A 187,793-nucleotide genomic window follows, 5' to 3' on the forward strand; every position below is an offset into this window, starting at 1 on the left:
CACGTTTGGTTAAGCGTTCCAGGCGTTGATAGAAATCAGATTGAGACTGGATGGAATTAGTGTGAATTTTTTTAAGGCATTTTTGCGTAATTTCCAGCAAATGCTGGTGATTTACCGGCTTAAGAATAAAATCAGCAGCTCCAGCCTTCATAGCTCGCACAGCCATTGGAATATCACCGTATCCAGTGATCATGATTACTGAGAGTTGAGTTCTTAAAGTATTAATATGTTCCAGTAACTCCAGTCCGCTCATGATAGGCATACGCACATCGATAATTAAACATCCTTTTTGTGTCGCATCATAACTATCCAGAAAGGCTTTGGCATTTTCATAAGTTTTTACTGGGATATTTACTGATTCAAATAACCAACGAAATGACTGGCAAATTTCAGGATCATCATCTACTACAAAAACAGCTACATTAGCAAAACCCATATCAATTCCCTTGGTTAAATAATACTAAAATAATTAGAAAGCACAATGCGGCTATCCCCAATATAAACGGTTAATTTTTCTTAATTAAAGCAATTCCTGCATTACGAAAAACTCTTCGACCACTTTAACAGATTTAACCGCTTTTCTATCCATTTTCGTGAATTTTAGTTTATTAGGGTTTACCATAGCGCCTTCCAAGGTAAAAACTAACTAGTCATATTACGATAAAATTTTGAATAATATCGAAACGCTTAATCTAGCATAAAGAAAGCCAATATCCAATTTCATCGGGAGATTCTATTCATGGATAGAAAAATAGCAGTTGTTACTGGAGGTACAGGAGGAATAGGTACTGCAATTTGCCGTCGTCTCGCAGCGAATTATAAAGTTGTTGCGTGTTACTTTAAAAATGGTAAACATGATGAAGTATTGCAATGGCAAACTGCACAAAAAAAAGCAGGGTATGATATTGAAATTCTTTTTGCAAATTTAATCAATTTTTCTGATTGTGAAACACTCACCAATTCAATTATTGAGCGCTTTGGCCGCATTGACATCCTGATAAATAACGCAGGGGCCACATGCGATGTCAGCTTAAAAAAAATGGAACCTCACCATTGGCAACAGATAATTGATGCAAATTTAACAAGCACTTTCAATATTACACGTAACGTTCTGCCCTTCATGATTGAGAATAATTACGGGCGTATTGTGTGTATTTCATCAATTAATGGTCGAAAAGGACAATTGGGTCAATGCAATTATGCGGCAACAAAATCTGCATTATTTGGATTCTCAAAAAGCTTGGCTCTGGAAGTTGCAAATAAAGGAATCACTGTAAATACCATTTCCCCTGGTTATATTGAAACATCCATGGTCACTACTTTGAAAAAAGACATCCTTGATAAAATCACAAGCAGTATCCCGGTAGGACGACTAGGTAAACCCGAAGAAGTTGCCAATGCAGTTTCATTTTTAGTAAGTGAAGAAGCGGGATTTATTACGGGTTCTAATATAGATATCAATGGCGGTCAATATATGAGTGCTTAATTGAGTTCTGCAATCGCCCATAGCCAAATCACATTCCAGCCAATGATGTGATTTGGTCTGAATTGAATAGAACATATTTTATTTCAAATATAAAATTCATGGCCAATACAGATAATATTGAAGAAATTAAATTAGATCTTTCAACACTCTAACAGTCTACACTTCACTCACTTCTCAAAAACAAGATAAAATAGTGCCTTTTTCTTTCTTTGTGTAATAAGATGGAAATAATAAAGCATTTTTTACTCAAAAATAACTTTAGTATTCAACTGAAAATCAATAACAAATGACATTTATTGAGTTTTTCGTGGGAGATGAATCATGCCAAAGCTTCATCCTAATATTGAGCTAGTAGAGGTAAAAAAAGACGAGTTGCCAGAGAAAATTGCATCCTCTTTATCAAAGGGAATCACGGAAAAAAGAATATTATGCGATCAATTTGGTGCTTATTATCTGATCAAAAAACCGGATCCCCTAACAGTAGAAGATGTATTTAAAGGATATCTTTCTAATGAGGAACTGAAAAATCCTTCATTTGATACAATGGAACATATTTTCTCAATCAAACTTGAAAGTGCTTTTCTTGAGGTTTTAATTCCTCTTATGGCAAAAAAAATGTTTGAGGGTATTTTAGTTGTCCCCGAAAACTATCTTTATGTTGATAAAGATAAGTCAATCGGCGTCATTTCTAAATTCATAAACAGTTTTTCCGAATTTTTAGCAAAAAAAGAAGCAGTCAAATCAGAACCTTTATTCGAACGAGAATATTTACCCAAACGTGCTCATCTATCACTCACATCAGAAGAAGCAAGAATTCTAGGTCAATTGTATGCCGTAGCTTTAGTTTTTAATTTATGGGATTTATTAAATTCTAAATTACTCAACTCTGGCTATTGCATGGATAGTAATGCTGTAAAGCGAGCCGCCATTGTTGATTTTGGTTGTGCAGGTATTCTGAGTTACAAAGGACGGCATGCAGATACTTTAGCATTGGATGATCCTGATTTTTCTCCGGCTAAAAAAATAAGTTACTCATTTTTTGGACAGAACTATCGTGATCATTACCGTCATGGTTTTGCTCTCCCCTTTGATAAATTAGTTGCGCCTCTACTTCCTCATACAGTAATTTCTGATTTATTCAACATGTCTGAAAAAGATCCAATTAGCCGCTCCATGCTTGAAGGTTTTTGTGAGGCAATTACAGTAGCTGAGAAAAATATGAATCAAAACCCTCATTTATTAGAAGAAGCATTAATACAGTCATTCAACGCAATTACTTTAGATTCTTCATTACACGCCGATGAATTGAAATCCCATTTAAATGCTGAGTTTTATGGTAAAGCAGAAAAAAATTCACATTCCCTGGTGGCGCTTCTTCAACAACGTCTTGTCAGCGCCAAGATGCTTATCTATCAATTTAAAGCAGGAAAACCGGCAACCATGATTCATGAGGAAATAAGGGACTGCTATTATTATTCTCAGTGTTGGGGAAACACAAAATGAGAGAATTTGCTATTTTATAATTTTGTGTATATTACTTAATATTGTAATCCACCATTCCAGTTGAATCATCCTAAAATGCGAGGCATGTAAATGTTTAATCCTCTTGATAATCGGTATCTTTACAATATCTACGATTTTAATATGCGTTTACTTCAACCTTACTCAGATTATTTTGACAATATGGCAAAACGCTTTCGCAGAATTTCTGACAACATTAATTTACCTGTTCGCATTCCTTATATGTCAGATGATGAGCAAAGTGGATTGAAAAAAATATTGGATGCAACTTCAGGTCATTTTCGTAGATTATCCGGATATTCTTATATATTTCATATGGTTACCAATGTATATGATAAACCAAAATTTGATATTAACGAAGTTAAAATCAAAGATGAATATTATGATATTCAAGAAGAACTAATACACAAGAAAAGTTTTTGCAATCTGATTCGTTTTAAAAAAGTAAATGGGGAACGGCTGAATTTACCCAAACTGCTCGTAGTTGCACCAATGTCTGGCCATTATGCAACCTTATTACGTGATACCGTGAAAAATTTACTTCCTTTTTATGATGTCTATATCACGGACTGGAAAAATGCGCGCGATGTCCCTTTAATTGAAGGCTCATTTGATTTGGATGAGTTCATCGAGTACATCATTTCTTATTTAAATTTACTTGCACCCAATTTGAATGTTATGGCAGTCTGCCAGCCTACGGTTCCTGTTTTAGCTGCAATTGCGCTTATGTCCACCAATAATTCGCCCAATCTACCGCGTACAGCGATATTACTTGGAGGACCAATTGATACGAATCAATCTCCCACATCAGTAAATGAGTTAGCGTCTTCCAGAGGAGATGACTGGTTCCAACAAAATGTAATTTCGATTGTACCTTCTCGTTTTCCTGGTGCGATGCGTCTTGTTTACCCGGGATTTATGCAACTTGCGGGTTTTATGAGTATGAATTTTCAACGTCATATGGAATCATTGCAAAAAGCGGTTGATCGCTACGGGGAAAATGAAAAGGAGGCAGCTTTCAAGATAATCAAATTCTACCTTGAATATTTTTCTACCATGGATCTGACTGCTGAATTTTATATGCAGACAATAAATACCGTATTTCAAGAAAAACTGTTAACAACTGGTCGATACAAATCGCGTGGTCATAACGTACGTTTACAGGATATACAGAACACCTCTATTTTAGCAATTGAAGGTGAGCGGGATGACATCACAGGCGTAGGACAAACAAAATCAGTGCTGGGTTTATGTAAAAATTTACCGGACTCCATGAAAAAATATTTCCTTGCAAAAGGAGTAGGTCATTATGGATTGTTCAACGGCAAGAAATTCCGTAATATTATTATTCCAGAAATTCATGCCTTCACTAAGGAACATGTTGATTAGAGGTTTTCGTAAGCATTCACGCTATAACGTCGTTACCCCAAACATAGCATAGAGGCTCTAAAGCCCATCAATGCTGCTCCAATGCATAGAGAATGAATAAACGTTTAAGAAATAAAGCATCAAAAGGATACGATTTTTATACTTTTTGTTCTACTATTATTGAAAGCCAATTATCTCCGCATACAAATTTAGAATAATGAGATTTATGGATAACTTTGTATCATACGGGATCGATGAACTTTAATGTCTAAAAAACTATATATACTACTCATACTGTGTGTTGGTGCTTACTTTCTTCTTTTACAGTCCCATGCTGCCTGGTCGTTTATTATTGATGATGTTTATATCCCATTACGTTATGCCAAACATTGGATTAGTGGAAGTGGATTGTTATGGAATCGTGGAGAAGCCCCGGTAGAAGGATATTCCAGTTTTAGTTTTCTTCTGCTGTCTGCTGCAGGAATGGCTTTAAATTTAAATCCTATTCTTTTATTAAAAGTGGCAGGTTTTTTGGGATTGGCGTTTACAACGTGTGCAGTATATTGTTTGTCCCGATTATTATGCTCAATGTGGTTTGCACTTATTCCTTGTTTTTGGCTGTTAATGTATCGGGGGCAAATTTTCTGGGCTGTGAGTGGCATGGAGACAGCAGTTTACCAAGCATTTATTTGCTTTGCCTTGTTTTTTTTATTGCGGGGAATAGGTTATACCCTATTCCCCGCAATACGCACCCAATCAAAACCCTTGTTTTTAGTTTTTTCGGGGCTATTTTTTGCATTTGCCGCATTAACACGTCCTGAAGCCCCTATACTCGCTCTTCTATTTTATATGTTAGCACTTTGGGATCGTCCATCCTTTTTTAAAACATATTACTGGCATCTTTTTTTAAGTGGGCTAGTATTCGCTGGAATTTTTGTGCCCTATTTTTTCTGGAGATGGCATTATTTTGGCCGGTTACTTCCCAATCCCATTTATTGCAAAGGCTTCAGCAATGAGTTTATCTATAAATTAGATTGGTCTTATCTACGTTTTGCCTGGCCTTTTTTACTCCTTGCTGCTGCGGCGAGTTATAAGTCAAAAGATAAACTTCTTTACTTTTTTTGGTTGCCATCACTTATTTATTTGCTGCTTTTATTGAATGCCGATCCTCTTTCAGCATACTTCAATCGTTTATTTCTACCTGCTTTTGCGTTAATTCTTCCTCTTGCTTTACAAGGATTAATGCGCTTTCTTGACAAGTATCTACCAGAAAGGAATGAAGTTTATGCATTTACTTTATATATTATTGCGGGAAATATCGCATTTTTTTTCATCCCAGCAATGAGTTTAAAAGCGTATCGTACTTTTACTATCAATCCCCAACAAGGGGAAGTATTAAGAGAACGTGTTGCAGACTGGTTAGATCGTTATATACCCCAAGGTTCATGGGTGGCATTGGGTGATGTGGGTCTCATTGGTTATCGAAGTAATTTGAATTTTTTAGACTCATATTGTCTTAACAATAAAGCGATGAGCTTCCATCCAGATATGTATCAGTGGCAATGTGACGAGGTGATGAAAATAAAGCCTGAAGTAATCATTCTTCAATCTACGATTGACAAAAAGGGACAGTTATATTACCCGGCAACAGATGCATGTTTACGTGAAAAACTTAAAACCAATTCCAAGTACCATTACAACATCAGTTTAACATTTTGCAGTTTTACTATAGATTGCCATAGCTATACAATATTTTTAAGGAATAGCAAATAGGTGACCTCATTCTTTCTAAGAAAGTGATTGGATTATGCGATATAAAATTACCGAACAATTTGCACGAGGTGAAGAAAAAGTCATTGCCGAGTTTGGGGAATTGAATGACACACGCATCTTTCTTGCGAAAAAATCAGCAAATGCAGATTTGGAAAAACAAAAAATTATTTTCAGGCTCTATGATGATTCTGATTTAGTACATGAAATAAATCGGGAAAATATTTCTGTAGCTTATGCGAAATTTGCAGAAGGTAATGGAGATCTTAATCTTATTCAACTTCCATTCCACGTAATGATTAGGACACAAACTATTTTGGAAAAAAGAGGAATTGCAAACTTTAATGATAAAAATGACGCGAATTTATTCATAATTAGCAAATGTGAATCAGATGAATCCATCCAGGATAATGATCTTTTTTTCTTATTTAAAGGACAAAATCTAATTGATACCCTAACCCGAATTATCAACACCCATCGGGAAAAAGAAGCAACACGCAGCACTAGAAATGAAAAAAAAGCAACATTTCATCCGACACCAATGCCAAGGCGTCCAACGCCTCCTGGAGGTCCAAGTGATTGCTGGATTGAGGAAGAAGAAGATGATGATAATCAATAAGAGTTCAGAATAGAATAGGGAACTACCCAAACAGGAAGCAATCTTTCTTAAACTCGTACTACCGCCCTTGCGCACATTATCTCATCGCGGCATTCAGATACAAAACACGCCAACATTTCCTTAATTTCGGATTGAATTTCTTCTTTAGCTTCGGAGTCTATATTTTTAATAAATTGCTCCGGATGATTTAAAAGAGCATTTAAGGTTACGATCTCGGCAGGAAAGGAACTATTGAAATGTCCATCAATAACAAGATCAATCGCATTAACTAAATTAGGGTCCTTTAGTTTTCTTAGACGATTTAGTATCGTTTGGGTATGGACTTTAAATGTATTGACTTCTTTAAAAAATTTATAATGTTCGCGCATAATATATTTAGTTAACTAAAATTCTTGCCACAAATAACAAAAAGCTGCAGTATTGTATAACAATATATAATTTTATTCTATTTTCATGCACAGCAGATCCGTTTTTTTCACTGTTTCTCCTTATGAGTTTTCATCAATAGATAATTTTGATTCTGTTTTTCGCAAGCTCGTATTATCTGCCTATGCGAACCGCTATAAAAGTGTGGCTGATGCTCGACTTTATTTGGCTATATCCGGAATAGATTTGGAATCTACCGTCAAGATTCTTTTGATCATGGAACAAAATGGACTACTCCATACCTCTATAGCTAATTCCATTTTTGCTCCAGTTGGATGTGGTGATATTGCAAATACGTTTTGTAAAATGATAACAGGGGATGAAATGATTTCCTCCGGGAAAGAAACTTCTTCCCTAGTACATCTTATTGAAGAACTGGAACAAGACTTACCCAAAATTATTCGTATCGACATACCAGGACATTCCTATGTCATGCTTGCTTGTGAAAAAACATCCAAGGGTGTTTTAGGATATATCTATCAATCAAATGTAGCCTATGGCATGGAAGATAACTCTTTTTCTCTTGCAGCATGGCTGATGGATACAAAATCATTTAAAACGAATCTTTCAGAACATTTGCACAAGCTGGCTCTCTTAATAAATCCTGCCATTTCCAATTTGGTAAAAGCACATATCTATCTTGAATTATATTCCGCCAACCCTATAGTTGAAGTGAAAATCCCTGCAAACATGCAAGAAATTATTTCATATATTAATGAGAATATTTTTTTCAAATATAAAATCAAAACAATTTGTGCCAAAGACATGCTACTTATTTCAGAGCGAATAAAGAATTTGACCATTCAAAATCCGAGCGAACTGCAGCAATCTTTGGATACCTATATTGCTAAGATGAAAGAAGAATTGAAAGCTTTAGATTATCAACTTCCTGTCGCAGAGCCCCTACAACAATCCTATCCGCAATAAATTGAGTTCGATTTTTCATTCCTGATCGATTATGGTACAATGTGGGCAACATTAGATTGGAATTAACACGTGTTCTTCTCAGCATCTCCAAAGAGTCATCCATGGATAGCCAGTCTTTATTTTTTTCAAAGTATGCCCTATGTGGTAGTCACTTTGATCGCAACCATTATGTATCAACAGTATGGAATGACCAATACCCAGACTGCTTTCTTGACCAGTCTCTTCATGCTGCCTTGGACAATTAAGCCTCTATTTGCTCCTTTTCTGGAAAATCTTGGTACGAAAAAAAAATTAACGCTTTATACTCAAGCGACTGTGACTCTGCTTTTTATAATATTGGCATTTTGTGTTGAAAACCCCAATTTTCTTGTGATCAGTTCATTAAGTTTCGCTGCCCTTGCCTTTATTTCCTCACTTCATGATATTGTCTCCGATGGTATTTATTTACTTAATTTAAATAGTGAAGAACAAAAAAGATATGTCTCTTTACGAAGTTTCTTTTATCAAATGGGACGCTTAATCATTAAAGGAGGTTTATTGGCTTTTATTGGAAGCTTAGCCTTGAATTACGAACTTAAGGTGTGGCCAATGTTTTTTTTCAGCTTGTTTGCTATAGGTTTTGTACTCACCCTGTATCATAAAGCCAGAATTCCAGAGGCCCAGACAAAACAAGAAACAATTAATCCGAATTATCGCCAAGTTTTTAAAACACTTCTTTTTAATACTGCACTCTATCCTATCTTATTTTTTATTTTTTTATACAATTTTTCCGAAGCGCAAATGCAGAAGATTATTCCTCTATTTTTGCTCGATAAAGGGGGATTAGGTTTCAATTTATATCAGGTGGGACAACTATACGGAATTTCTGGGAGTATATCCTTGATGCTGGGTATTTTTGCGTCAGGATGGCTTATTACGCATTTTCTCCTTGAAAAATGCTTAAAAAATGTGACCATATTGTTGCTACTAGGTCATTCACTTTACTTTTTATTCCCCTTATTTCATGCAAATACTCCTCTACTTTATCTTGTTATTTTATTGAATCAATTTTCCGTGGGATTAGCCAATGGGACTTATATGGGATACCTATTGAAGGTTGCCAATGAAAGTGATTATCCGATGTCAATGTATACCGTTTGTACTTCCCTCATGGCTTTAAGTTATGTACTTTTTGGCGCATTAAGTGGCTGGATAGAACACCTATTGGGATATTCCGGTTTTTTTCTTTATATTTTTGCAGCAAATACCGTACTAGTCATTATAACCTGCAGCGTGATGAATAAGTATGATTGATTTCCTCGTTACATTAGAAAATGAATTAGCTCAAGCATCCTCACTGACTGATTGTGATTATGCCTTGAGTTGTTATTTAAATAAAAAAGGTATTACAACATTTTCATTCACTTATTATGCCTACCATCCAAATTCAGCCAATCGCTTAAAATATGATATGTGTTCTGCCAATTTCAAATCCTGGCATCAACATTACCTTGCCGAACAATACCATAACATCGACAGTACACTAAACTTTGTATATAACAACCATTTACCGATTTACTGGAATTTAAAACAGCAATTGGCACAAGCAACCAGTGAGTCAGAGCGTAAAATGCGCAGCGATTCCATAGCATTTGGCGCGGAATCAGGTCTATCAATTCCTATTCATGGTCCCCATAATAATTTTGCAATTCTGTTATTAGTACAAATGCAACATCAACAATGTAATTTACAAAATAGTTGTGCACAATATGAATTCTTTGTTGCAGCACATCACTATTACCATTACATTCAGACTCATCTTTTAGATCAGGTTAGTGAAAAAGAAGCATTTCATTTAACCCAACGGGAAATTCAATGTTTATTGTTGATTGCAGAACAGCATTCCGTTAGAGAGATGTCACAACGACTCGAAATCAGTGAGCGAACCATTAATTTTCATATTCAAAAAATCAATAAAAAATTAGGCACCAAAAATAAATATCAATCTTTAGCTAAGGCATTAGAGCATCAATTATTGACCTTATGATCTCCAGGACCCCTGTCATAAATGACAGTGGTTACTTATTAATTACAAGTATTAAAATTTAACCACTTGTCTATTGGAGAATCATAATGACTTTTTTGAAGAAAATTATGCGATTAACCATGTTTGTTGCCTCTCTTATTCCTGCAGTGACCAATGCAACATTAACCTTATACACCACCAATTGGTCTATGTATGGCCAAAATCCTTATGAATATGATGGCGCTTATAAAAATGGTCGACCTTATGGACAATTAGCCTATGTTTCCAATCCAGAAATGGTTGCTCAATTTAATAAGGCTGATGTCATTGCCTGGAGTTTTTTACAAGTATGGAATAGCAAAGATCCAAACCAGGCACAGTATCAAATCCCTTCCAGTTGGGATGGATTACTGCATTTTGCCGATCTCTGGGGTGAGTTACCTTTAGAAGGATCCTGGATATCACCTTTACCTCCAGAGACTAAAAATTTCCTGGATTTTTGCGCCGCAAATCAAGGTGCATGTACTTCCGTACAAATGAACGGCAACACCGGTCAAAAGGAATTATTTAATTACACAGATCAAAAAGGAGTAGGACAACTCAATAGCTTTGGCGCTTTTATTCATTCCAATAAATATGCCGCAAAACGTATCATTGCGATTGGCGGAGCGAATACGATAGATAATAAAGGAATCAGTACAGCCACATTTGCTGCAATCTTTGCCAATCAGGACAAATTCCTAAATCAATTTAAATCCTGGATGAATCATTTTAAAAATTTAAAGGGAATTGATTATGATTTCGAACCACCTATTGATTTGCAAACTGGTGGCCAATTACCTCCTGATGCAAGCACATTGGCAGACTACAAACATCTTTTTGATTTAGTTAAAGCCAGTCGACACACGTTGGGCAAGGATGCATATATCTCTGTAACCATTACCGTGAATAAGGACTATTTGGAAAAAATCAACCAATCCGTTGATGGCGGTTGGTTTAAACAAATTGCAAATTACGCTGACAGCGTCAATTTAATGACCTATGATTTGCACGGCCCCTGGTCACAAAGCAGTGATCCCTATACCGCAGTTCATGCTTATTTAAAACAACCTGATACTACCCGTAAGGATGAGTTTGCAATCAACTATGCAACCGATTCCATTACAGAACAAGTTCTTGCATACGGAATGCCCAAAGAAAAATTACAAGTAGGTTTAGCTGCCTATGGAAGAGGCTTTTCTGGAGTAGAGTTTGGTGAAAACCCCGCCCTTCCTGGCTTTGAACAACCTTGGTCCGGGGCCAGCCATTTTGCTGCTGAATATTCAATACAGGATGGTCTTTTACCTTATAAAGCCGTAAATAAATTGGTAAATCAACTCAATTATAAAATGTATCACGTGAATGCTTTGGATAAAAATAACAATTCATTCATTACCGGATCCTATCTCTACAATTCAACAGCGAAACAATTTGTGGGCTACCAATCACCTGAAGTAGTTAAAGCGGTATGTAGATTTATCCAGGACAAGCAACTTAAAGGCGCTATTATGTGGAGTGCTGATACAGATTTGCCAGTTTCTAATCCCAATAGTCTAGTTGCTGCTTATAAAAGTCTCTGTAACTAATATTTTATAGTCTTGGCGCAGTAGAACCCATGGCCGTCCAGCTAAGAGTATTTGTTTTATATTGGCATCAATCATGGATGGATTCCTTCCGTCGCAGGAATGACAAGATCCACTTTCTACTTAGCTTGACGGCTATGCAGCAGAACCCGAGAAATGCCTTGCTGCGCCTAGGTTACAAGCGTAATTTTTTACGTATTTTAGCCAGTTAAAATTATCAGTTTGCACTATACTATATATAGGAGCAGGAAATTGGAGGTATAGGATATGAACTCACCTATAGAGAACGATCCCTATGAAGCCATAGTGAAAATAGAGGAAATAGTTATTTCTAAAATAACTGGAAAAAACATCGATGCATTGAAAATACATTTGAGTGATAAATGTGATTTAGAACATTCAGGAGCTGAAGGAACAATTATTGAGCTGGCTACAGGTAAAATCATCTACCGATGTCATAAACAAACCATAATAGACCAATAAATCTCTTTGAAAATCATTCATATTCCCCTATCTTGCTTTTATTTTTTCAACTTACTATAAATATTCAGATCATTTATAATGAAACGCTTACTTAAATTATAGGCATTGGACATACACGCTTTCGCAAAACAAGCCATTTTCCTCATTTGAGAAAGCAGCTACGCGTTAAAGAAACTAAGGCGTGATCGCATCGGACTTTACTTAACACTACAATTTCAGGTAGCAAGGAGCCACCATGAAAATTTATCTCGTTCAGCATGGAGAACATTTAGGGAAAGAAATGGATCCCCAACAATCTCTTAGTAAAAAAGGAACAACAGATATTGAGCGTTTAGGTCATTTTCTAAATGAGAAAAAAATAGAAATTGCTCGCATACTCCATAGCAGTAAGCATAGAGCCGAGCAAACTGCGGCGATATTGGCTTCCAGTTTATCCTCCTCAAAGAAGATTGAATTTCATCAAGGATTGGAACCTCTAGACCCCGTGAGCCCGATCGTAGATGAAATAAATCAGCAACAACACGACATCATGCTCGTAGGGCATATGCCTTTTATGGGTAAACTTATTGGTAAACTCGTTTTACTCAATGAAGACCGCTCCATTGTTGCCTTTGTTCCAGGAACTATCGCTTGTCTTGAACGAACTGATGAAGGAAAATGGCTTATCAATTGGATTAGACGCCCTTAAACTGTTTGCTATGCAGCGAAACCCGGATTCCGCTGCGCTGCATCCAACACTACACCATACGGAGCAATTGGAAACAAGTCTTAGGTTTCAAATTCCAATCCACAGATTAAGGCATTTGCATAGGTATTGCCTGTGCTCAATGGTTCTCTTACTTGATCGTTAAAGGAACTGAAATGGCCTTTCCCTAAATAGAAAAAACGATAACCGCATTCCAACGGCACGCCGCCACGAATAACGTGATTCAATTTTACATGAACTCCCGCGGTTGCACTAAATTGTGCCGTGAGATCTCTAGAAAAGATATTATCAGGAAGTGTCTGGCCGTCAAGTGAATTCTCTTTAAAATTACGAGCATTGATAAGATTAGGACCAGTCCCTACATCAATAATTAACCCATAGTCCGGATTTTTTGTATTAAGTGCAGCGCGAGCCATTACATAAATAGGAAAGTGCTCTACATCATAATGGTATGATAAATTTTGGAATAAGCTCTCTTGGATGACATAACCATTCACTGAAGTTTTAGCGAGATAATAAGCATTTAGTCCATAAGACATATCAAATAATTTAGTTTGGTGGCCATCTACAAAATAAGCCAAACCAACTAAATAATTTTCGTCATTATGATTCGTTACGGTAAAATAATCACCAATCAATCCGTTAATATTAAGATGCTGCGCTTGGCCTTGATGCAACCAATAACCTCCCGCCTGTATCAGTGCGTAACCACTTCTATGTACCGGAGGATGTGTCTGAACGTGACCCGCAGAACTTGCTGTTGACGAATATAATCCCAGCAACAATAAAGTATAGTAAATTTCTTTTTGATTAAAAAACATCATTCTTCCTATCGATCATTTAGTCAAAGTATTTTTCAGGGCTTGTAAAACAGACCCTGGTAGTTTCTAACTTATTCCAGCATATCTCCTTAATTTTTTTAATCTACCAATCTCCACTAAGAATTACAACATACTCCTATAACAGCAAAGATATATAATATCAATTATTGCAAGCAAAGCCAGGTCTGTTTCCATTGCGCTAGCTTGAGTCAAAATGGCCTGATTTTTGAGTACCGAAGCGCAGCATACATGAAGTATGTGAGCATCGGAACGCAGATAATCAGGGAAGTTTGGCCAAGGAAGGTAGGGATCTGTTTACCTGAGGTATCTTCAGTATTTTGATGAGAAACCTCCACTAATTTTTTCGCCTACATACCACGCTTAATTTTTTCACCTACATACCACGCTTAATTTTTTCACCTACGTACCGCGCTTAATTTTTCACCTACGTACCGCGCTTAATTTTTCACCTACGTACCGCGCTTTATGCGCGGTATCCAGGGATCTCGCTATAGAAATGCTCAGCGGCATCTTAAATATCGTTCTGGATACCGCGCATAAAGCGCGGTACGTAGAGAAATTTACAAGTTCGTAGAGAAATTTAAAATGAAAAACTAACGATCCCCCAGGGTCTGTTTCCAATGCGCTAGCTTGAGTCAAAATGGCCTGTTTTTTGAGTACCGAAGCTCAGCATACATGGAGTATGTGAGCATCTGAGCACAGAAAATCTGGACAGTTTGACCAAGATAGTAGAAATGGAAACAGACCCTAATGTATTATTAAATAAACAATTTTACTGGCAAGGAAGTCTCATCTATGTACAAACAAATTATGGTGGCAGTGAATGATACTAAAGCATCCGTTTTAGCATTAAAAGAGGCAATTAAAGTCGCAAAAAGCCAGGGGTCCAAGATATGCGTGATTCATATAATTGATACCTTATATGAAGGTGATGTCGATCGAGAAACATTTGTTGAGCTCACCAGAAAACAAGGACAAGAAGTTTTAGACTCAATGAAAAAAATACTCAGTCGCTCAAAAGTAGAATTTGAAATGAAACTTACCGAACTCACCCCTTCCAAAGCACAAATTGCCGAAAAACTTGTTGATGAAGCAAGAGGATTGTCCGCCGACTTAATTGTTATAGGTACTCAGGGTCGTCGCGGAATCCATCATATACTTACTGGCAGTATTGCTGAGGAAGTCATACGCATATCCAAAACCCCAGTATTGCTGATTAGACATTAGAGATATATAAAATCAATTTATTGTCCATCGTACGATTTGATATGGTTGTTTCCGGAGCTAAATGTTCCCCAGTAATTGGTTTAATAAATCACTTATTTTCTTTGATTATACAATTTGATTTATGAAATCATAAAGAATCTTAATAATCACTTCATTAATCCTTAATAATCTTGTGCTATAAATTATTAGCTCACCAATTATACAATTGATACGAATATGCCTGGATTATACTCAAAACAACGAATAAACTTTGATTCGCTGACTGATACAGATCTGTCACGATATGAGTATCATCGTACTTTACGTAGCGCTATTGGTCTATCTGCTACCAGCTATTCACAGCAACAAACCACAGAGGGTGTCATTTATCAATGGGATAATATTGCCCCAGAAATTGCTCTCGTTATTTTTCAAGATGCTAAAAAACAAAAGATTAATATCCAAGACGAAGTGATTCAGCACATAGGAGCTGAGGAGTTCAATAAGGAGCGTTTGAAAAAAGCGATAGAGAAATTACAGAGCAATCCACGTTACGCTTTGTTTGTACAAAAATTGGCATTACATATTACCGCAAAAAAATCTACCAAACTGACCTTGGAACATTTAACCTCGGCAGGAATTTTCACCCTGGAACAATTTGACGAGGTATTCACTCAATTTTTGTATGTACAGAAAAAATTAACCAAGAGTTTTCCTAATTTCGACGAGATAACAGAAGAAGATGATTATTATCAGTTCATTGCTTTTATGGCAAATGAACCATTATATGAATCTTTTCTCCGGTCATATACCGATTATATTGCCTCCGAGTTTAATAAGGGAAGAATAAAAAGTAGCCAAGTAGAAGCGCCTAAAGAAATTGATAGTCAGTCACTTTTAAGTTTTTTCAATGCAATGAGTTATGATTTAAGTTTACAACCACCTAAATCAAGACCACTGCAAACCAATACCTTATATATCACATTACTCCCTGACACATTACACTATACGGTCGTTGATCTAAGCGGCAAAGAAATTAACGCAACAATTAATTTCAGTGAGTGCAATTTTATTGTAAATGAACAAACTACTGAAGAAGAATTAAGAAGCCATTTACCTGAGCTTTTGAAAATCACATCTCAAAGAGGCCATACTGGAGATATTGCACGGAATAATACTGTAGCATTAAGAGATAAAGGAATCGCTTTTTTGGAAAATGATGTGGGGAGCAGCTTATTTTTATCTCATTTACCAGCAGTCGATCTGGTTAAAGATGAAGGATATAAATTTACTCTTTATCAGTGGCTAAATCAGGGAAATCTAGAGCGATTAAAAGATCTTTTGGTTGACGGAGCATGTCAACGTTATAACCAAGTTCTGGATGCTTGGATAAAACAAATGAAAGAGCCAGCAGAAATAAATGAAGAATTTAAAAAAGAGATTGATGCTGTTGGTACTTTAATGAAGGAAATCACTGCACTAATTGCTAGCCTTGATGATAATCCAAATGCAAAAGATAAGGAGTTAGATGAGAAAATAGCTCAGCTGATCATTCATTTAAAAGAAGTTAAAAAATTTTATGGTAGCACTCCACTTCTGCAACCTGGAGAGGAGTTCCCTTCAACAGCCGGCAATTTTGAAAATTTTATCAAAAAAATCCTATTCCTTGCACCCGATGATAAGTTAATTCAATATGTCCCTGACAGTCGGGATGTGGATAGAATTTGGAAATTGAATTTGATCGATTTGGTTAATGGATTAGTGAATGATAGAAATTTTGTTGCTGCTCGTGACGTAAAAAACAAAAACAACCTATCATTTTTAACAAATGAATCGGGTCTTGTTTTACCTCCTTCTCCTATTTTTAGAGAGCAAGTTAAAAGAAAATTGACAACATATCTTAAAAAGGATGTTCACCATTATCATACAGTACAAAGTTATCAAAATGATCACTTAAATATGACGCAAGCCCCTGTTGTTTTTAGAGGGGGGCACCTAACTAACTCGTTAGAAGAAACAGTATTTTTCGCCAAGAAAATGACCCGGACTGGTGAATATTCTGCTGACAGTCATCTATTAGCCGGACAAGAAAATAATGTTAAAAAACATGAAATTCGCTCCGGAACTGCTGTTACCTTGGCAACTACAGGGATTGGGGGGACACGATCAGTTACAGATAAATTTGATGTAGCCCTTAAATTTGGTGGTATGAACGATGTAAAGATTCTCTATATCGTTCGTGGTAAAGAATCATTTCACTCGCAGCCTTTTGCAGAAATTGTAGGTAAGTCAAAATTAGCTGAAATTGCGTATACGCATGTTAATCCTCATGATTATGTCATGACAATCCTTTATAACCGAGATAATGAAATACTTGATGTTATTCCTGGGAATTTAAATGGAGAAATCCAAGGTATAAGTGAATTTACAAAAGAAGTGATTCATGCAGGGATTGAATTTTACAATAAGAAAAATGGCTCCCCCCCTGCATCCAACAAACCTGTAAAGCTCCCAACGCCTCCCAGACAAGAACAGAGGATAGCACTCCATCTGTCTGGGGAAAAGCCGTTACTGGATATTCTTTCCCTTCATAAAACAGAATCGTCTTCATCAGCTAAAAAAACAAATCCTTATGGAAAAAAATTGCATAGCATCCGGATCACGCGTAATACTCGTGAAGGCCATAAAACGCTCTCATTAGAAACATTGCGTCCTGAAGTAGAAGTCATTATGCAACATAGAGAAGAACTGGCTCCACCTGAGGGTGCATTTAAATTAGTTCCTGGAAGATTAAGTAAAGTGAGGGAAACTGCTGTTGAACACTTCAATATGCGACATGTTATAACACTCAAAGGTTTTAATCGATGGAGTCTTCAGGAACGAAAATTACAGGAAACATATAATCGCATATTACAGCCTAATTTTATGGAAGGTGACATTCAGGAACAACTCGCGCATGCCAATGCCGCTTATGAAGAGTGGTTAACTGATGTGCTAGTACCCAAATTACAAACTGCATTGATGCTTCATCTTTCTGCACGATTAATTACAGATTACCGAGTTGATACTGAAGAAGTGAACGAGCTTGCACAAAAATTATTTCATGAAATTTTGAAATCAAGCTCTCATTATTTACAACTCATCACTAATTGGTCAAGAATTTACACTTTACTGGAAGGAGAAGATCTACATCAACGTTGTGTAGAAAATGCACATGCAAGGATGGAAAAAATATATCCCTCCTTGAGTAAAGACAGCTATGAATATCAATTGAAATTCGAATCATGTTTGATCATGGCAAAAAATAAAATCCAAAAGCAATTGGTAAACCAAATGATGTCCGAATTCTTGGATAACAATTTGGACCATTTTACTCAACAATGTAAGCTGCAAAAGAAAACAGTTTATTCACTTGCCGATAATCGTCATTTAGTCTTTTTAGGTCCAGCCGCGAGTGGTAAGAGTACTATTTCCAATCAATATATTAAGCGAGAACAAAGAAAAGATTATGTTTCCTTAGCCACAGATGATTATCGAGGCATATTTATGCCATTTACGGAGATGTTTGAAAAACAGGAAACCGATCAAGTCTTTATCCGTACACAAGATAGCGCTTATTTGATCAGCGAACTCGTTGAAGAGCGAGTTTTATCCCAAAAAAATAAAAGACCGAATGTAATTATAGACGGCGTGACTTATAAGCCCTCACAAAAAGCTTTAATAGAAAAAAATAATAATTCTGTTGTAGTCTGTGCGTGTTTGGATGATATGTCTTTGGCCGTTAAACGCTCTTATGATAGGGCAAAACAAGAGGAAAGTGGTTCGGCAGATAAAGGGCGCTATGTGAACACAACCAGTTTACTTCATATGCATAAGACAGCAAGCATCAACCTACTCATTTCTTGCGCCCCTAATACAACCATTGCATTTTATAATACCAATATACCTCGTGGAGCAACTCCTCCATTGATTGCTACTGTAGATACGCATGGAGAAAAGACGCTAACAATTAATCAGGATAAAGGCTCCTTGATGTGTTTGGCCTCTTTTTTCAATAAAGCACGAGTGAATGTTCAAGCTAAAAGTGATCAACATCTTTTTTTAGACAAATTAAAACGACCTGAATTTCAGATTGATTCATTATTCGCAGTAATGGATTATGGATTTAAAATTGTTTTAAATGGTGAAAATAACAAGCCCTGTTTAACAGTTAAAAAGGAAAAAGGGCAGATAATTATGGAAATCCTCGACTCAGAACAAGTCAAAAGTAAAATACGAGAAAATACAGCTGAAAAACCCTTATTACAAATGTTTTTGTTGTATGGACAACACGGTAGTTTAAAAGCAGTTCAGAAAGAATGTTTGATGCATGAAGATATTGATTTAATGGTTGAACAAATTATTGATTCCCAATCGAGTACACGGCAGATATCAGTAAGCGACAACAGATTATTAAAAGACAACTTGCATCTATAATATATAAAGTGAAAAATTAATGCGATATAAATTATTTATAGATCAAAAGGAAGATACAATGAACGCTCGTTTACTGGAAAAAATTGCGCACGAGAAAGATAAAGTAGAACTGTTTATTGACTCGATGCGCGATATCTTTGAGAGAACCCCTGATGAAGTGGAGAAAGCGAAACGTCTTGAGATATTCGATACTTTATTACTTTTAGCAACCTATGCTGAAGCTGAAGAGCTTGAAAATGAATTTCAAATAGCGTTACCTAATAACGAACACAATGATTCAATTACCTATCTGTGCCAACAACTTCGAGAAATCAATGGTTTTTGTCAATGCACCTTTAGCGATGAGCATAACGTGTATCAAGATTTACTTTCTGAGGTGATAACTCCAGAAAAAAAACAAGCTGTGCGTGAACTTTTAAGTAAAACAATTTCTGAACTCATTTTTGAGAAAACAAATACTGGAACACATCGTTTAGGTCTTTAAAAACAGTAGATACCACACTTTAAAAGAAACAATCCATTTTATCCGCTTTAAAATGGATTGTTTCAAAATTACTAACGTAAGTACTTGTTTTGCACTGCAAATAATTCCTATGGGTTAAGAAGTCAAACCATAGCACTCTAATAAAAAATGAGATAAGATGGCGCTCTGTTGTTTTCTCAGGAGAATCATTCTGAGTACCTTTTTTAATGCCACATATACAGCAGCCGCTGCAATTTATGCAGAATTTAAGTTCTATCCTTACTATAATTTTGGCTTTCATCTTGATGCACTTACCAGCTTTTTCTGTCATATATTTCGTGCCCTGTATGACTTGACTGCTTTTTTATTACGTGTAGTTGCTACTCCATTTTTTCTTTTAAATCCCTTTTGTTGGCCCAGTCTACCAAGCCATGCGTTAAATCTTGTCGATGATATAGTAGGTGCTGCGCTCAGTGTAGTCAGTATTGCCATCCATCCTATTCTTTTCATTATCCGTACGTTAAGCTCCATGATTCGAGGCTATGATGAAGGAACAGATTATGATTGGGGTTCCGATCAAGAAGAAGAGGATCTGAAAATGGCGATGGCGATCTGGTAACATTAGGAACGAAAGATAATAGACTTCTGCGGCAAGTCTACTCCAGAGGAGACTTGCTTCGTCGATAGCTCGAATTCTCATGTGACTTCGATATCTCCTGCCACTACTCTTTGAAGAAGTCTAATGAACCGAAGCCTGGCTTTTATGTTTCTTTTCAGGAAGTTTTCATCCACTTTTTTTAGAGTTAGGTCCTGCTGCTACTGGTGCAAAAGTTCCGTTTTTTAAGAAACTCAAAATTAATTGCCTCGCTTTTGCATTATTCATAATAAAAGTATGACTGGAATTAACAATCACTGGCTCATTTTGTCCTAAACGAGCAAATTCAGGTGGTACTTTCGCATCATAGCGTCCTGCGATGATCCCTATTTTAATGTGTGGTACTGATACATGATGTACGTATGAAGCGTGATCAGAACTCAATTCAACCAATGGTTTGATTGGAAAAGTAAGCATGGGAAACAATTCAGTAGAAAGCTTCGCCAGTTTTGAACCTTGATTTGGTGGAGCCAGCATGATGAGACTGCCAATATTTTTTAATTGTTTTGCTGAAAGGCTGGATAGTGCCTCTCGGGTAATAATGCCTCCGAGACTATGAGTAATAAAATTAATTTTAACACCTGGATTTTTTTCTAATAAATTTTTAATAAACTGATTCAAATAAATCCCGTGCTCTTGAATACTGTATTTTGCAGAAGGATAATTATAGGAATAAACCAGATAACCTTGTCTTTTTAGATAGACTTTTAATGGCAACATGCTGAGAGAAGTACGCATCAAACCATGTATTAATACTATGATTTCCTGATTTTGTTTTGGTTTGACCTGAGCAGCAATAGAAGTTGTATTGGATTGCTCCCTGCTCCCAGGAAAAAATGCATAAGCTTGAACCATACAACCTATCCCAATAAAAGCTATGAGAATAAGTCGAGCAAGCAATCGATTTTTATTAAGAATGATTCTGGTCATTATCTCCCTTTAATTTATATTCACCCTCATCATTCTAACTAATTTTCAACGAAGATAGCAGACCGGTTCAAAAAATTTTCCCATAAATAGGGGCTGTATCCAAGGAGTAAACGCTCTATCTCGCAGTCTTGCATATTCTGTCATCTATCAGTAGGTTAATTTGAGTTATGAACTATTTTGATGGATGGATCCCCCTGCCTGCGCAGGCAGGGATGACAGAATATGCAAGGGATTACAGCCTTTTAGGCAAAACTGTAGTCTCTAGAAACGTATTTTCCTGTCTCGATTTTGTGAGAAACTGTCAGGATTGGGTGCCGGCCATTTTGATTCAATGGAAACAGACATTTGTGCTCATTAATTTGCATCATTTTATGCTCATAAAAAACACTATAAATTATCTTTTTTTCTGAATTGATATATTTTTTACCTACCTTATGGTACATGATATCCATATTATGCAGACATTGACGAAACAATGAATTATTCTCTGGTGCCTGTTATAACGAGTAGCTCATCAGTTAAACCCCGATAATAATCCAAAATTAGGAGTTTGTTATGTTGAAAAAAATGATTATGGCCACTCTTTGCATGATTAACTTATCTGCTTATGCAAATGAGGATCTGAGCTGTACAGTTGAAGTTGCTGTGGCCACTCCGCCCGTACAATTTAATCAAAACGTCGCATTTAATGTAACGAATGAATTTGGCTTAAGTAAGTCCCTCACGATGTTCGGTGGAAAAACCCCTCAATTTATCGATAGATTGCCCTGCTCTCCAGCTCCTCTGACAATCAGCGCAACCGTTTATTCAATACCAACTTTGTTTCAAGGACCGGCTATTGGTCAATGTGTTTTAAAAGCAGGGCCCGTTATTTTAAATGGTTCGGGGAACAGTGTTTCAGTAGTATTTCCTTACGATTTTAATTGCCCTTTTTAAATGGAATATTTTGCCTACATTACTCAAATGTAGGCAATACAGTTTGGATATACTTTTTTTAAAGTGAATCATCGTCTTTCTTGCAACGCATTCCCCAACCTGCACCAACACAAGTGAATATAGCTCCCAGGAGAAACAGGACAAAAATTATGAGTGCTCCTGAAGCAAGATTTGTTGGAGTTACATTGACTTCTACTACAGCCTCTTTTTGGCCATTTTTTGTTAAAGAAGAAATTTTGGTTGTACCAACGGGAGTGGAAATTTGATTCACTGTAATTGGAACTGCCACTACTGTGCGAGAAACGGAGTTGGTATAGGTCACTACATATTGACTCAAAAGTCCTATCAGTGCAGCCCCTAAGATTAAAGCCAACACCCATGTCGTAAAACCATAAATGATCCCCAAATTACGTGCAGGACAATACAATCGCCCTAAATAGCCAGCGACATAACCAGCAGCAATCGTGGAGATCGCAACACCGATAATTATTCCCAACAAACCACCCACAACCACGATGACAGATCCATTACTCATCGTTTTAAAGGCACTTAACCCAATAGCGATTCCCAAAAGATTTAATAAAAAGCTAAGACCCAGTGCCGTTAGGGCACCAACAAAAACAGCAGTCCAGGAGATCCGTTTATTTGGATGTATATGGCAGTGTTCGTGATTCGGTGTATTTTTATTTACCATTCGAGCCTCCTTATCTCATGACGAACATTGCGACGTCAGGGAAGTTTATTTTTAAGATATACTGTCAATTTATATTGGATTTTATACCAATAACTTCTTAATAGTCCGAAGAAAAACTCAACCTACGTTCTACTGCTTTTCCGTATCCAGAAATCGCGAATTGGCCTAGAGTTCTGGATCCTGCGGGCAAGGCCGCAGGACGTAGGAAAAGGTAATTTGTCCTTATGGAGAAATTACTTACACATAGGTAATAAATTGTTTTTATTAAAAAATTAACCTATATATTTTTACTTTTCAAGAGCATACAACGGCATACCATACGTTGTATATAGTATGTCGAATTCTTAACCTTATTTAGGATTCAGCTATTTGCTCTACATTTCGAACAATATTTTTTGTGATGGTACTCAAAGGCAAATCATTATCATCTTTACCAAAAGGCTCTTCTAACTCTTCGGATAACATTTCCAAACCTAACAAAATATATACGATCATAACCATCATTGGAATAATCAAAAATCCGAAGGTATCTACCCAACCAAAGGGGAACATGATGGCATAAAAAAGCAATGCTTGCTTCACAAAAAAAGCAAACGAAGGCGGCATATGGGTATTTGCAATACGCTCACAACCTCCAGTCAAGTCAATCAAATTGGCTAAATGTATGTCCAACGCCAGATATTGCTCCAATTGCAATTTATTTTCTTGGCGCAATTGATTCAGAATACGATACATTTTTTTGGTTACCAAAAGTACCGGATTTTTTCCGTCGAACTCATGAATACATAAGGATAGCAACTCCGTTTGGATCGCTTTATTTTCATTACGTAAATGGGATTTGATAATAACCGGTAATTTTTTCAACGCTTCATAAAAATCAGGATATTCATGCAAACCAATAAAAGCTTCGAATTTTAAACCTAAGTTTCTACAGTTATTGACAATTGAACCCCATAAAATTCGTCCTTCCCACCAACGCGAGTAGCTTGTGTTTACCCTGAAACTAATAATTATGGTGAGGATAAAGCTAAAAATCAGATGGAATTGACCTAAATTATAGCGTGCTACATTTTCAAAAAAATAAAGGATTATTTCAGCATACACGACAATAACGATTGTTATTGGTAATAATTTCCTAAATACGTTTTCTTTATAAAACAAGAAAAGATGATGCACCCAGGTTAAAAGATTATGTGATCTCATCAATGCTTACCCTACATAAAAAGATACAGTGTAGCTTGAGAGCTATCGTGAAGCAAAAACTCTTTTTCCGTTCGTGACATAAGTCGATGAACCGTTTAAAATGCACACTCAACTCAAATAAGAAGTTAAAAATGAACTAACTTCCTAATTTTTCTCAGTTCTAATTTTGAGTTTAAAGGCAAGATTTCCTGGATACCGCGTATAAAACTCAGTAAGTAGGAATAACAAAATTACTTCGCTTTGGGATAAAAGTTTTCTAGATTGCCCCCTTCATTGAGGCCGGTTAAGATAGAAAGAAGTAAACTCTAAAGGAATAGATCGATGAGTGATTTTTTTCAAACACCTCCCCGCTTGGGCAATCAATATGATGAAGATCGCGTTTTACAGACTTATCTGGAATGGAAGCTCCCTTCTTCCATGCTGACGCAAATTCAACCGGAATTGCATCGTCTTGGTCAACGAGTCATTGAAGATATCTATCAATTAGGACAAGAAGCTGAAGCATTTCCCCCAAGGCATGTACCTTATGATCCCTGGGGAAAACGCATTGATCATATTGAAGTATCCCAAGCATGGAAGGAGCTTGACAAAATCTCAGCAGAGGAAAAATTAATTGCCATAGGTTATGAACGGCAACATGGTGCATTATCACGCATACATCAATTTGCCAAATTGTATTTGTTTCATCCTTCATCAGCAATCTATACGTGTCCTCTAGCAATGACCGATGGAGCTGCGCGTGCCTTAGAGCTTTATGCAGATGAATCCTTAAAAAAACATGCCTTCCCTCATCTAACCTCTTCTGATCCGGCCTGTTTCTGGACTTCAGGACAATGGATGACTGAACGTACAGGAGGCTCTGATGTCAGCGGTACTTCAACCATCGCCAGACCCGATGGTTCCCATTTTCGTCTCAGCGGGGTTAAATGGTTTACTTCTGCTACAACCTCCCAAATTGCCATGACTCTTGCCCGTATTGAAGGTGCTCCCGAAGGCAGTAAAGGACTTAGTTTGTTTTATCTGGAACTCCGGGATGACAAGGGAAAACTCAATGGCATTCGCATCAATCGCCTAAAAGATAAATTAGGTACTCGCGCCTTACCTACAGCAGAATTAACATTGGAGAATGCTTCTGCCCTCTTAGTTGGAAATGCTGGTGATGGAGTTAAAAAAATTTCCTCTCTATTTAATATTACACGCATATATAATGCGTGTTGTGCCGTTGGTTACATGCGTCGTGCTCTTGCGCTTGCTCGTGATTATGCAACAAAGCGTGTTGCTTTTGGCCACACTTTGTCAAAGCACGTGCTCCATCTGGAAACATTAGCAAGGATGCAATTAGAATTTACCGCAGCATTCCATCTGGTTTTTCATGCCATTGAACTCTTGGGAAAGGAGGAGTTAGGTGAAGCAACCGAAATTGAACGGGCTCTACTGAGGCTTTTGACTCCTCTGATAAAGCTTTATACGGCAAAACAGGCAATTGCCTTAGTGAGCGAAGCCTTAGAAGCTTTTGGCGGAGCTGGCTATATTGAAGATACAGGGCTTCCAGAATTATTAAGAAACGCTCAAGTTTTATCCATATGGGAAGGAACAACCAATGTTCTCAGCCTCGATGTATTACGCGCTATGCACAAAGAGAATGCGGCAGTTTTTTTTCTTGAAGACATCAAAAAACGATTGAGCCATATTAACAGCAAAGAGCTCATTCAATCTCAAGTAAAAACTCAGCACACCCTTCAAAAACTGCAAAATTATATTCAGTCTATGCCGCAGATGAGTGACGAAGAGCAACAAGCGGGAGCACGACAGCTTGCTTTTGCATTAGCACAAACCTATGCAGCAAGTTTATTGTTAGAGCATGCCCAATGGTCTTCGCACCACAATAAGGACACGCTGCCGACACTTGCTGCGATTCGGTGGTGTGAAAAAAATCCACCTGAATTGCTTGATTTCTCGGAGAGTCATAGAAAAGGATCTCAATTATTGGCTATGGATTATAATGACTTCCACTAAGTGATTGTCCCCGGCAGAAGCAAATTGACTGAACTATGGAGCTATACTATTAGATAATCCAGCCAGGGAGTTATAAAACATGAATGTTTCACCTTTGCGCTTTTTATCTTCTTTCTTTTTATTTGTGTTATTCCCGCTGTCTTTAATCGCCGCAACCAACAGTTCAATCAGTCTGGTTGGGGATCAAGGTTATGATCTCGTATCTTATCAACAAAAAAGCGGACCCGTACGAGGAAGTGGAAACCATGTCGTATTTCATCATGGTGTGGCCTACATTTTTGCAAGCAAAGAAAATAAAAAAACCTTTGCAGCAAATCCTGAAAAATATCTGCCTGCCTATGGAGGTTATTGTGCTTATGGCGTAGCAGCCGGCCATAAAGTAATCAGTGATCCTCTTGCATGGAAATTAGTGAATGGGAAACTTTATCTTAATTTAAATAAAGAAATCCAAAATATTTGGGCAAAAGATAGTGCAGGAAATATCAAAAAAGCGGATGAGCAATGGTTAAAAATAAAAGATAAGGATCCTTCAATTTAAAGCTGAAATTTTTTAGGGGGATCTCCAATCTCCATTTTCACAAAAAATTTTTTCCTTCTTCCTACCCATCACGTAAACATATCCCTACGTACCGCGCTTTATGCGCGGTATCCAGAAATCTTATCTTTGAAACAGAACCCAGAAGTACACCAAAACTTCCTTCTGGATACCGCGCATAAAGCGCGGTACGTAGAAGTTTTATAAAATTTATTATGTAACAACTAAACTACTTTTTAAGTTTTTGAAAACCGCGAACATGAACTGAGAGTAGCCTATAAATTCTTTCACCTACGTACCCCGCATAAAGCGCGGTACGTAGTTGGAGCATTTTGTGAGATTCTGTTAGGCATGAAGAGTGTAAGTAAGGACTTATAATTTCTTTTTACTCAACCGAAATGATATTATCGAAAAGAGTCCAAAACTCGATAACAAGGAAGAAAATGAAATTATTTTATGTCTATATTATGGCAAGCAAGCGTAATGGTACTCTTTATATCGGTTCAACCTTTAACCTGATTAAACGAGTCTGGGAGCACAAAAATAAAGTGATACCAGGATTTACAGCGAATTATAATGTTAATATTTTGGTCTATTATGAAACTCATGAAACCTATATAGAAGCTGCTCGTCGGGAGAAGCGTTTCAAAAATTGGTCCAGACAATGGAATTGAATTTAATTGAAGATTTAAATCCAGAGTGGCGTGATCTTTATCATGAAATCTGTGGTTAACCTTTCCCTACGTACCGGTACACATTCCCCTACGTACCGCGCTTTATGCGCGGTATCCAGTAGTTCTATCTTTTGAACCGAACTCAGAGGTACCAAAATTTTCTTTCTGGATACCGCGCATAAAGCGCGGTACGTAGGAGGATGGCGCGTGGGGTATGTATGGGGATGGCGTATGGGGTGGGTAGGATAAAAAAATATTGCATTAAACTCTAAAGCTCTTTATTGTTAAAAACTTACCAATAATTAATGAAAATTAAGGGAATTTATGAAAAGAATAGGATTCTTATTCGGCTTCTTGTTTTTCTTAAATGATGGGTTTGCCAAAACTCCGATTGTGGCGCCTCAACCAACCTCATGCATCACAGGCGGTTTCAGCGCAACAGGGACAAGTAGCTGGAAAACAATTTCCTTAAAACTAACCAACAATTGCAATCAAACAGTAGATTTTCAAAATTCTACAATAACATTTTCCAATCTCAGTAATCTGAACACATCGTTTTGGGGAAATTTCTCACCATTATCTTATCCGGTTAATAATTTGCAAATTACATCACAACCCCAAAGTGGCGGCACGTACTTATCCTCGCTCTCGTTACAATTTCCTACATATCCGGGTGCCAACAGCAAATTGCCTAAAGGAAGCTCTTTTACCATTATTTACGGGACACCCACTGCAGATTACGTAGCTAATAGTGTCCTTGTTTATTTAAATTCTTCAGTACCTACAGGCGATATCAGTTTAATTAACGATACAGCAAAGCCTGCTAACGTATCGCAAAACTATGCTTTAGTGAATTTAACTGTAAATGGACAGACTGTGAGCAGTGTACAAGTTCCCTGGTCTGGACAACAACTTATCTCTGGCCTGGCTGCAGGAACTTATACCGTTTCACCAACTCATGTTGCGAGCAGCAACGGCATCATCTATCAAGGGGTAGCAAATCCTGCAAGCCTAACCGTGTCCGCAGGTACCACTGTGTCCTCTACCATTACCTATACCGCAAGCCAAACCACTGGGAACATCAACATCTCCTTAACCGCATTACCCGCACAATTATCTGGCTATACCGGCATTCCTACGGTAACCTTAACGCGTATGGATAATCAGAGTGCAACCAATGCGCAAGTTCATTGGAACACAATTAATGTAATCAGCCAGTTAGCCAATGGAGTCAACTATTCTTTTTCTACTCCGGCAATAACGTATAATGGATATAATTGCACCCCAATGTTTAACCCAACATCGGCTACCGCCGCAATTTCTGCCCCAACAGTGCAACTGACGTATAATTGCGTTCAAGTCGCCCAGGACAGTATCCCTGTTACGGTCACGGGAGCCCCCTCTTCTCTTTCCTCTATTAATGTAATTTTTACGCCCACTAATGGTTCGCCTGTAGCGGCAACAATTTCTTTAAGCAATGGGGCAGGAACAGGTAATGTCAGCTTAACTGATGGAGCAATCTATACAGTAAGTGCAACCGCAGTGAATGGTTATGCAGTCAGTTATTCCCCCCAACCATTAACCGCCTCTTCTTCTGCTACCGAAACCATTACCTATACCCAAAATACAAGCACTGGAGGCAGAATTATAGGCTACCTGCCCGGCTGGCAAACACCTCCACCTGCTACTGCTTTGGCGAATGCAGGTTATACCCATATCCTTGTTGCTTTTGGCGTATTCAGTACGACAACTCCTGGACAAATTACATCCGCCTTCGATACGGTATCTGCAAGTTACATTCAATCACTGCATAACGCGGGCATTAAGGTATTGCTTTCTTTAGGCGGTGCGTTAACCAGTATTCCCAATACCACAGTCAATTTCCATCAGGTAGTAGCTGCTGCCCCCTCCCCTTCGGCATTCGAGCAAACTTTTATTGGTTCATTGGAAAACCTTATAACCCAATATGATTTTGATGGTTTTGATTTTGATATTGAAAGCGGGTTGAATGCAGGGGGAACATTTACCAATCCTACTGGTGATATTGCTGTTTTAGCCAATATCATCAATACCATGCATACCAATCATCCGAACTTGCTGCTTACTTTGACACCGCAAACTGCAAACATTGCCGCCACGTCAGGGTTTGACGCAACCTGGGGAAATTATGCCTCTTTAGTGATGCAAACCCACCAATCTTTGGCATGGGTTGGCATTCAAATGTATAACGCAGGGTGTACTTTTGGCATCGACTTAATTTGTTATGATCCAAACAATACAAGCAGCCCTAATGCTTCTGTAGCCATGGCCACTGATTTATTAGAAAATTGGCCTGCAGTCACCAGCTCCGGACAACAAACAGGGTTCCAACCTTACATCAGTTATCTTAATCCTTCCCAAGTGGTTCTTGGTTATCCTGCACCGAATGCCTCAGGACAAAGTGATGGTTCACCTGCAGCAGTGATTAGCACAATCAAACGCGCCATCCAATGTTTACGCACCGGGATTGCCAGCCCATCAAGTTGCGATACCTATATTCCACCACGAACTTATCCTGGGTTTGGAGGAGTGTTTGACTGGGAAGTAATTCATGACCAAAACAACAATTATCATTTTGCAACCAGTTTGGGACATTGTGTCGTGAACCATAATTGTAACTAATTATAGGCTTTTGCAGCATAGCGAGACCTGGGTTTCCCGGTTCCGCTGTGCTGCACCCAAGCTAAATATTTTAGATGAAAAGAGTATATTAAATACTTTTTGAAATCAGCGGTTTTTTTCTTCTTTTCTTGATAAACCTTATTTTTTTCCAATACAGAGTTATTTTTGTAAAAAAATTAATTTATTAATCAAATCTTAAGCATTGATAAATCTGACTTTTTTTCCCTCACAGAGTTTTTTTTGTACAAAAATTAATTTGTTAATCAAATCTTAAGCATTCGTGTTATATACTTTAAACATGCATAAAAGAGAAGCATGTTCAAATGAAAAATGAATTGATATAAATAAATATTATTCAAATTTCAAACAACATGCATTAAATTTGTTATACTTAATTAAAAGTAATGAATCATTTTTTTAGAGGAGATACATTATGAGTGGTCACAAAGGTGAAGAAGGTTTTTTGGATAAGATTAAAAGAAAAGGCGGCGAATTTATAGACGATGTTGGAGGAAAAGTTAAGAAAAAAGTAGAAAAAGCTATTGAAAAACCAGAAGTTTGTACCGCTGTAGATGAGTTGATTACTCGAATTGAGCAACTGGAAAAGGATGTACGTTACAAAAATAGTCCAGATGAAAATTTTCGAAAATCTCTTGCAGAAGCAACTAAACTAAAAGATAAGCTTGTGGAGGCTAGAGAAACATTTAACACAAATACAAAGGGATTTTATAATCTTATGAGTGGTGCTGAGGTAATAGATCAGCGTCGATTAAATAGAGCAGTTTATGATTTTGCAAAAGCAAGTGTTGATGCGATTCATGACCATCAAGTCAAAATAATGGCAGCTCCTGGTGTATGGAATAAAATCGCAGCATGGGTAAATAATGTACTTGAACAGTATACGGATATCAAGAAGCGCTTTGATGTAGAAGGCAGTGACCTTGCGAAAACCTCTATGTTCAAACAAAAGTTTGATAAGGTAAAACAAGAAGGTCATCATATGGTGGATGAACTAGAGAATGATAATCCACTCAACCCAAAGAAAATATAATAATGAGAGCAAATGTAGGTTGGGCTAAGGCTCAACCTTGCTTGTTTTTTTGGGTTAGTGCTTTATCTTTTTTTGTACATCTCCAAACAACCAATCGGCGCTTACCTCAGGCTTCATTCGTGATTTTTTTATGAAAATCACCAATAGTCATGTGATTTCTCAATTCCAGGATTAACAAAATGGGATCTCAAATGCAAAAAATTTCACGGAAAAGATCTTTTTTTAATCAAGCCTTAAGCTTAATTGTTTTAAAATATATGCATAATAAAAATTGTGGCCAGGTATCAATATGTGTATTTTTAAGCCCCTATGATTTATAATTATATATAGTGCGAACTTTTAAGCACTTAGAGGAGAAGTTATGTCCAAACATTTAAATAAGACAACAGCAGAAAAACCCCAAAAAAAGGTAGGAAAATCAGAGCCCTATGAGGGTAGCGAGCTTCAAAAAAGAGTCCATGGGGCTATTCAAAAAGGAGAAAAAAGGAAGGAAGAGCAAGCAAAGAAAGAAGAAATTGAAAGACAGAAAGAAGAAGCCTTAAGTGACCTTTTGGGAAAGCATGGTGTTTGGAAACAATTAAAAGCCGCTCAGATAAAAGTACAAGCTGAGAAAAACGAAAAAATTAGTGGTCAATTGGAGGAGGCAAAACATCATATACACAGGAACACACCCCCTTCAGTAAAAGCTGTTTTTGAACTTATTGAAGCACTTAATAGTTTTGAAGGAGAAATAGGCTTAGGAACTGATAAAGCAAGATTGCTCGCAGCAGCCCAGTTAGGTGAACAGTTAGCAGCGCTTGCTCAAGCAACTAATGGTAATCCTGAAAAGAAAAGATATCAACAAACACTAGGGCAGTTTGAAGAGGCATGCTCAGAAATAATGAAAGTGAATTATAAAAGGTTGGCTGCAGAACCCACTTTATGGAACTATATTAAAGACAAGTTTAATAGTGCAATGAAATGGATTCACCTAGCACCCCGAGGATTAGTTCTTGACACAACTCTTGACTCATCTGCCCTTATAAAAGATGAAAAGGTACAAGCTAAGTTTAAGGAAATTCTAAATACAAATGTGAAGATAGAGCATGAGCCAGATGTAGATACCCCACTCAGAGGACCTACTAAATAGGGGTTGCTTCGTTAGAACAAAAAGCCCATATTATATTCGTTAATATGGGCTTTTTGCTTTTTGAGGAATATTTTTTGCTTAACACGTAGCAATGCTATCGATCTTAAAAGGGTATTTTCTTTTTATTTTTTGAAAAGATTCGTAATTTGTTAATCTCTTTGATTAATAAAGAAATAAACCGCTCCGGGTATGATTATTCCTCGAGATTCGATTTAGACTGCTTCATATTTCCTTTAAGTATCTTTTATATAACTTTTGGATTGTCCTTGCAATCACTTTTAATTTTGTTGGGTCAAATGGATGTATAATTTTTTTGCCTACGTACCGCGCATAAGGCGCGGTACGTAGAAAAATTTTAAATGAAAACTGACCATACCTCAGGTAAAAATGACCCAACCTACAGCTTATTGTTGGATTAGTGTTTTGTCTTTTCTTGAGCAGCTCCAAATAACCAATCGGTGCTTACTTCAAGTTCATCAGCAATTTTTTGCATGGTAGTTCCATCTAAAGCAACACCGTGCAATAACGCTTCGATTTTAAATTTAGGCAATTCGAACATCCTGGAACACGCTTGAACGCGTTCTTTCATTAAGGCAGGAACCCCAAGTTCATCAAGCTCATAGTTCAAACGTTCAGTTAGTTTTTTATTTGACATGGTAATCTCCTTCTTTGCTTTTTATCAGTGTAAAACAAGCAAGCTTAAGGATTGATTAACAAAAAGAGTTTTTTAAATAAAATTATGGGTACGAAAAAAGGCAGAACAGCCGCATTCTAAAATTTGAAAATCCATCTGTGGATTAAAGTGAAAATTATACTCACTAATGTTATGATTTGCGCATTTAACTTAACTATGGATGGAAATTATGCCAAGCTGTAAAGAAATGTTATTAAACATTTTAAATAATACTCAAGCGCAACTTAAAGATTCACTCTCACCATTTCAAACCGAGTGTCTTGATATGTTTCAAATAAAGATTAAAGCCATTCCTGTCGATGAAAGAACCGAAATGGATTCAAAAATCGGGATCATTCTCCTGGATCACTGTTTCTGTGATTTGGATAATCTTTTTGGAAGCGAAGATAGGATTATTAGTCTTATCAATAAAAGAAACCTTAACGATAATGATTTTTTTAAACAAGTGAATCAAATTTTTGATGATGAAATTAAAGCATTAAATCAATATGCATTAGAAAGCTTTTATGCCCAAACCTTTAAGCCCGTAAAAAACATTTTGATTGATATGAAAAACGAATTAACACGTTTAAAAACCTCCTTGGATCAACAATTAAGCGATACCCAAAGTTCTCCTGAATATCAAACAAGATACGGTCTAAATTGATAAGAAACCCGGGTTCCGCTTCGCTTCACCCAGGCTACAGTAGTTCATTAACATGCATTACCCTGTAGCCTGGTAAAGGCGTAACCCGGGAAACTCAAGAAGAAACCAGTTCGTTGACTATTCAAAAAGCAAAGCCATAAAAATATGGTTTTCATATACCCCATCGATCCGCACCGCATTTTTATGTATCCCTTCTTTTACAAATCCATATTTTTCATACAGTGCAATTGCCGCCTTATTATGTTCGCGCACGGTAAGTTCTATGCGTGTTAACCCTTTTAACTGGGCCATCTGCAGTGCCCTGCTTAATAATGCCTCACCTATGCCCTGCCCTCTATAGGGAGCAATGACGCCAATTCCCAAAGACCCAACATGAGCAAACACAGGCCGGTCAAGCGGACTGATATCACACCACCCCACTAATTGATCCTGATGCATTGCTACAACTTGAGGCCAATTATTTTTAATATGATCTAAAACAAAATCTTTAGTTAATTGGATGGGCGGTCCTTCTAAAAAAGCTAAAAATTTACGCTCACGGGCAACACTATCAACCGCGGACCAAAATGCTTCGATATGTTTTTCTTGAATAGGGACAATAGAAAATTGCATAAGATTCTACTTAATTCTGGATCAAAAGGTTAGTAAAAAGAAGTTTTGTCTGGGAGTCAATAGCGATTATTCGCTTAATGGTAATATTACTTAAAGATTTGCAAGTACCAATGGCACCTTGGCTGCTAGCAGCTGTCTCATCATCATATCTCTGCTACGCCCTGCGGCTTGTCCGCGGGGTCCAGTATCTTAGCTAGATCTTCTGGATCCCGCGGACAAGCCCTGAACGATCGTCAGTTTTTTAAATTTATCATGTACCACTTAAGTTTCTCTACGTACCGCTTAAATTTCTCTACGTACTGCTTTCCTACGTACCGCGCTTTATGCCTGAGAGACGTCGGAATAGACTGGGCTGCTATCTCCTGTCTCTTCATCATATCTCTACCTACGCCCTGCGGCTTGTCCGCGGGGTCCAGTATCTTAGCTAGATCTTCTGGATCCCGCGGACAAGCCCTGAACGATCGTCAGTTTTTTAAATTTATCATGTACCACTTAAGTTTCTCTACGTACCGCTTAAATTTCTCTACGTACTGCTTTCCTACGTACCGCGCTTTATGCCTGAGAGACGTCGGAATAGACTGGGCTGATTTTTCAGGGATGTGTAGAAGATTCAGCTGGCAGGCTCTATGTGGGCCCGAAAAAATCTTGTTTGCAAACAGACAGGTTACCTTGCTCACCGAGATCCGTGCCCAAAATTAAAATAAGGGGAAAATACAAAAAACATGCTATAGTGCAAATTTATCAACAAAACTTAAACAAAATGGAAGAAATTACAATCTATCACCATCCTCGATGCTCCAAATCAAGAAAAACTTTGGAGCTTCTTCAGAATAAAGGGGTAAAGCCGGTTATTGTTGAATACCTTAAAACCCCGCTTAATCTAGAACAATTGAAAAACTTAAAGGCTCACTTTGCACTTAAAGATTTTGTACGAACCGATGAGCCTGTTTTTAAAGAACTGGGATTGTCCCTGGATAATGAAAATCAAGTGTTACAGGCGATGCTCAAAGAACCCATATTAATGCAACGCCCCATCGTTACTTATAAAGACAAGGCCATTATTGGGCGTCCGCCTGAGAATGTTCTGAAATTATTTGAATAATTGCTTATTGGTAGCTTGGGTTAACAACTGAATCCTCTTCTCATGCTTAAAAAATCAGCCCAATACTATTCCGACGTCCCGTCCCAGTTCTTGTTTACGGAATTGGCCGCGGGATGCTGCAGGCGATGCTCAAAGAACCCATATTAATGCAACGCCCCATCGTTACTTATAAAGACAAGGCCATTATTGGGCGTCCGCCTGAGAATGTTCTGAAATTATTTGAATAATTGCTTATTGGTAGCTTGGGTTAACAACTGAATCCTCTTCTCATGCTTAAAAAATCAGCCCAATACTATTCCGACGTCCCGTCCCAGTTCTTGTTTACGGAATTGGCCGCGGGATCCAGAGATCTGCGCTAAACCCTGGACCCCGCGGACAAGCCGCAGGGCGTAGGTAGAGATGTGATTAAGAAGCAGGGGGTAGGAAAGCGGATCCCGGTTACAGGTATTTATTAGGATTTTAATTGATTCGGACAACCGGCTTGATGAAATGATACGAGCGCATCATAGATACCCTGGTAATCTGCAAATGCATTTCTATTTGCTTTAATATCATCAAAAACCAGGTCTGTTCTACCACACGTTCCGGCATCTGTGATATTTAAATGATCACCACTCGCTTTTTTATAGGCTATAAACGTTTCACCGCAATGCAAATGAGGTCTTTTTGACGCATTATTGCCTAAAAATTCCTGATTACCGCAATAAGTTTTCTTAAAGTTAGGTTTAAGATGAGCCATGCCGGCAAATGCATTTGCGGAAATTGAAATAATAAAACATGCTGCTGTAATTGAGAATTTATTCATCATAGAGTTCCAAAAAAATTGTTAAGAGATAAATTTAACACATCTCAGTACAGTAACCAAGATTCAATTTATGAAAGTAAGTATCTGTTTCTTGAGCACATCTCTGCCTATGCCCGCGAATAACTCGTTGTCTCTTGATCATACCTCCGCCTACGCCCCGCGAATAAACCGTTGTGTCTTGATCATATCTCCGCCTACGTCCCGCGAATAAACCGTTTGTTTCTTGATCATATCTCCGGCCTTCGTCCCGCGAATAAACTGTTGTTTCTTGATCATATCTCCGCCTACGCCCCGCGAATAAACCGTTGTGTCTTGATCATATCTCCGCCTACGCCCCACGGCTTGCCCGCGGGGGTCCAGTGTTTTAGCGCAGATCTGCTTCCGGATCCCGTGGATAAACGGTGGGATGAGATATCGAATTAGAGCAATGAGCTCTATTTTTGCATCACATAACTTCCAGGTGCAGAAGGTAATGAGGAATCAAGATGCGGTGACGAAACACGTCTTTGCGAACTGTTGTCGACTAACCATTCATGCCAAGCAAACCACCAGGATCCATCTCTTTTTTTTGCTTTGTCCACCCATTTCTTAGGCCCTATATAAGACATGTTTTTTTTGTTTTCAAGAATAGAATAATAGCGCCCAGGATGATTAGGTTCACTGACAATACCAGCGTTGTGACCACCACTTGCCAACACAAAGGTAATATCGGTATGCATCATAAGATGGATTTTATATACAGACTCCCAGGGAGCGATATGGTCATGTTCAGTACTCACTGCAAAAATGGGTACATGAACATTCTTGGGCGCCACTATTTCATCCTCAACGCGAAAATGTCCCTCTGCAAAATCATTTTGCAGAAAGAGTTTCTCAAGATATTCTGTATGCATCTTATAAGGCATCCGCGTAGCATCAGCGTTCCAGGCAAGCAGGTCAATCATGCCGCGTTTTTTACCCGTCATGTAGTCGTCAATCATTTTTGACCAAATCAAATCGTAAGTACGCAACATCTGAAAAGATCCCGCCATATGCTTGGGATCAAGGTACCCTTTTTCCCACATCATGTTTTTAAGAAATGCGATTTCGCTTTCAGTGATGAACAGCATGAGCTCGCCTGCCTGTGTAAAATCCCCTTGTGCTGCCAGGAGCGAAAGGCTTTTAAGACGACTGTCTTTATCCCTTGCCATTGCAGCCGCTGTAATCATTGCCAGAGTCCCGCCAAGACAATATCCCACCAAATGAATTTTTGTCTTGGGTAAAATAGTACTTACCGCATCGATTGCTGCCATTGCGCCTTGGCGATAATAATCATCCATCCCTAAATCACGGTCTTTTTCATCCGGATTGCGCCATGAGACCATAAAGACCGTATGTCCTTGTCCAACAAGCCATTTAACCAAAGAATTTCCAGGGGATAAATCCAGAATATAATATTTCATGATCCATGCAGGTAAGATGAGTATTGGTTCTTTGTAAACAGTTTCAGTTTTTGGTTCATATTGAATTAATTCAATCAAATGATTTGTAAAAACTACCTTTCCAGGAGTAATCGCAACATTCTTGCCTGGTTTGAACTTTCCCGCACCAGGAGGAGGCAAACCAGCCAATCTTCTTAGCGTATGTTCCACGGCAATTTCTGTACCTTGAATCAGATTTACGCCACCACAACGCATCGTTTCATAAAAAAGATCGGGATTAGTCATTACGAAATTGGAAGGCGATAAAGCATCAAGTAATTGACGAATACAAAAAGAAACCGTACGTTCTGAGCGCTTGGAAAGTCCAGGAACTTTTCGTGTTGCATTACAAAACCACTCTTCAATCTGGAGAAAAACTTCAGCATACAAACGCCATGGCATCAATTGCCAATTCTCCTTATGAAAGCGCACATCTTTTCCTTGAGCTGGTTGTTTGTCACACAACAGATGCGCTAAAAATTCATCGGTATGCAGGAGAGGATAAAAAGCCAATGCCAATAAGTGTCCCGGCGATTGCGCTAATTGCAAAAGCCAGGCACAATGAGCAGTTCCAATTACAGCAGGACTCATGCCCATTGTAATCTTACCTAGATTTGCCTGATACAATTTATTTATAAAATAAAAAAAATCATCCAATTTATTTTTATAGAGTGAATATTGGGAATTATTAATCTCAGATGGAGGAGCAGATTGATTCTTCAAGCCTAAGTGAGTTAGGGCATTTTTTTCTTCAGTTCCTTTCATGTCAAATTCCTTTTGATTCCATCCAATAATGCTTCATGCTGCGATTTAAGTAAATACTGATGTAAATTATAGTATTATTTTCAATAGTGTGCGGGCATTACAATACAGATAAAGAAAATAAAATTATCTTGAGTTGGGCTAATATTTGAGTATGCTTAAAGAAGATATAACACGAATCGAGAGAAAAATGAAAAACCTACTGGCTATTTTATTGTGTGCCATATGTACTTCACTATTTGCAGATAATTTAGGCCAAAATACCTATGAAATAACATGTCAAAATTGTCATGCACCTCAATTTGCAAGCGGGATGAAAGCGCCCGCTGCTTTTGATAAAAAAGCATGGGCTACCCGTTTTAAGAACGCTGAACTGGAAGCCAAAAAAAATCCTGCAGAATATAAAACCGCAATGGATTATTTATTATCCAGCATGAAAAGTGGAAAAGGTCTAATGCCTCATGGTGGTTTGTGTAAGGAAGCGGATGTACCGAAGAAAAATTGTTCTGATGCAGCGTTCATTCAGGCCATAGACTATATGTCACAAAATTAGGTTTACCCGGTTGATCTTGGCCTCGCAGCGAAACGATTCGATTGAAAATCTCCTAGAGGCCTCATTTCGCTATAAATTTTAACTGAAATTTAATTCTTGGCGTGCTCAAGGTTGTCACGATACAAACCAATCAATTCCTCATGGGAAGATACCTTCTACAGTTCTATAAGAACTATTCATATTAGGGATTCGTCTCTACTAGCAATTTTTTTGCAGTTAATAAATCTAGATATGCTTTTTTCTTATCGGATGGATTACGTAAAAGATAAGCGGGATGATAGCTTACAATGAAGGGGATATTATTATAGTGATGCAATGTATTACGCAATTCTTTCAAAGGAAGTGGTTTATTAAGTAAAAATTGCCCTGCAAAACGTCCCAAAGCCAAAATCAAATGAGGTTGAATCAATTCAATTTGACGGGCTAAATAAGAACTGCATTGAGTTATTTCATCCAACTGAGGATCCCGGTTATTTGGCGGCCTGCATTTTAACACATTGGCAATGTAAACTTCTTCTTCAACGATTCCAATGCTTTGCAACATGTGATTGAGTAAACTTCCTGCTTTTCCTACAAAGGGAAGACCCTGTTTATCCTCATAAAACCCTGGAGCTTCACCAATAATCATCAGCTTTGCTTTTGCACTGCCGCGGAAAAACACAGTTTGCGTGCGGGTTTTATGTAAAGAACAGCGAGTACACGCAGCTACTTCTTTTGCTAATACAGATAAATCCTGCTCACATGAAGAATGAGGCTGGCGTAACTCCCAGAGATCGATTCCCATAGCCTGTAGATAATAACGACTTAAAGCATCTGACATAGAAAGCTCATTTCAAATATAAATTGCTAGAGAAAAATTGAAGGGTTATTTTCGTTTTTAATTTTTGATAAATCAATGCTGCTTTTATGAAAAATAATTTAGCCTGGGCTCAGCGCAGCGAATCCGAGGAACTCCCTAAGTTTTTTTACCCTACGTACTGCGCTTTATGCGCGGTACGTAGAGGAATTAGAGCAATATGAATAGTTACCTCTCCAAAAATTTAGAGGCCTCTTCAAGCATCACTTGGCGTACTCTTTCAAATTGGGCCTCATTCCAGATATTTTCAACACGTAAAGTTCCGTTATCGAGGCATTTCTCATAAGCGGCTAATCCAATCAATATATGGGAAAATTTAACCCTCCTAAATTTGCTTAATGCTTCAAGTAAAGTCAATCGTTCAATTTCAGACCCTGAAATATCATCACCAAACTCACCCTCGACTCCATTAAACTGCAGAGTAAACCATTCTTCTAATGATTGCCCGCACATAATAAAGCTGTGAGATATTTGTGATCCCCCCAGCACTCGGGTCTCCAGATACTGCTGAATATCAACACAAATAGTATTTTTCTTTATGTATTGTAATGCTTCATCAAATAATAAGGTTAATTTAAATGTCTCAACCTGTACCACAGCACGTAATTCAATAAGAGACTTAAGCAGATGCTGATTTTTCAGTTGTCTTTCTTTAGAACGCTTACCCAAAGACGCATCCATATTGTTCTTTGCCTTTTCTATTTGATGGTCGAGTTTATTAATTATCCTTTGTAAGCGGGTCGCATTGCTATCTTGAGTTAAAATTTGCGCACGCAACCAATCGTTCAGTTCTGAAGACAAAGATTGTGCTTGCTTGCTTAAAAATGCTTTTATTAATGCAGCATTAAAATCATGCTGAGTTAATTGATCATATAATTCAGCTGCTTTTATATAAAGATTTGCATGTTCTTCCTCCAAATGTTCCTCCAAAATTTTGCGCTGTAAATCATCAATTTTGGCAACATTGCTTATTTCAATCATCCCTCCTCCAGGCAAAAGATAAAATCCATGATGTTGCGCAAAACGAATTCGTCCCTGTGGATCCACATGGATTCTATCTACTGCTTCATTTTCAAGCTTTCCACCCATTTGAATTTGAATGGGGTATAACTGAGCAGCAGGAGGACAATCAATATTAAGCTCATCCAAGTTAAAAAGATGTGATTTATTGGTTTTCTTTAAATGAGTTTTTTGTGCAGTACGAAATTTTTCCCAAATTTCTGGCGTATACTCACGAATTGGATGTTTCAATCTCATTTGACCTGGAGTTTTACCAAACTCAAACCAAGAACTTAATTGCTTATCCATTTCCATGTCATAGAAATCGAATAAAATATCAAAATACTGCTGATGCTCCATACGGTGTAACACATCAGCGTAATTAATAAATGTCGCTGCATAAGCTAAGACTTTATAATGAGTCTTTGCTTGAGTCTGATCAGTGACTTGGCCAGAAAGTTTCTTGATTTCTGCGATCTTATCCTGCACCATGGTGCGTCGACCATGCGTATTCGCTTCTTTATATTGGATTAACATTGGGCCGATATCTGAAAATAACTGCACGATGGTTCTCCTATTAAATTAAAGTATTTTAAAACTCTAAATGTACTTTGAACTAATTCAATACCCTAATTTATTCAAGTTTTTATGTCATTATAGTTAATGATTTTGAATTATTTTGTTAATATATCCTTCTGTTGTCATTTAGGATGAAAAATAATTCATGGCATTAGCAAAAAATCCAAATCCTTATTCAGCGGACACAGCGTTTCAAGATGGCAGATTACGTCAAGCTCAATTCAAGATGCTTGCCATGCTTGAAGTAGTGGATGCTATCTGTCTTAAACATGGTTTGGACTATTGGCTTGATGCGGGGACTCTTTTAGGGGCTGTACGGCATCAAGGGTTTATCCCTTGGGATGACGATGTGGATATTGCCATGCCACGGGCTAGCTACGAACACTTTTTACGTGTAGCACCTACAGAAATCCCTAACTGGATGTGGTTGCAAACGGTTCATAGCGATCCAGGCTATTTTAATATGGCTACCCCTTTAAAAATCAGAGATCGCTCCAGCCGTTTTATTGAAAAACACGAAAAAGGTAATGAACCTTACATTCAAGGTATTTTTATTGACGTTTTTGTCTATGACACCATGCCTCTAGATCCCAAACAACGTAAGCGATATAAATTCTATGCTAAAAAGCTCTCACGTTTATTAAGTACTAAATACAGTAAAGTAAAAATAGGACACTATCCTGCCTTTTATAAGGCTATAGCCTCTTTTTTTCCCAAGTCTCTGCTTGAGTTGTGCTTGCAAAAAATTATTCATCAGGCAAACACCAGTAAAAGCCCTTATATAGGACGAGGTTATAATTGCGTAGGAAGAAATTTAATCAAAAAGGACGAAATATATCCTTTGCAACGAGTTGCGTTTGAGACTAAAGAATTTAATATTCCGCAAAATGCAGAAATATTTCTTATTCAGCAATATGGAGATTATTTGCAGCTGCCTCCTGAAGAGCAAAGAGTAATGCGGCATTGCAAAGAACTTATCCCTCATCTGGAAGAAATTATCTAACCCCCTTTTCCTTACTGGCTTACCCCTTTTTTGCCTGCTTGCCGTGCTTTATGCACGGCATCCAGTCGCTCTGCATGAGGCAAAAAGCTGGATTCCGCGCATAAAGCGCGGAACGTAGGGATTTTGTTTTATGCGATAAGATGCGGTTGCCTTGTCCATATCTTTTTTGCCTACTTGCCGAGCTTTATGCGCGGCATCCAGTCGCTCTGCATGAGGCAAAAAGCTGGATTCCGCGCATAAAGCGCGGAACGTAGGGATTTTGTTTTATGCGATAAGATGCGTTTGCCTTGTCCATATCTTTTTTGCCTACCTGCCGTGCTTTATGCGCGGCATCCAGTCGCGGAACGTAGGAATTTTGTTTTATGCGATAAGACGGGTTGCCTAGATATTGACAGATAATCACGCAATCGGTTATTATTATACCCAATACCAAACAAGCACATCATTTAAAGAGGCTTAAACACATCATGGACATTCTCTCTTAAGTACGCCCTAAGCACAGGGCAATGACGGTAGCAGTCACACTCAAACTGCCTATTTGCACTACTTAAGTGAGTTACATGATGCATAAGCCAATTCAATTGAAACATCTTTGTCTTTCTTTCCCCCATAAAACATGTTTTGTGGACTTTAGCGGCCAAATTGTCTATGGCAGTCGTATTGCGATTATTGGGCGTAACGGCTCTGGAAAATCCACCCTGCTTAAATTACTTGCAGGAATACTTGAGCCAACTGATGGTGACATCTGTTTTCCAAAAGAATTAAACATAGGTTATGTGCCGCAAATTATTGAAGAATTTGATTCATTAAGTGGAGGGCAACGTTTTCATAAATTATTAACTCAAGCGCTAGTATCGGATCCTGATCTTTTGATGCTTGATGAACCCAGTAATCACCTGGATCGTAACAATCGCCGCTCTTTGATGAGGATGCTTTCTGATTATAGGAATACTTTGATTATGGTGACGCATGATATTGAATTATTGCAATCCACTGTAGATACGATTTGGCATATCGATCATGCTGAAGTACGTGTCTTTACAGGATGTTATGCGGATTATTTACGAGAAATCAATATTCAACGTAGTACGATTGAAGATGAAATTGCAGATCTGAGACGTCAGAAAAAACAGATCCACGCAGATATGATGAGAGAACAAGCACGGGCTAAGAGCAGTAGAAATCAAGGTGAAAAACACATCCTCCAGAGGAAGTGGCCTACCATCGTTTCGCAGAGCAAAGCAAGAAATGCCCAAGAGACTTCAGGTCGTAAAAAAAGTGCAATCAATCAAAAAAAACAGGAATTAACTGAGCGCTTATCTACGCTTTACTTACCTGAAGTCATTCATCCTAAATTTGCTGTGCACGGAGTAGAAACCAATCAGACTTTAGTGACAGTCAGTGAGGGTACTGTCGGTTATGAGAACAATAATCCTGTTCTACGGGAATTGAGCTTCTCAATAAAAGCACGCGACCGGATTGCGATTCACGGGAAAAATGGCTCCGGTAAATCTACCTTGCTCAAAGCCATTTTGAGCAATGAATCGGTAATAAAAAAAGGAATCTGGGCTGTTCCTCACTCTCATGAGATTGGTTACCTTGATCAGCACTACAACAATCTGCCATTAACAAAGACGGTATGGGAAGCCATAAGTTGTTTAACGGATAAATCCTATACCGAAATCAGGAGCTTCTTAAATGATTTTTTATTTCGAAAAAATGAAGAAATAAATGCGTTGGTATCAACCCTATCCGGTGGAGAAAAAGCCAGACTTTCCTTGGCACAAATCGCAGCAATTACCCCCAAACTACTTATTTTGGATGAAGTGACAAATAACCTGGACAGAGAAACCCGGGCTCATGTAATCCAGGTACTCAAAGTTTATCCAGGCGCACTGATGGTGATTTCTCATGATTCTCATTTTTTGAGTGCTATTGAAGTTACCGACGGATATGAAATAAAGGATGGATTATTACGATCCATATAGGCCTGTTTCCTGCGCTTCGGTACTCAAAAATCAGGTCATTTTGACTCAAGTTAGCGAAATGTAAACAGGCCCTTCTAACAAAAATCGAGTAAAAAGTATGAATAAAAAAAATAGTTCACTAAGCAAATTCTTCCTCAGTCTGATAAAGCCTTATAAAGGGTATGTTATTGGATTATTCCTTACTGCTGCATATTGGGGAATTAATAATTCACTTTCTCCTTATATGTTAAAGCTTATTATTGATAAGGTTGCTGCATATTCAGGCGATAAAGCAGCTGTATTTAATGCGATAAAACCCAATGTCATCGTGTACATTACGCTTTGGGTTTTGATTGCCATGGATATGCGTCTTTCAGATTGGTTCCGACTAAAGTTATTCCCCTACATCCGTTATGATTTAGTGAATCACATGTTTGCCTACTTGAATCAGCATTCACATCGCTTTTTCCAAAATAACTTTGCAGGAAGTTTATCAAATAAAATTTCTGATATGACTGCAGGCACTATAGCGATATTCACAACGATCGATGATGCAGCAGCTCAAATTGTTGGCCTTATCATTGCAATTATCAGTATGTTGCTTGTGCATCCTGTATTTGCCTTAATTTTACTTATTTGGGCGATTGTATTTTTGGGAATTGCAATGGTTTATTTCAAGCCGGTTCAGGAACTGTCTAATATGTTCGCTACCAGTAAAACAACATTGGTCGGGAAAATTGTTGATAGCATAAGCAATATTACGAACTTGCGTTTGTTTTCCAGAGCAAGCTTTGAAAACAAATTAATCCAAAATACAGCTCAAGATACCACAGATAAAGATCAGACCATGCAATGGACTATTTTGAAAATGCGTACTTTTTGGGATGTAAGTATTATTGCGCTGATTGCTGCCAATTTATATGTGTTAGTCGTTATGTACAGTAAAAATCAAGTATCAATCGGCGATTTTAGTTTCATTATCTCACTATCGATCAGCATTTTTTATAATTTATGGTATCTGGCAAGTCAATTTGTCCTTTTTGCAGAAGAATTAGGTAAATGCAAACAAGCCCTGACTCTGATTTCAGAGACACATGAGATTGCTGATAAACCCAATGCACAACCGCTAATCGTCACTCAAGGTCATATTGAATTTAAGAATGTAAGTTTTCATTATGATGAAGGAGCGCATCTTTTTAAAAATAAATCTGTAGTAATAAAGCCTGGGCAAAAAATCGGTCTTGTCGGTTTATCGGGCTCTGGAAAAAGCACTTTTGTTAATCTGATTCTCCGTTTGTTTGACGTAGAATCGGGACAAATTTTGATTGATGGAAAAAATATTTGCGATGTGACCCAAGACTCATTGCGCGAAAACATTGCTATGATTCCTCAGGATGTGACTTTATTCCATCGTACTTTAATGGAGAACATTCGTTATGGCCGCATTGATGCAACGGATGCAGAAATCATTTCAGCGTCAAAAAAAGCACACTGCCATGAATTCATTTCCCGGCTTCCTGAAAAATATAATGCCTTGGTAGGTGAACGAGGAATTAAGTTGTCGGGAGGACAACGACAAAGAATCGCTATTGCCAGAGCAATGTTAAAAAATGCACCCATTCTCATTCTGGATGAAGCGACTTCTGCCTTGGATTCACTAACTGAAAAATTGATTCAGGATGGTCTGGCTGTGTTAATGCAAAATAGAACGACTATTGTTATTGCGCATCGACTCTCGACTTTATCCGAAATGGATCGCATCTTGGTTTTTGAAAAAGGGCGTATTATTGAAGACGGTTCGCATGAAGAACTTATTAAAATATCGAGTCATTACAGTCGTATGTGGCAGATGCAAGCCGGGGGATTTTTACCTGATAAGATGTAGCAACGTGCATCCTTTCAAAATTGTAGCCTGGGTGAAGGCGTAAGCCGTAACCCGAGAAATAATCGGTGAAAAAAATCCCGGGGCCGCTACGCTGCACCCAAGCTACAATGCTAACGCTTTTTAAATTGAAGCTTCTTCAGTGACTGTTCTTTTATTTTGTGCATGCTGAATGATCATTTCAGAAAGTGCTTCTGGTGTGACATCCTTTTTAGCATCAATGGCACGTTCGCTCCATTTAGGAATTCGCACTGCCTTAAAAAAATTATCTTCAGCTTGTTCAAAACGTTTATCAAAATTGACCGTATGAATTTTGCTAAATCCAGTGATGTTTCCCTCATCATCTGCATCCAATTCCACAATGGCTTTTTGAATTGCAGTTTTAGCATCTGATTTTGTACCCTTGATTTTTTCCTCCAAAGTCTTTTTAGCATCTTCTATCGTTTCAGAAAAAAAGACCTCATGACCTAATGAATAACCACAAACCTGTTCGAATGCTACTGTGTGGAAAGGAGAAACTACATAAGAAGCTAAATCCGTAAAACCATCACCTATCTTGGTATATGCTGGACTAACGATTGCGTATATCTTTTTCATTTTATTCCCTAAAATTTAAAATATATAAAAAGTCCGTTCACGAATAGGAACTGACCCAATCTCCGTGTAAATGCGTTTAAATAGTATCACATTTGTCTTATTTGTATATGTCTGAAATAACTTGGATATAAATCCTGTTTACACCCAAAACTGCGAGCCGTTGATACAACTCATTCCAAGTAAGTGATGCCAATTCCACTTTAAAATAATAGCGAAGAGCTCCAGCTAAAATATACTAAAGTGTTTGGGGCCACCCAAATAATGCAGGAAAAACTTTTGCGGAAAACCATTGAGAAATCAAAATTGCTGCAGCGACTAAAAGCAAAGGAAGCACCTATTCCTTGTATCAAATTAGCGAATGTAAAAACCGTCAAATTATCAGCAATGGAAATAAAAATGTTCCCTTATGCCAATACTAAAACTCCTCCACTAACTGCAATTCCCGGGTTCAATTTATCAAGAAAATAACCGCCGGAATTTGCATGCAGGCATAGCCTAAAATAAACGCACTGGTTGCTAGAGAAACACCATAATCACTGGTATGCAGTGTATTTTTTATTGGGTCAGAGAATACTGCTGCAGCAGTGTTCAAGCAAAAAGAATAAACAGAACATAATGTTGCAATCAACCAAACAATAGTTCCGTATATTTTTTGCATACATTATCTTTTTTATTCTGCCTGGATGTCTTTTTTTATGAAGTAGATGTTAAAAAAGTATAGCAAAAATTCGGCATGTATTTTCTGATGCAAAACACCTCTGAAAAATGAACATTGAGAGTAATTTTCACCCACTAATCTATACTCAAAATACCCAGTTAAAAATTTTTAACTTTTTGCAAGACGCACTACTGGGCTGACAAAAGGAGTTTTTTATGAAAGTCAATTATTTGGTTACTTCCCTCATTTTAATACCGCTATATAGTTTCAGTCAGACTCAGGATGATGTTACTACATTAGCCATTTCACAAAATCCGGAGAATAAAAATAGCCATGTCATTACATACTCTAACGAAACAGAAAATTTAAAACAAAATATGTCATTTATCCGCAGCATTGATTACCCTACTCAAATCATTCGTATGGAGAAGAATATAGAAAGTCAGCAGTTTTCCTGTGATGAGGTGAATGATCAAATTGATAAAATCTTAGTGCAACACATAGTAAATGAGAAATTCATTTATGCAATTTATATTAGTTGTTATTATAATCCAGAAACCAAATTGGCAACCCAATTCATTATCAACAGTTATTTTGACCCTGTAAGTGATGAAGCAATTACGTACTTAGAATCCTATCTCAATGAATACAATGGTACCGATCTGTTAGGAACACAATACAAAATTGAATCTGCAAAAGGTCTCGTCATTTCCTTAGAGATTGCTGCAGGAATGAAGAAAAAACCCAATAGACCTCCTTTTACAGAATATAGAAAAGACCATAGCAGTTTCTATTTCAAAAGCAATTACGAAATGAAAAATAAGTTATTTAGCGATATTTATCAAAATTTCTTTACTCCTGATCCAGATAAAATACTCCCTTTCCTGGATAAATGGATTTCTTCACATGCAAGCTCTATTTATAAAGCCGTCTTAAGAGATTCAAATTACGTTGAACTACAGCCTGAAAAAATTTTCCTCATGGATAATGAGGAAATATTTGTATCGAACTTGAAACAATACTTTTCACACTTCTGTGAGTCCTATGAAAATCATCGATGCTTGAATCGGGCAGGAAAAATTGGCAATAAGGAAAACTATTCAGAGGTCGCTTCGTAAACATGTAGTCTGCCCTGGTTGCTTGCAACTGAATCTTCTACGCATCACTGAAAAACCAGTCCAGGCTCTATTCCGAAGTCCCGCGGCTTGTCCCTGAGAGATGGTCACAAAAAGTGACCATCTCTCAGGCATAAAGCGCGGTACGTAGAGAAATTTAAAGCAGTACGTAGAGAAACTTAAGTGGTACATGATAAATTTAAAAAACTGACGATCGTTCAGGGCTTGTCCGCGGGATCCAGGATATCTACACTAAAACCTGGACCCCGCTGACAAGCCGTGGAGCGTAAGCAGAGATTGATCAAGAGACAACTGCGAACAGCCAGGCTACATAGTTATATACTTTTTAACCTAATTCAGGTTCAAATGCAGATACCTTTCTGGGCTTTAATTTAACGTGTTCCTCGGCAATGGCTTTATCATTCACGATCTTAGTCACACATGCATCAGACCAAACATTTAAAGCCGTTTCCAGCATATCGATTAAACCATAAAAGGGTAAAATAACACCCATAAGCACAATAGGGACATTCATACTGGATAACAAACTAATGCTCAGAAAAAAACATCCCATAGGGACGCCAGCATTTCCAATAGCAGCTACTGTGGAAACGAATATCCATAAAACCATCGTACCATATGAAATTGGCATACCGTGATTCTGCATTAAATAAATCACCGTAGCAAAAATAAAGGCTGCACACCCATTCATATTAATACTGGTGCATAAAGGTAAAACAAAACGACTTACCGATGGTTTTACCTGCAAATTCTTTTCTATAGTATTCATTGTGACAGGTAATGTCCCTACTGAGGACTTAGAGAAAAAAGCGACTGATAATGCAGGAAGCATGGATCGCATTGCTGCAAAAGGCTGAATCTTATTCTTTTTTAACCATAAAGGTAAGACCACAAAACCTTGAACTAAATTAGCTAAAACAACAATCAGTAAATATTCGCCTATCCCTTTAATATCCATGCCTGAGCGTAACTGAACAACTGTTGATGTAATAAATCCAAATAATCCCAATGGAATAACTGTGATAATCCAACGCGTCATGACTAAAAACATACCATGTGCACCACGGAAAAAACGCGTAATGGTTTCACGGGACTCTTCATCAGGAATTTGTCGTACGGCAATACCGATAATAATACTTAAGAACAATACCCCCATAACTTGTTGTTCAAGAAAGGGAGATAATAAATTGGTAGGTATAATATTCGCCAAGTAACCTAAATAACCTAAACTGCTTGCTGAGTTGACTGCTTGTGCATCCAGATCAACCTGAACCGAACTGGGTTGGATTAAAATATAAAGCAGGCAACTAATCACTGCTGCCACGATGGTAGTAGAAAAAGTATACTTAATTGTTCGCTGCCAAATTTTTTTCATGAACCCATCATCAGTCTTGTAATGAGCCAGGGTAACAATTATCGATAAAGAAATAATAGGTAAACTAATGCACTTGAAAAGCTTAATAAACAAATCAGAAATCAATAAACCTGTCTCTTTCAAAACAACAATGTTTGACATCCCGCTGGCAATACCCAAACCGATCATTAAAGCGTAAATCAAAGGAGTACTGAAAATGAATTTTTTTTGTTGATGTGCTGCACACATGTTCGTGATCCTTAAAAAAGAAAGAAGTTAAAAAGTAAGAAAATTAAATTAGCAGCAACAACAAGAAACAAGCTTAAAGTGGGCGAGGGTTGAACGATGTGGTGTCGGATTCGAATGAGTTAACATAATAGCCTTACATTTTTTCTGATTAAAATATGTACAGAGAGAAATATTCTAACACATTCAATATGTTCGTCAAGAGATTTTAAACAGTAAGCGATTAGTCGACTAATTCGATACAATTGATTTGCTGTTTTAAACGAATGATCCGGCGATAAGCATCTTCTATGCGCTGCTGTTCTATTTTTTGCTCGAAAATCAAACGTTCGATGGCCTCAATCAATTCTGGTGCCGTAATTTTTGCCAGTTGATTCGCAAAAATCAGCATATCTGCTCCGGCATTGATGGTCAGACATAAAGCATCCTCAAGAGAGTAATGATCTGTAATTGCCTGCATTTGTAAATCATCTGCAATAATTACTCCATCATAGCCTATAGTCTCACGCAACACGCCTGTTAAAATTTCGTGAGATAAAGTTGCTGGTAGCCCCTGCTTATCCAATTGTTTATTCACCACATGTGCTGTCATAATCATAATGGGTTTATAAATATCGCGCACTAATTGGTAATATGGGATCAACTCTTCTTTCTGGAACGTTCTGGTAACATCGACAAATCCTTTATGAGTATCACCAACCGCACTACCATGGCCTGGGAAATGTTTGTAGCAACATGCAATACCATGATGATAAAAGACATCAACAAATTTTTTGGCTAAATGAATTACATCATTATGATTCGCTGAAAAACTACGCTGTAAACCTCCAATAATTCCTTGCTCGTTTTGTAAATGCAAATCAACAACTGGAGCGAAATTAAGATTAAAACCCAATGACTTCAATGTAAATGCCATTTGAGTTAACTCAGCCTGCAACGCTTCGGGCGATAATTGTGCCATATCATGTGCACTCATAGTCGGCATACAGCCTTCAACCCGAGACAATCGATCTATGGATCCTCCTTCATAATCTATGGCAATTAATAAAGGCGAACCATTATTTTTGTAATTTATTTCTGCAGAATAATGATTGAGTTGATGCGTTAATCGTTTGATTTGCGTCTGGTTTTTTAAATTTTTACCATATATGCCCGAAGAAGCATCTTGATCAAATAACAAAACGCCACCTAACCCGTCTGTGGAAAGCCACTCAGCTACTGGACTTTTGTCATGAAGGTCATAGCCCTCAAAGCCCATAAACAACATTTGACCAATTTTATTTCTAAGGGTAATCATGGGTTGCTCCGTCAACAAAACAAGGAAAAATCTTCCCTAAATAGTAGTTGATGTTGTAACGAGAATCATACACAAAGATAAAAATTAATGCCATTATATCTTTTTTGGAGGTATTGCTGGAATATCATTAAAATCACAACTGCAATTACCTGACGCCTTAGGTGGAAGAGGAACGAGTGAGAAATCACTCGCAAAACAAACAGTCACGTTCCAAGCTGAATCACCAGGATTTATTGTATTAGGTAAAGACCAATAATTTTTAGCAATATAACTTTTCCCTTCGTCACTTTGCCAAAAAATTGGGGAAAACTGGGCTCGATACATTAATTTCTGGCCAGGTTCGCAAGAGAAAGTCTGACGTGTCCAGGATTTTTTAGCAGGCACAGTAACTGTTGTTAACACCTTGGCAGTTAGAGCATCCATTACCTTTACAGATACATCATACTCAGTCCAACAATTATCTTTAACTAAAGTGTAATAACAGGTAATAGCAGCCCAAAGAGAATTTGATAAAATCAGGCTGAGAATGAAAATAAAAGTTCTTGCTAACATGATTCAATCCTTTTATTAATAGAGCGTAACACAGACATTATAAAAATGTATCTGAACAGTCTTTAGAGTCTATTATTCATAGTATATACAATATCAATCATAAGTTATAAATTTAAGCCCAGAGGTTGATTTTATTATCCGACCTGTATAAGCTTGCCCAAAATGGAGAGATGGCCGAGCGGTCGAAGGCGCACGCCTGGAAAGTGTGTATACGGCAACGTATCGAGGGTTCGAATCCCTCTCTCTCCGCCAAGTTTGATAAATGGCAGTTAAATCATGACTGAAGGTAATAAATCAGGCTCCCATGTGAATGTTTACTCGAACGGTTGGATTTGAGCACATACGGCTAAGCACCTGCCGTTTTTTATGTTTTATATTCCCATAGGTGCTTTTGCAATGATGGAACTGAAAATCCTTATTTGTGGGCATGCAAAAGATTATGAACAATTCATTTAGGGATATGGCATATGAAATTAATTATAATAGGAATTTTATTATCATTTAATGCAATCGCTGGTGATTATTTCCCTAAACTGACATCACAAGATCAGCCATGGTCTGTTACTGCAAGCGCTGGTGCAGGTAATTATCAGATAACCCCCAGAGACAAAAGTGTTCCAATAGGACGATTAGCACTAGCCAATGAAATGATGCTTGCAGGAAATATCGCCTTGGGCTTGGAATTAGGACTGCAAACGGGTACTCACATAAAACTGAATATACCCCGGGAAACTCTTGAGGCGCTTAAAAAATGGATTCCCATGCAAACTACCCTTGCTCCTACCTTGGATTTATTGATAACCAGCAAAAGCGATCCTCTGGGCAGTAGTTCCTTTTTTGCCCAATTAAAAGGTGGGCTTGCCTACAGGCATTGGCGGGATAACCGTGTTCCTTTGAACGATATTTCTCAATTAGCAGGTGAAGTACAGGCAGGATTTGGTTATCCAATCACCGCATTAGCCAATCTTAGCCTACTATATCAAGGAATATTCAGCGGCAATGGACCAAATCTGCATTTGGATACCTATTCTAAAAGAGAGCAATTATCTAGCATCCCTACATTACATGCCGTACTCTTGGGATTGTCGGTTAACTTATAATTTATCGCTGCTAATAAATAAATTGTCATAATTTCGGCAAAAAATTTCTTGAGAAAATCAAATTACTCTATCGCTTCATTCAAGGTAGATTAGGCTATAATGTAATCAAAATGGATCTACTTCTCTATTGAGTTGCATGGAGTATTATCATGAAAGAACAACATTATGCCTATAAAATCACTCATAGCACATCAGGCTTGAATTGCCCTCATTCCGCATTGGAAAAAGATAGAATGGTGGATTTATTAAAAGAAATAGACAGCCAGCATCATGAAGGAATATTTTGGATATTTAAACAATTTGGCGATCAACCTCAAGAACCGCTGGGGATTATCGACTGTTCAAAAAAACGAATTTACTTTCATTATTCCGGCGAAGTTGAAGACTTAAAGAATGCTATAGCCAATCTAAGCCATTAACCTGCCTCTCGAAATGAGCCATATAACACTTTTAAATCAAAATGGTTATTATTGGTTTATTTTGCGATCATTTAGCACATAAAAGCTCTGGACAAATGGTTTTTTTTTAGTCACCATTTCATCAATTTTTATTTCCAAACAAAGAGAATATTTATGTCTTTAAAAACGAAAATAATGAGTATAACTTCCATCGTTTTTGCCCTGTTACCCTGTGCTTATGCAGCCGCACCAGCAAAGCACATTGATAGTGATACTGCCATGCAAAGTACTGTTTTATTCTATATAAACGAATACAGGCAGAAACATGGATTATCCAAGCTTACAATGGATAAGCATATGGTAATTCAAGCCAGGCAACATTCTCAGGACATGGCCAATCATCGCATGCCTTTTGGTCATCAAGACTTTGGAAAGCGTATTGCTAAACTGCGCTCACAAATTAAAAATACTGGAGGTGCGGCCGAGAACGTTGCATACAATTACAAAACAGCTCAAATTGTAGTCAGTCAATGGGTTAAAAGTCCGGGACATAGAAGAAACATTGTAGGAAATTATAATCTGACAGGGATAGGTATTGCTCGCGATAAACAAGGTAAGCTCTATTATACCCAAATTTTCCTGCAAACTAGCAAGAGTCCCCGAAGTTATACTGTGAGAAGACCTTACATCGGTGTTCCCTTCTTCGGTATTAAAAGACATGGTTAAAAAATATAATTAAAGATCAGAAGCTTGTGAACAAAGCGACTCATAACTGTGTATTATATATTTTAGGTGAACATTATCGAATGAATAGATAATTAACGTCCCTTCTTGCTGCAAGCCTGATGGATCGACAGTTTTTTGATAAGAAACCTACACTAATTTTTTTGCCTACGCACTGCACTTAAATTTCTTCGCCTACATACCGCGCTTTATGCGCGGTATCCAGGGGATCTTGCTTTAGAAATGCTCCGCGGCATCTTGAAATGTCGTTCTGGATACCGCACATAAAGCGCGGTACGTAGAGAAGTTTAAATGAACAGGTGAAGATATACCTCAGGTTGGATAAATTCCTATAGATGTGTATTGAAATTTTAATTGGTCTGTTGGTAGTTGTTCTGACAAAATCGGCTCTGGTATTTTTTGTACCTCACCCATCCGATTTAGAATTTTGATATCCCCTTCTGCAGAGACTTTTGTAACATAATCCAGAATCAATGTTTCCACACAATCCGCTAGTTCTGACTCCTGTCCTCGTATCCCTTCTGGTTTATTAATATCAACCCGAAGATATTCCAGCATATTAAAAAGGCTGTGGCCTATTGCTTTAGCTGTCTCTGAAGATAAAGGTGCTTCGCGCTCCACTTGAAACTTAATCCCATTAACTATTGCATCAATGGTTGCGAAGGTATGCTCATCCAATCGCACTATAGCCTTATTTAGGCTTTCCCAATTTTTTAAAAAATCCTCTGATAGCTTAATAATGAGTTTCTCGCGGCTGTCGCTCTTCTCAGTTAATTTCTTATCAGGTAAAGATTCTTTCTCGCTTGCCGCCTGCGTTGTATGTAACCCGGCTTTGAACATTTTTTGAGTGGAGCAAGCCAGCAGTTCTGATGCTGATTTGTTTAAAGCTAAATCCTTATTGAGATATTTGATGTCGATAAATTGTGAAATAAAATTTATCAATGCCCTAAACAACTCATTCTCTTGATGAAATTTATTTGCTTTATTCTGAAAATCATCTACCGTAGCATCTATTTTTTTCTCATCATCGCATTTCAATAAATTGGTAGTCGCCTCGATTATTTCTTTTAAATCCTTATAATCCCTTCCATTATTATAAAGATCGAGTATTCGTTCTCTTACAGCAATCGCACGGTCTCTAAGAGATGGGTCTTTTATTTTATAAATTTCCTGGTTAAGCGCACATAGCTCATCCCCAACGGATTCATGCGTTTTTATTAATAACTTTGCGAGCGCAGGATTATATTCAACAATATTAAAAGAGATGCCATGCTCTGCAAATTGTTTTTCGTAAAACTTAATGGTACTGACAAAATAAGCTGCCGCAATTGTTTCAGGGTTTTTAAAAGCACCACAACCAGGTAATACAAAAAGAACATGAACAGGTTGTTTTGATTTTTCTGCATTTTCCTTGGCAATTTTGATTGCTTGTTCGCACTGATTAGAGACCCCATGATGAATCATGTACCCCAACGTACCTTCTCTAGTTGGATTTGCCAAGATACTGTTAGAAGTACATCGAGTATCAAGTGGCGATGTTTCTATAATGCGTAAATCAGGCGCTGCGTAGCTTGTGACTCCTATAGGGTTAGGAGAAGAGGTTTGCGCCTGAACAATAACCTCGCTAATTGATGCCAACTTGCTCGTGTCCTGAAATAGGCGAGTAGAAAAAGAAACATCATCAACAGGTACTTGATACGCATTATCCTGCATATCAAAATAAATAGGCAGACCATTAGGACCGGGAAATGAATTAAAAAGATCATTAAAAAATTCGGGCGATTCGAGGTACGCTTCGTTTTGAACGAGCTTGCTCATGATGGTCAAAACCATTTTAAGATAACGTTTTTGATAATCAAGAACATTTATCGTGGGCCTGTCATCCTGAAAACTGCAAAACCCATTCTCTTGATTAAGCTTGTGCACATCATCAAAATGAAGGGCTAATTTGAGCGCTTGATCGGTAAAACGGCTAAATAATTCCTCCAAAGAACCCTGAGAGTATTTCGCAGCACCATCACGGTGGGAGTTGGCTGCATCATTGACAATCACATAATAACCCCCATCTGACTTAGATCGTACTTGCTGAATGACATCGCCTTGTATCACAACATCGTCTTTATTCTGTTGGTTAGCCGGGGCTATAATTGTTTTTTGTTTGGACGTTGCATGCTGTTCCAAATTGTGAAGAAACCCTTTGAGCACCTCATCCTTATCCAATTGTTGGATTAATGTGCCTATTTTCTCTTTCAACTCGCTACTTTTCAAAAATTCAGGCTGGATCTCAAGAAGATTAATTAAAAAAAGAATTTGCGTGTACCAATACTGCTTTCGGGCTTTAATCTGCGCGGGTGTATAGCTCATATGAGTCATTAAAGCCGTAAATGCGTTCATACGATCGCGCTGAGCCTCTTGCATTTCTGCATAGCTGCTCGTTTGTCCCTGATTCACTGATTTTAATGTGTAATACCCAGCTTTTACCAAACCACTCAAATAATCAAACATCACTTTCCTATTTCTTAAAACTTTTTGCATTATTATGATCCATAGACCTTAAGAATACATTATGGGAAAATCGCAAAAAATGCATTCATTTACTCAAGATAGAGTAATCTCCAGGGTTTGTTTTCCTCCAACCTTTTAAAATTCTATTTATTCAATGGCCTGGATATTCTTTTTTCAACTTTAACGAAATCTTTGCAAAAAACCACGGAAATTATGTGGCATAAACCCCAAGACTGGCCTATCATAGAATCATAGACAGTACACATTGTTCAGCCAACATCACTACTGTAGGAGCCAGATTGAGAGTGCCGTGAGCAAGCTTAGCATGACTAAGAAGCCTAAAACACTCCGGAGGAGTCCACTTTGGTAAAAAGGACTGTACTCAATCTTACTGTCTATCCGGATTCCCTAAAAGAGCGTATTAAAATAATACGCTCTTTTTTATTTACTTCTTTATCATTAAGAAAGTAATGATGCTCATAGCCTGAATGCCTCCTCAAGAGTTATATAAACATTCCTTACTTATCCGGCTGTTTTTTTTATATATAACCACTATAATCGAATGGTTAAATCCAAGTTAGTATTATAATTAAATATATGCTTACAAAACGGACATTCAATCAAATGGATATTTTATTAATTTTCCTTGTCCTGTTCTTTTTTAGCTTATCTTTGGGGCTAATCGCGTTCTATGATTATTTATCAAGGAGTGAATCATGAGCATGTATTTAATCTGTGGAATAATTGCTTTCGGCTTATTAATTTTTTTGTTAGTTGTATTATTCAAACCTGAATTGTTCTAAGCAGTGGATTTTAATTTAAATATGGGAATGGACCCCTATGACAAAACCTGGTTTCCTACAAATTGCGTTTTATCTATTCTTTTTATTGCTCCTTGTCAAACCGTTGGGTTGGTACATGGCACGAGTATATCAAGACCGCCCCTGCTTTTTAAACACTTTATTAAAACCTTTTGAGCATCTAATCTATAGACTTTGCGGTATTCGTACTCAAGAGGAAATGGGATGGAAAACCTATTTATCGAGCATGCTCTTCATTAATTTAGCAGGGTTATTGGTCGTTTACCTCGTGCAACGCATCCAATTCTATCTGCCACTAAATCCCCAACAATTTGTATCTCCTTCTCCTGAACTTGCATTTAATACCGCTGCAAGCTTTGCCACCAATACCAATTGGCAAGCTTATAGCGGCGAAGCAACAATGAGTTATTTCACACAAATGTTTGCCCTGACAGTACAAAGCTTTATTTCAGCAGCGACGGGTATGTCTTTATTAATTGCAATCATACGAGGCCTCGTAAAACATGAAAGTAACAGTCTGGGGAATTTCTGGGTCGATACGGTTCGCGGTATACTCTATATTCTATTGCCTATGTCATTGATTTTTGCACTCATTTTGTGCTCCCAAGGCGTCATTCAGAATTTTAAGCCCTATCAAAAAATTAATTTGACTCACCCATTTACCTACCAAAAACCTGTTACCGATGGAACAGGTCAAACGGTATTGGATAACCAAGGCAATTCTAATACAACTTCGACAAGCGTATCAGAACAAATTGTCCCTATGGGGCCTGCAGCATCACAAGTTGCCATTAAACAACTAGGGACTAATGGGGGTGGTTTTTTTAATGTCAATTCTGCCCATCCATTTGAAAATCCTACGCCACTCACCAATTTTCTGGAAATGGTAGCGATCTTACTCATTCCGGCAGCTTTTTGTTTTACGTTTGGCACCATGGCTCGTGATAAAAGACAAGGATGGGCACTATTAATCGCCATGTCCATTCTGTTTGTTCCATGTTTACTACTTAACACACTAGTCGAACAAAGAGGAAATCCTGCATTTCAACAAATGGGGATTGATACTACAGCTCGATCTGAATTTTATCCTGCAGGAAATATGGAAGGCAAAGAGACTCGTTTTGGCGTTATTAATTCCGCAATTTGGGCAACAGCTACAACCGCGTCCTCTAATGGTTCAGTCAACTCCATGCTTGATTCATTTACTCCTTTTGGTGGTTTAGTGCCTTTATGGATGATGCATTTAAATGAAGTGAGTTTTGGTGGCGTTGGTTCCGGATTATACGGCATGTTGATGTTCGTGATTCTTACTGTATTTGTTGCAGGACTTATGGTCGGCAGAACCCCTGAATATCTGGGTAAAAAAATCGAGCCTTATGAAATGAAAATGGCATCCATTTCTGTTTTAATTATGCCCTTAATTGTACTCATCACTACTGCCTATGCTTCAGTAACAGATATGGGCAGAAGCTCCATAGCCAATCCCGGAGCACATGGCTTTACAGAAATTCTCTATGCGTTTACTTCCATGGGGAATAATAATGGCAGTGCTTTTGCCGGTTTAAATGCCAATACCCCCTTTTATAATATCGCTGGGGGCATGCTGATTTTAATTAGCCGATATTGGCTCGCTATTCCTGCCCTGGCAATTGCTGGCTCACTCGTTAAGAAAAAAAGGATTCCCAACAGTTTAGGTACATTAGCAACTCATACACCTCTTTTTATTACTTTATTAGTCTGTATTGTCATCGTTCTTGGCGCTTTATCCTTTTTACCTGCTCTTGCTCTTGGTCCTATTGTGGAGCATTTGATGCTTTGGGGGAAGTATGGATACTAAATCACGCTCTATTTGGGATTTTAGTATTATTAAAAGTGCATTACTCGATGCATTCTTCAAATTGACACCTCATGTACAAATAAAAAACCCCGTGATGTTTACCGTATATCTAAGCTCAATTATCACGACAATTCTCTTTATAAAAGCACTTTTAGGGGATGGTGAAGCGCCACCATTTTTTATTCTTGCTATTAGTTTGTGGCTTTGGTTTACACTCTTATTTGCCAATTTTGCGGAAGCTATGGCGGAAGGGCGCGGCAAAGCCCAGGCTCAAGAGTTACGTCGGGCACGCCAGGAAATTCAGGCTAAAAAATTAGCAAAAGCATCTAAAGGTGCAAAATTCACTATTATTCCCTCAGTGCAATTACGGGCCGGGGATCTGGTATTAGTTGAAGCCGGTGATTTCATTCCCAGTGATGGTGAAGTTATTGAAGGGATTGCTTCGGTGAATGAAAGTGCTATAACCGGGGAAAGCGCGCCAGTAATTCGTGAAAGTGGTGGAGACCGTAGCGCAGTAACCGGAGGCACGCAAGTGATTTCTGATTGGCTTATCATTCGTATCACCTCCGATCCAGGTGAAACATTTCTGGATCGTATGATTGCCTTAGTTGAAGGGGCTAAACGACAAAAAACACCCAACGAACTTGCATTAACCATTTTACTTGCTGCGTTAACCATCGTGTTTTTAGTGGTTTGCAGTACTTTACTTCCTTTTTCTATGTACAGTGTATCCGTATCTAAAACAGGTTCGGTCATTTCAATCACTGTGCTGGTGGCCCTTTTTGTTTGTTTGGCTCCAACAACTATTGCTGGATTGCTCTCTGCAATTGGTATTTCTGGCATGGACCGAATGATTCAAGCAAATGTCATTGCTTTATCTGGACGTGCGATTGAAGCTGCAGGTGATATCGACATTTTATTGCTTGATAAAACAGGAACAATTACTTTAGGCAACCGACAAGCAACGGAATTTATTCCCGCAGAAGGCGTCGATATTACAGATTTAGCCGACGCGGCTCAATTAGCTTCCCTAGCTGATGAAACACCAGAAGGCCGAAGTATTGTTATCCTTGCTAAAAGAAAATATAAATTACGTGGCAGAGCTCTAGCTCAATTGAAAGCAACATTTATTCCTTTTACCGCCCAAACACGTATGAGCGGTGCTAATCTCGGTACTCGACAAATCCGTAAAGGCTCAGATCAAGCGATCGAAGAATACATCAATCAATTAGGGGGCAACATTCCTGAAAATGTAAAAACCAATGTTGAGATTATTTCACGTCAAGGAGGAACAGCCCTGGTAGTTGCTGAAGGACCAAAAGTATTGGGCATCATTCGACTTAAAGACATCATTAAAGGGGGGATTCGTGAACGTTTTGCACAGTTACGACAAATGGGCATTAAAACCATCATGGTAACTGGCGATAATCCCCTGACTGCTGCTTCTATCGCCGGTGAAGCAGGAGTGGATGATTTTCTAGCCAATGCAAAACCCGAAGATAAACTTAATTTAATTCGCAATCTGCAAGCTCAAGGCCATTTAGTAGCGATGACGGGTGACGGAACCAACGATGCACCTGCGCTCGCTCAAGCGGATGTCGCTGTTGCAATGAATTCAGGCACACAAGCAGCAAAAGAAGCCGGTAATTTGGTAGATCTGGATTCAAATCCAACTAAATTGATTGAAGTCGTGGAAATAGGTAAGCAGTTACTTATGACACGTGGAGCCCTGACGACTTTTAGTCTTGCCAATGATATAGCCAAATATTTTGCCATTTTACCCGCAGCATTTGGAACTACTTATCCCGTACTGAATATACTCAATATCATGCACCTTTCAACACCACAAACTGCGGTGCTTTCCACAGTCATTTTTAATGCGATCATTATAGTTCTTCTCATTCCTTTAGCGTTACACGGAGTTAAATATCGACGCCTTCCTGCAGCACAACTTCTGCGAAATAACGTGATGATCTATGGGTTAGGTGGTTTAGTCGTACCTTTTATTGGCATCAAAATGATTGATATGCTTTTAACTACATTGGGTTTAACAGGATAAATAAATGGTTATAGAAGCTCTGAAACAAATAAAAACTGCTTTAATGTTTCTACTCATTTTTTCCCTGCTAACGGGTTTAATCTATCCTGCTGTTGTCACTGCGTTAGCCCAATTATTTTTCCCTTATCAAGCAAATGGCAGTTTGGTGCTACGTGATGGAAAACCTATTGGTTCCGCATTAATTGGACAATATTTTGACACACCTAACTACTTCTGGGGAAGACCTTCTGCCACCACTCCATACCCTTATAACCCCGCCAATTCTTCAGGATCAAATATGGGGCCTTCTAATCCAGAATTTTTGGCAATTGTAAAAAAACGCGTTAATCGCTTGCATCAAGTCAATTTGGAAAATCCTAATCAAAAAAACAAGCAATTAATTCCAGTTGATTTAGTTACTGCCTCTGCAAGTGGATTGGATCCTGAGATAAGTCCACTGGCAGCTTATTATCAGATACCGCGTATCGCCAAAGCGCGGAATATCCCGGAACAAGAAATTCAAGAATTAGTGAGCAAGCTAATAAAAAAACGTACCTTACACCTTTTGGGGGAACCGCGAATTAATGTATTGGAACTTAACTTGGCTCTGGATCACCTAAGGACTCCTCAATGACTGACAAACGTCCCGATCCTAATGCATTATTACAACAGGTAATCGAAGAAGAGCAACAAAAACAGCGCGGCAAACTCAAAATTTACCTCGGGGCGGCCCCAGGGGTAGGAAAAACTTATTCCATGCTTCATGAAGCAATGGGAGAGCAGGCCAAAGGACTGGATATAGTAGTAGGGATTGTTGAGTCTCATGGGCGCGCCGAAATCGAAGAAATTCTTAAAAATTTCGTGGTTTTACCTAAAATAACGATTGATTATCATGGCAAAAAACTCAAAGAATTTGATCTTGATTCTTCCTTAAAAAGAAATCCGGGGTTAATTCTCATCGATGAAATGGCGCATACCAATGTGAGTGGCGTACGGCATAAAAAACGCTGGCAAGATATTAAAGAACTACTCGATCGCGGAATTGATGTATATACGACACTCAATGTTCAACATATAGAAAGCCTCAATGACGATGTCTCACAAATCATTCATGCTCCTGTTCAGGAAACGGTTCCCGATTTCATGATAGAGAGGGCTAATACCATCGAATTAGTGGACTTAGCTCCAGAAGACTTGTTAAAGCGCCTTGCTGAGGGCAAAGTCTATGTTCCCCAACAAGCGCGGCTTGCTGCTGAGTTTTATTTTCGCAAAGGCAATTTAATGGCCTTACGCGAACTGGCGTTACGGACTCTGGCAAAGCAGGTAAATACACAAGTGCTTTTATACAGACAAGGCCAAGGTATTAGACATATCTGGCCCATAATGGAAAAAATACTGGTTTGCGTTGGTCCAGGTCCTGAATCACATAAATTGATTCGAGCAGCCAAAAGAATGGCTACCAGTTTGCAAGTGGATTGGATTGCTGTATATGTGGATTCTACGCGAACCCATTTATCCACAACCCAACGCAATCAAGCCATTAAAAATTTATTTTTTGCAGAACAATTGGGGGCTGAAACTCATATTTTGATGGGTTATGACCTTGTTAAAGAGATTATCAATTTTTCCCGTGAACAAAATGTTACCCTCATTATGATCTGTAAACGAATTCGTCATCGCTGGAGAAATTTTTTATTTCGTAGTCTGGCAGATGAGGTTTTACGCTATAGTGGTGAAATTGATGTTTATACCATGACCGAAGTAACAAAGAGATCTAGAAAAAAATCTCTTGCAAAACCAATGACTCCCTGGCTTTATTATTTTTTATCAACCAGTATTGTAGCAATCACAACGCTTATTAATTATTTAATTTATCCGTTAGTAAATGAAAGTAGTTTAATCCTGGTTTATTTAATAGGGATAATTTCTACTGCCACCTTAGGACGAGCAGGTCCTGCCATTTCGGGAATTATTCTGAGCATTTTGGCGTATGATTATTTATTTATCCCCCCCTACTACAGTTTTCTCATGGAAACATCAGATTATTTCTTCACATTAGTTTTAATGTTCATTTTAGCACTCGTTATTTGCCAATTAACCTTAGTGACTCGCCGCCAGTCAGAGATTGCGCGTCTTGCAGAATATCAAACATCAGCTTTGTATACATTAAGTCGACGATTATCCAGAACACGTGGAATAGTCAGATTATTGCGGGCAGGGATCAATTTTATTTCAGAAATTTTTCATTGCGAAATTATCGCCTTATTACCAAAAAACGGACGTCTTGTTGTTCGCGCGCGAGCTAAATCACATGAGCAATTGGATGAAAAGGAATACAGTATCGCTCAATGGGTATTTGAATTAGGACAAAAAGCAGGATTGGGAACTGACACGCTCTCGTTTTCTAATGCGCTGTTTATTCCATTACTGGGCGCGCGCGGAACCGTGGGTGTTTTAAGAGTACATTCCTCTAAAAATAATGATTTCACAGCTCCTGAAAAAATACAGTTGTTGGAATCGTGTGCCAATCAAATTGCATTGGCTTTAGAGGTAGATAGCCTGCAGGAAGAATCTAATAAGTTAAATCATTCTCATTCATAAACAGGGTAACATCACAACTTTTCACACGGTGTACTGCGCTTTAATCCCCCTGAGGAGCATCATAAAATTTTCCCACACTTCTGCTTACAATGTACGCGGGAAAACAAATAAAAAATGAAAAAACCTGAATTCAGATATTCCTCAGCGAGTAGTTGGGTCAAAATGACCTGAGGTATTGTCACTTTTTTATAAGAGCCTCCAATAATTTTTTCGCCTACGTACCGCGCATAAAGCGGTACGTAGAGAAATTTTAAATAAAAAACTGACGATCCGCAGGTCAAAATGACCAAACCTACTCGTTACTTGCTATGGATACAGCGGATAAAGTACGCTACTTAGGGATTATTATTTACAGTACGTAGGAAGGTTTATTCGGATATGTTGGCGAAAAAAATTTTTGGGATAGTTCCGGGGATTTCTTCGTCGCACTCAGCTTCAATATCTTTGATCATCTTATTTAAAATCATTCTTAGTCTGGAAAATCAATCTAAATTACAATAGGATAATGAATATTTAGGTGAAAAGGATTTACCATGATGATTGCAACGTTACTGGCACCAGACAATGAAACCCGAGTAGCCATTACTCCTAACTCAGCAAAGCACTTTATAAAATCAGGGTTTGAAGTCGCCATCGAAAAAAATGCAGGCCTTGCTGCCGGTTTCAAAGATCAAAATTACGAAGAAGTCGGTGCCTCTATTCAGGATAAAAAAAGTATCCTCGGAAAAGCGAATCTTCTTTTTTGTATTGATGAGCCTGATCCCAAAACTCTGGAAGGCCTGTCCCAGGGTGCCTTGGTCATAGGCCATATAGATAATGATCCAGAAAGTAAACTCATCACCTGGTGCAAAGAAAAACAAATTACACTGCTCTCAATGAACCTTATACCCCGCATCAGCCGTGCTCAAAGCATGGATAGCCTATCCTCACAAGCAAACTTGGCAGGGTATAGAGCTGTTCTAGAAGCATGTTCTCAATTCCATCGCGCCATTCCGATGATGATGACAGCAGCAGGAATGATTCAGCCAGCTAAGGTGCTTGTTCTGGGTGCAGGAGTCGCGGGTTTGCAGGCCATAGCAACAGCCAAACGTTTAGGGGCTGTAGTTTACGCGTTTGACGTACGGCGGGCAGCGAAAGAACAAGTTGAAAGTTTAGGCGCAGAATTTATTGAAGTGAGTCAGGATCAAGACAGTGAAACTAAAGGTGGCTACGCTTCGGAAATGAGTGAAGAATATAAAAAACTTCAAGCAGAACTTATTGATCAATACGCTAAATTAGCAGACATTGTCATTTCCACAGCCTTAATTCCAGGGAGAAAAGCACCTGTTTTAGTGTATAAAAAAACTGTAGACCAAATGAAGCCTGGATCAGTTGTCGTTGATCTTGCAACTTCCCGAGGGGGGAACTGCGAAGTCAGCATTCTTAATAAAACCATAAAACATGGAGAAGTGACTGTCATCGGTTTAAGTAATATGGCGGGACTAGTTCCGGCTACTGCAAGTGAACTGTATGCCAATAATTTAGTGCATCTTATTAATTTGCTCGCACCCCAACCTCCAGAAATCACATTAAACCCCAGTGATGAAATCATTCAGCAAGCAGTGCTTTGTCATCAAAATCAATATCTACCATTTCAGGCAATAAAGGAGACACAAAGTGCATGAGATTAACACTCTAGGTAATCCCTACATTACCATACTCACTATTTTCGTTTTGGCCTGCTTTGTAGGATATTATGTCGTATGGAAGGTCACTCCAGCTTTGCATACTCCATTAATGTCAGTCACCAACGCAATATCCAGTATTATTGTTTTAGGGGCACTCATTGCTGCAGGAAGCCAGTTAACAGGAAAAATCACCTGGATCGGCGGTTTAGCAATATTTATTACGTCGATTAATATTTTTGGTGGATTTGTTGTAACTCAACGCATGTTGCGTATGTATAAAAAATAGTTACAAAAATTAAGGATAATTTCTTATGACAGCCCTAGTTCCTTTATTTTATTTATTATCTGCTGTGTGTTTTATATTGGCACTCAAAGGTTTAGCCAGCCCTGCATCTGCAAGGAGAGGAAATCTTTTGGGTATTGCCGGTATGATTCTTGCCGTAGGCTCAACCTTGATGATGCCAACAACATATCATCAACCTTTACTCATCAGCTTAATGATTGCAGGAGGGATAATTGGGACTTATATTGCATTCAAAATTAATATGACTGCTATTCCACAACTCGTCGCAGCATTCCACTCATTAGTGGGGATGGCGGCAGTCTTAGTTGCTTTCTGTGCTTTCTTGGCCCCCGCTTCGTTTCATATTGGTGTCCCAGGGGCAATTGCTAAAGCAAGCCTTATCGAAATGAGTCTCGGTTTAATTATAGGTGCCATCACTTTTTCTGGCTCAGTCATTGCCTTTCTCAAATTGCAAGGAATTATGTCGGGTAAACCGATTAAGCTTATAGGTCATAACCTAATTAATCTGATTACTGCGCTAGCCATACTCGCTGTATTGGCCTTGTTTTTTATTAACCAAACACTGACACTTTTTAGTGTCATGGCTGGCTTATCTTTTTTAATTGGCATATTGCTCATTATCCCTATTGGCGGTGCGGACATGCCAGTGGTTATCTCAATGCTTAACTCCTACTCAGGGTGGGCAGCAGCAGGTATTGGATTCACACTCAGCAACCATTTACTTGTTATTACCGGAGCTTTAGTAGGCGCTAGCGGAGCCATTCTTAGTTACATCATGTGTGTGGGGATGAATCGTTCCATTTTTAATGTAATTTTTGGGGGCATTCAGTCATCAGCAGCTAATTTACACGCTAATACAGTGGATGAATCACGGGCAGTACGACAAGGTAATGGTGAGGATGCAGCATTCCTCTTAAATAATGCTAAAGATGTAATCATTGTTCCTGGATATGGTATGGCGGTAGCGCATGCACAACATGCAGTCAAAGAATTAGTTGATGCCTTAGAACATCGCAACATCAAAGTTCGCTTTGCAATTCATCCTGTTGCCGGTCGGATGCCTGGCCATATGAATGTGTTGCTTGCAGAAGCTAATATTCCCTATGATAGAGTTTTTGAACAAAGTGAAATTAACCGTGATTTTACAAGCTGCGATGTGGCTTATGTAATTGGGGCAAACGATATAACCAATCCTGCAGCAAAAACCGATCCTGGCTCACCAATTTATGGTATGCCCGTTTTGGAAGTAGAAAAAGCAAAAAATGTATTGTTTGTTAAACGAAGCATGGCACCTGGCTATGCAGGTGTAGAAAACGATCTGTTTTACCATGACAATACTTACATGCTGTTTGGTGATGCAAAAGTAATGACTGAATCCATTGCCAAGGCTTTGGAAGCATTATAAATCCGGATAAACAGCACAAAAAACCTGGGTTTTTCCCCGGGTTTTTCTATATCCCACTTAGGTTACAGCACTACCATTCAAGGCATGAATATTAATTTGCCATACGTACAAAATAAATGTATCTTAGTTCAGTTATTATCATTATGGAGTTATTTAATGTTACGAAAATTCGGACTTTGCTTGTTGTATTTTGCCGCATCTTTAAGTACAAACGCATATTCTATGGAAAGTCATTTGCTCCAACGAGGGGTTACGATTGAATATGAATTACCTAGTAATGATCCTCAAATATTTCTTAATTATCTGTTTTGGCCTGTAGAAGCAAACTGTAAAATTGCTTCAGAAGATGAAGGGGATGAGTTTTTGGTTGTAGCATTAGCTAAAAAAGGAAAAGTTAATGATATCGGTTTGTCTACGGGAGAATCGATACGAATCACCGTCCATCCAGGTGAGAATTTAAAGATTAATGCAGATTCGGGCGCAAAAGTTGAAATCACTAACTTAGGGCCGCATACAGTAAAAGCTATGTGCACTGCTGCTTAATATACACAGAAATTCATTTATAAAGAACACTCTAATTATATCCTGGGCTCAACAGAGTCACCGTTCAGAGGGTATGTTTGAACCTAGAACTCAGGTTGAACGAAAAATACGATGAGAAAGCGCAGCATATCTAAGCATTGATCAGCGTATTTTTTCGTTCAAGATGAGCCATAGCTTTTCGGACATCGGATCTTGAAGCGAAACGTCCTAGTGTTCCCGCGTCGCATGGAATTGAATTTTGGGATAACGTTCTTCAGCCATTGTTAAATTAACACGAGTTGGAGCAAGATACATTAAAGCATCGCTCCCATCCAGTGCCAGATAATCATGCGCTTTTGTTCTAAATTCACTCATTGCTTTATCATCGTCAGAATAAACCCAACGAGCACATGCTATATTCACTGTTTCATAAATACAATCCACCTTATATTCATGTTTCAAACGGTGAGCGACCACATCAAACTGCAGTACTCCAACTGCTCCCAAGATTAATTGATTGCTATTTAATGGTCTAAATACCTGGGTTGCGCCTTCTTCAGATAATTCAATTAAACCCTTTAATAAGGCTTTACTCTTTAACGGATCCTTTAAACGCACCAACCGAAACAGCTCAGGAGCAAAATTGGGAATTCCGGTAAATTTTAATTGCTCACCTTGAGTAAAGGTATCGCCAATGCGAATTGTTCCATGATTATGTAAACCAATAATATCGCCAGGCAAAGCAACTTCTGTATGGGAGCGATCACCAGCCATAAAGGTTAAGGCATTAGAAATTTGTACTTCTTTACCAATACGTAAGTGATTGATTTTCATTCCTTTTCTGTATGCTCCAGAACAAATACGTAAAAAAGCAATTCTGTCCCTATGTTTCGGATCCATATTAGCCTGGATTTTGAATACAAATCCGCTAAAAGTATCTTCATTAGGTACTACAGACCGCTCTTGGGTTGCACGAGGTTGTGGACCTGGAGCATAACGAACGTAATCATCCAGTAACTCTTTGATCCCAAAATTATTAATTGCAGATCCAAAATAAACTGGGGTCATTTTACCCGCTAAATAGTCCTCCAAATTGAATTCATGGGAAGCGCCTTTGACGAGCTCGATTTCTTCACGTAATTCCTGAGCACCATCGCCCAATATTTCATCCAATTGGGGGTTATCTAATCCTTTAATTTGCATCGCATCTTGCTTTTGCGCATTTTTTCCGGGTTGATATAAATAAACGATATCTTCATAGCGATGGTATATGCCTTTAAAACGTTTTCCCATGCCTACAGGCCAAGTAATTGGCGCACATTGAATACCTAAAACTGATTCAACCTCATCCAGTAAATCAATAGGATCGCGACCTTCACGATCCAGTTTATTAATAAAAGTCATAATTGGCGTATCACGCAAACGACATACTTCCATTAATTTAACCGTTCGCTCCTCGACCCCTTTGGCTACGTCAATTACCATCAACGCTGAATCTACTGCAGTCAACGTACGGTAAGTATCTTCTGAAAAGTCCTCATGCCCTGGAGTATCCAGCAAATTCATGACATGCTGATTATGTACAAACTGCATAACAGAAGTAGTAATAGAAATACCACGCTCTTTTTCCATTTCCATCCAGTCAGAAGTCGCATGCCTATCGGCTTTACGTCCTTTAACAGTTCCAGCTAATTGAATTGCGCCTCCAAACAAAAGTAATTTCTCGGTTACTGTGGTCTTACCCGCATCAGGGTGAGAAATAATTGCGAAGGTTCGTCGTGTATTAAAATCCTGATAAAAATCGGACATGAAATTCTCTAAACAAATATAATATTATCGTATGTAGTGAATTTTAAGCGATTCCTGAACAAATACAAGACGAAGCGATATTTCTCAGGAAAAACAGTAGAGTGAAAAGACTTATTAAAATAGTCTTTTCACCTTAAAGACGCTATGATCAAAACTCAATTCATACATTAAGGCGGGTTGACGCCTAGCCTACGTTCCGCGACTTGTTCGCGGGATCCAGAACCTGGAGAATAAGATTAAGTTTGGTATGAATCAGATCCTGCATGGATTCCGCGAACAAGTCGCAGAACGTAGGACAATAAGATAAATTTTCAATTCATCTTAATAAAATTCACGCTAAATGTAATACATATAGGAGATAATGAGTCCATCATGAAACGTTGCACTTGGGTTGGAAGCGGCAAGCCTTATTATGAACAATACCATGACATGGAATGGGGTATTCCTGTACATAATGATCAGAGACACTTTGAAATGCTTTTACTTGAAGGAGCACAAGCAGGATTGAGCTGGGAAACAATACTTAAACGCCGCGAAGCATACCGTAAAGCATTCAAACAATTCGATCCCAACGCTGTAGCAAAAATGACGGATGAAGAATTACAGGCCTTACTCACGGATCCGAGCATTATTCGTAATCGCCTTAAAATTTTTTCAGCACGCAAGAATGCACTTGTGTTCTTGAAAATTGTTGAGGAATTCGGCTCCTTCGACAACTATGTTTGGCGATTTGTAAATGGAAATCCTAAAATAAATTATCCTAAAAATCTTCAAGAAGTACCAGCCACCACCCCCGAATCAGATGCTTTGTCGAAAGATTTAAAAAAAAGAGGAATGAGTTTTGTCGGGTCAACGATCATGTATGCTTACATGCAAGCAGTTGGAATGGTCGATGATCATTTAGTTGATTGCTTTTGTAAGAATCGAGAACTTAATTCATAGAATGAATATTTTGAAGTTGAAGCCCTAACCCGGGTTCCGGGTTACGCCTTCACCCAGACTACAATAAAACTATTAGTTCTAATGTTCTGAGATTGTAGCCTGGGGCAGTGAAGCGAATCCCGTTTTTTTGCGAACTCAGCTGTTATACAGATTGGTTAACATTTTCCTGCTTTTTAAGCTCCGTGTAAAAATCCTGTGCTTTTTGTTCAATATATTTTTTGCAACCTTCCGGATCAATAAAGGGATTCTTCCTACCCTTCTGCAATGATAAATATTTGTTTTTGAGATCAAACATTCCAGCATGAGCTCCCAGAAAAATATCACAGCGCAACGATTCGAGTACCTTTATGGAATGCCTATAATCCTGGGCAATATTAGGGTAAGTCATATTATCAACCAATTTATAGCCAGGATTTACGCCAAGGCTTCCTACAATTACGGCCTGATAGTGCTTACCGTGATCTTTTAGTTGTATTGTCCAAGTAGTACAACCTTTAGTATGTCCGGGAGTCACATGAGCAGCTAATACAGTTCCTCCTAATTCCACCTTATCCCCGTCGTGAAGCACCTTATCCACCGTGCTTTGAGTAAAATAAGTACTGGGGTCATTTGCATAATGAAAATCAGATTTACCGCCAGATAGAACCAAAGGCACATCTTCATCCATAACCATATATTTTGCATTGGTTTGCTGCTTAATCAATTCACTACCTGCGGCATGATCAAAATGAGCATGGCTGATTAGCAAAATTTTTGTATCGCTAAATTTAAAACCTAGTTTCTCTATACTGGCTTTAATCATAGGAACATTTGCCTCAAGGTCACTATTAATCAAAATGTTTCCTTTAGGCGTAACAATCAGATAACTTGCAAGATCATCAGTCCCCACATAATACAAGTTTCCGGCAATCTGAAAAGGTGGAAAAGAATTTGGCATTGGATAGGCAAAACTCGAATGATTCAATAGCATCATCAGTGCGCTTAAACATAATACTTTTTTCATGATAATAAAATCCAAAGAAAAATAAAGCAAATTACTTGGTAGAAGAGTACTTCATTTACGAGGATATAGGATACAGATTGTTTCATTTTTTTCAAATAAAATGAACCCGGCAGTATATTAATTCCACGTTTTTAAGGCTTTTGTCGTGGCCTGCATATTTTATTTCTTTGCGGCCGCAACAAACATCCATATAGCTAAAATAGCTGAAACACTTAAGGCAACACTACTGGCTGACATTGGGATACTGTATCCTGCAACTGTTACTTGCCAATAATAGATAATGCGTAAAACATGGATTAAAGCCACTAAAGTAAAAATCAGCCCGGCAACAATCAAAGCAATTTTTTTGTTCATTTTTTTCTCCCATCCATAGGGTTTGTTTACTTTTCGCTCGCTTGAGTCACAATGATCTGATTTTTGAGTACCGAGCGCAGCATACAGGAAGGATGTGAGCATTGAAACGCGTAAAATCAGGGGCAGCTTGGCCAAGATAGCAGAAATATAAACAGATCCTAATAATTTTTATCCTCTCATCATAGAAATTGGTTCGGCCAATTTTTAATGATTACCATAGAGTATTGATGCATGGAAATTTAAATGATCCTCGATAAAACTGGCGATGAAATAATAGCTATGATCATAACCCTCATGCATACGCAGATTAAGTGCCACCCGAGCTTTCACACATGCTGTCTGAAATAACTCTGGCTTTAGTTGCTCCTTTAAATAAGGGTCCTGGACACCCTGATCAATTAAAATATGCTGATGCGGCCATCCTCTCTCTGCAATGAGTTCGCACGCATCGTACTCCTTCCAGTGTTTCTTATCTGTTCCCAGATAACCTGTGAAGGCCTTTTGTCCCCATTGACATTGGGAGGGCGCACAAATTGGAGCAAAGGCAGAGACTGAACGATACTGATTCGGATGTTTCAAGGCTAAAATAAGTGCGCCATGTCCTCCCATAGAATGGCCCAAGATACCACAAGCACGATGATTGAGTGGAACCTTTTGCTGCAGCACAGTCGGTAACTCTTCATGTACATAAGTTGACATATTATAATATTTTGACCAAGGTTGTTGTGTAGCATCCACATAAAATCCGGCACCCACACCAAAATCATAACTTTCTTTATCCCCTGGCAAGTTTACCCCTCTAGGACTTGTATCGGGTACAACAAGAGCCAAACCTAAATAAGCAGCAATACGCTGGGCCCCTGCTTTAGTAATAAAATTTTGTTCTGTACACGTTAATCCTGAAAGCCAGTACAATACAGGGACACTTTGTTTCTGCGCTTGTGGTGGCAAAAAAAGACCAAAACGCATCGTACAATGAGTTACCTCAGATTGATGGGAATACACCCGTTGAGTACCGCCAAAACAGAAATGCTCTTCAATAAGTTCAATGGATGCCATTTAATTTATTCCTTAAGCCTCTAAAAAGTGAGCACCGTCCGAATTGACTCTCCCTGACGCATTAAATCAAAGGCCTGATTAATATGCTCAAAGGGAAGAACATGAGTAATTAAATCATCAATATTGATTTTCCCATCCATATACCAATCAACAATTTTAGGGACATCGGTACGTCCACGCATCCCACCAAATGCAGATCCTTTCCACACTCTGCCCGTAACCAATTGGAAGGGTCTGGTAGAAATCTCCTGCCCTGCCCCTGCAACCCCAATTATGGTACAAACACCCCAACCTTTATGACAACACTCCAGTGCCTGACGCATCAGTTTTACATCACCTACACATTCAAAACTGTAATCAGCGCCTCCCTTAGTCAATTCAACAAGGTATGCCACTAAATCATTATTAATTTCAATAGGATTAACAAAATCAGTCATTCCCATTTTTTGAGCCAATGCTCGACGTTCGGGTCTAATATCGATACCGACGATCTGCTCTGCCCCAACCATACGCGCGGCTTGAACCACATTAAGTCCAATGCCGCCTAAACCAAAAACAACAACACGAGAGCCTGGAGTAACTTTTGCTGTATTAAATACAGCTCCTAGCCCTGTAGTAACACCACAACCGATATAGCATACTTTTTCAAAGGAGGCATCTTCACGAATTTTCGCAACAGCAATTTCAGGTAATACAATATAATTAGCAAATGTTGATGTCCCCATATAATGAAAGATTTTTTTTCCATTAAAGCTGAAACGACTTGTTCCATCAGGCATTACCCCCTGACCTTGTGTTGCGCGAATTGCCTGACAAAGGTTGGTTTTCTGGGAAAGACAATATTCACATTTACGACATTCAGGAGTATATAAGGGAATTACATGATCCCCAGGTTTTAGAGAAGTCACTCCGGGGCCAATATCGACAATAACGCCAGCACCTTCATGCCCTAAAATAACGGGAAAAAGCCCTTCAGGATCATCACCAGATAATGTAAATGCATCAGTATGACAAACCCCTGTAGCCTTAATTTCGACGAGTACTTCTCCTTTTTTTGGCCCTTCCAACTCAACCATTTCAATTACCAGTGGTTTCCCAACCTCGTATGCTACTGCTGCCTTTACTTGCATCACACCCCCTACTAAGAAAATACTCCTTCCCCCAATAACTAATTATTTAATTTTATTGAAAAAAGTTACCTTTATTAAGATAATTTAAATGCAGATGATCGCTTTAGCAATGATAAACGTAATTAATACCACAACTCTTCAATCTCATTTATTTCTTTTTAGTGTTATTTTATACTTATAGATTAAACTAATACTAAAAAGACCAAATAAGTCTCAACTCAATAGGACAGAGCATGATCATTCATAGTGAATTTAAACCTGCTTGGTGGCTCACCAATACACATGGGCAAACTCTGTATCGGACATTGACTCATCGAGTGAATGTCTCTGTTGATTCTTATGAGCGACTTGAGCTTCCTGATGGCGATTTTATTGATCTAGCCTGGAAAGTTAATGGATTAGGTACTGATGCCCCTTTAATTATTCTTGTTCATGGATTAGGTGGTAATATCAATTCAGCATATGTAAGCACCTTGTTCAATTCATTCAATAAATCAGGTTACCGAGCTGTTTTAATGAATCTTCGTGGTGCAAGCGGTGAGCCAAATCGTCTGCCACGCTTTTACCATGGAGGAGATACCACTGATTTGGCTCATTTTCTCAATGTATTGAAATTTAGAGAACCCAAAACCAAGAAAGCTGTGGTGGGTATTTCATTAGGCGGTAATATACTTCTCAAATGGTTAGGAGAAGTAAGCTCCCAATCTTTAATTGATGCAGCCGTAGCAGTTTCTGTACCATTCCAATTGAAAAATGTAGTTCAAAAGATAAATAAAGGATTTTCTCGTGTGTATCAGGCACATTTGTTAGAAAAATTACGCACCGTCTTTTTACAAAAATTGGATGTTATAAATTGCCAATTACCGCTTTCTAAACAGAAGCTGTTTTCTATAAAAACCCTATACGAATTTGACGAACAAATCACTGCTCCGTTACATGGATTTGCTAATGCAGATGAGTATTATCAAAAATCCAGTTCCAGACAGTATCTCTCTCAAATTGCTACACCTACTTTAATTATTCATGCTTTGGATGATCCTTTTATGACGCCTGAGATCCTCCCCGGTACTGGTGAGCTATCTTCAGATATTCTTTTAGAATTAAGCCCACATGGAGGCCATGTAGGATTTATTGCAGATAAAAGGCACTTTTGGTTGGAGCAACGTATCCCTAATTTTTTAATGGATTATCTGCTGTTTTCTTCCAATACATGTGAATTAGAAAAAATTAATTAATCACTTATAGATTAGTGCATGTTGACAATCCATCCCCGCCGCCTACGTGCCGCGACTTGTTCGCGGCACGTAGGCAGTGGAATTGTCAACATGCCCTAAGCAATTTTCTTGAATAATAAATCTTGTCGTCTCAATGAGCGCAATAACACTTCAAAAAATTCAAATGGTTCTTATGTATCTATGGTGACCCACTATAAATTGTCTTATTTACATCATTTAGATAAAAAATAATCCAATATGTCCTATAATTGAAAATAGAGTTTTTTTTGAGCCTGGATGATGATTAAAACAAAAATAATTAAAAATGATAGTTTACTTAAAATCTATGGAACCCATTACTCATCCCTGGCGCATAATCGCTCTGACCTTGAATACTTTAAAAGCTCCAAGGTCCGTATTTTTTTTAGAGATTCAGAGGAGAACATGTTGGCAGGTTTTTGTATCAACTCAGGTCCTAACTATCGAACCTTTCTCCCATTGAATCCATCTCAATTGCAGAAGCTCTATAGCGACTACAACTTTGATCAAAAAAAGCCTCATGAAATCACCTGTCTTTGGATTGAAAAAACCTCACAACATGCCTCCTGGGTCGTATTTCTTTATTTTATCTTATTTCTTGATGTGCTTCGTTTACCCATGGGCCCCATTATTTTTGGTACCCATGGAAAAAATATTAATAATTTTTTTTCTCTCCCTTTTCCGAGAATCATCTTCTACGAAAAGCTATTTGTACTTACAAAAGGAGAAGAATGCGATTTTTGGATTAGAAAAGGGTCTAAGTTGCAATTCCTAAAAGGTTTTATTGTACTTGCAACAATCAGGTTATTTATGGGGAATAAAACTTTAGCTCGCTTTCGTTTGTGGCTTGATAAAAAGAAGTCAAATTAAAAACTACAATCCTAAGTGGTAACATGGAGATAGGTAGTATGAGTAGTATAAAAAGAGAACACCCTTCCCTTAATGAATTAGCATTATTTGGAGGTTCACCAGTTCGCACAAAACCTTGGCCAACCTATGACAAGGGAAATGTTATCATCGATGACGAGGATACCAATCTAATTCTGGATGTGATTAAAAGCAAGCGGTTATTTCGCTATGACAACCGGGAAATCAAGGATACAAAAGTAGGCCAATTTGAAGAAGGACTGAAGGATTACTTTAATTCTGAATATGCGCTTGCTGTAAGCTCTGGTACTGCAGCAATTTCGCTACCACTTATGGCTCTTGAGCTGCCTGATGACTCATTAGTTGGATGTCCCGCGTATTCCTTTACAGCAACACCCAGTGCGATTATCCAAGCACGGTTAAAGCCGCTCCTTATCGAAGTGGATCATAATCTTCACATTGATTTAGCGGATCTTGATAAAAAAATTGCTCATATGAAAGCATTAGTAGTGGTCCATATGCGAGGTTTTCCTGCTCCGCTTCCCCAAATTCTGGAACTTGCCGAACAACATGGTGTACCTGTTATTGAAGATGCTGTTCCCAGCCTTGGATGTAAGTTAAAGAATAAATATTTAGGCACATACGGTCTGGCGGGGGCATTTAGTACCCAATCGGATAAATCATTAAATACTGGAGAAGGAGGATTTATCTTAACCAACAACAAGGATCTCTATCTAAAATGTGTTATTTTATCTGGAGCCTATGAACGTCTTTATGAAAAGCACTTCTCCAATCAACTTTGCCCCATTGATTGTACCGCGATACCTGTATTTAATTTTCGTTTAGATGAAATCCGTGGTGCGCTTGGATTATCTCAATTAAAAAAACTCAATAAGCGGCTCAATTTGCTCACCCAAAATTATACTTATGTCATCCAAAACATTGTAAATTTAAAATGCTTAAGACCACGTGGTACTTGGAATGAAGCTGCATTGCCGCTTGGTGATAATTTACTGTTGGAATTGGATGGCTCAATAGAAGACTGTTGCTGGTTTGCTGAAGCACTTACTGCAGAAGGGATCGATACAAAAGCTCTTGGAGACCTCACTAAAATCAATGTTCGAAGATTTTGGGACTGGGCTTATTTATTTAAGGATGTAGCAAAACACGAAATTCCAAATCTTTATCCTGACAGTTTTAGAAACATTCAATCATATATTGATATTGCGCTTTCGCCCACATTGAAAAAAGAAGATCTGGATGAATTCTTAACTGCCATCAAAAAGGTGCATCATCATTATGAACTCAAAAGATAATTTGAACCAATGTGTTGCCTTGATCACAGGTGGAAATGGTGGGCTAGGTCTTGCCATGGCACTCGCCTTACGAAAGGCTGGAGCACAAGTAATTGTTTGCGGTCGAGATCAGGAAAAGCTAAAACAAGCCAAAACACAGGATCTCATCCCACTTATGATGGATGTAAGTCATGAAGAAAGTATTCATGAGGGTTTTAAAACGATATCCGGCCAGTTTGGAAAACTGGATATATTGATTAACAATGCGGGGATCTATGAAGATCAACACCTGTTAGATCTTTCACTGGAACAATGGGAGTATCTCATAAGCACCAATCTTACCTCGGTCTTTCTCTGCTCGCAAAGCGCAGTTCGTCTTATGAAAACCCAACATCATGGTAAAATTATCAATGTAGGCTCTATGTATTCTCTGTTTGGCCACCCGAACTCCATTGGATATGCCACCACAAAAACAGGAATATTAGGTCTAACGCGTTCGCTTGCATTAGAACTTGGTCCCTGGAATATCCAGGTTAATGCTATTTTACCAGGTTGGTTTGAAACAGCAATTAACGGTTCCTTACCCCAAACGGACAGAGGTGAGGAAATCAGGAAGAAAACACCTCTGGGTAGATGGGGCCAACCTCAAGATATTGGCCCTTTAGCTGTTTTTCTCTCCTCAAGTGGCTCAGACTTCATAACTGGGACAATCATCCCGATTGATGGAGGATACTCGGTCTCCGATCGCACTATTTGGTGAGGGAAGCAGACCTTAGTACTCATGAAGCATTTTAACTTTTTATCGACTCCCAAAACGCGATATGAGCACCTGTTGGATCGGCAACCACTGCAAATAAACCAAAATCACCCACTTTGGTAGCAGGGACTTTTACCGTTGCCCCATGCTTTATTGCTTTGGCTAAGGTGTCTTCTATACCTTCTACCAAAATATATGTCATCCAATGAGGTGGAATTTTATCTTGTTCCTCTTGGGGTATTTCCAAAATCCCCCCTATTGATTTATCGCCCGTGCTCGTTCTAAATAAAGTGTAGATCGTATCGCCTACCGCTTCTTCGGTATATTGCCAACCTAGTACATGCCTATAAAACTCTTTTGCAGCGATGACATTATTGGTAACCAGTTCGTTCCAGCAAAACTCACCAACCTGTGGGTTATTCATCATTAATCTCCTTATTTGTTTACTGGATTCAGCAATAAAGGTACTCCTATTTGTTTTCCTTGGTGGAGTAATCGTAAGAAAAAATGCAGAATTCCAGAACTTCCGACCATCAAATCCGCCGTGGCAACATGAGGATCTTCAGTTAACCAATAATACGCCCCTGTTTCTGTTGTTTGTCTCATTGCATACAGAAATTTCGCTACCAATGCTGCTCTCTCGAGCCATTCCTCATCACCTAATACACGAAATGCTTCCAAATAAATATCTCCTAATCCACTTAACCCATGACATTGGCTAAAATTAGGATAGCGCAAATGGATAGGATGAATTCTTAATGCGTGACGAACTAAATCCGCATACTCTTCTTCACCTGTCAATTCATAGAAGCGTAAAAAGGTCAATGCAATACCCGGGCCACCATGACACCACCAGCGCCACATAGCAGGATTCTTTGTACTGTAAGTCCACATGAGAAGAGAGTCTTCCCCTACGTGTTGATGAATTGCCTGTTGCTGTAGCCAATTTATTGCGCGTAGAGCACTTGTCCGCGCTGCAGTGTCATTTTCTCGTGCAGAAAATTCAGTTAAAAAATAGGCAATACCTGCAACACCATGAGCAAAACCAGATAAAACTTCTCCTGACATTCCAGGTACACCTTCTGGCATAATCCATGAACCATCAGCGAGCTGACTTGTAATTAAATAATCAACACACGGTTTTATATTTTCTTGAAAGGATGGTATGCCCAACCGATCGAAACAATACATTGCTGCTATTCCCTGACCCGCAGCGCCATGAGTAACATCAGGCCAATCCACAGTTTTATTCAAACAAGTATGAATGACTTTAATTAACGATTCATCGGAACTCTGAATACCTGATGAAATCGCCTCCGTCAAAGCAACACCGACACCAGCTGCGCCAAAGTGCAATCCAGGTAGTTCACTATCAACGGTATATTGATCTGAAATCAACCAATTTATAGCTTGCTGAATTCGTAACTTGCCTTCTTGAGGTAAAAATCCAAAGTGCTCCAAACGGCTCAATGCATATACAACTCCAGCCACACCGCGATTTGCACTTCGTCGAAATTCATATTGCTGACTATAGCGGTGTTTTATTTGATGTTGCGCCCCATTTTCTATGGATACCGATAACCAAAGACCCGTTTCAGATTGAATAGCGCCAGATTGTAATAAGCCTCGAGTACCCTCTACTAATGTATTGTGTATTTCTTCTTGAGTTAAGAAGGGTTCCTTCGGATTTTTTGTTGGCGCATGTTTGGGTTTTAAATCTGCAATTGACTGGGTAAGCACCGATGCAATCACTTCGAGTGAAGGACGTACTTCTGGGTCACTACTAATACAATCTATTATAACTTTCAGCAATGGCAACGGAGCTCCTTGGGTCATTTCCTGTAAACAAGCGAGCAAATGGTCATTATTATTCCTAACAATGCGGCGTGGATCGATACCGGTTAAGACTAACAGCATCAGGCATCCAATAGCATATAAATCATCTCCGATCGCTGGAGGCTCTCGATTTGCCTGTTGTGGTGACATAAAACCAGCGGTACCGAGTCCAAAAGCGGGAGATTGGTCGTCTAAAGCATGGCATAGTTCTAAATCAAGCAAATAAAGCTCGCCATTCTCCGCAAGCCAAATATTGGATGCAGTTAAGTCGCGATGTACATAGCCCTCCTTATGCAGCTGATTTACAACGCCTAGAAGCTTTTGGCACCAATTGAGTAATAACATTTTCTTGTCGAGCGGGAGAGTGCCGAAGGTAGACCCTCCTAAGGTTTGCACAGCAAATGTTTCAATGCTCCTCCCTTCAACCCACTCTAGCGGTAAATAACCATCTCCTTCGACTTCAAAGTAAGCATCAGCAGAAGGAATAGAAAGATGTTGACTAAGATTAGCGTGCAGTTCAGCCTGCCGTTGTAACCGGGTGCGCATATCTCTATTGTAATGGTCAGTCATACAGAATTGTTTGCCCTGTTTAAGAACTTTTAATCCGACAGAATCCTGGCAGCGTAAATCCAAAACTTTATAAACCCCTCCCTTGGGTTGATCGCGCAGGATGTCCAAAATTAAATAACCAGGACCAAATAATTTGGTTGGTCTTCCATCGACAAGGTGTACAGACTCAGGCAAATCATCATTCTGAGTTACTTCAAGACGCCAATCTTTAAATGGGTTCTCTACACCTTCAGGACATTTGAATGGCACTTGGTATTCATCAATTCGTAGTGATTGATCGGGGGCATAGATCATAAGGCGCATTAATCCTAAGCGATCGCGTTTAACAATCGGATTAAAACCGCCATATCGCGTATAAACGATATCACCTAAACGCATGTCTGAGATAATGCGCGGGCCAAGCATACCTTGAGTTAATTGAACAAGTTCCTGGGCTAATTGAACGGCATGCTTGTCATCCCTTGGGTAAATCGTCATAAATTTACCTATTTGGGTCCTGCCTAACTCCCCTTCATTGAGATAGCCTAAAGTCATGGTATCCCTTGCAATTTTAAAAGAAGGTACTTTATGCGTTAAAAGGCAAGGAATAATACGGTCCAATAATTGAATTGCCTCTCCGGGTATCGTGGAGATGTGTAATTTCCATCCCTGTATTCGATCAGTTTTGCCAACAGATGCCCAAGGACCACGTAATTCGGCTTCCAGTGCAAAAGAGCGTAGATAACTTGCATAATCAACATCTTTTGCACTGTTATTTAAAGAATTATTATGATCCTTAACTTGCTCAATATATGCCATAATTGTTCCCTAACGGATTCGTAAATTTTGTTTACCGCATTTGGAGATGAGAGGTGTAGCCACAGCTATCCCCACAGGTAGAGCCACAACTATCACCAGAACAAGTCACATCACACGTACTGCCGCCACATGTGCTACCACAAGTTCCAGAAGTACAACAACACGTTACATTTTCGTCACATATTAAATAGCCACCGCCAAATCTCGCTGATTCCAGCGCCGCAACGTGACTTCTTTCTTTAGCATTTTTTGTGACGCTGCATGTAGGACCACATGTATTTTCTGCACAGGTTTCTCCGCAAGTTTGCGGACAATCAAAATAAGGGGTTTTGTTACTATCTGCTCTTGTCATAGGAATCTTACCAACTAATCCTTGCACAATAGCTTGAAGATTCGCGTGTAGAATTATCTCGTCACCTGAGGAATTTTTTTTCTTTAGTTCTTTGACTGCCTGTTCTGGTTCAAACACCAGCTTATGAAAAAACTCAGGATCTTTTTTAGCACGGTCAATCAATTTGGTAATTTGTTCCCTGTTCATGATATCTTCCTTGACTACGACTGCTAATTTCGGAAAAATTTGGCAAGTCAAATCTTGACTTGCCAAACAAGTTTATCGTTCAATTTTAACGAATGTTTCCTCCAAACTTTCCTTGGAGGCTTGTTGTGTAACCGCAACTTTGGCCGCATGTATTATCACAACTGCTGCTGCAGGTATTACCACAACCTTCTAACGCACCGCCGCCTTCCCACATGCCTGCACCAGCTGCGTGTGTCATTCTCTCTCTTTCAAGAGTAAGGTTAGTGGTGTATCCGCAGCTTTGGCCGCATGTATTATCGCAACTGCTGGAGCAAGTGTTTCCGCAACCTTCCAGCGCGTCTTTAGAGTGAGAAAAATAAACGCTACTTTTTAATTTTTCAGCTGCAGTGATATTCGTTGTATATCCGCAACTTTGACCACAGGTATTATCGCAGCTCGTAGAACAAGTGTTACCACACCCTTCAAGACCAAGTATATTTGCGAAAAGTGCTTCTACATTTGAAGATACGATGCTTCCTCGACTGTGCCTATCCAAACTATCCAGTGAACCTAATACCTTTTCGGGTTCAAAGACAAGAGAATGGAAAAATTTAGGGTCTTTTTTTGCGCGTTCTATTAACTCATTAATAGCTTTATGATTCACGGTTATCTCCTTAATATTTAAATAATAAAATTCCTTTATATACAGCTACACATACAGCTACACCTACCGCTACATATACAGCTACAAAATTCATTTTTTTATTAAATAAATCGAAGAAAATACGAACTTTTGGACTGATCAAAAAAAATACAATTTTTATTTTGTGTCAAATAATATTAGGAAAAATTATATTCTTCGTCAAGTATAAAAATTTCCCAAAAGTGATGGTTAAAAGATAAAATTTCATTTTAGAAATCGGGTTGCGAATTAGCGGTTGAATTTACTACTGAATTCAAGATATTGTAGATTGAAAACTTAATGCAATCAAAATGGCTCTCATGAATATATTTTATGAAAATAAATAGGAATCCAACAGCTAAAGACATTTTTTACGCTGCAATTATTGAATCCAGTAATGATGCTATTGTCGGAAAAGATCTGAAAGGCACAATTATCAGCTGGAATAAAGCAGCTGAAAATCTGTATGGATATACAGCCAAGGAAATTATCGGTTTATCAATAGATTACCTTATCCCTACTGATAGAAAATATGAGATTCAGCAAATCTTAACAAAAATTAAAGAAGGTAAGAAAATAGATCATTATGAAACTGTTCGCTTGAAAAGAGATGGAACAGAGATCAAAGTCTCCATATCTGTCTCTCCAATTAAAGATGATTCCGGTAAGGTAATAGGCGCAGCGTCCATTATCAGAGAAATTCCATTTGTAACCCCTGAGCAAAAGAAGTTTGAATTAGCTGTGGAAGCTGCCCCAAATGGTATGCTTGTAATTGATGTTCAAGGTAATATAAGACTTGTAAATGAACAAATCGAGAAAATGTTTGGCTATACTCGATCTGAACTTTTGGGAAAACCCATAGAGGTTCTTGTCCCTGCGCGTTATAGAGAAAACCATCCGCAATATCGGGAAGATTTTTTTAAAGATCCTAAGGCACGCTTAATGGGGGCTGGGCGTGATCTTTATGGATTAAGGCAGGATGGAACTGAGTTTCCTGTTGAAATTGGCTTAAATCCTTTACAAACAGATGAGGGAGTTTTAGTTTTTGCTTCCGTTGTAGATATTACTGAACGAAAACGACTGACCCAGCGATTTGAGTTGGCTGTTGAAGCGTCTCCAACTGGAATGATAATGATTAATCGCGCTGGGGAAATTGAACTTTTAAATTCGCAAATTATTAAAATGTTTGGCTATGAGAAACATGAATTAATGGGCAAGAAAATAGAAATTCTTGTGCCTGAACGATTCAGAGCAAAGCATCCTGAACATCGACTTGTTTTTTTTGAAAATCCCAAAGCACGGCTCATGGGCGCAGGACGAGATCTTTTCGGTCAAAGAAAAGACGGTACTGAGTTCCCTGTTGAAATTGGTTTAAATCCATTAATTACTGAAGATGGAAGCTTTGTTTTAGCGTCTGTTGTTGATATTACGGAAAGAAAAAAAGAACAAGAAAAATTCCGGTTGGCGATTGAATCGACCCCAGCAGGAATTTTGATGGTAAATAAAATGGGAGAAATAGAACTTGCCAATAGACAAGTTCTTAAAATGTTTAAGTATAAAAAAGAAGACTTAATTGGACAAAAAATTGAGGCACTTATACCTATCCGATTTCGTGCCAATCACCCCAAATATCGTATGGCTTACTTCATGAAACCCCAAACACGAGCAATGGGAACTAGTCGTGATTTATATGGCTTGAGAAGCGATGACACTGAATTTCCTGTTGAAATTGGCTTAAATCCATTAAAAACAGAGTCAGGAATCTTTGTTTTAGCCTCTATTATTGATATAACTGAACGTAAAAATAATGAACAAATGATAAAAAGGAGCAATGCAGAGCTTGAACGGTTCGCCTATATAGTATCTCACGATTTAAAGGCACCTTTAAGAGGAATTGCTACGATATCTGAATGGATTATTGAAGAATACAAACAAAAATTAGATTCCAAAGGAAGGAACTATTTAGAACTGCTTGATAACCGAGTTAAAAAACTGCAAGCTTTAATTGATGGGATACTGGAATATTCAAGAATAGGACATGTTCAAGGAGAACCTGAGCGAATTAATTTAAATAAATTAATTGAAGAAGTTAAAGAGGTTTTAATGCCTCCCAAACACATTAAAATAAAAATCCAGCAAGATCTTCCTGTTATCTATGCAGAAAAAATTCATATATATCAAATAATTCAAAATTTAATTAGCAATGCCATCATTTACAATGATAAGAAACAAGGGCTAATAGAAATTGGAGTATCCGAGCATTCTAAAGAGTGGAAATTTTTTGTAAAAGATAATGGAATAGGAATTGATGAACAATATAAAGACAAAGTTTTTGAACTTTTCCAAACACTACAAAGTAAAGAAAAATACTCATCTACGGGAATAGGTCTTTCGCTTGCCAAAAAAATTTTAGAGCTTTATGGTGGAAAAATTTGGTTTAATTCAATAGTTGGACAAGAAACCACCTTTTATTTTACATTAAATAAAGAAAAAGTAAGTGCGGGGTAATAATGTATTCAACAAAACCAATTCTCCTTATTGAAGATGATCAAATCGATCAAATGGCAATTCAAAGAGCCCTTGCAGAACTTAAGATAACCAATGAACTCGCCATTCGTGAAAATGGCGAAGATGCTTTGATCTATCTTAAGGAAATTGGGAGACCCTGCCTTATCATTTTAGATTTAAATATGCCGCGAATGAATGGTTTGGAGTTTCTAGATATTATTAAAAGGGATAAGTTATTTAAATTCATTCCTGTAGTTGTATTTACAACGTCTCAACAAATAGAAGATAAAATAAGGGCTTACGAAAAATGTATTGCAGGGTATATTGCAAAACCAGCAGATTCCAAAAAAATCATAGAAATATTAAAATTAATTAATGATTATTGGACAATTTCAGAAGGCCCCCTCTCTTAACAAGATAAGAGCAAAGTAAAATTTTCAGCACTGAAAGGATTAAAAGTACAATACGAAACGCTTTGAAAAATCCAAGTAGCGATTTTTATTGCAATTCACTACATTATGTAAAAAGAGAGACCACTGTTTTTTTAAAAGAGTTAAGCAAAGCTAATGCTCCAATTTCTACTGCTTGGTGCGTCACTTTGCCACTCCATTGTATTCGCGCTGCTCTCCAACCTATAAAAAAAGCAGAAACAAGGACTATTGGAGTGATTAGGTGATAACGAGCTATTCCGCTTTGTGCAAAATACTCTTTATGCTCAATCACCTCATCTTTTTGGGATTGTAAGTACCTGTCCATCACCTCAATTTGTACTATTATCTGCTTTCTCGATTTTTTCATGCTCAACACTCTCTTGCGAAAAGAATTCCCTTGTTTTCTGAAAACTCATACTCTTTATGTTAAATGATAGATACTTAAGCAATCCCAGTAAGAATCCCACATTAAGAAGTAAAACAAATGCAAAAGATAATAGAAGTCGATTAGAAACTAAATGCACAAAATACCCTGAAGCCAAGTATGCAAAATAACCTATTAAGAACATAACAGATAACCATACTGTAAGTAGCACGACTAACAGCAGACAGATATTTAGCAATAACGGAAAAACGCTCAACCCTGCCAGCCTTGCTTCAAGGCTAATTAAAGAGCAAACTGTTTTAATAACAGATATTTTTGCGGCAATTAGGGCTTCTAACTGTTTTAAGGCTTCCATTACTTTTTCATTAATCGAGATAACAAAAAGCCAATTCCTCCTGCGACCAAAACAGAGGCTAATGGATTATCCTGTATTTTCTTCACTATGCTATCTGAATATTCTTTGACGTTTCCCTCTACTTCATTCGCCTTGTTTACCCCTTCCTTATACAACTGATTCACCTTTTTCTTCCCTTCTGTTAATAATTGGCTTGCAGCTGCTTCAAGATGCTCTTTAGGAGTATAAGTTCGATTTTCATTAGTACTTTTCATGTGGATACCCTCCTTAGTTAACAATACTTTACCGAAAAAATTTGTGAAAATAATATATTAAATATAGTCACTGAATGAGATTAATCAAATAAATCCATTCACTTTTATTATGACTTAATTTTTAAAAACATCATAAAATTATTTTTTGTATCAATGAGTTGTCATTAAAATAAAGAGTCATATCTCTCAAATTCGGTTATCAGCTTACTGCAAATAATGTGTTATTGAGCATCAAAACCTCACATTGACTTCAATAGAAAAATGCGTACACTAAATTGCCAGGAATAATAATAAACTATAGGTAAATTGGAAAAATGGTAAATTCAACACTTCTCAGTGACATACAGCAGTTAGAAGACGCTGTAACTTTTTATTGTCAGGGTAAATCTCAATATTTTGTTGAGAAAAGATCCTTTAACTTTACCTCACTGACAAATGTTTACAACTCAATCAGGTTGCTGCCATTGGACAGCGAAAAAATTGCACTGATGGAGCGTTTTCATCAAAATATCTTCAAACAAATGGTTGCATTCCATCCGAAGCTTTATTTATCTATAAATTTTACTAATGAAATCAATATATATAAACCTTTACTTGAACAACTTCATGAACTAAAAACACAAGCTTCAGAACTGTTTGAACATTATTTTGATGAGAAACCACGCTTTGATTGGCAGGGTATGCATCAACTTCGTGCCCAAATTCATAATCTGACAAATACCTCAGATAAAACACAACTCATGCAATTATTTGAGCATGGCCTATTAGCAACAATCTCTCAAATAGAGCCTAAAGCCTATTCTGCCCTAACTTTTCAATCTGAATTAGTGGCAGCGGAAGAGTTGCCAATATTAGACGATCAAAGCATGGCTACCCGACATATCAGATAAATAATTCAGTTATAGAACTCGTACGAGTTCTATAACTTTTTCATTGAACTCTCAATAAATCTCTAAAAAATTTACTCATTAGTATCCTGAAAATCACTCTGACAGCATGAAGAATCCTGAGGATCGCGATTAATAAATTATATTTTATTTAAGCTATTATTATTGGAAAACATATGAAATAAGGAGATAAGTATGTTAAGTCTTGATACGGAAACAATTCGTGATCTTCTTGATAAAGCACGACAATTTCAGGCTAAAGAAGACGTCAGCTTTCCGGAAGTCACTGATGAAATGGATGCACTCTATGTATTAGCTGATCATCAAGATGATCCGGTTTATCAAGAAACAATAGAATTCATTGATAATTTACGTCCTGATCAGCAAGCAACTTTAGTCGCATTAATGTATTTAGGCCGCGGAGATTACACTCAAGAAGAATGGGAAGATGCGCTTAATTTCGCCGAGGATGAATTGACTGAGCATACCGGGGAATATTTGTTATCCAGACCCACTGTGGCTGATGACATTGCACGAGGTCTAAATATGCTAGGGATTTCCTATCAGGAATAGTTTTGAGGGGTTAGCATGCCATTTGTTAATATTGGTACCTCAGGATGGGTCTATAATGGTTGGAAAGAAGTTTTCTACCCTAAGTCTCTTGCAGAAAAAGATGAGTTAACCTATTACTCAAATATCTTTAATACCGTAGAGCTTAATAGCAGTTTTTATCGCATACCTACCCCAAAATCCATTACGAAATGGAAAGAGACGACCCCGGATAAATTTATTTTTTCGTGTAAAGCCAGCCGCTATTTAACTCATATAAAAATGCTTAAAGATGTCCAGGACAGTGTTAATTATTTGTTGCAAGTACTTGAAGGATTAGAAGAAAAATTAGGACCCGTTTTATTTCAACTCCCACCTTATTGGCCCTTTAATCTGGAACGTTTGGAGCAATTTATTAAAGGATTACCTGAATCCTTTGATTATACATTTGAGTTTAGAAATAAAAGTTGGTTACGTCAGGAAGTTTATGATTTACTCACAAAAAACAATATTGCACTTTGTTTTTATGATTATAAGGGATTTCAGTGTCCAGAAATTATAACCAGTGATTTTATCTACTTAAGATTGCATGGACCGCATCTCCAACCCTATTCTGGTCATTATGAAGAAAAATCGCTTTTAAACTATGCTCATAAATTTTCCAGTTGGCAGCAACAGGTTAAAAAAATTTTTTGCTATTTGGATAACGATGAAAAAGTAGTTGCGCCCCACGATGCACAAGTATTGGAACGATTAGTACAGTGTACATTTAGCCATCCCGATCAATAATCTATCAAATTCAGTATCTCGTTTTTCCTTACTTAATCCACTCCTCTACGACTTTTAAAAATAGTCTACTCTTTGAATAAGAAATGTAATTAAGGATTAAGCATGCCTCAATCAATCTGGAAAGGCGAGATTTCCTTTGGGCTTGTCTCTATACCGGTTTCGTTGTATTCCATTGAGGAGCAAGATGAGCTTAAATTTCATTTGCTTGATAAAAAAACGAAATCCAGAGTACATTATCAACGAATTAGTGAAAAAACCGGCAAGGAAGTTCCTTGGGATCAAGTGGTGAAGGGATTTGAATTTGAAAAAGACCGTTACATCGTTGTCGATGAAAAAAAGTTCGAAAAGGCGAGTCCAGATTTATTTAAAGCAATCAACATTGAGGAATTTGTTGATTTTCAGGAAATTGATAGTCTTTACTTGATGAAGCCTTATTACCTTATCCCAGAAAGCAAAAATAAAAAAGCATATGTATTATTGCGGGAGTCATTAAAAAAAACAAATAAAGCAGGTGTTGCGAAAGTCATTATTCGGACGAAAGAATCTATTTGTTTAATCCTTCCTCATCATCACTCCCTACTTTTGTACTTGATTCATTTTAAAAATGAGATACGTGAGGAAAAAGAAATGGATGTTCCGAAAGAAGATTTTAAAAATTATAAGATTTCCCAATCAGAAATAAAAATGGCTGTTACTTTAATTAATGAAATGACTACTAAATGGCAGCCTGAAAAATACCATAATGAATATCGTGAAGCGTTGAAGAAATGGCTTGATCAACAAATAGCAAAACAGCCACTAATCAAAAAAGAGGCAGATGCTGAGGTTGCCAAGGAAAGCTCTGCAGATGTAGTGGACTTTATTTCGCTTTTAAAAGAAAGCATGAAAAAGAGAAAATCTGCAGAAAAGCCAAATAAGAAAAAAAGCTCATAAATCAAGAAAACAATCAATCTGCCCCATAAACTACACTCTTGTCAAATTATATCACTTTATGTAAAGATAACTTGAGACATCTTGGGAATAAGTGTCATAGACCTCTTTCGAAATTCGCTGCAGAGCGAAGTGCAAGAAAGTCTGCAATAGAATTTCGGAAACAGTTCTAGTGTTATAGCAGCAATCTCGGAGGGACCTAAAATGAGACAAATATTTAAAATTAATAAAGCCATCAGATCAGCGAGCTCTGTATTTAAAACGCCTCAATCTCAAATAATGCTTTCGCAAAAAAAAACATCAAAACCATCGGTTGCAGCTCAAAAAATAACAACAATAGCCCCCCCTGTGACAAAAGCACTCAATCCGCTATTTTTTACAAAATTAAAAGCAGAGGAACACAAACAGTTTACGACTAAAAAACGGCATCGCTCTGAATATAAAGACAATTACAGCGCTGCACTCAACTTGCCTTATTCAAATTATCAATTAGCTGTAAAGCACCGCGATCACAATGCGCTTCTTATCATGTCGAAACAAAATATTATTGAACATGCAAATCGACGTGTTGATTTATTTTTTTACACATTAATTGCTTATTATAAAACGGGGATTTTGCCAACCTATGGGCATACAACATTGCAACATGGTAGAGGACGCACCACACGAAGTAATATAAGTATCTCTGAGGCATGTCATAGCAGCTTGATTCCTTCATTAGTGGATACAACTATTTATCAAAATAAACAAACAGGAGAAAAACATAAAAGTTTACTGTCTGACACACATTTTATGGATAGTCTGAACGCCACAGTCGAATTGCCTCCTTTTGTCAATGATCTGGATGATCTGTTAGAAAATGCATTAAGGGAAAAAAGTTTGAATATACTTCGCGAGGTTTCACTTGGAGTAATCAATCCAGTTAGAGGATTAACTCAGTTTTTGCAAATATTGAGTACCGTTTTAAAGGATCTTAAAGAAGATGCTGAAAATAAAAGCAAATCAGCCCTACCCAAGCATCCCTTAATCAAACAACAATCGATTAGCCCAAATCTGATTGAACTTGTACGAACAGGGTCATTATCGACCACCTATTTACCTCAGACACAGACCGCAAATGATGAGTACATCCAACTCCTACTTAGAATGACGCCCGAAGAAAAAGCATCATTCAAAGATGAGCACAGTAAAGAAAAGATATACCTCAATAAAATTATGGAGTTACAAAATGAAATTTTACATACGCAAAGCAACCAATTCCCATCATTTAAGTAAAGAAAACCAAGGGGTAGTGCACACAATAATCTTAACCTTATCACTACCTCCTCTTCCCAGCACGTGTTCGTGGGTGTTCCGCAAAACTATAACCACTCTGCCTAAGTACTGTGCCTTATACCGTAGTACGCAGGCACTAAGGAAAACCGGAAGCTAAGTAAGAAAAAACTGCCTCTAGCTATACCTGAGAGATTTGACTAAAATACAGTAGCTTAGCTGCTGATAAATAAAAACTTTTTTACACGGGTGTCAATTTATGAATATCCATGCTGTTGTTGAAGAACAGAGAAAATTTGCTGCTGCCGGACAAGCTAAAAAAATTGATTTTCGTAAACAGCAACTGCAAAAATTGAAGACGGTTATTAAACAAAATGAGCAGCTCCTCTATGAAGCGCTGTATGCAGATATAAAAAAATCCCAGTTTGAAACCCATTTAACTGAGCTTGCCATGATTTATCATGAGCTTGATCAAGCAATAAAATCGGTACGTAAATGGGCAAAACCCAAATCCAAAAGAACGGAATTAGTACTTCAACCAGGAAAGAGTTTTATCTTACCCGAACCTTACGGCACGACGCTCATTATCGGTGCATGGAACTATCCCTATCAGCTGACTTTAAGTCCTCTAATCGCATCCATGGCAGCAGGAAATACCAGCATTATCAAACCAAGTGAGCTACCACAAAATACTTCATCCGCTCTCGCAAAAATAATCAATCAAAATTTTGATCCGTCTTATCTTTATGTCGCAGAAGGCGGTGCCGAGGTAACTCAGGAGCTTCTTAGCATTCGTTTTGATAAGATCTTCTTTACTGGCAGTACTGCCATAGGAAAAATCGTAGCCAAAGCTGCAGCAGAACACTTAACTCCCGTCACCTTGGAATTAGGCGGAAAAAGTCCTTGCCTTGTTTTTGCGGATGCCGATCTCAAAATTTCAGCCCAGCGTATTGTTTGGGGCAAGTTTTTAAACGCAGGCCAAACCTGTATTGCACCAGATTATCTTTTAGTTGAAGAATCGATTTATCAACCCTTATTGGAAGAACTCAAAAACCAAATCAAGGAAATTATTGGTCCTAATCCTCTTACAAGCGAAAGCTATGTACGAATTATCAATCAAAAACATGTACAACGCTTAAAAAAACTCATCGACCCTCAAAAATTATTTACAGGGGGAGAAGTCATTGAGACAGAAAATTATATTGAGCCAACAATTCTTAAGGATGTCAGTTTTGCTGATGGAATTATGAAAGAAGAGATTTTTGGCCCAATTTTACCGGTTATTCCTTTTTCCGATCTGCACGCTGTTCTCCAGGAAATAAAACAACGTCCACGTCCTTTATCACTTTATGTTTTTACAAAAAACTCAAACGTGCAAACACAAATTTTGCATGAGGTTTCCTTTGGCGGTGGTTGTATAAATGATGTGATTATGCATATTTGTAATTCCCACCTTCCCTTTGGTGGTATCGGAGAAAGTGGTATGGGGAGTTACCACGGTGAAGCAGGTTTTAAAACGTTTAGCCACTTCAAAAGTATTTTGAAAAGGCCTTTTTGGTTTGAGTTGCCTATTAAATATAGGCCATATAGCCAATGGAAACAGAAGATAATCCGAGCTCTTTTAGGGTAAGTTAATACACATAAACTCAAAATCACCATCCTTTGATTTGGGTTATGTCAATCAATCTCGATTTTAAAAGCGACAAACAATCTAGGATTTTAGAAGCATTTTCTCCTCAAAATGTAACAATTGCTTCTCGTTTACATAAACTGTTTATGGTGTAGGATTTTCCCCTATTTCCTTTTCGTTCTGGGCAGCACGTTGGGCCCGCTTAGCAATAGCTTCTTGTAATTGCACAAAAAAGCGAGAAGGTTGCAGAGGTTGACTCACTTCTGATTCAAGCTGTTTTCCCCATGACTCATCCAGTTCAGATTGAATATTTAACTCATCATCCAACATTGAATCTAAAGCATGGGTTTTTTGTTGATAAGAAATTACGAATGTTCTGCAGGCATCAACAAAGCAAGAATTTTCTTCCAAGATCAAAGCAGAATTACTGAGAAAGCCAATAATGCGTTCATCTTTATGATTTTTCTGATTTTGTATTACTAAAAACAAAAATTCTTTTAATAAAAGATAAATTGATGAGTAATCCACATCGCTTTCCCCTTTTTGTCCGTATTTATCCACCAAATTTTGCAATAATTTAATACATTCTTTACTCACTGGCATTCCTTTCTCCCAATAAATAAACCTTTCTTTATTAAAAACGCTGAAAGCTAATTAAGCAAGAAAAAATAGTGTGCTTTTAGAATTTGATTCAGTTATCTTAAATCATTTTTAAATATGCCTCCTTAGCTTGTACGCTGCCAATATTGGGTCTATAACTTTAAGAATAAAAGAGAGCACTTATGTCAGAAAAGAAAGCTAAACTTAAAATCAGCAGTCCTAAGGAATCTCCTGAGTCACCTTCTGTTGAAGCAAATCCTTCTATTCTTGCAAGCATCATTAAAGAATTGCCAGGCAGTATTTATTGGAAAGATAAAAATGGGGTGTATTTAGGTTGTAATGACACCATGCTTGAAATGACTGGAATGAAATCCATAATTGGAAAAACAGATTTCGATATGCCATGGGCAGCATCTGCAGAAACAATTCGCAATAATGATTTAAAAGTAATGGCGCTTAATTCTTCATTAGAACTGGAGGAAACAGGAATATTAGCCGATGGGAAACAAGCTGTTGTATTAACCAGGAAAACCCCACTACGCGATGAACAAGGAAATGTAGTGGGTATCCTAGGCATATCACTGAACATTACCCATCGTAAAAAGCAAGAAGCGGATTTACGTTCAAGCCAGGAAAAGACGCAATCAACTTTAGAAAATATTCTTGCCAATATGCCGGGACATGTTTATTGGAAAGACAAAAATGGGGTGTATTTGGGATGCAATAACCGACAAGCACGAAGTGTAGGATTTCAATTTGGCTATGAACTGATAGGGAAAACCGATTTTGATTTACCTTGGGGTGAAACCCAAGCAGAGTTATTTCGGCAAAATGATCTTTATATTATGCAAACCGGTGAAACTGAAATTATTGAAGAAAAAGCCCTGATCGATGGGAAAAATGCCATTTTTTTAAGTCATAAATCCCCGATGCGCAATAAAAAAGGGGAAATTACCGGGGTACTTGGTATTTCAATTAACATCACTGAACGCAAAAAAATTGAAGCTGAGCTCAAGATTGCAAAAGAAAAAGCCGAAGCAGCAAGCCTTGCAAAAACAGAATTTCTTGAAAATATGCGACATGACATCCGCACGCCCCTGACTGGTATTGTTGGATTTGCAGATCTCATTAAATCGGAAGCAAAAAGTGCTCAGATTCAAGAATATGCGGATAACCTGGTAGCATCCAGCCATGCCTTGCTTGATTTCATGGATGAGGTTCTCGAAGCAATCCATGTCAGTTCTGGCGAGGTGCCCGAAGTTAGAAAAAAATTCGTCTTACAACGAATCGTTCAACATGTTATTGATCTTAATAAAGCCAAAGCATCTGCAAAACACCTGCATTTATCTTTGAATTTTGATCCCAATATTCCCAAATACCTTATTGGTGATCCTGTGCGCATCCATCGGATTTTGCTGGAGCTGATTGCTAACTCGTTGAATTTCACCGATACAGGCTTTGTAAAATTAACCGCTAAACTGGCAAAACAAGAAAATCGCGAAATCATTATTCAATTTGTCGTAGAAGATAGTGGAATGGGTATTCCCAAAGACAAGCAACAGGAAATTTTTCTGCAATTTAAACGCTTAACGCCTTCCTACAAAGGAATTTATAAAGGAGCAGGCTTAGGTCTTGCAGTAATCAAACAGTTTATTGATGAATTAGATGGGGAAATATATGTTGAGAGTACGGTTGCCAAAGGAACGCTCTTCACCTGCATCATTCCCTTTAAAACAGCACTTTTAGAAGATGAAACGGGCATTGAGAAAGATTTTGTCGAGCTCAATATCCCAACTTTTGCACAAAATACTGCTATCACTCAAGCTCCAGACTCATCTGCAAAACCCTTTAAACATCGTATCTTATTAGTTGAAGACAATACCATTGCACAAACAATCGCAAAGGAAATGTTGAATAAATGTAATTGTCACGTTGATATAGCAGTTGATGGACAATCTGCCTTACAATTCTGGAAGAAAAACAAGTACGATTTAATTTTCATGGATATCGGTTTACCTGATATGGATGGTTATCAAGTGACCCATCACATTCGTGTACAAGAAATCACTAAAAACCATCACACCCCCATCATTGCACTAACAGCTCATGTCGGTGAAGAAAACAAGCAACGATGTATTGAGTCAGGAATAAACGCAGTACTCAGTAAACCCCTAACTCAAAAAAATTGTTGTGATATTTTAAATTCATTTATTCCCTCCATACAAAAAGAAAAAGGAATCTCCTCTGAACTTGATGTTTTAGATTTACCACCAACAGAAGAACAATTTTTTGAACTTTCTAGATTTCCTCTACTTGATATTGAAGAAGGAATTAAAACTACTGGCACAGAAGATATGCTCTGCAAGATGCTCAAGTTAATGCTCAATCATTCTCTTCTTGAAGATATTCCCCTACTAAAAAAAGCGCATGCACAAGGTGACTGGGAAAAAACCCAGAACCTTGCCCATAAAATTAAGGGAGGTGTGATGTATGTCGGCGCCATCCGTTTGAAAATCGCCTGCCAATATCTCGAGCGTTATTGGAAATCAGGACAACGTAATTTATTGGAGAAATTGTATCAGCAAATGATTCAAGTGGTTGATGAAACAACTTCTGAGATTCAAAAATGGATAAAGGCAAAAACACCCCATTAATTTAGATATTTTTGCACCCAGGCTACACATTTAAATGAAAACACTTAAAAATCGCCAACCACAGAGTCATTTTCCAGAGCACCTTCCTGAATCGTTTGAAACTCATCTCCTTTTACCTTTCCAGGATATTTTTTAAATCGAAGTGCAACTGGCCTTAAATAATTTGGATAATGAGGCTTGATTAAATAGTCATAAGTGGCTGCCATCGCCTTGTTTCTGCCGCTGGGATAAACTTCAAAATCATATGCTTTCTCTGTCCATAGGCACATCACCGAACACTCTTCGAGCAAATAATCAAGACAAAGTCTGAATGCCCGCTCATAATCAACATTCACAGCAGAAAATCGGCTCAAGTAGCGTGTTAAAAAATCATCGATATTGGCATGGATCGCATGACGAAATGATTTATTAGAGTCATATTCTTTTTGTACTCGTATATAGCTTTCAATGTAATTCTGACTGTTGTACCAATCATCCCAACGCATAATTTCAAAGGGTATGGTTAATTGATTGTAAGCCATTTCATTTCTCAGCAACCAATCATCACCTTCTTTTACAGCAAGCTGATATAATTCATCCGGGGTCCCTTGATGCATAATACCCATCGTATGGCGTTGAACACTATCATCAACAAGGATGGTACACTGCTTAAATGCTCCATTAATGAGTTTAATCACCGCTGCAAATTTTTCACCCTCATGGATGGGTTGCCCCACACTGATGGGCATAAGACAAGAAGATAGAGGGAACCGTTTTCTTTCTTCTACTGGGTTTTCTCTAAAGGAAGCTTTCACAATCCTGTTATCAATTAAACTCATATTCCTTACCTCCTTTTGAGTTTTAAATCGCTATTTTTTGCATAAAATGAAATCATATTTTATTTTATAAAAGCCACACTGTCCATTAAAGGTTCATCAGCACATTTCGTTCACATAATAATTACTTAATGTTATTATTGTATAATTTGTGTAATATATATATCAAACCTAAAAGCGAGTATGAAATGTCTTATAGAATAGATAATCCTGGTGGTGGTGATTGTGGATTTTATGCATTGGCTATAGGTTTAATAGCGACCATTCAAAAAGAATACGAAGAAAACAAGAAAAACAAAACTTTTACTCAATGGCAAAAGAAAGGTCTTAATCATGTGAGCTTACCAGAAATTCTAGACATTGATTTAAATCAGCTCTACGAATCTCCCTATACTTATAAAAAAGAAACCCTGCTTAAATTACAAATGTCTTTAAGAGATATTTCTGCCACTGCATATAAAAATGATCTTCTTAAAAAAATAGCACAAGCAAAAAGTAGCGGAAGCACCCAGGTTGAAAGCTCACCTGTATATCATAAGTTTATGGAGTTAGTGCACTATTACTTAAAAGAAGAGCAAGAAGAGAATGCACTGGATAAAATAAAACAGTTCAACGAGTTGGCTTTATCACCTGAAGTCCTTGACTTAGCGCAAAAAACTGCGAAGTCATTGGAGCCAAAGCTTCAAGGTAAATCCTTTGAGCAAGGGCAAAAAATAGAAAATGCACATGTTAAAGAGGCATTAATGGCAGACGTGCTCTCTGGTGGTAAAGAAAATTCTCGTTCCGTCATTTTGAAAGGTATAGAAAAGATTAAGGAACAAGGAAGATGGGCAACACATAGTGATTTAAAAGAAGTTGCGGAGCAACTTGAGGTAAATCTCTACGTAACCAATGAACTCAATGGAGCACCGAAGAAGGGGTGCCCTACTATTGTTTTAAATAACGAAGGTCAGTCAATCCATTGGACAACCACTGTAGAGGAATTGCCTGCGCCTAAAGTTAAGCCTGTTGAAAAACGTATTGAGAGTCCAAAACCAATAGAAGAAACTCATACGTCTTCTAAAGAGCAGGAATCTTCTAAAACTCGTGAGTCTTCTAAAGAGCATGAATCTTCTAAAGATAGAGAATCCCGAGTAATTGCAGCAACTGTAAGCACTCAAATTAATGAAGAGAAAGCAGAGCGTTATCAACAACACGTAAAGACACTCATGGTCAGTGCATCCGATCCGAGGTTCTTTGCTAGTGTTCAAAAAAGAATAGAAAACCTTGATAAACTTGATAAGGAAGAAGCTCTTAAGAATGAACATGGCGCTCAAATTGAATCGGATGAAGATTTTGCTATACGCTTACAAGAAGCAGAGTTCAGACGAGCTAATCTGAAGTAAGAACTATTAAAACTGTTTGGAAATAAAAACACCCTGGAATATGGGTGTTATTCCTTTTTTGAGCCTGATTCAATATTCGAGCATTCATAAGCTTTTTTTCGTTCAAGATGAGCCAAATATGGCTTTCCTCTCATAGAACCGTGAACAACTTGTTATACCACAATACCTTAACTAATATAACGTAAAAGCACAGAGTATTCATTTAAGGGATTTATGATGAACACCATTCAACGCTTTATCAAAGCACAACAAGGCCAAGACGCATATATCTCATTCCAACAGGCTTATGATGAACTCAAAGCTGGAAGCAAACAAAGCCACTGGATATGGTATGTCTTTCCTCAGTTAAAACAGCTTGGGTTCAGTTCTATAGCTCAACATTTTGGCATTGTTGATTTCAAAGAAACGTGCGCCTATTTGCAAAATGAAGAACTTTTTCAAAATTATGATGCAATAAGCCAACTGGTAGAACAACAACTAAAAAGAAAAATCCCTGCTCTTATCCTTATGAATGGGGATACGGATACTAAGAAACTGGTGTCAAGCCTCACTTTATTTCGAGAAGCGGCTTCATTTCTTGAGCGCCAGGGAAATACATCGCAGGATTTTGCTGCACTTGCTCATTGTTGTGATCGAATTCTAAACGAAACCGCAAAACAAGGTTATTTTCCTTGTGAGCTCACTCTTGATTTGGTACAGGAACAGAAAAATAATCAGTATGACTAGCACGTGGACAATTCCTCCATAGCTATGTCCCGTGATTTTTTCCTGTCTCTTGATCACATCTTTGCCTACGCCCCGCGGCTTGTCCGCGAGGTCCAGTGTTTTAGGGCAGAGCCTCTGGATCCTGCGGACAAGCCCTGAACGATCGTCAGTTTTCTAAATTTATCATGTACCACTTAAGTTTCTCTACGTACTGCTTAAATTTCTCTACGTACTGCTTTCCTACATACCGCGCTTTATGCGCGGTATCCAGAACGATATTTTAAGATGCCGCTGAGCATTTCTATAGCAAGATCCCCTGGATACCGCGCATAAAGCGCGGGACGTAGGCAGTGAAAATTGACCAACACACTATGGGACAAATTAAAAATTTTTTGGCCCTGTTTTTTCTTTCTTTCAAAGGTGTATGATTGCTTCATAAAGTAATTTAAATTATCGGAAATATAATGAGAAAGTTCGCTGGCATCCTTTTTCTATTTTTAAATCTAGGGATTCAACCTGTAAATGCAAACAATCTCAGTTCAATAGAAAAACAGATAACCCGGTACATTACAACTCAATCTCAAGAACAACTTTCATTATTAGAACAATTAGTCAATACCAACAGTGGCACTACAAATCTTACAGGAATTGATAAGGTTGGAAACATAATACGCCAGCAACTAGACCAACTTGGATTTAAAACTTTTTGGGTTACAGAACCACCAGCCATGCATCGAGCAGGAACCTTGGTTGCTCAGCGCACTGGCCATAAAGGCAAAAAATTGCTTTTAATTGGCCATCTAGACACAGTGTTTCCTGCAGATAGTCCATTTCAACATTTTCAATATAAAGGAGCTGTTGCAACAGGTCCGGGGGTCATCGATGACAAAGGGGGAATCGTTGTAATCCTTTATGCCTTAAAAGCCTTACACGAAATGCATGCTTTAGATAATGCAAATATAACTGTTATTTTAACAGGTGATGAAGAAGATTCTGGAAAACCCACCTCGATTTCAAGAAAACCTTTAGTCGATGCAGCAAAGAATAGTGATATTGCCTTGGATTTTGAGTGGGCAATTACACCCGATACAGCAACCATTGCGCGTAGAGGCATAGCACACTGGACAGTAGAAACTCATGGTAATGAAGCACACTCCTCAGAAATTTTTCAAAAACAAGCGGGTTATGGTGCTATTTATGAGTTGGTACGTATCCTAAATACAATGCGTACTGAGTTAAGTGGGGAGCGCTTTTTATCATTTAGTCCAGGCCTTGTTTTAGGTGGAACCACGATTAATAGTAAAAATAACATTCAAGGCGAGACTTTTGGCAAGGGGAATGTCATTGCAAAAATTGCGATGGCAAATGGCGATTTACGTTTTATTAGCGAACAACAAAAGAAGGCAGCAGAAAAAAAAATCACTGATATTGTTACCCATCACTTACCTGGTACCACAGCGTCCGTTATATTCCAAGAGGGTATCCCGAGTATGCCGCCTGCTCCAGCCAATAAAGCGTTATTAAAACAATATAGTGAAGTCAGTGAAGACTTAGGACAAGGCGTAGTACATCCTCTTGAGCCAGGTGCAAGAGGTGCCGGGGATGTGTCCCACATTGCCTCTCTAGTAAATGGGGCATTAGCAGGTTTAGGACCCGTAGGCACTGGTGCACACTCAGTAAAAGAAACTTTAGATGTCCCTTCTCTTTTAACCCAAACTCAACGCGCATCCCTATTGATTTATCGATTAATTAACAATTTCAATTAATTTCTCCCAATTTTTAAAAAAATTTGCAGTATAATATAAACTTACAATCTTTTTTCGAGGGGTTTCCTTGAGCCCTAATTAAAATTAATGAGTTCTCCATACCTCAATTTTAGTGTGCCTGCTCACAAACGCTATAATATAGTTAAGAAGCCTTTAATTAATCAGTAATGGCTCTCATGAATTAGCTTTTATGAATTTTTAAATTCTAACTGCTATTTAAATTTTCATTAAACATTTAACATACAATTTTTTTATGGATTGGCTTGATTTGATTCCTTACATTTACCCGAGTTCTTATCTCAAATTACCTGCTAATTTTTATGAGGTGATCGAGCCAACGCCGATCGCAAATCCTTATTTAGTTAAATTCAATCACGAATTGGCTTCGTATCTTTGTGCTCCGAACTCCTCTTCTACCCATGAAAAAGAGATAATCTCTTTTTATGCCGGAAACCGAGTGCCTGCACATCTTAAAAGCATTGCATTAGCCTATGCAGGACATCAATTCGGATACTATGTTCCCCTTTTGGGAGATGGGCGCGCTGTGTTACTTGGTGAACTATGCAGTCAAGATGGAAAGCGATGGGATATACAACTCAAAGGCTCGGGAAAAACAATGTTTTCGCGAATGGGCGATGGTAGAGCTCCCCTTTCCGCAGTATTAAGAGAATATCTAATCAGTGAAGCAATGCACGGTTTAAATATTCCAACTACCCGTTGCCTAGCTGCCATAGCAAGCCAAGAAAAGATCTATCGCCAAGATGGCCCTGTACCATTAGGTGTATTAACCCGAGTTGCATCCAGCAGCCTGCGGGTAGGTTCTTTTGAATACGCCGCTGCTCAAAAAGATAACCACTTACTCCAATCCCTCGCGAACTATGCTCTTGAAAGACACTATCCCGAACTTTTACCCAGCGCACACCCCTATCTCGAACTGTTTAAAAAAGTTGTGGATCGCCAAGCATACCTCATTGCTGAATGGATGGGAGTCGGCTTTATTCATGGAGTCATGAATACAGATAATATGACCATATCCGGTGAAACCATCGATTATGGCCCTTGTGCGTTTATGGATGAATTTGACTTTGGTACTGTATTTAGCTCTATTGATCATGCAGGTCGTTATGCATTTGGAAATCAAGCCGCTATAGCAAAGTGGAATTTAGCACAATTTAGTCTAAGCTTATTGCCCCTATTTAAAGATAAGGAAGCACCCAAACAAATGCTCGAAGTGCTCAACTCATTCACAGAACGCTTTTCTCAATACTGGAACAAAAAAATAAGAGAGAAGTTAGGCCTTTCTGAAGAACATACTCATACGAGAGAACTTATTAATAATTTTTTCGCGTTATTACAGCAACATAAACCGGATTTTACAAATACCTTTAGGCTTTTGAGCCAAGCCATTGATTGTGAACGCTCGCAGAACGATTTAATCAACGCACTAGGAAATCAACCTAACAGTAAACAGTGGATTACTGATTGGTTAGTGTGTATTAAACAACAAAATGTTGAGGTCAACAAAATAAAATCCAAGATGAATCAAATAAACCCAGCCTATATTCCCAGAAACCACTTAATTGAAAATGCAATTAGAGACTTTATTGAAAACAATGACAGTACCTTAATGAATACCCTTTTAGCAGTACTGAAAAATCCTTATCGCCAACAGAGAAACACTGAAAAATTACAATGTTTGCCTATGCCCCATGAACGAGTATATCAAACGTTCTGCGGAACTTAAGATGACTCGACATGCAAAGGGTAAACACAACTAACTTTTGAGCAGAAGACCACTTTTCTTATCTCCTTGTCATACCGAGCTTTTCTAGCGCGTCTATTTGCATGACAGCACTGGGAATTCCGCGCATAAAGCGCGGAACGTAGGTATTTTGTTTTATGCGATAAGATGCGTTTGCCTTGTCCCATATCTTTTTTGCCTACTTGCCGTGCTTTATGCACGGCATCCAGTCGCTCTGCCGAAGATAGAATCTGGATTCCGCCCGCATAAAGCGCGGAACGTAGGTATTTTGTTTTATGCGATAAGACGCGGTTGCCTTGTCCCATATCTTTTTTACCTACTTGCCGTGCTTTATGCACGGCATCCAGTTGATCTGCATGAGGCAAAAAGGCTGGATTTCGCGCATAAAGCGCGGAACGTAGGCATTTTGTTTTATGCGATAAGACGCGTTTGCCTTGTCCATATCTTTTTTGATCTACCTGCCGTGCTTTATGCGCGGCATCCAGTCGAGCGTGAAATGGAGAACAAAGCTGAATTCCGCATAAGCAAAACGGATCAATAAATTAAATGATTTTCTGATAAAGAACTTCTTTTAATAAAGCCCCGCCCTCATAAAATTCTTCTAATTTGGTTGAGTTTGTGGCTTCAAAACCTAAGGCATCATAGAATTTGCGTGCTTGAATATTGTCTTCGAATACCCATAGAAGTATTTTCTTATATCCCTGATTTGCGAGTTCAGAAATCGCAGCCAGACATAATTGGGTTCCTAATCCCATGCGCCAGTAATCGGGATGTAAATAAATAGCACTGATCTCACCCATTGATCTATCCGCACTAAAATCACGAAAAGGACAAATGCTGGCAAAACCAACAGTTTGATTGTTGATTTCCATGATTAATACTTTAACGTCCTGCTCTATCAAATTGCGCCACTGCAGAGTTCGTTCTTCCAAGGATAAGTTTTGTAATATAATTTCTGGAATGAAATCTCGATACATCTTTTGCCAGGAACAGATATGAATTTGAGCAATAGCTTCAGCATCATCTAATGTAGCTGTCCGGATACTGGGCGTTAAATTTTTAATCATAATAAAAACCTTAAAGACGTAATTAATTTCTAATAAATTATTCACGTTCTTTTAAATTCAATATTTAAATAACTCATATAAGTGATATGCTATGTTAGAATGAAAAAATTGTCACTAAAAAGGATTTAGCCATGTATAAATTCAAACAAAAAGAACAAATAATTCTGGGGGCAATGACCTTGTTTATCGCATCAATGGCCACTGCAGGAACTGTAACGAGTGATGTTTCCACCACTGATGGAACTTCAGTAGGAAAAGTCGTTTTTGAGGACAGCAAATACGGTTTACTTATTAAGCCCCAATTGACCGGGCTTCCTGCAGGAGCTCGCGGCTTCCACATCCACCAACACCCCGATTGCGGTGATCATGCTAAAAAAGCGGGCGCCCATTTAGATCCTGCCAAAACCAATAAACATCTTGGTCCATATGGCACGGGGCATTTAGGTGATTTACCTGTGTTGGTTGTGGATAGTAATGGCGAAGCAAATACTCCTACATTAGCACCTCGTTTAAAAACTAAAGATATTAAGGGACATGCCATTATGATTCACGCCGGTGGAGATAATTATAGTGATAATCCTACTTTGGGGGGCGGCGGTGACCGTATTGCGTGTGGAAAAATTCCTTCTTAATTATAAAAATACACTTTTGAATTCAGATGCAGTTGAGTTTGTATCCGGATTATTCTAGTCTTAACAATAAAAAGAGAGATGTTATGCCCGGTTTTTTTTCAAAGTTAGGATCGACTTGGGATCAATATTATAGTTTGCGAAGCAAATACGCTGAGTTGATTCCAATCCCCAATCCATCTTATTTTAAACCTATTCATGAAAAGAATAACTTTAGAAAAGACTTTACAGAGGACTGTGCTGACTTAATTGTTCGCCCCATTTATTGTCCTATCTGGTTAGGGGTGAATGCATTATTGCTGTTTTTAAAAAGCTTTATTTTTCTGATGGCTGCTTTATTGTTAACCGTCCCAGCTTTGTTATTAGCAATTTTTGCCCCTAGTTCAGATATCAGTTCCAGTACTTGTTCTGCATTCAAAACCTGTGCAGCACATACTATTGTGGATGCAACTATGGGTATTATCGCAGTCTGTGCTGCAGTTGCCTCTATTGTTTTTAATCCCATATATTTGCTTACTCGATTCCTAAGTACTGTTGTTGAACATTTAAATGAAGTCACTGAATCGTGTTGTGGTTTGACTATCGCTCGGTTTTAATTCTTCTGTCCTGAAATAAAATCTACTTTCCAGAAATCAAAAAAACTACATTCCGCGCTTTATGCGCGGAATCCATCTCGGATCCCTTTCATGCACGATCGACACATAGGCCCCTCCTTTGACCAATCACCTTCATGCCTCCCGCAACTTGGTCGAGACGTAGGCAAGATGTTACTTATTACACTATCATTAAGAAGGTTTGCTGTATCTGCCAACTAATTCAGCATGCTCAATAATGTGATTTTGCATGGCAGTCTCTATTTCCTTTTTTGTCGCATGCTCTCCTAGATTTAATAAAGTATCTAAAGCATAGAGTTTAAAGAAATAACGATGCGTACCGCTTGGGGGGCAAGGTCCACCATAGCCTGTTCTGTTCCAACTATTTCGCGCACTGATTGCATTCAACGGAATACTTCCTGTTTTAAGTTCGTGACAATCAGCAGGCAGATTAAATAAAATCCAGTGTACCCACAATCCCATTGGCGCGTCAGGATCATCCATGATTAGAGCAAAAGATTGAGTATTTTTAGGTACATTTTTCCATATTAATGGCGGAGAATGATCGTCACCATTGCAGGTATATTCTTTAGGAATAAGCGCATTATGAGCAAACGCAGGACTCTCTAATATCATTGCACACTCCTTATGCGAAACCTCTATTTGCAATTTAGACTATTTTTAAACAAAAATACAGGCATATGGCTTAGAACTTCTTGGATTATATTTTTAATTTTCCTCTCAAAATCTGCCAAAGCATGACAAAATCGCCCACCAGACTATATAAAGGATAACGAAATGTAGCGGGTTTATTTTTTTCATAGACCAAATGCCCAATCCAGGAAAATCCATAACCCACCATAAGCATCAGAATAAGCCATAAGTAACTCCAAGTGAAAAGAAAAAAAAGAAAACTCAAGCAAGCTAAAGAAGTTCCCAGAACATGCAAACGCCGACACATCACTGTTTTATGTTCACGCAGGTAAAAAGGATAAAACTCATTAAAGCTTGAAAATTTCTTATCTTTTTTCATAAGAATTTAGAAAATAACTCCAAAGTTTTTAAATTTTAGTTTAAAAATTCAATGTTATTATTTTTAAAGAACGTATTGGATCCCGCGGATAAACCGCGGGACGTAGGACGATTAAGAACCATACACAGCATATCTATCGAGGAAAAGATGCAATTATAAATAACACCCTACTCCATCATAACCAATCACATGGCATGACTTGTAAGCACTTTGATCGAGCCGATAACTTACAGAACCATAATAGGCAATAATCGTTCCCTTTTTAGTTTGTTCTATATGAGGTTTTTGAAAGTTTGCTACAGCCTCGCATGTGGTGTGGTTTTTTATCCAAACTCCCCCCTCTGAAATAACACGAGCCTTGTTGGGAGTTAATGCATCCTTTCCACATTTTTGAATTGCCAAACGTTCCATTTTTGGAGCGGAAAAGAGGAGATCATAACCCGCTGCTGCTGCCTTAACCGCATTTTCAGCATCCAAAATTCCATGTCCGCAAGGTTTCTTACCAACACATGATTTGTTGGCATCAGTACTTACTCCAAAATCATGCGTCGTTGTATAGAGTAATTGTTCCACTTGTTCTGGACTAAGCACTTTTTCACTGGCTGCAATAATCAATCCAGCAACACCAGCAACATGGGGGGTAGCCATACTGGTCCCTTGATAAAAATCAAAACCAGATCCATTATAACCACCTCCGGGATTTACTGTGGATAAAATTCCTCCCCAAGTACCATAGCGTTTGTCCCCCCCTGGAGCAGATAAAGTAACGCTTGGGCCATAGTTCGAAAAATAGGACCTAAGCCCCTCGGGTCCAGTAGAGGCAACTTTAATGGTTCCATTACAGATTGCAGGTGCATTAAAATGTTCCCAAACATTATCATTTCCTGCTGCAATAGCGAGTACCGCTCCTTTTTTGCGTGCAAAAAAGACTGCTTCCTGTAACGCTTGATCACAATAATCAATTTCTTCTTTTGGGCCCTTGTCCACGCCAAAGCTCATGTTCAAAATTTTGGCAGGATGAATATTAGAAGGTACTCCAGGAACATCTCCTCCTACAGACCAATAAATGGCATTGATGACTGAGCTTTCATAGAACATGCCATTAGCAGCAGGAATTTTTAAAGGAAGAATTTTTAAATCTTCACCCATGCCGCTCATAACGTTCCCATAACCCGCAATAGTTCCAGCGACATGAGTACCATGGTAGGATCGGGTTTCATCGATTAAGTTATTATTATTTCCTGCAAAATTCCAACCCCATAGATTGCCTGCACTATCTTTTACCAGGTTATTGATCAAACTATCATTTAAAGCAATCCCGGTATCTAAGACTGCAACGACTATTGGCTTTTTAGAAAAACCAGTGGTATAGGCCCAAGCACCATCTCTCACTCCAGGCTTGGATTCCAACATAATCCCTGCAGGACGGGAAAACTCATCCCACTGACTTTCGTGCGATAATAAATCACCTGTACCCAAAATCTCAGGATCCGGAACGGGTTTAAAATAACTAATTCTGTCTTTAACTGCGTATAAGACTTGGGGATTTTTACGCAAACGCTCCAAAATCAAAGACGAAGCATCTTTATCAACTTCTTTAGCCAAAGTACTGTTTGTTGTGTCTAAAATTAATAAAAAAGCACCATTAGCCATAGGATTTAATTCTTTCACGGGTAACTGGGTTACCTGCTTTATTTGTGACTTTAAAGAAGAAACACTAGTTATTTGTTCTTTATATTTTATTATGAGTCGAACGCTATCTTGATCGGGTGAAGCAAAAACAGTATGTGCGATAGATAAAAGACCTAAACCCAAAATCCCTGATTTAAACATGCAACAATCTCCTTATAAAATAAGTCGCAATTCAGTATGCAATAAGAAACAGGGCAAAACAAGATCAAACTTATCCCAAAATGTTACTCTCCTATACGTAATGTATTAATCTTAAAAAATAGCGTGTTGAAATTCTTCACACGCTCTATATACTGCATCTATCCCTTTGTTTGTATTAAAAAAACTCATGATGAACCTTCGATATTTTTTTTATAAAAACGCCACTCGCTGCATACGAAAATTACAATCTTTATTTGGTTTAAAAACTCTTGGTTCCCGTGCCATTATTTTAAATCATAACCATCAGATCCTTCTGGTAAAACATACCTATCAGCCGCATTGGTATCTTCCAGGTAGAGGTGTAAAAAAAGGTGAGTCCGCTAAAGAAGCAATAATACGTGAATTAAAAGAAGAAGTAGGCATAACCCCCACTGAAGAGCCACAACTATTTGGGATTTATTTTCATACTTATATGGGAGTATATGACTATCCGATAATCTTTATTATTAAACACTTTATCTCAGCAAAAGCCTATTCTCCTGAAATTGAACAAATGGCTTGGTATGATTACAACAAATTACCGGATATGGTGAGCCCAGGAACGAAACGTAGGCTTGATGAGTATTTTGCTCAAAATGCAAAATCAGATAGATGGTGATGCTTATAGGCTCTCTATCGTTTTCCCAACGATAGAGTCCTAATAATACTTTTTGTTAAGCAACTTCTGTTTGTGATAAAACATGAGTTAAATGATCAATGTCACTTTCATTATTAAAATAATGTAACGAAATCCTGATTCCTCCATCGCGTTGGGTTACCCAAATATTATTTTCTTCCAATTTTTTCATAACCTGTTCTAAATTGTTAAAGGGGCCCAATAGAGTGATTCCCGATCTGTAAGAACCAGGATAATCAGATTTGATAGGAATATTGATTGCTTTGACCTTCTCAACTAAATAATTTGTGAGCGATTTAATTCGTTCACTGATTAAAGGGATACTGATTTCATTGATTAAATCCAAAGCTGCATCTAAACCAGAAAAAATGGTCATATTATCCCAGCCAAGTTCAAAAATTCGCGCTGTATTATAAAACGAGCACTTTCCATCGAAACTCATCGCACTTTCTACACTTCGCCAACCGACAAGGCTTGGTTGTAATTTTTTAAAGAAGTCCGGATTAATATACATAAATGCAATTCCTTCCCCACACCCCAGCCATTTATAACAAGAACATATTAAAGCATCGATTTTTTGCTTTTCCACATCGATAGGGAAAGCACCAATTCCTTGGGTTCCATTCACGATAAAGTTTGCATTTGGACAATATTCCTTAATAAGTTCCAAAGGAAGCTTATAGCCATTTCCATAATGAATAAAGCTAGTAACAATCGATGAAATTTGATTCATATTTTTGCTTGAAATAGCTTCGAGCAATTCCTGTAAAGAATCTACCCAGTGGATGTTATGACCATTATTATTCCATGGCAAAACTGTAGATCCAAAATCGTTTTTTGCAATTAAGACAGAATTTTGGGGTTCAAGAGACTGGGCTATCGCGTTCATGCCAAACGATACATGAGGTATAAAAGCGATGTGCTCTTTATCTGCATTAATTAATTTTGCTATTTTTTCCCTGCAATGTTCCATTATTTGAATGTTTTCTCCGAAGACTCTTCCACCCATCTGAGCAACAATTTCATATCGATTTTGAATTGCTTTAAGTACAGGTAAAGGAAGCGCCCCGCCTCCAGCAGTCATAAAATAGGTTTGTTGTTGTACCACAGGATAAAGATCTCTGATTGCATCCCAATTTATCATAATAATTTTACCTCTTCTCTTTGCACTTAAAACCTGGGAGATTCTCACAAGTTTCTCTATTCTTCGTACCGCGCTTTATGCGCGGTATCAGGAGAGCTTGCCTTTGAGGAAACAGGCTTAAAGTGCGAATATGGACGTGAACGAATCTATAGAACCAATTAGAAGTTAATCTGTAAGCGTTCAGCAATTTCACTTTCACTTAAATTATCAAGTTTATAAAGTGTTCCTGCTTTTGCTTTAGCTACTCCTAATTTGTTTGCTAATGAATTAGGGTTATAAACAGTGATTTTCTCAATATCAATATTTAACTGTTGCTTAATCTTCTCTTTTACGTCGTTAATTAATGCATTTTTCTTATCCTCACTTAAGCTTGAATTAAGTTCGATTTTAATTTCTATCTGCTCATTCTTAGAGATAATTTGATAATCGCAACCAATTTCTTCAAATTGGAAGAGGATCTCTTCAATTTGAATTGGAAATACTGAGAGTTTGTTTTTGGAACAGTATATCTTATCCGCAGCCCGGCCAAGTACGTGAATCACGGGTGTATCGTATTCACAGCCGCAATTAAATTGGAGCGTTCCAAAATCACCCGTTTTGTAACGCAATAAAGGCATATAATTTACATTGGTATTGGTTAAAACGATGTTACCTATTTCATTTTCTTGATCTACGGGAGTTACAAAATCATCTTTAAGTAATTCAACAATCAAATAAGGATTGGAGGGCAAATGGTAGTTATGCTTGCTGCACGAAACCAAACCTCCACTATCCAGCTCAGTCAAACCATATACGCCGTGTACCGAGGCGCCTCCATAGACTTTACTCAGTCTTTGGAACTTCGCTTTTGAAATAATTTCACCGGTTAAGATTATTTTCTTTATAGAAGATTTGCATGGATCAATACCTTGTTCTGACATTGCTTGTGCATAGCGAAGGGTTTCCAGGGGTCTTCCAATCAGAAGCTCCGGTTTTAACCGCTCTATAAGTTCGATTACTTTTTGGGGCATACATACTAGAGTTTTTACCCCAGCTGGAATAGCAGTGATCCCGGCTTTGGTTAATCCTGCAAAATATTTTATTCCAATCGGATTCATTTCAAATGGAAGTGCAATTATAGCGCGCTTCACTTCATCTTTATCTAAGTTAAGCCAATCAAAAATGAAGTTTGCGAATTCCCCACCTCGTTCGGGTCCGAGATCAGGGATAACTGGGAAAGGATTTCCTGAAGTTCCACTTGTTTCGAAATATGAAGGTGGATTGCTTTCTAACACTTCATTAACCAAGACAGATATATTAGGTACATTTTTATCAATTAACGGAAAATGTTTTAAATCATTCAAGGAATCAATAGGATGTTCTATATGCTGATAATAATCCTTATAAAATTGAAAATGGCTTTTAACATGCTCTAAAAGTTGATTAAAACGACTACATAATACTTCTTGATCATTCAAGTTAAGAAAATGGCTGGACATATTTACCTCAAGGAATGTTACAAATTAAAAAGTCCAATGTCCCTTAAAATTGGGACATTGGATGTAATTTGAATAATATTTTTAAACAGTTTCAACAACATCTTCGAGTTCTTTCGCACCAAGAGTATAATTGCCTTTGATACGTCTCATCAAATATCCTGCATATTCAATGGATTCATATTTTGGCGGAACATTGTTGATAACCAGCGGAGAAATATGCGCATGCATATTAGGCTCAAAGAAAAATGGAATTGAATATCTTTCTTTTCCTGAAATGTTGATAACACGATGTGGTGTAGAAATATAAGTGTCATTACTTAGTCTGCGTAACATATCCCCTGTATTCAGGACAAATGCATCTTCTAAAGGTTCAACATCTAACCAGGAATCATCCTGTTGTTTCACCTGTAAGCCGCCAAGGGAGTCTTGAGCCAAAATGGTGAGTATTCCATAATCAGTATGTGGTGCAATACCATATTGATCTTCAGGGATAATATTAGGCTGTGCTGGGTAGTTTTGTAACCGTAAGAAAGTAGTCGGATTGACAAAATATTTATCTAAAGCGTAGTAGTCCTGTCCCATTGAAAGAGAAACCACGCGAATTAAATTTCTTACTAACACGGTTAATTCATCTCGATAATGAATTAATGTATTCTTGAATTCAGGCAGTAATTTTTCATCCGGCCATTGATTTGGTCCAGCAAGATTAATTCCCATTTCAAAATCGGGATCATTGGCATCAACTTCATGCCCGAGAATAAACGCTGAACTCTGATTCGGTTTTATTGCCTCTCCCAGTGTTGATACTGAGAGAATCGACGTAGCAAACGGCATGTAGCCTCTAAAAAATTCATTTTGAATGATTTTAAGTTTTGCTTCTTCTGGAAGATGATGAAATAACTTAGCCTGCTCAAAAATAGAATTTACCAAACATTTCGAAATTCCATGATTTTTAATATAAGCAAAACCAATATTACTGTAGATATACTTAAACTCTTCTGCCAATCCCATTAAGTCCTGCTTCGTTTTTGCTGTACGCAAAGCAGATACATCAATTACAGGTATTTGATCATATATTTTCATTTGATTTTCCTAGGCAACTATTTAAATTAATTGCTGGTATTAGCAGTAGAAGAATAGGGTTGAGCATTTTTTTTCTTAAAACGAAGATACAACCATTGGCATTTATCTTGATCTTCTTCAGAAAGGAATAACTCACGAGTTTTAGCCATACCAACAGTAAGTGGTTTAGGATAAATAATAAAATCGTACCCCATTTTTGCCCACATTGGCATAACGATTGGGCACTCTTCTATTAAGTAATCCAAACCGTGTCTAAATAATGTATCTTTATCGGTCAACGGGTTGATAAGAGAAAGTCTATCAATATAAGTAAGAACATTCGTTTGGATAGCTTCTGCATATTGTTTGTTTTCATTATACTCTTTGACGATTGACTCTTTTAATCCATCATAATCTGGGTGGGAAAGTAATTCGTCCCAGCGAATAATTTGATGCGGTAGTTTAAGAAGATTTAATGCATGCTGACTGCGTTCCAACCAAAGATCGCCCGCTTTTTTAGAAAATTCAGTAGCTTTTTCTAGTCCCATATTACCTCTGTGATTATGTCTTTGCAAAGTATCCGCCATGACAATGTCACATGATTTAAAAGAATATTTATTAACTAATTCAATCGTTGCTAAAAACTTACCCTTTTCATGATAAGCTTGGCCTACGCTAATAAATAATAAGGCTTTTTTACCCGTAAAATCGGGAATCTTATTTTCGCTATGATTCTCAATATCCAACTCTGAATATCTAAAAGAAGCTTTATGCGTATTTAGCTCATCTAATGAAATGGCACTGGGTTCTTGTTCAATTTGGAGAGAAGAAAACATAGACTGTTGAGTAGAAAACATAGTTAGCAATCCTTGAGAAAAATATTTATTAATTTTTTTATGCAACTAACAACTATTGAACATCATGAACTCTAATAATCTTTTATGAGATTTATATAAACACATTGTTAGATGTGGGCGAATTATGAGGCTTTTTTTATAAATGCGCAACAATTTTAAAAGGTGGTTATGATTAAATCTCTTTGTAAAATCAGTTGTTTTATGTTGTTGAAATAAATAGATTTTTTTATAAAGAAACAATGATGTGAAAAATCAAGAAGGTACGGGTTCTGTGCAGCAGAACCCGTATTTTAGGAGTAAAGAAAATTAATAACGATATTGCTCAGACTTATAGGGACCATTAATTGCGACGCCTAAATAGTCCGCTTGTTCTTTGGAAAGTTGCGTCAATTTCGCTCCGATGCGTCCCAAATGCAAACGAGCTACTTTTTCATCCAATAATTTGGGAAGAACATACACTTGCCTGTCATACTGAGTCGCATTTTTAAATAATTCGATTTGCGCAAGAATTTGATTGGAAAAAGATGCTGACATGACAAAACTTGGATGGCCAGTAGCACAACCTAAATTAACCAACCGCCCTTCGGCTAAAAGAATCAGGCGCTTCCCATCAGGAAAAATTACATGATCAACTTGGGGCTTAATATTCTCCCATTGGTATTTCTTTAAACTCTGTACATCGATTTCAGAATCAAAATGGCCAATGTTGCATAAAATAACCTGATTACGCATGCGCTTCATATGTTCATGAGTTACTACATGGTAGTTACCCGTAGCAGTAACCACAATATCTACCTGCTCGGCAACATCATCCAGAGTCACCACGCGATACCCTTCCATTGCAGCCTGAAGCGCACAAATAGGATCAATTTCAGCAATGAGCACAACAGCGCCTTGACCACGTAATGCCTGTGCACACCCCTTACCCACATCACCATAGCCTAAAATGAGCGCGACCTTTCCTGCGATCATCACATCCGTGGCTCGTTTTATTCCATCCAATAAGGACTCGCGACATCCATACATGTTATCAAACTTGGATTTAGTTACTGAATCATTCACATTAATCGCAGGGATTTTTAAATCACCTTTTTTGGCCATTTCATACAAGCGGGCAACACCGGTTGTTGTTTCCTCAGACACTCCTTTAATTCCAGATAATAATTCCGGGAACTTTTGATGCACGATTTGTGTCAGATCGCCACCATCATCCAGCAATAAATTAGGAGTCCAATGATTCGGTCCAGTAAGAGTTTGCTCAACACACCACCAGTACTCTTCCTCAGTTTCACCTTTCCAGGCAAAAACAGGAATGCCCTTAGCAGCCATAGCTGCAGCAGCATGATCCTGAGTGGAAAATATATTACAAGAAGACCAGCGAACCTCAGCACCCAAAGCAATCAATGTTTCAATCAGCACTGCTGTTTGGATTGTCATGTGCAGGCAACCTGCAATGCGAGCGCCTTTTAACGGTTTTGTTGCAGCAAACTCTTCACGCAAAGCCATTAAGCCAGGCATTTCGGTTTCGGCAATTGCAATTTCTTTGCGTCCCCAAGAAGCCAGCGATATATCAGCCACTTTATAATCTTGAGCCATTTTACTTCCTGCTCCTACTTTATTGACTAGTTCCATTAGAGCCCTCCTTTAGGCCATACCCCTATAAAGCTTTACGTAGCTCCGTTACTTTATCCAAACGTTCCCATGGAAGATTCTCACGTCCATAATGACCATAAGTAGCTGTTTGTCTGTAGATTGGACGAAGCAAATCATGATATTCAATAATACCTTGGGGTGTTAAGTCAAAATGAGCATTAATTAATTCAATAATTTCGCTATCCTGCAAACGACCGGTACCAAAAGTTTCAACAAAAATTGAAGTGGGCTCAGCAACCCCAATTGCATAAGAAATTTGTAGCTCACACTTATCAGCCAGTCCGGCAGCCACTATATTTTTTGCAACATGTCGCGCTGCATATGCCGCTGAGCGATCTACTTTGGAAGGATCCTTACCTGAGAAACATCCTCCTCCATGCCGCGCCATCCCACCATAAGTATCTACGATAATTTTACGACCGGTTAGCCCACAATCTCCTAAAGGTCCACCAATAACAAACCGGCCTGTTGGGTTGATAAAGTAACGTGTTCTATGTGTTAGCCATTCGCCGGGTAATGTGGTTTTAATAATTTCTTCACGCACGGCCTCGACTAAATCATTATGTCCAATTTCAGCTGCATGTTGCGTTGAGAAAACAACTGTATCTACTTCAACAGGGATACCCTTTTCATATTTTAAAGTGATTTGACATTTGGCATCAGGCCGCAACCAGGGCAATGCTCCTGATTTACGTAAATGGGCTTGTTTTTCCATCAAACGATGTGCATAGGCAATAGGAGCTGGCATGTAAACATCTGTCTCACGGCTGGCATAACCGAACATTAAACCTTGATCTCCAGCACCAAGAATTCTCGTTTCTTTATTATCTACACCTTGAGCAATATCAGGAGATTGCTTGCCTATAGCAGAAAGTACGGCGCAAGATTCCCAATCAAAACCCATTTGCGAACTATTATAACCTATATCTTTAATTACTTGTCGCGTCACCGCTTCCACGTCTACCCAAGCTTTAGTAGTAATTTCCCCGCCGACTAAAACCATTCCCGTTTTAACAAACACCTCACAAGCAACACGAGCAGCAGGATCCTGCATTAAAATAGCATCTAGAATTGCATCAGAAATTTGATCGGCTATTTTGTCAGGATGTCCTTCAGAAACCGACTCAGACGTAAAAACGTGACTTTCATTCATTAATTAATCCTCTTAAATATTTATATGTCCTATTTATTTCATCAATTGTATAAATTCATTAAATATTATTTCTATATCATGGGGTCCGGGACTGGCTTCCGGATGTCCTTGAAAACCCAATGCTGGTTTCTCCTTATGTCTGATACCCTGTAGAGTATTATCAAATAAAGAACGATGAGTAATGGAAAGACACTTGGGCAAGCTCTCTTCATCAACCGCAAAACCATGGTTTTGACTTGTTATAAAAACGCGTTTTTTCCCTTCAGTTTCAATTACCGGATGATTCGCACCATGGTGACCGAATTTCATTTTTTTGGTCATTCCACCACAAGCTAAAGCTAAAATCTGAAAACCCAGACAAATACCAAATAGAGGAATATCATGCGCCAAAAATTCCTGGGTTGCGCGAATAGCATAATCGCAAGCCTGTGGATCTCCTGGGCCATTTGATAAAAATACTCCATTGGGATTCATCGCTAAAACTTCCGCAGCAGAGGTTTTTGCCGGAACTAAAGTTAAATGACACCCCTTGTCATGCAAAATACGCAGAATATTGTGCTTTACTCCAAAATCATAAGCAACGACATGAAATTGTTGCGGCTGAGAATCCTTCCCCCATTCACCTTGGCCATCATGCCAGCGCTCTATGGTTTTTCTAGAAACTTCCTGAGCCAAATCAACACCCTGCAACCCAGAGAAGGATCGTGCTTTTGCCAAAACCAGTTCAGGGTTCCCTACATCAGTACTAATGCAAGCACCCAAAGCACCATGCTCTCGTAAACGTAAGGTTAAATCGCGAGTATCAACTCCAGCAATAGCAACTACCCCATTTTTTTTGAGCCAATCTGGAAGAGATTGCTCCGCGCGATAATTACTATGGATTATTGAAGAGTTACGAAGCACCAAACCGGCAGCCCAAACTTTATTTGACTCCATATCTTCATGCGTACATCCAGTATTTCCTACATGTGCTGTAGTCAAGGTAATGATTTGTCGTGCATAGGAAGGATCAGTGAGCATTTCCTGATAACCGGTTAAAGAAGTATTAAAAACCAACTCTCCGACACAATCGCCTGTTGCCCCCACCGAAATACCCTCATAAACGGTACCATCGGCTAATACTAAAATTGCTGGTTGGTTCATCATGGATCTACTCTTTTTGGTTCAACTGGAAACTCTATTGGCATTTGAACTTGCATCTTGGATGCAAAAAACATATCCCAGACTTCGCTGACAAGGGTTTTTCCGGCTAGAGCTTTGCTTCATCCGGAAGTGATTCATATTCCTCGACACTTAAGTTCAAAAAATGCACATTTCGATAAATGTGCAATTGTAACTTACTTATTTCAAAATTTCATGTCTTCGAAGAATTTTTTCACACCTGCAAACCAAGAATTAGAGCGTGGAGAATGTTTTCCTTTAGAATTTTCCAGTGATTCTTGGAATTTATTTAATAATTCTTTTTGCTCTCGCGATAAATTCACAGGAGTTTCTATAACCACTTTACATAGTAAATCCCCTTGGCCATGCCCACGTACGGACTTCATCCCTTTACCTCTTAAACGAAATACTTTACCGGTTTGCGTTTCTTCAGGGATTTTTAAAGTGACGCGTCCTTCAAGGGTTGGTACTTCTATAGAACCACCCATAGCCGCGATAATAAAACTTATTGGCACTTCACAATGTAAGTCATTTTCATGACGTTCAAATATAGCATGTTTTTTTATGTTAATTTGTACATAAAGATCGCCAGGCCCCCCACCATGTGTACCCGCTTCTCCTTCTCCGCTTAAACGAACCCGATCGCCGTTATCAACACCCGCGGGAATTTTAACTGTAAGTTTTTTGCTTTCACGTACCCGGCCTTGACCATGACAGTCTGGACAAGGGTTAGAAATAATTTTTCCTTCACCATGACAACTAGGGCAGGTTTGCTGAATGGAGAAAAAACCTTGCTGAATTCTAACTTGTCCCATACCACTGCAGGTTTCACACGTTTTTGGTTGGGTTCCTTTTTTGGCACCACTACCACTACACGTAGTACACGCACCATGTCTAGGAACTGTAATTTGTACTTCTTTACCTTGCGCCGCTTCTTCAAGTGTTAATTGCACATTAAACTGTAAGTCAGCACCGTGTTGACCACGAGATTGGCGTCCAGCCCCTCGTCCACCCGAAAAAATATTTTCAAAAATATCTTCAAAGACGTCCCCAAAACCTCCGAACCCACCAAAACCTCCGGGTCCGCCTCGCAAGGAAGGATCAACACCCGCGTGACCAAATTGATCATATGCGGAACGTTTTTGTGGATCAGAAAGAATGCTGTAAGCGGATTGAATTTCTTTAAATTTTTCTTCTGCAGCAGAATCACCAGGATTACGATCAGGGTGATACTTCATTGCCAATCTGCGATATGCTTTTTTAATTTCAGCGTCACTTGCAGTTCGACTTACTTCTAAAAGTTCATAATAATCCCGCTGTTCCATAACTACTCACAATATTAAAAATTAAAATGGACAATGTGGTCTAGGTACAGCGAAGCGAAACCCGGAATTCCAAGCATAAATAAGCTCTTAATTCCGGGTTCCGCTTCACTGTACCTAAGCTACAAAGCACCTAAGTTACTAAGTCACGATATAGCACCAATTATTTCTTATCGTCTTTAACTTCCTCGAACTCAGCATCTACAACACCTTCATCCGTTTTAGCTGATTCTTGGGATTGCGCTTGTTCTTGGTGTGCCTGCTCTTGTCCTGTTTGCCCTGCTTGTCCTTCTGATGCTTTTTTAGCATAAACTCGTTCAGCCATTTTTGCAGAAGCATCGCTTAGCACTTTTAATTTGTCTTCAATTTGTGCTTTATCACTACCCTGAACTGCCTCTTTTAATTCGGCAATAGCATTTTCAATCCCTTTTTTCTCATCTTCGTTGAGTTCAGTTGCCAGATCTTTCATAGATTTTTCACAACTATGAATCAAACTGTCTGCCTGATTGCGCAGCTCTGCCATTTCTTTAAATTTCTTATCTTCATCAGCATGAGATTTAGCATCTTTGACCATTGCTTCCACTTCTTCATCACTCAAACCACTGGATGCTTTAATGACAATTGATTGAGCCTTCCCTGTCGCTTTATCTTTAGCAGAAACATTTAAGATACCGTTTGCATCGATATCAAAAGTTACCTCAATTTGGGGTACGCCACGTGGTGCAGGAGGAATATCACCTAAATCGAAGCGGCCCAAAGATTTATTCGCTGACGCTTGATCTCTTTCACCTTGCAACACATGTACAGTAACAGCTGTTTGATTATCATCTGCGGTAGAGAATACCTGGTTGGCTTTAGTGGGAATTGTGGTATTTTTCTCAATGAGTTTGGTCATTACGCCACCCATGGTTTCAATACCTAAAGATAAAGGCGTTACGTCAAGCAACAAAATATCCTTTACTTCACCAGATAATACTGCAGCTTGGATGGCAGCACCTACAGCAACTGCTTCATCAGGGTTAACGTCTTTACGCGGCTCTTTACCAAAAAACTCTTCTACTGTTTTTTGGACTAAAGGCATACGGGTTTGCCCCCCCACCAAAATGACTTCATTAATTTGTGATACAGTCAGTCCAGCATCTTTCAATGCGATTTTACAAGGCTCTACAGTACGCTCAACCAGCTTCTCAACCAAAGACTCCAATTTGGCGCGAGTCAATTTGATATTTAAGTGTTTTGGTCCAGAAGCATCCGCTGTAATATAAGGTAAATTAACATCTGTTTGCTGTGCTGAAGAAAGTTCAATTTTTGCTTTTTCAGCGGCATCTTTCAGTCGTTGTAACGCTAATGGATCGTTGTGTAAATCAATACCAGTATCCTTTTTGAATTCAGAAGCCAGGTATTCAATCAAAGCCAAGTCAAAGTCTTCACCGCCTAAGAAAGTATCACCATTTGTTGCGAGTACTTCGAATTGATGTTCTCCATCAACTTCTGCGATTTCAATAATTGAAATATCAAAAGTACCACCACCAAGGTCATACACAGCAATGATTGAATCACCGCGTTTTTTGTCCATGCCATAGGCAAGAGCAGCAGCAGTAGGCTCGTTGATGATACGTTTTACATCAAGACCTGCAATACGGCCAGCATCTTTGGTTGCCTGGCGTTGAGAATCATTGAAATAAGCAGGTACGGTAATCACCGCTTCTTTCACTTCTTCACCGAGGTAATCTTCGGCGGTTTTTTTCATTTTACGTAGTACTTCAGCAGAAATCTGTGGTGGTGCTTTGTCTTGATCTTTCACACGAACCCAAGCATCTCCATTGTCTGCTTTAACAATCTTGTATGGTACCATTTTGATATCTTTTTGTACAACCGCATCTTCAAAACGACGACCAATCAATCGCTTAATTGCAAATAGAGTATTATCCGGGTTAGTTACTGCTTGACGTTTTGCAGATTGTCCAACCAATACTTCACCGTCATCTGTATAAGCGACGATGGAAGGAGTAGTGCGGTGACCTTCACTGTTTTCAATAACCTTAGGTTTATCACCCTCCATGACAGCAACACATGAGTTGGTGGTACCTAAGTCGATTCCTATAATTTTAGCCATTCTATTCTTGCTCCAAAGTAATAATTTCTAATGCGATGATTCTTATATGGGGTATAACTTGCCAATTTCAACCCACAAAGCGCACATTTTTATTTTTTTGATACGACAACACGCGCTGGTCTAATCACGCGATCACTGAGTTTGTATCCCTTTTGGAATACCGCTAATACTATATTGGGTTCTGCATCGGGTGCAGCCTGCATAGACATTGCTTCATGAAGCTGCGGATCAAAGGGCGTGCCCATAGGGTCAATTTGCTGAACCTCGAATTTCTTCAATACATCCATAAAAAGCTTCAAAGTTAATTCCAAACCTTCGTGCATTGATACATCTTCTGCTTTAACAGCCAGCTGCAAGGCTTGCTCCAGGCTGTCGATCACCGGTAATAAATCAGTAATTAACTTCTCAACACCATAACGATGAGCATTCGCTACCTCACGCTCAGCACGGCGACGTACATTATCCAACTCCGCTTGGGCACGGACAGCTTTTTCCCAATTTTCATGAGATTGCTGTTCAGCAAGAGTGAGTTTTTCACTCAATTCAATGTAATTTGGATGATCTAAAGAAGGTTCCAGGTGTTCTATCTCTTCAGGCAGATCTAGAGTACCTTCAGGATGCTCAACTTCTTTGGATTCTTTAGATTCATGTTCTTTTTTAAGTTGATGCCAATTTCTTTTATCTTGTTTTTTACTCATGCAATGACTCCTAATCCGACAGCTTAGCAAGGTGAAAACCAAAGATGGGGGCACCTGATAAGATTTCAAGCCTTTAAATTTTTTTATTTATAGAACATCGAATAGCACAGAGTAACCCGTTAAATTAAAGATCTTTTATTTCAAAAATAGTTATTTTTTTAATTAGATCACACAATATAAGTATAAAGTAGTATAATTTGAGTCCAAATTATTATATTTATTGCCAAACAGGTAGTTACCTAATGTATACAACTTTTGAGACTCTCATAGAAGATACTGCAGAATGTATCTCAAAACACCTTAATCTGGAACAACAAGTTCATTTATCCACCATTTCCACAGGAATTAATCAATTATTTCATAGCTCCCTGCAACGATGTAAGAAAAAGGCATTTTTTGAACATGTGAAGAAAGCAAATTATCCTATGGTAGAAAAATTTCTCGATAAAGAACCCCAACTATTATTTAAATATGGCGAATTAACAGAAAATTTTCCCCTTCGATCCATAACACCTTTATCTTATGCTTTTATATTTTGCGATCGTTATATGTTAAAACTCTTTAAAAAAAATATTGAAAAAAAGTGTACTGAAGAAAATAAAAAAATGATTACTTTACTTCAGGATAATCCACCCGAACATGTGGATTTAACCCATCTCTTCGATATCTATGAACATTATATTAGCTGTTGTCGTGACTGGTCCGCTCACAAGATATCTGAATCCGAACTTAATCAAGCATGGCTTAAATTGGGTAAAGCTCAGCGCAAATATTTTCCATGGACCATGTTAAAATTGTATTGCAGCACTGATTTAAAAAATACTGGAGTAGTATCTCAGGAAAAGCTGAATGATGTGCCTCAAGTTTATGATTACTATAGTGGACGAAGACATAAAATCGCATTAGATATCACACAATTAGGAGAACAGTTTGCTTTATATCATACCGTGCAGGGAGTCTATGCTATAGGAATTAAGGGATCAATGACACCTCCTCGAAATAGTGCTGCGATTCAATCAGAACTCACTGCTTTGAGAGCTTTATTTTCTCAGATGAAGAATAGTACTGATGAGTTATTAGCTGATATTTTCAACGAGGTACCTCAGCAGTGTTCCCTGAACTTTAACAAGTTCGCATAAAGAGTACTATTTGATTATAGTACCTTGAACGATGTTGTTAGTTCTTCCCGAGGTTCTTTTATTCTTTCGACAAAATGCTCTAGAAACGGTTTAACATGCTTGCAGGTATCTGGTGTCAAAGCCCCAAGTGATTTATGACCCACATAATCTGATACAAGAAGACCAGGCATAATACGTATCTTATCTTCAGGATGGTCTTCATTCCACTTTTTAATTCGTTCAATAGCAAAATGGGATTCACAATCAACCATAGTACACCGTTCATCCATTCGTTCTTCAAGCCAACCAAAAGTTTCTATAAATGGTGAATCGACATGAACATGTAATCCAACGGACTCATCATTAAGCCATCCTTTGCCTTTCTGATCGATAGGCGGCATGATTACTTCTGTATCCTCCAGTGTATATCGTGCTCCTGTTTCAGGATTAGTCGTTGTAAAAAAAACATGATAAGTTCCAATATGCTGCTCTACTACGTCTTCTTCCAATTTTTCCTCTCTGCGACCAATTGCCCCTCCTATTCCCGCCAAAAATACCTCACGTACATGCAAGTGTTCCGCCATATCGGTCATCATGGGTCCCATTACTTCTCCATAGGGCATACTTAAATTAATTATACCCACCACACCGCCTTTGGCTCCTTTAGTGGGGTAAAAGGTCATTGCACACTTACTTCCAGGCTCCGATTTTATTTGGCCATCGACATCAATGTCTTCATCTAAGCGTTCAATCTCTCTCCCTAAAATTCCCCCATTTCCTGCAATAACAAGCGCTGTATTTTGCTTTTCTAAATTAATACCTGATGATAAGAGTTTTTCTTTGAAATTTAAGATATCTTGAGTGATATCATGCTCGATACTCTGAGTGTCTCCATACACTTTGACCTTATCAACATTAACCCCTGCCATTTTAAGCGTGAGTAATTGTGAAATTAAATTGGCTTGGCTTTGGAGGCCCGCCAATGTAATTATAAAATCACCCGTTTCTTTATTAATGAATGAATAATATCTTCCTGTGGAAGGGAACCATATTTCCTCGACTAAATCAAAACCTCTGTCTTTATAAAAACCTATCATATCTTCAGTAGGCCCAAGAAAGGCCTCAAGCTGTCCATTATTCCCACACGATCGCAATAAACCTTTTAACGGTCCACCAAGTCTCATGTCGAGAGATTGTTGTATTTTATTCTCTTTCGTTTGCCCTTCAAGAGGTATAAAAAGCGTATGATTATCATTCGGATCAAACTTCTGTACACAAGCAGGAATATGAGTTCCAACCTTACTTCTATTTTCAGAATGCTCCCTTTGAGAAGGGCTCTCAGGCCCGCTTTTTCCCTTTGACCTTAATTCAGCAATAACTTTTGCCGCACTACGTACTTTATAGTTTGTACCTTGTATTGCTACAACATAGGGTACTTTAAATCCTCCACTGACTGCATAGTATGATAGCTCCTTTTGGGTTCTCAACGAAGCCTCATAAAAAAAATGCTGCTGGCGTGCTTGTTTGTGTAGTGGGCTTAGACTACGTCCCTTTTTTATATCCTCAATGATGTGTTCATCAGTTAAAGTGGGAACCCGTCTTCTTCGTGTTTGTATTTCCTGATGATTATTAGCGATTATTTCCTGCATTTTCGGATCCAATTCCGAAAATTTAATCATATTCTGAGTCCACGCTTTTTGAATAATAGGGTCTTTTAAGTTATCTGAAAAATAAAGTGTTCGAAGATGCCAATCACCAGGCGCCACATTACTTCTAGGTTTATATCCAAATATTTTTAATTGATTATTTTGAATAATCAATATAGGAGCATGACCGTTTTTCTCTGAAAGCTCCAAAAGACTCTTAGAATCCAATGGGCTATCATCATCCATTCTTTTGAGAATAATATTATAATCGCCCTTGATTGTACGGTTAAATTGCCCTTTTTCGTCAGTCTTATCTTGCTTGTCTTGACTCATTTTCACACTCTCTGGATATTAAACCAATCACTATTATTATAGGCGATTTATTGCTCATACTGTCTCATTTCAACACCATTAAAATGATTATTAAATGCACACAACAAAGGGAGAACTCATAGATGATGACACCGCCTCAATATCGTGATGCGATTCAATCTGGGACTCGAAGTACGAATGAAGTATTCGCTGATATTTTCAATAATGAACCCAGGCAATATTCTCTATGAAATTTAAGAATTATTAGTTGAAAGCCCAGGGTCTATAACAGACTCTAACAAAGTACTAATTTAAAATAATCGACTTATAGATAAAAAATACATTAATTGAATAATACAAGAACTTATTGTATGTTATTTGGTTTATGCAAAAATTAGTTTAAAGGCGCAGTTCGCTTGCAGTATGTGTTCATTTATTCCATACTTAGACTCAAAAAAGTTACATAGGTTTTTTTATGCAAAAATGGTCGCCTACGTCTTGGCTCCAGTACTCGTATTTACAAGCTGCAACTTATTCTGATAATGAACAGTTAAATAAAATTGTAGATCAACTGAGCCTTTTACCTCCACTCGTTACCAGTAGTGAAGTAAACAATTTAAAAAAAGAAATTGCACGTGCTGGACGTGGGGAAGCCTTTATTCTTCAAGGGGGTGACTGTGCTGAATCATTTAATGACTGTCGTTCGGAAATTATTAGTAATAAATTAAAAATCATTTTACAGATGAGTTTGATTTTATTGCATGGCTTAAGAAAGCCCATTATCCGTGTGGGACGCATCGCTGGTCAATATGCAAAACCCCGTTCTTCGGATTATGAAACAATTGAGGGCGTTACTTTACCCAGTTATCGTGGCGATCTGGTCAATTCTCCAGAATTTACCCAGGAAGCACGAGAACCTAACCCTAAATTATTGTTGCAAGCCTACAACTGCTCAGCGATTACCTTAAATTTTATACGTAGTTTGCTCGATAGTGGTTTTGCTAGCCTTAATCACCCCCAGCAGTGGGATTTAAGTTTTGTTGAGCATTCAAAGCAAAAGGAAGAATACCAGACTCTAGTTAAATCAATTGCCGATGCGTTGGACTTTTTAGATACTATTGGTGGAATACAATCCAGTAATTTATCTAAAGTCGATTTTTATACTTCTCATGAAGCATTGCATTTGCATTACGAACAAGCATTGACACGGCAAATGGAAGATGGTTTATGGTATAACCTTTCTACTCACCTCCCGTGGATTGGTATGCGCACCGCACAAACTGACAGCGCGCATTTGGAATTTTTACGTGGCGTAGAAAATCCTATTGGTATCAAAATCGGTCCGGGGGCCACTCCCGAATGGCTGGAAGAAGTATTGAACAGAGCGAATCCCCAGCGCGAAGAGGGACGTCTTTTGTTGTTTACCCGACTCGGAGCACGACATATAGATAAACTGCTTCCCCCTCTTATTGAGGCAGTGAGAAAAACAAAAATCCCAGTCACCTGGTCCTGTGATCCCATGCATGGTAATACAGAAACTACAACACATGGCATCAAAACACGTCACTTTGATAACATCCTTTTAGAACTAAAACAAGCTTTGGAAATTCATCGCAATATGGGTAGTTATCTAGGTGGTGTTCATTTTGAACTTACGGGTGATAATGTTACCGAATGTATTGGCGGTGCTCGCGGATTAGCACCTGATGATCTGAAAAAAGCCTATCATAGTCTGGTTGATCCCCGACTCAACTATGAACAGTCAATAGAAATGGCCATTCAATTGAGTAGGCAGTTTAGGAATGAATAACGCTCTATTTGCCAAGAGATTGGTACTTCCTAACCTTTCTTAATAGAAATCAAGTAGCAACTGTTTTGACCGTAAATTCAAGATGGTGCTACATCCGGCCTATTTTCAATTTCTTATCAAGTCGCATTGCAAAAAATAAAGACACAGCTGCCTTTCATGATTCAAAAAATTCTTTGATTTCAAATGGCGCCATTTTCATAGAGAGGATTATAATAGTCCTCACAAGATATGGGGTTCTAGAACAATGCCCCTCTATCACCTTCATCATAGAGGACTCTTTTAACAATGAGCTTCACTTCAGACTCAAAAATAATTACGATGAATACGCTTTTCCTCTATTTCAGAATGCTATTTTCTATGGCAGTTAATTTGTACACTTTGCATGTAGTATTGAATACTTTAGGTATTTCTGATTATGGGATTTATGGAGTAGTGTCCGGGATAGCAGTATTATTTTCTTTTCTCAAAAACTCGATAAATGGCGCCACTTCGCGTTTTCTGACCTTTGAATTAGGATGTAGTAGTAAAGAAAAATTGAAAAAAATTTTCTCCGCAGCATTAACTATTCATATATTGATTGCGGGTATTATATTTATATTAACTGAAACGGTAGGATTATGGGGATTGGGAAATAAAATTGTTATTCCTATAGAACGTATACCTGCTGCAAATTGGGTATTCCAATTATCTATTATCAGTATAATGATTTCCGTAATTCAAGTACCGTATAGCGCTATGATTATTGCACATGAAAGGATGAATGTGTATGCATACATAGAAATATTAAATTATACATTACAATTATTAGCTGTTTACTTTTTGTCAGTAGTTGGTAGTTTTGATAAATTAATTTTATATGCTGCGCTGCTCCTGGGCGTGTCATCTTTTATTACATTGGTATATAAGTTTTATTGTGTGAAAAACTTCTCAGCGTGCCGATATAAATTGAGATGGGAGAAGGAAATTATCTATCCAATGTTAAAGTTTTCTGTTTGGGATTTATACGGCAATATGGCTGTTGTAACAAAATTACAGGGTATAAATATACTTTTCAACTTATACTTTGGTGTGGCAGTAAATTCCGCATACAGCATAGCTACTCTAGTTGATAGCGCGATAATCAATTTTTCAGGAAACTTTCTAGCAGCAGTTCGCCCGCGAATAGTGAAATATTATGCTGCAAATGAAATAGAAAGAATGGAGCACTTGATAATTAATTCAGCTAAAATCTCATTCTTTCTTCTTTTTTTTACATCCCTTCCTCTTATTATTGAGAATCACTTTATACTCCATTTTTGGTTAACAAATGTACCTGAGTATACTGTACTATTTTGCCAATTAAACTACATAAATAGTTTGCAAGCATCCATGTTTTTTGTGCTTATATTTGCTATTCATGCAACAGGACAGATAAGATCATTTAGTTTTATTTCGGGTAGTATTTATTTATTAGTAATACCCATTTCCTATTTTTTATTGAAAGCAGGATATTCACCAATAGTACCATTTATAGTTAATACTATTTTATTTGTATTTTACTTTGCTGCATCTTTAATTATGACTCATTTATTAATTCCTCAATTTTCCCTCGGTCGTTTTTTATTTAAAGTTGTTTTTATTTGTTTTGCAACTCTTCTGATAGCCTCCATAATACCCATTTATCTACACTATTGTTTTGTAGAAGGATGGTTGCGATTTATTATTGTGGTGGTAACTTCTACCGTCTCAACCGCGCTCTCTGGATACTTTATTATGTTAAATAAGGAAACGAGGCAACACATGCGAGGAATGGTTTTTAGTAAAGTAAGTTTTAGGAAATTAAGCAATGAATACACCTAAAATATCAATTATAGTGCCGGTATATAATACAGAGAAACTTCTTCCAAGAACATTGCACGGTATTTTAACTCAAACATTTACTGATTTTGAGGTATTGTTGATTAATGATGGTTCAACAGATAATAGCGGAAAAATATGTGATGAATACGCGAAAAGGGATAGCAGGATAAGGGTATTTCATAAAGAAAATGAAGGGGTGGGTAGCGCGCGACAATTAGGGGTTATAGAAGCTAAAGGAGTTTACTCCACTCATATAGACAGTGATGATTGGGTTGAACCTAATATGTTATTGGATATGTATAAACAGATAGCAACAGAAAATAGTGATATTTTAATAACCGATTATTATTTAGATAATAAGTACATGCAACGCTGTTCTCCTTCATTGAAAGCAATAGTTCTTGCAGAAGATATACTGCGTTTCAAAGCACCGGGTTCTGTGTGGGGTGTTTTGATAAAACACAAATTGTATTTTAGGTATAATCTTTCTTTTTCTCGAACAGTTTACTGTGGAGAAGACATTTTAGTTATGGTGGAGCTGCTCTTGAATGAGCCAAAAGTAAGTTTTTTGCCCCAAGCATATTACCACTATTCCCAAGATAATAATAACTCTCTTACCCGAGGAGAAAAGAGCAGAGATAAATTATACAATCGAAGCCTATTCCTGAGTGAATTAAAATCACTTCTTGTCAAATATAACCTCAATATATCCTTGATTAGTAATTTCAATGTTAGCTATAGATTAGTTGCGATTCATAGCGGCTTACTTTCAGAAGAAGAATATAAGTTACTATTTATCGATAATAACTCTCAATATGATTGGAAGGTTTTTGGTTTTTGGCAATATGTATGTTTAAAATTGACAGATAGCCTTAATTATAAGGCTGGAATGAATCTGTACAAAAAACTTTGTTCTATTAAATACACCTCTTTAAAATTCATGGCTATTATCTTTATGAAAGTCTTCTTGCAAAATATAAAGATCACAAAATCTAAATTATTCAAGGACTCGCCATAATCGGCAGACCTCGCTTGCTTCAAAGAGAGGTTGCCCCCACTTTTACTCATACAGAAATGAAAAATCAAGACTAAACTCCCTCAAGCAATATATCGAGGTCAAGTGATGAACGTCGGCCAAGGTCATTTGCATGCTCCTTAAGAAAAGCTTCAGCAGCCCGACGCCCTTCATCTCGAAGCATGAGCAAAAAGTCCCATTCTGCATTGAGCTTGGAGGAGGAACCAAGTTCAAGCATGATGTCGCTACTTACCCGGTGTATTCGCATGCCTGCCCATTTCGCCCCTTCGGAGTTATCTGGATGTGCCAATTGTCGTAATAAAGCAATCATACGAAGTTCCTTGAGTAATACTGCGTTGAACGAAACTTCATTCAATCGATTGAGGATTTCTTTTGCTGATTGAGGAAAACCTAGTCGTGTTACAGGATTAATTTGCACTAAAATCGTATCTTGCGATTTACATTCTCGTACAAGCGGTGTAATTGTAGGATTTCCTGAGTACCCTCCATCCCAGTAGTGCTCTCCATTGATCTCAACAGCCTTGAACATAGTAGGTAGACATGCCGATGCAAGAAGTACCTCAGGCGTGATTTCGTTATTGCGAAATACTCTTCCTCTGCCAGTGCTAACGTTTGTCGCAGTAACGAATAATTTGATTGAACTTTGTGACAATCGTTTGAAATCAATGGTTTTTGCTAAAATATCGCGGAGTGGATTTATCCCTAATGGGTTAAGATCGTATGGAGAAAACACTCGAGACATGATGTCCATAGTGATGAACAAAGGAGAATGATCAAGCGACCATTGACCCAGAAGAATATCAAGCGGACTGCGTTGAAAAAAACTAAAGCGTGCTGCCTCGGAGATCTTCTTCCAGAACGATTCAAGTGAATTGCGTGCTCCCTGAGGACCGTCTTTGGTGTAACCATCAACAAGGGCTACAGCATTCATGGCACCAGCCGATGTACCCGAAATACCATCAATTCGCAGCTTCTTTTCTTCTAACAAACGATCTAATACGCCCCATGTAAAAGCACCATGAGCTCCACCACCTTGTAGAGCCAAATCAATAAGAATCTCATCAGCAATTTTTTGTGAGCGTATCATAAGGAACGACATCCATTTCTTTGATTATACGTAGAGAAGAATCCATCTTTTCATTACTGAATAATTTATTTATGAGCAGTGACTTCGCAGGGGGCTACCCTAATATTAAAAGTCATAGCTTGAAAATCATTATGGCATAAACCATTCTATTTAACATAGAGATAGGTCAAAAAAATTCGGAGCGGAATTTGAGTTTACCGCATATGCAGGCTAATCAGGGTAGTAATAAAAAAATTTAATAATAGAATGCCTTATTGATTGATAGTCATCATAGTTACCAGATGAACGGTATAAGTCGAGTCGTGACTTTTTTTGATACTCCGTATCTCCAGGCAAATCCCGTGCAAGTATTTCTCCTCATTGAGGATGCGGGCAACCAGAATTAATAAGAAGATGAGAGTCAAAAGCAACGTCCACCACGATCCCAGTGCAAGTGGCGTGCCAATGAAAAAAATATAGCGCCGAAGTACATCGGGTGACGGACGAATCCGTATAAGCCAGTCGTAATCACTTTTTGTCCCTCCTCAACACGAATGTTGGCAGCAGCATAGGTGTTTACTTTTGCAACAAGATAGAAAATATAGAATGAGACAACAATGAGCGCGTCACCAATGATCGAAACGTACCATGGTACTGACGACCAGCCTAAGCGTACATCGAGCGACACCAGAACGACAAGCAGAATACATGTGACATAGAGACAAAGATAATGATTTTCTGGGCAGGTTCCTTTTCATGCGATACGCCTGCTTCGGTACGACGCTTGAGAAGAGCAGGATCATGTTTTGCTAGGTACACACTGTATGAAGTTTAGCATTTTCTCTCAACAAAAGACTTCCTCAGAAGAGGTTTTTGATGCCCAACTAACAAACAATCATTAATGTAAGCCCGGGTACACAAACCTGTCTCTTAATCACATCTATGCCTACGCCCCGCGGCTTGTCCGCGGGAAGTCGAAGTAGAACTGGACTGGTTTTTCAACGATGTGTAGAAGATTCAGGCCAACAAACCCAGGCTACAATCCCGATCATTTTTGATGATAATAAGGACTAAACTCATGAACAGCTTCAATCATGGCAGCAACATGTTCCGGGGGGACGTCAGGAGTTATACCATGGCCGAGATTGAAGACATGTCCTGAACCTGAGCCGAAGGATGCCAATACTTTTTTTACTTCTTCTCGAATACATTGTTCCGAAGTCAACAACACAGAAGGGTCAAGGTTTCCCTGTAACGCGACTTGATTACCTACTCTTTGACGGGCTTCACCCAAATCACATGTCCAATCAATTCCCAAAGCATCACATCCCGTAATCAGCATTTTTTCTAACCATTGACCGCCACCCTTGGTAAATAAAATAACAGGAATGTGGGGATAATGTGCTTTAATTTGTTGTACAATCTTCTGCATATACTCCAGGGAAAATTTTTGATAATTTTCTGGTGTTAAAATTCCCCCCCAGGTATCAAAAAGCATGACTGAATTAACACCAGCCTTAATTTGTTCAATAAGGTAATTTGCTATTGATTGTGCCAATTTATGCAACAACATATGGGCAGCTTCACTTTCGGTATAGAGCAAATGCAAAATACGTTTAAAGTCTCTAGTGCTTTTGCCTTCAACCATATAACATGCCAAAGTCCATGGGCTGCCTGCAAAACCAATTAAAGGAAGCTCTTTTGGCATTTCTCGACGAATGAGCCGCACTGCATTCATTACATAAGCTAAAGACTCTGGTTCAGGGAGTTGTAAGTGAGTAATTGCCTGGGTATCGTGTATGGGGCGATCAAAACAAGGTCCCTCCCCTTCAGAAAAATATAAACCTAATCCCATTGCATCAGGAATTGTCAGAATATCGGAAAATAAAATAGCCGCATCCAGGGCATAACGGCGCAAAGGCTGTAAAGTAACCTCGCACGCAAGTTCAGGGTTCTTGCAAAGACTTAAAAAATCACCCGCCTGCTCTCTGGTCTTGCGATACTCGGGTAAATATCGTCCCGCTTGACGCATCATCCATACGGGAGTTCGCTCCACAGGTTGTCGCCTTAGAGCACGCAGAAATAGAGATTGATCCAGATCATACATCATGTTATCCCAACATCATCAAATGCCTAATCCTAACATATTTACTGTAATATCCACTCTAAATAATGCAAAAATTGACTCCGAAGCGAATAAAGGAACAGGATCATCACTCTATAGCTCTATATGTAACCTCAACTCGTGGGTGGGGTTACATAGGAGTAACTATTTCGATAAAATCGATAAATCATTTTTGAGCAGGTAGAAATAACATTGGATACTTTAATTATAAAAGCCCTGAATGTAAGTACTAAAATTGGCGTTTACGAATGGGAGCAACGTATTAATCAACAGTTATTAATTGATATTAATATTGATACCGATTTCAGTTCATGTCAGGAAGATTTGACTAAAACCATAGATTACGAAGCACTTTGCAATCGTGTGACTCTTTATGTTGAATCAAAATCATTTCAACTCATTGAAACAGTAGCTAATGAAGTCGCAGATTTAATCAAAAAACAATTCAAAGCGTCCCAAATTACAGTAGGAATTAGTAAACCTCATGCAATCAAAAATGCAGGAAACATTCAGGTAGTTGTTCGGCGTTAAACACAACCTGGTTGGATTTCGCCAGTCTGGCAAGATAGTAATTTAGGGCCTGTTACCCTGCACTGGTAACCATACCATTCAGATGCTCATTTTTGGCTAGAATCATTTGGGCCTGTTGAGCAAGCGCTCGATTAGGATAAGGTCCTACTACTACACGAAACCAATTACCTTTTGTAGCATGACTTACAGGAACAATGTATACACTAAACCCTTTAAGTATTAATGTACCTTTCATTTGTTCTGCATCTTTGCGTGCTTTAAAAGAGGCCACTTGCACCAAAAACTTTCCTCTGTCTGTTGAAGAAACAGATTTTGGTGCAAGTGTTTTATTAATCGCTCCAGGATATTGTTGGGCTTTAGAATTATTTGTTCTTGCTGAGGCTGCGGCTGTAGTTGCTGCACGAGCAACATTGACAGATGATGTCTTGGGCGTTGATGTAGAAGCTGTAGTGGGTATTGTAGAAGTAGTTACGGATGCAGCAGGTTGAACTGATGTTGCAGAGTTCGCATTGGCTTGTGAATTAGGAACTTTTTCATTAGCCAGAAGAGTATAAAACTCAAATTTTGGTTTAGGCGGTATTGCTGTACGTTGTTGTGCCTCTGGTTTGACCGGTTCTTTTTTTATTTCTTGATGCGCCAAAACCTGAGAATTTACCCAATGGCTGATGGTTTCGATATCGAAAAAAGAAGCAGTCAAATAACCTAATAAAAAGGTAAACATACTCACTAGAAGCTGATGCGGTGCACTGCTTCGCGACCGCGAAGAACGCCTATTTCCATATTCTTTTGTCATCACATACTCTCAGGAGCTGAAACGCCCAATAAGTCCAAACCGTTCTTTAATACCTGACGCACCGCCTCGAGCAAGCAAAGACGTGCACATCGTAATTGCTCTTGCTCACACAAAAGCTGAACAGCATTATAATAACTATGTAAGCCATTGGCTACTTCACGTAAATAATACGCCACTTGATGAGGCTCACAACAAGCAGCCGCTAATTCCACAATTTCCGGATATCGACTAATTAAAGAAATCAAATGAGTTTCATGTGGTTGATCCAACAAATCAATATTCTTTAGTCCAATTGCTTTATCCCACAGCAAACCTCGTTCCTTTAATTGTCTTAATACAGAGCGTATTCTGGCATGAGCATACTGAATATAATAGACCGGATTATCACTTGACTCCGATTTTGCCAAGTCCAAATCAAAATCCATATGTTGTTCTGACTTACGTGCCACATAAAAGTAACGCGCCGCATCATTTCCTACTTCATGGCGCAGCTCCCTTAAAGTAACAAAAGACCCACTGCGCGTCGACATTTGGACCCGCTCAGAACCACGATATAAAATAGCAAATTGAACCAATAATACATCAAGTGCGCTTTCATCATGCCCCAATGCCTTAACTACAGCACGCAACCGCGTGATATAACCATGATGATCTGCACCAAAGATATCAATTACCCGATCATATCCTCTATCATATTTATTCCAATGGTAGGCAACATCTGAAGCAAAATAAGTGGTTTGGCCATTAGCCCGGACCAGTACTCGATCTTTTTCATCGCCAAAATCAGTTGCTTTAAACCAAAGTGCCCCTTCTTTTTCAAAAGTATGCCCACTGTCTTTTAGCGCCTGAATGCCTTTCTGAATTGAGCCATCTTCAAATAAAGATTGTTCAGAGAACCAGTTCTCGTATATCACCCCAAACTCAGCAAGATCATCTTTAATATCGTCAAGAACAGTATTTAATGCATGTTGATGAAACAGGGCAAAAACATTCATACCTAGAAGTTGTTTTGCACGAGAGACTAAAGCATCAATATAAACTTCTTTATCGCCGCCATGAGGCTCATCGAGGGGTAAACCTTCTGTTACAGTAGTCCATGGATATACATATTCCTTACCATGCTCAGCCCAAAATTCCTGCGCTATTTCGGAAACATAACCACCTTTATATGCATTGGCAGGAATAACAACAGGTTCACCTGCAAGCTCCAGATAACGTAACCACACACTGGCCGCAAGAATGTTCATTTGTCTTCCAGCGTCGTTGACATAATATTCTAATGTTACATCATAGCCGGCAGCTTTTAAGACATTTCCCAAAGTAGCACCAAAAGCAGCACCTCTCCCATGGCCTACATGCAAAGGACCTGTTGGGTTAGCAGAAACAAATTCAATCAATACTTTTTGATCTTGGCCAATCGTGCTGCGTCCAAACCTCTCTTCCTTATCCAGTATTTCGCCAATAATTTGTGAGCGAGAACTGCTGCGTATAAAGAAATTAATAAACCCCGCCCCAGCAATTTCTACTTTTTCCACAGCAGGATCAACGGGGAGAGCCTGGACTAAAAGTTCTGCTATTTTGCGCGGTGCTTGACGGCACGGTTTTGCTAAAATTAAGGCCAAATTACTGGCATAATCACCATGAGCGGAATCTTTTGCACGCTCAACCTTAATCTCAATGTCCAAATCAGGAGGTACATCGCCCGACTTTTGTAATGACATTAAAGCGTGTTTTAAAAGCTGCTCTACAGTTTGTTTCATGCGACTCGGTTTCCATCAAAAATGAAGCTATTATGCGCTTTTTTGTGCCATATGAAAAGGTTTTATATCCTCATACCACACAATTTGCTGGCTTGCTAAAACAGCAAATTGTTACTGTCCTAACTATGAGTTACACTTAAACACCATCATTCAAAATCATTAATACTGTGTTATCTAACTCTTGCGAATCACTAACGGGTATCGGACCAACGCTTGCAGCAAAACTTGCCAAATGTGGCATTCACTCAGTGCGTGATTTACTGTTTCACCTACCTTACCGTTATCAAGACAGAACCCGAATAACCCCTATTCAAGATTTACGTCCCAATGATTGGTGTGTGATTGCCGGACGAGTATGTAAAACAGAAATTAAACCCGGTAAGCGTGCCATGTTACATTGTTACATTGAAGATAAAACAGGCATACTAAAACTGCAGTTTTTTCATTTTAATAAAAATCAAATCAATAATCTAAATAACAGCACAATGATTCATGCATTTGGAGAAGTACGCGAATTCAACAATACCCTGATTATGACTCATCCTGAATATCAGTTACTCGATGATGAAAGTGAATGTCAGGTTAATGAAACACTCACTCCAATTTATCCAAGCACACAAGGCTTGAGTCAAACACGTTTAAGACAGTTGGTCGATGTGGCCTTAAAAAGTTGTAAACAGGAACTTCAGCAATTGGAATGGATGAATGCAGAACAATTGCGGACCAATAATTTTTTTCCTCTGGGAGAGGCAATTCAATTATTACATAATCCCCCTCCAGATATCTCGGTGCAATCGCTCGAAGAAGGTCAACATCCTGCCCTAAAACGGTTGGTTTTTGATGAGTTATTAGCACAGCGTCTCAGCATGCAATTTGCCAGGGAATCACGTAATGCATTACACTCTGTCGCATTGCCTGCAGATCAAAACTTGAGTCAACGTTTTTTAAACTCTCTTCCCTTCCCCCTCACCCATGCACAGCATAGAGTTGCCCAGGAGATCAGCCAAGATTTAATGCAAACGAAACCCATGTTGCGCTTGGTACAAGGCGATGTAGGAGCAGGAAAAACCATTATTGCTGCTCTGGCAGCATTACAAGCGATTGCTAATGGACAACAAGTTGCCTTTATGGCACCAACTGATTTATTGAGCGAGCAACATGCTAATAATCTTATCCATTGGCTTGAACCTTTGGGAATTAAAACAATACGGCTCAGCGGAAAAATGAAACTTAGCGAGCGGCGTATGGCACTTGCTGCTCTTGCTGATCACAGCTGCCAGTTGATTATTGGCACTCATGCCTTATTTCAAGAGTCAGTGAACTTTGCCCGCTTAGGCCTAGTCATTATCGATGAGCAACATCGATTTGGAGTAGAGCAAAGATTGCTTTTGCAACAAAAAGGACAGCAGGATCAACTCATTCCTCATCAATTATTAATGACTGCCACACCTATCCCAAGAACACTATCCATGACTCACTTTGCCCATTTGGATATCTCGATTATCGATGAATTACCCCCTGGGCGTATGCCCATTGCTACAGCTGTATTAAGCCAGAGTAAACGGGAAGAAGTCATCAATCGATTACAAGTTGCCATAGCCCAAGGACGGCAAATTTATTGGGTTTGTACTCTTATTGAAGAGTCAGAAAAACTACAATGTATGGCAGCTACTGAAACAGCACATGCATTACAAGAACAACTTCCCGGGGCCAGGGTAGGTTTGGTGCATGGACGGATGAAGCCTTTAGAAAAAGAAGCAACTATGGCCGCATTTAAATGCGGCGAAATAAATTTACTGGTTGCCACAACAGTGATTGAAGTTGGGGTGGATGTTCCTAATGCCAGTCTTATGATTATTGAAAATGCGGAGCGTCTGGGTTTATCCCAACTTCATCAATTACGCGGCCGAGTAGGAAGAGGCACCGCCCAGTCCCATTGTATTTTGCTTTATCAATCACCACTTTCACAGCAAGGTGCTGAGCGATTAAAAATAATGCGTGCAACCAATGATGGATTTATTATTGCTGAAAAAGATATGGAATTAAGGGGTGCGGGAGAAGTACTTGGAACCCGTCAAACAGGATATCGGCAATTTAAAATTGCTGATATCCAACGTGATCGAAGCCTACTTCCTCTTTTACCCTCTACTGCCAAAGAACTTTTGCAGAACTCGCCACAAATTGCTCGTGATATCACCCAGCGCTGGTTGGGAAATTTTGAACAATTTTTACAAGGATAAAAATATTTTTTAAAATAGCCAAGTCAAGACTGTTTTTTATTTTTTTCTTTGTTAAGATAGTGAGGTCGATTTATCGCCCATCAACACATCCTGTGGATAACTTCTTTTACCATATCGTTTAATAAACGCTCAATATACGATCGGTTTTCAAAAAATCCTTATTTTAAAAGGACTTTTATCTCTTTAGCTGTTATGGCCTCTAAATTATTTATCCACAAAATCTGTGGATAATCCTGTGAACATGATGTAAAACACCTTATACAATCAGCCTGATGTGTACCTGATTCACAACTTTCCAAAGTGTTCTTTGAAGTTTTAACTTTGGAGGCTATCCTCAATTTTAGGTTTATTTTTCTTATCGAATTTATGACTAAATTTTAAGCCTCCTAAAATAAATTCAATTGAGTTTAAAAATTTTTAAAAATACCAAAGTCAAGACTGTTTTTTATTTTTTTCTTTGTTAAGATAGTGAGGTTAATTTATTGTCCTCCAACAACACATCCTGTGGATAACTTCTCTTACCATATCGTTTAATAAACGCTCAATATGCGATCGGCTTTCAAAAAATCCTTATTTTACAAGGACTTTTACCTCTTTTGCTGTTATGACCTCTAAATTATTTATCCACAAAATCTGTGGATAATCCTGTGAACATGATGTAAAACACCTTGTACAATCAGCCTGATGTGTACCTGCTTCACAACTTTCCAAAGTGTTCTTTGAAGTTTTAACTTTGGAGGGCCATCTTCAATTTTAGATTTATTTTTTTCATCGAATTTATGGGTAAATTTTAAGCATTCTAAAATAAATTCAATTGAGGTTAAAAATTTTTAAAAATACCAAAGTCAAGACTGTTTTTTATTTTTTTCTTTGTTAAGATAGTGAGGTCGATTTATTGCCCTCCATCAACACACCCTGTGGATAACTTCTCTTACCATATCGTTTAATAAAAGCTCAATATACGATCAGTTTTCAAAAAATCCTTATTTTATAAGGACTTTTACCCCTTTGGTTCTTATGGCCTCTAAATTATTTTATCCACAAAATCTGTGGATAATCCTGTGAACATGATGTAAAACACCTTGTACAATCAGCTTAATTCCTCCCCCTCTCAGAGGACAGCAGGATATTTTGGAACAATCCCATTTTATGAAATTTTTAATATAAAAAAATTCTAAACCATGTTTAAATAGACGAATAAAATAGAGATGAAACTGAACCCAGGATTTTGTGAGGAAAGCAAGAACTCACTCTTTGACCCAGGCTACCTTATTTAAAAATACAATATGGCCCAGCACGACAGATATTGGCAAGCAAAAAAAGTAACCCTTTTGGGGGCTATTTCAAATGCGCTACTTGGCGTCATTAAACTCATTGGCGGATATTTTTTCCATTCCCATGCGCTTGTTGCAGATGGAGTACATTCTTTATCAGATCTCATAACGGATGCGATGGTTTTATTTGCATCGAAATATGGCAGTCTTGATGCAGATGCAAGTCATCCTTATGGACATCAACGTATCGAGACCGCAGCGACCTTATTGCTCTCTCTTTTACTTATTTTCGCTGGCATTGGGATTGCTTGGGATTCAATATATGACTTGCTTCATTTCAATTATCTTGTGCCAAATTGGTTAACCCTTCCCATAATTTGCATTTCCATCATGAGTAATGAAATTTTATTTCACTACACACTGTATATTGGAAGGCGTATTAATTCCAAATTAATTACGGCAAATGCCTGGCATCATCGTTCCGATGCGGCCTCCTCTTTGGTTGTTTTAATAGGCTTAATTGGCAGTATCTCAGGTTTCATCTTTCTTGATGCCGTAGCAGCCATTATTGTCGGCCTCATGATTGTTAAAATGGGTTTGGACTATGCCTGGAATAGCGTCAAAGAGCTGGTAGACACCGCAGTCAGCCCAGAACTATTAACACGGATTGAAGAAGTAATTCAAAGTGTACATGGGGTTGAAAAAATTCATCAATTACGTAGTCGTTCAATGGGAGAAGATGTATTAATTGATGTACATATTCTCGTTTCACCTAAAATATCGGTGTCTGAAGGTCATTATATAGCACAACATGTCCATCATGCGCTCACAGATCAAATAGAAAGTGTCAAAGATGTGATAGTTCATGTTGATCCTGAAGATGACGAACGCTTTTGTCCCTCCTTGCATTTACCCAGCAGAAAGGTATTACACGAATTATTATTAAATGAAGTACATATTGATTTCCCCCAAATTTTATTTTGGAATTTACATTATCTGGATGGTAAAATAGGGATAGATATAGTCTGTGATGAAACATTCACTCAGTGGCATGAATTGCATAATCGAGTAATTTTAGCGTTAAAATTACAGTCTGAGATTGTAGAAGTTCGTTTATTTAGCTTGCATGAAGCCATGCATCACCACTAAACTACGGGATTTGATTAAGTCTGGTTGTAGACTGAGGTTATTATAACCTGGGTGCAACGAAGCGAAACCCGAAGTTGAATAAACACGCTTAAACCCAGGTTCCGCTTCGTTGCACCCAGGCTACAATATTCCAAGCAACAATCTTAGTGATAAAATTCTAGAATAAATAACAGGATAAACGATGGTATCAGCTACCAGTTTAAAGATTTTTTTTGCATTTTCCATTTTTGTAGTCATCTTACTCGCGGGCTGGTATCCCTTTAAGAAACGTATTAAAGATGATCGACATATTGATTTTCCTGTGGGAGAGACCCTGGCTACTGGAGTATTTTTGGGAGCAGGTTTATTGCATATGCTTCCAGATGCAAATTTTTTATTTAAAAAAATGGGATACAACTACCCATTCGCCTTTATCATTACTGGAGCAGTATTCCTGATTTTCCTTTGGTTCGAACATTTAGGCAAAGAACTCTACCATCATAATACGAAGCATCCTGCTTTTGCCCTTTTAGCATGGGGAATGCTTTCAGTTCATTCTATTATGTTGGGAGCTGCCTTAGGGTTGGCACAATATAACTCCATGATTATCATGATTTTTCTTGCAATTATTACACATAAATGGGCAGAGAGCTTTGCAGTAGCAGTTCAATTAAATAAAAGTTCTATGAGCATGAACACCAGCTTAGTCTTTTTTATTTTATTCAGTTTGATGACTCCTTTGGGTATCTATTTAGGATGGTATTTTGGTCATGAGGTAGAAACTAATTCTCTATTTGATCCAATTTTAATCGCCGCGTCAGCAGGAACATTCCTCTACCTGGGAACACTACATGGTTTAGAACGCTGTGTTATGGTAGAGCGCTGCTGTAATCTTAAAGATTTCAGCTTCGTGATTATAGGCTTCACACTGATGGCGTTGGTGGCTGTATATGTTTAATTTTTTCCAACAAAAACCCATTATCCTCGCCTCAAGCTCATCAATAAGATTAAAATTATTGCAGTCTCTTGGAATTGAGTTTTCTGTAGTTCCTTCACATTGTGATGAAGAGGCAATTAAAACATCCTTCAAGTCAAAAAACGCATTGGAATTAGGCTATGCGCTTGCAGCAAGTAAAGCCTTGGAAGTGAGCCAGCACCATCCTGAACATTTTATCATCGCAGCAGATCAACTGTGTCTGTTTGAACAAACCCTGCTGAATAAGCCCCTGAACCATCATACAGCCATGGAGCATCTGCGTTTATTAAATGGTAAAGAGCATCTGCAAATTGCCTGTCTCTGCATTGCAAAAAGTAGCGAACTGCTCTGGCAACATCATGAAACAGCCTACTTAACCTTGCACCAATTAAGTGAAAAAACCATTGAGGCTTACTTACACAGTGAGAAACCCTATCATAGTTGTGGCGGTTATCACTATGAAAGTCTAGGTAAATGGTTATTTAAAGAGGTTCAGGGCAATGAAGATACCGTTTTAGGTTTACCTTTACTTGCTTTATCCAACGCTTTAATGAAGCTTGGTGCAGTCAGTTTCTGATTAGTTCATCATCGTTCCAAATTCCGCACTTCATTCAGGTGATACATGATCCCCAAAATACAAAAATCATTAACATAATGATTTATTGTATTTATTAAGATCATTTTGTTATGATTCTTTATCATTTGCTGAGGCATTGAGAAAAAAATGGAAGGAAAAATTGAAAATCCCGTTGCAGTAACGCCATCATTGAGTTTGTTTGAATTTAAAACTAAATTCACAGACCATATGAAAACATGTGCAATTTTTAAATTAACGTCTGAAAAGAGAATTGCTGAGTTAGAATTAAACAATGATCATGATGCTCTTATTAAGCTATATGAACAGATGATGGTCACAATTAGAGGACAAATCACTGTTTATCAAGGAAAGTTAACAGAAGCTGAGAGCTACGAAGAAGATAAAGAAACCTTACAGGGACGCATTAATACCGAAATTGCCAGACAAAAAAGAGAACTGGAGAAGTTACAATTACAATTGCTTCAAATCAAATCTTTAAAATTTTTATTCTCTTTAAACCCGCTTGAGTTATTTCAGGAAGCGCTAAAAAATAAATCCTCGGCGCTGCTTATTATCAAAAATTCGACCCTGATCGCCAAAATTTCCAACGATCAAATGCTCCTTATGACTCATCAAGACCCGGAGATCATTAAATCTTTAGCCTCTATCGTAGCAACACGTGAATACACGTTTGCAACACCCAATATTTTTGCTGCACTCAAACAACAAGTTCAAGCTGAGCCTGATCAACGCATCATCGTAGAAAAAGAAAATGCAGCAATCCGTGATTTATTACTCAAAATTAATAATTATCTCGATAAAAAAATAGAGAAGGCTGTAAAAGGAAATGCTAATCCATGGGCTTTGGGCTATTTTGGGTCACGCCATCAACTCGATAAAGGCGATAAAAAAGTACCTGTTCCCCAAGGTATTTATGAATTAAAAGAACATCTTAACCAACTCGGTAAAATCCTCCCGAGCAACATCTTAACCAAAATGCAAAATACACTTCAGATAAAGAATGTAGAAAGTAAGGATGAATCCTTGTTTCAACAGTTTAAACGACTTATAAGTTATCTTTTTGGATACGCCCAATCAGAACAGACCATAAAAGAATATGAATACCTTGAGCAAGTAACAATAGGAAAACAATCTATCTCTTGACAAAGCAAGCACATATCAAAACAATACTTCACTAGACTTCTTCGGAAACTTTACTAAGAAGAATTGCTTCGTCGATGCGGTGCTCTTCTCTCCCGGTAGCGAGTTTCCGAAGAAGTCTGATTTGAAAAATCATTAGATGGCTAATGCTTTTCAGATTAAAAAATTTCAATCGTAATTGGGACTCAACATGCAAATTACAAAAATTCAAGCTCGTGAAATTCTGGACTCTCGTGGTAACCCTACTGTAGAAGCAGACGTTATTTTAAAAAATGGAACCCAAGGAAGAGCCAGCGTTCCTTCTGGGGCATCAACAGGAAGCCGGGAAGCTTGTGAACTCCGCGATAATGATGCAAAACGTTACAATGGTAAGGGTGTACACCACGCAGTTGCTCATGTGAACCATGAAATAAATCAAGCGTTACACCTTTTTTCCGTTGAAGATCAGGACGCTTTAGATAATAAATTATGTCAATTAGACGGTACAGAAAATAAATCACGTCTTGGAGCCAATGCCATTCTTGCTGTCTCTCTTGCAGCCGCAAGAGCTCGAGCAAATGAGCATAAGTTGCCCTTATATGCTGCATTAAACCAAGGTGAAAAAATGTGCATGCCCGTACCCATGATGAATATTTTAAATGGAGGCGCACATGCAGATAATAATGTGGACATTCAAGAATTCATGATTATGCCTGCAGGAGCTGCTGATTTTCCCACGGCATTGCAAATGGGCACTGAGATTTTTCATGGATTAAAATCCGTTTTAAAAAAGCAAGGCTTAAATACTGCAGTAGGCGATGAAGGAGGTTTTGCGCCGAATATAAAATCAAACCGTCAAGCTCTTGACCTACTTTGTGAAGCAATTGAAAAGACGGGATTTAAGTTAGGCGATGAAATAGTGCTTGCTTTAGATGTTGCTGCTTCCGAGCTGTTCGATCAAGGCATGTATCACATGGCGTCAGAAAATCAAAAATTCACTTCAATGCAACTTATTGATTATTATACTAATCTTGTTACTAATTATCCTATAGTAAGCATTGAAGATGGGTTGGATGAAAAAGATTGGAGTGGCTGGAACCATTTGACTGCTCAATTAGGGGAAAAAATTCAATTAGTAGGTGATGATGTATTTGTTACTAATCCCAAAATTCTACAAGAAGGTATTACTCAAAAAGTAGCTAATGCCATCCTGATTAAAGTCAATCAAATTGGAACTTTGAGTGAAACACGACAAACAATTCAATTAGCTCAACAAAATGGATATCGTTGTGTGATGTCACATCGTTCAGGTGAAACAGAAGATACGTTTATCGCAGATCTCGCAGTTGCTACAGGTTGTGGTCAAATTAAAACAGGATCATTATGCCGTACTGATCGTGTTGCAAAGTACAATCAATTATTACGCATTCATGAAATGGCTGCATTGCCTTATGCAGGTAAATCCATATTAAAAAGATAAATTCAGGATCCTGGTTAAGTGTAGAATCGGTCGTCAAGCGGATGTTGTCATTTCTTGCGAAGGGGAATCCTTCTATAATTGAGCACATTGCCAATATAAAGATAGATCCCCGCCTGCGCGCACAACTGTCGGTTTTTGTCGCAAAAATAAAATCACATTTTATTCCATCCGAATCGGCTGCACAAACTTGAATGCATATGATCATATTTGATACAATAAGCACATTTTTAATATGCGAGTGAACATTATGGAAAAAAATTTGCTTGGCATAGCGTAAAAATTACTAGAGGTATAGTCCGTTTATTGATCATGGTGTTGATAAACAACATTGACGCATAATGGTCACTTGGAGTTCAAATAACCATCCAGGCCCTTAATATCTAATGCCTGGATGGTGAATAATTCTGGAAGCGATAAAAATGGCCAAAATTTTTAAATTAGATTTAAACTGAGGATTATGATAATGACCAAAATATTAGTGCTAGATATAGATGAAAATTTAATGATATTGCAGAGACCGAATCAAGGACATGATCTTACAGAAACTGCAAAAGAAACTCTAAGTCTAGAAAATGATACGAATGGATTTTTAAAAAAACCTCAGTTAAAAGAAAATATCCCTTTATCACGGGTAGAAGACTATTCAATAATCGCTTTAAGCAGGAATGAATGGGAAAAAATAGTTAAAAAAATAGATAAAGTAAATAAAGCTGCTATTAAAAAAGATGGTCAGCCAGCAATTATTGTTAAATTCATGACATCTGGAGGCTATGATAAAATAGCGTTCTTAAATAATGTGTTCAGCACATTTTATTACAAAAAAAATGAAGAAAAAATAGCAAGGAGAATAAAAAGAGGGCAATTTGAATTTTTTAATGCCGAAGATATAAAGAAATTATGGCGAGAAAATCCTTCTCTTGAAAGAGAGATGATAAAATCAAAACTGTTGGAACAGAAATTTCCCGAATGGCAGAAACAATATCCAGGAATAAATAAAAAAGATATCATTTTAATTGATGATAACAAGAAGATCATTGAAAACGCGGATATAAAAGGCTTTTCTACTCTTCATAATCCTACTTCTAAATCAAAAGATACGACCGATGCAGATTATAAAACTGCTGGACCAGAATTTTTTGCAAAACTTGAAAATGTAGTTAATGAAGTTGCTAAAGAATTCCCTATTCATAAAAAAGGATCAAAGAAAACGTCTTCTTATGCATTTTTTAGTGATGCTGAGAAAACAGCTTCTCAGGGAATATTCAATGATACTAGCAAGGTATTAAAGGCGTAAAATGCCAGGAATTCTGGACGAGTTTACACCGTAGCCCCATACAACTGTTCCAAATAATATGATTAGACGTATCCAATGATATGGACTCATCCTATCACTGGTTACAAATACTCTTAGCTTGACAGCAATGATCTGAAGAGGCCAGTATAGAGCTACTTTTTTTCTTGATTCACCTGACTCCCCCTATGCAATCTTTCTTAATCCTCCACAAAATGGATGTTGGTATTGTATTTAGTACGATTGAGGCAAAAACTGCTTCGAAACATTTTAATATTTGGCTCATTAGCAAATACCTTACGTGCAAATTCATTGTAATGATTCATATCTGCTACATGTATTATTAATAAATAATCGGTTTCGCCTGAAACAAAATAACATTGCTTTATCTCTTCTTGCTCCGCCATTTTGCGTTCAAAATGAGCCAATAAATCTTCTCTTTGCTTTTCCAAAGTAATATTTGCAAAAACAATGAGTCCGCGGCCTGCCTTAAAAGGATCGACCAGAGAAACATCCTTCACAATGATGCCCTCATCACGTAATCGTTTTACACGACGAAAACAAGGAGGAGCGGAAATCCCTACTTTTTCAGCAAGGGCTAGATTGGTAATTTGATTGTCTTTCTGCAATAAATTTAAAATTTTTCGGTCAATTTTATCTAAATATACCGGATCAGTCTTATTTTCCAATGCACTTCTATCACCATTTTTTTCCATATATTACCCAAAAATAAAAATTTAACATTATAAAATGAAATAAAACATCATTAAATTAAAAATTTATTTATTTTTATTTCATGATAAATTCTCCTACCCATTAATAAGATACAAAAGGAAACAACTGTGATAAGAATAGCGCATATTGATGAAATTAATACGCTGAACCAACTCATTGAATATTCAGCCCGTGGATTAAGCCAAGAAGACTATACGAACCAAGAAATTGAAGGGGCGATTCATTTTATTTTTGGTGTGGACAAAGAACTTATTAAGGATCAAACCTACTATGTTATAGAAAAAGAAGGCGATGTCATTGCATGTGGTGGGTGGAGTAAACGAAAAACCCTGTTTGGTGGGGATCAATGCGCAGTGCGTGAGAAAGGTTTTTTAAATCCACAAACAGATTATGCCAAGATCAGAGCTTTTTTTGTCCATCCAAACCATGCTCGGCAGGGCCTTGGAAAAATGCTCCTGGAATATTGTGAACAACAAGCCTTATTTCATGGGTTTAGGAAAATGGAAATGATGGCAACCTTGCCCGGTGCAAAACTGTATGAGATTTGCGGCTATCAAATCATTGAACCGGAATATTTTGCTTTCCCCGACGGAAAAAAATTTAAAATGTTAAAAATGATAAAACATTTATAAATACCCGGGTCGAGCAGAGGAATATTTGAGTATGTGCCCTAAATGCAGTACGTACACTCCCCTGGGTATGGTATTCCTGGGTGCACGTTGAAAAAGAGACCCAAACTTAATAAACCTCACTACGTACTGCGCTTTATGTTGTACGTAGTAGGATTTTGGATTTCCCCTGCACCAGGAGCGGTTACATTTGTAAACTAATTATTTTTCCGGGAATGATACTCAGGAATTTCTTTAGGATAGCAGCCTTTTATAGTTCTAAAGAAATCAAGAATCTTTGGAAAGTCCTTATCAATATCTCCTGATGGTTGGAATTTCTCATGAATTCGAACTTCCTTAGTTGCATAATCAGGACCTACCATAACGATAGGCAGTCCTGCTTGACACGCAATATGGTAAAATCCCTCTTTCCATCGGGTCACTGGACTACGAGTTCCCTCAGGAGTAATGGCAAGCTTAAACTCATCACGAGAACAGAATATTTCTACGACTTGCTCAACTGTCTTATTTTTTTTAGAACGATCCACTGGAGCGCCGCCTAAAGCTCTTAACAACAAACCTAGAGGAAAAAAGAACAATTGATCTTTCGCTAAAAAGTTAATTTTAACGCCGACTGAAAAACGCGCAAATAAGCCAACAACAAAATCCCAATTGCTAGTATGGGGAGCTACAACCACCAAATATTTTTTATCGTGCGGTAATTCGCCTACAACTTTCCATCCAAACAGTTTTAAAATAAAGTGTCCAAGTTTCTTCATAGTCGAAATCAATAATTATTTATCTTATTATATACAAATTATTATGCTGATACAGCTCTATCTCTTCGAAGACTAATTTTATCCGGATAGTTTAAATAAAAAAATGAATAAAACACAACACAGTAAAATATTTATACTAAAATGATACATATATAGGTGGAGCTATGGAGTGCCCCATGAAACAAGATCCTGCACTTGACTTTCCCAATCCACGTTTACTGGCAGCTGTTTACTACGGATTACTATCCGTTGTCGGAACGATACTTATCAATGGATTTCTTACAACAATTGGTTTTGAAGAGGTTGTGCCGCTTTTTTATGCAATTATACTAGGAATGGTTGTAGCCTCTATAACTGGGGCACTATTTGGGAAAAGCATCGTTCTATGTCCTAGACCTTACAAACTCAAGACTTTTTTGTTGGGCTTTATTATGGTTCTGCTTTCCTTGCCCTTTTTTGATCTGGGCTTGCTGCTCTTTATGGACACATCAGAAAATCAAGCATTGAAAGTAATCGATTTTAATGATTTTGTTTCTGCATACTTCATTGTCCTGGGTTACAGTTATATTCTTTTTGGCTTTTTACTTGCCATTGCCTCAGGTTTAGCCTCCATCTATTTACGTGGGAAATTTATTTACCAAATTTTGCGTACCGACAAACGACGAGACCATCGTTTACCACGATATGTTGGTGCTGCAGACAGAGAAAAACCTAAACCGGCAAAAAAAATCCGTACTTTGCAGCGCAAAAAAACTTGAGTACAATCTTCTAACTACTCAGCTTTTCATTATATTGTAATCTGCAAACAGCACAGCATAACTTTGGTTTTTCCCGGGTATAGAACATTCTCCGGGAGCGCTGCGCTACACCCAGACTACAATTCAATTGTGGATTTTTAATGTCGACACACACGATTACTGATAAAGAGCAGCTTTTTTTTCTATTAACTCAAAAAACCATTGTTCTCACCCCGAATAACCGACTTAGTGAAGCAATACTTCAATCCTACTATACACACAGTAAGAAACAAACCATCGAGAAGCCTAAGTGTATGCCCTTTAGCGTTGCTCTGGTTAAAGCCTATGAACAACTCAATTTTATTAGCCCTCAGATTACCCACCCCACCTTATTAAACAGCACTCAATGTCAGTACTTATGGCGCAAAATAATTCAAGCCGAGACGAACATAACTTATAGTGAAGGTCTGCTCCAATCGATAAGCAATGCGTGGGAGCGTTGCCAACTCTGGCAAATTAACATGGAAGATCCCACTTTTAATTACACGGCACAAACACGACAATTTCAACAGTGGTGGCAATTATTTGATAAACAATTAAAGCAGAACCATTTTATCACTGAGCATCAATTAATCCCCTATTTGCTCCATGCTAATAGTTCTTTATTTTTCCAAGAGGTTGTTTGGGTATGTTTTGATGATTTTACACCTCAGCAAGCACTCTTGCAGGAACATTTGACGAGAAAAGGTTTCACTCAATACCACTATGATTTGAAGGAAAAATCATCGAAAACTGAAGTATTCGCGGCTCAAGACAACAAAGAAGAATATCAACAGCTCATGGCATGGCTGCATTTAAAAATACAGGAAGGGAATCGGCATATCGGTGTCGTTGTACCGAATTTAGAGCAAGAATCTAATACATTACAAAGAATCTTGGCACATCATTTTGAGTCATCCTGTTTTAATATTTCCCTTGGCCAGTCTCTGAGTAATTTTCCTTTGGTTGCCCATGCCTTATGTTGGCTTAATTTAGATGATCTCTTAAACCCGCATCAAGCAGGATTACTTCTGCAATCGCCCTATTTAGGCAGTTCTAAAGAAGAATTCATAGCCCGCTCTGAGTACTTGCACGAAGGAGTCTTATTAGAAAATCATTCAATTCAGCTAAATCATTTTAGAGAAGAACTTCATACTTATGCTCCAAAACTCGCTAACCTTTTAAAAAATCTTACTCCTTACCCTCAAGAGGCTGCTGTAGAAGAATGGATACACTTATTTCAAAAGCGTTTAAATACTTTGGATTTTCCCGGGGACTATACTCTTAGCTCAGAGAATTATCAGTGCCTTAATCGTTTTATTGCTCTCTTTGATGAGCTAAGGCAATTTTCTTTACTAAGTCCTTGCTTCACAAAATCGGAGGCTCTGGAGATAGTACGTCATCTTGCTGATAACACCATTTTCCAAGCGCAAAAAACCAATGCGCCGATTCAAATTTCCGGTCTACTGGAAGCATCAGGATGTGAGTTCGAGAGTTTATGGATCACGGGCTTAACCGATCAATGTTTGCCCAAAAAAGTACAATTATCAGCTTTTATTCCACCTCAATTGCAACGTGAATTATGTATGCCACATAGCTTACCTGCTCGCGAATTGCAGTTTGCTCGCCAGATCCTGCGTCGGTTCCAAAGAAGTGCTGATTCTATAGTATTCAGTTATGCCCAATTGCAGGCAGACACACCTAATCTACCTTGCTCCTTAATCGTTGGGTTTTCCAATTTTGAACCTTTACCAACTGATTATGAAGAAAAAATTCCATCTGAGTTAATCTCTATAGAGGAGTCTTTTCATATTCCTTTATTGCCTCAGGAGCCTATTTATGGAGGTACAGCAATTCTATCGAATCAAGCCAAGTGTCCTTTTAAAGCATTTGCCGAACACAGACTCCGAGCCAAAACTTCGTTGCAAACAACCGATGGTTTAGGTAATAAAGAACGAGGACAAATCATTCATAAGGTAATGGAGTTGCTATGGCAAAAATTAGAAAATCAACATAATCTGCTTCATTTAGCCAATGATATTCTGGAACAATACATTGATGACGCCATTCATACCTCTTTAGTCTCACTAAAAAGACAACATTGTGACTCATTTCCTGATTCAATACAGGAAGTGGAATACACACGTTTAAAACGAATGGTACACACGTGTCTTGCATGGGAGAAACAACGACCTCCTTTTACCGTAGCAGCGATAGAGCAATCTTACGTGATTAATTTAGCGGGTCTCGATTTTCAAGTGCGCGTCGATCGTTTGGATCAAGTTGAAGATAAAAAATGGGTTATTGACTATAAAAGTACTCTTCCTGCCAGTAAACCCTGGAATGAGGAGCGCCCTAAAGAATCACAGCTCTTGCTTTATGCACTGTTGGATGAACAAATTAACACTCTTTTGCTCTTACAATTGAAAACCGGGAAAATTAGCTGTGCAGGACTTAGTGAGGAAAAGTATACCATAAGTGGGATAACCCCTTTAAAGAAAGACGAAGTATGGACAGAATGCAGGGAGCTTTGGCAAAAACAACTCACTGAGCTGGCTAAAGAATTCCAAGAAGGCCACTGTGCCCCACAACCCGCTCATTTAACTCTTTGCCAACAATGTGATTTTCAGAATTTATGTCGTTTTCAGGGGGAAGAGTAAAGTATAAAACTTTTTTTATACTTTATGTCGAACGGTTCCTAGAATGGATCCCGCACAAAATGCTTCGCATTTTTACGGGATAATGTTCGTTTAGCGTCATAAAAAGTATAAAGTGCTTTTATACTTTTTTATGTCGAACGGTTCTTAGAATGGATCCCGCACAAAATGCTTCGCATTTTTGCGGGATAACGTTCGTTTAGCGTCATAAAAAGTATAAAGTGCTTTTATACTTTTTATGTCGAACTCACGTTAATTGTGATATAAGACATTTAGACCGCTCAATCTCAATTGAAGTGGTTTAATACTATGGTTTCCCTACTACTAATAATAAAAAAGAGATAAATCATGCCTTTGAATCAGAGAAAATTAGAACTGCGTTTAAACGCCTGTGACGAAGCACTACAAACTCTGTTTGCTGATCAGGATGTCGGCGAGAAAATAAGAAAACAAATAACAGCCGTACAAGAATATTATAACCTTTCATATACCAAAACGAATTCAGCCAAAAGCGCTGAAAAAATTGCTGCCAGTTATGAATTATTTTTAGACCAATTAGCCAAAGTAAAATATAAACAGTTAAATACTAAGGAAGCATCGGAAAAAATTAGCAACTCCTGTGAATCCAGAAAAATTGGTGTCTTATTTCATAATCTTGGCAAAGCATTGGAGCTGATGTTCTACGCAGCGACTGCATTTTCTTTATATGCGGGTATTTTTGGGATTGCACTGCCCGTACTTATTGTTCAACCTGTTTTAGGTATTGCCGTAGGAATAACTATTGTCGGAGCAATGATTGCAGCAGCATATAAAGCATTGTCATGTTTCACAGAATTTAAATCATTCAGTCGCCACGATACAGAATATACTAATGAGTTAAGTTTAGTTTCCTTCTTCAAACCCGTGCTGCAACCAATGAAAGAAGAGCTTCAACTCAGTGAAGAAGATGAGTTAGAGAATCGTTGTTTCTGCTAATTAATCTGTCCACTTAAAATCCTGCGGTTATGTAGCATGAGAGGAAGCCTGGGAAACAAGGTCAAACCCGGGTTTCGTTTCGCTACACCCAGGCTAGTATTTTAAATGCCTGGTGCAATCAGTACAGATTCTAACCCAGTGTATAAGCCAAATTTATGAAGATGTTCCAATTGCGAAATTTAACCAGATGTTTAATAATGATAAAATCACGAAACAAGGGAGTGAATATGTCACTCAAATTAGCTAGAGCACGAATTCTATGTTGTGGTTTAATCACCTGTTTACTGAGTTCATGTTTACTGAGTAGTTGTTTTTATCCGCCTTATAATAATTTCAAACCGGTACATCCCATGCCGAGACGAGTCGTTACTGGAGCCGTTGTGGGCACTGCAGTGGGTGCTGCAACAACAGGTACCGTGACAGGTGCACTGGCAGGTACCGTTGTAGGAGGTACTGCTGGCGCCATTGTAGGTTTTTACAAAGCTAGCAGACGCAGCATCATTAAAGAGTTGAATAAAGAAAACATTGAATATGTACAATACGGAGACACCATGACCTTAATTGTACCTGTTGATAAATATTTTATGTTTCAAAGCCCACGCCTCAATGAAGTGTGTTACCCTGGATTGGAAAATATCATAAGGTTATTGAAGTTTTATCCTAACAGTCCTGTGTATGTTGCAGGATTCACCGATAATGTAGGCACACGTCGCCATAAAAAATTAATGTCCCAGGCTCAAGCAGAAACTATGCTTACTTTTTTATGGGCTAATAATATTCCTGCGCAACTTCTTAAAGCAGAGGGCTATGGGGATAAAAATGATGTAGGTGACAATAAATTGATTCATGGCAGTGCATTTAATCGACGCATTGAGATCCAATGGTTCAATAATTATGGTATTAAGACTTGTGCAACATGTCCAGCTCCAGTACCATCACCCGTAGTTTATGCATCAAAGTAAGGCAAATTAATGCGTTCAAGATTTATCGGAGGAATTCTTTTAATTGTTGGAACTTCTATAGGCGGGGGAATGCTCGCCTTGCCTGTCGCCAATGCAGCTACAGGTTTCTGGCAATCTTCCATTTTTCTATTTCTTTGCTGGGTATTCATGACATTAGGAGCGTTTTTTATCCTTGAAGCGAATCTTTATTTACCCAGAGGAAAACATATGGTTTCAATGGCGCAAGCCACTTTAGGTAATTATGGTTTGCTTGCTGCTTGGGTAAGCTATCTTTTTTTACTCTATACCCTGTTGTCTGCTTATATTTCTGGCGGGGCAGACGTATTAAACAGCCTTCTTTTTAAAATTGGATTGCATCTGACAGATTGGCAAGCGAGTTTATGGTTTACGCTTATTTTTGGCATGGTTGTTTATGGTGGAATTCGATATGTAGATTATGTCAATCGTGGATTGATGTTTGGCAAATTAGCTGTTTATGTATTATTAGTGGTACTTATTGCTCCGCACATTGAACTACAACATCTGCGTCATGGTGATATGCGTTATATCGGTGGCGCCATTATGATTTTAATTACCTCCTTTGGTTTCGCCATTATTGTTCCTAATCTAAGAGATTATTTTGATGACGACATTAAACAACTGAAAAAAGTGATTTTTATTGGTTCGTTAATTCCTTTATTTTGTTATTTGGCTTGGGATGCCGTCATCATGGGTGCCCTCCCCTCGGAGGGAAGCCAAAACCTTGAGAGTTTAATGCATAATCCGCATACTACGAGTGCCTTAGCAAGCTTACTCTCAAATAAAGTACAAAATACAACAATCAGCGCTTTGTTTAATTTCTTCACCTCCATTTGTATGCTCACTGCATTTCTTGGCGTGTCTTTATGCTTGTATAGTTTCCTTGCAGATGGTTTAAAGTTGCGTGAACGTGGAAGTCATGGTGTTGGGTTATTTTTACTTACATTTGCCCCTCCGCTTCTCATCGTCATTTATTATCCTGGTGCATACATCCATGCTTTAGGCTATGCAGGTATTTTTTGTATTATTCTGCTACTACTTTTACCCGCATTAATGTGTTATTTTGGCAGAAGAAATCATCAGTCTGTCTTTATTGTTCCAGGCGGTAAATGGACTCAAGGTATTGTAGTTGCTGTTTCTATCGGATTATTGGTGCATGAATTTTGGAATTTGATATAAAACAATCTGTATGCAGCATGTCACTTTAAGCGATAGAGGCAAAAGTTTATAGTTTAATAAAAAATTTTTATGTACTCTACGTATCGCCCTATCCAGAGAACTTGTTTAATAAAGAACTCAGAGGTATCTTAAAGGCTCAATTATGGATATCGGTATAAAGCGAGGTATATAGGGAAAGAACCTATTTATTAGGATCGCTCAACTATAACCCTTTTGGCTGCGATACAATTGACTTAAAATGAATAACAAAGTATCATATTGAATTATTTTTATACTATTTTGGGTTATATCTCATGATCAATTCAAAACTAATAGGTGGAATATTACTTATAGTAGGAACATCTATAGGTGGTGGTATGCTTGCCCTCCCCGTTTCTACTGCAGAAGTAGGCTTTAGCAATTCCATTTTCTTCCTGTTTTTTTGTTGGCTGGTCATGACTGCAGGTGCTTTACTCATTCTGGAGGTCAATCTACGTCTTCCAGCAGGAAGTAACATGATTTCCATGGCTAAATCTACATTAGGATTACCTGGTCAAATTATTGCCTGGATCACCTACCTGTTTTTGCTTTATACCCTACTGTCAGCTTATATATCTGGGGGGAGTGATGTATTCAATAGCTTATTACATAAATTGAATATTGATATGCCCAACAGCGCCACTGCAATTTTGTTTACATTTTTATTCGGTTTGATTGTTTATAAAGGCATACGTTCCGTAGATTATGTCAATCGTGGTTTAATGTTTGGTAAATTAGGCATTTATGTTTTGTTAGTTGCTATCATTAGTCCGCATACCTCTGCTTTGGGCTTAACTGGCGGTTCAGCGCGTGCCTTTACTGGCACTTTAATGATCTTAATTACTTCATTTGGCTACGCATCAATAATACCAAGTCTCCGTGACTATTTTGAAGATGATATACATACCCTAAAACGTGTAATCTTACTAGGTTCGCTTATCCCTCTTGTCTGCTATATTGTTTGGGATGCAGTCATTATGGGTGTTGTCTCTCGAGAAGGAGAAAATGGCCTACTCGCTCTCATGAATTCAGAACACGCGACGAGCGGGCTCACTGAGGCTTTAAGTCAATCAGTACAAAATCAATGGATCAGTGGATTTTTTGGCTTTTTTACTTCGATATGCATGCTTACAGCGTTTTTAGGAGTTTCATTGGGATTGTTTGATTTTCTGGCAGATGGATTAAAACTAGAGAAATCCGGTAACCAGGGAAAATATACCTTAGCTTTAACTTTTCTTCCTCCACTAGCAGTAGTCTTATTAAATCCAGGAATTTATCTGCATGCTTTAAGCTATGCCGGCATTTGCTGTGTTATTTTATTGTTACTACTGCCTTCAATTATGGCCTGGAAAGGACGTAAAACTCATTTAGTCACCGCAGAAAGCCACTTGGTACCAGGTGGTAATTCCAGTCTTGCTTTAATTGGTTTTATAGCCACAGGTTTACTGGTTATCGCCTTCATGTACTAATATCAACCCATCATAGCCGACTCGTTAAGCCTAGCCGGATCCCTTCTGCTTAACTTCACTGAGGATATAACTATGAAATTTGGATATAGCATTATTTATATTAGCAATGTAACAGTCCAAAAAACCTGGGGTTTTCCAGAATTTTTTCAGGTTTTTAAGTATTCCTTAATCAGCGTATAAATAGTCTATAATTAAATCATAAGTAAATGTTTTCATTATGATAAATACAAGGAGGTAATTATGTTAGGCTGGGCTTTAATATTTTTCATCATTGCAATTATTGCAGCCGCATTTGGATTTGGTGGCATTGCATCAGCTGCTGCAGGAATTGCGAAAATTTTATTCTTTATATTTCTTGTTATCTTTGTCGTATTTCTGATAATGGGATTACTGGGTCGACGTCCGCCACCTCCAGTATAAAATTAAATTATAATAGTGAAACAGAACCAACCGGGCTTAATTTTGGGGTTCTGTTTCGCACTCCAAGTTAAGGCTGTACCATTTCATCAAATTAATTGAACAGTTTAATTTGAACTTCTTGAGATGAACTTTTCCATGCTCTTTTCATAATTTCAGTATTAAAAGAAATGCCAAAATCACCATTTTTATTAAGGGCAATAACACCTACTTCCCCGTTTAACCTTTGATTGCGTTCATGAATTACGTAATCGCACGCTTGCTGCAATGACATATCAAATTCTATCATCATGGAGATAGTATGCCCCACTACCCCTCTAATTAAATACTCACCTTCCCCGGTTCCAGAAACCGCACATGTAGCGTTATTGGCATAACATCCGGCACCAATAACACAACTGTCTCCAATTCTGCCTGGAAGGCAATTGCTAATTCCACCTGTCGATGTTGCCGCTGCAAGATCTCCTTGTAAATCTAAAGCAACAGCACCTACAGTTCCTTTCATTTTCTTGCGTTGAATTTCTTCCATGCTCTCTATTTTATTCAGCTTTTGATACATCTCATATTGATGCGGAGTTATAAAATAAGACTCGGGCTCCATTTCCAAACCATACTTCTTTGCCAGTTCTACAGCACCATATCCTGAAAGAAAAACATGACGTGTTTTCTCCATCACCAGCCGGGCAAGACGAATTGGATTTTTTACAGTACGAACCATAGATACGGCACCAGCTTGCAGATCCGTGCCACTCATAATGGAAGCATCCATTTCCACTTCACCCCGGCAATTTAAGGCTGAACCTTTTCCTGCATTAAATAAAGGATTATCCTCAAGAATTGCTACTGCTTGCTCTACTGCATTCAAAGCAGAACCCCCTTTATCAAGAACCGAATAACCTATTTCAACTGCTTGAGCCATACCGTGTTCAAATTCTTTTTGATGATCGTGCAAAAAAGAATAATTTTCACTAGCACCACCATGTACCGCGATTGCAATTTTATTCATTACCGTATTCCATTTTTTGAATTATCTATTTAGAGGGATCGCAGGATTCGCCAGAATACGATCTGCAATTGAAAATTGACATCCCTTTACCAAAAGATGAACTATCAAATTTTCAACAAATACAGGCTCTCCTTCTTCAACATCCGTGATATTTGTTTGATTTATATTTCTACCATCAATAATGACAACCATACCTGAGCCATAACATTCTGCATCCGTTCCATTTCGAATAACCAGAGCCGTATCTTCACCTAGACCAATACCCAATTGTTCTGGGTTCATAATAATGGCATGTGCCAAACGACTAAATCGTCCTCTTTTTATGAAATGAGTATCAATAACACAAGAATGTAAAATCCCTAACCCCGAAGAGGTTAATAAATTGAGGTACCTTAAAGCTTCTGATAAACCGCCTCCTGTAATCATAACCGTACCCATAACCATAGCCCCAGCACTGGTTCCGGCAATAGTGAAATTGCTATCTTTCATATATCGTTCTTTAATAATATCGACTATAGGAGTACCACCTAATATCGTGGATAGACGAAACTGATCTCCTCCTGTAAAGAAAATAGCTCCCGCATCCTTTGCCCTTTTTAAATACTCTCCATGGCGTGCTTCGCTTCTATTTTTTATAGGAATAAAACCTATATTGGTATAACCCATGTTATGAAAAACATTTTGATAAATTTGTTTTACTTCATCCTGAATTTCCGACCCAGTTGTAATAATTTCTATTTTCTTATTCGACGGAGGCAATAATTCATTTAAAATTTCATAACGAGTAAATTCCTTATTTTGTTCCGTAATATCCAATGGCTCATTATAACCCTTATCTTCAGCACCCCCGATAATTAATAATTTAGCTTTGGGTGTCATTATAAACCTCATTTGCCATTATCAGTTGTTTTTCCTTTTTCTTGAGAAAATGAGTTGTTTCAAATACATCTTCAACTGCGCAATAAATAAACGTATTTAATTCTGCTACTCCCATCACATATTCAATGGCTTCGAGCTCATCTGAAATAATATTTAAAGACGGTTTAAAATCAGATCGAAGTATTCCTGCAGCAATAAGACGATTTATTTCATGATGAGTTCTCCCTCTTCCGTCTTTATCATGGCGAATGACGATTTCATCAAACATGGAAGCAGCATGATAGCCCAGCCTTTCTATGTCCTCATCACGGCGATCACCGACCGCCCCTATAATCCCAATTTTTTTAGTACAATGAATTGAAGCAAGATAATTTTTTAACTCACAAAATGCACCCTCGTTATGCGCATAATCGACCATGACTTGGCAATGAGGAAATTTAAATAGATTCATTCTGCCAGGAAGATTTTCGACATTTGGATAAAAAATTTGCAGTGCTTCTTTTATTTTTTCTAAAGAGAACTGACTGATAACCCCAGCCAATGTTGCAGCTAATATATTCATAATCATACCGCTTGCAGTACCTTGAAAACTAAGTGGTATTGATTTTACATCAGCTAAAACCGTTCGTTCGGAGCCTCGCTGCACGATAATATGTCCTTGATCAAGATAAGCAGTCAACCCACCTAAACTGCAGTGCTTCCTGATACGAGGGCTTTCAAACATACTAAATAAAGCAATGTTACACGTTAAATCGTTTCTTAAATCATAGGTTAAATTATCATCAGCATTTAAAATCGCATATCCTGTTTCTTTCGTGCTGCGCGCAACAACCGCCTTGACCTGGACCAATTCATCAAGAGTATGAATTTCATTTAATCCCAAATGATCCCCAGTAACATTAGTAATTACACTAATATCACATTCATCAAATCCTAAACCCGACCGCAAAATTCCGCCTCGCGCACATTCTAACACTGCATAATCCACTTCGGGATCATATAAAACAACTTGTGCACTGGCAGGACCACTACAATCTCCGCTATAAATCAATTTATTATTTATATAAATACCGTCTGTAGTAGTGTATCCGGTGTGATGATTTGCAAAACGTGCGAGATGAGCAATTAAGCGAACAACGGATGTTTTTCCATTAGTACCTGTCACTGCGACTATTGGAATCCTTGAAGTTAAATTAGGTGGATAAAGCATATTCAAAATGGGTTCAGCTACATTACGTGGCGTACCTTCATTTGGTGACAAATGCATTCGTAATCCTGGCCCAGCATTTACTTCGATAATGGCACCATGATTTTCATTCACAGGACAAGTTATGTCATTTGAAATCACATCGATTCCGCAAATATCCAAATTTACAAGTCGCGCTACACGTTCTGCAAGAAAAATGTTAAACGGGTGAACCGTATCAGTTACATCTTTAGCTGTTCCACCAGAACTTAGATTTGCAGTTTCTTTTAAGTATAAAATATGATTCTCAGGTAAAATACTCTCAAGAGTCAGATTATTTTGTTTTAAAATAGAGAACGTGTATTCATCAATCTTGATTTTTGTCAGCATATTTTCATGGGAATCGCCTCGATTCGGATCTTCATTCGCCTGCTGAATTAATTGACTGATTGTAAGTTTCCCATTCCCTCTAACCTGGGCAGGAGTTCTTTCAGCTACAGCTACCACTTTATAGTTTACTACTAAGAATCGATAATCTTTCCCTGTTATGAAGCGCTCAACTATTAATTCATTAGAAATTTTTTTTGCACGTTCATAGCCAAAAATTGCTTTATCCCAATCCGCAATATTTGTAGTTACCCCTTTTCCATGATTCCCGTTATATGGCTTAATCACTAATGGGAATCCCAATTGTTTTATTGCTTTTTCAAGTTCCTCTTCATTCTTAATAACCAACCCTTTGGGAGTTGGAATAAAATTTGTGCTTAAAATCTGCTTGGTAAGCTCTTTATCCGAAGCGATATCCACGCCTATAGAGCTTGTTTTCGAAGATACGGAGGCCCAAATCTTTTTTTGATTTCGCCCATATCCTAATGCGATTAGAGAAGTGTTTTCATAATGTTTACAAGGAATTTTTCTTTTTTTAGCTTCCTGGACAAGTGCCTGAGTGCTAGGCCCTAATCCCTGCTTTTTAAAAATTTCCCTTAAGTGATTAATTGCCCCATCAAGAGGATATTCTTTGCCTTCTGCAATAGAATTTATGAAATTGATCGCAACTTCTCCTGCATACAAACCTGCTTCTTCAATTTGGTATGCAAATATGACTTGATAAACACCATAATCTTTAGTCCCATAAGTCCGGCCAAAACCGCATTCCATCCCTGCGAGACACTGCAACTCCAAAGCAATGTGTTCGATCACATGTCCTAACCAAGTACCTTCTTCTACCCGTTTTAAAAATCCGCCGTCAACTCCTAAAGAACAACGATGGCTCTGTAAACTTGGAAGACACTGTATCAGCCGTTCTTTAAATCCAACTAAAAGATTCGTAGGAAGCTCCTCATATTTTCCTAAATCAAGTTTAATAACAATGAGTTCTTTTCTATAGTTCGACCAATAATTAGGTCCTCTCAAGACTTGGGTTTTTAAAATGTTCATTCGCATTCCTTGGCATAAAATGAATTACTAAAAACTCTTTTTAGCATAGGAAGAATTTTTAAATTCTTCAAATTTAAAAATAACTGATTTGCTAATCACGGTGAACTAAGGATAATAGTTAATTATTTGAAAAAAAATGATTTTTGGGAGATTACCTGCATTTCTTAGAAAGAAATGCAGGTAAATGGATTATTTTTTAACATCACATGTGATTTGTGTGCAGTCTCGGCAATGCTTTGTTGCGAAAGCAAATGACTTGACAGCGGAACCAGCATGTTCTGACATTTTCTTATCAGCATCTTGGTCGGCTTTTTTATCACTTGAGCTTGCATTAGTAGTACAAACCCAATTTGAGTTCATTGAGGTCTTCGGAGTAGCATTCGAACCTGTGCCATTAGACCCTGTTGTTTCATTAGCAAATGAAGTGACAGAGAATAGAACCAGTGTACTGAATAGTGCTCCTGATAGTATTTTCATAGATTACCTCCCTGTATAGAAACCGGTTATTGTAGTTTTAAATTCAGGTGCAGAAAAATTGGGCCAATGATCTTTATCAAAGCCAGGCGCATCTTTCAGATGCTGTTTATCTACATTGAGAATAAAACAATCATCTTTGTTGTCGTACAAAAATAAATTCCAGGGTACAGCAAAATATTTATTCCCAAATCCTAGAAAACCACCAAAATCTAATACAAGATAATTTACTTTTCCAGATTGTTTGTCGATAACAACCTCAGCAATTTCACCTAGATTCTCATGAGCTGGATTCATTACTTTAGAACCTGTAAGCTCACCAGATTTAACAATTCCTCTGTGTTCCATTTTAAAGCTCCTTTTAATGTGAAATCTTTTTCTTAAATTTTAATGATGCATTTTCTTTTGAAAATCTTGTACCGCTTTTTTAGCTTGTTCTTCACTGTAACCGTAATGTTTTCTGAGTTTTCCAAAAATTTCTTGTTGATTGCCTTCAATTTGTTTTAAGTCATCGTCTGTGAGCTTACCCCAAAATTGTTTCATTTGGCCTTTTATTTCCATCCATTTTCCTTGAAAAATATTCTGATTCATTTTAATTCTCCCTAATAATTTTTTTCAGCTAATAAATTGGAAAGTTCTTATTAGCCCCAATAAAGGCTAGTCAATAATTTTTAAAAATGCAAAGAAACTAACCCTGAGATTCAGGATATTTGCAAAATCTTGACGATCAAATTAACGTTCGTCCTAGGATTTCTAAAGGTCTATGATAGATTAATTGGGGTTTACATTATAATTTTCATTACTGTAACAGGGTGTTCTTTAAAACGGTCTGTATCTATAATTTTCCATCCTAATGATTGGTAGTAATTCGGAATTGTTTGATCAAACGCAAAGAGATAAAGTACTTCATATCCCATTTTTTTTGCTTGCTCTTTCGTTACATCAATAAGACGTTTACCAAGTCCCTGCCGTTGATATGCAGGTTTTACAGATAAAGATCCTAGCCAGGGCATTAAATCAGGGCGGATACCATCATTTTCACGTAAACTGCACATGCCTACCGGCGTTTCTTCATCAAATGCAACAAAAGTAATGGGTAATTTGTCGTGGTTTGCATGTTCACGAAAACGTTGTTCTACTACATCTAGGGGCACATCAGGTAACCAAATTTTTCCAAGACCTTCTTGCCAAATGAGGGCAAGCTCAGGGATCGCATCAAGATTATTTTGCAGAAGATCAATTCTTATCATTTTTAAATACCCAATAGTTTTTTGCAATTCTACGCTTTGGTTAAATGCTGCGATTTCATGCACTCCGATATCACATACGTTCGGTGCTAAAATCGCAGCTTTTCGACTCAATATAGTTGGGGACAGACCCTATGAACATCAGAATACATCTTATATTGCTTTATTACCACTCAGGATTCCATAAACAAACTATTATTTTAATTTTTTGAAGTAGGTGATTTCCCATATCGGTTCAAGGCATAAAGTCCCATATTTTTTGCTATTTCACCCTCGGCAAAAAACACCTTTCCGTTGATTTCTTTTTGTAATAACGTAGCCTCTTCCTCATTATGTGTCCGGATAACAATTTCAATTTCTGGATTGAATTTAGTTGCATATTGGATCATCTTTCCCACATGCACAGTCTCCGATATTACAATGATAAGCATACTGGCATGGGCAATATGGCTTTGCATAAGTACAGAAGGCTTGGATGCATCGCCATAAACTGCGGGTATACCCGAAACTCGCAAGCGTTCTATTAGCTCTCGATTATCATCGATTACAATATAAGGAACAGCTTTTTCCGAAAGTAACCGAGCAACTCGCTTCCCCACTCGTCCATATCCTATCAGAACAACGTGTCCTGCAAGATATTTTTCTGTAGTGGTCACAGGTAACTCAGTTAAAGGATCTTTTGTACGCTCAAAAATCTCCATTAATTTAGAGTGAGTTTTTGCCCATATATGGATAGGAGTGATTAGTTTAAATATAAGCGGATTAATGGCTATTGAGATTAACGCACCCGCTAAAATAAAACTTCGTCCCTCTACAGGAAGGAGGCCCAAGCGTATTCCAAGTTCAGCAAGGATAAAAGAAAACTCTCCAATCTGCGCCAGACTTGCTGATACAACCAATGCCGATTGTAATGGATAGCGAAAAGCGAGGACGAGAATAAATGCTGCAATTGATTTTCCAATAACAATGATACCTACAACAGTTAATACCTGCAGTGGTTGTTCCACTAAAACAGCAGGGTTAAACAACATACCGACTGAAACAAAAAACAATACAGCAAATGCGTCTCGAAGGGGTAATAATTCTTCGGCTGCACGATGGCTAAAGGCAGACTCCCTCATGAGCATCCCAGCAAAAAAAGCACCTAAAGCAAAGGAAACCCCGAACAGTTTAGCAGCTACATAGGCAATACTAATTGCGGCGGTAACAACACACAAAGTAAATAATTCGCGTGATCCTGTACGGGCAACATGCCAAAGCAATTTGGGAAAAAATCGCCGCCCTACCAAGAACATCAGGGCAATAAAAGTGGAAACTTTTATGAACGTAAGACCAAGGACAAACCACAATGGCTTGTGTATACTGACTGCTGGATTATTACCTAACCATTGGGATAATGGCGGAAGCAATACCAGCACAACCACCATAGCCAGATCTTCAACCAGAAGCCAGCCTACTGCAATATGACCATTAATTGTTCCCAACATGCCTCGTTCTTCAAGTGCTCTCAATAATACGACCGTACTTGCAACGGATAACGAAAGTCCAAAAATCAAGGCATAGCCATAGTTCCAACCCCACATAATGGCAGTACACCCCCCCAATATTGTTGCTACAATCATTTGCACAATCGCCCCCGGAATGGCAATCTTTCGAACATACAGCAAATCAGATAATGAGAAGTGCAATCCTACTCCAAACATGAGTAGCATGACTCCAATTTCAGCGAGTTCCTGAGCGATTTCAACATCAGCCATCAACCCTGGAGTAAATGGTCCCATAGCGACACCAGCTAATAAATAACCTACCAAGGCAGGAATCTTAAATCGTACCGCAAGAAATCCCAGGATTAATGCTAAAGCAAATCCCATTGCAACCGTAGTGATCAGAGGAAGCGCATGATGCATACTAAAGTATCCTTTTAAATCCATATTCTTTAGAAACTGTTGTTCACATGCATATCTATAAATCTATTAGTACGAAGAGCAAACATTTTTGATTATTAAATATTACTGATTTAATTGGGAAAAATTAACTCAAATAACTCTATATTTATTCAATATAGTAAATTTACTAGAAACATCAAATACATAATAAGACAAGAAGAAATAAAATAATGCAGAACACATCGATCGATGTTATCCGCATGATTTACTGCAATAGCTTTATGCAACTAATTAGGGAAAAACTGAAGTTAGATGAAATTTGCCAGAGGCCCGCAGAAAATAACCAACGAGAAAATTTGCATCATTTTTAAGTGGGCTTAAAGAGGAACTTGTATTATCTCACGAATTATCTGAAGATTATTATGTGTTAAAAATATTTTTTTTTTAGAACAATTAGTTATGAGACTGCGGTGAAATAAGGATTGTAAGTTATGTTAAGAAGGTTAAATCGTTTACTCATTCCTCGCGCACGATTAAATCAATATCAATTAGCTGGCTGGAAGCCTGACTGTATCGCTGATTCAGGATTAGGGTGTAAGCTTTTAGCTGATGTAATGATTCCAATGCCGGACGGAGTTCATCTCTCTGCGGACGTCTATATACCGAGAAAGTCTGGAAAATATCCGGTTATTTTACAATTTTCGGCTTACAACCGCGACTTACATACTACTGGCCTCCCTACCGGAAATAATGAAATTGGTTCTCCTCCGGTAATTACTGATAGAGGTTATGTACAAGTTGTTGTCACCGCGAGAGCTATTGGACGCTCCGAAGGTACTTTTCAACTTTGGCAAAATGAGCAGGAAACTGATGATCATTTTCATTGTATTGAATGGGCAGCACAACAACCTTGGTCAAATGGTGATGTCTGTTTGTTTGGAACCTCTTACTATGGTATGAATCAAGCCAGTGTGGCTGCACTTAATCCTCCATCGTTACGCGCTTTTTTTGCTAATGAAATTTGTACTGATTTTTACCGACATATTTTCCACTATGGCAGTGTGTTTAATGCTGATTTTTTGAATTTATGGGTAGGGGCTAACTTCAATCCGGCCACAGTGCATCGCTACATAGCCCCGTGGAAAAGAGCAGTCCTTAGCTATTTCATCAGTTATCCCTGGTTATGGAATAGATTCATAAAGCCCAACTTAAATAAAATTATTGCACGATTTAAAAAAAGTCATGTCATCCCTGAAGCACTTCGCTGGTACATTCATCTTATGGTCGATAGCAACTTAAGAGAAGAGACTCAAATTGCACAAGGACCATTTCGAAAATTAAACCAGATTAATGTTCCTTTTGTTACAGTACAAAATTTAGGTAACATTGCATTACATCAATTTGGCTGTTATGACCTATTTGAACACGCAGGTACCCCCCCAAATAAAAAATGGATGATACTTGGGCCCGCCGAATATGAGTTACCTGTCTACTCCTGGCAATTGGAAGCGCTTGCTTTTTTTGATCATATTGTCAAAGGGATTGATAATGGATACTCTAATTTATCTCCAGTTCGCTACTGGGTAGAAGGAAAAAACAAATTTGAATCCGCCACAAATTTTCCTATTCCAGAAATGCAGGTACATAAGCTTTATCTTCAAGGCCAATCCAATAGTTCAAAGCGTCGAATACTACAGCATCAAATACCGAATGAAGAACAAGACTCCTGGATTTCTATTCCTCCAGGTACAGAAGTCTTACCCGGAATTGAACAATTCGAAACGCAAAAATTGGCTTATGAATTTATTTTTGAGCGAGAAACAACAATAATTGGTCCTATTACATTGCAACTTAAATACAGTTGTAATGAAATTGATTCCTATGTAATCGCTCGATTAGGGAAAATAGATCACGAAGGGAATTATCATCCTTTGTCTATGGGGCATCTTCGCCCTGCTACACGGACCATCGATACCCAGAGTACTCGTTGTGAGTTAGTTATTAATACATCGATAGTAACGCCCCTTCAACATAATATACCTGTCTTATTGCGTTTTAGCCTGACGCCGGCTGCCTCATTTTATCAAAAAGGCGAGAGTTTGCTTTTAGAAATTGCCAGTCGGAGTGACCAACTGTACGTCAGCATGAAAGAAGGATTTATTGTTCCTTATACTGCTGTCCCACCCTATTGTTGTCGCAACAAAATCCACTATGGAGCGGATTCTTATATAGAGCTTCCCTATAAGCAAGAGGCACATTAAAGATATATTTGTGTTGAAGCAAAATATACCCGAAATGACGCGTGTACACGACTACAGGTTCTATCTCACAATTACATTTCATCAATCCGCATCTATACTAAAAATAGTTTGTGGCATATAAAAGGAATATCCAAATGAGCACTCACACTGGTACTGGTCGCGGCGATTTCCATATCCTTTATCGGGGTCAATCTGTAGATGACCTCATAATAGAATATATGGAAGAAAATAATGTTCCGGGAATGTCTCTGGCGATTGTTCAAGCCCCATATATTACGCGAGTAGTCAGTTATGGATTCGCTGATACAGAAAAAAAACTTTTGGTTTCGACACGCACACTCTTTCACGTAGGTCAATTGACTCATGTATTTACTGCAGTGGCTGTGATGCAATTAATAGAGGAAGGAAAACTGAAATTAGATGACTTAATTTCTGCTTCTTTATCGTCTCTTCCGCAAGCATGGCAAGGTGTTACCATTCGACAATTATTAACGCATAGCTCAGGAATACCTGATTACTCAGAATGTGAAGGTTTTTCTTATCATAAAGATTATAAGCCTGAAGAGATTTTTAATTTAATCAAGGATCCCAATTTACTCTTTCCCTCGGGCACCAAAATGCAACCCAGCGCTTCAAATTATTACCTACTCGGAATTATTATTGAAAATACAAGCGGTATGAGTTATGAATCCTATATCAGCAAAAATCAAATTGAGCGTGTGGGTTTAAAACGTACATTTTTTATCAAAAACACATCCTTAATCGATAATGAAGTTCACACCGGCACCCTTCCTTTTAAGCACAGCGAATTTTTACATAATCCATCTTATATAAACCCTGTAGAAATGGCTGTTGGTTATACAACGGATAACAATGCAGCCCCGGGGATCACATGGACGACAACTTTTGCACACAGCGGCATCATTGCATCAGCGGAAGACATCAGCTTATGGGATATCAGTTTAGCCGGAACTATTTTAATCAAAGAAAGTGAGAATAGAGATTTCCTATATCATTGTATTACTTTAGACAATGAGACGGTTATACCTGGGAATGTGGGTTGGTTATTTCCAGGCCATCCAGGATTAATGGAAATAAAAGGAAAACTTCCTGGTTTCTCAGCTTTTTTAAGCCGTTTTACTGCACCAAATGAACTCTTGTGTGTCACTCTTTTGGCGAATAAAGAGAATTTATCTGATTTAGATATCCTAGGCCGTAAAATTGCAGCAGCTTTTGATATAAAGCTGGGAGCTCCAGCAGGTTCTGGTTCACAAACGCTTCAAAGTCCTTATTCTGTCTCCCAAACAATTCAACGAATAATTGATTTGATTACCCAAAAAGGCGGAAAAATCTTTGCTCACATTGATCACAGCAATGAAGCCCAAAAGGTAAATCAATCACTTCCACCTACCGAGGTCCTTATTATAGGGAACCCAGCAAAAGGCACAGCATTAATGCAAGAAAATGCAGCAATCGCACTGGATTTACCGTTACGGGTGATGGCTACAGAAGACCAAACCGGTCAAGTGTGGTTAAGTTTCACTGATCCGATTCAATTAGGTAAAAAATACAATTTACACAATGATGAATTAAAACAAATTGCAGCTGCATTACGCATGCTTTGTGAACGAGCTGTATCTGCACACAGTATTATTTAAAATAATAGGGCATGTTGACAATTCATCCCTACCGCCTACGTGCCGCGACTTGTTCGCGGCATCCAATAGTTCGGGTGCTGTCGGAGAGCGGTCAAGTGTGGTTAAGTTTCACTGATCCGATTCAATTAGGTAAAAAATACAATTTACACAATGATGAATTAAAACAAATTGCAGCTGCATTACGCATGCTTTGTGAACGAGCTGTATCTGCACACAGTATTATTTAAAATAATAGGGCATGTTGACAATTCATCCCCACTGCCTACGTGCCGCGACTTGTTCGCGGCATCCAATAGTTCGGGTGCTGTCGGAGAGGAAAATCAAGCCATTGGGAAATCCGTTGGTGGCAATACAACAAAAATCCATATGGCAGTTGATGCTTGCAGCTTTCCGACGTAGAAATAAAAAAGTAACAATTTAAAATAATAGGGCATGTTGACAATTCATCCCCACTGCCTACGTGCCGCGACTTGTTCGCGGCATCCAATAGTTCGGGTGCTGTCGGAGAGGAAAATCAAGCCATTGGGAAATCCGTTGGTGGCAATACAACAAAAATCCATATGGCAGTTGATGCTTGCAGCTTTCCGGTTGAATTTGAATTGACTGGCGGTGAAGTATATGATGCTAAAGCAGCTCCTAATCTCATTGAAAAACTCCCTAAATCTGATTACGCCATTGCAGAGAAGTTTATGATAGTGAGGAAATTCGAGAACTGATTAGACAAAAATCATCTACTCCAATTATCCCTCGGAAGAACGACTCTAAAACTGGCCTAAATTGGTTTATTATGAGGTTCATGAAACCTATGTAGAAGCTGCTCGGCGTGAAAAACGTTTCAGAAATTGGTGCAGGCAGCGGAAGTTAAAGTTTATTGAGGGTCTTAATCCAGATTGGCGTGATCTATATGAAGAAATTTGCCGTTTATCAAGATCGGGCTGGATGCCGCGAACAAGTCGCGGCACATAGGCGGTAGGGATGAATTGTCAACATGCCCTGGTCAGTGGGATTGTTACTTTTTTATTTCTACGTCCTGCGGCTTATCTGCAGAATCCAGTGAGATAAACAAAGCCTGGATCCTGCAGACAAGTTCTCAGGACATAAGAAAAAGCGTTAATCCTCAACTGCGATCTCCGCAACAATTATGTTTTTTCTTCTATTTCATATTTCTGAATTAATGCAGGACTCTCTGGTGATAAGGTAAAACTGACTTTAAGATTTGTTTTTTCTCCTTGGATAATAAAATATCCCCGTAATTGATTTTCTGGGATCACATCACCTACATGGAGGATTTTTCCCGCTTTAGCGAAAAGATTTTGAGTTTTCTTTTGCAGTGAAGCAACCGGTGAGTCGAGAAAAAAATTCAGTGCGAACAACCCGCTTGTGGTCGCACTCTTCCATTCAGGAAGTAATTTCATCAATGCTTTTTGTCGTTCGTGCAAAATTTTTGAAGGGAGTAACTCTCTTGGTTTAAATTGAGCTTGTTTAATAAGTTTATTCATAGCCTGGACATTAATGACCTCCGCAGCAGCATAAGTCACATTAGTTAATAAAACTACTCCCACTCCATATTCAGGCAATATGAGCCAATTACTACCAAAACCAGGAAGCCCACCACTATGTCCTACTGATATTTTCTCGTCACAATCTCTGGACCATCTTAAGCCATAACCGTAAGCACTAATTGTCGGACACTCTTTACCATTTACGTTAACCTTTGAATTCACAGCATAAAATCGCCAAGGTTGATGCATTTCACGCAGGGAACTTCTTTTTATCGGACCTGTTTCTGCATCATCACGCGCAGGCCATGCATATTGATGGAATGCAACATAATGACTGAATGATTCAATTGAAGTAATCATCCCTCCCATAGAGGCATAACTGCCATCGTGTAACAAGGGTTCTTCTTGCCAATCTCCATTGACCCATTGATAACCGTGGGCTAATTGATCCGTAGGAACTTGTGCAAATTCCCATGCGGCCTGCTTCATACCTAAAGGCTGCCAAATATTTGCAGCAATATATTCCTGATAGGGAATTCCTGATACTTTTTTAACAATCAATCCCAGAAGCGCAAACCCGAGATTACTGTATTCAAATGATGTTCCAGAAGTATTGGATAAAGAAATTCCTTGTTTTATCAAGTCGATTAATTCTTCATCTGTTTTATTTAAATTTCTATCGCCCCATGGATTATCTTCAGGGAATCCCGCAGAATGGGTTAATAGATCACGAATCGTAATTTCCGAGGCATCTTGGGTTAATTTCTGATTTTTTAGTTCAGGAATATAAATAGAGGCAGGATCATCTAGTCTTAATTTACCCTCATCGCGAAGTTTTAAAACAGCCATAGCTGTGAACCCTTTAGTCATCGAGGCGATGCGAAACATGGATTGGGTAGTAACGGGAGTTTTTTTTGCAATATCTGTGAAACCACCTCGTCCAGTATGTACCAGACGTCCATCTAAGATAATCCCATACACATAACCAGGAACATGATTTTTTTCAGCATAGTTCTGGTACATTTTATCAATGACTGGAACCACAGCCTGAATTTTTGTAAGTCTGTGGCTCTCAATAAAAACAGGCGGAAGATAGGAATTTTTTTGACTATTCGCTACCAAAGGAATCATTGCAGCGAGGAAAAAAATTTTTTTTACGATGAAGCGACACATAAAGAGAACCTTAATAATCCCATTATAAAAGCGGAATGCAGTATATAATATTTATTGACTGAAATTGACAGAAAATGAAAAATAGAATCTGGAACCTTCTTTTTATATTGGAACTATTTGCATGAAACTCTCAACACTATTAAGAATGATACGGTTTTGGCCGCCTTTTTGGGGCGCAGGAATCAGCGTAAAAAAATTTCATTCTGATGGTACTTATATTGTCGTCCAAATGAAGATGCGTTTTTGGAATAAAAATTATGTGGGAACACATTTTGGTGGTTCCATGTACTCTATGACTGATCCATTTTATATGTTGATGCTCATGCATTCATTAGGAAAAGGGTATATTGTTTGGGATAAGTCTGCCTCCATCCGTTATAAAATCCCCGCTAAAGGGACCCTTTATGCCCAATTTGAATTATCCCCAGAACACGTTGAAAGAATTCGACTTGAAGTCAATGAAGCAAAGAAAATTGACTCAGAATTTATTGTCCCTATAACCGATGAAGAGGGAAAAATTGTTGCTGAAGTAAAAAAGATTCTTTCTGTTATCAAAAAATAAAAACAGCAAAATCAGTAGTTATTCTACACTTGTTTCAGGGGGAAAATACCATGCCAATACAGCCTTTTTCAGAGGAAGAACAGGCTTCTATTCTGAATAACTACAACAACACTAAGAGTGATAATAATAAAATCCCGGTATCTCTCCGCAATTACGATTCAGGTTGGCCACTCGTCCAAGTAAGCCTCTTCAGCCCAGCTAAGGATGCAAACGATCCCATAAAATATGAGCATGTTTTAGGGGGTGGAAATTGTCATTTCTTTCATATTGGTGCCTTTAATTTTGCAAGCCTCTTAACAAAAATTCCAGGTAATATGGAGATTATTACTTCATATCCCATAACCCCCAAAAGAGAGCTCGTCAAAGCAGATAATGTACTTTTGTTTCTAAAATCGTTTAGCGTTCATCACAAAAAATTTGGCATTAAAATTTCGAGTAAATCCAATGCGTATGGTAGAAACTTACTTGTTGAGCTCCCTATAGAAAATTCAGCAGAATTTCGCGATGCATTGGCTGATAGCTTTTCATTTGCATTAAAAGAACGTTTTTCAATCAAAGCAATTGGAGGATATAACGATTCTGGGTACACTCAAAACCAAATTATGGAGGCAATTAATCCTGAGGTTGCTGTTTTCATCAATGGGCAAATCTTTATTGACTTAGGAATGCTCTTAGAACAACACGTTAAAGACAAAGAAATTGGCGAATTATTTAAACTTCTATTTAAGATTGATGCGTTTTTGGAACTAAAAAAGGAATATCCGCAATTCAAACCCGATTCAATCAAAAGTAGTGGAAAAACTCAAAAAACTCCTGCGCCTCCTCTTGAACCACGTGCCTCAAACCCGACCGCTTTCTTCCAGAAAGGAAAAGAAGCAACACTTCTTGATGAACGAGCAACCCAGAATAGTTCCGACTTGTACGCTTTAAAATCAAACATCAACTTCCAAAAGTAAAAGTATATATTTTAACTCCAGGTTCACTTGCCATAATTTGCAGGTACCCACTGATAAATTTCTTTTCTGAAATCAGCTCATAAATGGAATATTTGTCAACGAGAATGCTACGTTCCTGTAGCTTTTTACCTGATTGTTTATCAGTTAAAACCACTTTAACCTTAATCGGTTTAGCAGTACTGTTTCCCATAACAGCATATACTTTGCGCGCATTAAAGTGGATTTTAATCGCCGCATTTGCTTCTGCTGCAACGATATTCTCCGCATTGACTTGCCACAACCCCTCCAAGACCCAGGCATTAGCAGATAATTGATCGGAAAAATAGTAGCGAGTGGTTTTATCTTTTATGAGTTCGGGACTGTAATAGGAATCGGCTTTCGCATATCCCAAATAAGTTTCTGGTGTTTGAGCGATACTTACTGAACTTTCTTTTAAAGACTTCATAGTGCTTAAGTCCTTAACCCCCAATAAAAAGCGAATATTGTTCTCCATAACATCATATTCACCTTCACCAAAACGTCGATAGACCACATCGCCTTTTTTATTGATTAAATAATGAGCAGGCCAATAATGATTCTTATAGTTCCTCCAGGTAATAAATTGATTATCAAGTGCTACAGGATATAAAATTCCATACCGCTTCACTGCAGCTTTGACATTATCTAAATTTTTTTCAAAATCAAATTCAGGCGTGTGGATACCAATAATAACGAGTCCTTTATCATGATAACGCTTATACCAATCATTAAGATAAGGCAGTGTGCGCAAACAATTAATACACGAATAAGTCCAAAAATCGATTAAGACTACTTTTCCACGTAAATCAATCATGCGTAAAGGCGGTGAATTAATCCAGGTATCAATACCTTGTATCGGTGGTGCTTGATAAGTAAACCATAAGCCATTAATAAGTGAGCTTGACGTTTTAATTCCTGTTTGCGGAGTCACTGAAGAAGAAACCACTTTTCCTTCAAAGTAAACCATATAGATTACGCTTGCGATTATTACTCCCCCTAAAAATTTACGAAAAAGAGTGGCGCGTGTTTTAAAAAAAGAGAAGGTATTTATTAACTTTTTTCCGTATAGAGAAATAATAAACATAGGAATTGCAGCACCCAGAGCAAACGCCATCAAAGTAAAGAAACTGATTATTGTCGTTTCCTGAACCACAGTCTGTACGATAATCGCTGCTAAAATAGGCCCAGCGCAAGGGGTCCAAATGATTGCTATGATTCCCCCCAAGAAAAGTCCATTCCAAAATCCTCCTTCTGGCTTATTGACTGAAGAAAAAAAACTGCTTATTCGAGTGAGTCCCTGAGTTATTTTACCAAATTGCTCTGTTAAATAATTCGAGATCATGATGGCTCCCAACAGGAGTAAAATGACATAACCAATTTCTCGAACTAAATTAAAATCTACATCTAAGTAACGTACTAATTGATGGGAAAAGAACACCAATAAGGAAAAAAACAAAGTAAAACCGACAATAATCCCCATCGGTCTTTTTTTGGATCCAGTCAGTGAGCCTGCTAGAAAAATAGGTAAGATAGGCAAAATACAAGGAGAAATAATCAGGGCAAACCCTTCTATAAATCCCAATATAACATTAATAAAATTCGGTTCCATTTTATTTCCGGAAATCGCAATCAATTTCGTTCGATAATCACGCAATCATTGTTTTTGACGTGATATGTCAATACTCATTTTTGCCCATTGCAAAAATAAATGGCGACGTACCATGAGTTCCAAACAATGGCTGTGTTTTACAAACGCACATGAGCACCACTTTCTTGTAACCGTTTGGCAACAACAAGCTGAATATTGTCGCGTGCGCGCGCAGGAAAATATTGATACACCGCCAAAAAGTCACTTGCGCTAATCGTCAGAAACTGGCAAGCAGTGATGGTGCTAATACGCGCCGTTCTGCGGATATTGCGTAAAATAGCGATTTCCCCAAACACATCACCAGCCCCCAAAGTATTAATGCGTTTCCACCCCATAGACTGAGTTTTTATAGAAACTTGCACAGTACCTCGAATAATAATATAAAGCTTGTCCCCTATTTCTCCTTGTTCGATAACGATTTCTTCAGGTTTATAGTTTTCAATAACACACTTATCTGCAAGCATTTTTTGCTCAATGTGACCGATGCCTGTAAAAATAGTTGCATGAGAAAGTATGGGTATTAAATCTAATTGAGCTTGATATAAATGATTACTGGGTTCCATATCCTTTCTCCCTATTCAAAACGAATTACCTTATAAATGAAATATCTTACAATTAGAGTATAGTTGTTTTTTCTAAAATTTTTTAAGGCCGGAGTAATCGCGTAGTTGATCACAGAATAATTGACCTAAAAATAACAAGACACTGATCAAATCAGCGACTCCCCCTGGACTAATCCCGGTCTCAGAAAAAAATTGATGCAACTCCAATGCCTTTTTTTGACGAGTTTGTAAGCATCCAATCGTCAATAATTCTGCTACCCTGTGTTTTGCATAATCCAGCGCTAACTTTCCTTTCCTATAAAGAATATTTGTATCATCCATGTGCAGTAAAAGTTCTGAGTACGCAAACAAACAGGCAGTATCCAGTGATTGGGTCTCAATGAAAAGTGAAATAAAATCAGGAAGTAATTGGAAAATTAAATCATACCCATGTATCGCCATTTGCTTGGCATCAACCACCTTATATCTTTGTCGTACTAAAGCGCCATGGCTTTCAGGGTTCCCAAGATGCTCCACTAAATGCCTTGGCCAGTCTTTCAATATTTGCCGACGTACGTCCTCAGGAGTGAATTGCATTTTATCCTGAGCCAGCCTTATTACAGAAACACAGACTAGACCCAAAGCAAAAATAGCACCACGATGGGTATTTACTCCCTGAGTTTTCCCAAGCATACGCTGTTCTGCATCAATGGCCACTTGTTTTAATTCCTCAAAAGAATCATTTGCTAATCCTTTTTTTGTAATTTGGTAGAAGTAATGACGTAAGGTAAATAAGCTACGGTAAAAGGTTTCACCGCTCATATCATGATGCGCACCGGCATCCTTAAAGCTCACCAACCCTGGTTTAGGATAAGCTTTAACTTCAAAATAAAGGGCTCTAACTGCTATTCTGGCGAGTGTTCTTTCACAGCAAAGGATAGTGTTCATACAGTTCTGCTCTTGATAATAACGTAACCTTGTCTCTACTCTTACACAACAGTTTTTTTGCAGATAAAAGAAGCAATTCTTTGATAGGAATATCCCCAAGGCAGGAAAAACGAACCTCACCATCAATAATTCGATTAAATTTTTTTGTTAAAGCAGCAATTGATTCACGTAAATCAATTAAAGAACAGTCTTGGTAAGAGATAAGTAAATCAAGATCCGAAGCCCGATCAACAAAAGAATATCCTGATACATAATGAAATAAAAATGATCCATAGACCGCAATGTCAGAAATTGGCAACGACTTAATCAGCGTGTCTAACTTTTTTATCCCATAATAAGAAGAAAAAAAATCCTGCATCTCCAGGAGTTGTGGAAGCGGCTTTTGTTTTTGCACCAATGATGGTGCGCTCTGTATACTAACTCGGTGTTTTTTCTTGGCATGCAAAAGAGTTAATCCCAGATTAATTGTATCTTGGTGCGCTAATTGTTTGGCATAAATACACGGCAAGCCTTGTGCAAGCCAGAGGGATACGTGCTCTTCAATCATTTTCTTATCCTCATGAATCGAAGCAACAGCAAAGTCTGCATCCGGCTGAAGATAAATTAAATGATGTCTTTGTAAACTCATAAATGATTGGCTACTTTATTGATAATGGGGTATGCAAGCGTTCTCCCCCCTCGCTTGCTACCCAAGAGCGCGCGATCATCTCGAGTATTTTTCTTTTGGATTGCCCCATCAATTTGTTCAGCAAGTTCAGATGGGCTTACAATCTCGTGTATTCCACCAAGCTCGTAAAAATTTTTCACGCCTGGTGCAAAAACGGGAAATGTCCTACTAAGTTCTTGCAGGATACTTAGTTCTATTTTGGTTACCTTGGCGATACCTTCCAGCCACATCACAGCCAGTGCTGCATCAGGTAAGGCTAAAATTGTATCTGCCATCAAGCCGTAAGCGATAAAAGCACCACCTACTGCTTGATTATACACCAGCGAGATCAAAGCATTTCCCTGTAGGCGTAAACACTCCAAACATGCAAGCAAATGGCCAAAATATTGTTGCATCCCCAACCATTCATTACGCATTGTTAGCTCTTGTCCAGCAACATCAACTAATAAAAGGACGGGTTCACGTGATTGACGCTCAAGAATGTCGATTACATATTGCGCCATAATCAACGCTTGCTCTGCCCCCAGAAATGTGGATTCCTTGACGCCAAGAATATGTATCAGTTGATTATTCAACATCGCTTGCCCAGATACAACCGATTGGTTCTCGGTCAATTTGACTTCCTGAGAAAAGATCTGTTTGAGAAGCTCCTTTAATGCAACCATTTTTTTATTCCTTCTGTGTATCATCGCAGACTAAATACTTTGTAACCTGGGAGCGCGCAGCCTACAATGAATTACCAATTTCTTTTTTATGTTTTTTGCTGCTTTTAAAAACTCCTGCTCGCCCATATCAAAAAGAGTCACTGCATATTTTGGAGCAACTTTAGTGAGATAAGTTCCCTCTTCTTGATACCCTTGTGTATCCTGAAAACGCTTTTTTAACAATGTCTGCTTTTGTTTTAGGGAATTAAGATCCAGGGGAACATTCTTATCGAGAGCAGAAATTAGTTGAGTGCGTATCGCTGTAACATCAGAGCCCACATAGCTTTGAGCAACATCCTGTAAATAGCGAGTTTTTCCTCCATATACCCGCCATACCAGAGCTCTATCTTGTGAATTAAAAGCCTTGATACCGGCCACAGCTTGAATCACCTCCGGGCCTGATACTCCAATACGTCCTAATTCATTGATCACAAGATAATCCAAACACGCAGAAATAATTCCCATCCCCCCAAAAGCACCGTTTTTCCCACACACAACACCTATAGTGGTTATCCCTTGATGTCGTGCCTCAAATACAGCGCGGATCGTTTCTGAAATGGAAATTTCTCCCGCATTGGCTTCATGCAAACGCACTCCACCACTATCGATAAGAAGAATCACTGCTTTAGCTTGAATTGCGATCGCAGCTTTAAATAAACCGGTAAGTTTCGCACCATGAATTTCTCCAACCCCACCCCCCATAAAATCCTTTTGCTGGGCAGCAACAAGTACTTTATTCTTTTGTAACAGTGCCGAACCTATGACGATGCCATCATCTGCTTCACCAGGCAAACCTAAAGCGGCTAAATAGGGACTATAAAGCTTTTCATCAGCAAGCCACTCAGTGAAAGAATCTTTATCAAAAATAACTTGGATTCGTTCGCGTGCACTAAGCCCTTCATAATTATTACCTATTTTGTAATTACCTTGAAATTCTTCCAACGCCTGGGCTAAGCGTAATAAAACAACTGCGGGTATTGCCCCGTTATCATTGAGGGTAAATTGCAACCCGACAGGTTTATGTTGATTGACGAAATCCCCAATAACCATTTTCCAAACTGGCTTATAATGGTCAACCGCAGTCTGAATCATAAATATTGTTTCAGAAGTAGTGTTCTCTTCGATTATGACTTCTAAATTCCCTGAGCCAACAACACCACAAACCGTTTTTTTTCCGTGCACACGTTTTCCGGGGAGCGTAAAACGAAATTCCATGTTTTCCATATTCTTTGCCCTACTTTACCAGTTTCTAAATTTTGCAGGCGGTTCATATAAACCCTTTGAACAATCAACAAGATCACGAATTGACTTAGCTGCCAATAAATTTCGGGTTGCATCAGACACTTTGATTCCTAAATCCTCAGGGCGTTTAATGACTCCTCGGTGGCGCAACTCCTCGACCTTTTTTCTATCGCGCATTATTCCAACTTCGGTATATCCGGCGATTCCGCGAATGGCCTGTTCACGTTCCTCAAGATTGCGACACATCAGAAGATTGGCAATACCTTCTTCGGTAACAACATGACTCACATCATCGCCATAAATCATTACTGCGGGCAAATCAGCATTCATGGATTTTTGCAAGGCCCAGGCATCCAGTTTTTCTACAAAAGTAGGTCGTGCTGAACTCTGGAATGTTTCCACCATTTGAATCACCAATTTTCTTCCTCGTGGCATTTTGGTTGCTAAGGCTTCACTTCGTTCCTGGCCTGCTTTCAACCAGGCATAGGAAGAATGGCGCCGGCCAGGAGCATCACAGCCCATGTTGGGAGCACCACCAAAACCCGCAATACGTCCTTCAACTGCTGTGGAGCTATTTCCCTCAAGATCCATCTGCAACGTTGCACCAATGAAAACATCACACGCATAATGCCCAGCTAGCTGACCTAACATACGATTCGAGCGCAAATTTCCTTCTTTACCTGTAAAAAAAATATCGGGACGAGCAGCTGCATAGCGATTCATTCCTACTTCTCCCCCGAAGGGATAAATTGCTTTTACAAATCCTGCTTCGATGGCGGGTATTAAGGTAGGTAAAGGATTCACAACCCAGTACTGGCATATTTTACCCTTTAAGCCCAGAGATTCGGCATAGGTAGGTAACAGTAACTCAATGGCGCATGTATTAAAACCTACGCCATGATTTAAGATATTTACTTGATAAGGGGCATATATTCCTTTGATCACCATCATGGCCATTAATATTTTCACTTCATTTATTTGCGCAGGATCGCGGGTAAAAAGAGGTTCGATATAAGATGGTTCGGGACCTTGAACAATGACATCAACCCAATCTGCAGGAATATCAACTCGCGGTAAATGCTCTATCACTTCATTGACTTGAACAACAACCACACCATTTTTAAAATTGGTCGCTTCAATGAGAGCAGGGGTGTCTTCTGTATTTGCCCCGGTAAATAAATTACCCTGCTTGTCTGCTTTATCTGCCATCAACAAACAAACATTTGGCGTCAAATCTGCTACTAGTCGTCCAAAAAGTTCATTATAGGTATGAATATTACCGATTTCGATCTTTTTATTTTTTACCATATCAGCAAGACGAGTTGATTGTGGACCTGAATAGGCAAAATCAATTCGGCTTGCAATCCCTTTTTCAAACACATCAAGATGCTCTGGTAAAGCAATGGCTGATTGGATCATATGCAAGTGATTTATTTTAGCAGGACTCAATTGAGTCATAGCAGCAGCCAAAAAATTGGCTTGCTTTTGATTATCTCCTTCAATGCATACTCGGTCACCTGAGCGAATGAGATGGGAAAGGACTGTTGTTAGATCATTCGCCTCTACAAATTTATTGTTCTTAAGGTAAGGTTTAATCCTCGACAGGCGTTTTAAATATTCTTTTTTATTCTTACCCCACATTATTGCTTCCTGCATTTTCAATTTCTTTATGATACTTCATTTTCTCCAGTTATCCCCTTTACTCGTGTAAGCTACCTCAAAACATGATTTAATGTTTATTCTCATATCTTTATGATCTGCTCTTCAGTGCAACTTAAGCCGCGGCTTTACTCTGCGACTTAACACATTCGAAAGAGTGAGCAAACAAACCCGCCACCAACCATATAAAGAAATTTGATGTTGTTTGTATAAAGATAAATAAAATAAACGCGCAAGTTTGCCTTCTATCATTAAATTTTTAGTAATTTTACCCATCAAATTACCAACTACATGATGACTTAAAGTAACTAAGGAGCCGTGATCACGATAATGGTAAAGAGGCAAAGGTTTACCTTCTAAATATTTATCCAAATTTTTATACAAAAAACGGGCTTGCTGATGAGCAGCCTGTGCACGAGGTGGTACCATTTTATTCGAATGAGTTTGTGGGCAACTCGCACAATCACCTAAAACAAAAATAGAATCGTCCAAGGTTGTTTGTAACGTTTGCTTTACTAATAATTGGTTGATGTGATTAACCTCCAAGCCATCTAAATGACGCAAAAAATCTGGGGCCTTAATACCAGCTGTCCAAACAATAAGATCAGCAGGAATAAATTGGGTTGATTTAGTATGCAAGCCTTTTTCCGTCACTTCATTAACTTGTTCGTTAACACAAATTTTTACACCCATGCGCGTTAGTTCAGTAAATACTTTTTCAGAAATTTCTTCCGGAAGCGCAGTCAACAATCTGCTTGCCGCTTCAATTAGAGTAAAGGAAATAATTTCAGATTGAATGCCAATTCCATAATTTATAATTTCATGAATTGCATTATTCAATTCTGCGATTAATTCAATCCCGGTAGCGCCACCGCCTACGATGACCACATTAAATTGACTCTGTTGCGGTTGTTGGGAGAGACGCATAAAATGATTTAATAATTCGCGATGAAAATAGACTGCCTGGTCAATGTTATCTAAAAACAAACAATGTTCACGCACTCCGGGGATACTGAAATCATTAGCAACACTTCCTATGGCAATAATTAAAATATCAAATGAAAGTGCTCGCTTTGGAAGAACTTCTCGTTCGTGACTGTAAAATGGAGATAAATAGATTTCTTTTTTACTCCGGTCTAAACCTTCAAGCGCCCCTAAAACAAAATGAAAATGATGCGTAGCAGCATAAGCAAGATAGTCAATTTCATTTTCATTAGTAAACAAACTCCCTGCAGCAACCTCATGTAACAGCGGTTTCCAAATATGGGTAGATGTACAATCAACCAGGGTAATAGCAGCTTTACCCCCTTTTCCATATTTATTTCCAAGCAATGCAGCCAACTCCATTCCTCCTGCACCGCCGCCTACAATAACGATGTTGGGTACATGAATTTTATTTGGCATAAAACGCTTCCTTGGAATAAATCATTATTATTATAAATATACCAACAATTTATTACTTTTTAAGTAAGTATTCCATAAATGAATCTTCAATAAATGAATAGCTTATATTTATATCGCAACGTTACTGCGCTTTATGCCTGATTGATCCTCACAAAATTTAAGCAGGTAAAAATCATTTGTTACTTGAATCCTTACACTCTAAGGAATGGACACCCCATATCGGGTCAAAAAGGCTGTCATCACTATAGATGTTGAATAGGTATTTTCCTGTGTCGATTTTGTGAGGATCTCTCAGGCATAAAGCGCAGTACGTAGAGAAATTTAAAATGATAAAATGACTAAAATTTAATATATTGTCTACTCTAGTCAAACCAGAGTCCATCTACATTTCGCCAGTTTGAGTCAAAATTGTTTGATTTTCGAGCACTTAAGCGCAGCATACATGAAGTATGTGAGCATCAGAGCACAGAAAATCAAGCAATTTTGGCCAAGACAGTAGAAAGTAGATAGACTCTAGTCAAACTTACACTCGTGCAAAGGTATCATCCTGGTCTTTTTTACCCATTTATGTCCGATCCAGATCATTAAAAAAAGCGGCACGCCAATATAAGAAATAAGCAAACCATACCAATCTTTGGTGGTTGCTATTAAAGCAGAATAATTCTGGCCACTAATCACGATCATGCATACACCAAAAGCAAACAAAGGACCAAAAGGATATCCCCTGGCCAAATAAGGAAGTTGAGCCGGATCTTTCCCTTGACGCAAGTAGGCTTTACGAAAACGATAATGACTCATTGCTATTCCCATCCAAGCAATAAATCCCGAAAGGCTTGTTGCATTGAGTAGCCAAAAATAAACGGTGCCGTTACCAAAAATAGAAGATAAAAAAGCCAACATCGCCACAACACTTGTTAAGGCTAAAGCATAGATTGGTATTCCTCTTTGATTAACAACGGAAAAAATTCGAGGAACATGACCTTCCTTGGCAAGATGCCAGAGCATTCTGCTGCCAACATACATGCTTGAATTGGCTGTTGATATAATTGCCACAAGAATCACTGCGTTCATAATCATTGCAGCAAACGTTTTATCATATTGTTGAAACACCAGGGTAAAAGGACTCATTACCACATCAGAACTGATTAATTGTGATGAGGTATAAGGTATTAAAAGACTGATAATAAAAAGCGATAAAATGAAGAATATTAAAATCCGCCAAAAAACCATTTTTATTGCTTTGGGAATCGTTTTATCAGGATGAACGCTCTCCCCTGCAGCAACGCCAATTAACTCCGTACCTTGAAAGGAAAAACCTGCTGCAACAAAAGCGCCAAGAATACCGATCCAACCACTATGGAATGGAGCATCGCCAATACGCCAATTTTGGAATCCCCCTGCTTTATAATCTGTGAAACCAAAAACAAGAAAAAATCCGGTCACAATAAATAAAACAATAACCGAGATTTTAACAAATGAAAGCCAATATTCCACTTCACCAAAGGCTTTGGTTGATATCGCATTAAAACCAATGACCAGAAAGAGAAAAACAGAACACCAAAGAAACGATGAACTCTCAGGAAACCAAAAATGCATGATCAACGCAGAAGCTGAGATTTCTGAAGCAATATAAATGGCACAACTATACCAATAATTCCATCCTAGCGCGTATCCTAAGGAGGGATCGAAAAAACGAGAGGCATAAACATAAAATGATCCACTGGTGGGCATGAATGCCGCCATTTCACCAAGACCCGTCATCAAAAAATAGACCATGATCCCCATAATCAAATAAGCAAGCAATGTGCCCCCAGGACCAGCCAAGGATAAAGCATTACCACTCGCTAAGAAAATGCCCGTTCCTATAGAACCACCCAAGGTGATCATTCCCAGTATACGCGCATTAAGCTTGCGTTGCAGCGATGGCTCTCGAGCTACATCATGCATCTTTCAATCCTTGAATTTGGGAGAAGAGTAAGTGCCCACCCTACCATTAAGTTAAAGAACTCATCTACACCATTTTAACAATCCTTTAGATTATCGCAAATTACTCCGAATCATGATCGGAAGAAGATATCTGCTCTATTATATTGAAAAAAACCTTTGAAGAAGTTTTGGGGTGTTAAGTGCTCTGTTGCTGTGTATAACTTGCATGCACAAATCCTAGTGTCTTGCATCGTTTATGAGAATCCAAACGCGCATAACTCATGAATACCCCCGTATTAAAACAGTAAGAAGTTTACTCACTTTCTCTGTCTTTTTATATAAAAGTAGCACTAATCACTTGAATCAAAATTCGATTCTAGCTTTATATCGTCAAAAAAAATGGCCAATTTTTTGCGCGATCAGCAAATTACTAACGAATTACTCCGTCAAACGAAATGCAGATAGGGAATAAGTTCAATTAGAGCCAATTACGTGATAAAAAGTATTCGTGAAAACTGAAGCAATTGAGTCAGAATGGCTTGACAATTATAAATGAAGCAAAGCAAAATTCGGCATATTGAGCGCGTTGGTTATAGATCACTAGAGGATGATAACCCATACTGGCGCGCTGTAATAGCAGGTCAATAACAAAGAAATAGAGAGCATAAATTTTCAGGGGGCATGTTATCTAAATATCATGCTGGGAGTTTTATTTAATTTTAATTTTAGGGGGATTAGGTGTGAGAAATAACATTATAGATAAACCTGGCTTTAGATGGTGGTTAAGCAGTATTGCTTGTCTTACATTTCTGACATTAGTAAGCCATGGGGCAGCAGCAGGTACTGCAGTGTCTTTAGGGGCAATGGCATCCACAATTACTGGATCATTTGTGAACTTGGCTAAATTGATTACTGCTGGTGCTTATTTGGCTGGTTTAGGATTTTCTATCGGAGCTATTATGAAGTTTAAACAGCACAAAGATAACCCGACTCAAATTCCAATTGGAACGCCAATTGCTTTAGTCTTTATTTCTGCCGCTTTATTGTTCCTACCTTCAATTTTAGGTGTAACAGGAACAACAATGTTTGGATCTGCTGGCGGTCAAACTGCAGGACCTAATGGCGTTGTTTTTGAGGTAGCCAATAAGTAGGTTCTGGTTTTATGCCCTTCTCCTGGCATTGTCGAGGTTTCTGAAGGGACCCCTAACAGCTAATCTAAGCCATAAGTTTTTGGAAGATCAGAGAGAACCTCACCGTTTTGTGACAGCGGCAAATTCTCTCTGGAACTCTTTTCTGTTGCGTTTGTTAGAAAAGCATATTTCATTAATTCCTTCCATTTCTTTATCGCAGCCTTTCTTCGTTCTTCAATCGTATTTAATTCCCTAGTAAATTTTTCCATATCGATAGTTGATTGCATTGGATCAATGCTTATAAAATCAAGGTTCACATTTCTTGCCATGACTCCATCTAAATCATCTCTGTCGCCAACATAGGCAATGGGTTTATCTTTTACATTGTAAACTTTGCGAAACTCATGAAACATTGCCGGATTTGGTTTTTTCGGTAAATTGTTATCGGAATTAATGTATCCATCAATATCCACTCCATAAAATTCTCTAATCTTAGGAACTTTACTCGCAAAAGCCGAACCATCGGTAATGATGCCAATTCTATATTTATTTCTTAGGGTTAAAAAATCTTCCTTGCTCATTTTGGGTGCAAATGGTTCCGCATTTTTATGCTCTTGATACGCTTTAGTTATTTCTTCGAAAGAAACTTGAACACTAGGATTATGTTGTCTTATGAAATCTAAAAGCATCTGTTGATATTGATATTGACCCCTATCTTTCAAGGTTTGACGCGTTTCTCTAATTGTTTCAATCGGTATTTCTATGCCAGAATATATTTTAATAATATCTTGGAAAATGATAAAAGTACTATTATTCAAGTTATGCAGGGTATCATCAAAATCAAATAATAACCAAGGGAGACCAGCCCTTTTATCGATTTCTTTTCTAATATTTTGTCCTTCTTCATCAGATAGTACAATTTGTTTTTCATACGACACTGTATACCTGCCTTTTTTTATTGCTGCCAACAACTCTCTTTCAAAATGAGCGAATTCTACTTTTGGTTTTTCAAATTCTTCCATCAAGCTATCTTTTTGATGTTCAAAAAGCGAATGATTCATGTCGTCTGATGCATCATATTTTTTAAGTAGAGTTTGAAAATCTGATTTATGTTCTGGATTATTAGAGTCACACAGGATAGAGATTAATATCATACCTTCAATATTAGTCAATGTTTCCATACTTAACCCGACAAGTCTTAGTATTTCGTTTAATCGAGGAAGATCTTTTGAAGTATTAGGTAACAAACTTATGATGAATTCTTTAACGTCCGGCTGTATATTAAAAAACTTATTATTTTTATGTGCTGTTATACAGACTATGCTCAGCAAATTTGCGTTGTTATCTCTAATTTCATCAGCTGCACACGATATAGCCGAACCCGCTTGAATGTGATCGTCAATCATAATCACTTTTTCATTTGGAATTATTTTTTCTGCAATATTTCTTGATTGGTAAAGAGTTAATGCCTGTTGTGCAATTCGATGGATACCATAAGATTCGGCACGCGATGTGCGCTGCTTTAAAGCAAGTACTCTATCTAATTCCACTTTCCAAGGATCATTATTTTGGGCAATTTTCTTTCTTAATTCTGTAAGTAACAATGTACTAAATTCTGCAGTTAATCGATTTTTACCAGACTCCGGCTCAGAAAGATCCCTTTCCATTGTAGCTAAATGAATCACTTCATCTTGACTCGGGCAAGCTTTTTTTATTATCTGGTATAATCGATTTACCATTATCTCCAAATATGTATTCTCTTTGTTCTCTTTAGTTGGAGCTTTTAATACTTTTTCCAAATAGGCATTTGTGTGTACTTTGAGAAGAGAAAAAAGCGCTTCATTTTGCATAATGGATACAGGAGAAATTTGCCGTGGTTTCCCGAAAAGAGTAATGCTATTGCTCGCAAGTCCTGTGATTTTGGTGGTAGGTTGATTGCCATTGTAGCCAAACATTTTTCCTTTTTTTATAAATAACTGTAGCCTGGAATATTGTTTCTCCTCTTCAGTCATATTGAAATGATTTTCTGGCTGAGAAAGTTCTTCTGAAGTAGCAGCAACGATAATCGGGATTTCGGCCTCTATATCATTTAACTTAGCAAATAAAATTTGTTGTCTTTGGTGAAATCCATTTTCTTTAGGCATTTTTATTTTCCTGATATTCGTTATTTTTAAAAAAAGGACAATATGAGACCCATTAAGTAAAAGACATCACTAAATGGCTGAAAAATTGACATGATTGTATGGTAAAATACTTAAAATTCAATGAGATAAATATATAAATGGTATATAAGAAAATCAAGATCAATGGCGCAGACTTGATTGATTTCGATGGAAAAGTTGCTAATCAATCGAGCCTGACCCCGTTGATTCTTGATTTATTAAAAACTCACTATCATCATCTTGTTGGAGCAAAACATGAAATCCAGATTTTATTGTAGTCGCTGATCCATGGGCAAATATACAATGAGTAGGATAAGAAAAAGACATTAGCTATTAGGATGGTTAATTCAATTTTTTTTACATACTATCTAGAGAATTATTGAAAAGCATCAAATTTCTTGATAGAATGCAGGGTTTTTTTAAGATGTGCATTAAAAAATAAGGATATATAACATGCGCCTCCAATTATTAAGCCTAAGCTTCTTGAGCTCCTTCTTTTACTCTTCAATATTATTAGCAGGTGAATCAGGCATTCAAAAAATTTACCAAACTAATTTATATCCTGTAATTTCAATTTTAGGTGGATATGCCAATATGCATGTCCGAAATACAGAAACCTATTCCGGTGATGATGACAATATCTTTCGATATAGAAACTCGGGTCATGATAATGACACGGGTGTTGGGGGTATTTTTTTGGGGCTCGAGTATGTTTTTACTCCTTCCTTTTTGATGCAATTAGGCGTTGATTATGCCTACTTCGGTAGTACTAGAATTCAAGGAATACATAGCGTAGGTATAGAACCAAGCACATCAACCCAATACCAATATAAATACAAATTTCAACCGCAGCAGTTATTAGCAGCTACAAAATTATTAACAACGGTACAAAATTCCTTTCACCCCTATTTGTTCGCAGGTCTAGGGGTTTCTTTTAATCGAGCATACAACTATGATGCGTCGACACGGGAAACCTGCGATATAAATCTTACTCCAATTTTTAAAAATAACTCCGATCAACGCTTAAGTTTCACCTTAGGGACAGGGGTTGATGCCGATCTTAATCAGCATATTCGATTTGGTCTTGGGTATCGCTTCAGTGATTTTGGAACAATATCACTAGGTGAGGGAAATGTGAATTTTGATGGCTATACTGCATCTGTACCATTTAGCTTAAGAGCTCATGATACATATGCACATCAATTCATTGCTCAACTCTCTTACTTAATATAAAAGTCGTCAAAGGACATTATTATGGATAATAACTTTAATTTACCCTTAGCCAAGGTCATTTGTGCTGCCATATCTTTATTCACTAGCAGTTATACTTTTGCTGCCGGTAATTTCACTATTAGTCCAACTCCCGGAACTGTGATTCCAACTACTGTGCCTGCAGGATCTATGGTTTCTGCTTATTATACCATTACAAATAATACCAGTTCAGCCCGAGTAGGCTATGTATTAAGAGGACTTCCCAATACAGTTCTGCAAAACTTAGGAAGTAACTTTTGCTCTAATCCAGTTAATTTAGCTGCGCATGCAAGTTGTGTTTTAAGATTAGATATCTTTGGTCAAGCTCAAAGTGGATTTGCCCTCTGCAAAGGTAGTAGCTGTACGACTGCGTGTGTTCCTTTAAATGTAGTTGTAGTTC

Annotated in this window: 162 protein-coding genes, 1 tRNA gene and 6 pseudogenes (1 of these 169 cut by a window edge); 96 read left to right on the top strand and 73 right to left on the bottom strand. The window is 38.1% G+C overall.

The window, feature by feature from the left end; all coding sequences use genetic code 11:
- Nucleotides 1-436: the 5' portion of a response regulator transcription factor gene (locus tag LXO92_RS14535; protein WP_182350249.1), read on the bottom strand. 209 nt of this gene lie to the left of the window's left edge; the window shows 436 of its 645 coding nt (coding positions 1-436); it begins with the start codon at nucleotides 434-436; the stop codon falls past the left edge of the window.
- Between the two features lie 303 nt (nucleotides 437-739).
- Between LXO92_RS14535 and phbB the strand changes: the two genes are divergently transcribed.
- From phbB to LXO92_RS14560, 5 genes are all read left to right on the top strand, one after another.
- Nucleotides 740-1,486: an acetoacetyl-CoA reductase gene (phbB, locus tag LXO92_RS14540; RefSeq protein ID WP_182350250.1), complete on the top strand. Its 747-nt coding sequence runs from the start codon at nucleotides 740-742 to the stop codon at nucleotides 1,484-1,486.
- Between the two features lie 321 nt (nucleotides 1,487-1,807).
- Entirely contained in the window at nucleotides 1,808-2,989 is a 1,182-nt protein-coding gene (locus LXO92_RS14545; RefSeq protein ID WP_182350251.1) for a hypothetical protein, read from the top strand.
- A gap of 90 nt (nucleotides 2,990-3,079) precedes the next feature.
- Nucleotides 3,080-4,396: a polyhydroxyalkanoate depolymerase gene (gene phaZ, locus LXO92_RS14550; RefSeq protein ID WP_182350252.1), complete on the top strand. Its 1,317-nt coding sequence runs from the start codon at nucleotides 3,080-3,082 to the stop codon at nucleotides 4,394-4,396.
- 243 nt (nucleotides 4,397-4,639) lie between these two features.
- Complete coding sequence (locus tag LXO92_RS14555) at nucleotides 4,640-6,148, top strand: protein LphB (RefSeq protein WP_182350253.1); 1,509 nt, start codon at nucleotides 4,640-4,642, stop codon at nucleotides 6,146-6,148.
- Between the two features lie 34 nt (nucleotides 6,149-6,182).
- Nucleotides 6,183-6,764: a hypothetical protein gene (locus tag LXO92_RS14560; RefSeq protein WP_182350254.1), complete on the top strand. Its 582-nt coding sequence runs from the start codon at nucleotides 6,183-6,185 to the stop codon at nucleotides 6,762-6,764.
- Between the two features lie 47 nt (nucleotides 6,765-6,811).
- On the opposite strand, the gene LXO92_RS14565 is transcribed toward LXO92_RS14560, so the two are convergent.
- Nucleotides 6,812-7,132: a hypothetical protein gene (locus LXO92_RS14565; protein WP_182350255.1), complete on the bottom strand. Its 321-nt coding sequence runs from the start codon at nucleotides 7,130-7,132 to the stop codon at nucleotides 6,812-6,814.
- Between the two features lie 85 nt (nucleotides 7,133-7,217).
- Here LXO92_RS14565 and LXO92_RS14570 point away from each other — a divergent pair, with 85 nt between their 5' ends.
- From LXO92_RS14570 to sixA, 6 genes are all read left to right on the top strand, one after another.
- Nucleotides 7,218-8,117: a hypothetical protein gene (locus LXO92_RS14570; protein WP_232891228.1), complete on the top strand. Its 900-nt coding sequence runs from the start codon at nucleotides 7,218-7,220 to the stop codon at nucleotides 8,115-8,117.
- A 69-nt stretch (nucleotides 8,118-8,186) separates the two neighbouring features.
- The gene (locus LXO92_RS14575) at nucleotides 8,187-9,410 is read left to right on the top strand and encodes an MFS transporter (RefSeq protein WP_232891229.1); all 1,224 of its coding nucleotides are present in this window, start codon (nucleotides 8,187-8,189) and stop codon (nucleotides 9,408-9,410) included.
- The gene (locus tag LXO92_RS14580) at nucleotides 9,403-10,143 is read left to right on the top strand and encodes a helix-turn-helix transcriptional regulator (RefSeq protein WP_182350257.1); all 741 of its coding nucleotides are present in this window, start codon (nucleotides 9,403-9,405) and stop codon (nucleotides 10,141-10,143) included. The genes LXO92_RS14575 and LXO92_RS14580 overlap by 8 nt, the downstream gene beginning before the upstream one ends.
- 86 nt (nucleotides 10,144-10,229) lie before the next feature.
- Complete coding sequence (locus LXO92_RS14585; protein WP_182350258.1) at nucleotides 10,230-11,747, top strand: glycosyl hydrolase family 18 protein; 1,518 nt, start codon at nucleotides 10,230-10,232, stop codon at nucleotides 11,745-11,747.
- Between the two features lie 264 nt (nucleotides 11,748-12,011).
- The gene (locus tag LXO92_RS14590) at nucleotides 12,012-12,227 is read left to right on the top strand and encodes a hypothetical protein (RefSeq protein ID WP_182350259.1); all 216 of its coding nucleotides are present in this window, start codon (nucleotides 12,012-12,014) and stop codon (nucleotides 12,225-12,227) included.
- A gap of 235 nt (nucleotides 12,228-12,462) precedes the next feature.
- The gene (gene sixA, locus LXO92_RS14595; RefSeq protein WP_182350260.1) at nucleotides 12,463-12,915 is read left to right on the top strand and encodes a phosphohistidine phosphatase SixA; all 453 of its coding nucleotides are present in this window, start codon (nucleotides 12,463-12,465) and stop codon (nucleotides 12,913-12,915) included.
- Nucleotides 12,916-12,995: 80 nt separating this feature from the next.
- Here the strand turns inward: sixA and LXO92_RS14600 are convergent, their stop codons facing one another.
- On the bottom strand, nucleotides 12,996-13,757 hold the full coding sequence (locus LXO92_RS14600; protein ID WP_232891230.1) for a hypothetical protein: 762 nt from the start codon (nucleotides 13,755-13,757) through the stop codon (nucleotides 12,996-12,998).
- Nucleotides 13,758-14,570: 813 nt separating this feature from the next.
- Between LXO92_RS14600 and LXO92_RS14605 the strand changes: the two genes are divergently transcribed.
- The 4 genes from LXO92_RS14605 (at nucleotide 14,571) to LXO92_RS14620 (ending at nucleotide 20,539) form a co-directional block, all read left to right on the top strand.
- Entirely contained in the window at nucleotides 14,571-15,002 is a 432-nt protein-coding gene (locus tag LXO92_RS14605) for a universal stress protein (protein WP_182350261.1), read from the top strand.
- 216 nt (nucleotides 15,003-15,218) lie between these two features.
- Complete coding sequence (locus LXO92_RS14610) at nucleotides 15,219-19,457, top strand: zeta toxin family protein (RefSeq protein ID WP_232891231.1); 4,239 nt, start codon at nucleotides 15,219-15,221, stop codon at nucleotides 19,455-19,457.
- Nucleotides 19,458-19,515: 58 nt separating this feature from the next.
- On the top strand, nucleotides 19,516-19,941 hold the full coding sequence (locus tag LXO92_RS14615) for a hypothetical protein (protein ID WP_232891232.1): 426 nt from the start codon (nucleotides 19,516-19,518) through the stop codon (nucleotides 19,939-19,941).
- Between the two features lie 157 nt (nucleotides 19,942-20,098).
- Nucleotides 20,099-20,539: a hypothetical protein gene (locus LXO92_RS14620; RefSeq protein WP_182350264.1), complete on the top strand. Its 441-nt coding sequence runs from the start codon at nucleotides 20,099-20,101 to the stop codon at nucleotides 20,537-20,539.
- Nucleotides 20,540-20,704: 165 nt separating this feature from the next.
- On the opposite strand, the gene LXO92_RS14625 is transcribed toward LXO92_RS14620, so the two are convergent.
- The gene (locus LXO92_RS14625) at nucleotides 20,705-21,505 is read right to left on the bottom strand and encodes an esterase/lipase family protein (RefSeq protein WP_182350265.1); all 801 of its coding nucleotides are present in this window, start codon (nucleotides 21,503-21,505) and stop codon (nucleotides 20,705-20,707) included.
- Nucleotides 21,506-22,060: 555 nt separating this feature from the next.
- Between LXO92_RS14625 and LXO92_RS14630 the strand changes: the two genes are divergently transcribed.
- Complete coding sequence (locus LXO92_RS14630; RefSeq protein WP_182350266.1) at nucleotides 22,061-22,441, top strand: hypothetical protein; 381 nt, start codon at nucleotides 22,061-22,063, stop codon at nucleotides 22,439-22,441.
- Between the two features lie 58 nt (nucleotides 22,442-22,499).
- On the opposite strand, the gene LXO92_RS14635 is transcribed toward LXO92_RS14630, so the two are convergent.
- Together LXO92_RS14635 and LXO92_RS14640 are read right to left on the bottom strand one after the other, a co-directional pair.
- Complete coding sequence (locus LXO92_RS14635) at nucleotides 22,500-23,135, bottom strand: hypothetical protein (protein ID WP_182350267.1); 636 nt, start codon at nucleotides 23,133-23,135, stop codon at nucleotides 22,500-22,502.
- 354 nt (nucleotides 23,136-23,489) lie between these two features.
- Nucleotides 23,490-24,338, bottom strand: a complete 849-nt coding sequence (locus LXO92_RS14640) for a bestrophin family protein (RefSeq protein ID WP_182350268.1) — start codon at nucleotides 24,336-24,338, stop codon at nucleotides 23,490-23,492.
- A 321-nt stretch (nucleotides 24,339-24,659) separates the two neighbouring features.
- Here LXO92_RS14640 and LXO92_RS14645 point away from each other — a divergent pair, with 321 nt between their 5' ends.
- From LXO92_RS14645 to LXO92_RS14670, 6 genes and pseudogenes are all read left to right on the top strand, one after another.
- Nucleotides 24,660-26,354, top strand: a complete 1,695-nt coding sequence (locus tag LXO92_RS14645) for an acyl-CoA dehydrogenase family protein (RefSeq protein WP_182350269.1) — start codon at nucleotides 24,660-24,662, stop codon at nucleotides 26,352-26,354.
- Nucleotides 26,355-26,433: 79 nt separating this feature from the next.
- A complete protein-coding gene (locus LXO92_RS14650) occupies nucleotides 26,434-26,892 on the top strand; it encodes a YHS domain-containing (seleno)protein (RefSeq protein WP_232891233.1) in 459 nt (152 codons plus the stop codon).
- A 440-nt stretch (nucleotides 26,893-27,332) separates the two neighbouring features.
- Nucleotides 27,333-27,622 (top strand): annotated as a pseudogene (locus LXO92_RS14655) (GIY-YIG nuclease family protein).
- A 265-nt stretch (nucleotides 27,623-27,887) separates the two neighbouring features.
- Nucleotides 27,888-30,224, top strand: a complete 2,337-nt coding sequence (locus LXO92_RS14660; RefSeq protein ID WP_232891234.1) for a glycosyl hydrolase family 18 protein — start codon at nucleotides 27,888-27,890, stop codon at nucleotides 30,222-30,224.
- Between the two features lie 433 nt (nucleotides 30,225-30,657).
- On the top strand, nucleotides 30,658-31,275 hold the full coding sequence (locus tag LXO92_RS14665) for a hypothetical protein (protein ID WP_232891235.1): 618 nt from the start codon (nucleotides 30,658-30,660) through the stop codon (nucleotides 31,273-31,275).
- A 361-nt stretch (nucleotides 31,276-31,636) separates the two neighbouring features.
- Nucleotides 31,637-32,404, top strand: a complete 768-nt coding sequence (locus LXO92_RS14670) for a hypothetical protein (protein WP_232891236.1) — start codon at nucleotides 31,637-31,639, stop codon at nucleotides 32,402-32,404.
- Between the two features lie 415 nt (nucleotides 32,405-32,819).
- On the opposite strand, the gene LXO92_RS14675 is transcribed toward LXO92_RS14670, so the two are convergent.
- Complete coding sequence (locus LXO92_RS14675) at nucleotides 32,820-33,059, bottom strand: hypothetical protein (protein ID WP_182350273.1); 240 nt, start codon at nucleotides 33,057-33,059, stop codon at nucleotides 32,820-32,822.
- A 208-nt stretch (nucleotides 33,060-33,267) separates the two neighbouring features.
- Between LXO92_RS14675 and LXO92_RS14680 the strand changes: the two genes are divergently transcribed.
- Complete coding sequence (locus LXO92_RS14680; protein ID WP_182350274.1) at nucleotides 33,268-33,744, top strand: hypothetical protein; 477 nt, start codon at nucleotides 33,268-33,270, stop codon at nucleotides 33,742-33,744.
- A gap of 117 nt (nucleotides 33,745-33,861) precedes the next feature.
- Here LXO92_RS14680 and LXO92_RS14685 read toward each other — a convergent pair whose 3' ends face one another.
- Nucleotides 33,862-34,356: a GNAT family N-acetyltransferase gene (locus tag LXO92_RS14685; RefSeq protein ID WP_182350275.1), complete on the bottom strand. Its 495-nt coding sequence runs from the start codon at nucleotides 34,354-34,356 to the stop codon at nucleotides 33,862-33,864.
- Nucleotides 34,357-35,116: 760 nt separating this feature from the next.
- Here LXO92_RS14685 and arsC point away from each other — a divergent pair.
- Both arsC and LXO92_RS14695 read left to right on the top strand, forming a co-directional pair.
- The gene (gene arsC / locus LXO92_RS14690) at nucleotides 35,117-35,458 is read left to right on the top strand and encodes an arsenate reductase (glutaredoxin) (RefSeq protein ID WP_182352860.1); all 342 of its coding nucleotides are present in this window, start codon (nucleotides 35,117-35,119) and stop codon (nucleotides 35,456-35,458) included.
- A 113-nt stretch (nucleotides 35,459-35,571) separates the two neighbouring features.
- Nucleotides 35,572-35,685: pseudogene (locus tag LXO92_RS14695) on the top strand (ArsC/Spx/MgsR family protein); the annotation flags it as partial.
- Nucleotides 35,686-35,909: 224 nt separating this feature from the next.
- Here the strand turns inward: LXO92_RS14695 and LXO92_RS14700 are convergent.
- Complete coding sequence (locus LXO92_RS14700; RefSeq protein ID WP_232891237.1) at nucleotides 35,910-36,266, bottom strand: hypothetical protein; 357 nt, start codon at nucleotides 36,264-36,266, stop codon at nucleotides 35,910-35,912.
- Between the two features lie 431 nt (nucleotides 36,267-36,697).
- Entirely contained in the window at nucleotides 36,698-38,488 is a 1,791-nt protein-coding gene (locus LXO92_RS14705; RefSeq protein ID WP_232891238.1) for a PHA/PHB synthase family protein, read from the bottom strand.
- A gap of 187 nt (nucleotides 38,489-38,675) precedes the next feature.
- On the opposite strand from LXO92_RS14705, the gene LXO92_RS14710 reads away from it, so the two are divergent.
- Nucleotides 38,676-39,038, top strand: a complete 363-nt coding sequence (locus LXO92_RS14710; protein WP_182350278.1) for a c-type cytochrome — start codon at nucleotides 38,676-38,678, stop codon at nucleotides 39,036-39,038.
- A gap of 181 nt (nucleotides 39,039-39,219) precedes the next feature.
- On the opposite strand, the gene LXO92_RS14715 is transcribed toward LXO92_RS14710, so the two are convergent.
- On the bottom strand, nucleotides 39,220-39,858 hold the full coding sequence (locus tag LXO92_RS14715; RefSeq protein WP_232891239.1) for a uracil-DNA glycosylase: 639 nt from the start codon (nucleotides 39,856-39,858) through the stop codon (nucleotides 39,220-39,222).
- Between the two features lie 204 nt (nucleotides 39,859-40,062).
- Nucleotides 40,063-41,457, bottom strand: coding sequence for a hypothetical protein (locus tag LXO92_RS14720; protein WP_232891240.1), 1,395 nt, complete (start codon nucleotides 41,455-41,457; stop codon nucleotides 40,063-40,065).
- A 160-nt stretch (nucleotides 41,458-41,617) separates the two neighbouring features.
- On the opposite strand from LXO92_RS14720, the gene LXO92_RS14725 reads away from it, so the two are divergent.
- The 3 genes from LXO92_RS14725 (at nucleotide 41,618) to LXO92_RS14735 (ending at nucleotide 46,327) form a co-directional block, all read left to right on the top strand.
- Nucleotides 41,618-42,475: a LicD family protein gene (locus LXO92_RS14725; protein WP_182350280.1), complete on the top strand. Its 858-nt coding sequence runs from the start codon at nucleotides 41,618-41,620 to the stop codon at nucleotides 42,473-42,475.
- Nucleotides 42,476-43,035: 560 nt separating this feature from the next.
- A complete protein-coding gene (locus tag LXO92_RS14730) occupies nucleotides 43,036-44,463 on the top strand; it encodes an ABC-F family ATP-binding cassette domain-containing protein (RefSeq protein ID WP_232891241.1) in 1,428 nt (475 codons plus the stop codon).
- Between the two features lie 97 nt (nucleotides 44,464-44,560).
- On the top strand, nucleotides 44,561-46,327 hold the full coding sequence (locus LXO92_RS14735; RefSeq protein ID WP_232891242.1) for an ABC transporter ATP-binding protein: 1,767 nt from the start codon (nucleotides 44,561-44,563) through the stop codon (nucleotides 46,325-46,327).
- A 120-nt stretch (nucleotides 46,328-46,447) separates the two neighbouring features.
- On the opposite strand, the gene LXO92_RS14740 is transcribed toward LXO92_RS14735, so the two are convergent.
- On the bottom strand, nucleotides 46,448-46,921 hold the full coding sequence (locus LXO92_RS14740) for a hypothetical protein (protein ID WP_232891243.1): 474 nt from the start codon (nucleotides 46,919-46,921) through the stop codon (nucleotides 46,448-46,450).
- A 448-nt stretch (nucleotides 46,922-47,369) separates the two neighbouring features.
- Nucleotides 47,370-47,579 carry a hypothetical protein gene (locus LXO92_RS14745; protein ID WP_232891244.1) on the bottom strand — a complete coding sequence of 70 codons (210 nt, stop codon included), beginning with the start codon at nucleotides 47,577-47,579 and terminating at the stop codon, nucleotides 47,370-47,372.
- A gap of 215 nt (nucleotides 47,580-47,794) precedes the next feature.
- On the opposite strand from LXO92_RS14745, the gene LXO92_RS14750 reads away from it, so the two are divergent.
- Nucleotides 47,795-48,697 (top strand): Lpg0189 family type II secretion system effector, encoded by a 903-nt coding sequence (locus tag LXO92_RS14750; protein WP_182350285.1) that lies wholly within the window; start codon nucleotides 47,795-47,797, stop codon nucleotides 48,695-48,697.
- Between the two features lie 343 nt (nucleotides 48,698-49,040).
- Here the strand turns inward: LXO92_RS14750 and LXO92_RS14755 are convergent, their stop codons facing one another.
- The 3 genes from LXO92_RS14755 to LXO92_RS14765 form a co-directional block, all read right to left on the bottom strand.
- Nucleotides 49,041-50,318, bottom strand: a complete 1,278-nt coding sequence (locus LXO92_RS14755) for a dicarboxylate/amino acid:cation symporter (RefSeq protein ID WP_182350286.1) — start codon at nucleotides 50,316-50,318, stop codon at nucleotides 49,041-49,043.
- Between the two features lie 220 nt (nucleotides 50,319-50,538).
- Entirely contained in the window at nucleotides 50,539-51,612 is a 1,074-nt protein-coding gene (locus LXO92_RS14760; RefSeq protein ID WP_182350287.1) for a glycoside hydrolase family 3 N-terminal domain-containing protein, read from the bottom strand.
- A 93-nt stretch (nucleotides 51,613-51,705) separates the two neighbouring features.
- A complete protein-coding gene (locus LXO92_RS14765; RefSeq protein ID WP_182350288.1) occupies nucleotides 51,706-52,164 on the bottom strand; it encodes a hypothetical protein in 459 nt (152 codons plus the stop codon).
- A gap of 164 nt (nucleotides 52,165-52,328) precedes the next feature.
- On the opposite strand from LXO92_RS14765, the gene LXO92_RS14770 reads away from it, so the two are divergent.
- The 4 genes from LXO92_RS14770 (at nucleotide 52,329) to LXO92_RS14785 (ending at nucleotide 54,388) form a co-directional block, all read left to right on the top strand.
- Nucleotides 52,329-52,416, top strand: a tRNA-Ser gene (locus tag LXO92_RS14770).
- A gap of 215 nt (nucleotides 52,417-52,631) precedes the next feature.
- Entirely contained in the window at nucleotides 52,632-53,264 is a 633-nt protein-coding gene (locus LXO92_RS14775; protein ID WP_182350289.1) for a hypothetical protein, read from the top strand.
- A 149-nt stretch (nucleotides 53,265-53,413) separates the two neighbouring features.
- Nucleotides 53,414-53,683: a hypothetical protein gene (locus LXO92_RS14780; RefSeq protein WP_182350290.1), complete on the top strand. Its 270-nt coding sequence runs from the start codon at nucleotides 53,414-53,416 to the stop codon at nucleotides 53,681-53,683.
- A 153-nt stretch (nucleotides 53,684-53,836) separates the two neighbouring features.
- Nucleotides 53,837-54,388, top strand: a complete 552-nt coding sequence (locus LXO92_RS14785; RefSeq protein ID WP_182350291.1) for a CAP domain-containing protein — start codon at nucleotides 53,837-53,839, stop codon at nucleotides 54,386-54,388.
- Nucleotides 54,389-54,718: 330 nt separating this feature from the next.
- Here the strand turns inward: LXO92_RS14785 and LXO92_RS14790 are convergent, their stop codons facing one another.
- On the bottom strand, nucleotides 54,719-56,941 hold the full coding sequence (locus LXO92_RS14790; RefSeq protein ID WP_182350292.1) for a hypothetical protein: 2,223 nt from the start codon (nucleotides 56,939-56,941) through the stop codon (nucleotides 54,719-54,721).
- Nucleotides 56,942-57,633: 692 nt separating this feature from the next.
- Between LXO92_RS14790 and LXO92_RS17310 the strand changes: the two genes are divergently transcribed.
- From LXO92_RS17310 to LXO92_RS14830, 9 genes are all read left to right on the top strand, one after another.
- Complete coding sequence (locus LXO92_RS17310) at nucleotides 57,634-57,714, top strand: potassium-transporting ATPase subunit F (RefSeq protein WP_370529205.1); 81 nt, start codon at nucleotides 57,634-57,636, stop codon at nucleotides 57,712-57,714.
- 37 nt (nucleotides 57,715-57,751) lie between these two features.
- On the top strand, nucleotides 57,752-59,569 hold the full coding sequence (gene kdpA / locus LXO92_RS14795) for a potassium-transporting ATPase subunit KdpA (protein ID WP_232891245.1): 1,818 nt from the start codon (nucleotides 57,752-57,754) through the stop codon (nucleotides 59,567-59,569).
- On the top strand, nucleotides 59,559-61,628 hold the full coding sequence (gene kdpB / locus LXO92_RS14800; RefSeq protein WP_182350294.1) for a potassium-transporting ATPase subunit KdpB: 2,070 nt from the start codon (nucleotides 59,559-59,561) through the stop codon (nucleotides 61,626-61,628). The genes kdpA and kdpB overlap by 11 nt, the downstream gene beginning before the upstream one ends.
- A gap of 4 nt (nucleotides 61,629-61,632) precedes the next feature.
- The gene (gene kdpC / locus LXO92_RS14805) at nucleotides 61,633-62,241 is read left to right on the top strand and encodes a potassium-transporting ATPase subunit KdpC (RefSeq protein ID WP_182350295.1); all 609 of its coding nucleotides are present in this window, start codon (nucleotides 61,633-61,635) and stop codon (nucleotides 62,239-62,241) included.
- Nucleotides 62,238-64,208, top strand: a complete 1,971-nt coding sequence (locus LXO92_RS14810; RefSeq protein ID WP_182350296.1) for a DUF4118 domain-containing protein — start codon at nucleotides 62,238-62,240, stop codon at nucleotides 64,206-64,208. Before kdpC ends, LXO92_RS14810 begins: the two co-directional genes overlap by 4 nt.
- 533 nt (nucleotides 64,209-64,741) lie before the next feature.
- Nucleotides 64,742-65,872: a Re/Si-specific NAD(P)(+) transhydrogenase subunit alpha gene (locus tag LXO92_RS14815; protein ID WP_182350297.1), complete on the top strand. Its 1,131-nt coding sequence runs from the start codon at nucleotides 64,742-64,744 to the stop codon at nucleotides 65,870-65,872.
- Nucleotides 65,865-66,161, top strand: coding sequence for a proton-translocating transhydrogenase family protein (locus LXO92_RS14820; protein WP_131779146.1), 297 nt, complete (start codon nucleotides 65,865-65,867; stop codon nucleotides 66,159-66,161). The genes LXO92_RS14815 and LXO92_RS14820 overlap by 8 nt, the downstream gene beginning before the upstream one ends.
- Before the next feature lie 25 nt (nucleotides 66,162-66,186).
- Entirely contained in the window at nucleotides 66,187-67,584 is a 1,398-nt protein-coding gene (locus LXO92_RS14825) for an NAD(P)(+) transhydrogenase (Re/Si-specific) subunit beta (protein ID WP_232891246.1), read from the top strand.
- 156 nt (nucleotides 67,585-67,740) lie between these two features.
- Nucleotides 67,741-68,127 (top strand): hypothetical protein, encoded by a 387-nt coding sequence (locus LXO92_RS14830; RefSeq protein WP_182350299.1) that lies wholly within the window; start codon nucleotides 67,741-67,743, stop codon nucleotides 68,125-68,127.
- A 207-nt stretch (nucleotides 68,128-68,334) separates the two neighbouring features.
- Here LXO92_RS14830 and LXO92_RS14835 read toward each other — a convergent pair whose 3' ends face one another.
- Nucleotides 68,335-69,915, bottom strand: a complete 1,581-nt coding sequence (locus LXO92_RS14835) for a peptide chain release factor 3 (protein WP_182350300.1) — start codon at nucleotides 69,913-69,915, stop codon at nucleotides 68,335-68,337.
- Nucleotides 69,916-70,287: 372 nt separating this feature from the next.
- Between LXO92_RS14835 and LXO92_RS14840 the strand changes: the two genes are divergently transcribed.
- Entirely contained in the window at nucleotides 70,288-70,857 is a 570-nt protein-coding gene (locus tag LXO92_RS14840; protein WP_182350301.1) for a DNA-3-methyladenine glycosylase I, read from the top strand.
- Between the two features lie 142 nt (nucleotides 70,858-70,999).
- Here LXO92_RS14840 and blaFEZ read toward each other — a convergent pair whose 3' ends face one another.
- From blaFEZ to LXO92_RS14860, 4 genes are all read right to left on the bottom strand, one after another.
- Nucleotides 71,000-71,860, bottom strand: coding sequence for an FEZ family subclass B3 metallo-beta-lactamase (gene blaFEZ, locus LXO92_RS14845; protein WP_232891247.1), 861 nt, complete (start codon nucleotides 71,858-71,860; stop codon nucleotides 71,000-71,002).
- A 159-nt stretch (nucleotides 71,861-72,019) separates the two neighbouring features.
- The gene (locus LXO92_RS14850) at nucleotides 72,020-72,214 is read right to left on the bottom strand and encodes a hypothetical protein (RefSeq protein WP_182350303.1); all 195 of its coding nucleotides are present in this window, start codon (nucleotides 72,212-72,214) and stop codon (nucleotides 72,020-72,022) included.
- A 204-nt stretch (nucleotides 72,215-72,418) separates the two neighbouring features.
- Nucleotides 72,419-73,273, bottom strand: a complete 855-nt coding sequence (gene fghA / locus LXO92_RS14855) for an S-formylglutathione hydrolase (RefSeq protein ID WP_255666715.1) — start codon at nucleotides 73,271-73,273, stop codon at nucleotides 72,419-72,421.
- A gap of 20 nt (nucleotides 73,274-73,293) precedes the next feature.
- A complete protein-coding gene (locus tag LXO92_RS14860; protein WP_182350304.1) occupies nucleotides 73,294-74,403 on the bottom strand; it encodes an S-(hydroxymethyl)glutathione dehydrogenase/class III alcohol dehydrogenase in 1,110 nt (369 codons plus the stop codon).
- A 233-nt stretch (nucleotides 74,404-74,636) separates the two neighbouring features.
- On the opposite strand from LXO92_RS14860, the gene LXO92_RS14865 reads away from it, so the two are divergent.
- From LXO92_RS14865 to LXO92_RS14880, 4 genes are all read left to right on the top strand, one after another.
- Nucleotides 74,637-75,638: a hydrolase gene (locus LXO92_RS14865; RefSeq protein WP_182350305.1), complete on the top strand. Its 1,002-nt coding sequence runs from the start codon at nucleotides 74,637-74,639 to the stop codon at nucleotides 75,636-75,638.
- A gap of 276 nt (nucleotides 75,639-75,914) precedes the next feature.
- Nucleotides 75,915-76,526 (top strand): hypothetical protein, encoded by a 612-nt coding sequence (locus tag LXO92_RS14870; RefSeq protein ID WP_182350306.1) that lies wholly within the window; start codon nucleotides 75,915-75,917, stop codon nucleotides 76,524-76,526.
- A gap of 38 nt (nucleotides 76,527-76,564) precedes the next feature.
- Entirely contained in the window at nucleotides 76,565-77,839 is a 1,275-nt protein-coding gene (locus LXO92_RS14875; protein ID WP_232891248.1) for a DegT/DnrJ/EryC1/StrS family aminotransferase, read from the top strand.
- Nucleotides 77,823-78,578 (top strand): SDR family NAD(P)-dependent oxidoreductase, encoded by a 756-nt coding sequence (locus tag LXO92_RS14880; protein ID WP_182350308.1) that lies wholly within the window; start codon nucleotides 77,823-77,825, stop codon nucleotides 78,576-78,578. Before LXO92_RS14875 ends, LXO92_RS14880 begins: the two co-directional genes overlap by 17 nt.
- Nucleotides 78,579-78,609: 31 nt before the next feature.
- Here LXO92_RS14880 and LXO92_RS14885 read toward each other — a convergent pair whose 3' ends face one another.
- From LXO92_RS14885 to LXO92_RS14900, 4 genes are all read right to left on the bottom strand, one after another.
- Nucleotides 78,610-78,999 (bottom strand): VOC family protein, encoded by a 390-nt coding sequence (locus LXO92_RS14885; protein WP_182352865.1) that lies wholly within the window; start codon nucleotides 78,997-78,999, stop codon nucleotides 78,610-78,612.
- An 11-nt stretch (nucleotides 79,000-79,010) separates the two neighbouring features.
- Nucleotides 79,011-81,779: a class III lanthionine synthetase LanKC N-terminal domain-containing protein gene (locus tag LXO92_RS14890; protein ID WP_182350309.1), complete on the bottom strand. Its 2,769-nt coding sequence runs from the start codon at nucleotides 81,777-81,779 to the stop codon at nucleotides 79,011-79,013.
- Nucleotides 81,780-81,810: 31 nt separating this feature from the next.
- The gene (locus LXO92_RS14895; protein ID WP_182350310.1) at nucleotides 81,811-82,317 is read right to left on the bottom strand and encodes a hypothetical protein; all 507 of its coding nucleotides are present in this window, start codon (nucleotides 82,315-82,317) and stop codon (nucleotides 81,811-81,813) included.
- Nucleotides 82,318-82,402: 85 nt separating this feature from the next.
- Nucleotides 82,403-82,960, bottom strand: coding sequence for a hypothetical protein (locus tag LXO92_RS14900; RefSeq protein WP_182350311.1), 558 nt, complete (start codon nucleotides 82,958-82,960; stop codon nucleotides 82,403-82,405).
- Between the two features lie 351 nt (nucleotides 82,961-83,311).
- Here LXO92_RS14900 and LXO92_RS14905 point away from each other — a divergent pair, with 351 nt between their 5' ends.
- Complete coding sequence (locus tag LXO92_RS14905) at nucleotides 83,312-85,486, top strand: PAS domain-containing sensor histidine kinase (RefSeq protein ID WP_182350312.1); 2,175 nt, start codon at nucleotides 83,312-83,314, stop codon at nucleotides 85,484-85,486.
- 2 nt (nucleotides 85,487-85,488) lie between these two features.
- On the top strand, nucleotides 85,489-85,899 hold the full coding sequence (locus LXO92_RS14910; RefSeq protein WP_220471039.1) for a response regulator: 411 nt from the start codon (nucleotides 85,489-85,491) through the stop codon (nucleotides 85,897-85,899).
- 103 nt (nucleotides 85,900-86,002) lie between these two features.
- On the opposite strand, the gene LXO92_RS14915 is transcribed toward LXO92_RS14910, so the two are convergent.
- From LXO92_RS14915 to LXO92_RS14925, 3 genes are read right to left on the bottom strand one after another with little or no spacing between them, the layout of a single operon-like run.
- Nucleotides 86,003-86,284 (bottom strand): hypothetical protein, encoded by a 282-nt coding sequence (locus LXO92_RS14915; protein ID WP_182350313.1) that lies wholly within the window; start codon nucleotides 86,282-86,284, stop codon nucleotides 86,003-86,005.
- Nucleotides 86,247-86,657: a hypothetical protein gene (locus LXO92_RS14920; protein WP_182350314.1), complete on the bottom strand. Its 411-nt coding sequence runs from the start codon at nucleotides 86,655-86,657 to the stop codon at nucleotides 86,247-86,249. The genes LXO92_RS14915 and LXO92_RS14920 overlap by 38 nt, the downstream gene beginning before the upstream one ends.
- Nucleotides 86,657-86,911 (bottom strand): hypothetical protein, encoded by a 255-nt coding sequence (locus LXO92_RS14925; RefSeq protein WP_182350315.1) that lies wholly within the window; start codon nucleotides 86,909-86,911, stop codon nucleotides 86,657-86,659. Before LXO92_RS14925 ends, LXO92_RS14920 begins: the two co-directional genes overlap by 1 nt.
- 314 nt (nucleotides 86,912-87,225) lie before the next feature.
- Here LXO92_RS14925 and LXO92_RS14930 point away from each other — a divergent pair, with 314 nt between their 5' ends.
- From LXO92_RS14930 to LXO92_RS14955, 6 genes are all read left to right on the top strand, one after another.
- On the top strand, nucleotides 87,226-87,801 hold the full coding sequence (locus tag LXO92_RS14930; protein ID WP_232891249.1) for a hypothetical protein: 576 nt from the start codon (nucleotides 87,226-87,228) through the stop codon (nucleotides 87,799-87,801).
- 192 nt (nucleotides 87,802-87,993) lie between these two features.
- Entirely contained in the window at nucleotides 87,994-88,371 is a 378-nt protein-coding gene (locus LXO92_RS14935) for a DUF3775 domain-containing protein (RefSeq protein ID WP_182350317.1), read from the top strand.
- A 15-nt stretch (nucleotides 88,372-88,386) separates the two neighbouring features.
- The gene (locus tag LXO92_RS14940) at nucleotides 88,387-89,136 is read left to right on the top strand and encodes a DUF72 domain-containing protein (RefSeq protein ID WP_232891250.1); all 750 of its coding nucleotides are present in this window, start codon (nucleotides 88,387-88,389) and stop codon (nucleotides 89,134-89,136) included.
- Between the two features lie 102 nt (nucleotides 89,137-89,238).
- Nucleotides 89,239-90,069 carry a non-homologous end joining protein Ku gene (ku, locus tag LXO92_RS14945; RefSeq protein ID WP_232891251.1) on the top strand — a complete coding sequence of 277 codons (831 nt, stop codon included), beginning with the start codon at nucleotides 89,239-89,241 and terminating at the stop codon, nucleotides 90,067-90,069.
- A gap of 201 nt (nucleotides 90,070-90,270) precedes the next feature.
- The gene (locus tag LXO92_RS14950; protein WP_232891252.1) at nucleotides 90,271-91,341 is read left to right on the top strand and encodes a hypothetical protein; all 1,071 of its coding nucleotides are present in this window, start codon (nucleotides 90,271-90,273) and stop codon (nucleotides 91,339-91,341) included.
- A 256-nt stretch (nucleotides 91,342-91,597) separates the two neighbouring features.
- The gene (locus LXO92_RS14955) at nucleotides 91,598-92,968 is read left to right on the top strand and encodes an aldehyde dehydrogenase (RefSeq protein ID WP_232891253.1); all 1,371 of its coding nucleotides are present in this window, start codon (nucleotides 91,598-91,600) and stop codon (nucleotides 92,966-92,968) included.
- A gap of 144 nt (nucleotides 92,969-93,112) precedes the next feature.
- Here the strand turns inward: LXO92_RS14955 and LXO92_RS14960 are convergent, their stop codons facing one another.
- Nucleotides 93,113-93,571, bottom strand: a complete 459-nt coding sequence (locus tag LXO92_RS14960) for a hypothetical protein (protein ID WP_182350322.1) — start codon at nucleotides 93,569-93,571, stop codon at nucleotides 93,113-93,115.
- A gap of 179 nt (nucleotides 93,572-93,750) precedes the next feature.
- Here LXO92_RS14960 and LXO92_RS14965 point away from each other — a divergent pair, with 179 nt between their 5' ends.
- Nucleotides 93,751-96,222, top strand: coding sequence for a PAS domain-containing sensor histidine kinase (locus tag LXO92_RS14965; protein ID WP_232891254.1), 2,472 nt, complete (start codon nucleotides 93,751-93,753; stop codon nucleotides 96,220-96,222).
- Between the two features lie 44 nt (nucleotides 96,223-96,266).
- Here LXO92_RS14965 and LXO92_RS14970 read toward each other — a convergent pair whose 3' ends face one another.
- Nucleotides 96,267-97,040 carry a hypothetical protein gene (locus LXO92_RS14970; protein ID WP_182350324.1) on the bottom strand — a complete coding sequence of 258 codons (774 nt, stop codon included), beginning with the start codon at nucleotides 97,038-97,040 and terminating at the stop codon, nucleotides 96,267-96,269.
- 185 nt (nucleotides 97,041-97,225) lie between these two features.
- Between LXO92_RS14970 and LXO92_RS14975 the strand changes: the two genes are divergently transcribed.
- The 4 genes from LXO92_RS14975 (at nucleotide 97,226) to LXO92_RS14990 (ending at nucleotide 102,637) form a co-directional block, all read left to right on the top strand.
- On the top strand, nucleotides 97,226-98,422 hold the full coding sequence (locus LXO92_RS14975) for a hypothetical protein (protein WP_182350325.1): 1,197 nt from the start codon (nucleotides 97,226-97,228) through the stop codon (nucleotides 98,420-98,422).
- A gap of 213 nt (nucleotides 98,423-98,635) precedes the next feature.
- Nucleotides 98,636-99,148: a DUF1810 family protein gene (locus LXO92_RS14980; protein WP_232891255.1), complete on the top strand. Its 513-nt coding sequence runs from the start codon at nucleotides 98,636-98,638 to the stop codon at nucleotides 99,146-99,148.
- A gap of 443 nt (nucleotides 99,149-99,591) precedes the next feature.
- Nucleotides 99,592-100,893, top strand: a complete 1,302-nt coding sequence (locus LXO92_RS14985; protein WP_232891256.1) for a M20/M25/M40 family metallo-hydrolase — start codon at nucleotides 99,592-99,594, stop codon at nucleotides 100,891-100,893.
- A gap of 268 nt (nucleotides 100,894-101,161) precedes the next feature.
- Nucleotides 101,162-102,637, top strand: a complete 1,476-nt coding sequence (locus LXO92_RS14990) for a protein adenylyltransferase SelO (protein ID WP_232891257.1) — start codon at nucleotides 101,162-101,164, stop codon at nucleotides 102,635-102,637.
- 560 nt (nucleotides 102,638-103,197) lie between these two features.
- Here LXO92_RS14990 and LXO92_RS14995 read toward each other — a convergent pair.
- Entirely contained in the window at nucleotides 103,198-103,722 is a 525-nt protein-coding gene (locus LXO92_RS14995) for a GNAT family N-acetyltransferase (protein ID WP_232891258.1), read from the bottom strand.
- A gap of 131 nt (nucleotides 103,723-103,853) precedes the next feature.
- Here LXO92_RS14995 and LXO92_RS15000 point away from each other — a divergent pair, with 131 nt between their 5' ends.
- Complete coding sequence (locus LXO92_RS15000; RefSeq protein ID WP_182350329.1) at nucleotides 103,854-104,354, top strand: superoxide dismutase family protein; 501 nt, start codon at nucleotides 103,854-103,856, stop codon at nucleotides 104,352-104,354.
- Between the two features lie 83 nt (nucleotides 104,355-104,437).
- Nucleotides 104,438-104,947, top strand: a complete 510-nt coding sequence (locus LXO92_RS15005; RefSeq protein ID WP_182350330.1) for a hypothetical protein — start codon at nucleotides 104,438-104,440, stop codon at nucleotides 104,945-104,947.
- A 189-nt stretch (nucleotides 104,948-105,136) separates the two neighbouring features.
- On the opposite strand, the gene LXO92_RS15010 is transcribed toward LXO92_RS15005, so the two are convergent.
- The 3 genes from LXO92_RS15010 to LXO92_RS15020 form a co-directional block, all read right to left on the bottom strand.
- Complete coding sequence (locus tag LXO92_RS15010) at nucleotides 105,137-105,580, bottom strand: YbhB/YbcL family Raf kinase inhibitor-like protein (protein WP_182350331.1); 444 nt, start codon at nucleotides 105,578-105,580, stop codon at nucleotides 105,137-105,139.
- A gap of 85 nt (nucleotides 105,581-105,665) precedes the next feature.
- Nucleotides 105,666-105,977 (bottom strand): Mpo1-like protein, encoded by a 312-nt coding sequence (locus LXO92_RS15015; protein WP_182350332.1) that lies wholly within the window; start codon nucleotides 105,975-105,977, stop codon nucleotides 105,666-105,668.
- Between the two features lie 153 nt (nucleotides 105,978-106,130).
- Nucleotides 106,131-107,810 (bottom strand): S8 family serine peptidase, encoded by a 1,680-nt coding sequence (locus LXO92_RS15020; RefSeq protein WP_232891259.1) that lies wholly within the window; start codon nucleotides 107,808-107,810, stop codon nucleotides 106,131-106,133.
- Between the two features lie 187 nt (nucleotides 107,811-107,997).
- Here LXO92_RS15020 and LXO92_RS15025 point away from each other — a divergent pair, with 187 nt between their 5' ends.
- A complete protein-coding gene (locus LXO92_RS15025; RefSeq protein WP_232891260.1) occupies nucleotides 107,998-108,468 on the top strand; it encodes an NUDIX domain-containing protein in 471 nt (156 codons plus the stop codon).
- 55 nt (nucleotides 108,469-108,523) lie between these two features.
- On the opposite strand, the gene LXO92_RS15030 is transcribed toward LXO92_RS15025, so the two are convergent.
- From LXO92_RS15030 to grpE, 10 genes are all read right to left on the bottom strand, one after another.
- The gene (locus LXO92_RS15030; RefSeq protein WP_182350333.1) at nucleotides 108,524-109,630 is read right to left on the bottom strand and encodes an aminotransferase class V-fold PLP-dependent enzyme; all 1,107 of its coding nucleotides are present in this window, start codon (nucleotides 109,628-109,630) and stop codon (nucleotides 108,524-108,526) included.
- Nucleotides 109,631-109,788: 158 nt separating this feature from the next.
- Nucleotides 109,789-111,108 carry a phenylacetate--CoA ligase family protein gene (locus LXO92_RS15035; RefSeq protein ID WP_182350334.1) on the bottom strand — a complete coding sequence of 440 codons (1,320 nt, stop codon included), beginning with the start codon at nucleotides 111,106-111,108 and terminating at the stop codon, nucleotides 109,789-109,791.
- Between the two features lie 81 nt (nucleotides 111,109-111,189).
- Nucleotides 111,190-112,191 (bottom strand): isopenicillin N synthase family dioxygenase, encoded by a 1,002-nt coding sequence (locus LXO92_RS15040; protein WP_232891261.1) that lies wholly within the window; start codon nucleotides 112,189-112,191, stop codon nucleotides 111,190-111,192.
- Between the two features lie 26 nt (nucleotides 112,192-112,217).
- A complete protein-coding gene (locus LXO92_RS15045) occupies nucleotides 112,218-113,027 on the bottom strand; it encodes a tRNA-dependent cyclodipeptide synthase (RefSeq protein WP_182350336.1) in 810 nt (269 codons plus the stop codon).
- Nucleotides 113,028-113,333: 306 nt separating this feature from the next.
- On the bottom strand, nucleotides 113,334-114,659 hold the full coding sequence (gene ahcY / locus LXO92_RS15050; RefSeq protein ID WP_232891262.1) for an adenosylhomocysteinase: 1,326 nt from the start codon (nucleotides 114,657-114,659) through the stop codon (nucleotides 113,334-113,336).
- 25 nt (nucleotides 114,660-114,684) lie between these two features.
- The gene (gene metK, locus LXO92_RS15055; protein ID WP_182350338.1) at nucleotides 114,685-115,833 is read right to left on the bottom strand and encodes a methionine adenosyltransferase; all 1,149 of its coding nucleotides are present in this window, start codon (nucleotides 115,831-115,833) and stop codon (nucleotides 114,685-114,687) included.
- A gap of 33 nt (nucleotides 115,834-115,866) precedes the next feature.
- Nucleotides 115,867-116,979 carry a glutamine-hydrolyzing carbamoyl-phosphate synthase small subunit gene (gene carA / locus LXO92_RS15060; RefSeq protein WP_182350339.1) on the bottom strand — a complete coding sequence of 371 codons (1,113 nt, stop codon included), beginning with the start codon at nucleotides 116,977-116,979 and terminating at the stop codon, nucleotides 115,867-115,869.
- A 200-nt stretch (nucleotides 116,980-117,179) separates the two neighbouring features.
- Entirely contained in the window at nucleotides 117,180-118,319 is a 1,140-nt protein-coding gene (gene dnaJ / locus LXO92_RS15065; RefSeq protein WP_182350340.1) for a molecular chaperone DnaJ, read from the bottom strand.
- Between the two features lie 160 nt (nucleotides 118,320-118,479).
- Nucleotides 118,480-120,432 (bottom strand): molecular chaperone DnaK, encoded by a 1,953-nt coding sequence (dnaK, locus tag LXO92_RS15070; protein ID WP_182350341.1) that lies wholly within the window; start codon nucleotides 120,430-120,432, stop codon nucleotides 118,480-118,482.
- Between the two features lie 89 nt (nucleotides 120,433-120,521).
- Nucleotides 120,522-121,130 (bottom strand): nucleotide exchange factor GrpE, encoded by a 609-nt coding sequence (gene grpE, locus LXO92_RS15075; protein ID WP_182350342.1) that lies wholly within the window; start codon nucleotides 121,128-121,130, stop codon nucleotides 120,522-120,524.
- 242 nt (nucleotides 121,131-121,372) lie between these two features.
- Between grpE and LXO92_RS15080 the strand changes: the two genes are divergently transcribed.
- Nucleotides 121,373-122,269 (top strand): hypothetical protein, encoded by an 897-nt coding sequence (locus tag LXO92_RS15080; protein WP_232891263.1) that lies wholly within the window; start codon nucleotides 121,373-121,375, stop codon nucleotides 122,267-122,269.
- A gap of 14 nt (nucleotides 122,270-122,283) precedes the next feature.
- Here the strand turns inward: LXO92_RS15080 and LXO92_RS15085 are convergent, their stop codons facing one another.
- Nucleotides 122,284-124,227, bottom strand: a complete 1,944-nt coding sequence (locus LXO92_RS15085) for a hypothetical protein (protein ID WP_232891264.1) — start codon at nucleotides 124,225-124,227, stop codon at nucleotides 122,284-122,286.
- A gap of 454 nt (nucleotides 124,228-124,681) precedes the next feature.
- Between LXO92_RS15085 and LXO92_RS15090 the strand changes: the two genes are divergently transcribed.
- The 3 genes from LXO92_RS15090 to LXO92_RS15100 all read left to right on the top strand — a co-directional run bounded on the left by LXO92_RS15090 (nucleotide 124,682) and on the right by LXO92_RS15100 (nucleotide 128,873).
- Nucleotides 124,682-126,016, top strand: a complete 1,335-nt coding sequence (locus LXO92_RS15090) for a 3-deoxy-7-phosphoheptulonate synthase class II (RefSeq protein ID WP_182350345.1) — start codon at nucleotides 124,682-124,684, stop codon at nucleotides 126,014-126,016.
- 357 nt (nucleotides 126,017-126,373) lie between these two features.
- Complete coding sequence (locus LXO92_RS15095) at nucleotides 126,374-127,855, top strand: MATE family efflux transporter (RefSeq protein ID WP_182350346.1); 1,482 nt, start codon at nucleotides 126,374-126,376, stop codon at nucleotides 127,853-127,855.
- The gene (locus LXO92_RS15100) at nucleotides 127,842-128,873 is read left to right on the top strand and encodes a glycosyltransferase family 2 protein (RefSeq protein ID WP_232891265.1); all 1,032 of its coding nucleotides are present in this window, start codon (nucleotides 127,842-127,844) and stop codon (nucleotides 128,871-128,873) included. Before LXO92_RS15095 ends, LXO92_RS15100 begins: the two co-directional genes overlap by 14 nt.
- Nucleotides 128,874-128,943: 70 nt before the next feature.
- On the opposite strand, the gene LXO92_RS15105 is transcribed toward LXO92_RS15100, so the two are convergent.
- From LXO92_RS15105 to hemE, 3 genes are all read right to left on the bottom strand, one after another.
- Complete coding sequence (locus LXO92_RS15105) at nucleotides 128,944-129,978, bottom strand: patatin-like phospholipase family protein (RefSeq protein ID WP_182350348.1); 1,035 nt, start codon at nucleotides 129,976-129,978, stop codon at nucleotides 128,944-128,946.
- Nucleotides 129,979-130,378: 400 nt separating this feature from the next.
- Nucleotides 130,379-130,645, bottom strand: a complete 267-nt coding sequence (locus LXO92_RS15115) for an isoprenylcysteine carboxylmethyltransferase family protein (protein ID WP_232891266.1) — start codon at nucleotides 130,643-130,645, stop codon at nucleotides 130,379-130,381.
- 360 nt (nucleotides 130,646-131,005) lie between these two features.
- Nucleotides 131,006-132,064, bottom strand: a complete 1,059-nt coding sequence (hemE, locus tag LXO92_RS15120) for a uroporphyrinogen decarboxylase (RefSeq protein WP_232891307.1) — start codon at nucleotides 132,062-132,064, stop codon at nucleotides 131,006-131,008.
- A gap of 210 nt (nucleotides 132,065-132,274) precedes the next feature.
- Here hemE and folB point away from each other — a divergent pair, with 210 nt between their 5' ends.
- Complete coding sequence (folB, locus tag LXO92_RS15125) at nucleotides 132,275-132,613, top strand: dihydroneopterin aldolase (protein WP_182350349.1); 339 nt, start codon at nucleotides 132,275-132,277, stop codon at nucleotides 132,611-132,613.
- Nucleotides 132,614-132,665: 52 nt separating this feature from the next.
- On the opposite strand, the gene LXO92_RS15130 is transcribed toward folB, so the two are convergent.
- Together LXO92_RS15130 and argS are read right to left on the bottom strand one after the other, a co-directional pair.
- Nucleotides 132,666-133,406 carry an SPOR domain-containing protein gene (locus LXO92_RS15130; RefSeq protein ID WP_182350350.1) on the bottom strand — a complete coding sequence of 247 codons (741 nt, stop codon included), beginning with the start codon at nucleotides 133,404-133,406 and terminating at the stop codon, nucleotides 132,666-132,668.
- A complete protein-coding gene (argS, locus tag LXO92_RS15135) occupies nucleotides 133,406-135,166 on the bottom strand; it encodes an arginine--tRNA ligase (protein WP_182350351.1) in 1,761 nt (586 codons plus the stop codon). The genes LXO92_RS15130 and argS overlap by 1 nt, the downstream gene beginning before the upstream one ends.
- Before the next feature lie 167 nt (nucleotides 135,167-135,333).
- Between argS and recG the strand changes: the two genes are divergently transcribed.
- From recG to LXO92_RS15170, 7 genes are all read left to right on the top strand, one after another.
- Nucleotides 135,334-137,406, top strand: a complete 2,073-nt coding sequence (gene recG / locus LXO92_RS15140) for an ATP-dependent DNA helicase RecG (RefSeq protein ID WP_182350352.1) — start codon at nucleotides 135,334-135,336, stop codon at nucleotides 137,404-137,406.
- A gap of 1,286 nt (nucleotides 137,407-138,692) precedes the next feature.
- A complete protein-coding gene (locus LXO92_RS15145; RefSeq protein ID WP_232891267.1) occupies nucleotides 138,693-139,829 on the top strand; it encodes a cation diffusion facilitator family transporter in 1,137 nt (378 codons plus the stop codon).
- A 181-nt stretch (nucleotides 139,830-140,010) separates the two neighbouring features.
- Nucleotides 140,011-140,766: a ZIP family metal transporter gene (locus tag LXO92_RS15150; RefSeq protein ID WP_182350354.1), complete on the top strand. Its 756-nt coding sequence runs from the start codon at nucleotides 140,011-140,013 to the stop codon at nucleotides 140,764-140,766.
- On the top strand, nucleotides 140,759-141,361 hold the full coding sequence (locus LXO92_RS15155) for a Maf family protein (RefSeq protein WP_182350355.1): 603 nt from the start codon (nucleotides 140,759-140,761) through the stop codon (nucleotides 141,359-141,361). The genes LXO92_RS15150 and LXO92_RS15155 overlap by 8 nt, the downstream gene beginning before the upstream one ends.
- Before the next feature lie 147 nt (nucleotides 141,362-141,508).
- Nucleotides 141,509-142,525 (top strand): hypothetical protein, encoded by a 1,017-nt coding sequence (locus LXO92_RS15160; RefSeq protein WP_232891268.1) that lies wholly within the window; start codon nucleotides 141,509-141,511, stop codon nucleotides 142,523-142,525.
- Between the two features lie 187 nt (nucleotides 142,526-142,712).
- Nucleotides 142,713-143,981 carry a phosphopyruvate hydratase gene (eno, locus tag LXO92_RS15165; protein WP_182350357.1) on the top strand — a complete coding sequence of 423 codons (1,269 nt, stop codon included), beginning with the start codon at nucleotides 142,713-142,715 and terminating at the stop codon, nucleotides 143,979-143,981.
- A 463-nt stretch (nucleotides 143,982-144,444) separates the two neighbouring features.
- On the top strand, nucleotides 144,445-145,275 hold the full coding sequence (locus LXO92_RS15170; RefSeq protein WP_182350358.1) for a hypothetical protein: 831 nt from the start codon (nucleotides 144,445-144,447) through the stop codon (nucleotides 145,273-145,275).
- A 197-nt stretch (nucleotides 145,276-145,472) separates the two neighbouring features.
- On the opposite strand, the gene LXO92_RS15175 is transcribed toward LXO92_RS15170, so the two are convergent.
- Nucleotides 145,473-145,988: an Lrp/AsnC family transcriptional regulator gene (locus LXO92_RS15175; protein ID WP_182350359.1), complete on the bottom strand. Its 516-nt coding sequence runs from the start codon at nucleotides 145,986-145,988 to the stop codon at nucleotides 145,473-145,475.
- 126 nt (nucleotides 145,989-146,114) lie between these two features.
- Here LXO92_RS15175 and LXO92_RS15180 point away from each other — a divergent pair, with 126 nt between their 5' ends.
- Nucleotides 146,115-146,639 carry a GNAT family N-acetyltransferase gene (locus tag LXO92_RS15180; protein WP_182350360.1) on the top strand — a complete coding sequence of 175 codons (525 nt, stop codon included), beginning with the start codon at nucleotides 146,115-146,117 and terminating at the stop codon, nucleotides 146,637-146,639.
- Nucleotides 146,640-146,833: 194 nt separating this feature from the next.
- Here LXO92_RS15180 and LXO92_RS15185 read toward each other — a convergent pair whose 3' ends face one another.
- Nucleotides 146,834-147,394: a 1-acyl-sn-glycerol-3-phosphate acyltransferase gene (locus LXO92_RS15185; RefSeq protein WP_182350361.1), complete on the bottom strand. Its 561-nt coding sequence runs from the start codon at nucleotides 147,392-147,394 to the stop codon at nucleotides 146,834-146,836.
- Nucleotides 147,395-147,570: 176 nt separating this feature from the next.
- On the opposite strand from LXO92_RS15185, the gene LXO92_RS15190 reads away from it, so the two are divergent.
- The 7 genes from LXO92_RS15190 (at nucleotide 147,571) to LXO92_RS15220 (ending at nucleotide 155,868) form a co-directional block, all read left to right on the top strand.
- Complete coding sequence (locus tag LXO92_RS15190; RefSeq protein WP_182350362.1) at nucleotides 147,571-148,152, top strand: hypothetical protein; 582 nt, start codon at nucleotides 147,571-147,573, stop codon at nucleotides 148,150-148,152.
- 140 nt (nucleotides 148,153-148,292) lie between these two features.
- Nucleotides 148,293-150,830, top strand: coding sequence for a PD-(D/E)XK nuclease family protein (locus LXO92_RS15195; protein WP_232891269.1), 2,538 nt, complete (start codon nucleotides 148,293-148,295; stop codon nucleotides 150,828-150,830).
- A gap of 345 nt (nucleotides 150,831-151,175) precedes the next feature.
- Nucleotides 151,176-151,802, top strand: coding sequence for a DUF5638 domain-containing protein (locus tag LXO92_RS15200; RefSeq protein ID WP_182350364.1), 627 nt, complete (start codon nucleotides 151,176-151,178; stop codon nucleotides 151,800-151,802).
- Between the two features lie 227 nt (nucleotides 151,803-152,029).
- Nucleotides 152,030-152,764, top strand: coding sequence for a C-OmpA-like family protein CmpA (cmpA, locus tag LXO92_RS15205; protein ID WP_182350365.1), 735 nt, complete (start codon nucleotides 152,030-152,032; stop codon nucleotides 152,762-152,764).
- A gap of 9 nt (nucleotides 152,765-152,773) precedes the next feature.
- On the top strand, nucleotides 152,774-153,961 hold the full coding sequence (locus tag LXO92_RS15210; protein WP_182350366.1) for an amino acid permease: 1,188 nt from the start codon (nucleotides 152,774-152,776) through the stop codon (nucleotides 153,959-153,961).
- A 293-nt stretch (nucleotides 153,962-154,254) separates the two neighbouring features.
- The gene (locus LXO92_RS15215; protein WP_182350367.1) at nucleotides 154,255-155,448 is read left to right on the top strand and encodes an amino acid permease; all 1,194 of its coding nucleotides are present in this window, start codon (nucleotides 154,255-154,257) and stop codon (nucleotides 155,446-155,448) included.
- A 240-nt stretch (nucleotides 155,449-155,688) separates the two neighbouring features.
- Complete coding sequence (locus LXO92_RS15220) at nucleotides 155,689-155,868, top strand: DUF1328 family protein (protein ID WP_182350368.1); 180 nt, start codon at nucleotides 155,689-155,691, stop codon at nucleotides 155,866-155,868.
- 91 nt (nucleotides 155,869-155,959) lie between these two features.
- Here the strand turns inward: LXO92_RS15220 and LXO92_RS15225 are convergent, their stop codons facing one another.
- The 8 genes from LXO92_RS15225 to LXO92_RS15260 all read right to left on the bottom strand — a co-directional run bounded on the left by LXO92_RS15225 (nucleotide 155,960) and on the right by LXO92_RS15260 (nucleotide 164,001).
- On the bottom strand, nucleotides 155,960-156,871 hold the full coding sequence (locus tag LXO92_RS15225) for an isoaspartyl peptidase/L-asparaginase family protein (RefSeq protein WP_182350369.1): 912 nt from the start codon (nucleotides 156,869-156,871) through the stop codon (nucleotides 155,960-155,962).
- A gap of 21 nt (nucleotides 156,872-156,892) precedes the next feature.
- Nucleotides 156,893-157,750, bottom strand: a complete 858-nt coding sequence (locus LXO92_RS15230; protein WP_182350370.1) for a cyanophycinase — start codon at nucleotides 157,748-157,750, stop codon at nucleotides 156,893-156,895.
- Nucleotides 157,734-160,373: a cyanophycin synthetase gene (gene cphA, locus LXO92_RS15235; RefSeq protein ID WP_232891270.1), complete on the bottom strand. Its 2,640-nt coding sequence runs from the start codon at nucleotides 160,371-160,373 to the stop codon at nucleotides 157,734-157,736. The genes LXO92_RS15230 and cphA overlap by 17 nt, the downstream gene beginning before the upstream one ends.
- Nucleotides 160,374-160,562: 189 nt before the next feature.
- Nucleotides 160,563-160,850 (bottom strand): hypothetical protein, encoded by a 288-nt coding sequence (locus LXO92_RS15240; protein ID WP_182350372.1) that lies wholly within the window; start codon nucleotides 160,848-160,850, stop codon nucleotides 160,563-160,565.
- Between the two features lie 3 nt (nucleotides 160,851-160,853).
- Nucleotides 160,854-161,195 (bottom strand): PRC-barrel domain-containing protein, encoded by a 342-nt coding sequence (locus LXO92_RS15245; protein WP_182350373.1) that lies wholly within the window; start codon nucleotides 161,193-161,195, stop codon nucleotides 160,854-160,856.
- A 39-nt stretch (nucleotides 161,196-161,234) separates the two neighbouring features.
- Nucleotides 161,235-161,438: a CsbD family protein gene (locus LXO92_RS15250; RefSeq protein WP_182350374.1), complete on the bottom strand. Its 204-nt coding sequence runs from the start codon at nucleotides 161,436-161,438 to the stop codon at nucleotides 161,235-161,237.
- A 191-nt stretch (nucleotides 161,439-161,629) separates the two neighbouring features.
- Nucleotides 161,630-162,097 (bottom strand): GNAT family N-acetyltransferase, encoded by a 468-nt coding sequence (locus LXO92_RS15255; protein ID WP_182350375.1) that lies wholly within the window; start codon nucleotides 162,095-162,097, stop codon nucleotides 161,630-161,632.
- 197 nt (nucleotides 162,098-162,294) lie between these two features.
- Nucleotides 162,295-164,001 carry a cation:proton antiporter domain-containing protein gene (locus LXO92_RS15260; protein WP_182350376.1) on the bottom strand — a complete coding sequence of 569 codons (1,707 nt, stop codon included), beginning with the start codon at nucleotides 163,999-164,001 and terminating at the stop codon, nucleotides 162,295-162,297.
- Nucleotides 164,002-164,471: 470 nt separating this feature from the next.
- Between LXO92_RS15260 and LXO92_RS15265 the strand changes: the two genes are divergently transcribed.
- The 6 genes and pseudogenes from LXO92_RS15265 to LXO92_RS15285 all read left to right on the top strand — a co-directional run.
- On the top strand, nucleotides 164,472-166,241 hold the full coding sequence (locus LXO92_RS15265; RefSeq protein ID WP_232891271.1) for a CocE/NonD family hydrolase: 1,770 nt from the start codon (nucleotides 164,472-164,474) through the stop codon (nucleotides 166,239-166,241).
- 134 nt (nucleotides 166,242-166,375) lie between these two features.
- A complete protein-coding gene (locus LXO92_RS15270; protein ID WP_182350378.1) occupies nucleotides 166,376-167,899 on the top strand; it encodes a serine hydrolase in 1,524 nt (507 codons plus the stop codon).
- A gap of 95 nt (nucleotides 167,900-167,994) precedes the next feature.
- Entirely contained in the window at nucleotides 167,995-168,126 is a 132-nt protein-coding gene (locus LXO92_RS17165) for a hypothetical protein (RefSeq protein WP_255666717.1), read from the top strand.
- Nucleotides 168,127-168,199: 73 nt separating this feature from the next.
- A pseudogene (locus tag LXO92_RS15275) lies at nucleotides 168,200-168,292 on the top strand (IS5/IS1182 family transposase); the annotation flags it as partial.
- Nucleotides 168,293-168,375: 83 nt separating this feature from the next.
- Nucleotides 168,376-168,695 (top strand): annotated as a pseudogene (locus LXO92_RS15280) (transposase); the annotation flags it as partial.
- Nucleotides 168,677-168,865, top strand: a pseudogene (locus tag LXO92_RS15285) (GIY-YIG nuclease family protein); the annotation flags it as partial. The pseudogenes LXO92_RS15280 and LXO92_RS15285, both read left to right, overlap by 19 nt.
- Before the next feature lie 173 nt (nucleotides 168,866-169,038).
- Here LXO92_RS15285 and LXO92_RS15290 read toward each other — a convergent pair.
- Entirely contained in the window at nucleotides 169,039-170,574 is a 1,536-nt protein-coding gene (locus tag LXO92_RS15290; protein ID WP_232891272.1) for a serine hydrolase domain-containing protein, read from the bottom strand.
- 121 nt (nucleotides 170,575-170,695) lie between these two features.
- Here LXO92_RS15290 and LXO92_RS15295 point away from each other — a divergent pair, with 121 nt between their 5' ends.
- The gene (locus tag LXO92_RS15295; protein WP_182350380.1) at nucleotides 170,696-171,136 is read left to right on the top strand and encodes a DUF4442 domain-containing protein; all 441 of its coding nucleotides are present in this window, start codon (nucleotides 170,696-170,698) and stop codon (nucleotides 171,134-171,136) included.
- A gap of 50 nt (nucleotides 171,137-171,186) precedes the next feature.
- Entirely contained in the window at nucleotides 171,187-172,092 is a 906-nt protein-coding gene (locus LXO92_RS15300) for a hypothetical protein (protein ID WP_232891273.1), read from the top strand.
- On the opposite strand, the gene LXO92_RS15305 is transcribed toward LXO92_RS15300, so the two are convergent.
- The 9 genes from LXO92_RS15305 to LXO92_RS15345 all read right to left on the bottom strand — a co-directional run bounded on the left by LXO92_RS15305 (nucleotide 172,076) and on the right by LXO92_RS15345 (nucleotide 182,871).
- Nucleotides 172,076-173,719, bottom strand: coding sequence for a cytochrome c biogenesis protein DipZ (locus tag LXO92_RS15305; RefSeq protein WP_232891274.1), 1,644 nt, complete (start codon nucleotides 173,717-173,719; stop codon nucleotides 172,076-172,078). The genes LXO92_RS15300 and LXO92_RS15305 overlap by 17 nt on opposite strands.
- Before the next feature lie 137 nt (nucleotides 173,720-173,856).
- Nucleotides 173,857-174,321, bottom strand: a complete 465-nt coding sequence (locus tag LXO92_RS15310; RefSeq protein ID WP_182350383.1) for a cyclic nucleotide-binding domain-containing protein — start codon at nucleotides 174,319-174,321, stop codon at nucleotides 173,857-173,859.
- 72 nt (nucleotides 174,322-174,393) lie between these two features.
- Nucleotides 174,394-175,248, bottom strand: coding sequence for a triphosphoribosyl-dephospho-CoA synthase (locus LXO92_RS15315; protein ID WP_182350384.1), 855 nt, complete (start codon nucleotides 175,246-175,248; stop codon nucleotides 174,394-174,396).
- Nucleotides 175,226-175,876, bottom strand: a complete 651-nt coding sequence (locus tag LXO92_RS15320) for a phosphoribosyl-dephospho-CoA transferase MdcG domain-containing protein (protein WP_182350385.1) — start codon at nucleotides 175,874-175,876, stop codon at nucleotides 175,226-175,228. Before LXO92_RS15320 ends, LXO92_RS15315 begins: the two co-directional genes overlap by 23 nt.
- Nucleotides 175,873-176,580, bottom strand: coding sequence for a biotin-independent malonate decarboxylase subunit gamma (locus LXO92_RS15325; RefSeq protein WP_182350386.1), 708 nt, complete (start codon nucleotides 176,578-176,580; stop codon nucleotides 175,873-175,875). The genes LXO92_RS15320 and LXO92_RS15325 overlap by 4 nt, the downstream gene beginning before the upstream one ends.
- A gap of 30 nt (nucleotides 176,581-176,610) precedes the next feature.
- On the bottom strand, nucleotides 176,611-177,843 hold the full coding sequence (locus tag LXO92_RS15330; protein ID WP_232891275.1) for a biotin-independent malonate decarboxylase subunit beta: 1,233 nt from the start codon (nucleotides 177,841-177,843) through the stop codon (nucleotides 176,611-176,613).
- Between the two features lie 15 nt (nucleotides 177,844-177,858).
- Nucleotides 177,859-179,502, bottom strand: coding sequence for a malonate decarboxylase subunit alpha (gene mdcA, locus LXO92_RS15335; protein ID WP_340163013.1), 1,644 nt, complete (start codon nucleotides 179,500-179,502; stop codon nucleotides 177,859-177,861).
- A 123-nt stretch (nucleotides 179,503-179,625) separates the two neighbouring features.
- Nucleotides 179,626-180,924, bottom strand: coding sequence for an NAD(P)/FAD-dependent oxidoreductase (locus LXO92_RS15340; protein WP_182350388.1), 1,299 nt, complete (start codon nucleotides 180,922-180,924; stop codon nucleotides 179,626-179,628).
- A 513-nt stretch (nucleotides 180,925-181,437) separates the two neighbouring features.
- Nucleotides 181,438-182,871, bottom strand: a complete 1,434-nt coding sequence (locus LXO92_RS15345; protein WP_232891277.1) for an amino acid permease — start codon at nucleotides 182,869-182,871, stop codon at nucleotides 181,438-181,440.
- Nucleotides 182,872-183,590: 719 nt separating this feature from the next.
- Here LXO92_RS15345 and LXO92_RS15350 point away from each other — a divergent pair.
- A complete protein-coding gene (locus LXO92_RS15350; protein ID WP_182350390.1) occupies nucleotides 183,591-184,001 on the top strand; it encodes a type IV secretion protein IcmD in 411 nt (136 codons plus the stop codon).
- A gap of 59 nt (nucleotides 184,002-184,060) precedes the next feature.
- Here the strand turns inward: LXO92_RS15350 and LXO92_RS15355 are convergent, their stop codons facing one another.
- Nucleotides 184,061-186,124 carry an HAD family hydrolase gene (locus tag LXO92_RS15355; RefSeq protein ID WP_232891278.1) on the bottom strand — a complete coding sequence of 688 codons (2,064 nt, stop codon included), beginning with the start codon at nucleotides 186,122-186,124 and terminating at the stop codon, nucleotides 184,061-184,063.
- A 137-nt stretch (nucleotides 186,125-186,261) separates the two neighbouring features.
- On the opposite strand from LXO92_RS15355, the gene LXO92_RS15360 reads away from it, so the two are divergent.
- From LXO92_RS15360 to LXO92_RS15370, 3 genes and pseudogenes are all read left to right on the top strand, one after another.
- Nucleotides 186,262-186,420 (top strand): hypothetical protein, encoded by a 159-nt coding sequence (locus LXO92_RS15360; RefSeq protein WP_232891279.1) that lies wholly within the window; start codon nucleotides 186,262-186,264, stop codon nucleotides 186,418-186,420.
- Between the two features lie 175 nt (nucleotides 186,421-186,595).
- Entirely contained in the window at nucleotides 186,596-187,375 is a 780-nt protein-coding gene (locus LXO92_RS15365) for an outer membrane protein (RefSeq protein WP_182350393.1), read from the top strand.
- Nucleotides 187,376-187,396: 21 nt separating this feature from the next.
- Nucleotides 187,397-187,793, top strand: a pseudogene (locus LXO92_RS15370) (hypothetical protein); the annotation flags it as partial.

This window comes from Legionella resiliens (assembly GCF_021344005.1).
GTDB lineage: Bacteria > Pseudomonadota > Gammaproteobacteria > Legionellales > Legionellaceae > Legionella > Legionella resiliens.

What these genes read in the sequence shown, in the direction of transcription:
- phbB (WP_182350250.1), top strand. Translation starts at nt 740, where the DNA reads ATGGATAGAAAAATAGCAGTTGTTACTGGAGGTACAGGAGGAATAGGT.
- LXO92_RS14545 (WP_182350251.1), top strand. Translation starts at nt 1,808, where the DNA reads ATGCCAAAGCTTCATCCTAATATTGAGCTAGTAGAGGTAAAAAAAGAC.
- phaZ (WP_182350252.1), top strand. Translation starts at nt 3,080, where the DNA reads ATGTTTAATCCTCTTGATAATCGGTATCTTTACAATATCTACGATTTT.
- LXO92_RS14555 (WP_182350253.1), top strand. Translation starts at nt 4,640, where the DNA reads ATGTCTAAAAAACTATATATACTACTCATACTGTGTGTTGGTGCTTAC.
- LXO92_RS14560 (WP_182350254.1), top strand. Translation starts at nt 6,183, where the DNA reads ATGCGATATAAAATTACCGAACAATTTGCACGAGGTGAAGAAAAAGTC.
- LXO92_RS14565 (WP_182350255.1), bottom strand. Translation starts at nt 7,132, where the DNA reads ATGCGCGAACATTATAAATTTTTTAAAGAAGTCAATACATTTAAAGTC.
- LXO92_RS14570 (WP_232891228.1), top strand. Translation starts at nt 7,218, where the DNA reads ATGCACAGCAGATCCGTTTTTTTCACTGTTTCTCCTTATGAGTTTTCA.
- LXO92_RS14580 (WP_182350257.1), top strand. Translation starts at nt 9,403, where the DNA reads ATGATTGATTTCCTCGTTACATTAGAAAATGAATTAGCTCAAGCATCC.
- LXO92_RS14585 (WP_182350258.1), top strand. Translation starts at nt 10,230, where the DNA reads ATGACTTTTTTGAAGAAAATTATGCGATTAACCATGTTTGTTGCCTCT.
- LXO92_RS14590 (WP_182350259.1), top strand. Translation starts at nt 12,012, where the DNA reads ATGAACTCACCTATAGAGAACGATCCCTATGAAGCCATAGTGAAAATA.
- sixA (WP_182350260.1), top strand. Translation starts at nt 12,463, where the DNA reads ATGAAAATTTATCTCGTTCAGCATGGAGAACATTTAGGGAAAGAAATG.
- LXO92_RS14600 (WP_232891230.1), bottom strand. Translation starts at nt 13,757, where the DNA reads ATGATGTTTTTTAATCAAAAAGAAATTTACTATACTTTATTGTTGCTG.
- LXO92_RS14605 (WP_182350261.1), top strand. Translation starts at nt 14,571, where the DNA reads ATGTACAAACAAATTATGGTGGCAGTGAATGATACTAAAGCATCCGTT.
- LXO92_RS14610 (WP_232891231.1), top strand. Translation starts at nt 15,219, where the DNA reads ATGCCTGGATTATACTCAAAACAACGAATAAACTTTGATTCGCTGACT.
- LXO92_RS14615 (WP_232891232.1), top strand. Translation starts at nt 19,516, where the DNA reads ATGAACGCTCGTTTACTGGAAAAAATTGCGCACGAGAAAGATAAAGTA.
- LXO92_RS14620 (WP_182350264.1), top strand. Translation starts at nt 20,099, where the DNA reads ATGGCGCTCTGTTGTTTTCTCAGGAGAATCATTCTGAGTACCTTTTTT.
- LXO92_RS14625 (WP_182350265.1), bottom strand. Translation starts at nt 21,505, where the DNA reads ATGACCAGAATCATTCTTAATAAAAATCGATTGCTTGCTCGACTTATT.
- LXO92_RS14630 (WP_182350266.1), top strand. Translation starts at nt 22,061, where the DNA reads ATGTTGAAAAAAATGATTATGGCCACTCTTTGCATGATTAACTTATCT.
- LXO92_RS14635 (WP_182350267.1), bottom strand. Translation starts at nt 23,135, where the DNA reads ATGGTAAATAAAAATACACCGAATCACGAACACTGCCATATACATCCA.
- LXO92_RS14640 (WP_182350268.1), bottom strand. Translation starts at nt 24,338, where the DNA reads ATGAGATCACATAATCTTTTAACCTGGGTGCATCATCTTTTCTTGTTT.
- LXO92_RS14645 (WP_182350269.1), top strand. Translation starts at nt 24,660, where the DNA reads ATGAGTGATTTTTTTCAAACACCTCCCCGCTTGGGCAATCAATATGAT.
- LXO92_RS14650 (WP_232891233.1), top strand. Translation starts at nt 26,434, where the DNA reads ATGAATGTTTCACCTTTGCGCTTTTTATCTTCTTTCTTTTTATTTGTG.
- LXO92_RS14660 (WP_232891234.1), top strand. Translation starts at nt 27,888, where the DNA reads ATGAAAAGAATAGGATTCTTATTCGGCTTCTTGTTTTTCTTAAATGAT.
- LXO92_RS14665 (WP_232891235.1), top strand. Translation starts at nt 30,658, where the DNA reads ATGAGTGGTCACAAAGGTGAAGAAGGTTTTTTGGATAAGATTAAAAGA.
- LXO92_RS14670 (WP_232891236.1), top strand. Translation starts at nt 31,637, where the DNA reads ATGTCCAAACATTTAAATAAGACAACAGCAGAAAAACCCCAAAAAAAG.
- LXO92_RS14675 (WP_182350273.1), bottom strand. Translation starts at nt 33,059, where the DNA reads ATGTCAAATAAAAAACTAACTGAACGTTTGAACTATGAGCTTGATGAA.
- LXO92_RS14680 (WP_182350274.1), top strand. Translation starts at nt 33,268, where the DNA reads ATGCCAAGCTGTAAAGAAATGTTATTAAACATTTTAAATAATACTCAA.
- LXO92_RS14685 (WP_182350275.1), bottom strand. Translation starts at nt 34,356, where the DNA reads ATGCAATTTTCTATTGTCCCTATTCAAGAAAAACATATCGAAGCATTT.
- arsC (WP_182352860.1), top strand. Translation starts at nt 35,117, where the DNA reads ATGGAAGAAATTACAATCTATCACCATCCTCGATGCTCCAAATCAAGA.
- LXO92_RS14700 (WP_232891237.1), bottom strand. Translation starts at nt 36,266, where the DNA reads ATGATGAATAAATTCTCAATTACAGCAGCATGTTTTATTATTTCAATT.
- LXO92_RS14705 (WP_232891238.1), bottom strand. Translation starts at nt 38,488, where the DNA reads ATGAAAGGAACTGAAGAAAAAAATGCCCTAACTCACTTAGGCTTGAAG.
- LXO92_RS14710 (WP_182350278.1), top strand. Translation starts at nt 38,676, where the DNA reads ATGAAAAACCTACTGGCTATTTTATTGTGTGCCATATGTACTTCACTA.
- LXO92_RS14715 (WP_232891239.1), bottom strand. Translation starts at nt 39,858, where the DNA reads ATGTCAGATGCTTTAAGTCGTTATTATCTACAGGCTATGGGAATCGAT.
- LXO92_RS14725 (WP_182350280.1), top strand. Translation starts at nt 41,618, where the DNA reads ATGGCATTAGCAAAAAATCCAAATCCTTATTCAGCGGACACAGCGTTT.
- LXO92_RS14730 (WP_232891241.1), top strand. Translation starts at nt 43,036, where the DNA reads ATGATGCATAAGCCAATTCAATTGAAACATCTTTGTCTTTCTTTCCCC.
- LXO92_RS14735 (WP_232891242.1), top strand. Translation starts at nt 44,561, where the DNA reads ATGAATAAAAAAAATAGTTCACTAAGCAAATTCTTCCTCAGTCTGATA.
- LXO92_RS14740 (WP_232891243.1), bottom strand. Translation starts at nt 46,921, where the DNA reads ATGAAAAAGATATACGCAATCGTTAGTCCAGCATATACCAAGATAGGT.
- LXO92_RS14745 (WP_232891244.1), bottom strand. Translation starts at nt 47,579, where the DNA reads ATGCAAAAAATATACGGAACTATTGTTTGGTTGATTGCAACATTATGT.
- LXO92_RS14750 (WP_182350285.1), top strand. Translation starts at nt 47,795, where the DNA reads ATGAAAGTCAATTATTTGGTTACTTCCCTCATTTTAATACCGCTATAT.
- LXO92_RS14755 (WP_182350286.1), bottom strand. Translation starts at nt 50,318, where the DNA reads ATGTGTGCAGCACATCAACAAAAAAAATTCATTTTCAGTACTCCTTTG.
- LXO92_RS14760 (WP_182350287.1), bottom strand. Translation starts at nt 51,612, where the DNA reads ATGATTACCCTTAGAAATAAAATTGGTCAAATGTTGTTTATGGGCTTT.
- LXO92_RS14765 (WP_182350288.1), bottom strand. Translation starts at nt 52,164, where the DNA reads ATGTTAGCAAGAACTTTTATTTTCATTCTCAGCCTGATTTTATCAAAT.
- LXO92_RS14775 (WP_182350289.1), top strand. Translation starts at nt 52,632, where the DNA reads ATGAAATTAATTATAATAGGAATTTTATTATCATTTAATGCAATCGCT.
- LXO92_RS14780 (WP_182350290.1), top strand. Translation starts at nt 53,414, where the DNA reads ATGAAAGAACAACATTATGCCTATAAAATCACTCATAGCACATCAGGC.
- LXO92_RS14785 (WP_182350291.1), top strand. Translation starts at nt 53,837, where the DNA reads ATGTCTTTAAAAACGAAAATAATGAGTATAACTTCCATCGTTTTTGCC.
- LXO92_RS14790 (WP_182350292.1), bottom strand. Translation starts at nt 56,941, where the DNA reads ATGCAAAAAGTTTTAAGAAATAGGAAAGTGATGTTTGATTATTTGAGT.
- LXO92_RS17310 (WP_370529205.1), top strand. Translation starts at nt 57,634, where the DNA reads ATGTATTTAATCTGTGGAATAATTGCTTTCGGCTTATTAATTTTTTTG.
- kdpA (WP_232891245.1), top strand. Translation starts at nt 57,752, where the DNA reads ATGACAAAACCTGGTTTCCTACAAATTGCGTTTTATCTATTCTTTTTA.
- kdpB (WP_182350294.1), top strand. Translation starts at nt 59,559, where the DNA reads ATGGATACTAAATCACGCTCTATTTGGGATTTTAGTATTATTAAAAGT.
- kdpC (WP_182350295.1), top strand. Translation starts at nt 61,633, where the DNA reads ATGGTTATAGAAGCTCTGAAACAAATAAAAACTGCTTTAATGTTTCTA.
- LXO92_RS14810 (WP_182350296.1), top strand. Translation starts at nt 62,238, where the DNA reads ATGACTGACAAACGTCCCGATCCTAATGCATTATTACAACAGGTAATC.
- LXO92_RS14815 (WP_182350297.1), top strand. Translation starts at nt 64,742, where the DNA reads ATGATGATTGCAACGTTACTGGCACCAGACAATGAAACCCGAGTAGCC.
- LXO92_RS14825 (WP_232891246.1), top strand. Translation starts at nt 66,187, where the DNA reads ATGACAGCCCTAGTTCCTTTATTTTATTTATTATCTGCTGTGTGTTTT.
- LXO92_RS14830 (WP_182350299.1), top strand. Translation starts at nt 67,741, where the DNA reads ATGTTACGAAAATTCGGACTTTGCTTGTTGTATTTTGCCGCATCTTTA.
- LXO92_RS14835 (WP_182350300.1), bottom strand. Translation starts at nt 69,915, where the DNA reads ATGTCCGATTTTTATCAGGATTTTAATACACGACGAACCTTCGCAATT.
- LXO92_RS14840 (WP_182350301.1), top strand. Translation starts at nt 70,288, where the DNA reads ATGAAACGTTGCACTTGGGTTGGAAGCGGCAAGCCTTATTATGAACAA.
- blaFEZ (WP_232891247.1), bottom strand. Translation starts at nt 71,860, where the DNA reads ATGAAAAAAGTATTATGTTTAAGCGCACTGATGATGCTATTGAATCAT.
- LXO92_RS14850 (WP_182350303.1), bottom strand. Translation starts at nt 72,214, where the DNA reads ATGAACAAAAAAATTGCTTTGATTGTTGCCGGGCTGATTTTTACTTTA.
- fghA (WP_255666715.1), bottom strand. Translation starts at nt 73,273, where the DNA reads ATGGCATCCATTGAACTTATTGAAGAGCATTTCTGTTTTGGCGGTACT.
- LXO92_RS14860 (WP_182350304.1), bottom strand. Translation starts at nt 74,403, where the DNA reads ATGCAAGTAAAGGCAGCAGTAGCATACGAGGTTGGGAAACCACTGGTA.
- LXO92_RS14865 (WP_182350305.1), top strand. Translation starts at nt 74,637, where the DNA reads ATGATCATTCATAGTGAATTTAAACCTGCTTGGTGGCTCACCAATACA.
- LXO92_RS14870 (WP_182350306.1), top strand. Translation starts at nt 75,915, where the DNA reads ATGATGATTAAAACAAAAATAATTAAAAATGATAGTTTACTTAAAATC.
- LXO92_RS14875 (WP_232891248.1), top strand. Translation starts at nt 76,565, where the DNA reads ATGAGTAGTATAAAAAGAGAACACCCTTCCCTTAATGAATTAGCATTA.
- LXO92_RS14880 (WP_182350308.1), top strand. Translation starts at nt 77,823, where the DNA reads ATGAACTCAAAAGATAATTTGAACCAATGTGTTGCCTTGATCACAGGT.
- LXO92_RS14885 (WP_182352865.1), bottom strand. Translation starts at nt 78,999, where the DNA reads ATGAATAACCCACAGGTTGGTGAGTTTTGCTGGAACGAACTGGTTACC.
- LXO92_RS14890 (WP_182350309.1), bottom strand. Translation starts at nt 81,779, where the DNA reads ATGGCATATATTGAGCAAGTTAAGGATCATAATAATTCTTTAAATAAC.
- LXO92_RS14895 (WP_182350310.1), bottom strand. Translation starts at nt 82,317, where the DNA reads ATGAACAGGGAACAAATTACCAAATTGATTGACCGTGCTAAAAAAGAT.
- LXO92_RS14905 (WP_182350312.1), top strand. Translation starts at nt 83,312, where the DNA reads ATGAAAATAAATAGGAATCCAACAGCTAAAGACATTTTTTACGCTGCA.
- LXO92_RS14910 (WP_220471039.1), top strand. Translation starts at nt 85,489, where the DNA reads ATGTATTCAACAAAACCAATTCTCCTTATTGAAGATGATCAAATCGAT.
- LXO92_RS14915 (WP_182350313.1), bottom strand. Translation starts at nt 86,284, where the DNA reads ATGAAAAAATCGAGAAAGCAGATAATAGTACAAATTGAGGTGATGGAC.
- LXO92_RS14920 (WP_182350314.1), bottom strand. Translation starts at nt 86,657, where the DNA reads ATGGAAGCCTTAAAACAGTTAGAAGCCCTAATTGCCGCAAAAATATCT.
- LXO92_RS14925 (WP_182350315.1), bottom strand. Translation starts at nt 86,911, where the DNA reads ATGAAAAGTACTAATGAAAATCGAACTTATACTCCTAAAGAGCATCTT.
- LXO92_RS14930 (WP_232891249.1), top strand. Translation starts at nt 87,226, where the DNA reads ATGGTAAATTCAACACTTCTCAGTGACATACAGCAGTTAGAAGACGCT.
- LXO92_RS14935 (WP_182350317.1), top strand. Translation starts at nt 87,994, where the DNA reads ATGTTAAGTCTTGATACGGAAACAATTCGTGATCTTCTTGATAAAGCA.
- LXO92_RS14940 (WP_232891250.1), top strand. Translation starts at nt 88,387, where the DNA reads ATGCCATTTGTTAATATTGGTACCTCAGGATGGGTCTATAATGGTTGG.
- ku (WP_232891251.1), top strand. Translation starts at nt 89,239, where the DNA reads ATGCCTCAATCAATCTGGAAAGGCGAGATTTCCTTTGGGCTTGTCTCT.
- LXO92_RS14950 (WP_232891252.1), top strand. Translation starts at nt 90,271, where the DNA reads ATGAGACAAATATTTAAAATTAATAAAGCCATCAGATCAGCGAGCTCT.
- LXO92_RS14955 (WP_232891253.1), top strand. Translation starts at nt 91,598, where the DNA reads ATGAATATCCATGCTGTTGTTGAAGAACAGAGAAAATTTGCTGCTGCC.
- LXO92_RS14960 (WP_182350322.1), bottom strand. Translation starts at nt 93,571, where the DNA reads ATGCCAGTGAGTAAAGAATGTATTAAATTATTGCAAAATTTGGTGGAT.
- LXO92_RS14965 (WP_232891254.1), top strand. Translation starts at nt 93,751, where the DNA reads ATGTCAGAAAAGAAAGCTAAACTTAAAATCAGCAGTCCTAAGGAATCT.
- LXO92_RS14970 (WP_182350324.1), bottom strand. Translation starts at nt 97,040, where the DNA reads ATGAGTTTAATTGATAACAGGATTGTGAAAGCTTCCTTTAGAGAAAAC.
- LXO92_RS14975 (WP_182350325.1), top strand. Translation starts at nt 97,226, where the DNA reads ATGTCTTATAGAATAGATAATCCTGGTGGTGGTGATTGTGGATTTTAT.
- LXO92_RS14980 (WP_232891255.1), top strand. Translation starts at nt 98,636, where the DNA reads ATGATGAACACCATTCAACGCTTTATCAAAGCACAACAAGGCCAAGAC.
- LXO92_RS14985 (WP_232891256.1), top strand. Translation starts at nt 99,592, where the DNA reads ATGAGAAAGTTCGCTGGCATCCTTTTTCTATTTTTAAATCTAGGGATT.
- LXO92_RS14995 (WP_232891258.1), bottom strand. Translation starts at nt 103,722, where the DNA reads ATGATTAAAAATTTAACGCCCAGTATCCGGACAGCTACATTAGATGAT.
- LXO92_RS15000 (WP_182350329.1), top strand. Translation starts at nt 103,854, where the DNA reads ATGTATAAATTCAAACAAAAAGAACAAATAATTCTGGGGGCAATGACC.
- LXO92_RS15005 (WP_182350330.1), top strand. Translation starts at nt 104,438, where the DNA reads ATGCCCGGTTTTTTTTCAAAGTTAGGATCGACTTGGGATCAATATTAT.
- LXO92_RS15010 (WP_182350331.1), bottom strand. Translation starts at nt 105,580, where the DNA reads ATGATATTAGAGAGTCCTGCGTTTGCTCATAATGCGCTTATTCCTAAA.
- LXO92_RS15015 (WP_182350332.1), bottom strand. Translation starts at nt 105,977, where the DNA reads ATGAAAAAAGATAAGAAATTTTCAAGCTTTAATGAGTTTTATCCTTTT.
- LXO92_RS15020 (WP_232891259.1), bottom strand. Translation starts at nt 107,810, where the DNA reads ATGTTTAAATCAGGGATTTTGGGTTTAGGTCTTTTATCTATCGCACAT.
- LXO92_RS15025 (WP_232891260.1), top strand. Translation starts at nt 107,998, where the DNA reads ATGATGAACCTTCGATATTTTTTTTATAAAAACGCCACTCGCTGCATA.
- LXO92_RS15030 (WP_182350333.1), bottom strand. Translation starts at nt 109,630, where the DNA reads ATGATAAATTGGGATGCAATCAGAGATCTTTATCCTGTGGTACAACAA.
- LXO92_RS15035 (WP_182350334.1), bottom strand. Translation starts at nt 111,108, where the DNA reads ATGTCCAGCCATTTTCTTAACTTGAATGATCAAGAAGTATTATGTAGT.
- LXO92_RS15040 (WP_232891261.1), bottom strand. Translation starts at nt 112,191, where the DNA reads ATGAAAATATATGATCAAATACCTGTAATTGATGTATCTGCTTTGCGT.
- LXO92_RS15045 (WP_182350336.1), bottom strand. Translation starts at nt 113,027, where the DNA reads ATGTTTTCTACTCAACAGTCTATGTTTTCTTCTCTCCAAATTGAACAA.
- ahcY (WP_232891262.1), bottom strand. Translation starts at nt 114,659, where the DNA reads ATGGAACTAGTCAATAAAGTAGGAGCAGGAAGTAAAATGGCTCAAGAT.
- metK (WP_182350338.1), bottom strand. Translation starts at nt 115,833, where the DNA reads ATGAATGAAAGTCACGTTTTTACGTCTGAGTCGGTTTCTGAAGGACAT.
- carA (WP_182350339.1), bottom strand. Translation starts at nt 116,979, where the DNA reads ATGATGAACCAACCAGCAATTTTAGTATTAGCCGATGGTACCGTTTAT.
- dnaJ (WP_182350340.1), bottom strand. Translation starts at nt 118,319, where the DNA reads ATGGAACAGCGGGATTATTATGAACTTTTAGAAGTAAGTCGAACTGCA.
- dnaK (WP_182350341.1), bottom strand. Translation starts at nt 120,432, where the DNA reads ATGGCTAAAATTATAGGAATCGACTTAGGTACCACCAACTCATGTGTT.
- grpE (WP_182350342.1), bottom strand. Translation starts at nt 121,130, where the DNA reads ATGAGTAAAAAACAAGATAAAAGAAATTGGCATCAACTTAAAAAAGAA.
- LXO92_RS15080 (WP_232891263.1), top strand. Translation starts at nt 121,373, where the DNA reads ATGTATACAACTTTTGAGACTCTCATAGAAGATACTGCAGAATGTATC.
- LXO92_RS15085 (WP_232891264.1), bottom strand. Translation starts at nt 124,227, where the DNA reads ATGAGTCAAGACAAGCAAGATAAGACTGACGAAAAAGGGCAATTTAAC.
- LXO92_RS15090 (WP_182350345.1), top strand. Translation starts at nt 124,682, where the DNA reads ATGCAAAAATGGTCGCCTACGTCTTGGCTCCAGTACTCGTATTTACAA.
- LXO92_RS15095 (WP_182350346.1), top strand. Translation starts at nt 126,374, where the DNA reads ATGGCAGTTAATTTGTACACTTTGCATGTAGTATTGAATACTTTAGGT.
- LXO92_RS15100 (WP_232891265.1), top strand. Translation starts at nt 127,842, where the DNA reads ATGAATACACCTAAAATATCAATTATAGTGCCGGTATATAATACAGAG.
- LXO92_RS15105 (WP_182350348.1), bottom strand. Translation starts at nt 129,978, where the DNA reads ATGATACGCTCACAAAAAATTGCTGATGAGATTCTTATTGATTTGGCT.
- hemE (WP_232891307.1), bottom strand. Translation starts at nt 132,064, where the DNA reads ATGTATGATCTGGATCAATCTCTATTTCTGCGTGCTCTAAGGCGACAA.
- LXO92_RS15130 (WP_182350350.1), bottom strand. Translation starts at nt 133,406, where the DNA reads ATGACAAAAGAATATGGAAATAGGCGTTCTTCGCGGTCGCGAAGCAGT.
- argS (WP_182350351.1), bottom strand. Translation starts at nt 135,166, where the DNA reads ATGAAACAAACTGTAGAGCAGCTTTTAAAACACGCTTTAATGTCATTA.
- LXO92_RS15145 (WP_232891267.1), top strand. Translation starts at nt 138,693, where the DNA reads ATGGCCCAGCACGACAGATATTGGCAAGCAAAAAAAGTAACCCTTTTG.
- LXO92_RS15150 (WP_182350354.1), top strand. Translation starts at nt 140,011, where the DNA reads ATGGTATCAGCTACCAGTTTAAAGATTTTTTTTGCATTTTCCATTTTT.
- LXO92_RS15155 (WP_182350355.1), top strand. Translation starts at nt 140,759, where the DNA reads ATGTTTAATTTTTTCCAACAAAAACCCATTATCCTCGCCTCAAGCTCA.
- LXO92_RS15160 (WP_232891268.1), top strand. Translation starts at nt 141,509, where the DNA reads ATGGAAGGAAAAATTGAAAATCCCGTTGCAGTAACGCCATCATTGAGT.
- eno (WP_182350357.1), top strand. Translation starts at nt 142,713, where the DNA reads ATGCAAATTACAAAAATTCAAGCTCGTGAAATTCTGGACTCTCGTGGT.
- LXO92_RS15170 (WP_182350358.1), top strand. Translation starts at nt 144,445, where the DNA reads ATGACCAAAATATTAGTGCTAGATATAGATGAAAATTTAATGATATTG.
- LXO92_RS15175 (WP_182350359.1), bottom strand. Translation starts at nt 145,988, where the DNA reads ATGGAAAAAAATGGTGATAGAAGTGCATTGGAAAATAAGACTGATCCG.
- LXO92_RS15185 (WP_182350361.1), bottom strand. Translation starts at nt 147,394, where the DNA reads ATGAAGAAACTTGGACACTTTATTTTAAAACTGTTTGGATGGAAAGTT.
- LXO92_RS15190 (WP_182350362.1), top strand. Translation starts at nt 147,571, where the DNA reads ATGAAACAAGATCCTGCACTTGACTTTCCCAATCCACGTTTACTGGCA.
- LXO92_RS15195 (WP_232891269.1), top strand. Translation starts at nt 148,293, where the DNA reads ATGTCGACACACACGATTACTGATAAAGAGCAGCTTTTTTTTCTATTA.
- LXO92_RS15200 (WP_182350364.1), top strand. Translation starts at nt 151,176, where the DNA reads ATGCCTTTGAATCAGAGAAAATTAGAACTGCGTTTAAACGCCTGTGAC.
- cmpA (WP_182350365.1), top strand. Translation starts at nt 152,030, where the DNA reads ATGTCACTCAAATTAGCTAGAGCACGAATTCTATGTTGTGGTTTAATC.
- LXO92_RS15210 (WP_182350366.1), top strand. Translation starts at nt 152,774, where the DNA reads ATGCGTTCAAGATTTATCGGAGGAATTCTTTTAATTGTTGGAACTTCT.
- LXO92_RS15215 (WP_182350367.1), top strand. Translation starts at nt 154,255, where the DNA reads ATGATCAATTCAAAACTAATAGGTGGAATATTACTTATAGTAGGAACA.
- LXO92_RS15220 (WP_182350368.1), top strand. Translation starts at nt 155,689, where the DNA reads ATGTTAGGCTGGGCTTTAATATTTTTCATCATTGCAATTATTGCAGCC.
- LXO92_RS15225 (WP_182350369.1), bottom strand. Translation starts at nt 156,871, where the DNA reads ATGAATAAAATTGCAATCGCGGTACATGGTGGTGCTAGTGAAAATTAT.
- LXO92_RS15230 (WP_182350370.1), bottom strand. Translation starts at nt 157,750, where the DNA reads ATGACACCCAAAGCTAAATTATTAATTATCGGGGGTGCTGAAGATAAG.
- cphA (WP_232891270.1), bottom strand. Translation starts at nt 160,373, where the DNA reads ATGAACATTTTAAAAACCCAAGTCTTGAGAGGACCTAATTATTGGTCG.
- LXO92_RS15240 (WP_182350372.1), bottom strand. Translation starts at nt 160,850, where the DNA reads ATGAAAATACTATCAGGAGCACTATTCAGTACACTGGTTCTATTCTCT.
- LXO92_RS15245 (WP_182350373.1), bottom strand. Translation starts at nt 161,195, where the DNA reads ATGGAACACAGAGGAATTGTTAAATCTGGTGAGCTTACAGGTTCTAAA.
- LXO92_RS15250 (WP_182350374.1), bottom strand. Translation starts at nt 161,438, where the DNA reads ATGAATCAGAATATTTTTCAAGGAAAATGGATGGAAATAAAAGGCCAA.
- LXO92_RS15255 (WP_182350375.1), bottom strand. Translation starts at nt 162,097, where the DNA reads ATGATAAGAATTGATCTTCTGCAAAATAATCTTGATGCGATCCCTGAG.
- LXO92_RS15260 (WP_182350376.1), bottom strand. Translation starts at nt 164,001, where the DNA reads ATGCATCATGCGCTTCCTCTGATCACTACGGTTGCAATGGGATTTGCT.
- LXO92_RS15265 (WP_232891271.1), top strand. Translation starts at nt 164,472, where the DNA reads ATGTTAAGAAGGTTAAATCGTTTACTCATTCCTCGCGCACGATTAAAT.
- LXO92_RS15270 (WP_182350378.1), top strand. Translation starts at nt 166,376, where the DNA reads ATGAGCACTCACACTGGTACTGGTCGCGGCGATTTCCATATCCTTTAT.
- LXO92_RS15290 (WP_232891272.1), bottom strand. Translation starts at nt 170,574, where the DNA reads ATGTGTCGCTTCATCGTAAAAAAAATTTTTTTCCTCGCTGCAATGATT.
- LXO92_RS15295 (WP_182350380.1), top strand. Translation starts at nt 170,696, where the DNA reads ATGAAACTCTCAACACTATTAAGAATGATACGGTTTTGGCCGCCTTTT.
- LXO92_RS15300 (WP_232891273.1), top strand. Translation starts at nt 171,187, where the DNA reads ATGCCAATACAGCCTTTTTCAGAGGAAGAACAGGCTTCTATTCTGAAT.
- LXO92_RS15305 (WP_232891274.1), bottom strand. Translation starts at nt 173,719, where the DNA reads ATGGAACCGAATTTTATTAATGTTATATTGGGATTTATAGAAGGGTTT.
- LXO92_RS15310 (WP_182350383.1), bottom strand. Translation starts at nt 174,321, where the DNA reads ATGGAACCCAGTAATCATTTATATCAAGCTCAATTAGATTTAATACCC.
- LXO92_RS15315 (WP_182350384.1), bottom strand. Translation starts at nt 175,248, where the DNA reads ATGAACACTATCCTTTGCTGTGAAAGAACACTCGCCAGAATAGCAGTT.
- LXO92_RS15320 (WP_182350385.1), bottom strand. Translation starts at nt 175,876, where the DNA reads ATGAGTTTACAAAGACATCATTTAATTTATCTTCAGCCGGATGCAGAC.
- LXO92_RS15325 (WP_182350386.1), bottom strand. Translation starts at nt 176,580, where the DNA reads ATGGTTGCATTAAAGGAGCTTCTCAAACAGATCTTTTCTCAGGAAGTC.
- LXO92_RS15330 (WP_232891275.1), bottom strand. Translation starts at nt 177,843, where the DNA reads ATGGAAAACATGGAATTTCGTTTTACGCTCCCCGGAAAACGTGTGCAC.
- mdcA (WP_340163013.1), bottom strand. Translation starts at nt 179,502, where the DNA reads ATGTGGGGTAAGAATAAAAAAGAATATTTAAAACGCCTGTCGAGGATT.
- LXO92_RS15340 (WP_182350388.1), bottom strand. Translation starts at nt 180,924, where the DNA reads ATGCCAAATAAAATTCATGTACCCAACATCGTTATTGTAGGCGGCGGT.
- LXO92_RS15345 (WP_232891277.1), bottom strand. Translation starts at nt 182,871, where the DNA reads ATGCATGATGTAGCTCGAGAGCCATCGCTGCAACGCAAGCTTAATGCG.
- LXO92_RS15355 (WP_232891278.1), bottom strand. Translation starts at nt 186,124, where the DNA reads ATGCCTAAAGAAAATGGATTTCACCAAAGACAACAAATTTTATTTGCT.
- LXO92_RS15360 (WP_232891279.1), top strand. Translation starts at nt 186,262, where the DNA reads ATGGTATATAAGAAAATCAAGATCAATGGCGCAGACTTGATTGATTTC.
- LXO92_RS15365 (WP_182350393.1), top strand. Translation starts at nt 186,596, where the DNA reads ATGCGCCTCCAATTATTAAGCCTAAGCTTCTTGAGCTCCTTCTTTTAC.